This is a genomic window from Psychrobacillus sp. FSL H8-0483, assembly GCF_038637725.1.
Classification (GTDB): domain Bacteria; phylum Bacillota; class Bacilli; order Bacillales_A; family Planococcaceae; genus Psychrobacillus.
Genome location: NZ_CP152052.1, coordinates 1455587 through 1686272, shown reverse-complemented (window position 1 = coordinate 1686272; position 230686 = coordinate 1455587). Strand labels below are relative to the sequence as shown.

226 protein-coding genes, 1 other RNA gene, 3 pseudogenes and 1 riboswitch (2 of these 231 cut by a window edge) are annotated in these 230686 nt (G+C 36.1%); of the genes and pseudogenes, 37 read left to right on the top strand and 193 right to left on the bottom strand.

All coding sequences use genetic code 11. From position 1 onward, the window contains the following. The 3 genes in view from MHB48_RS07885 to MHB48_RS07875 are tightly spaced (at most 17 nt apart) and all read right to left on the bottom strand, a layout consistent with a single transcriptional unit that may run on beyond the window. A protein-coding gene (locus MHB48_RS07885) for a putative hydro-lyase (RefSeq protein WP_342601334.1) crosses the window boundary here: on the bottom strand, window positions 1-746 show its 5' portion. It extends 46 nt beyond the left edge of the window; 746 of the gene's 792 nt are visible here — the first part of the coding sequence; it begins with the start codon at window positions 744-746; its stop codon lies beyond the left edge, outside the window. Window positions 747-763: 17 nt separating this feature from the next. Further along, window positions 764-1984, bottom strand: coding sequence for an NRAMP family divalent metal transporter (locus MHB48_RS07880; protein WP_342600925.1), 1221 nt, complete (start codon window positions 1982-1984; stop codon window positions 764-766). Window positions 1985-1996: 12 nt separating this feature from the next. Beyond that, on the bottom strand, window positions 1997-2758 hold the full coding sequence (locus tag MHB48_RS07875) for a 5-oxoprolinase subunit PxpA (protein WP_342600924.1): 762 nt from the start codon (window positions 2756-2758) through the stop codon (window positions 1997-1999). A gap of 258 nt (window positions 2759-3016) precedes the next feature. On the opposite strand from MHB48_RS07875, the gene pxpB reads away from it, so the two are divergent. Both pxpB and MHB48_RS07865 read left to right on the top strand, forming a co-directional pair. Further along, entirely contained in the window at window positions 3017-3745 is a 729-nt protein-coding gene (gene pxpB, locus MHB48_RS07870) for a 5-oxoprolinase subunit PxpB (protein ID WP_342600923.1), read from the top strand. Then, window positions 3742-4728: a biotin-dependent carboxyltransferase family protein gene (locus MHB48_RS07865; protein ID WP_342600922.1), complete on the top strand. Its 987-nt coding sequence runs from the start codon at window positions 3742-3744 to the stop codon at window positions 4726-4728. The genes pxpB and MHB48_RS07865 overlap by 4 nt, the downstream gene beginning before the upstream one ends. A 304-nt stretch (window positions 4729-5032) precedes the next feature. Here the strand turns inward: MHB48_RS07865 and MHB48_RS07860 are convergent, their stop codons facing one another. From MHB48_RS07860 to MHB48_RS07850, 3 genes are all read right to left on the bottom strand, one after another. Continuing rightward, a complete protein-coding gene (locus MHB48_RS07860; RefSeq protein ID WP_342600921.1) occupies window positions 5033-5782 on the bottom strand; it encodes an IclR family transcriptional regulator in 750 nt (249 codons plus the stop codon). Window positions 5783-5808: 26 nt separating this feature from the next. Further along, on the bottom strand, window positions 5809-6699 hold the full coding sequence (locus MHB48_RS07855; RefSeq protein WP_342601333.1) for a DMT family transporter: 891 nt from the start codon (window positions 6697-6699) through the stop codon (window positions 5809-5811). 180 nt (window positions 6700-6879) lie between these two features. Beyond that, entirely contained in the window at window positions 6880-7428 is a 549-nt protein-coding gene (locus MHB48_RS07850; RefSeq protein ID WP_342600920.1) for an NADPH-dependent FMN reductase, read from the bottom strand. Between the two features lie 321 nt (window positions 7429-7749). Between MHB48_RS07850 and MHB48_RS07845 the strand changes: the two are divergent. The 4 genes and pseudogenes from MHB48_RS07845 (at window position 7750) to ytzI (ending at window position 12330) form a co-directional block, all read left to right on the top strand. Further along, window positions 7750-8275, top strand: a pseudogene (locus MHB48_RS07845) (pyridoxal-phosphate dependent enzyme). Between the two features lie 166 nt (window positions 8276-8441). Beyond that, on the top strand, window positions 8442-9926 hold the full coding sequence (locus tag MHB48_RS07840; protein WP_342600919.1) for a catalase: 1485 nt from the start codon (window positions 8442-8444) through the stop codon (window positions 9924-9926). A gap of 385 nt (window positions 9927-10311) precedes the next feature. After that, complete coding sequence (locus MHB48_RS07835; protein WP_342600918.1) at window positions 10312-12087, top strand: GGDEF domain-containing protein; 1776 nt, start codon at window positions 10312-10314, stop codon at window positions 12085-12087. 93 nt (window positions 12088-12180) lie between these two features. Further along, on the top strand, window positions 12181-12330 hold the full coding sequence (ytzI, locus tag MHB48_RS07830) for a YtzI protein (protein WP_342600917.1): 150 nt from the start codon (window positions 12181-12183) through the stop codon (window positions 12328-12330). Between the two features lie 9 nt (window positions 12331-12339). On the opposite strand, the gene rlmN is transcribed toward ytzI, so the two are convergent. Continuing rightward, window positions 12340-13407, bottom strand: coding sequence for a 23S rRNA (adenine(2503)-C(2))-methyltransferase RlmN (rlmN, locus tag MHB48_RS07825; protein WP_342600916.1), 1068 nt, complete (start codon window positions 13405-13407; stop codon window positions 12340-12342). A gap of 227 nt (window positions 13408-13634) precedes the next feature. Here rlmN and MHB48_RS07820 point away from each other — a divergent pair, with 227 nt between their 5' ends. Continuing rightward, window positions 13635-13994, top strand: coding sequence for a hypothetical protein (locus MHB48_RS07820; protein ID WP_342600915.1), 360 nt, complete (start codon window positions 13635-13637; stop codon window positions 13992-13994). 261 nt (window positions 13995-14255) lie between these two features. On the opposite strand, the gene MHB48_RS07815 is transcribed toward MHB48_RS07820, so the two are convergent. After that, window positions 14256-15068: a sulfurtransferase gene (locus tag MHB48_RS07815; protein ID WP_342600914.1), complete on the bottom strand. Its 813-nt coding sequence runs from the start codon at window positions 15066-15068 to the stop codon at window positions 14256-14258. A gap of 16 nt (window positions 15069-15084) precedes the next feature. After that, window positions 15085-18675 (bottom strand): dynamin family protein, encoded by a 3591-nt coding sequence (locus tag MHB48_RS07810; protein WP_342600913.1) that lies wholly within the window; start codon window positions 18673-18675, stop codon window positions 15085-15087. A 570-nt stretch (window positions 18676-19245) separates the two neighbouring features. Between MHB48_RS07810 and MHB48_RS07805 the strand changes: the two genes are divergently transcribed. The 4 genes from MHB48_RS07805 to MHB48_RS07790 all read left to right on the top strand — a co-directional run bounded on the left by MHB48_RS07805 (window position 19246) and on the right by MHB48_RS07790 (window position 22646). Beyond that, window positions 19246-19698, top strand: coding sequence for a chemotaxis protein CheX (locus MHB48_RS07805; protein ID WP_342600912.1), 453 nt, complete (start codon window positions 19246-19248; stop codon window positions 19696-19698). 659 nt (window positions 19699-20357) lie between these two features. Beyond that, window positions 20358-20480 carry a cytochrome c oxidase subunit 2A gene (locus MHB48_RS07800; RefSeq protein WP_340919714.1) on the top strand — a complete coding sequence of 41 codons (123 nt, stop codon included), beginning with the start codon at window positions 20358-20360 and terminating at the stop codon, window positions 20478-20480. A 20-nt stretch (window positions 20481-20500) separates the two neighbouring features. Then, window positions 20501-20977, top strand: coding sequence for a cytochrome B5 (locus tag MHB48_RS07795; protein WP_342600911.1), 477 nt, complete (start codon window positions 20501-20503; stop codon window positions 20975-20977). A gap of 10 nt (window positions 20978-20987) precedes the next feature. After that, window positions 20988-22646, top strand: a complete 1659-nt coding sequence (locus MHB48_RS07790; RefSeq protein ID WP_342601332.1) for a b(o/a)3-type cytochrome-c oxidase subunit 1 — start codon at window positions 20988-20990, stop codon at window positions 22644-22646. 222 nt (window positions 22647-22868) lie between these two features. Here MHB48_RS07790 and MHB48_RS07785 read toward each other — a convergent pair whose 3' ends face one another. The 11 genes from MHB48_RS07785 to MHB48_RS07735 all read right to left on the bottom strand — a co-directional run bounded on the left by MHB48_RS07785 (window position 22869) and on the right by MHB48_RS07735 (window position 36170). Beyond that, on the bottom strand, window positions 22869-24311 hold the full coding sequence (locus MHB48_RS07785) for a YcdB/YcdC domain-containing protein (RefSeq protein WP_342600910.1): 1443 nt from the start codon (window positions 24309-24311) through the stop codon (window positions 22869-22871). Window positions 24312-24672: 361 nt separating this feature from the next. Continuing rightward, complete coding sequence (locus tag MHB48_RS07780) at window positions 24673-26172, bottom strand: carboxypeptidase M32 (protein ID WP_342600909.1); 1500 nt, start codon at window positions 26170-26172, stop codon at window positions 24673-24675. Window positions 26173-26189: 17 nt separating this feature from the next. After that, entirely contained in the window at window positions 26190-28091 is a 1902-nt protein-coding gene (locus MHB48_RS07775) for an ATP-dependent DNA helicase (RefSeq protein ID WP_342601331.1), read from the bottom strand. 58 nt (window positions 28092-28149) lie between these two features. After that, the gene (locus tag MHB48_RS07770) at window positions 28150-29277 is read right to left on the bottom strand and encodes a class I SAM-dependent RNA methyltransferase (protein ID WP_342600908.1); all 1128 of its coding nucleotides are present in this window, start codon (window positions 29275-29277) and stop codon (window positions 28150-28152) included. Continuing rightward, window positions 29277-31004 carry an EAL domain-containing protein gene (locus tag MHB48_RS07765; protein ID WP_342600907.1) on the bottom strand — a complete coding sequence of 576 codons (1728 nt, stop codon included), beginning with the start codon at window positions 31002-31004 and terminating at the stop codon, window positions 29277-29279. The genes MHB48_RS07770 and MHB48_RS07765 overlap by 1 nt, the downstream gene beginning before the upstream one ends. 122 nt (window positions 31005-31126) lie before the next feature. After that, window positions 31127-31508: RNase P RNA component class B (gene rnpB / locus MHB48_RS07760), an RNA gene on the bottom strand. Between the two features lie 63 nt (window positions 31509-31571). Further along, a complete protein-coding gene (gpsB, locus tag MHB48_RS07755) occupies window positions 31572-31865 on the bottom strand; it encodes a cell division regulator GpsB (protein WP_340919705.1) in 294 nt (97 codons plus the stop codon). Window positions 31866-31944: 79 nt separating this feature from the next. Further along, entirely contained in the window at window positions 31945-33219 is a 1275-nt protein-coding gene (locus MHB48_RS07750) for a ribonuclease H-like domain-containing protein (protein ID WP_342600906.1), read from the bottom strand. Next, window positions 33209-35488, bottom strand: coding sequence for a DEAD/DEAH box helicase (locus MHB48_RS07745; RefSeq protein WP_342600905.1), 2280 nt, complete (start codon window positions 35486-35488; stop codon window positions 33209-33211). Before MHB48_RS07745 ends, MHB48_RS07750 begins: the two co-directional genes overlap by 11 nt. Next, complete coding sequence (locus tag MHB48_RS07740) at window positions 35481-35849, bottom strand: YppE family protein (RefSeq protein ID WP_342600904.1); 369 nt, start codon at window positions 35847-35849, stop codon at window positions 35481-35483. Before MHB48_RS07740 ends, MHB48_RS07745 begins: the two co-directional genes overlap by 8 nt. 165 nt (window positions 35850-36014) lie before the next feature. Beyond that, window positions 36015-36170, bottom strand: a complete 156-nt coding sequence (locus MHB48_RS07735; RefSeq protein WP_340919697.1) for a hypothetical protein — start codon at window positions 36168-36170, stop codon at window positions 36015-36017. Window positions 36171-36350: 180 nt separating this feature from the next. Here MHB48_RS07735 and recU point away from each other — a divergent pair, with 180 nt between their 5' ends. Both recU and MHB48_RS07725 read left to right on the top strand, forming a co-directional pair. Further along, complete coding sequence (recU, locus tag MHB48_RS07730) at window positions 36351-36950, top strand: Holliday junction resolvase RecU (protein WP_342600903.1); 600 nt, start codon at window positions 36351-36353, stop codon at window positions 36948-36950. 21 nt (window positions 36951-36971) lie between these two features. Beyond that, window positions 36972-39587 carry a PBP1A family penicillin-binding protein gene (locus MHB48_RS07725; RefSeq protein ID WP_342600902.1) on the top strand — a complete coding sequence of 872 codons (2616 nt, stop codon included), beginning with the start codon at window positions 36972-36974 and terminating at the stop codon, window positions 39585-39587. Window positions 39588-40106: 519 nt separating this feature from the next. On the opposite strand, the gene MHB48_RS07720 is transcribed toward MHB48_RS07725, so the two are convergent. Further along, the gene (locus tag MHB48_RS07720; protein ID WP_342600901.1) at window positions 40107-40520 is read right to left on the bottom strand and encodes a DUF3139 domain-containing protein; all 414 of its coding nucleotides are present in this window, start codon (window positions 40518-40520) and stop codon (window positions 40107-40109) included. 150 nt (window positions 40521-40670) lie between these two features. Between MHB48_RS07720 and sspO the strand changes: the two genes are divergently transcribed. Next, window positions 40671-40826 carry a small acid-soluble spore protein O gene (gene sspO, locus MHB48_RS07715; RefSeq protein ID WP_342600900.1) on the top strand — a complete coding sequence of 52 codons (156 nt, stop codon included), beginning with the start codon at window positions 40671-40673 and terminating at the stop codon, window positions 40824-40826. A gap of 552 nt (window positions 40827-41378) precedes the next feature. On the opposite strand, the gene MHB48_RS07710 is transcribed toward sspO, so the two are convergent. Together MHB48_RS07710 and MHB48_RS07705 are read right to left on the bottom strand one after the other, a co-directional pair. Then, window positions 41379-41906, bottom strand: a complete 528-nt coding sequence (locus MHB48_RS07710) for a hypothetical protein (protein WP_342600899.1) — start codon at window positions 41904-41906, stop codon at window positions 41379-41381. A 784-nt stretch (window positions 41907-42690) separates the two neighbouring features. Beyond that, the gene (locus MHB48_RS07705; RefSeq protein ID WP_342600898.1) at window positions 42691-43266 is read right to left on the bottom strand and encodes an NUDIX hydrolase; all 576 of its coding nucleotides are present in this window, start codon (window positions 43264-43266) and stop codon (window positions 42691-42693) included. A 527-nt stretch (window positions 43267-43793) separates the two neighbouring features. Between MHB48_RS07705 and MHB48_RS07700 the strand changes: the two genes are divergently transcribed. After that, on the top strand, window positions 43794-45539 hold the full coding sequence (locus MHB48_RS07700; RefSeq protein WP_342600897.1) for a methyl-accepting chemotaxis protein: 1746 nt from the start codon (window positions 43794-43796) through the stop codon (window positions 45537-45539). Between the two features lie 500 nt (window positions 45540-46039). Here the strand turns inward: MHB48_RS07700 and MHB48_RS07695 are convergent, their stop codons facing one another. From MHB48_RS07695 to MHB48_RS07680, 4 genes are all read right to left on the bottom strand, one after another. After that, a complete protein-coding gene (locus tag MHB48_RS07695) occupies window positions 46040-46573 on the bottom strand; it encodes an AAA family ATPase (protein WP_342600896.1) in 534 nt (177 codons plus the stop codon). A gap of 304 nt (window positions 46574-46877) precedes the next feature. Further along, on the bottom strand, window positions 46878-47075 hold the full coding sequence (locus MHB48_RS07690) for a hypothetical protein (RefSeq protein ID WP_342600895.1): 198 nt from the start codon (window positions 47073-47075) through the stop codon (window positions 46878-46880). A 715-nt stretch (window positions 47076-47790) separates the two neighbouring features. Further along, window positions 47791-48285 (bottom strand): DUF1572 family protein, encoded by a 495-nt coding sequence (locus MHB48_RS07685; RefSeq protein ID WP_342600894.1) that lies wholly within the window; start codon window positions 48283-48285, stop codon window positions 47791-47793. Window positions 48286-48601: 316 nt separating this feature from the next. After that, on the bottom strand, window positions 48602-49123 hold the full coding sequence (locus MHB48_RS07680) for a DUF5412 family protein (RefSeq protein WP_342600893.1): 522 nt from the start codon (window positions 49121-49123) through the stop codon (window positions 48602-48604). 138 nt (window positions 49124-49261) lie between these two features. Between MHB48_RS07680 and MHB48_RS07675 the strand changes: the two genes are divergently transcribed. Next, window positions 49262-49567: a site-specific integrase gene (locus tag MHB48_RS07675; protein WP_342600892.1), complete on the top strand. Its 306-nt coding sequence runs from the start codon at window positions 49262-49264 to the stop codon at window positions 49565-49567. Window positions 49568-49821: 254 nt separating this feature from the next. On the opposite strand, the gene MHB48_RS07670 is transcribed toward MHB48_RS07675, so the two are convergent. The 5 genes from MHB48_RS07670 to MHB48_RS07650 all read right to left on the bottom strand — a co-directional run bounded on the left by MHB48_RS07670 (window position 49822) and on the right by MHB48_RS07650 (window position 54089). Continuing rightward, window positions 49822-51180: an S-layer homology domain-containing protein gene (locus tag MHB48_RS07670; RefSeq protein ID WP_342600891.1), complete on the bottom strand. Its 1359-nt coding sequence runs from the start codon at window positions 51178-51180 to the stop codon at window positions 49822-49824. A gap of 464 nt (window positions 51181-51644) precedes the next feature. Beyond that, complete coding sequence (locus MHB48_RS07665) at window positions 51645-52865, bottom strand: glutathionylspermidine synthase family protein (RefSeq protein ID WP_342600890.1); 1221 nt, start codon at window positions 52863-52865, stop codon at window positions 51645-51647. Window positions 52866-52873: 8 nt separating this feature from the next. Beyond that, window positions 52874-53329, bottom strand: coding sequence for an RNA helicase (locus MHB48_RS07660; protein ID WP_342600889.1), 456 nt, complete (start codon window positions 53327-53329; stop codon window positions 52874-52876). A gap of 13 nt (window positions 53330-53342) precedes the next feature. Then, a complete protein-coding gene (locus MHB48_RS07655) occupies window positions 53343-53741 on the bottom strand; it encodes a DUF350 domain-containing protein (RefSeq protein ID WP_342600888.1) in 399 nt (132 codons plus the stop codon). Between the two features lie 15 nt (window positions 53742-53756). Then, window positions 53757-54089 (bottom strand): aminotransferase yhxA, encoded by a 333-nt coding sequence (locus tag MHB48_RS07650; RefSeq protein WP_342600887.1) that lies wholly within the window; start codon window positions 54087-54089, stop codon window positions 53757-53759. A gap of 576 nt (window positions 54090-54665) precedes the next feature. Here MHB48_RS07650 and MHB48_RS07645 point away from each other — a divergent pair. After that, window positions 54666-56120, top strand: coding sequence for a PQQ-dependent sugar dehydrogenase (locus tag MHB48_RS07645; RefSeq protein WP_342600886.1), 1455 nt, complete (start codon window positions 54666-54668; stop codon window positions 56118-56120). A gap of 308 nt (window positions 56121-56428) precedes the next feature. Here MHB48_RS07645 and MHB48_RS07640 read toward each other — a convergent pair whose 3' ends face one another. The 17 genes from MHB48_RS07640 to MHB48_RS07560 all read right to left on the bottom strand — a co-directional run bounded on the left by MHB48_RS07640 (window position 56429) and on the right by MHB48_RS07560 (window position 71595). Further along, window positions 56429-56989 (bottom strand): hypothetical protein, encoded by a 561-nt coding sequence (locus MHB48_RS07640; RefSeq protein WP_342600885.1) that lies wholly within the window; start codon window positions 56987-56989, stop codon window positions 56429-56431. Between the two features lie 501 nt (window positions 56990-57490). Then, complete coding sequence (locus tag MHB48_RS07635; RefSeq protein WP_342600884.1) at window positions 57491-57796, bottom strand: YpoC family protein; 306 nt, start codon at window positions 57794-57796, stop codon at window positions 57491-57493. Further along, window positions 57783-58439 (bottom strand): endonuclease III, encoded by a 657-nt coding sequence (gene nth / locus MHB48_RS07630; RefSeq protein ID WP_342600883.1) that lies wholly within the window; start codon window positions 58437-58439, stop codon window positions 57783-57785. Before nth ends, MHB48_RS07635 begins: the two co-directional genes overlap by 14 nt. Before the next feature lie 8 nt (window positions 58440-58447). Next, window positions 58448-59158 (bottom strand): DnaD domain-containing protein, encoded by a 711-nt coding sequence (locus MHB48_RS07625; RefSeq protein WP_342600882.1) that lies wholly within the window; start codon window positions 59156-59158, stop codon window positions 58448-58450. A gap of 46 nt (window positions 59159-59204) precedes the next feature. Then, complete coding sequence (gene asnS, locus MHB48_RS07620; RefSeq protein ID WP_342600881.1) at window positions 59205-60500, bottom strand: asparagine--tRNA ligase; 1296 nt, start codon at window positions 60498-60500, stop codon at window positions 59205-59207. Between the two features lie 15 nt (window positions 60501-60515). Further along, window positions 60516-61004 (bottom strand): DUF5590 domain-containing protein, encoded by a 489-nt coding sequence (locus MHB48_RS07615; RefSeq protein WP_342600880.1) that lies wholly within the window; start codon window positions 61002-61004, stop codon window positions 60516-60518. A gap of 3 nt (window positions 61005-61007) precedes the next feature. Then, a complete protein-coding gene (locus MHB48_RS07610) occupies window positions 61008-61178 on the bottom strand; it encodes a YpmA family protein (protein ID WP_340919588.1) in 171 nt (56 codons plus the stop codon). A gap of 28 nt (window positions 61179-61206) precedes the next feature. Beyond that, complete coding sequence (dinG, locus tag MHB48_RS07605; protein ID WP_342600879.1) at window positions 61207-63954, bottom strand: ATP-dependent DNA helicase DinG; 2748 nt, start codon at window positions 63952-63954, stop codon at window positions 61207-61209. 514 nt (window positions 63955-64468) lie between these two features. Continuing rightward, window positions 64469-64852, bottom strand: a complete 384-nt coding sequence (gene panD, locus MHB48_RS07600) for an aspartate 1-decarboxylase (protein ID WP_342600878.1) — start codon at window positions 64850-64852, stop codon at window positions 64469-64471. Window positions 64853-64856: 4 nt separating this feature from the next. Then, the gene (gene panC, locus MHB48_RS07595) at window positions 64857-65702 is read right to left on the bottom strand and encodes a pantoate--beta-alanine ligase (RefSeq protein ID WP_342600877.1); all 846 of its coding nucleotides are present in this window, start codon (window positions 65700-65702) and stop codon (window positions 64857-64859) included. Next, window positions 65677-66534: a 3-methyl-2-oxobutanoate hydroxymethyltransferase gene (gene panB, locus MHB48_RS07590; RefSeq protein ID WP_342600876.1), complete on the bottom strand. Its 858-nt coding sequence runs from the start codon at window positions 66532-66534 to the stop codon at window positions 65677-65679. The genes panC and panB overlap by 26 nt, the downstream gene beginning before the upstream one ends. A 238-nt stretch (window positions 66535-66772) precedes the next feature. Beyond that, the gene (locus tag MHB48_RS07585; protein ID WP_342600875.1) at window positions 66773-67753 is read right to left on the bottom strand and encodes a biotin--[acetyl-CoA-carboxylase] ligase; all 981 of its coding nucleotides are present in this window, start codon (window positions 67751-67753) and stop codon (window positions 66773-66775) included. Next, a complete protein-coding gene (locus MHB48_RS07580; RefSeq protein WP_342600874.1) occupies window positions 67737-68921 on the bottom strand; it encodes a CCA tRNA nucleotidyltransferase in 1185 nt (394 codons plus the stop codon). Before MHB48_RS07580 ends, MHB48_RS07585 begins: the two co-directional genes overlap by 17 nt. Window position 68922: 1 nt before the next feature. Beyond that, window positions 68923-70053, bottom strand: a complete 1131-nt coding sequence (gene bshA, locus MHB48_RS07575; RefSeq protein WP_342600873.1) for an N-acetyl-alpha-D-glucosaminyl L-malate synthase BshA — start codon at window positions 70051-70053, stop codon at window positions 68923-68925. Window positions 70054-70065: 12 nt separating this feature from the next. After that, window positions 70066-70473, bottom strand: coding sequence for a methylglyoxal synthase (mgsA, locus tag MHB48_RS07570; protein ID WP_342600872.1), 408 nt, complete (start codon window positions 70471-70473; stop codon window positions 70066-70068). Between the two features lie 10 nt (window positions 70474-70483). Continuing rightward, complete coding sequence (gene dapB / locus MHB48_RS07565) at window positions 70484-71260, bottom strand: 4-hydroxy-tetrahydrodipicolinate reductase (RefSeq protein ID WP_342601330.1); 777 nt, start codon at window positions 71258-71260, stop codon at window positions 70484-70486. A 2-nt stretch (window positions 71261-71262) separates the two neighbouring features. Continuing rightward, window positions 71263-71595, bottom strand: a complete 333-nt coding sequence (locus tag MHB48_RS07560; RefSeq protein ID WP_342601329.1) for a nucleotide pyrophosphohydrolase — start codon at window positions 71593-71595, stop codon at window positions 71263-71265. A gap of 108 nt (window positions 71596-71703) precedes the next feature. Between MHB48_RS07560 and MHB48_RS07555 the strand changes: the two genes are divergently transcribed. Further along, a complete protein-coding gene (locus MHB48_RS07555; protein WP_342600871.1) occupies window positions 71704-72573 on the top strand; it encodes a YitT family protein in 870 nt (289 codons plus the stop codon). Window positions 72574-72695: 122 nt separating this feature from the next. Here MHB48_RS07555 and MHB48_RS07550 read toward each other — a convergent pair whose 3' ends face one another. The 34 genes from MHB48_RS07550 to prsW form a co-directional block, all read right to left on the bottom strand. Beyond that, window positions 72696-73373, bottom strand: coding sequence for a zinc metallopeptidase (locus MHB48_RS07550; protein WP_342601328.1), 678 nt, complete (start codon window positions 73371-73373; stop codon window positions 72696-72698). A 60-nt stretch (window positions 73374-73433) separates the two neighbouring features. Further along, window positions 73434-74030 carry a DUF1405 domain-containing protein gene (locus MHB48_RS07545; RefSeq protein ID WP_342600870.1) on the bottom strand — a complete coding sequence of 199 codons (597 nt, stop codon included), beginning with the start codon at window positions 74028-74030 and terminating at the stop codon, window positions 73434-73436. Window positions 74031-74093: 63 nt separating this feature from the next. After that, window positions 74094-74873, bottom strand: a complete 780-nt coding sequence (locus MHB48_RS07540; protein ID WP_342600869.1) for a c-type cytochrome — start codon at window positions 74871-74873, stop codon at window positions 74094-74096. 41 nt (window positions 74874-74914) lie between these two features. Further along, complete coding sequence (locus MHB48_RS07535) at window positions 74915-75589, bottom strand: cytochrome b6 (protein WP_342600868.1); 675 nt, start codon at window positions 75587-75589, stop codon at window positions 74915-74917. A 21-nt stretch (window positions 75590-75610) separates the two neighbouring features. After that, a complete protein-coding gene (locus tag MHB48_RS07530; protein ID WP_342600867.1) occupies window positions 75611-76114 on the bottom strand; it encodes a ubiquinol-cytochrome c reductase iron-sulfur subunit in 504 nt (167 codons plus the stop codon). 155 nt (window positions 76115-76269) lie between these two features. After that, complete coding sequence (locus tag MHB48_RS07525; RefSeq protein WP_342600866.1) at window positions 76270-76716, bottom strand: DUF2487 family protein; 447 nt, start codon at window positions 76714-76716, stop codon at window positions 76270-76272. Between the two features lie 11 nt (window positions 76717-76727). Beyond that, entirely contained in the window at window positions 76728-77279 is a 552-nt protein-coding gene (locus tag MHB48_RS07520) for a ReoY family proteolytic degradation factor (protein WP_342600865.1), read from the bottom strand. A gap of 20 nt (window positions 77280-77299) precedes the next feature. Further along, window positions 77300-78514, bottom strand: coding sequence for a tetratricopeptide repeat protein (locus tag MHB48_RS07515; RefSeq protein ID WP_342601327.1), 1215 nt, complete (start codon window positions 78512-78514; stop codon window positions 77300-77302). An 839-nt stretch (window positions 78515-79353) separates the two neighbouring features. Continuing rightward, the gene (aroA, locus tag MHB48_RS07510) at window positions 79354-80655 is read right to left on the bottom strand and encodes a 3-phosphoshikimate 1-carboxyvinyltransferase (protein WP_342600864.1); all 1302 of its coding nucleotides are present in this window, start codon (window positions 80653-80655) and stop codon (window positions 79354-79356) included. Between the two features lie 16 nt (window positions 80656-80671). After that, the gene (locus MHB48_RS07505; protein WP_342600863.1) at window positions 80672-81772 is read right to left on the bottom strand and encodes a prephenate dehydrogenase; all 1101 of its coding nucleotides are present in this window, start codon (window positions 81770-81772) and stop codon (window positions 80672-80674) included. Next, window positions 81772-82872 carry a histidinol-phosphate transaminase gene (gene hisC, locus MHB48_RS07500; protein ID WP_342601326.1) on the bottom strand — a complete coding sequence of 367 codons (1101 nt, stop codon included), beginning with the start codon at window positions 82870-82872 and terminating at the stop codon, window positions 81772-81774. The genes MHB48_RS07505 and hisC overlap by 1 nt, the downstream gene beginning before the upstream one ends. A gap of 136 nt (window positions 82873-83008) precedes the next feature. Further along, entirely contained in the window at window positions 83009-83371 is a 363-nt protein-coding gene (gene aroH / locus MHB48_RS07495; RefSeq protein WP_342600862.1) for a chorismate mutase, read from the bottom strand. Window positions 83372-83374: 3 nt separating this feature from the next. Further along, window positions 83375-84460 (bottom strand): 3-dehydroquinate synthase, encoded by a 1086-nt coding sequence (aroB, locus tag MHB48_RS07490; RefSeq protein ID WP_342600861.1) that lies wholly within the window; start codon window positions 84458-84460, stop codon window positions 83375-83377. Window positions 84461-84463: 3 nt separating this feature from the next. Then, window positions 84464-85645 (bottom strand): chorismate synthase, encoded by a 1182-nt coding sequence (gene aroC / locus MHB48_RS07485; RefSeq protein ID WP_342600860.1) that lies wholly within the window; start codon window positions 85643-85645, stop codon window positions 84464-84466. A gap of 103 nt (window positions 85646-85748) precedes the next feature. Beyond that, window positions 85749-86519, bottom strand: coding sequence for a protein-glutamate O-methyltransferase CheR (locus tag MHB48_RS07480; protein WP_342600859.1), 771 nt, complete (start codon window positions 86517-86519; stop codon window positions 85749-85751). Window positions 86520-86631: 112 nt separating this feature from the next. Further along, a complete protein-coding gene (ndk, locus tag MHB48_RS07475) occupies window positions 86632-87078 on the bottom strand; it encodes a nucleoside-diphosphate kinase (protein ID WP_340919544.1) in 447 nt (148 codons plus the stop codon). A gap of 99 nt (window positions 87079-87177) precedes the next feature. Beyond that, complete coding sequence (hepT, locus tag MHB48_RS07470; RefSeq protein WP_342600858.1) at window positions 87178-88152, bottom strand: heptaprenyl diphosphate synthase component II; 975 nt, start codon at window positions 88150-88152, stop codon at window positions 87178-87180. A 20-nt stretch (window positions 88153-88172) separates the two neighbouring features. Further along, entirely contained in the window at window positions 88173-88877 is a 705-nt protein-coding gene (locus MHB48_RS07465; RefSeq protein ID WP_342600857.1) for a demethylmenaquinone methyltransferase, read from the bottom strand. A gap of 3 nt (window positions 88878-88880) precedes the next feature. Further along, window positions 88881-89642, bottom strand: a complete 762-nt coding sequence (locus MHB48_RS07460; protein WP_342600856.1) for a heptaprenyl diphosphate synthase component 1 — start codon at window positions 89640-89642, stop codon at window positions 88881-88883. A 132-nt stretch (window positions 89643-89774) separates the two neighbouring features. Further along, window positions 89775-89996, bottom strand: a complete 222-nt coding sequence (gene mtrB / locus MHB48_RS07455) for a trp RNA-binding attenuation protein MtrB (RefSeq protein WP_340919535.1) — start codon at window positions 89994-89996, stop codon at window positions 89775-89777. A gap of 67 nt (window positions 89997-90063) precedes the next feature. Continuing rightward, a complete protein-coding gene (gene folE / locus MHB48_RS07450) occupies window positions 90064-90633 on the bottom strand; it encodes a GTP cyclohydrolase I FolE (protein WP_342600855.1) in 570 nt (189 codons plus the stop codon). A 400-nt stretch (window positions 90634-91033) separates the two neighbouring features. Beyond that, window positions 91034-91306: an HU family DNA-binding protein gene (locus tag MHB48_RS07445; RefSeq protein ID WP_340919531.1), complete on the bottom strand. Its 273-nt coding sequence runs from the start codon at window positions 91304-91306 to the stop codon at window positions 91034-91036. A gap of 172 nt (window positions 91307-91478) precedes the next feature. After that, a complete protein-coding gene (gene spoIVA / locus MHB48_RS07440; RefSeq protein ID WP_342600854.1) occupies window positions 91479-92957 on the bottom strand; it encodes a stage IV sporulation protein A in 1479 nt (492 codons plus the stop codon). 90 nt (window positions 92958-93047) lie between these two features. Continuing rightward, the gene (locus tag MHB48_RS07435; RefSeq protein ID WP_342600853.1) at window positions 93048-93758 is read right to left on the bottom strand and encodes a hypothetical protein; all 711 of its coding nucleotides are present in this window, start codon (window positions 93756-93758) and stop codon (window positions 93048-93050) included. 13 nt (window positions 93759-93771) lie between these two features. Then, complete coding sequence (locus MHB48_RS07430) at window positions 93772-93900, bottom strand: DUF2768 family protein (RefSeq protein WP_342601325.1); 129 nt, start codon at window positions 93898-93900, stop codon at window positions 93772-93774. A gap of 342 nt (window positions 93901-94242) precedes the next feature. Then, window positions 94243-95262, bottom strand: a complete 1020-nt coding sequence (locus tag MHB48_RS07425; protein WP_342600852.1) for an NAD(P)H-dependent glycerol-3-phosphate dehydrogenase — start codon at window positions 95260-95262, stop codon at window positions 94243-94245. 28 nt (window positions 95263-95290) lie between these two features. Beyond that, window positions 95291-96601, bottom strand: a complete 1311-nt coding sequence (gene der, locus MHB48_RS07420; protein ID WP_342600851.1) for a ribosome biogenesis GTPase Der — start codon at window positions 96599-96601, stop codon at window positions 95291-95293. 106 nt (window positions 96602-96707) lie between these two features. Next, complete coding sequence (rpsA, locus tag MHB48_RS07415; protein ID WP_342600850.1) at window positions 96708-97847, bottom strand: 30S ribosomal protein S1; 1140 nt, start codon at window positions 97845-97847, stop codon at window positions 96708-96710. 93 nt (window positions 97848-97940) lie between these two features. Further along, window positions 97941-98528: a lysophospholipid acyltransferase family protein gene (locus MHB48_RS07410; RefSeq protein ID WP_342600849.1), complete on the bottom strand. Its 588-nt coding sequence runs from the start codon at window positions 98526-98528 to the stop codon at window positions 97941-97943. Between the two features lies 1 nt (window position 98529). Continuing rightward, window positions 98530-99204 (bottom strand): (d)CMP kinase, encoded by a 675-nt coding sequence (gene cmk, locus MHB48_RS07405; protein WP_342600848.1) that lies wholly within the window; start codon window positions 99202-99204, stop codon window positions 98530-98532. A 77-nt stretch (window positions 99205-99281) separates the two neighbouring features. Next, entirely contained in the window at window positions 99282-99929 is a 648-nt protein-coding gene (locus MHB48_RS07400) for a flagellar brake domain-containing protein (protein WP_342600847.1), read from the bottom strand. A 74-nt stretch (window positions 99930-100003) separates the two neighbouring features. Then, window positions 100004-101287 carry a PepSY1/2 domain-containing protein gene (locus MHB48_RS07395; protein ID WP_342600846.1) on the bottom strand — a complete coding sequence of 428 codons (1284 nt, stop codon included), beginning with the start codon at window positions 101285-101287 and terminating at the stop codon, window positions 100004-100006. A gap of 9 nt (window positions 101288-101296) precedes the next feature. After that, entirely contained in the window at window positions 101297-102061 is a 765-nt protein-coding gene (gene sleB / locus MHB48_RS07390; RefSeq protein ID WP_342601324.1) for a spore cortex-lytic enzyme, read from the bottom strand. A 93-nt stretch (window positions 102062-102154) separates the two neighbouring features. Beyond that, on the bottom strand, window positions 102155-102847 hold the full coding sequence (gene prsW / locus MHB48_RS07385; RefSeq protein ID WP_342600845.1) for a glutamic-type intramembrane protease PrsW: 693 nt from the start codon (window positions 102845-102847) through the stop codon (window positions 102155-102157). Between the two features lie 79 nt (window positions 102848-102926). Between prsW and MHB48_RS07380 the strand changes: the two genes are divergently transcribed. After that, window positions 102927-103898: an asparaginase gene (locus MHB48_RS07380; RefSeq protein WP_342600844.1), complete on the top strand. Its 972-nt coding sequence runs from the start codon at window positions 102927-102929 to the stop codon at window positions 103896-103898. A 61-nt stretch (window positions 103899-103959) separates the two neighbouring features. Here MHB48_RS07380 and MHB48_RS07375 read toward each other — a convergent pair whose 3' ends face one another. The 7 genes from MHB48_RS07375 to MHB48_RS07345 form a co-directional block, all read right to left on the bottom strand. After that, window positions 103960-104520 carry a hypothetical protein gene (locus tag MHB48_RS07375; protein ID WP_342600843.1) on the bottom strand — a complete coding sequence of 187 codons (561 nt, stop codon included), beginning with the start codon at window positions 104518-104520 and terminating at the stop codon, window positions 103960-103962. A 381-nt stretch (window positions 104521-104901) separates the two neighbouring features. Then, complete coding sequence (locus MHB48_RS07370) at window positions 104902-105882, bottom strand: YpdA family putative bacillithiol disulfide reductase (protein WP_342600842.1); 981 nt, start codon at window positions 105880-105882, stop codon at window positions 104902-104904. Window positions 105883-105907: 25 nt separating this feature from the next. Further along, complete coding sequence (locus MHB48_RS07365) at window positions 105908-106675, bottom strand: metallophosphoesterase (protein ID WP_342601323.1); 768 nt, start codon at window positions 106673-106675, stop codon at window positions 105908-105910. 87 nt (window positions 106676-106762) lie between these two features. Next, window positions 106763-107395, bottom strand: coding sequence for a CBS domain-containing protein (locus MHB48_RS07360; protein WP_342600841.1), 633 nt, complete (start codon window positions 107393-107395; stop codon window positions 106763-106765). A gap of 73 nt (window positions 107396-107468) precedes the next feature. Further along, window positions 107469-108059, bottom strand: coding sequence for a LysM peptidoglycan-binding domain-containing protein (locus MHB48_RS07355; RefSeq protein WP_342600840.1), 591 nt, complete (start codon window positions 108057-108059; stop codon window positions 107469-107471). An 83-nt stretch (window positions 108060-108142) separates the two neighbouring features. Then, window positions 108143-109561 (bottom strand): RecQ family ATP-dependent DNA helicase, encoded by a 1419-nt coding sequence (locus MHB48_RS07350; RefSeq protein ID WP_342600839.1) that lies wholly within the window; start codon window positions 109559-109561, stop codon window positions 108143-108145. Continuing rightward, window positions 109554-110588, bottom strand: a complete 1035-nt coding sequence (locus MHB48_RS07345) for a helix-turn-helix domain-containing protein (protein WP_342600838.1) — start codon at window positions 110586-110588, stop codon at window positions 109554-109556. Before MHB48_RS07345 ends, MHB48_RS07350 begins: the two co-directional genes overlap by 8 nt. Window positions 110589-110699: 111 nt before the next feature. Between MHB48_RS07345 and MHB48_RS07340 the strand changes: the two genes are divergently transcribed. Next, complete coding sequence (locus MHB48_RS07340; RefSeq protein WP_340919491.1) at window positions 110700-110948, top strand: ferredoxin; 249 nt, start codon at window positions 110700-110702, stop codon at window positions 110946-110948. 363 nt (window positions 110949-111311) lie between these two features. Here MHB48_RS07340 and MHB48_RS07335 read toward each other — a convergent pair whose 3' ends face one another. The 12 genes from MHB48_RS07335 to MHB48_RS07280 form a co-directional block, all read right to left on the bottom strand. Further along, window positions 111312-111905 carry an ECF transporter S component gene (locus tag MHB48_RS07335; protein WP_342600837.1) on the bottom strand — a complete coding sequence of 198 codons (594 nt, stop codon included), beginning with the start codon at window positions 111903-111905 and terminating at the stop codon, window positions 111312-111314. 154 nt (window positions 111906-112059) lie between these two features. Next, a riboswitch (FMN riboswitch) is annotated at window positions 112060-112191 on the bottom strand. Between the two features lie 196 nt (window positions 112192-112387). Beyond that, window positions 112388-113671, bottom strand: a complete 1284-nt coding sequence (locus MHB48_RS07330; protein WP_342600836.1) for a hypothetical protein — start codon at window positions 113669-113671, stop codon at window positions 112388-112390. Further along, window positions 113664-114200: an RNA polymerase sigma factor SigX gene (sigX, locus tag MHB48_RS07325; RefSeq protein ID WP_342600835.1), complete on the bottom strand. Its 537-nt coding sequence runs from the start codon at window positions 114198-114200 to the stop codon at window positions 113664-113666. Before sigX ends, MHB48_RS07330 begins: the two co-directional genes overlap by 8 nt. 50 nt (window positions 114201-114250) lie before the next feature. Next, entirely contained in the window at window positions 114251-116026 is a 1776-nt protein-coding gene (locus MHB48_RS07320; RefSeq protein WP_342600834.1) for an ATP-binding protein, read from the bottom strand. Further along, a complete protein-coding gene (locus tag MHB48_RS07315; protein ID WP_342600833.1) occupies window positions 116019-116735 on the bottom strand; it encodes a response regulator transcription factor in 717 nt (238 codons plus the stop codon). The genes MHB48_RS07320 and MHB48_RS07315 overlap by 8 nt, the downstream gene beginning before the upstream one ends. Window positions 116736-116855: 120 nt before the next feature. Continuing rightward, window positions 116856-118034, bottom strand: a complete 1179-nt coding sequence (ccsB, locus tag MHB48_RS07310; RefSeq protein ID WP_342600832.1) for a c-type cytochrome biogenesis protein CcsB — start codon at window positions 118032-118034, stop codon at window positions 116856-116858. 4 nt (window positions 118035-118038) lie between these two features. After that, window positions 118039-119688: a cytochrome c biogenesis protein ResB gene (locus MHB48_RS07305; RefSeq protein ID WP_342600831.1), complete on the bottom strand. Its 1650-nt coding sequence runs from the start codon at window positions 119686-119688 to the stop codon at window positions 118039-118041. Between the two features lie 13 nt (window positions 119689-119701). Continuing rightward, a complete protein-coding gene (gene resA, locus MHB48_RS07300) occupies window positions 119702-120238 on the bottom strand; it encodes a thiol-disulfide oxidoreductase ResA (RefSeq protein ID WP_340919472.1) in 537 nt (178 codons plus the stop codon). A gap of 95 nt (window positions 120239-120333) precedes the next feature. Further along, window positions 120334-121071, bottom strand: a complete 738-nt coding sequence (locus MHB48_RS07295; RefSeq protein ID WP_342600830.1) for a pseudouridine synthase — start codon at window positions 121069-121071, stop codon at window positions 120334-120336. Between the two features lie 106 nt (window positions 121072-121177). After that, the gene (locus tag MHB48_RS07290; RefSeq protein ID WP_342600829.1) at window positions 121178-122137 is read right to left on the bottom strand and encodes a D-alanyl-D-alanine carboxypeptidase family protein; all 960 of its coding nucleotides are present in this window, start codon (window positions 122135-122137) and stop codon (window positions 121178-121180) included. 53 nt (window positions 122138-122190) lie between these two features. Beyond that, entirely contained in the window at window positions 122191-122778 is a 588-nt protein-coding gene (gene scpB, locus MHB48_RS07285) for an SMC-Scp complex subunit ScpB (RefSeq protein WP_342600828.1), read from the bottom strand. After that, window positions 122750-123529, bottom strand: coding sequence for a segregation/condensation protein A (locus MHB48_RS07280; protein ID WP_340919460.1), 780 nt, complete (start codon window positions 123527-123529; stop codon window positions 122750-122752). Before MHB48_RS07280 ends, scpB begins: the two co-directional genes overlap by 29 nt. A 55-nt stretch (window positions 123530-123584) precedes the next feature. On the opposite strand from MHB48_RS07280, the gene MHB48_RS07275 reads away from it, so the two are divergent. Further along, window positions 123585-124088, top strand: coding sequence for a DUF309 domain-containing protein (locus tag MHB48_RS07275; RefSeq protein ID WP_342600827.1), 504 nt, complete (start codon window positions 123585-123587; stop codon window positions 124086-124088). A 5-nt stretch (window positions 124089-124093) separates the two neighbouring features. On the opposite strand, the gene MHB48_RS07270 is transcribed toward MHB48_RS07275, so the two are convergent. The 12 genes from MHB48_RS07270 to MHB48_RS07215 all read right to left on the bottom strand — a co-directional run bounded on the left by MHB48_RS07270 (window position 124094) and on the right by MHB48_RS07215 (window position 134608). Then, window positions 124094-124453, bottom strand: coding sequence for a GNAT family N-acetyltransferase (locus MHB48_RS07270; protein ID WP_342601322.1), 360 nt, complete (start codon window positions 124451-124453; stop codon window positions 124094-124096). A 299-nt stretch (window positions 124454-124752) separates the two neighbouring features. Then, window positions 124753-126069: a diaminopimelate decarboxylase gene (gene lysA, locus MHB48_RS07265; RefSeq protein WP_342600826.1), complete on the bottom strand. Its 1317-nt coding sequence runs from the start codon at window positions 126067-126069 to the stop codon at window positions 124753-124755. Window positions 126070-126138: 69 nt separating this feature from the next. Beyond that, window positions 126139-127557, bottom strand: a complete 1419-nt coding sequence (locus MHB48_RS07260; RefSeq protein ID WP_342601321.1) for a spore germination protein — start codon at window positions 127555-127557, stop codon at window positions 126139-126141. 26 nt (window positions 127558-127583) lie between these two features. Next, on the bottom strand, window positions 127584-128372 hold the full coding sequence (locus MHB48_RS07255; protein ID WP_342600825.1) for a SigF/SigG family RNA polymerase sporulation sigma factor: 789 nt from the start codon (window positions 128370-128372) through the stop codon (window positions 127584-127586). Further along, entirely contained in the window at window positions 128372-128818 is a 447-nt protein-coding gene (spoIIAB, locus tag MHB48_RS07250; protein WP_340919452.1) for an anti-sigma F factor, read from the bottom strand. Before spoIIAB ends, MHB48_RS07255 begins: the two co-directional genes overlap by 1 nt. Beyond that, a complete protein-coding gene (locus tag MHB48_RS07245) occupies window positions 128808-129164 on the bottom strand; it encodes an anti-sigma factor antagonist (RefSeq protein WP_340919450.1) in 357 nt (118 codons plus the stop codon). Before MHB48_RS07245 ends, spoIIAB begins: the two co-directional genes overlap by 11 nt. Window positions 129165-129373: 209 nt before the next feature. Then, on the bottom strand, window positions 129374-130678 hold the full coding sequence (locus MHB48_RS07240) for a pyrimidine-nucleoside phosphorylase (protein ID WP_342600824.1): 1305 nt from the start codon (window positions 130676-130678) through the stop codon (window positions 129374-129376). Window positions 130679-130694: 16 nt separating this feature from the next. Next, window positions 130695-131873, bottom strand: a complete 1179-nt coding sequence (deoB, locus tag MHB48_RS07235) for a phosphopentomutase (RefSeq protein WP_342600823.1) — start codon at window positions 131871-131873, stop codon at window positions 130695-130697. A 72-nt stretch (window positions 131874-131945) separates the two neighbouring features. After that, complete coding sequence (xerD, locus tag MHB48_RS07230; protein WP_342600822.1) at window positions 131946-132848, bottom strand: site-specific tyrosine recombinase XerD; 903 nt, start codon at window positions 132846-132848, stop codon at window positions 131946-131948. A gap of 168 nt (window positions 132849-133016) precedes the next feature. Next, the gene (locus MHB48_RS07225) at window positions 133017-133457 is read right to left on the bottom strand and encodes a Fur family transcriptional regulator (protein WP_342600821.1); all 441 of its coding nucleotides are present in this window, start codon (window positions 133455-133457) and stop codon (window positions 133017-133019) included. Between the two features lie 85 nt (window positions 133458-133542). Beyond that, window positions 133543-134010 carry a hypothetical protein gene (locus tag MHB48_RS07220; RefSeq protein ID WP_342600820.1) on the bottom strand — a complete coding sequence of 156 codons (468 nt, stop codon included), beginning with the start codon at window positions 134008-134010 and terminating at the stop codon, window positions 133543-133545. A 49-nt stretch (window positions 134011-134059) separates the two neighbouring features. Further along, window positions 134060-134608 carry an NUDIX hydrolase gene (locus MHB48_RS07215; protein ID WP_342600819.1) on the bottom strand — a complete coding sequence of 183 codons (549 nt, stop codon included), beginning with the start codon at window positions 134606-134608 and terminating at the stop codon, window positions 134060-134062. A gap of 156 nt (window positions 134609-134764) precedes the next feature. Here MHB48_RS07215 and MHB48_RS07210 point away from each other — a divergent pair, with 156 nt between their 5' ends. Beyond that, window positions 134765-135667, top strand: a complete 903-nt coding sequence (locus MHB48_RS07210) for an aldo/keto reductase (RefSeq protein ID WP_342600818.1) — start codon at window positions 134765-134767, stop codon at window positions 135665-135667. 291 nt (window positions 135668-135958) lie between these two features. Here the strand turns inward: MHB48_RS07210 and MHB48_RS07205 are convergent, their stop codons facing one another. The 3 genes from MHB48_RS07205 to MHB48_RS07195 form a co-directional block, all read right to left on the bottom strand. After that, the gene (locus MHB48_RS07205; RefSeq protein ID WP_342600817.1) at window positions 135959-136303 is read right to left on the bottom strand and encodes a hypothetical protein; all 345 of its coding nucleotides are present in this window, start codon (window positions 136301-136303) and stop codon (window positions 135959-135961) included. A 502-nt stretch (window positions 136304-136805) separates the two neighbouring features. After that, window positions 136806-137066 carry a YqkE family protein gene (locus tag MHB48_RS07200; protein ID WP_342600816.1) on the bottom strand — a complete coding sequence of 87 codons (261 nt, stop codon included), beginning with the start codon at window positions 137064-137066 and terminating at the stop codon, window positions 136806-136808. A gap of 168 nt (window positions 137067-137234) precedes the next feature. Then, the gene (locus tag MHB48_RS07195) at window positions 137235-138416 is read right to left on the bottom strand and encodes an acetyl-CoA C-acetyltransferase (protein WP_342600815.1); all 1182 of its coding nucleotides are present in this window, start codon (window positions 138414-138416) and stop codon (window positions 137235-137237) included. 183 nt (window positions 138417-138599) lie between these two features. On the opposite strand from MHB48_RS07195, the gene MHB48_RS07190 reads away from it, so the two are divergent. Beyond that, a complete protein-coding gene (locus MHB48_RS07190) occupies window positions 138600-139496 on the top strand; it encodes a hydroxymethylglutaryl-CoA lyase (protein WP_342600814.1) in 897 nt (298 codons plus the stop codon). 11 nt (window positions 139497-139507) lie between these two features. Then, window positions 139508-140437 carry an alpha/beta hydrolase gene (locus tag MHB48_RS07185; RefSeq protein WP_342600813.1) on the top strand — a complete coding sequence of 310 codons (930 nt, stop codon included), beginning with the start codon at window positions 139508-139510 and terminating at the stop codon, window positions 140435-140437. A gap of 214 nt (window positions 140438-140651) precedes the next feature. Here MHB48_RS07185 and MHB48_RS07180 read toward each other — a convergent pair whose 3' ends face one another. The 5 genes from MHB48_RS07180 to MHB48_RS07160 form a co-directional block, all read right to left on the bottom strand. After that, window positions 140652-140870: a YneF family protein gene (locus MHB48_RS07180; RefSeq protein ID WP_342600812.1), complete on the bottom strand. Its 219-nt coding sequence runs from the start codon at window positions 140868-140870 to the stop codon at window positions 140652-140654. 150 nt (window positions 140871-141020) lie between these two features. Further along, complete coding sequence (gene tkt, locus MHB48_RS07175; RefSeq protein WP_342600811.1) at window positions 141021-143021, bottom strand: transketolase; 2001 nt, start codon at window positions 143019-143021, stop codon at window positions 141021-141023. Window positions 143022-143108: 87 nt separating this feature from the next. Continuing rightward, entirely contained in the window at window positions 143109-143342 is a 234-nt protein-coding gene (locus MHB48_RS07170) for a DUF896 domain-containing protein (protein WP_342600810.1), read from the bottom strand. Between the two features lie 65 nt (window positions 143343-143407). Beyond that, window positions 143408-144055 (bottom strand): recombinase family protein, encoded by a 648-nt coding sequence (locus MHB48_RS07165; RefSeq protein WP_342600809.1) that lies wholly within the window; start codon window positions 144053-144055, stop codon window positions 143408-143410. Then, the gene (locus MHB48_RS07160; RefSeq protein ID WP_342600808.1) at window positions 144052-144369 is read right to left on the bottom strand and encodes a LysM peptidoglycan-binding domain-containing protein; all 318 of its coding nucleotides are present in this window, start codon (window positions 144367-144369) and stop codon (window positions 144052-144054) included. The genes MHB48_RS07165 and MHB48_RS07160 overlap by 4 nt, the downstream gene beginning before the upstream one ends. Window positions 144370-144546: 177 nt before the next feature. On the opposite strand from MHB48_RS07160, the gene lexA reads away from it, so the two are divergent. Continuing rightward, a complete protein-coding gene (gene lexA, locus MHB48_RS07155; RefSeq protein WP_340919415.1) occupies window positions 144547-145167 on the top strand; it encodes a transcriptional repressor LexA in 621 nt (206 codons plus the stop codon). 295 nt (window positions 145168-145462) lie between these two features. Beyond that, window positions 145463-145675 (top strand): excalibur calcium-binding domain-containing protein, encoded by a 213-nt coding sequence (locus tag MHB48_RS07150; RefSeq protein WP_342601320.1) that lies wholly within the window; start codon window positions 145463-145465, stop codon window positions 145673-145675. 436 nt (window positions 145676-146111) lie between these two features. On the opposite strand, the gene MHB48_RS07145 is transcribed toward MHB48_RS07150, so the two are convergent. From MHB48_RS07145 to MHB48_RS07120, 6 genes are all read right to left on the bottom strand, one after another. Next, the gene (locus MHB48_RS07145) at window positions 146112-146537 is read right to left on the bottom strand and encodes an OsmC family protein (RefSeq protein ID WP_342600807.1); all 426 of its coding nucleotides are present in this window, start codon (window positions 146535-146537) and stop codon (window positions 146112-146114) included. A 19-nt stretch (window positions 146538-146556) separates the two neighbouring features. Next, the gene (locus tag MHB48_RS07140) at window positions 146557-147303 is read right to left on the bottom strand and encodes an amino acid ABC transporter ATP-binding protein (protein WP_342600806.1); all 747 of its coding nucleotides are present in this window, start codon (window positions 147301-147303) and stop codon (window positions 146557-146559) included. Between the two features lie 13 nt (window positions 147304-147316). Next, a complete protein-coding gene (locus MHB48_RS07135; protein ID WP_342600805.1) occupies window positions 147317-147958 on the bottom strand; it encodes an amino acid ABC transporter permease in 642 nt (213 codons plus the stop codon). Window positions 147959-147976: 18 nt separating this feature from the next. After that, window positions 147977-148789, bottom strand: a complete 813-nt coding sequence (locus tag MHB48_RS07130; protein WP_342600804.1) for a transporter substrate-binding domain-containing protein — start codon at window positions 148787-148789, stop codon at window positions 147977-147979. Between the two features lie 18 nt (window positions 148790-148807). Next, window positions 148808-149107, bottom strand: coding sequence for a hypothetical protein (locus tag MHB48_RS07125; protein ID WP_342600803.1), 300 nt, complete (start codon window positions 149105-149107; stop codon window positions 148808-148810). Between the two features lie 664 nt (window positions 149108-149771). Next, window positions 149772-150590, bottom strand: coding sequence for an undecaprenyl-diphosphate phosphatase (locus MHB48_RS07120; RefSeq protein WP_342600802.1), 819 nt, complete (start codon window positions 150588-150590; stop codon window positions 149772-149774). A gap of 459 nt (window positions 150591-151049) precedes the next feature. On the opposite strand from MHB48_RS07120, the gene MHB48_RS07115 reads away from it, so the two are divergent. Continuing rightward, window positions 151050-152450 carry a polysaccharide deacetylase family protein gene (locus MHB48_RS07115; RefSeq protein ID WP_342600801.1) on the top strand — a complete coding sequence of 467 codons (1401 nt, stop codon included), beginning with the start codon at window positions 151050-151052 and terminating at the stop codon, window positions 152448-152450. Between the two features lie 217 nt (window positions 152451-152667). Here the strand turns inward: MHB48_RS07115 and MHB48_RS07110 are convergent, their stop codons facing one another. The 6 genes from MHB48_RS07110 to MHB48_RS07085 all read right to left on the bottom strand — a co-directional run bounded on the left by MHB48_RS07110 (window position 152668) and on the right by MHB48_RS07085 (window position 155357). Further along, the gene (locus MHB48_RS07110; protein ID WP_342600800.1) at window positions 152668-152820 is read right to left on the bottom strand and encodes a hypothetical protein; all 153 of its coding nucleotides are present in this window, start codon (window positions 152818-152820) and stop codon (window positions 152668-152670) included. 14 nt (window positions 152821-152834) lie between these two features. Then, window positions 152835-153218, bottom strand: a complete 384-nt coding sequence (locus MHB48_RS07105) for a YolD-like family protein (protein WP_342600799.1) — start codon at window positions 153216-153218, stop codon at window positions 152835-152837. Continuing rightward, the gene (locus MHB48_RS07100) at window positions 153215-153436 is read right to left on the bottom strand and encodes a transcriptional regulator (protein ID WP_342600798.1); all 222 of its coding nucleotides are present in this window, start codon (window positions 153434-153436) and stop codon (window positions 153215-153217) included. The genes MHB48_RS07105 and MHB48_RS07100 overlap by 4 nt, the downstream gene beginning before the upstream one ends. Window positions 153437-153909: 473 nt before the next feature. After that, window positions 153910-154044, bottom strand: coding sequence for a hypothetical protein (locus MHB48_RS07095; protein ID WP_342600797.1), 135 nt, complete (start codon window positions 154042-154044; stop codon window positions 153910-153912). Window positions 154045-154117: 73 nt separating this feature from the next. Continuing rightward, window positions 154118-154900, bottom strand: a complete 783-nt coding sequence (locus tag MHB48_RS07090) for an alpha/beta hydrolase (protein WP_342600796.1) — start codon at window positions 154898-154900, stop codon at window positions 154118-154120. A 331-nt stretch (window positions 154901-155231) separates the two neighbouring features. Continuing rightward, window positions 155232-155357, bottom strand: a complete 126-nt coding sequence (locus tag MHB48_RS07085) for a hypothetical protein (RefSeq protein ID WP_342600795.1) — start codon at window positions 155355-155357, stop codon at window positions 155232-155234. 298 nt (window positions 155358-155655) lie between these two features. Between MHB48_RS07085 and MHB48_RS07080 the strand changes: the two genes are divergently transcribed. Beyond that, window positions 155656-157035, top strand: a complete 1380-nt coding sequence (locus MHB48_RS07080; protein WP_342600794.1) for a PepSY domain-containing protein — start codon at window positions 155656-155658, stop codon at window positions 157033-157035. Window positions 157036-157361: 326 nt separating this feature from the next. Here the strand turns inward: MHB48_RS07080 and MHB48_RS07075 are convergent, their stop codons facing one another. The 4 genes from MHB48_RS07075 to MHB48_RS07060 form a co-directional block, all read right to left on the bottom strand. After that, window positions 157362-157607, bottom strand: coding sequence for a hemolysin XhlA family protein (locus tag MHB48_RS07075; RefSeq protein ID WP_342600793.1), 246 nt, complete (start codon window positions 157605-157607; stop codon window positions 157362-157364). A 66-nt stretch (window positions 157608-157673) separates the two neighbouring features. Next, complete coding sequence (locus MHB48_RS07070; protein ID WP_342600792.1) at window positions 157674-158054, bottom strand: hypothetical protein; 381 nt, start codon at window positions 158052-158054, stop codon at window positions 157674-157676. A 249-nt stretch (window positions 158055-158303) separates the two neighbouring features. Then, the gene (locus tag MHB48_RS07065) at window positions 158304-158894 is read right to left on the bottom strand and encodes a hypothetical protein (protein ID WP_342600791.1); all 591 of its coding nucleotides are present in this window, start codon (window positions 158892-158894) and stop codon (window positions 158304-158306) included. A 406-nt stretch (window positions 158895-159300) separates the two neighbouring features. Then, the gene (locus MHB48_RS07060; RefSeq protein ID WP_342600790.1) at window positions 159301-159552 is read right to left on the bottom strand and encodes a DUF3189 family protein; all 252 of its coding nucleotides are present in this window, start codon (window positions 159550-159552) and stop codon (window positions 159301-159303) included. Between the two features lie 24 nt (window positions 159553-159576). On the opposite strand from MHB48_RS07060, the pseudogene MHB48_RS07055 reads away from it, so the two are divergent. Beyond that, window positions 159577-159747 (top strand): annotated as a pseudogene (locus MHB48_RS07055) (DUF3189 family protein); the annotation flags it as partial. 133 nt (window positions 159748-159880) lie between these two features. Here MHB48_RS07055 and MHB48_RS07050 read toward each other — a convergent pair. The 7 genes from MHB48_RS07050 to MHB48_RS07020 all read right to left on the bottom strand — a co-directional run bounded on the left by MHB48_RS07050 (window position 159881) and on the right by MHB48_RS07020 (window position 165534). Beyond that, a complete protein-coding gene (locus tag MHB48_RS07050; protein ID WP_342600789.1) occupies window positions 159881-160114 on the bottom strand; it encodes a hypothetical protein in 234 nt (77 codons plus the stop codon). A gap of 410 nt (window positions 160115-160524) precedes the next feature. Continuing rightward, window positions 160525-161214 carry an amino acid ABC transporter permease gene (locus MHB48_RS07045; protein WP_342600788.1) on the bottom strand — a complete coding sequence of 230 codons (690 nt, stop codon included), beginning with the start codon at window positions 161212-161214 and terminating at the stop codon, window positions 160525-160527. Between the two features lie 32 nt (window positions 161215-161246). Beyond that, entirely contained in the window at window positions 161247-161918 is a 672-nt protein-coding gene (locus MHB48_RS07040; RefSeq protein ID WP_342600787.1) for an amino acid ABC transporter permease, read from the bottom strand. A 190-nt stretch (window positions 161919-162108) separates the two neighbouring features. Then, complete coding sequence (locus tag MHB48_RS07035; protein ID WP_342600786.1) at window positions 162109-162942, bottom strand: transporter substrate-binding domain-containing protein; 834 nt, start codon at window positions 162940-162942, stop codon at window positions 162109-162111. 5 nt (window positions 162943-162947) lie between these two features. Next, window positions 162948-163718: an amino acid ABC transporter ATP-binding protein gene (locus MHB48_RS07030; RefSeq protein ID WP_188403860.1), complete on the bottom strand. Its 771-nt coding sequence runs from the start codon at window positions 163716-163718 to the stop codon at window positions 162948-162950. A gap of 43 nt (window positions 163719-163761) precedes the next feature. Further along, the gene (locus MHB48_RS07025; RefSeq protein ID WP_342600785.1) at window positions 163762-164799 is read right to left on the bottom strand and encodes an NAD/NADP octopine/nopaline dehydrogenase family protein; all 1038 of its coding nucleotides are present in this window, start codon (window positions 164797-164799) and stop codon (window positions 163762-163764) included. 57 nt (window positions 164800-164856) lie between these two features. Further along, the gene (locus MHB48_RS07020) at window positions 164857-165534 is read right to left on the bottom strand and encodes a GntR family transcriptional regulator (protein ID WP_342600784.1); all 678 of its coding nucleotides are present in this window, start codon (window positions 165532-165534) and stop codon (window positions 164857-164859) included. 493 nt (window positions 165535-166027) lie between these two features. Between MHB48_RS07020 and MHB48_RS07015 the strand changes: the two genes are divergently transcribed. Together MHB48_RS07015 and MHB48_RS07010 are read left to right on the top strand one after the other, a co-directional pair. Beyond that, complete coding sequence (locus MHB48_RS07015; protein ID WP_342600783.1) at window positions 166028-166213, top strand: hypothetical protein; 186 nt, start codon at window positions 166028-166030, stop codon at window positions 166211-166213. 713 nt (window positions 166214-166926) lie between these two features. Then, window positions 166927-167169, top strand: a pseudogene (locus MHB48_RS07010) (manganese catalase family protein); the annotation flags it as partial. Window positions 167170-167624: 455 nt separating this feature from the next. On the opposite strand, the gene MHB48_RS07005 reads toward MHB48_RS07010, so the two are convergent. Further along, on the bottom strand, window positions 167625-167843 hold the full coding sequence (locus MHB48_RS07005) for a WGxxGxxG family protein (RefSeq protein ID WP_342600782.1): 219 nt from the start codon (window positions 167841-167843) through the stop codon (window positions 167625-167627). 664 nt (window positions 167844-168507) lie between these two features. After that, window positions 168508-168678, bottom strand: a complete 171-nt coding sequence (locus MHB48_RS07000) for a hypothetical protein (RefSeq protein ID WP_342600781.1) — start codon at window positions 168676-168678, stop codon at window positions 168508-168510. A gap of 625 nt (window positions 168679-169303) precedes the next feature. Between MHB48_RS07000 and MHB48_RS06995 the strand changes: the two genes are divergently transcribed. Both MHB48_RS06995 and MHB48_RS06990 read left to right on the top strand, forming a co-directional pair. Next, entirely contained in the window at window positions 169304-169813 is a 510-nt protein-coding gene (locus tag MHB48_RS06995) for a DUF3231 family protein (protein ID WP_342600780.1), read from the top strand. A 159-nt stretch (window positions 169814-169972) separates the two neighbouring features. Beyond that, entirely contained in the window at window positions 169973-170230 is a 258-nt protein-coding gene (locus MHB48_RS06990; protein ID WP_340919368.1) for a tyrosine-type recombinase/integrase, read from the top strand. Window positions 170231-170818: 588 nt separating this feature from the next. Here MHB48_RS06990 and MHB48_RS06985 read toward each other — a convergent pair. The 3 genes from MHB48_RS06985 to MHB48_RS06975 form a co-directional block, all read right to left on the bottom strand. Next, entirely contained in the window at window positions 170819-171895 is a 1077-nt protein-coding gene (locus MHB48_RS06985; protein ID WP_342600779.1) for a Ger(x)C family spore germination protein, read from the bottom strand. Beyond that, entirely contained in the window at window positions 171888-172931 is a 1044-nt protein-coding gene (locus MHB48_RS06980) for a GerAB/ArcD/ProY family transporter (protein WP_342601319.1), read from the bottom strand. Before MHB48_RS06980 ends, MHB48_RS06985 begins: the two co-directional genes overlap by 8 nt. Window positions 172932-173034: 103 nt before the next feature. Then, the gene (locus MHB48_RS06975) at window positions 173035-174510 is read right to left on the bottom strand and encodes a spore germination protein (RefSeq protein WP_340919360.1); all 1476 of its coding nucleotides are present in this window, start codon (window positions 174508-174510) and stop codon (window positions 173035-173037) included. 648 nt (window positions 174511-175158) lie between these two features. Here MHB48_RS06975 and MHB48_RS06970 point away from each other — a divergent pair. Next, entirely contained in the window at window positions 175159-175368 is a 210-nt protein-coding gene (locus MHB48_RS06970; RefSeq protein ID WP_342600778.1) for a tyrosine-type recombinase/integrase, read from the top strand. A gap of 109 nt (window positions 175369-175477) precedes the next feature. Here the strand turns inward: MHB48_RS06970 and glnA are convergent, their stop codons facing one another. The 16 genes from glnA to MHB48_RS06890 form a co-directional block, all read right to left on the bottom strand. Further along, window positions 175478-176812, bottom strand: coding sequence for a type I glutamate--ammonia ligase (gene glnA / locus MHB48_RS06965; protein WP_342600777.1), 1335 nt, complete (start codon window positions 176810-176812; stop codon window positions 175478-175480). Between the two features lie 43 nt (window positions 176813-176855). Continuing rightward, on the bottom strand, window positions 176856-177239 hold the full coding sequence (locus tag MHB48_RS06960; protein ID WP_340919353.1) for a MerR family transcriptional regulator: 384 nt from the start codon (window positions 177237-177239) through the stop codon (window positions 176856-176858). 137 nt (window positions 177240-177376) lie between these two features. Next, window positions 177377-178627 (bottom strand): methionine gamma-lyase family protein, encoded by a 1251-nt coding sequence (locus MHB48_RS06955; RefSeq protein WP_342600776.1) that lies wholly within the window; start codon window positions 178625-178627, stop codon window positions 177377-177379. Window positions 178628-178707: 80 nt separating this feature from the next. Next, on the bottom strand, window positions 178708-179007 hold the full coding sequence (locus MHB48_RS06950) for a rhodanese-like domain-containing protein (RefSeq protein WP_342600775.1): 300 nt from the start codon (window positions 179005-179007) through the stop codon (window positions 178708-178710). 73 nt (window positions 179008-179080) lie between these two features. Further along, window positions 179081-179302 carry an RNA chaperone Hfq gene (hfq, locus tag MHB48_RS06945; protein WP_340919347.1) on the bottom strand — a complete coding sequence of 74 codons (222 nt, stop codon included), beginning with the start codon at window positions 179300-179302 and terminating at the stop codon, window positions 179081-179083. Between the two features lie 65 nt (window positions 179303-179367). Further along, a complete protein-coding gene (miaA, locus tag MHB48_RS06940) occupies window positions 179368-180288 on the bottom strand; it encodes a tRNA (adenosine(37)-N6)-dimethylallyltransferase MiaA (RefSeq protein WP_342600774.1) in 921 nt (306 codons plus the stop codon). Further along, window positions 180281-181201, bottom strand: a complete 921-nt coding sequence (locus MHB48_RS06935) for an alpha/beta hydrolase (protein WP_342600773.1) — start codon at window positions 181199-181201, stop codon at window positions 180281-180283. The genes miaA and MHB48_RS06935 overlap by 8 nt, the downstream gene beginning before the upstream one ends. Next, window positions 181198-182850, bottom strand: a complete 1653-nt coding sequence (locus tag MHB48_RS06930; RefSeq protein ID WP_342600772.1) for a glycerol-3-phosphate dehydrogenase/oxidase — start codon at window positions 182848-182850, stop codon at window positions 181198-181200. Before MHB48_RS06930 ends, MHB48_RS06935 begins: the two co-directional genes overlap by 4 nt. Continuing rightward, window positions 182851-184362, bottom strand: a complete 1512-nt coding sequence (gene glpK / locus MHB48_RS06925) for a glycerol kinase GlpK (protein WP_342600771.1) — start codon at window positions 184360-184362, stop codon at window positions 182851-182853. A 10-nt stretch (window positions 184363-184372) separates the two neighbouring features. Beyond that, the gene (gene mutL / locus MHB48_RS06920) at window positions 184373-186166 is read right to left on the bottom strand and encodes a DNA mismatch repair endonuclease MutL (protein ID WP_342600770.1); all 1794 of its coding nucleotides are present in this window, start codon (window positions 186164-186166) and stop codon (window positions 184373-184375) included. Between the two features lie 22 nt (window positions 186167-186188). After that, on the bottom strand, window positions 186189-188753 hold the full coding sequence (gene mutS / locus MHB48_RS06915) for a DNA mismatch repair protein MutS (protein WP_342600769.1): 2565 nt from the start codon (window positions 188751-188753) through the stop codon (window positions 186189-186191). A gap of 83 nt (window positions 188754-188836) precedes the next feature. Continuing rightward, window positions 188837-189388 carry an outer spore coat protein CotE gene (cotE, locus tag MHB48_RS06910; protein WP_342600768.1) on the bottom strand — a complete coding sequence of 184 codons (552 nt, stop codon included), beginning with the start codon at window positions 189386-189388 and terminating at the stop codon, window positions 188837-188839. Window positions 189389-189642: 254 nt separating this feature from the next. Further along, window positions 189643-190224 (bottom strand): hypothetical protein, encoded by a 582-nt coding sequence (locus MHB48_RS06905; RefSeq protein WP_342600767.1) that lies wholly within the window; start codon window positions 190222-190224, stop codon window positions 189643-189645. Continuing rightward, entirely contained in the window at window positions 190221-190805 is a 585-nt protein-coding gene (locus MHB48_RS06900; RefSeq protein WP_342600766.1) for a nucleotidyltransferase family protein, read from the bottom strand. Before MHB48_RS06900 ends, MHB48_RS06905 begins: the two co-directional genes overlap by 4 nt. Window positions 190806-190821: 16 nt before the next feature. Continuing rightward, on the bottom strand, window positions 190822-192444 hold the full coding sequence (locus MHB48_RS06895) for a hypothetical protein (protein ID WP_342600765.1): 1623 nt from the start codon (window positions 192442-192444) through the stop codon (window positions 190822-190824). Then, window positions 192437-193231, bottom strand: coding sequence for an ABC transporter ATP-binding protein (locus MHB48_RS06890; protein WP_342600764.1), 795 nt, complete (start codon window positions 193229-193231; stop codon window positions 192437-192439). The genes MHB48_RS06895 and MHB48_RS06890 overlap by 8 nt, the downstream gene beginning before the upstream one ends. Window positions 193232-194377: 1146 nt before the next feature. Between MHB48_RS06890 and MHB48_RS06885 the strand changes: the two genes are divergently transcribed. Next, window positions 194378-195577: an MFS transporter gene (locus MHB48_RS06885; RefSeq protein ID WP_342600763.1), complete on the top strand. Its 1200-nt coding sequence runs from the start codon at window positions 194378-194380 to the stop codon at window positions 195575-195577. A gap of 88 nt (window positions 195578-195665) precedes the next feature. On the opposite strand, the gene MHB48_RS06880 is transcribed toward MHB48_RS06885, so the two are convergent. Next, entirely contained in the window at window positions 195666-196721 is a 1056-nt protein-coding gene (locus MHB48_RS06880) for a nitric oxide synthase oxygenase (protein WP_342601318.1), read from the bottom strand. Window positions 196722-197262: 541 nt separating this feature from the next. On the opposite strand from MHB48_RS06880, the gene MHB48_RS06875 reads away from it, so the two are divergent. Then, on the top strand, window positions 197263-199872 hold the full coding sequence (locus tag MHB48_RS06875; protein WP_342600762.1) for a cation-translocating P-type ATPase: 2610 nt from the start codon (window positions 197263-197265) through the stop codon (window positions 199870-199872). Between the two features lie 68 nt (window positions 199873-199940). On the opposite strand, the gene cyoE is transcribed toward MHB48_RS06875, so the two are convergent. The 3 genes from cyoE to MHB48_RS06860 form a co-directional block, all read right to left on the bottom strand. Continuing rightward, window positions 199941-200837: a heme o synthase gene (gene cyoE / locus MHB48_RS06870; RefSeq protein ID WP_342600761.1), complete on the bottom strand. Its 897-nt coding sequence runs from the start codon at window positions 200835-200837 to the stop codon at window positions 199941-199943. A gap of 358 nt (window positions 200838-201195) precedes the next feature. Continuing rightward, the gene (locus tag MHB48_RS06865) at window positions 201196-202461 is read right to left on the bottom strand and encodes a M48 family metallopeptidase (RefSeq protein ID WP_342600760.1); all 1266 of its coding nucleotides are present in this window, start codon (window positions 202459-202461) and stop codon (window positions 201196-201198) included. An 822-nt stretch (window positions 202462-203283) separates the two neighbouring features. Continuing rightward, entirely contained in the window at window positions 203284-204756 is a 1473-nt protein-coding gene (locus MHB48_RS06860) for a YdiU family protein (protein ID WP_342601317.1), read from the bottom strand. 213 nt (window positions 204757-204969) lie between these two features. Here MHB48_RS06860 and MHB48_RS06855 point away from each other — a divergent pair, with 213 nt between their 5' ends. Continuing rightward, window positions 204970-205533, top strand: a complete 564-nt coding sequence (locus MHB48_RS06855; RefSeq protein ID WP_342600759.1) for a membrane lipoprotein lipid attachment site-containing protein — start codon at window positions 204970-204972, stop codon at window positions 205531-205533. Between the two features lie 301 nt (window positions 205534-205834). On the opposite strand, the gene MHB48_RS06850 is transcribed toward MHB48_RS06855, so the two are convergent. The 23 genes from MHB48_RS06850 to MHB48_RS06740 all read right to left on the bottom strand — a co-directional run. Next, window positions 205835-206506, bottom strand: coding sequence for a hypothetical protein (locus tag MHB48_RS06850; protein WP_342600758.1), 672 nt, complete (start codon window positions 206504-206506; stop codon window positions 205835-205837). A 99-nt stretch (window positions 206507-206605) separates the two neighbouring features. Beyond that, a complete protein-coding gene (locus MHB48_RS06845) occupies window positions 206606-207799 on the bottom strand; it encodes an MFS transporter (RefSeq protein WP_342600757.1) in 1194 nt (397 codons plus the stop codon). 171 nt (window positions 207800-207970) lie between these two features. Beyond that, complete coding sequence (locus MHB48_RS06840; protein ID WP_342600756.1) at window positions 207971-208678, bottom strand: ABC transporter permease; 708 nt, start codon at window positions 208676-208678, stop codon at window positions 207971-207973. Continuing rightward, window positions 208675-209523, bottom strand: a complete 849-nt coding sequence (locus MHB48_RS06835) for an ABC transporter ATP-binding protein (protein WP_342600755.1) — start codon at window positions 209521-209523, stop codon at window positions 208675-208677. The genes MHB48_RS06840 and MHB48_RS06835 overlap by 4 nt, the downstream gene beginning before the upstream one ends. 110 nt (window positions 209524-209633) lie before the next feature. Continuing rightward, window positions 209634-210659 (bottom strand): LytTR family transcriptional regulator DNA-binding domain-containing protein, encoded by a 1026-nt coding sequence (locus MHB48_RS06830; RefSeq protein WP_342600754.1) that lies wholly within the window; start codon window positions 210657-210659, stop codon window positions 209634-209636. 102 nt (window positions 210660-210761) lie between these two features. Next, a complete protein-coding gene (locus MHB48_RS06825) occupies window positions 210762-212771 on the bottom strand; it encodes a TRAP transporter permease (RefSeq protein ID WP_342600753.1) in 2010 nt (669 codons plus the stop codon). Continuing rightward, window positions 212761-213270: a DUF1850 domain-containing protein gene (locus MHB48_RS06820; protein WP_342600752.1), complete on the bottom strand. Its 510-nt coding sequence runs from the start codon at window positions 213268-213270 to the stop codon at window positions 212761-212763. Before MHB48_RS06820 ends, MHB48_RS06825 begins: the two co-directional genes overlap by 11 nt. Before the next feature lie 74 nt (window positions 213271-213344). After that, window positions 213345-214331: a TAXI family TRAP transporter solute-binding subunit gene (locus tag MHB48_RS06815; protein WP_342600751.1), complete on the bottom strand. Its 987-nt coding sequence runs from the start codon at window positions 214329-214331 to the stop codon at window positions 213345-213347. Between the two features lie 161 nt (window positions 214332-214492). Further along, window positions 214493-214927: a RicAFT regulatory complex protein RicA family protein gene (locus tag MHB48_RS06810; RefSeq protein WP_340919295.1), complete on the bottom strand. Its 435-nt coding sequence runs from the start codon at window positions 214925-214927 to the stop codon at window positions 214493-214495. Beyond that, on the bottom strand, window positions 214927-216474 hold the full coding sequence (gene miaB, locus MHB48_RS06805; protein WP_342600750.1) for a tRNA (N6-isopentenyl adenosine(37)-C2)-methylthiotransferase MiaB: 1548 nt from the start codon (window positions 216472-216474) through the stop codon (window positions 214927-214929). Before miaB ends, MHB48_RS06810 begins: the two co-directional genes overlap by 1 nt. A gap of 407 nt (window positions 216475-216881) precedes the next feature. Then, complete coding sequence (locus MHB48_RS06800; protein ID WP_342600749.1) at window positions 216882-217748, bottom strand: 2-oxoacid:ferredoxin oxidoreductase subunit beta; 867 nt, start codon at window positions 217746-217748, stop codon at window positions 216882-216884. Beyond that, on the bottom strand, window positions 217735-219489 hold the full coding sequence (locus MHB48_RS06795) for a 2-oxoacid:acceptor oxidoreductase subunit alpha (RefSeq protein ID WP_342600748.1): 1755 nt from the start codon (window positions 219487-219489) through the stop codon (window positions 217735-217737). Before MHB48_RS06795 ends, MHB48_RS06800 begins: the two co-directional genes overlap by 14 nt. A 325-nt stretch (window positions 219490-219814) precedes the next feature. Then, window positions 219815-220081, bottom strand: coding sequence for a stage V sporulation protein S (locus MHB48_RS06790; protein WP_340919285.1), 267 nt, complete (start codon window positions 220079-220081; stop codon window positions 219815-219817). 85 nt (window positions 220082-220166) lie between these two features. Further along, complete coding sequence (locus tag MHB48_RS06785) at window positions 220167-220964, bottom strand: TIGR00282 family metallophosphoesterase (protein WP_342600747.1); 798 nt, start codon at window positions 220962-220964, stop codon at window positions 220167-220169. 127 nt (window positions 220965-221091) lie between these two features. Next, on the bottom strand, window positions 221092-222651 hold the full coding sequence (gene rny, locus MHB48_RS06780) for a ribonuclease Y (protein WP_342600746.1): 1560 nt from the start codon (window positions 222649-222651) through the stop codon (window positions 221092-221094). 678 nt (window positions 222652-223329) lie between these two features. Further along, window positions 223330-224391, bottom strand: coding sequence for a recombinase RecA (recA, locus tag MHB48_RS06775; RefSeq protein ID WP_342600745.1), 1062 nt, complete (start codon window positions 224389-224391; stop codon window positions 223330-223332). 176 nt (window positions 224392-224567) lie between these two features. Then, window positions 224568-225824 (bottom strand): competence/damage-inducible protein A, encoded by a 1257-nt coding sequence (locus tag MHB48_RS06770; RefSeq protein WP_342600744.1) that lies wholly within the window; start codon window positions 225822-225824, stop codon window positions 224568-224570. 15 nt (window positions 225825-225839) lie between these two features. Further along, on the bottom strand, window positions 225840-226418 hold the full coding sequence (gene pgsA / locus MHB48_RS06765; RefSeq protein ID WP_340925146.1) for a CDP-diacylglycerol--glycerol-3-phosphate 3-phosphatidyltransferase: 579 nt from the start codon (window positions 226416-226418) through the stop codon (window positions 225840-225842). A 56-nt stretch (window positions 226419-226474) separates the two neighbouring features. Continuing rightward, window positions 226475-227326 (bottom strand): RodZ domain-containing protein, encoded by an 852-nt coding sequence (locus tag MHB48_RS06760; protein WP_342600743.1) that lies wholly within the window; start codon window positions 227324-227326, stop codon window positions 226475-226477. Window positions 227327-227342: 16 nt separating this feature from the next. After that, window positions 227343-228149 (bottom strand): DUF3388 domain-containing protein, encoded by an 807-nt coding sequence (locus tag MHB48_RS06755; RefSeq protein ID WP_342600742.1) that lies wholly within the window; start codon window positions 228147-228149, stop codon window positions 227343-227345. Window positions 228150-228272: 123 nt separating this feature from the next. Beyond that, window positions 228273-229004 (bottom strand): SDR family oxidoreductase, encoded by a 732-nt coding sequence (locus tag MHB48_RS06750; protein WP_342600741.1) that lies wholly within the window; start codon window positions 229002-229004, stop codon window positions 228273-228275. Then, complete coding sequence (locus MHB48_RS06745; RefSeq protein WP_342600740.1) at window positions 228997-230301, bottom strand: pitrilysin family protein; 1305 nt, start codon at window positions 230299-230301, stop codon at window positions 228997-228999. Before MHB48_RS06745 ends, MHB48_RS06750 begins: the two co-directional genes overlap by 8 nt. Further along, window positions 230294-230686 carry the end of a pitrilysin family protein gene (locus tag MHB48_RS06740; RefSeq protein ID WP_342600739.1) on the bottom strand. The gene runs 885 nt beyond the window's last position, so the window shows 393 of its 1278 coding nt (coding positions 886-1278); its start codon lies beyond the right edge, outside the window; the stop codon is at window positions 230294-230296. Before MHB48_RS06740 ends, MHB48_RS06745 begins: the two co-directional genes overlap by 8 nt.

Genomic DNA, 230686 nt, shown 5'->3' with positions numbered 1-230686 from the left:
CATCCAGGAGCGTGCGTAATCATAATAGAAGGTTTACTTTGCATCGCAACTGCTTGTGGTGTGACACCACATGCCCAAAATACAGGAATTTCTCCTTCTTTAATCGTCACAGCATCGCCAAAATCAGGCTTTGCTATATCTATGATTCCAATTTGACCTGGGTCCCCAATATGAATTGGCGCACCATGCACTCCTGGAAAACGTGAAGTAATTTGTATTGCCCGAATCGCATCTTCATGAGACATCGGACGCATGCTTACTACTGTAGGACCTTCAAAAACCCCTGCTTTTGCACATGGTATATTCGTTTTAAACATAGGCACATTACAGTTTTCTTCGATATGTCTAATTGGTATACCCGCTTCTAGTAAGGGAGTTTCGAATGTGAAGCTACAGCCAATTAGAAAAGCTACCATATCTTCTTCCCAGTATTCCGTAATATCTGTTACTTCTTCTGTAAATTCACCATCTCTATATATTCGATATTTAGGAATATCTGTTCGAATATCCGCTTCTTTTGCAATTGTACTTGGAATATACGATCCAACCTCTGTTACATCTACCAATGGACAAGATTTTGGATTGCGTTGGCAAAACAACAAAAAGTCAAATGCATGCTCTTTTTTCAATATCGCTAAATTTGCTTGTGTATACCCTTTAGCCATTCCAGCTGTCGGACCATTGATTTGCCCAGAATTGATTAATTGACGTAATTCATATGGAGCCATCGTTTCATAATTATTCATCACTTAATCACTCCCTACTATTTAAAAAGCAATGGAATTTGTTCAATTAGCGTCATGATACCTAACACTCCCATAATAACGGTGACTAATCCTCCAGCAATGGTTAACCAAAGTGGATGCTTATAATCACCTACAATATCTTTCTTGTATGCAGCGACTAACATTGTTCCAAGTGCTAATGGTAAAATCAGCGCATTTAATGCACCTACAAGAATTAGAATATTTACAGGTCGTCCAACAAGTGCAAACGTTACAGTTGATACTAAAATGAATAATATAATAACCCAATTATGATACTTTTCAATCATAGGATGAAATGATCGGATAAATGATACGGACGTATAAGCTGCTCCTACTACAGAAGTAATAGCTGCAGCCCACATAATAACACCAAACATTCGATAACCAATTTCTCCAGCTGCAAGTTTAAAAACAGATGCTGGCGGATTTGCTGGATCAATTGCTAATCCTTGCGATACAACTCCTAGAACAGCTAAAAATAGTGCAACACGCATGATACCTGTTACTACTATTCCAGTTACAGAACTCTTCGTAACATCAGGTAAAGATTCTACCCCTTTAACTCCTGCATCTAAAAGTCGGTGTCCCCCAGCAAAAGTAATATATCCTCCAACCGTTCCACCCACAAGTGTAACAATGGCAAAAATACTAATTTCAGATGGTGCAAATGTATGTACAATCGCATCCCCAACAGGTGGTGAAGTTGTAAAAGCAACATACACCATTAACAAAATCATGACAAAACCTGCAATTTGTGCAACTTTATCCATAGCTTTGCCTGCTTCTTTCACGACAAAGATAAAAATTGCAAATGCAGCGCTTATAATAGCACCTGTAATTGGATCAATACCAAGCATTGCATTTAAGCCGAGTCCAGCCCCAGCTACGTTCCCAATATTAAATGCAAGTCCACCCATTACAATGAGAATTGCTAAGAATACACCAAGACCTGGCAATACTTTGTTAGCAATTTCTTGACCTCGAAGTCCAGACACAGCGATAATTCTCCACACATTCACTTGTGCAAAAACATCCAATATTATGGAAATTAATATAACAAATCCAAAACTAGCAGCAAGTTGTTGAGTGAATACTGTGGTTTGTGTTAAAAATCCCGGTCCTATTGATGATGTTGCCATTAAAAAGGCTGCACCAAGTAAGACGCTTCTTCCGACTTTCTTTTTCGACCCTGCTTTTTGCATTTTTTGCTCTTCCATACAAACTCCCCCTTATTTAAACGATGCGGAAATTACAATATCGTTACTCTCCAAAGTTTCTTTAATATATTTTGCGAACGATACAGCGCTTTCTCCATCCCCATGAATGCAAATTGTATCCGCTTTCATCTTTACTTCTGTATTTTGTTGAGAAATTACTTTTCCTTCTGTTACCATTCTCACTACTTGTGCAACGGATTTGTTCGTATCTGTAATAAGTGAATCACTTTGTTGACGTGAAGTTAATGATCCATCTGACTGATATGTACGATCTGCAAACACCTCATGAGCTGTGCGTAAACCAATGCTCTCACCAGCAGTTGTTAGTTCGCTACCTGCTAAACCAAACAATACTAATGAAGGTGAAATGTCGTAAACAGCTTGGGCTATTGCATGTGCGAGCTCAGAATCTTTTGCCGCCATATTATACAGAGCGCCATGTGGTTTAACATGTTGCATTTGCTCTCCAAAAGTCGCCAAAAATCCGTTTAAAGCACCTATTTGATAAACAACGATGTCGTATCCTTCTTGAGGAGTGATTTTCATCTCTCTTCGACCGAATCCATTTAAATCAGGCAATCCTGGATGTGCACCTATTTTAACACCGTTCTCGATTGCTAACTTTACAGTTTCTCGCATTACACTTGGATCTCCAGCATGAAACCCACATGCTACATTCGCAGATGTAACATATTTCAATATCTCCTTTTGTTCTCCGAGTTTATACCTGCCAAAACTTTCCCCTAGGTCACAATTTAAATCAACTCGAAACATTTCATCCCCTCCAATAGATATAAAAAAGAAAATTTGTTCCTTACACACTTAGTTCCGAATTATGAAACCTAAGTTTTGAAACTTAGATTAAAGTTTATCACAATTACATTTTTCTGAATAGACATTATTGTACGATTGTTTTTTTTAGAGTGATAAAATAATTTCCACTTGTATTTTGTATTTACAGAATTATAATAATTGTTATAATCCATTTTTAAGAACTGATGTACCGCAATTCGAAACTAAGGAGCTGTCAGTATGCCCATTCAAAATATAGAAACCAACATTAAACCATTGGGAGATTCTGCGTTAATCGTACAGCTCGGTGAAGGAATAGATCCGACTATTCATGAAAAAGTTAAAAATCTTTCAGCGCTCCTAACTGATCATCCTTTTGATGGACTTATTGAATTTGTCCCTGCTTACAACAATATTACCGTTTATTACAATCCATATACTGTACATTCTTCGATAAAAGGTACAGTAACTGCTTTCGAAAAGGTATGTACACGAATAAATCATTTAGTACAACAAATCAAAATCGATAAAAGTAATAGTCCACGACTTGTTTCCATACCAGTTTGTTACGGAGGAGAATTTGGTCCTGATTTAGAATTTGTTGCTGCGTATCACAACATGACTCAAGAAGATGTCATTCGAATTCATTCGGAAAGTGACTGTTTAGTTTATATGCTTGGTTTTGCACCTGGGTTTCCATTTATGGGTGGAATGGATCCACGAATAGCAACACCTCGAAAAGAAACGCCGAGACTATCTATCAAACCAGGTTCAGTAGGAATTGCTGGAAAACAAACGGGTATATATTCACTAGAAACTCCTGGAGGTTGGCAAATTATCGGACGTACACCCCAAAACTTGTTTTTACCACAAATGAGTCCTCCCTCTTTACTACAGGCAGGGGATAGAATTCGATTTGTACCAATTTCTCCTAGTGAATATCTAAATTATAAGGAGATGAAGCTATGAGTGTAAAAGTTCTTCATCCAGGTTTACTAACAACCATTCAAGATATAGGGAGATATGGTTCACAAAAGTATGGAGTCATCGTTAGTGGAGCAATGGATAGTTATTCATTAAGACTTGCAAATCTATTAGTTGGTAATAACGAAAATGAAGGAGCTCTTGAAATAACTTTATATGGCACAACCCTTCAATTCGAAGAAGATACTTTAATTGCTATTACTGGCGGAGATTTTCTTGCTACTATTGATGGTATTATCGCTCCGTTATGGCGCCCAGTGCTTATAAAGAAAGAATCTATTTTAAAATTCAATTCTGCTATTAAAGGAAGTAGGGCTTATGTTGCTTTCGCTGGAGGAATTGATATTCCTAAAATAATGGGAAGCAAAAGTACATATATTCGCGCGAATATTGGTGGATTTGAAGGAAGAGCACTACAAAAAGGAGACACCTTACCAATTGGAGAAGCAAATAGTGTAAGTAAGGAACTGGTACGACAATTAGAAGAAAATAATATTACTTGGTCTATTAATTTCAATGAACTAGTTAATTTCAACCAGAACAAAACAGTTAGAGTTTTAAAAGGTACGGAATTTCATCGTTTTGATAAAGAAAGTCAAGGTACTTTTTTAGAAAAACCCTATTCCATCACTGTTCAATCCGACCGCATGGGTTATCGCTTAGAAGGTCCTCCAATTTCACTCTCAGAGGATTTCGAGCTACTTTCCGAAGGTGTAACTTTTGGCACAATACAGATACCTCCAAGTGGAAAACCTATTATTTTAATGGCTGACAGACAAACTACTGGAGGTTATCCCAAAATAGCACAAGTAATTTCTGCAGACTTACCGAGTCTGGCACAGATTCAACCAACTGCTACTATTAATTTCAATGAAGTAACACTGGAGGAAGCAGAAAAGATTTTATTGAAGAACGAGCAACTCATTAATAAAATTAAAACAGCGATACAATATAAAGTGTTTAATTAGTCACAGAAAAAGGGGCTGTCCTTGAAGTCATATAGTGACTGAGAGATGGTCCCTTCTCCAATGTATTGATTTCCGTTCCAGACGGACGCTTTCCGCGGGCATGGCTTCAGTCTCCTCGTCGCTTTTGCTCCTGCGGGGCCTTCAGCTCACGCTATTCCCGCTGGAGTCGCCGTCTTCCACTACAATCAATTGCCTACAAAGAATAGTAATTTTAATAAAAAGTATACAAAAAGCAGGTGTAGAAAAAGACTCTTTTTTCTACACCTGCTTCAATTTATGGGCTTATCGGACAGCCCCTTTTTACTCATTTATTGTAGCCTAGTCTTTTGGAAATCTCATTTGCCGCTTCAGTCGCTTTATTAGCAAAAATTACTATGTTTTCATTTTGATAATTTGCTTCAATACCAGCTATACTTATTCCGCCTACGACTTGACCTTTATGATTGAAAATAGGAGCAGCAATCGCTGACGTATGATTCTCTAATTCTGAATGACTAATTGTATAGCCATCTCTTCTTGCATTTCTAATACTCTCTTTAAGTGTTTCTTTATCCGTAATCGTCCCTAAAGCGAATGATTTTAGTTCAACTTGGTCTAAATAAGACTCAATTTCATCATCTTGTAAAAAGGATAAAATAACGCGTGAACACGCCCCAGTATATAATGGGCTCCTTCTTCCAATTGCAGTATATAATCGAACTTTTTGAAAAACATCCACTTTTTCTATATATATTGCTTCTTCCCCTTGTTTGACAATTAAATTAATCGCTTCTTTTAACTCTTTATGTAAATCTTGCATAATTGGATAAGCAATCTGTCGAATATCAAGCCTAGTAGATACCAGATTTCCATAAGTCAGAAACAGGAGTCCTAAACGGTATTTAGAATCATTTCCTTTTTCGACAAAACCCATTTCCTCTAATGTTAATAACATTCTATAAACCGATGTTTTAGGAATCATCGATAGTTCAATGATTTCTTGAAATGTCAAAGCATCATGATTAATAAATAAGTTTAGAATATCCATAGAACGAACAACTGTTTTGTTTTTCATAAAATCTCCTTCGTGTACTATTAATCTTATTTATATTTAATAAGCTTCTTTTTACTTCGATAATTTACTAGAAAAATACTTATACCCACCAATACTAATCCAATGATGAGCAATTGAGTAATTGGTTCGTCTAAAAAAGCAACTCCTATAAAGACAGCAATAATAGGTACGAGAAAAGTGAAGGAACCTACTTTACTTGCCTCCCCTTCATTTATCAGTTTGTAATATATAATATAGGCTAATGGAATTCCAAAAATGCCACCATAACTTAATCCAAACAAGTAAGTACTATTCCATTGAATAACCGCCCAACTTTCAAAGAGCGTGCCTGTCCCTAATAAAACTAACCCACCGATTATACATTGTAAGGAAACCATCCAAAAAGCATCTACTTGATTGCTTACTCGTTTTACGTAGATCACCCCAAATGCCCAACATACTGCAGTAATCAAACCAAGAACGACTCCAATGATCGATACATGATAGGTTAATCCATCTAAACTAACTATGAAAATTCCAATGAACCCCAAAAGTAAACCAGTTATTTTGATAGGAGTCATAATCTCACCTAACCAGATCCATGCAAACAATCCTAGTAACACTGGTTGAAAATAGACGAGAACGGAAAACAACCCTCCAGGTAAATAATTTAGACCAATTGTCTGTATGCCAAAAAATAGAATCGTATTAAATAAAGCAGAAATACAATATAATCTCCAATTTTTCCACCATTTTATTAGATCTCGCCTCTTCCATAACAGGATTCCTAATAAAAGCCCACCAATCGTTGCGCGCATTCCTGCAAACAATAATGGAGGAGTATATGGTAATGCCAATTTATAGATTGGCCAACTGGCACCCCATATCAAAATTAAACCTAAAAGTGCAATATTTGACTTCGTGACAAGCTTACCCAACATTACAACTTCCCTTCCAAAATAAAACAAATCTCTGATTTTACTATACACCCAAAAAATCAAACCATCTATAACATTTTTGTGCATAGCACAGAAACTATTGCGAATGTTTAAACATTCGCGAAAAATAAAACAAACATGGAAATCGTGAAATTCACGTTTTTCATGTTTGTTTAGTGATTATTTTGCGTTGTTGTAAAAATCGACAAAGTTGGTTACTACTTGATCTAAGAAAGTAACTGTGCCTTCATCTGTAATCTCATTTTGTTCATTCATTTTTGTATGAATTGCACCAATATATACTTCGTTTCCTGGAAGTAGTTTTGGTTGTAATGCTGGGTTCGTGATGATTTCTCTTAAATGGATTTGTGCACGCACGCTTCCTAATACTCCCATAGAAGAACCTACGATAAATGTTGGTTTTCCTACTAAGTCATTTCCACTTCGAGATAACCAGTCCGTTGCATTTTTTAATACCCCTGGAATAGAGAAGTTATATTCAGGTACTGCAAATAAAACTGCTTCTGCATTACGTACTTGCAACTTAAAGTCCATTGCACCTTTTGGAGGATTATTTTCAATATCTACACTGAACATTTCCACTTCATTAATGGATATGATATTAATATCTAATTGATCAACATACCGCTTTTTCATAAAATCCACAAGTTTTAAATTGTATGATTCTTTTCTGTTACTACCGATAATTGCTGCTACTTTAATTGCCATTTATATATCTCCTCTTTCTGTTCCATCGATATATGTAGTATTCTGCAAAGCGAATTCTCTGCAAATTATCACGTTCGTTAGTATGCAACTAAGTTTATAAAATATGCTTACGGATGTTTAAGTTACAGAGTTGTTACTGGTGCCTGGCACTCGTAACAACCCTGTAACATATCTTTAGGTTTATGGACGAGAGTAGAATTAATTCCTAATTAAATAGTTACAAAATTTCAAATTATCAAAAAAGATTTGTAGAGTTGCAGTACTGTAGTGTGTTAAAATACACTAATGTTTCATTAAAAATTGGAGGTTGGCATTAAAATTATGCAAGCAACAGATAAGAAAACCGTTCAAGTAGAAAACGTGCTTATAGCACATCAGTTTTTAAAAGACGTGGTTGTCCATACACCATTACAAAAAAACGAATATTTATCTGAAAAATAAGGAGCATCCATTTACATTAAACGAGAGGATCTGCAACATGTTCGTTCCTTTAAAATACGTTGTGCTTATTACAAAATAAAAACAATTGAGAACTATGCAAGAGAAAAAGGGGTCGTTTGTGCAAGCGCAGGTAACCATGTACAAGGTGTTGCTTATGCTTGTGCACAACTGGGGATTGTCACCAAAATATTCATGCCCCTTTCTTGATAAGGTACTTGGACCAGACGATGATATCACTACATTTGAGTAAACAAAGAAAAATAATAAAGAAAGAGGTCCGGCTTTAGTTGGAATTAAATTAAAAAACAGTATGGATTATTCTGGTATCATTTCTCGAATGACTGAGAATGGTTATTCGTTTAAGGAAATAAACAAAGACAGTACTCTATTTGACCTTCTGACCTAATAAAAATCTAGTAATATCAACACTTTCAGGCACTTATTTACGGTCAATGATCAGTACAGTTTATAATAATTATAAAAACATCACACTTCATTTCTAGCATTATTTCTCACTTATTGATATAATCATTCTTGTATTATAAATATTCTAATCTAGGGGGAAATAGTCAATGTCTGAAAACCAAAACAACAATAACAATCAATTGACGACTGCAGCTGGCGCACCGGTAGTAGATAACCAAAACTCTCAATCTGCCGGACCAAGAGGCCCAATTTTATTACAAGATGTATGGTTACTTGAAAAATTAGCAAACTTTAATAGAGAAGTAATTCCAGAACGTCGAATGCACGCTAAAGGTTCGGGTGCGTATGGTAAATTCACTGTTACGCATGATATTACTCAATATACTTCAGCTGCTATTTTCTCCGAAATTGGAAAAGAAACGGATATGTTCGTTCGTTTCTCAACGGTTGCTGGTGAACGTGGAGCAGCTGATGCTGAACGTGATATTCGAGGATTTGCTATGCGTTTTTATACAGAACAAGGTAACTGGGATTTAGTTGGTAACAACACACCAGTCTTCTTCTTCCGTGATCCACTTCAATTCCCTGACCTAAACCATGCAATTAAACGTGACCCACGTACGGGTATGCGTAACGCTAATAGCAATTGGGATTTCTGGTCTTCTTTACCAGAAGCACTTCACCAAATTACAATCGTAATGAGTGATCGCGGCTTACCAAGTTCATACCGTAAAATGCACGGGTTCGGTAGTCATACATTCAGTATGATCAATGCAAACAATGAACGTGTTTGGGTCAAATTCCACATGCGCTCACAACAAGGTATCGAAAACTTAACAGATCAAGAAGCGGAAGTATTAGTTGGTCAAGACCGTGAAAGCAGCCAACGTGATCTTTATGAAAATATTGAAAATGGAAACTTCCCTAAATGGAAAATGTTCATCCAAGTAATGACTGAAGAACAAGCAAACAATATGCCTTACAATCCTTTTGATTTAACAAAAGTTTGGTATAAAGAAGACTTCCCTCTTATCGAGGTTGGAGAATGGGAACTAAACCGTAATCCAGAAAACTATTTTGCAGAAGTAGAACAAGCTGCTTTCTCACCAGGAAATGTTGTTCCTGGTATTAGCTTCTCTCCAGACAGAATGTTACAAGGTCGTTTGTTCTCATACGCGGATGCAGCACGCTACCGTGTAGGTGTTAACCATCACCAAATTCCAGTTAACCAACCTAAATGTCCTGTACATTCTTTCCATAGAGATGGTGCAATGCGTACAGATGGTAATTTAGGCGGAACATTACCTTATGAGCCTAATAGCTATGGTCAATGGAAAGAACAACCGAAATACAAAGAGCCTGTACTACCAATCAATGGTGGAGCAACTCAATGGGATTTCCGTGAAGACGATGACAACTATTTCGAACAACCAGGGAAACTTTTCAACCTGATGAGCCCAGAACAACAACAAGTATTGTTTGAAAATACTGCTCGTAATATGAATGGTGTAGAAGAATTTATTAAAGTTCGACACATCATTCACTGCTACAAAGCTGACCCAGCTTATGGAAAAGGCGTTGCTGAAGCAATGAATATTCCATGGGGTAATATCGAAGCAGCAATGGCTTAAATTCGATGATGATAAAAGGCTGTCCTAACTATAGGGCAGCCCTTTTTCTTTTTGGAGTGGTCTTGTTAAACTACATTGTTGTTAGTTTGTAGAATCCACTTACTTTCCGTGGGTAACGGACGAGTATCCTCGGCTGCTCCTGAGGGAGTCTGTCACTGATTAAACTGCAAAATATACACTAAAAAACAACAGTTAAATATTACAGCAGCTTTGGAAAAATAGTCTTCAAAGACTTAACATGTGGGTAAGAGAATAATTAATGATTCAAATGGACAATAACGCTCCCAAAAATAACTAAATCTTTACATCAAATTTACAAAGCATTGATATTTTTCATTTATAATTTAGATTGAGCGTAATTTGTTCATTTTAGGGGGAACTATGAATGGCTATTGAAAATCATCATCATGAGGAATTATTTTCATATATAATCGAAGAAAAAGCAATCCAAACTGTTTTTCAGCCAATTATATCGCTACATAATAGTCAAATTTACGGTTATGAAGCATTAACACGTGGCCCAGCTAATACATCCTTCGAAAACCCAGAAGCCTTATTTGACTATGCCTTGAAAAACGGACAGCTTTGGGAGCTGGAACATGTATGTAGAGCAAACGCCTTGAAATACGCCTATCATTTGAAAGCAGAAGGTAAGCTTTTTATAAACGTCAATCCCAATATTATGAATGACCCTAAATTCAAGCAAGGTTTTACAAAGGATTTTTTATCCATCTTTCAAATGGACTCCGATTCTATAGTGTTTGAAATTACTGAACGTGAAGCAATTAACAACTTAAAAGATTTTATTAATACTATCGATCATTACAAAAAACAATTTTATCAAATAGCAATTGACGATGTTGGAGCTGGCTATTCTGGGCTAAACGTCATTACCGATGTACGACCACACTTTATTAAGTTAGACATGAAACTTATTCGCGATATAAATAAGGATCGAACGAAACAATTGCTTGTTCGGAGTTTAAGCGAATTTGCCAACTACTCACAAATACATATTATTGCAGAAGGTATTGAAACAAGAGAAGAGCTAATTACTCTCATCGATATTGGTGTACACTTTGGCCAAGGCTATTTCATTCAAAGGCCGCAAAGTAACTTATATCCAATTCGAGAAGAAGTCATGCGTTTGATTGAGACAGAGAACTCTCGTAAATACCAAGTAAGTCTTAATCGTTTAACGGATACTTCTATTGAACAAATTGCAACGCCTTTACGCACAATACCAAGCAGTATGCCTATCTCAAAAGTTAGCAACTTAATGGAAGGAAATGATGCTTTACCTGGATTTTGTATTAGAGATGGAAATAAACTAATTGGGGTTATTACTCGAAACAAGCTACATTTAAAGTTTAGTGGACCATACGGATATAGTTTATATAATAAAAAGCCAATTGCCGCTATTATGAGCCGAAACTTTATGAAAGTCGATGCAAAAACCGCGATTGATGTAGTTGCAAAAATTGCAATGAAGCGAGATCCATTGCATTTATATGACTTTATTACAGTAACAAAAGACGAACAATACTTTGGAGTTGTAACCGTAAAAGATCTGCTTGAAAAAAGTATGCAACTAGAAATTGACTATGCAAAGCATTTAAATCCCCTATCAGAATTGCCAGGGAATATTATAATTGAACAACAGCTTCAAAAATGTATTGATGCTTCTACTGATGTTACAGTGCTTTACTTCGATATTGATAATTTCAAACCTTATAATGATATCTATGGCTTTGAAAAAGGCGATAAAGTGATTATCCAATTAGCCGAGATTTTAGAGAGTAATTGTCCTTCTGGTGGATTTGTAGGTCATATAGGTGGAGATGACTTTATCCTAATAACAGATTCAAGTCAAATAAGTGAGTTATGTGAAAAAATAGTTCAACAATTTGATGAATCGGTAGAGCACTTTTATCATGCTCACGATCTACTAAAGGGATGTATTGTTTCTAAAAATCGTCATGGTATTGAAGAGCATTTTCCGTTATTAACTATTTCAATAGCTGGGGTTTCCAACAAGGATTGTCAGACCATTTTTCAATTATCTGAACTCGCAAGTCAGGTAAAAAAACAATGTAAACAAATTTCTGGAAGCAACTACCTACTCCAGGTCCAAGTCACTGAAACTAACGTGAATGTTTAAACTTTCATGTTAGTTTCAACAACATGGACAATTTAGTTTTAAGGTTCATTTTGTGCTATGATATTCGTAATGTTAGCGTTTGGAGGAGAAGTAATGACAGCGGTTATTATTATTGCCATCATCATTTTTATTATAATCTTTACCCTTTCCATTTTTACCATTAATAAGGGATATGCATTTAAGCATACGATAGATGAACGTCCACCTGAGAACAAAGAAAAAACGCATCGCCACAACGGCTGATGCGTTTTTTTAATTTGTCGCTTTTTCTTTTTTAATTTGTTTGCTTCGTAATTGACCACATGCAGCGTCAATGTCCGTTCCTTGTTCCATACGAACTCCACAGTTTATACCTTTGTTCTTCAATGTTTGGAAGAATGCACTGATTGATTTTTCTGAGCTTCGTTGATATTGTCCGTGCTCATCCACAGGATTGTATGGAATTAAGTTCACATAAGATAGATGGCGCTTGTTTTCAAGTAACTTAGCTAATTGAAGAGCTTCTTCTACATGGTCATTTACATCTTTAAGTAAAATATATTCAAACGTAATACGACGATTCGTTTTTTCTAAGTAATAGTCGACAGCGGCCATTACTTTTTCAATTGGGAATGCTTTGTTGATTACCATGATTTTCGTACGAAGTTCATCATTTGGAGCGTGTAAAGATACAGCAAGATTTACTTGTAAGTTTTCGTCTGCAAAGTCCATGATTTTTTTCGCTAGACCACTTGTCGATACCGTAATATGACGAGCACCGATTGCAAGTCCTTTTTGATCATTTACTGCACGCAAGAAATTCATTAGATTCGTATAGTTATCAAACGGTTCCCCAATACCCATTACAACGATATGGCTAACACGCTCATCTTTTTGTAATTGATCTAAATGCTCTTGTACTTTCATAATTTGACCCACAATTTCTCCAGCATCTAAATCACGATTTTTCTTAAGTAGCCCACTCGCACAGAAGCTACATCCAATATTACATCCAACCTGTGTTGTAACACAAACGGATAATCCGTATTTAAAGCGCATTAATACTGTTTCAATTAGGTTACCATCTTGCATTTCAAATAAAAACTTGATCGTCCCATCCGCTGATTCTTGTTTCACAGATTCTTTTAATGTTTGAATGACAAAATTCTCTTCCAATAACTCAATACAATCTTTACCAACATTTTTCATTTCTTCAAAGCTCTGTACTCGCTTAATATATAACCAATCCCATACTTGCTCCGCACGGTACTTCTTTTGTCCATGCTCCATTAACCATTCTATTAACTGATCTCTTGTAAGACCATATATTGATTTTTTCATTATTAGCCCTCATTTCATCCGTATACAATTTGCCCATTATACTATAGTTGTTTACATAAGACAACTTATTATAACGGAAATAAGAAACAAAAGATATTATTTTGTTTTTTTAAAGTACCAAACGTATGAAAAATGCTTGGATTAATTTTGATACGCTTCGAATAAAATACTATTACACTTTTCATTATGAATCATTCAGACTTAAAATGGAATTGGAGATGCACAGAATGACTAAGAGGAACAAACGACTAAAAAAAAGGCATGCTCTTTTCAAATTAGCAATGCTTATTATTGGAATATCGGCCTTTTTACCTTCAAACTTATTAGAAAGCAATTTACAGCTTTATGAAGACCATACTAGTAGAGCGCTTGCTAATCATGCGCTTAAAATGACTACCGATACTTTTCACAACTCATTAGACCAAGTATTAATCGTTTCTTACAGTATTGAATCAATGGAAGAAAAAGATGGGGAGTTAATTTCTTCCGTAGTCATCGCATACACAGTTTTTGGAATTCCCTATGCAGAAGTTATCGCTACTAATGATGGTGCATATGTAAATAAAAAATTTCTCTTTAATAATTGAATCAAGTATATTTGATTCCCGCTATAGGCGGACGCTTTCCGCAGGGGAACGATAAGCCATCACCACAGCTCACGCGTCGTTTATGAGCTTATCTGTCTCACTCATCCCTCTGGAGTCGCCGTTTTTCACTACAATCAATTGCCTACAAAAAATAGTAGTTTAATAAAAAGTATACAAAAAGCAGGTGTAGAAAAAGACTCGTTTTTCTACACCTGCTTCAATTTTGGGCTTACTGGACAGCCCCTTTTTAACACTTATCCATTATTCAGTTTCCACTTCATTTTCTCTAATCCAGTCACTGTAGCTTCCTACGTATAACTGGACGTTTTCATATCCTGCTTCTTTTAGGCTTGCATATAAAGGTGCTGCAGTGACACCACTTCCACAATAAGCGATTACAGGCTTGGCTTTATCAGCTAAACCATCTAGTTTCTCCACTAACACTTCATTTGCTAAAAATTGTCCGTCATTTTTTAGCTGCTCCCAATCAAAATTTATTGCGGTCGGAATATGACCTGCAATTGGATCAATTGGTTCTACTTCTCCGCGATAACGTACGGCAGAGCGAGCATCGATTAGCTGACCCTCTAGTTGACCTACTACTATTTTCTGCACTTTTTCTAGGTCAACATATAGCTCGTCTTTCCATTCTGGAGTAACTTCCGAATGTTGAATGATAGGTTTTACATCAGTAACTGGGAGTACTTTTATCGCTTCCGCAAACCCTTCACGGAGAACATGAACGTTAGAGTAACCTGCCCATTCTAATAAAAAATATGCTCGTAAAGCAAATGGCGAGCCACCTTGATCATATATAACAATCGAATCTTTTGGAGATAATCCCGCTTGTTGCACAAGATTCGTCATCTTCTCCTTTGAAATCATTGGGTGCCTCCCCTGCTCACCCGCCATATCGGATAAATCTTGTTCTAAGTCCCAATAAATAGCCCCTTCTATATGCTCTAAGTTATACATTTCACGACCTGCTAGAGGACGTGCTAAATCAAAGCGAGTATCGATAAATCGAACCTGACCACCTACTACCTCTTTTAATTCCACAAACACCTTATTCATTTGTTCTCCCCCTTCCCTATATACGTGCGTATATCTCTTTCCATTTGGTAAGTGTTTCTTCTTGCTCTAGTAACTTACGTTCCGAATCAATTTGTGCAAGCGATTCATTGAGCCAATTTATGCGGACAGCTTCTGTTTCAATATCTGCATATTGCTCCACCCAATGAGCAAGTCGGTCTTTTTCTTTATTCAAATACATCTCTGCTTCTACTTTCGTTTGTTCAGATAATGTATCTCGAAGTTTTTCCTTTTCATTCTTTTCGAAAAATGCTTTTGTGTTTTTAAAATAGGATTTCACGTTTTCGTATTTTCCTAGGTTTTCAAAAGGACCAACAAACTCTAATAATTTTCGGTCCTCACTTTCATGAGGAGTAAATGTAAAACTTGCATTTAAATCCTTTAATACACGCAGTTCTTCTTTTTCTAACTGTTTCATTTGTTTTTGAATGAATTGTAACACACGGAAGTTTGTCACACGCATTTCCTGTTCCAAATCAAATCGAATCATGTGCAATATATCCTTTAATGCAATTTCTAACGCCAGACTAGCTGGTTTGTTTGTAAATAAAGAAGGATTATAAGCCTCTTTAAAAAATTCATTAAATCGATAATAGACCCTTTGTAAAACGTAATATAATAACGTTTCTAGCTCTTGCTTTGCATCTTTCGAAATGGTTGCAGATTTTGAGTTTGCATAGCGTTTTCGAATCTTTTGTTCTTGCTCTCGCAACTCAATGATCCGCTCATCTTTTCTCGCAAGGTTTGCTTCCGTCTGCTGAATTAATGTTAGTAATTTTGTTTGCTGACGAGTCGATTCTTCCTCGAGAGATGTCACGGCAATTTGTTTTAAGTCTTCTTCTAAAAACTGATGGAATGCTTGTTCAAATTGCAGCATTCCTTCATGTAGTTTTACTAGTGCCACTTTTTCTTGTAGTGCTTGTAAGCTAGAAACCCCATACACGCGTGGGAATCGAATACCAAAGCGTTGCAACTCATCTTGTACATATTGCTTGACCAGGTTTGCTTCTTCTTCATTGTTTGCAAGATCAATTGCATTGACGACAAAGAACATTTTATCCAGTTCAAAGGCATCTTTCACACGTCCAAGTTGAATTAAAAATTCTCGGTCTGCTTTTGCAAATGCATGATTGAAATAAGTAACAAATAGTACAGCATCTGCATTTCGAATATAATCAAATGCAACACCAGTGTGTCTCGCATTAATAGAGTCTGCTCCTGGCGTGTCCACCAAAGTAACCCCTAATCTCGTCAATTCACAATCATAATAAAAATCAATAAAATCAACAAAACAACTCTTCGCTTCTTCTGCCACGTATTGACCAAATTCTTCCCCTGTTACACGAAGAGTCTCTCCAAATTGATCTTGGAAAGTTGGGAACCCTTTGTAAAAGGCTGTAATAAACGATTTATGTACTTCCTCTACTACAGTTTCATCCATTACTGTTTTTGCTTTCTCATAAGCTTCTTCTAATGTGAATACGGTAATTCCTAATTGACTATATGCAAATGCAACTTCCACAAATAATTGTTCTTTCGTTTTCAAAACAACGTCCGCTGTATTATGTGGATGGTGCTCCGAAATCGGATGTATTTTATTTATTGCAGCAGTAGTTGGATTAGGAGAAACCGGAAGAACATTCGCTCCCATTAATGCATTGGAGAAACTTGATTTCCCAGCACTAAAAGCTCCGAATAATGCAATGGTAAACTGTTGATTTTTAACACGTGTTGCTTTTCGTTTAATAACAGTCGCTGCTTCTGTAAAATCGGGTATTTCTGCTAGCACTTCACCAATTCTATTTGCTCGTTGTAAAACTGCATCTGAAGAGAGCAATACCTCTTCTTTTTCAAGTATTTCTACTTTATCTATTTCCTCGATTATTTCTTCTTGCTCCTCTGCAGTTGCATCATATTCTGTAATGGAGCTTTGGAATTTACGTCGCTCCTCTTCCCATTCGCTCAGTAAACGATCTCTTTCTTTTCTAATTTGGAGAGGGGCTGTTTCCACTATTTTATCAAAAACATTTAATCTTTCATCTACTTCTTCTAAGGTATGGATAGCTAGTTGTTTTTCGTTTAACAGCTCTGTCTTCTGTTCCACTAGTTCTAGATTTACTAATGGATTTTGTTCGATATAAACAGTAGCTTCTTCTTTCCAACTATCTGTTTCGCGAATAAAATATCGGTTTACAGCATCAGATACACGATTTGCATAATGGAGAATCGCATCCCCATTAATGCTCGCACCTTCATGCAAAGTTTCACTAATAAGTATAGATGAAATAGTAAAATCTATTCCATCAATATCATTGGACTTCGTTTCTGTTAATAAAGAGACGTCTTTTAACATGGATTTCATTAATTGTTTTACGTGGACCGTTATATTTGTAGCAATAACTTTCTCCAGTAATTGTCGCGCATCTTCCAGTCTTTTCTGTCTTTCCTCTTCCGTTTTCTTCTTACTTCCTAGAAAGCCAACTTTAAAGGAGTTTTGTTTACTTTCTGCATATAACTTTAAAAAGTCTCTCATTTCATAAGGCATAATAGATGCGTTTTCTAAAATGGCTTTACGTTGATCTTCAAAGGATTTTTTCCATAGACTTAAATCCTGAAGCTCTATTTGTTTTTGCGAAACTTCTAACTGCTCTTTAATATCTTGTTTATTTTTCCAATCCTCTTCCGTTATCTGGTTTTCAAACGCCTCAAAACATGCTGCTTTTTCATCTTCTAAGTATTTTTTATGCTCGTCCGCTAATTTTTCAATGGTTGCTTGAGCAGATGTAAGAAAATAGGATTCTTTATTTTGAATCGACTGTAAAACAATTTGTTGCACTTTTGGAAAATCATTATGTACGAAATTTGCATCTTTTAAGGAAGTAAAAAAGATCCCTTTTGGTTCTACAGACCATGCTTTAAAAGCGTCTGCAACAGATTGTTTATACGCAGAGAATGACAATTCCTCTTCTCGATGTTTATCTACCTGGTTGACAATTAAATATACGTTTTCATTATAATGAAGCAATTGTTTTGTAAACTGGAAATTCAGCTCAGATTGTACATGATTGTAATCCATTACATAAAACACGATATCTGCTAAATGTAAGGCAGATTCTGTGGAAATTCTATGCGCATCATCTGTGGAATCGACACCTGGAGTGTCCATCACTGAAATACCTTCAGGTAAGCTAGAAGATTCATGCCCTATTTCAATTTGTGAAACTTTACTTCCATCTTTTGAATATTTTTTTACTAATTGAATATCATATTCTCCTGAAAATTGAACAGGTGCTTGATTCACAAAATGAACGAGCGCATAATTTTCAGCTGCTTTTCTAACAGTCACTATGTTTGCAGAAGTTGGAATAGGACTTGTCGGTAGTAGTTGCTCATCGACTAAAGCATTGATCATACTCGATTTACCTGCTGAAAAATGTCCTGCAAAAGCAATGGTGAAAGTACCCTTTTCTAACTTGTCTGCAAATAATTTCGCTTTAGCATAACGTTCTTCGTCTTTGTTTTGGTGAAAAATAGTTGCTAGCAATGCATTTTTCTCTGTTATGATTTGTAGTTTCTCTGTATTGTTCATGTGAAAAATATTTCTCCTTTATAGTTCGACAATATATGTCTATCATAGCAGAAAACATGAAAAAAGATGACTCTATTTGAAAGATCAAATAAAGTCATCTCAGACTGTAGACAAACCCCTTCATTCTTCGGTGCTCCTGCGCAAAGCTCGTCGCAGAAAAGCTGTGCTCCTGCGCAAAGCTCGTCGCAGAAAAGCTGTGCTCCTGCGCAAAGCTCGTCGCATCCTTGCAACGGTTGTTGCAAGGATGCGACGAGATTAGGTTACCTTCTTAGACAAGCGTTTTCAAGACAGTCTGAGGTGACACCTTCGAATTTAGATTTTGTCATATATAGATATACTTCTTATTTTGGTTGTGGAGTTGTTGAACGCAAGACGTGTGTCGTAACTAAACTAAATAATATTACAGTAGAACCGATTAATATAGCTAACATTCAAATCGTCCTCTCAGTGAATTTGAATTTCATTCTCATTTAAATATACCATACTATTGCATCATTTTCTATACCTCTATTCTTTTTTCCTAGTAATTATGCTAAAATCGATACATCTTTACTATTTGGAGGGGATATGGTGACTGCGTCAAAACACATACAAACTATATTAAATGGAACTATACAATCGTTAAAATCTGTTATCCCTCTTCCGATGGATATTAAATCTCCCTCTCTCATGGTGCAACCCTTTGAGCAAGAAGAAATGGGCGTTCTAATAGGAATGATTGGAGATATTAAAGGCCGTATTATTATAGATTCAACTTCAGAATGTTTATCTTCCATTGGAGCAACTATGTTTGGAATGCCTTTAGAGGGGGAAATGCTGGAATCATTTACTGGAGAATTGGGGAATATGGTAGCTGGTAACTTATGTACAGTAGTAGCTCGTGATGGGGTCGAAGTAGATATTACACCACCCACTGTCATTGTTGGAAGAACAAAATTATTCGGTTTTCAACACGCTTTTAAATTACCCGTTGAACTTGCAAATATAGGAAATTTAACAATCATACTAACAATTGATGAATAAATTTTTAGGACTTTCATACATACTATTTTTCTGAACTTTCAAATATGAAAGTTCTTTTTTTATTTCCTCTTTATTTATATTATTTCACATGGTGATAAACCAAAAGTACTCAACAAATAACATATTAAAATGGTGATAACACACTATACCCTCTATATTTAGGTGTTTTAGAGTGCTTGGAACTGAACGAGTTCTACACAATTACCTGGATTTCTTGATGCGGAGGGATGCGACAAAATCGCATCCCTCTGCATTTTTCGATAATTGCGCGGTCGTTGGTTTGTCCGTCACTCTCCATAGCTACTTGTAATAGAAGAGCCAAAGCTTTTTGGAAATGAAAGAATAGCGACTTTCCTATTTATACAGTAAGCAGCCAAAGATGCAATTTTGGCTGCTCAGTCCTTCTACACTGAGCCCTCGGTAATGATGGAGTGATTATTTCGTCCAAAGCGTACCAAAAACGTACAAGTGCAACATGGGATCCTTGCGCATTTCTTGTGAAATTTTAATGAGGCAAATTGGATAATCAACAGCCGTTTATATTATTTCACATTTTCTTCACATCATTACTTTATATCTGTGATATTTCTCACATCCACAACACTTTTTTATATTTAATATGAATCTATACAAAAACGATTTATGGAGGTGTAAGGAAAATGTCCAAAAAGCATGAAAAGGAACCCGACTTAAAAGGAACACTCGTTTCCGTTAGTATGGTTGGAGTATTTATATTAGTTACATGGTTCATGGCATTTTACTTGTTTGTTGATCGATTTTAATATGATGGAGGTTAGAGGTTATGCATATTCATAAGTACGAGAAATGGTGGCTTACATTTGGAGTTGGCTCACTGGTCTTATTTTTAATTATTGTTGGTTTTAGTGCATTCCATTTTGGTTCCCATCCACCAAGTGCAAAGGTGTACATTGATCCTGAGCGAGTGGATGAGATAGCACCTTTCAATAATCCTGGAGTACATAAAGTGGAGGGTAAAGATTGGGACTATGAAGTGGTGTTAGTTGCATCTGCTTTTTATTACAATGTACCTGAAATAGAAGTACCACTTGGTTCAAAAGTGAAATTTATCGCAACAACGAAAGATGTCGTACATGGTTTCCAAATTGCAGGTACTAATATTAACATGATGCTAGAACCTGGATATGTATCCGAATACGTGACAACAGTTGATAAAACTGGAGAATTTTTAATCTTATGTAATGAATACTGTGGCATAGGACACTCTTCTATGACATCCATGCTAAAGGTGGTGGAGTAACATGACAACAATGACAGAAAAAGCGAAAGATATGGTAAAAGTAGATCCTCGCGATGGTAAACTTGCACTTGCACATGTATACGTAGCATTTGTTGCTTTATTAATCGGTGGTCTTTGTGGATTATTACAGACATTAGTACGTTCCGGTCAATTTACACTCCCTTGGGGAATTGGTTACTATCAACTATTAACAGTACACGGAGTTCTATTAGCACTTATTTTAACAACATACTTTATTTTTGGGTTTCAAATTGCTGCTGTCAGTCGAACAGCAGGTACATTAACAGATAAACAACGTCTTTTAGGTTGGATTGGTTTTTGGACAATGACTATTGGTACTATAGCAGCTGCTGTAATGGTTTTATTAAACAAGGCATCTGTACTATATACATTCTATGCTCCGCTTCAAGCACATTGGATTTTCTACGTAGGTTTAGCATTAGTAGTAGTCGGTTCATGGATAGGTGGGGCTGGACAAATTTCGAAATACATCGAATGGCGTAAAACTCATCCTGGGCAACCAAGTCCATTATTAACATTTATGGTTGTCGTAAACTTAGCAATGTGGATTATCTGTTCTTTAGGAGTAGCAGTGGAAGTAGTATTCCAACTAATTCCTTGGTCATTAGGATGGGTTGATAAAGTAGATGTCTTACTTTCTCGTACTTTATTCTGGTATTTTGGACATCCATTAGTTTATTTCTGGTTATTACCAGCATATATGGTTTGGTATGTGGTAGTACCAAAAATTATCGGCGGTAAAATATTCTCAGATGCACTTGCAAGATTATCATTTATGCTTTTCTTAATTTTCTCTATCCCAGTTGGCTTTCACCATCAATTAACAGAACCAGGGATTGATTCTTTTTGGAAATTCTTACAAGTTGTTTTGACAATGATGGTTGTTATCCCTTCCCTTTTAACAGCATTCTCTTTATTTGCATCATTTGAAATAAGAGGACGTGAACTTGGAGGAAAAGGTATACTTGGTTGGTTTAAAAAATTACCTTGGAAAGATGCTAGATTTGTCGTGCCATTTATAGGGATGGCAGCATTCATTCCTGCTGGTGCTGGTGGTATTATCAACGCTTCTAACCAAATGAACCAAGTAATTCATAATACAATTTGGGTTACTGGTCACTTCCATCTTACACTAGCGACATCTGTAGTATTAACATTCTTTGGGGCTTCTTATTGGTTAATCCCTCACCTGACAGGACGAGTATTAACGAAACAAATGAACAAACTTGCGATCATTCAAGCAATTGTTTGGGCAGTTGGAATGAGCATTATGTCTGGAGCCATGCATATTGTTGGATTGATGGGAGCACCTCGTCGTTCTGACTTCTCTACATATGGAGGGGCGGCTCAGGCAACGGATTGGATTCCTTACCAAGTTGCACAAGCAGTTGGTGGTACAATACTATTCGTCGGCATTATTTTAGTACTTTATATTGTAGCTAATCTACTATGGTTTGCACCAAAGGGAGAAACAGAATTCCCTATAGGCGAAGTTTCAGAGAACGCTGAAAAAACTCCAATGGCTTTAGAAAATTGGAAGATTTGGCTGACAATTTGTATATTATTGATTTTATTCGCTTACACGGTCCCAGTGATCGATATGATCCAAAATGCACCACCAGGTTCTAAAGGATACAAATTGTGGTAACAGATGAAGACATAAAAAAGAGAACCTTGACATAATAACGGGTTCCTTTACCTATCGAAAAACATTAATTTACACACAAAAATGAAAATGTATATTAATTGGGGCTGTCTCCTAAGTCATTTAGTGACTGAGAGATGGTCCCCCTTTTTCTATGCACTGATTTCCGTTCCAGACGTATATCTAGGCCGCTATTATTTCGAATGTTTCTCTACGCATATATTATTAATCTTTATCCGTAATAACTGCTCCTGTTATCGCATCAATGTATCGGATAGATTTTCTTGTATGGCGATCACATGCTTGATAGACAAGTGTATAGCATTCTTCATTTTCTTCATAATTTTTATTCCATACTAATTCAAAATCCAAGTGGTTGAGAAAAATGTCATACGCTTCTTTTTTCGAAATAACAGGTTCAGATGAAATATGACTAAGTTGTTCAAAGTCAATACTATGCCCACTATAATAATCTATTTGGCCTGTTTTCCGATTAACGGTAACTATGACTATTTCTAAATAAATAGGTATACCAAGTCCGTTATGCACGCGGAAGCTAAACGCTTCTTTCATTCTAGTATCATCCAGTTTGTCTTCATTTTCACGGACAATTAATTGAAAATATTGATAATAATTTGGAATAATCATTTGTAGAAAGTTAATAGCTTTTTGATAACATTCATCCCTATTTAAGCAAAGGTCGCCCCTTCGATCTTTATACCACACAAATCTTCTAACTTTCCCTGTATTTTTCGAAATGAAAGCTTTTACGGAATCTTCATTATGACTTTGAAAAAAGCTATTAATCGATAAATCGTTTTCTTCCATCTTCCAATCCCGATCACGCCAGACAATCCCTGTCTCTTCCCCCCAATCGGCTTCACGAACTACTTCCATCCCCTCAGTAATTCCAACGATCTCTTCTATGGAAACATCTTTTCGTATTACTGTAGGTGGTGGAGGTAATGAAACATATTTTTCCGAATAATCTACGTCTTCTTCGTGGTTTATCGTTAACGTCGGCTCCACTACATCGGCTTTATATTTCATGAAAAGCTCGAGATTGTACAATAGTCGGAGCCCATCTTCGTCTACATCATGTATAACAGAATACAAATTTGTTATAGTAAGCTGAAAATCGAGTCGATTTTGGACATGTTCAATTAGGTTTTCTTTTGCTATCAATATTTTTGGAATTATTGGTTCTGGTCGTAATCCATAATATTTAAAAGTAACAATCTCCCCACTAGGTTCAACATCGATATAGCAACCTGCATGAGCTAATGGTAAGTCCATCACAATTTGTTCATAGTAAAAGCGGTAGGCATCAGTTAATTTTTTCGTTTGAAAATAGGTTAAATCTTGTAAGGCATGAGGGTAATGGCTATGTAAAAATTGCTCCGCTTGTTCTTTTAATTCACTTTCATTTAGGGAGACCTTAACGGTGTTAGTTTTGTTCAGTCCAATTGATAAACTTGTCAAATTTCCGACAAGGTCTAGTGTGATCGAAATGCCTTCATCTTTTTGTTCATCTGTCCATGAAAACATGGCTTCCCCTTCACCATTCTCACCCTCAAAATATTCTTCTATGAAAGGTTGAAAATGATTAGGAAGTTGTACTAATGTTCTTGCTCGTTCCTTTAATTGTTCTTTTATCAATGAAACCACCTCCGCAGTTTTTAAATAATCTTATCTAATTTCTTATTGGATCTCGGTACTTATTTTAGCATAAATATCCAAATATTCTTTAAAATCAAACGGATTAATGGTAAATATACTATCTATCGGAAAATCTGTGTATACCAAACGGCATTAAAAATGTGTATCAAAATGTAAACATACACCAGCTATTGATGTCTACAATTCGAATTATATTTTGCTATACAAGTTTCAATAAAAAATTCCCTAAGTAGCAACAAAAAATGACTATCAAATTGATATACAATTTGATAGTCATTTTAAATTACATTTTTAATGTTTGCGATAAGTAACGGAACCCTTTATTGTCATAAGGTTCTCTTTTTATCTATTAAAGATTATATATTTTGGTATACTTCTCTTCTAAATATTCAGCTAAGTAATTGCCGTTAAGCCCTTCTCCTGTAGCATCCTTTAAAATTTCTAAAGGTTTTTTCACTCCACCATATTGGTGCACATTTTGAGTAAGCCATTCTTTAATTGGAGATAAGTCTCCTTTTTCAAATAACTCATCAAAATTAGGAATATCTTTTAACATCGCAGCTTTAAACTGAGATGCGTATATATACCCTAATGCATACGAAGGGAAATAGCCAAAACTAGCTCCAGCCCAGTGGACGTCTTGTAAAATTCCTTCTGCGTTCGTCGCTGGTCGTATACCTAAATACTCCTCGTACTTAGCATTCCAAATTGTTGGTAGGTCCTCTACCTTCAAATCGCCATTAAATAAACCTTTTTCAATTTCATACCGAATCATAATATGAAGGGCATACGTTAATTCGTCCGCTTCAATACGAATTAACGAAGGTTTCACTTCATTGATTGCACGTAAAAAGTCTTTCATCGGCACATCCCCAAATTGATCTGGAGAGAAACTTTGAAGCTTTTCATAGTTTTGTTCCCAAAACTTCGGATTACGTCCAACAAAGTTTTCATAAAATAAAGACTGTGATTCATGAATTCCCATTGACGCACCACCTGCTAAAGGTGTTCCAGTCAATTCTTCATCAACATTTTGCTCATAAATGGCATGGCCACATTCATGAATCGTTCCAAATACAGCTGAACGGAAATCTGATTCATCGTATTTAGTTGTGATACGAACGTCTCCTCGATTGAGACCAGTAGCAAATGGATGTACTGTTTCATCTAATCGACCTGCTTCAAAGTCATACCCTAATTGATGTAATACATCTAGACTAAACGCTTCTTGCTTCTGCTTGTCAAAATGTTTAAATAAGAAGTCTGTTTTTGGTTGGTTAGGTGACTCTGCAATTTTCTTTAATAATGGAACGATTCGTTTTCTTAAATCACCAAAAACTTGATCTAACACTTCCGTTGTCATTCTTGGCTCGTATTGATCTAATAGCACATTGTATGGATTCCCATCTTTTATACCCCAATACGAAACAAACTGCTTTAATGTCTCCACTATCTCTTGCAAGTAGGGCATAAACATAGACCAGTCGTTTTTGGCCTTCGCTTCTTCCCATACGGATTCTGATTTAGATTGGAGAATGACGAACTTTTTATATTCTTCAGCAGGTATTTTTTTACTAAGATCATATTGTTTTTTCACTTCTTCAAACACACGATTTGTCACAAGGTTAACCGAATCTAATTTTGATTCCATCTCGTCTAATAAACCTTTTAACTCATCTGAAGTGGACATATTAAACACATCAGTGGCAAGTACCCCAACTACCTCTGAACGTTGATCAATACCCTTTTTTGGAGCACCTGTACGCATATCCCAATATAATACCCCTAATGCTTCTTGGTACGCACCAATCTTTTTCACATAGTCTAAAAATTGTTTTTCTACTGTCATTCCAAATCCCCCTTGCATTAATTAGAAAGTGTTGTAGGTAATATTCCTGTAAATCTGCTTTCAAGCTTAGCTTCTTCTTCATTTAATAAAAGATGAATTTCACCATGATCTTCAGATGTACGGATTAAGCGGCCAATTCCTTGCTGTAGTCTTAATAACATAAATGGCAATTCTACTTCTTCAAAAGGATCATTCGAAAAAGATCGTTTCGCATCAAATAAAGGATCTACTGGAGGAAACGGTAAATCATAAATAACGACACGCGTTAACGCATGTTTAGGTAAATCAAGCCCTTCCCAAAGATGGTAAGAACAAAGTGTAGCGAAATCTCCATTTTGAAATTCTTTTACAAGTGTTGATAACTCACGATCACCTTCAAATACAACATTATTTTTTAAACTCGAAGTTAGACGGAAATTTTCCATCGCTGCCTTTGATTTAAATAAAATGAGTGTTTGCTGTTGGTCTTCTAGTAATTTCTCCACTTGCTTCACTTTTTCCTGCTGGTCTGTACGATGCGCAACGATTTTCATTACTTCATCGTATTCAAAAGGAGATTCTACAGAGAATGATTGAAACTGCTCAATTCCTAATGAATCCGCAATATACGTAAAGTCTTTTTCAATCGATAAAGTAGCAGACGAGAAGATAATAGGTAATTTAGATGTAAATAATTTCTCATGTAAAATATCCGTTACAAGGCGAGGCATAATGATTAACGTTTCATACCCGTCAATTATTTCAAGCCACTCTACTCCGTCACCTTTTTCTGTAAATAAACGAAGTGAGAAGGAATACTGCTCTAAAAATTCTTCCACCATACGTAATTCATATTCAGGTATCGTATATAACTCTGACTCAAATACAAATTCCTCTAACAAATCATTCGTAATTCGAATGGCTTGCTTACATAGCTGAATTAATTCTGGCGTTTTATCTATTTTCATACGTTCCGTTTCTTCTGAATTACTGCTTAAGCGTAAAAGCCCGAAAATCTTATCATGTGTTTCTTGTAACACTTCCATCAGATTTAGTGTCTTCTCACGAACCCCATCGACCATTACTCTTTCTAGTAAGCGAATTAACGTTTCACTTTGTACTTCGTATGTTAATGCTTTTTGGGCTGCAAATTCGAGTAAGTGACCTTCATCTAATACAATCATCGAAACTTCTGGTAATAGAGGCAACTGACCTTCACGGACACGTGATTCTTTTGTCCAAATATGTTCCATTAAAAACTCATGTGAGCAAATGACTAAGTCCGTAGATTCACGGTAATGTTGACGGTGAATGGTTTGCCCACATCGATTTCGAACATCACAAACCATACACTGTTGCGTCGGATGATAATTTACTTTTTGCCAATCTTCATCACTTACACCAGGAAATTGGCTACGCTCTCCAAATGGGTAGATTTTTTGTAGAGAAGAATGTCCATACACGAAATCTGGTATTTGGTCTTCAATTTCCTCTAAAAAATGATCATTGTCTCCATCCTTTTGCGCTTCTTCTAGGCGTTTTAAGCATAGGTACTGATCGCGAGATTTCGCTAAACGAACATCAATTTTAATATCTAAGTAGTTTTGAAGCTTAAAAATATCTCCTGCTTCTTTTACTAATTGTTCAATAAGCGTTTCATCCGCACAGGCAATTAAAGCAGGTTTTCCGGTATAACGTGCATATGAAATAGCTGGCAATAAATAAGCAATCGTTTTCCCAGTACCTACGCCCGCTTCTGCAAATAGAACATTTTTTTCCTTTAACGCCTTCTCAATTTGATACGCCATGAAAATTTGTTCATCACGGCATTCAAATCCTTTTTCAGGTAATTCATCATATAAGACATCACCCATCCAATCTCCTAGTGATTCGAAGAAAGAACGGTCTTTTGTAAGTTGGAATGGCAAAGCTTGTTTCATCATAAAACTCCCTTGAATAATAATATAACAGCAAGGGAGAACCTAGTCTCCCTTACTGTTATGAACGTTTACCCCAGAACTGATAGTAATCTGTTCGAATAAAACCATTAAATAATTTTCGTTTCTTCGTAGCTCTTTGACCATACACATTTTCGAAGTTTTCCATAGAAGAAAGCATGTAAACGGACCATGTTGGATGTTGGCTCATTATATGTCCCATATCACTTATCACTTTTTCTATTTCCTCAACTTCCCCAATACGCTCTCCATACGGAGGATTTCCAATCATTACACCATCAGTTAAGGTAGTGGAAAAATCAGAAGCCTGCATTTGTTTGAAAGATATCAAATCTGCAAAACCAGATTCAAAAGCGTTTTGCTCTGCTATTTGAATCATCTTATGGTCGATATCGGACCCAAAGATTTGAAGCTCTTGATCATAATTAGCAAGAGATTCCGCTTCATTTCGAACATCTTCCCAAATAGTTTTCGGCATCCAAGACCACGCTTCGCTGTGAAAATCACGATTAAAGCCTGGAGCAATATTTTGTCCGATCATTGCAGCTTCAATCGGGATTGTACCCGAACCACAAAATGGATCCACAAATGGACGATTCGGACTCCATTTAGATATTTTTACAAGTGCTGCTGCAAGGGTTTCTTTTAATGGAGCTTCCCCTTGTCCATGGCGATATCCCCGTTTATGAAGCCCTGCGCCACTTGTATCAAGAGTAATCGTCGCAATATCTTTTAGAATGCTAATTTCTAACTTATATGTTGCACCTGACTCATCTAAAAAGCCAATTCGTTTATGTGCAAGCTTCAATCTCTCCACAACTGCTTTTTTCACAATTGCTTGGCAATCGGGCACACTGAATAACGTCGATTTAACGGATTTCCCTTGAACCGGAAATGCTGCATCTACAGGTAAAAATTTCTCCCACTGTACTGCTTTTGTTCGTTCAAAAAGTTCATCGAATGTTCGCGCGGGAAATTGAGCTGCAACTATCTTTACTCGGTCTGCAACACGTAGCCAAATATTTGCTCGTGCAATTGCGCGTTCGTCCCCTTCGAAGTATACCTTTCCATTTTCTGTTGTTGTCTCATACCCTAATGCTTTTACTTCATCTGCAACGATAGATTCTAAACCCATTGCGGAAGTTGCTACTAATTTAAATGTTGTCATTATATATTCCCCTCTTGCTTATGAATATCCCAAAGCTCTAAGAAATCCAAAAGCTCTGTACTAGGAATTGGCTTGCTATAATAATATCCTTGAATAATATCACAATCCATTTCCTTTAAAAGTTTTACTTGATCCTTTGTTTCTACTCCTTCAGCAACCACTTTTAAATGCAATCGATGCGCCATCAAAATAATAGAATCGACAATTGCTTGCTTATCTTTTAAAGAAGTAATTCGTTGTATAAAGCTACTATCAATTTTCAAATAGTTTAAAGGAAAACGATTTAAATAACTTAAGGAAGAATAGCCTGTTCCAAAATCATCAATGGAAATTTTAAAGCCCATATTTTTAAGCTTAATTAATTTACTTACAATACCTTCTGAATCATGCATGACGGTACGTTCCGTCAATTCCAATTCAAGTTGCTGTGGACTACAATTATACTGCATGACAATCTCATTTATTCTTTCAATAAAATCATCCTGCTGAAAGTGAAGTGCTGCTATATTAATGGATACGGGCAATTTATTTATCCCTTCTTTTCTCCAATCCAATATATCCAGACATACCTTTTCAATAATTAATTCGCTTAATGGGATGATTAATCCTGTATCCTCTGCTAACGGAATAAATTCTCCAGGAGATACAAACCCTAATTTATCACTTGTCCATCTTACAAGCGCCTCTACACCTATTATTTCTTGTTTATCTACAGAAACTTTTGGTTGGTATGCAATCGTAATTTTTTTTGCTTGAATGGCTTTTCTCAGTTCTGCTTCTAAAAGAAGTAATCGCTTGGAATCCCTTTTTAACTCTTCGAAATAAAAAGCGTATTGATTTCGTCCATTTTGCTTAGCAAAATACATGGCTTTATCCGCTTTGTGTATGAGCTTTTCTACCTCTACTCCATCTTGCGGATAAATGCTAATTCCTATACTAGATGTGATATAAATTTCTTCTTCATTAATATAAAAAGGCTTATTTAATTTTTTTATTACATCTTTCGCAAAATGAACCGCTTCTTTTTGATGTTCCATACTGTTAATTGCTAATAAAAACTCATCTCCACCGTACCTTGCAAAGATGTCGGTACCCCTTACAACTGTATTAATCCGATTTGCGACTTCAATTAAAAGTAAATCGCCCACTTCATTTCCTAATGTTTCATTGATTTGTTTAAAGCGATCTAAATCAATAAAAAGAATAGCATGTTTAGAAGGACTATTTTTTGAATCGGTAATTAAATTAAATAACAACTCGTTAAAAGAGCTTCTATTTGATATGCTCGTCAACTGGTCGGTAAGTGTTAGCTCTTCCAGTTCCTTCTCTATTACTTTTTTGTTGGAAATGTCCGAAAAAATACCAAAGTAATTGGTTAACTTCCCTTCGGTATCAACGATACTAGTAATCGTTAATATTTCAGGATAAATGTCACCATTTTTACGTCTATTCCAAATTTCTCCTCGCCAAACACCTTTATTGTTTAAATCTTCCCACATTTTTTTATAAAAAGATGCATCTTGTTTTCCAGATTGTAATAATTTTGGTGTTTTCCCACGAACTTCTTCCATTATGTATCCCGTAAGCGACTCAAAGGCAGAATTGACCAGTGAGATACGCATCTCAGCATCCGTAATCATAATACCTTCTGTAGTAGAATGAAATATTGTCTCCACTAAGTTATTTGGATATAAATAAAAGTTTTCAGGTGCTTGCTGGTTCTTCACACTCAATGCCCTGCCTTCGTAAAATATCTCTTTATATTGGATTACAACAACAATTTCTTTAGAATAGAAAAGCCCTCCGAGATTGGAGAGCTTCTTAATTATTAAATATAGCCACTCATACACTCAATAAGCCATGTTTTGTTTCCACAGTACTCAAACGGTGCTTTACCTCGTACCTTGTGGACGGCAATCATCTATCTACAGGAATATTCCTGTTCTTCTATCCGTTCAATTCCTTCAAGAAAATGCCCCTACCATAATTTGGGTTTCTCACTCGTGGGGTTTACCCGTTCCACCTGTATAGTTTCCTATACAGCTCCGTCACTGTGGCACTTTCAGAGATTGTCAGCCATATCCTAAGACTTAGGCCTTCATCCCGCCGTCAGCTAATTTAGCTGCCTTAGTTTATTTTTTCACTAAGCACGAACACTACATTCATCGCAGAATTGTGTGAGCATGGACTTTCCTCTACAATGTCTAGCATTGCAGCGATTGCCCGAATATATAAGTGGTAAAACTAGTATATACGATATACGTCATATAAACAATGATTCTTTATTAATATAATTATTCGTACAATTTACTCCCGAACACATGTTTCTCTAAATGAGAAAGTCTTTTTAAAATATCAAAGTTAGTTGCGCCAGTTTGTGGTGCTGGTGCAGTTCGCTTTGGAACCTCTGCTATTTCCTCTTTTAGTTGCTTATTTTCTAGTTGAAGTTGGGAAATTTTTTTCTCAAATGCTTCATAGTCTTGAATGATGTCATCTAAAAAAATGTCTACTTCTTCTTGATTGTAGCCTCTTAGGCCAGTTTTAAATTCTCTTTCAAGTATATCTGAAGCCTTTAGTTTTAATTCCATGTGGCATCTTCCTTCCATGTACATTTCGCTAACCGTATTATAGCATAATGATGTCGAATAATGGAGCTTTTTAAGGTAATTAAACGCGCTTTTTGTTAGGTTGTGCGCTTTCCCGGGAAATATTTAATTTCCGTATTATTCTCATCTTTCTCTTTTGAAGTTCCAGCATTACACGCAATTTCCTGTCACTATTCCATCTAGCTACGTAATCTAAACATTCTAGAGTCATTTCTAGTGCCATATCGTAATCCTTCTTTTGATGTTCATAGAGTTTTGCAAGCTCGATATACACTTCTACACGATATTTCCCAACTATTTCTTTCAATGATTCATGAAAAGCTTGAATGCTTTCATCTGGTAATTGCTTTCTCTTCAAATATAATCCGACGTAATAATAAGCTAAGCTCACTTCTTCTTCGGAAAATTGGTCTACTACAAATTGAAACCAATCAATGCTAGCATCCATTGTTTTTAAATCTCGAAACCATTTCCCAATATTCGTGTACGTAATGGCCGATTCCTGTACCTCTTTCTCTTTTAGTATCTCTACAGATAAAATATATAAAGTTACTAAAGATAGAATATCCCACTCATTATGCTTTAAAACTTTCATCAAATTAGTAGGGTCCCCGTGCTTCACAGCATCAAAATAAATAATAGGAGCCAGATGCCCAGGAATATCATTTTCTCTCCTGAAACCAAGCTTCATCTCTTCCACTTGTTTTAGCTTAAATCGTTCCAGATCACCTTTCCAAATTCTTTTAGAAGAATGCATAAGATCTATTTGTGCATGTTCTTTTAAAGGAGGAATTGCCTTTCTGTTCATCGTCCATCTGGTTACTAATTGCGGTAAATCAAAACTTTTTCCATTGTACGTAATGATTGTTTGGGAAGTTTTCCAAAAATCAGTGGCCAATAAGAAAGAAGGTTCTTGACTAGGATCGGCAAGCACATATTGGGTCAATAAAAAACCTTTCTCTTCTTTTTTTAACACACCATTCAAGAAGATTAGTACTCCTGTCCCTTTTAATCCTGTTGTTTCCGTATCATAAAAACTAAAAGGAGCATCTGGACTAATCGTTAATGGGTGATCCGGGTACATTTCACGCATGAACAAAATTGCTTCTTCTAATTTATGTAGCCCAATATTTCCATGTATATGCTCGTCTGTATAAAATGTTTCTTTCACAAATAAAAAACCGCGTTCATCTTTGACTAGTTTTAGCCCTGCGTTTTCCCATTGTTCTGCATAAAAAGGAAGTGCAGCAGTTGGCACTTCCTTTTTAGGTGGCTCGTTTGGCAAATTCTTTTTAACAAGGCCTTTCATTTGCATTAGCTTATTTTCATAGGACATGATTGTTCACCTGCAATAAATGAAGTAATTTAATCACTTCTTTTTTCAAATTTAACTCGGCATCTTGAGCACCAATACATGCAGGACACCCACTTGTACATGAACATTCTTCCACTTGCTTTGTAACTTTAGGAACTAGATCATTCCACAAATCAAACATTCTTTCAGAAAGTCCGATTCCACCAGGATAACTATCGTACATATAAAATGTGGGTTTTTCTACATTAATGGATTTCACTTGTGGCACGACATGAATATCCTTTGCATCACAATGGATAAATAATGGGATAAATGCATGCAACGCGTATGCTACCCCTGTCATCGCATCGGATAATAAAGTATCTGTCCAGTCGGTCGGTTTGTCAAAACTGAACCATGTAGAAGCTGTATGTAGTTCTAGAGGTGGCAAATGAATTTTACCTGATCCGATATTGTCATGTGTATCAAACTTAATCTTTTTGAAAATCGTCGGTTGTGCAAGCACAATAATATCTCCAAAACGCAGTGTTCCAATATTCGCTTCCTTTTCTTTATCTTCACTTAACACTTTTAATTCAACCGCAATATTTGCATCCGTGAAATAATCGACATCTACTTCTCGTACAAACGCTTTTTTCTCTTCCCAATCCAGTTTTTCTACTTGGTATTGCGTCCCTTGGTGCAAGTAGATAGCCTCTTCATGTAGCAATGTCATGGCGCTATATTGATCCATCTCACCAATTACTCTTGTATGTGCAGGTACTGTTTGGTCAATAATAATAACGTTTTCTTGGGAGGCAGAACGCAAACTTATATTGCTAGCTGGAAAACTTTCGGACATCCAATGCCACTTATCTGCAGTTTTCAATAAAACTCCTTCACTTTCTAAAAAAGCTAGTAGTTCTTGAATGGAAAATTCCCCATACATGTCTATTGATGTAAAAGGCAATTCAAATGCTGCACATTTTAAATGATCCATTAAAATAATAATATTATCAGGATGGATACGAACTTCTTCAGGTGATTGTCCAAGGAAATATTCGGGATGCTTCACTATGTATTGATCAAGTGCAGTTGACTGCGCCACGTAAATAATGAGCGCTTCATCTTGTCTTCTTCCCGCTCGTCCTGCTTGTTGCCAAGCACTAGCTATGTTGCCTGGATATCCCGTCATAATGCATGCTTGGAGTTGTCCAATATCGACTCCTAATTCAAGTGCATTTGTACTTACTACTGTTCGAATCGTCCCATCCCTTAATCCTTTTTCAATAACTCTTCTTTCTGAAGGCAAATAACCGCCTCTATACCCACGAATCGTTTGGTCATTGATCTTTTTACTAACTAAAGCTTGCAAGTAGGTTACCAGCATTTCCACACGCACTCGACTTTTAGCAAATACAATCGTTTGTATACCATTTACATATAATTCTTGTGCTATATCACGCACTTCTAAAATAGCACTTCTTCGCACGTTAAACACTGGATGGATGATTGGGGGGTTATAAAAGACAAAATGTTTTTTTCCAGCAGGTGCACCATTTTGGTCGATAAGTTCATGCGTGGTATTTGTTAAGTTTTCTGCTAACTCTTTTGGATTTTTAATAGTTGCAGATGTACAAATAAATTGAGGATTACTCCCGTAAAATGCACTTATTCTTTGTAACCGTCTAATAACATGCGCAACATGGCTACCAAAAACACCTTTATATGTATGAATTTCGTCTATCACAATATATTTTAAGTTTTCAAATAGAGAAACCCACTTTGTATGATGTGGAAGTATCCCCGAATGCAGCATATCTGGATTCGTTAATACAATATGACCTGATTTACGGACTTTTTGTCTAATACCAGGTTCGGTATCGCCGTCATATGTATAGCTTAAAATCTCTTCCTCACTTGCTTGTATTAAATCGTTTAAGTCACTCTTTTGATCTTGAGCTAATGCTTTCGTCGGAAAGAGATAGATAGCGCGCGAAGTTGGATCTTCCAGAATTGACTGAAGAACCGGAAGATGATAACAAAGAGATTTTCCAGAGGCAGTAGGTGTGATGGTAGTTAAGGACTTTCCAGAAGTTGCAGCATCAAACGCTTGCCGCTGGTGACTATATAATTGATTCACTCCACGACTTTGTAAAGCCTTCATAATAGAAGGATGCATCTTTTCTGGGAAAGAAGCATATATTGCTTCTTTCTCTTCTGTTGTATGAATATGCTCAATTCGTGAATTTCTATTTTTATCAACTTTCCAATCGTTTAAAATGCTCGATATGTTTTTTTGATTAAGCATGTTCATCCCCTACTTCCTTAATCGCTTGAATAACTGTTTCTAACGTGTATTTGGATGAATGGACAGATTGAAGAAATCGTTTCTTACTCGTTGCTTTATAATACGACTGCACGATAAATTGCTTCATGGATTCAAGTAATGAGTCAATTTGACTTGGATGTACATACTTTGGTCTTTTTACTTGAATCCATTTTCTAACTAGCTGCTCCCATTCAAGTAATAATTCATCTATTTTATATGCATGTGGCTTCACATCTTGAAAAAAATCTGGTTCCTTGTCTTCTGCTCGATAAATATGAAAACGCGAAATACTTTCATCGCATTCTTTTAATAACTGTTTACTTAACTCTAATAATGACAAAGTAATCCCTCGCATTCTAGAAACAGTTTAGCAAATTTTTAAAGATATTACTAGTTATGAACGAACATACATTCCTTCCGATTGTTGACAAACACTTTCATACTTAGACAAGCGGTTTCAAGATACTCATACATTCGAATTTAAATTAAGCAGCAACTTTATTCCTTATAATTTATTTTCGATTTTTTCAATTTTTCCAAGTAAACGAAATGATGATTTACTAAAATCTTCCTCAAACTGCTCTTGTTCATCGTTTAATCGGTTTTCAAGTAGGTATTCTAATAGCTCTAGTTGGTCAATAAGACGTTCAATTTTGTTCATTTTAAACACTCCTTTTTAGAATAAATTCCTTCATACGCTATAAATCCCTTCCTACTCGACAAAGGTTCTATGCAACAGACAAAACTAGTGTCTGCTCGACAACGAAAAAAATGAAACCAAATGTGTATCGTTTTCGTCTAACTAACTTGTGATAAACTAGTAGCATAAGAGGTGAGTGACTTGGCTATTCATTATCCAAATGGGAAAATGTATACTCCTAAAAAAGAAACAGCAAATGTTAGAAAAAAGGATTATTCTTTTAGTAATAGGGGAAAGACATTAGAAGATGAACTAAATGATGCAAATGAATACTATCTAGCACATGATATAGCTGTCATTTATAAAAAACCAATCCCTATTCAAGTTGTCAAAGTAGATTATCCAAGTAGAAGCAGCGCTGTTATTAAAGAAGCATATTATAGAACTCCTTCTACTACGGACTTTAATGGTGTGTTTGAAGGTAAATATATTGACTTTGAAGCAAAAGAAACGGAAAATAGAACAGCATTTCCATTGAAAAATGTTCATCTCCATCAGGTCGAACATATGAGCAAAGTAGTTAAGCAACGTGGGATTAGTTTTTTACTTGTTCGCTTTTCTGCAGTAGATCGATATTTTTATTTACCTTTTGAGCAATTAAAGCTCTTTTGGGATAGAATGCAAACAGGAGGTAGAAAATCTATTGCATTGTCTGAGTTTGAAGAACATGCCATAGAAATTACTCCAAAATATGCACCAAGAATTGATTATTTAAAAGTAGTTAATGACTTGAACGTATAAAGTGAAAGTGAGGAGACGTTTATGAGTGAGCAAAAAACAACTCGTGAACAACGAAGAAAACAATTACAACGAAAGAATCAACCAAAAAAACCAATAAAATTATGGGTAAAACGTATATTTATTTCACTCATCCTATTAGGAGTAATAGTCGCCATTGCAGGTGGTTCCCTCTTTGCGTATTATGCTAGCACTGCACCAGAACTAGATGAACAATTATTGAAAGATCCAATAAGTCCTAAATTACTCGATGCAAATGGAGAGGAATTTGCGACAGTTGGTAGTGAAAGTCGTGAATATGTGACTTACGATGAAATCCCCCAAATGATGGAAGATGCAATCCTTTCTACGGAAGACGCCCGTTTCTATGAGCATGGAGGTGTTGATTTCTTACGCTTAGGAAAAGCTGTACTGGCAAACTTCACTAGCGGATTTGGTTCTCAAGGGGCAAGTACATTAACACAGCAAGTGATTAAAAACTCGTTCCTAACGAATGAAAAAACATTAAAACGTAAAGCACAAGAAGCATACCTTGCCGTTCAACTAGAACGTAAATATGAAAAAGAAGAAATATTTGAAATGTACTTTAATAAAGTATTAATGTCTGGAAGAATTTACGGCTTCGGAACGGCTTCACAATATTTTTATGGAAAAGATTTAAAGGACTTAGAATTACATGAAATGGCTGTATTAGCAGGTATGCCACAAAGTCCGAACAACTACAATCCTTTTAAAAATCCCGATCTTGCTGAGAAAAGAAAAGACATTGTTCTTCACTTAATGAACTTACATGGCAAAATTACGGATGAAGAAATGAAAGCAGCACAAGCAATCCCAGTAGAAGATTCTCTACTACCGGAAGATCAACGTGTTGCTAAACAAGGTTCGAAATATGATGCTTTTATTGATATTGTATTAGATGAGTTAGAGAAAAATGGAGATGGAGACGCCATTTCAGAAGGAATTACAATTCATACAACACTAGACCCAAATGCACAAGAGCAAGTAGAAAAAACTCTAAACTCAGATATGTTCCCTACAGAGGATATTCAGTCAGCTGTAGCAGTAATAGATACAAAAACAGGCGCTATCGCTGCAGTTGGTGGTGGGAGAAATTACGGAGCAGATCGTGGTTTTAACTTCGCTCAAGATATGAAGACTCGCTCTCCAGGCTCCACGATTAAACCTTTAATCGATTATGGTCCTGCAGTTGAATTTTTAGATTGGTCTACTGGCCATACCATTGTAGATGAGAAAATTACTTATACTGGTACAGACCAAGTTGTTCGAAACTTCGATGGAAAATATAAAGGAAGCATGACTATGCGGGAAGCTCTATACAACTCTCGAAATGTACCAGCTGTTAAAACATTGCAAGAAGTCGGAACGAAAGATGCCAAAGAATTTATTAATCGATTTGGCATTGATATTGGAAATGTAACAGAAAGTTCAGCAATTGGTGGTACTTCTAAATCAATGTCACCTATTCAAATGGCAGGTGCATATGCTGCATTTGGTAATAATGGTATTCATACCGAACCATACGCAATCAATAAAATTGTCTATCGAGATGGGAAAACTGAAAAGAAATATGACCATAAAACAAAACCGGTGATGAAGGACTCCACTGCTTATATAGTGACAGATGTGCTACGTGATGTATTAACAAAAGGTACAGCGAAACGGGCAGCCATAAGCGGATTGGATGTAGCAGGAAAATCCGGTACATCTAACTACAGCTCGCAACAAATGGACGAATGGAATCTACCAGATAGTGCATTCCCAGATGTTTGGTTCGCTGGTTATTCAACTAACTATTCTATTACAGTTTGGTCTGGATATCCTGAACTAAAAACACCAATGACGACTAATGAAGAACGATATTTACCGCAAACTATATTTAAGGAAGTCATGTCAAATATTTCAAACGGAAAGTCAACCGAAAGATTTAGTAAACCGAATTCAGTAGTAGAAGCTACGATTGAAAAAGGAACAAGTCCACTTCAGTTGGCAAGTGAATACACACCTGATGAATTAAAAGCTACCGAGTTATTTGTGAAAGGAACAGAGCCTACAGTGGTTTCGGAACATTATAAACAGTTAGAGCTTAATACTCCTTCCAACTTAAAGGTTGATTTTGATGAGATAACATCTTCTGCAACGTTATCTTGGGACTTTGAACAACCGAAAGATCAAGAGGTAGATGTACAATTCGAGGTATCTGTCGCAATTGACAACGGTCCAAACGAAGTACTTCAAACTACAAATCAAAATGGCTTAATAGTTCAAAGCCTAATACCAGGAAGTACGTATGTATTCTCTGTAGTAGCAGTTTCTGATGATGTTCGAAGTGAACCAGCCTCTATCTCCCTCACACTAGAAGGATTTGTAGAAGAGGACCTGGAAATAATGGAACCAATAGATCCCGAGCAGGGTGAAAATCCAGCTGACGGCAACAACGGGAACGGGAATAACAATGGAAATGGAAATGAAAATGGGAATGGAAATGGAAACAACAATGGAAATGGAAATGGTGACGGAAACGGCGGTAATCCAGATGGTGGTGAAAATGAAACACCGCCAGTAGACACGACCAATCCAGACGGTTCATCCGATGAAAATACAAGTCCAAACCCATAAAAAAAAGCGTAAGCTCCTTGGTCTTCAATTGATCGTAATCGGTTCGCTTTGGACAAAGCGAATGGATTGACCATTACTGAAAGTCTAGCGTGGATAGAAGTGACTCATTCACTTCTATCCACGCTTTTTTCGGTAATCCGGTTGCCATTGATTGACCTTCGCTCGCTCCCCTAATCGTTTAAGGAAAAAGTACGCTTGCTTTAAAAATAAAAAAATGGCTGCTTTTCTATTAATTTTGTTAGCGTCCGAAAGAAGATACAATTTCAGGCACTACATCCTCTTCTACGCTTTGTTCCTTGCTAATTCTAACAAAGAAGTTTTGGTCTGGAATATAGATTGATTAAGACATAGCTACAAATGCTGATTCTAATAGAAAATCATAGCCCCTATTTTGAACAAGGATTGATCAAAAAGGGGCTATTTTTCATACCTGTAAGGGCTTTTTGTAATAAAAATTAATTATTTCGGAAACCGAATCTTTAACTAAAGCACTCGTTAGTTGAATAAGGGTATATGTAATTATTCAATGATATATTTATCAATTTCGTTTAAAGGATCATAATTTTTTAATTCGGATTTATTAATATTAATCTTTATCGCCTCTTCTTTGAGAATATACTCAATTTGGTTGACCCCATCATGTGCATAATAGATATATTTAACATAAGGTTCATCTTCAAAAACTACTACTACATAATATGGCGGCAATTTTACTCCATATATTCCATCAACAGATTTTATATCTTTCTTTTCATATCCCTTTTCATCCACCAGATAACTAGTCACCCTCTTTTCATATTCAGTTTTAGTGTTTTCTATTTTTAGATGTGCTACAAAGAAAACTCCACATATAAGCACAAGTAATTTTTCTAATATCACCGTTTTTAAACATAAAAACACCTCTTGTCTTGTAACATTCTTCATTTCATTCATTATTTCCTTCTTAAACTAACCTGCTGCGAAGGAGAGAACCTAGTAACCACATTCGAAGAGATATCAATTACAAAACAATTACCGTAAGATTTAACAAAAATGCATACTAAGGACACCACATGGCAAACTAAAATCATGGAGGTGTATATAGTGAGCAACAGCCCGAAGAACAATTTAAGTGGTAACGCTAGTGATGAGCAAGCGGCTAGGAAGAATTTATCAAGAGAGTTTGATCATGAACTTGCAAACAAACCCTTGACACCGGCAGAGAGACTTAATAATAAGAAAACGAAGAAGCGGCAATGAGCTAAAATGATGTAAGCCCGAATTATAAAAAATAAGCGCACCTTTTTTTAAATCGAATACACGGCTTACTTCATTTTTTTACTATATTCCGCTTAGATCCGTAAAAAGTTTCTTCAGGAATTCGTAGAAATCCAAACCGTTACTTTTGGGGGTTACTGCGATACTCAGACAGATGGCGTTTGCTTTTCTCCAATACTAACCGACAGACGTAAATGCCTCTGACAAATTGATGCATTGGTCAACAACATTACCTATTACGTGTATCGTCTTTAATAAGTTATCAAAATGATACAACAAGCCCCCATCTATAGTAAGGTGGGGGCTATTTGACGCTTACATTTATAATACAATCGCACAAGCTCTATTCCGATGACATCGTATTATTATTTACACGAGAGGGGTGAACATACTTGTTATATGAACGAAAACGGTTCGTAAAAGTTCGAAATTACACGCAATCTTTCTTCAACTAACCTGCTGCGTTAGTTTAATAAGAAAAAAGGCTTCACTCCTTCTTGAAGTTAAGCATCCGTTAGTTTAAGTCCATTTCACTCATTTTGTTGGTTTCTCCGCTACAACCTTAAAATTAGTTGTTGATGTTGACTCATCATATGAGAAGGTAATTTTATAGTCTATTATTTCATTCGTTTCTATTTTACGAATTGATGTTGTTACCGCACCATCCCCGACATATGTTAACCGACTATTATCAGCAATTTCGTAAGTTTTTACACCATCTACTTCATTTACTGCAAAACCTACTCTTTGAATCGTATCTCCGTAAATAAAAGCAAGATTGCAACTATTATTCTCTATATTATCGTAAAAAGAAATAACCGCCTTTAACATTGGTAATTTATCATCTTTCACTAATACATAATCAGATATTTCATAGTTACTATAGTCTTTGTTCTTCTTAAATGTTGCTATTGCGTCATCTTTGGTATAATTCTTTTTATCTGATGTTTGTTGATCTTGATTTAATGAAGAGGCTGGATATTCCGATACACTCTGAGTAATATTAGAGCATCCTATTAGGGTCAAAGTCAAAATTATCCCTAAAGTTAATCTTAGTTTCATACATTTTCCCTCCCTACTTAAAAGTTATTAATAAATTAACATGGTTTCCGGTTGATTTTATATAAATTAAACAATCATTTTTTATACATTTCACCTCAAATAACCATTAACCTTGTTGTACTATTCTGCTGCGTTAGTTCAATAAGAAAAAGCTACCCTTACAGCAACTACTTGTTTAACTAAAGCACCCTTTACTGCAATAAGGACTTTTAAAACTCTAATATTAATTAGAACTTCTTATGACTTTAAAAGACAAACTCGACAAAATAAACGAAACAACTATTAGTATTGGAGTTACAACAAAAATTGTTAATAGGTCAGTTTTAACATTCCAAGGTACATAAGTATTCCACAATACACCCATAAATCTCCATAATGTACTAAAAATAAATATTGTGAATACAAAATAAATAATATTTGCTAATACTTGATTCATCTTATATAAGCCCCCAAAGCATTGAAATGTTATTTGTTTCAAAATACAATATCCTTGTTCAAATAACCAGCTGCGTTAGCACAATATGAAAAGGCTATGACAAACACAGCCATGATTTTTCACTAAAGCACCTCGTTAGTGAAAAAGCGTCTCCAATATTGTAAAAACGCACCCTTTAGCAATTCCTGTCCCCAAAGCAAGAGTTCCAGTTACATCGTTATATTTATTTTTCTTTATCAGCTTAAACATCATAAGAAGCCCCGTGGTTGTTGATATAAGAAAAAGTATAAAAAAAACCGATAAGTACAATATACATTTACTTCCTCCCATTTTATACCGTTTTGTTCATTATTTTATGATGAATAAATCTGGATGTTCTTTTAACAATTTTGAAAGAAATAATAGTTGAGGAAAAGGTATTAAAAATAAATCTCTATTTATATTTCCTTTTAGTATCGCTTTTCCATTTTGTTTAATAAAATCATTTAAAGTAATTTTATTATTACAGATAAAATGAACATCTTCTGGAGTTAGTAGTAGAAGTCCATTAGTTTCTGAAGAGGGATTTGGTTCATTTTCAGAGTAGGAAAGATACATTATTGATAAAGATTCCTGCTCATTTCCTTTAACTAAAATTGGAGCTATTTCCTCGCCTAACCGTATTATGGAAGGTTTATTTCCCCACTCACTCATATGAAAAGTTATTGGAGAATTTATTGGAGTTATTTTCATTGAAGCCTCTTCAAAAACTTCACGCCTAGCTGTCTCTAATGCGGTTTCTTCAAATTCTTTATGCCCACCAAGTCTAACTACTCCAAGGTTATCTGCCTCTTCTATAGGACCAACCTGAAAAATAAACAGCCCCCGATATAAAACGTAAGCACCCGACGTTTTTACATTTTGATTAATATTAATGTCACTCACTCCCCTAAAGTAATTTAATGTTTATTAATTGATAAGAATCCTAATCCTCAATGTTTATATTCTATTCTCGTTATTTATTTCCTCTTTCACTAACCTGCTGCTTTAGTTGAATAAGGGAACAGGCTTTACTCCTTCTTGAAGTAAAGCACCCTTTAGCCATCCATGCAGTAGATTTACCCTAACGTTACACATATTTTATTAGTTATTCTTAGATACTTTTTTTTTGCTGGCTTATTCAACTAAACTGCTTCATTAGTTTAAGTACATTTCTTCACAATCTTTATAGTGATATTAACATAAATATCCAATGAAATAGATCATCTCACCTCACCTCGTAGAAATCTATATAGGAGAGATGATTTTAAATCAAACTTTATTATAAATGAACAAGTAAAATAATATTTTAGAAATACCAACATTATACTCAGGAAAATATTGCAAAATTTATAACTCCTGATATTCTTAAAATTGCGGGATATTTCCGTGGCAGGAAATGGAATATTAAAATGATTAAAGGGAGTTCATCGATGAGAAGTAGCTTAAAGATTAAAATGTTAATGGTTTTTTCAATTTTACTTGTTATTTCGTGTTTTCTGATTAGCTTTTTTGTTTATCGTTCATCGTTAGATCTAGTGAAAGAGACTGTTGGTCAACAAAATTTAGCTATGATTGATCATGCAATCTCTAAGATAGATGATAAAGGATATCAAAATTTAGAAATTGATGCTAAAAAGGAAGGGTATTATCAAGAATTACAAAAAGAACTAGGCTCTGTTAAAGAGTTTTATGAGGTATCTAGTTTGTATACGATGTCTCGTGTGAAGAAGGGTGAGGACTACGAATACTACTATATGGTAGATAGTACGCCAAGTGAGGGTTCAACGATTGGCGTTCAAGAGGAATCACCAGAATCCTATCCTAAGATGAAACAAGTATTTGAAACTGGGAAAGTACAATTTCAGTTATCAAATGATGAAGAATATGGTGCTATACTAGCTATTTATGCTCCGATAAAAAATAAGGCTGGAGATGTGATTGGATTATTGGGGGCAGATTTGGATGCCACAGAAGTTTATGAAGCCATGGATGCCAATCAAATTAAAATTATTACTATTACACTGATTGTCTTATTATTAGGAATCTGCATTGTTTATTTCTTCACAGATTATTTAACGAAGCCTATACGAAAATTAACATCACAAGTAAGAAAAATTGGTAATGGTGATTTAACTGTCGTGATAGAAACTGGTCGAAAGGATGAAATTGGACTTCTAACACAAGCATTTCAACAGATGGTATTAGATTTACAAAATATCATTCTTGGCATTAATGTTGGGTCCAAGCAGTTAATTGACACGACCAATTCAGTTGCTAAAAGTAGCGAGAAGGCAAGTGAAGCAATTAGCCAGATTTCTGCGTCCGTTCAGGAAGTAACGGCAGGAGCTCATGCACAGTATAAAAGCTCGGAGGAAAGCTCTGTTACATTAGAGCAAATGTCAGAGGGCATTCAACAAATTGCTGAAGCTTCTTCAAATGTATCTCAATTATCATCGATTAGCTTACAAAATGTAGAGCTTGGAAATAGTAGCATTGAAAAAGTGATTCATCAAATGAATGTTATTCGTCAATCTGTTCAATTATCGGCAAATGCAATTAAAAAACTCGAGAATCAATCAAACGAAGTTTCGCTTATTATTAATATCATTCGTGACATTGCTACACAAACGAATCTACTTGCGTTAAATGCTGCGATTGAAGCGGCTAGAGCAGGCGAATCTGGAAAGGGCTTTGCTGTAGTAGCTGAGGAAGTGAGAAAGCTAGCTGAGCAATCGGAAAAATCAGCAAATAGCATATCGGATTTGATTTCTAAAATAAATGTGGATACGAATTTAACAGTACATACAATGAATGTTGTAACAGGAAATGTAGAAAACGGTATTCAAGCTGTTGAGGAAGCTGGAAAATCATTTGAAAGTATTCTCCATTCTATTCAGGGCGTAGTATCTCATACAAAGCAAGTCTCTGTAACTTCAGAAGAAATGTCAGCATTCTCGGAGGAAATCACAGCAGGAATTATGGAAACGACGATGCTTGCACATAAGGCTGCAAAGGCAACAGAAGGTGTGGCCGACCGAACAATTGAGCAAGAAAACTTCAATCAAGATATCCTTTATGCCGTTTTAAGGCTTAATAAAATGGCGGAAGAACTTGAAAAAACAGTTTCAAAGTTTGATGTAGGTGTCAAAAATACAGATAGTTCCGACGTTATTTAAGAATGAAAAGTTAATCTTTATAATAAAATTCTACCTAATTTTGCTATTGATTATCTTTTGAGGGTGGGATAAAGATGAAAACCTTTTTTCTCTTTTCACTAGGGATTATCCATTTATTGCCATCAAATGCTATGGAGACAGAAGAAACCAATTCAATCTATTAACCAATTGCCGATCTTTAATCGGCAATTGGTTCTTTAATTTCCTGAACGATTCGTACTTGAACCGCACGCCAACCAATTACTTTGAAAAGAAATATAATTGTTCAATTTACAAGGTGATTTGTTACAATAACGAACGTCAAGGAATGGTAATCCCTCCTAAGCTTTTGAGTTTGCCCTCTTCAATAACAAATATGATACTTAGTCTTTTGTTAGGTAGAGTAATTAGTCCTTGCCAATTTCCCTTTTTTCATCGAAACTAATTATTTCAAATTATTCATAAAATTGAAGAAGTATTATGGAAACAAATATATAATAACAGCCTCTTATCTCTTTCACTTAAACCAAATTAATGATTTTTTCAATAACTGTTTTAACATCAGTTTCATTAGTAATAGTGAATAGGTGGTTCACTTCATCTTCAGTGGGAGGAGTAAAACCTTCTATTTTTGTTTGCTTTAGCTGAATATCTAATACTTCATCATAGTTTGAAACATTTCTAAGGATTGTTGTATCTCGATGACTATTTTTAATACGGTCTTTTAATATATCTAGTGGTAAATCAAAATTTACAATAAGGGTTTGAAAACCTTCTTTTTTAAATTTTTCTATCAAATTTAATCGAGGTTGTTTTTGTCGATTAGAATTACATAAAATAAAATGATTATCGGTTTTGTGAATAGCAAATTCTACTACTGTTTGTGAAAGAGCAAATTTTAAAATTTTGGGTCCTTTTTCTGGTAATAAAGATGGATAATGTTTCTCTAAAAATTCTCCTTGTACATCTTGGTCAATAACAACTGAATTTATTAATCTTTTCTCTAAAAGGTTAGCAAATGTAGTTTTTCCACTATGTGTTGTCCCTACTGTCATTATTAGAAATCTCACCCTATGAACCCCTTTGATATCTATAATTTTTGTTTACTGACACCATCAATTTTTTTTAGACACAGCAAAATATGTAATTCCTAGTCCTTCTGTAAAAACCCTTCTTTAACTAATCTGCTTCGTTAGTTTAACAAGAGAAAAGAGCCGTCTATGCAGTTCATTAATCTTCAAGTAACGCACCAGTTAGCTGAAGAAAGTTTATATTTATTAATGTTTCCATTCGTGTTCCAAGACACTGTACAAAAATGAATCTCGACAGCCGTCTTTAATCAACAAATCTTTACGCATTTTACCTTCTTTCATCGTCTTCTAATTCCTTTTCAATTTCTTTATCACTAATCGTTACTATCTCCTCTTTAACTCCATACTTCTTTATTACTATTTGACCTACCTCTGACTTATCAATGGCATCCTTTACTGCTGCAAAAATTACTACGTACAAAATAAATAAACCAACAATCCATAGTAATATATTTCCCCAAATCATTTTTCTTCCCTCCCAATTATATATTTCTTCTTGAACTAACCTGCTGCGTTAGTACAATAAGAAAAAAAGAGCTGTCCAGCAGCTCAATGATCTTCAAGTAAAGCACTCGTTAGTTAGAGAAGGTACTATTTTAATTCTGTTAATGCTGTGCGAACTCAAGCGATTGTTCAGTAGAACAAATCAATAATAAATTACTTTAAGATCATTTCTTCACAATAGACCCTTTATTTTCCTACAAAATAGACTATGAAAATTAACCCATTTATTATTAAAGCTGTTAAAGGAATTATGGCAACAAATGCTGAGACAACTAATTCCCTTTTGATTCTATTTGAATTAGCTTTAACAATACTAAATAACGAAGATAGAATTAAAATGAATATCGTTATAGTGCCAGCTAACAATATGCTTCGACTCTTTTCACCAGTCACTCTTGCAATATCTTCCACGAAAAATACTGCTATTAGCCCTACAATCCCCAATATAAATGAAGCTATAAACCATTTCGTAAATTTATCTATTTTGCACACCTCCTAATCATTACTTTTCTTAACCTATAGCAACTTGGTTTTCATGTTTCATTAAGTACAGTTACCCAACAAACCTGATGCTCTCCTCTTTTTTTTAACGATTAAGTAGGGGTCTTCTTAAGTATTGTCATTTTTCTTTTCTTGAAGAAACTAATTTTCATGGTAGTTGAAGAAGCATCATTTATTTATTTTTTTCGAGGTATAGTTAATGTTTTCCAATCACTTGATTTTAAAAATTTTGCTACATAAATGATTTGTCCAATATGATAAGAATAGTGGTACATTTGGCGTTCAATAGCTTGCATAACTGAATGGGGTTCATTTCTGATTGTAATTGTTTTTAAGAGTTGTTCTTCTTCAATACTTTTCAATCCGTTTAAAAAAGTATTCCAGCCAATTTCCCACAGTTCCATCATCTGTTCTTTGGTTTGAATGTCTCCCATAAATTCATCATCACGATTTCGGAAAGGTTTTTCTCCATCTGTTATAAGGAAATCAGTCCACCGAGATACCATATTACCACTCATATGTTTCACAATGATGGCGACACTATTGGACTCTTCATTAGGAGCCCAAAATAATTCGCTCTCGGTTAATTGTTCTATTGCTTTTTCGGCGGTCACTTTCGCTTCCTTAAATCGTTTAATAACTATTTTTAAATATTCGCTACCTATGTCCATACAATCACCTCACCATAATATTCTTATTTAACCGTATCTACTTATTTAACTAAACTGCCCCGGTAGCTATTCATGCAGCACAAAATCAGTGCTGCACCACAGAGAATGAAAATGGTTAGGTAGTGTCAATACTGATACTAACCGTAATCCATAGACTTATTTACGCTCTCCTCTTTTTTTAACGATTTGGGTCCTCTTAAGTATTGTCATTTTTCTTTTCTTGAAGAAACTAATTTTCATGGTAGTTCAATAAGAAAAAAGAGTTGCCTAAGCAACCTATTATCTTTAACTAAGCACCCGTTAGTAAAAAGAATTATTAATCCGAAAAAGCTTCCCCTTTATCTAAGTTCAAAGTGTGATTATTTATTATAATAATATCGTTACTTGTCCAAGCCACATCTGCCTTGTGCATATTGTCATCAGAGTAGATATTCTTCTTAAACCAAAGGGGACCATCTACTATTCCTACTACACTAATAGAAGTAGCTGCACCACCATTTAATGTGTAGAAGTCGATTGTCATTTTAGAATCGGGTGATTGGGTTGTTGCAATGGGTTCTCTTGCAAATGTATTCACTACTATCCCTAATAGAAAAATTGCTGAAAGTGGAAATGCAATTAAGACAGTCAGCCAACTTCTCCATCTTGCTCCCCTGTTGCTTTTGTCTCTAAATCCCGAAATACCCATAAAAAAAGTAATAAAAGTGAGCAACCATAAAACCGAAGCAGGTGGTGCAACTGACCACGAGTGGTTATAAGAAGCATATAAATTCTGTAAAGAAAGAGCAGTTACTAACAAGCATAAAAGAAAAGACCACAAATTATATTTTCTTTCCACTATATTACCTCCCGACTAGAAGTTCTGGTGTTCATCTTCTTATTCAACTAAACTACTCCGTTAGTAAAAACACTCCTTATGTCTATAATTCTATTAAGTTGCCAATAACCCCTTTAATATATTACTATTTTAGGGGGAATGGAATTGTTACTGTCAAATGCATGGGCTTCGTTTGAAGCTGATAAGCGAATAGAGGGTTTTTCTTCGCAAACGTTGAAGGCATACCAGTTACAGTCATTGCTACTAATTGGTTATTTTAAAGATGTAGAACTGGAATTGCTAGATACAAATCAACTAAAGGAATATCTTGCTATATCCGGCAAGCAATTAAAACCAACCAGTCTTGCACATCGTATCCGCTTTATGAAATCGTTTTTTCGTTGGTCTCATGAAGAAGGCTACCTGAGTAAGAACCCAACTACCAAAATTAAGACCCCAAGGTAGGGAGATTGAACACTTTCAATCCTCTCATTCCTCAATGGAAATAGCGATTTTTGAATTCATGTTTTCTAAAGGGTGTCAAATTAGAGAACCAATCACCACTAAGAGAATACGTATTGAAATGATAAAATTGGTGGGAGCTCCGTGGAAAATGATTCAGAAGCGGCAGATACATTAAGACCAGGAGAGACGGTATATGTTAGGGATGGTATTTCAGAAAAAAATAAAAAAGCACCCCTGAGGATACTTTAATCATTTTATTTTTTCAATATATGTTTTTTATCTCGTACATCTATAATCTCTAGTCCTTTATCTGTTACTATCATATCTTTTGCTTGAATGCTAGATAATTGAGCTGTTTTCTTATCTAGTAAGCTGTATTTAAATACCCCTTTTTTATTAAAATAGTAGATGGTTGAATGCTCATACTCTACGGATTTATGATTTTGTGTATAAGGGAATGTACCGATTTTTCCACCAATATCCTCAAAAATGAATCGAGCACTAAATTTGGATTCTAATTTTAAATCTCCTCCACTTAAATTGAGGGAATAAAGAAATAAGGAATCATCTACATTGGGTATATCTTTATAGGAAGGCTCAAAATCACGTGGTTCTTTTTCTACTGTATAGTAGATTCTGTCATTCCATACATACATGTTTCTTTCTCTTATATTATACGACATAAACGGAAGCTTAATTTCTTCAAACTTTCCACCTTCTATCGTTGTCTTCATCAAACCAAATGAAGAAGGAATTTCAAACATCATTCCAATAACTCTTTGGTATGGGATATAGAGATCATTATTATATAAAATAATCGGGTAGTCTCTTCCAAGTCTCTCCTCAAAGTGGCCTTCTACATATTCAAAATTATCTCTTGAAAGTAAGACAATTTCTTCATTTGTCTGTTGATTTATTTTGACTAGCTTGTAGTTTTTAATCGTATACTTCCATCCGTCCCGGACAATTTCTGAACCGATTTCACCAACAAAGGATTTATAAGCCTTCACTTTCATCGAATCTTCCATTGCACGAGCTAAAAATGCGGAGAAATGTGCACGTGTAACTATATTAGATGGTTTGAAAGAACCATCTGGATAACCACTTGCAACCCGATTTTTAGCAATGCTATTAATATCTGAATAAGCCCAATGTGCCGGAGATACATCTGTAAAAGTTGGCTGACTATCTAAAGGCATATTGAACGCTCTCCGTAAAATGGCAGCCATTTGTGCGCGAGAGGTTGTTTCCCCTGGTCGCATATAACCATTTTCTCCACGAATTATTCCTTTTTCATTGATTGTCGCTAGTATGGAATAATAGTTCGATTTGGTCGTTACATCTTTAAACTGAACGGTAGGATTTTCAATTACCTCTATATCAAGTGCTTTCAATAACATTGCCGCTGCCTGTGCACGCGTTATAGGTTCATTTGGCCTGAATGTACCATCTGGATAGCCACTGATAATATGCTTGTCATGTAAATATAAAATTGCTTCGGCGGCACTGTTTCCTTTTAAATCTGAAAATGCTTGGTTAGACTCCGCTTTTGCGTTGGATATCATAGGAATCGTTAGCAAAAATGCAACGATAAACGTCATAAACTGTTTCATTTTATCCACCCTTTCATTGATAAAACCCTTGCTTAAGCAAATTCTTTTGTCCATGAATATCCTTGAAGTCGTATTCATTTTAAGAGAATAGTCGTAGAATGAGATTACAATATAGTAAAGTAATAATTTCAAAAAAAGCGTTAATATGGAATCATTGAAAATATGAAAGTTACATATCCAGCTAGTTGGCTGACTGAAATTGCAGGAGTCCACCGTTCAAGCTATTATAAAAGCTGGATACACAGGGAAAACGAATTAGAAGATTTGATAGGGATCAGGAGCTGAAAGAAGCGATTAAATCAATTCATATCAAGGAATCTCGCTGGCTGCATAGCCCCCTAAGACTGTCTACTTAACAGGGGAAAGTGGCACTTTGGAATTATTGTTGCACTAAAGCACCCCATTACTTTAAGTACATTCCTTCACAATCTCATAAATAGTTTAGAACCCAAACTTGTCCCTTTTTAGATAGTCCTTTTTATTCCTATGGGCAAGTAATACGACAAATTGTTTGTAATCATCCCACCTACTCGCAATCCAATAGCACCTGGTTTCCCACTAATTAAAAAGCTACCAATTAACATTTCCCCTACTTGTTCCCCCTTTTCGCTTTGGAAAGTTACTTTTGGTTGCTCGATATATTGCTGATACACCTTTATATACTGATTATAAGATTTTTGTACATCTTCTTTTATTAACTGTCCACTCTTGTCATAAATTTCAACTGTATTTCCTTCACGACCGAATACAGGCTTTTTTACAAAGTGCAGGCCTTTTTCGATAAATGGATTTTCTTCTAAATATGTTGGTAAAAAATACTCGGAAATCCACTCATGCTCCTCAGCTGAAAAAAATACATTGCTTTCCTCATGTAAGCCCCAAATAACAGCCTGTACCGCTTTATTTTGAAGCAAAAACGCAGAAGGTGGGTTAATAATTATTAACAAATTTTGTTCAACTAACTCAAGTAACCATAAACCGATTGGATTTTGTGCTTCGTCTTCATCTTGAATTACATTTTCAATAGGAAACGTTTGACGATACAAAACGTCAATTTGCTTCCCATCCTCATCAAACAATCCGACTCCGTTTTGTATTTGTAGTTGATGTAACGGTGTAAATTTAGCTCCAGGTATAAATTGCATTAAGTAAAGCGTTGTATAATAGTCTTCTATATTTTGTTCATGCGCAGTAAAGACAATATGTGCCTTTTGTGAAGGTTTACTTTGAGCAACACTTTTCCTAACCATATCTTTTAAAAGTTGCTCCATTTTAGCATTTGGATTTTCCATAGCAAACGCATGACATATACGTTCATTAACAAAAAACAATTCTTTAATAAATGTTGGTGTATCTGCATTTATTTCAATACATTTGTAGCTGTCGTTATATGGAATAAAATCAAAGCGCGCGATTACACTTTCAGCCTCTAAAATTTTTAACCGAAGAAAATGAAGGGTTTGTTCTGGATAGCCCATTTCAAGTAATATTTCATCTGGTACATTACGCAACAAATGTGCGATTTTAAAATAAATTTTGCCGGTGCGTTCCGTCGCTAATCGAATTTTTTCCACTTCATCTTCTGTTACTTCATATAAATCATAAAGTGCATATTCCTCATCATATAAATCTGCCCAAAACTGTTCTATTTGTGAATAAAACTGTTGACGATTGCTTTTATACATGAAGTCATTCAGCTCACTTTCAAATCTGTTACATAAATCACATATACACCACGGTCTTCGTCAATTTCAGTAGAAGTAACGAGCATTTGTCCAACTATAGGAACATCTACAACATCCTTTAGTAAATAACGAATAACTTCAAAATGAGTCTCACAAGGAATATGTGAGAGCACTCGGTAATTTTCACGTTCATTTGGACTTCTAAATTCGATATGGATGCCTCGTCCACGGAAGCTTTGTTCGTCTTCACCAGATAAATTACGTCCTATCTCTTTTAGTATGAGCACTTCCACATTTTCTTCCATTTCGTTCGATATTAGTTCAAATTGTGTACCATGCATAACAAAATATGTACAAAGCTGTCGTGCATAAAATTCATCGAAGCCTACATTGGTTGCCATATATTCATAAAACGGCTCAAAACGGCCATTTCCTTTATCGATATAATAAATTAACTGCTTCAAAGCTACCCCCACCTCAGTAAGATAAACATTTCGCAACAATCCAGCCAACTGCTACTGATAACGATAATAAAATCGTTCCGACTGCTCGATTATCTTCTTCAATCGCTTTTTGAATACTAAAACGAATTGTCATTAGTTCTGCAAGGAAAAATACAATTACTTGCGCTACAATTCCGATTGCGCCCCAAACGGCCATATCTATTAACGATATGGAATACTCGGCAGCAGCCCCTAATACAATTGCTAGCCCCACCACTTTACCACCTAAAAGCATTGCAGCTGCTACATTTTTATTGGCAATCAATTGAAACTCTTTAATTTTGGGCGTGCTTAACGTAAATAACAGCATCCCGATAATTAATAAGCTCAGTGATACGCCTAAATATGATAAAAAATTTACATACACATTCATGTTTTTCCGCCTCTCTTATCCCCCGAAACTTTTTGAGCCACTGCCAAAACCTGAGCTCGATTTTACCGCTTTAAAGCTCTCACTACTTTTATAACTTGTATAGTCAGCGCTACTACTTAATGCAGACTTATTTTTATAATAGCGTCCCCCATAGTAGTATGCGCCGTAATGGCCTGAACTACTTTCATCGCATTGCCATACGCCATCCTCCTCTGACCAGTCCCAATCGCGACAACTTTGATCCGTAGGCTTTGGTGGTAAGCTACTTGTAGATGTGCCACAGCCAGCTAAGCTTAACGTTAATGCTGTTGCTGATATACCGACCATCATTTTTTTAGTTTTTTCCATTTCTGCCAGCCTCCATTTCCTTTCCTACTTTAACGTACGAAACAACAGCTAAAAAAGATTCGGAAAATTATTATTCTGAATACTTTTCTTGTCAAGCCAATCCCAATAAAGTTCTCTTCTCTACAATTCTTATGACAATTTTTAATTTTTTCTTTTAGCATTTCCACTCTCCATATTTTACCTAGTCAACTAAACTGATCCTTTAGTAAAATTAAGAAAAGAGACATTTATTTATTCAACAATCGCGCTCTTTAACGGAAGATCATTTAACGTAATTAAGAACCTTCTGCAATATCCATCCATGATCAATTACCACCAATTACATTCCTTCACAAACTAATTCACATTTTAACATAAATATCCAGTTTTAGAGAAGTATATTTTATTATATGTAGGGAAGGCGTCATCATACCATTTTACGATAAATCAACCTTTTCCTTTAACATAGCCTAAAAATAAATGTGCAAAAACAGACACGTCCCCAGTGACCGATTTCCCGGCCTTACTCTGGTACTAATAGAACAGATCTAATCATATTCTTAAAAAAGAAAACAATAAGAAGGTGTCTAAAGTTAGTTGATAAAAGTTAAGGTTAGTTTACGGCCCATTGTAAATAAAATAAATTTACCCACGGTTTTGAAAACAACTATAGTTCCGGGTGACTCAATCGAAAGATTATTTATTGCAACCCAGATAGGAGAGATCTTTTACATTGGAAATGGAGTTATAAGGACTTTTTTAGATATTCGCCCGCGAATAATAAAACTAGGTGTTTCTGGTGGTGGATATGATGAACGAGGATTGATAGGGCTAGCGTTTCATCCCGAATTTCAATATAACGGTCTGTTTTATCTTCATTATTCTGTAGCTGGTACACAAGGTCCAGGTGCTCTTCCTAATTCAGAAGCTGCAGGACGAGGCCAAGATGGTCTTCCTGAATTTTTTCAGCCTAATCCGTGTGACCCCAGAACCTTAAATCTAAAGTGGATTAATAGAGAAACTCAATTTGATCATATTGATACAGTTGAAGAATGGATTTTACAATCGAATGGTCAATCTCGAAAACGGCGGGCATTACTTAATTTAAGAAGACCATTTTTTAATCATAATGGTGTCAATAGCTTAAACTTTTCACCTGAAACAGGAAAACTTGTTTTAACAACCGGAGATGGTGGATCAGGCTATGATCCATTTAATTTAAGCCAGGATGATATGGAAATCGCCGGTAAAATAATTGAAATTGATGTAGCTAAGAATACATTAATCGATAATCCCCCCGTAGTCACACGTTTTAATGAACTTCCTGCACCTATTCAGGAAACACTTACGGTAATTTCCAAAGGGGTTCGTAATATACCTGGTATTTCATTTCAAAGGTTTGATAATCAATATATCAAATATGTGGGAAATGTCGGACAGGACTTAGTAGAGTCGATTTTTTCATTCGTTCATTATAAACCAATACCGGTTACTCAACTTATTCAAACTTCTTTAATGAAATCCGAACCTGACCTAGAAGGATTTATTAACTTTGGCTGGCGAGGGTGGGAAGGTGCTTTTCCTGCTTCCATTATAAGGGGCTGCTCTGCAAATCCGACTTTAGAGGAGAAAACAATTGCCTATTACAATGATGCAGTAAAAACTTCAGTGTTACGTCTTCAGCCTCTGACTAGTTATTTTCATAAGGATCCCCGACCTGATAAGTTTGGAGGTACTGCACTTACAGGAGTGCAAGCCTATATGGGTAATGGAATTCCCGATTTAAAGGGCAGCGTTGTGTTTACCGATTTTGCCCGTGATGAAGGATCTCAACCACCGATTAGAGGGGTTTTAGCTTATACCAAGGTAAGACCAGATTGTAAATTAAATGATTTTAGTGTTATTGAAACCGATTATAATTTTGGGTCTCAATCAGCTTTTTATGTTAGTTTGGGAACGAATCTGAATCAAACCAGACTATATTTAGGGGTTTATGGCTCTATGAATGTGACTGATTTTAACCAAGGTACTATTTTTGAAATTGTTCCATGATTCATAACTATAAAATTCGACTTAATAACAGATAAATCTCTTTCTTGGATTTAATTGAATAGAAATAAAACAAACAAGAGAACAATCAGGCTCCCTTGTTTGTTTATTTTTTCGTGTATTTAAAAGCTGAACACCTTGATTTCATCCAGAATATTTGTATTTCTCTTACAATAGAACGGATATTATGTTGCTTTTACTTGTAAGATAACTCGCAGTCTTTGAAGAAGTTATATTCCGCGGCAACAGGCCTGTCGAGAATTTTCCTGATGAGTTTCGACGGATCAGATAAGGAATCTGGTATGGTTGCACTAAGTTATAACGGTCTTTAATTTTTTAAAAAAGAATAAAGCCATCTCAACCCATAACCAGTTATAAAGGAATGAAAAAATAAAAATACTTCCTGCTGTAAGGAATGAATAGGAATCGGATACGGTTGGACCAAGTACGGGAAAGTGGAAAATATTTAGTAGACTCATAATACCTATCGTTAAGAGAATTGCACCAATAAAAATAATACTTACTCTTTTCTTGAAAAAGGAAAAAGCTGCACCTATACCAATCCCTAACAACCCTGTTGTAAAAGGAAAAATGACTAGTTCACTTGGAAACAGAATGAATAGCAACAGGATGGTAAGAAAATAAGACATCACTCCCATATGAATGGAAAACATAGCACCAATCAAAATAGGTAAAGTAGCAAATGGGCTGATAAAATATCCGATCCCTGGTAAAAAGCCACCTGTTGCCTGAAGTACAGCAGCCAAACAGGCGAGAAAAGATCCTATAACAAGCCTCTTCGATTTTGTATGTTTACGAAATTCTAATTGGGCAAATCGAATATCATCTGAAATTGATTTAAAAAAACACATCGGTCCACCTCATACAAAACGGTTAACTGACACACCATTTCATTTTTTTACTATAGCATGTTGAACTAAGCACCCGGTAGTTCAACAACGTATATTATTTTCATGATAGTATTGCATCTTTGGCTGCTTACTGTATGAATATGACAGGGTACATTCCTTTATTCCCCAAAACAATAGCACTTTGTGTATCGTCATTTTAGGATTGTATCGGACAGAAAGACTGTCATCCGATTACCGAATAAATGCGGGGGACATGACTCTTCACGTCCCTCGCATTTAGGAATCCCGGAAATGGTCCAATAGTTACTCTGTCCAAAGCAATCCGAAAACAATGAGAAACAAAGTAAATATATGTAGATTATTTTCAAGAGAATGTGCAAAAGTGCTGGAGTCTGTACATTTACTGAGGGGAAATTTTTTTCTTACTCAGTAGAAAAAGCGAGCAGTCCTACAATAAGGACGACTCGCTTTTTAATATGATTCAAGAAAGCATTAATTCTTCTATTTTGGGGTTTTCATAACGCGGAGACGTGCAATTTTCTTCTTAGTTTCATTAAAAAGCTCGTCTAATTGGCGAAATGCTGCATAGTTATGTTTATTTTTTTTGATAAATGCAAATCGCTCTTCAAAATTTAGAGGGGCTGCTCCTTCTGCTTTTTCTAATACATTTGCTAGCAGAACGATACCATTCTCCATTAATTCTGTCGTAGGTTTTCGCTTATCCTTGAAAAGTTCAGTTAATTGTACCCTAATTTCTATCCAATCATCGAAGTCTTGTTGGAAATTATCGTGATCAAGCTTGGGCAATTTTATTCATCCTTTTCTTACCTTCTCTACAAACTGATAATAGTGGACAGGTTGGACAATTCGGGTTCTGTGCTTTGCAATGATAACGACCGAAGAAAATAAGCTGATGATGTGCTTTGGACCATAATTCCATTGGTGTTTTTTTCATTAACGTTTCTTCCACTTGGAGCACGGTATCCTTCCATCTACAAAGCCCTAAACGTTTGGATACTCGTTCTACATGTGTATCCACCGCGATTGCAGGAATATCGAAAGCGACAGAAACGACCACGTTTGCGGTCTTTCGCCCTACTCCAGGAAAAGTCGTAAGCAAATCGCGGTTAGGTGGAACTACCCCATCGTACAATTCTATTAATTGTTTACTCAATGCTTGAATATTTTTAGCTTTATTGCGATATAGACCAATCGAACGAATGTCATTTTGTAATTCTTCGATGGATACCGCTAAGTAATCTTCTGGCTTCTTATATTTTTGAAATAAGTCTTTTGTTACTTTATTTACTAATACATCTGTACACTGTGCAGACAATAAAGTAGCTACTAATAATTCGAAAGGGTTTTCATGCACTAGCTCACAATGAGCATCTGGAAACATTCGTTCCATCTCATCTAGGCAATATTGCCATTGTGCTTTCGTAAGCATCTTTTCACCTACTCTCTTTCTTCTAACCAGTTATAAAATGGCACTTTCGCTGAACCCGATTGTGGCTCAGCTGATTTTTGGGCTGGAATATGTTTTCTAAATTGAGCTGTTTGATTTTCAGCTGCTTCAACGGTTTTAATATTTTTCTTTTTCCATTCGAATAAAATACGGTCGATATATCGTAAACTGAGCTTCTGTGATAACACTGCTTCTTTTAATGCTAACCGAATTAAGGAAGCAGAATGCTGGTCTTGGTCAAACCACATACCAATAGTTTCATATTCCATTGGTGACAATAGACGACCAAATTCTTGTTCAAACAATTTATAGATTTCGCCTTCTTGGACCCGAACTTGCTCGTCCTGCATACTATTTTCTTGTTGCTCTACACAATCTACAAGCAACTCCCATAGATAATTAAAAGCATAGTATTCATAGAGAACACCATTTGGATCTTTATGCTGCTCGATTTGAATTAAACCTTTTTGCACAAGACGCTGTAAAATAGTCACTACTTTATTTTCATTGAAATGTGTACGGTCCACTAAATTTTGTGGCGTCGGAAAATGATTTCCTGCTTCTCCATAAGCAAATAAATGCAATAAGAGAATAGCTTCCTCATCTTTAACATTAATGGCTTTATAATGGCTAAAAAAAAGCTGGGAAATGGTTACATTTCCCTGCTCAGTCCAGATACGGAGACGATCTCGCTTTTGCATACTCGTACTCCCTTTCTTATTATATTACTTTTAATTTATTTACTGATTACGGATATAAACGGTTCAATAAACGTGGGAATGGAATCGATTCACGTACATGCTCTGCTCCACTTAGCCATGCTACAGTTCGCTCTAATCCTAATCCAAATCCAGAGTGCGGTACGGAACCTTGTTTACGAAGTTCCAAATACCAAGCATATGAGGATTCATCTAGGCCATGTTCTGCTAAACGTTGTTTTAATAAATCATAATCATGAATACGTTCAGATCCACCAATGATTTCTCCATACCCTTCTGGTGCGATTAAATCTGCACATAATACAACATCATCTCTGTGTGGATGTGGTTGCATATAGAATGGTTTAATACCTACTGGATAATGTGTGATAAAAACTGGCTTGTCATATGCTTCCGCAATCGCTGTTTCATGTGGAGAACCAAAGTCATCGCCCCACTTAATATCATCAAATCCTTTTTCATGTAAAAACTTGATTGCATCATCGTATGAAATACGTGGGAATGGCGCTTTAATATTTTCAAGTTTAGAAACATCGCGATCTAGACGCTCTAATTCCAATGTGCAGTTTTTCAATACAGCTTGTGCAATATATTCTACATATTGCTCTTGTACTTCTAAGTTTTCTTCGAATTCTACGAATGCCATTTCTGGCTCAATCATCCAAAATTCAATTAAGTGACGACGAGTTTTGGATTTTTCCGCACGGAAAGTTGGTCCAAATGAAAATACTTTTCCTAAAGCCATTGCTGCTGCTTCCATATACAATTGACCTGATTGAGAAAGAAATGCATCCTCATCAAAATATTTTGTATGGAATAATTCTGAAGTTCCTTCTGGTGCTGATCCTGTTAAGATTGGTGGATCCATTTTAACGAAACCATTTTCGTTAAAGAATTCATATGTAGCACGTATAATTTCGTTACGAATTTTCATAATAGCATGTTGTTTTCTTGAACGAAGCCATAAATGACGGTTATCCATCAAAAATTCAGTACCATGTTCTTTAGGTGTAATCGGAAAATCAACTGCTGCATGAATCACTTCTATTTCTTTTACTTGTATTTCATAACCAAATGAAGAGCGTTCATCTTTTAATACTTCACCAATGATATACATGGATGTTTCTTGTGTCATACCTTTAGCAGTTTGGAAAATTTCTTCTCCAACCTCTTCTTTGACAACAACTCCTTGTACAAAACCAGAGCCATCACGAAGCTGTAAGAATGCAATTTTACCGCTTGAACGTTTATTTGCAAGCCATGCACCCAGTTTTACTGTTTCTCCAACATGACGTGCCATGTCTTTAATCATAATTTTTTTCATGTTATCCTCCTAGGTTTATAAGTTTGAAATTCGCTTCCACCAATCTCCATTATCAAATAATAGATAGACGTAATTAAGTTTGTTTGTTTCATTGACATACGTTATTTCCCAAACTGGCCCTACTTCTTCTACACCAAGTTTTGCATGCAATAATTTACTATTTGTTTCATCTTCCATCGCTAGTTGGATTGCTTGCTCTTTAGATATTCCATCTTGTAAATTCACTTCCATAATTGCATCATCGTTTTCTTTTTCAGGAATGAAAAATGCTTTTTCCTCACCCTTTGCCGTCTTACCAATGATGGTGTGGAATGTAGAAGAACTGTTATACACATAAGCATCTTCTACCTGTGCTAATAAATTGTTTTCGGTTACATAGGTTTCGGCTGATTTATTAGCATCTTTAAACGGTGCTTTTGCTTGAAAGTAAATTAGTAGACTGAGAATAACTGTTAAACTAACAGCAAAAACAACAAGAAATAATAGCCATCTTTTAAGTACCATTTGTTAAGTCCTATAAATCGTAAAAACAGCTTTTTCTTGGTCGTCTTTATCAAGTGCTAGTCCGAACATTAAATCTCGCTCTTTTAATGTTCGATTTAGTACGTCAACTAATTTATACAAGTCCGATTGGTAATTGACTGTGACGGTTGACAGCACATCAATTTTGTTTTCCATATTTCTACCCGCTTTCTAAAACTAATCCTCAATTAGTATACCAATTTTCTAGCTCTAAAACCATATTTTCTAACGATACTTTCTTTACTGGAATATTAGGAATTGCCTGTAAAAAGTCACTTCCATATGACTTCGTTTCAATTCTTCTATCTAATACGATAAAAACTCCTTTATCGGTAGATGAGCGTATTAAACGACCGAATCCTTGTCTAAATCGGAGGACCGCTTCTGGGAGTGAATAATTTGAAAATGGATTTAGTCCATTTTTTGTTAAGAGTTCTGCCCTCTTTTTAAATAATGGGTCGTCTGGAGATGAAAATGGTAAACGAACCATAATAATGACCGAAAGTGCATCTCCCGGTACATCCACACCTTCCCAAAAGCTATTCGTCCCAAAAAGCACCGATTTTGAAAAGCGTTGAAATGATTTCAATAAGCGCATTCTACTTCCTGAGGTCATGCCTTGTGCAAATAACATATAATCTTCTAGTAAATTTGTGTCTTGAATTAAATCAACTGTTTTCCGAAGCATATCTTGTGATGTAAATAAAACAAAGCATCTGCCTTCAGATACAAGCACTGTCTGTACAATCGCCTCAGCTACTGATTCAATATAATCATTCTGAGATACATGTTGAATGTCGGGCATATCTTCCACTATTAGAAGTTCTGCTCCATTATAATAGTTAGCCGCAGCTTTAAACTGATGTATCGGAATTTGAGGACTTAATCCGAGTTGAGCAGTTATAAAATGTTTATTTGATGGCACCGTTAGCGTTCCAGAGGTCCAAATGACTGCTCCAGCCTCTCTTAACGGTTCCATTGCATCTTTTATATCATCCTGATAGTTTAATGGTCTTTTAATAATTGTTAAGCTACCAGGTATACTTCTATTATCAATTTCTAACCATTTCGCTTCTACTGCCTCATCTTGCAAAAATATTTCATCCCATTCACTAACTTTAATCTCTAGCTCTCTTAACCAATATTCCCACTCGTTTAACAAAATAGGTGTTAGTTCTTCTTCTGCATTTTTTGAGTAAGAATCAATAATCGATTTAGCAGATAATACATACGTTTGAATAGACGTGGCCACTGAACGGAAAATAGAACGATCTAAATTCAACCCTTCTAACGCTACCATTCGTTTAGTACTTTTTGAATGAGCACCTAAATGTTGAATAGATGAAATAATATAAGAAACTGCTCGATCAAATGTATTTACAACGTCTACAAACTGCTTTTCCAGTCTTAATTGCAAAGCTAATGGTATTCTTAGTAATACAAGTTTACCTAGTAATTGATCTGTATCTAACGTACCAAACTGACCTAATGCATACTTCCAATTTGTATAAGAAAAAATACGTTCTTTACGAGACATACTTGCATGAATTAGTTGGTGAGCTTCATCAATTATAACTGCACAACCGTGCGATAAAAGTTTATTTTCTCTTTCTTTGTCCGCTAAAACCATCGCATGATTTGTTACTAAAATATCACATTTTTCACTTTTGCGAACAGCTCGTTTATAAAAGTCAAAGTCTCCAACTTCCCTTAGCTTCGACTGTGCGGTTCTTCTAATTTTATCGACGAATAATTGACCTCCACCAGAAACGTTTAATTCTGTTAAGTCCCCTTCCTCCGTCATCGTTAGCCATACTAATATTTGCATAACTGTAAATGTTTCGTCATAGGACTCATCTTCCAACTGAAGATGTTGCCAAAAGCGATACAAATCAATATAATGGTGCATCCCTTTTAATTTCGCTACACGCGTTTCAGTACCTAAAATTTCATTTAATTTTGGAATTTCTTCTATCACTAACTGATCAATTAAATGGGTTGTATATGTACTAATAATAATAGGTTTTTGACGATCTAACCCATAAATCGCAGTTGGTAGCAAATAGCCTAATGTTTTCCCAATGCCGGTTTCCGCTTCGCAAACTATTTCTGTTTGTTTTTCTAGCGCATGATGAATTTCGTCCATTAATTCAAACTGGCCATATCTTTCTTCAAATCGGGAAAAACCTTTTTGAAATAATTCTTTTTTTAATTCTTTTGTGGAAGGGTACGGTATGGACGATGGATACAGATTGCTTTCTACTATTACTTTGATGGGTATCCCTCGATAAAGTGGAAAATCATTCGACTCCACTTCTTTTCTCTTTTTCGTTAAGACATCAAAGAATAGAATCGACAAATTAGACTTTAACTGAAAAGATCTTTTATGTAATAGTTCTATCGTTTTTAGAGGCAGACTTAAAAGCTGATCAATGCATTTTAACAATAAGTGTGCAGTAGCTAACGCATCATCGTCTGCACGATGCGCGGATTGTAATTCTATATGCAATTCTGTAGCAATATCCTGCAGTTTATAACTATATACATTTGGAAACATTAGCTTTGCAAATTCAACTGTGTCCATATTCTTGCAAATCAACTTTGGTAGCCCTACTCGTATTAATTCTTTCTGTAGAAACGAAAGATCAAAATGAATATTATGTGCAACAAAAATATGATCTTGCAGTAAATCCAAAATTTCTGGACCGATTTCTTCAAATCGAGGAGCATTTTGCACATCGACGTCTTTAATTTTCGTTAAATCTTGAATAAAAAATGGAATCGGCTTTTCTGGATTAACAAATGTAGAAAAAGTATTCACTATTTTGCTGTTTTCAATAAACACTATTGCAAGTTGAATAATACGGTCACCATTGGAAGATGAATGGCCTGTTGTTTCAATATCGACAACTGCATATTTATGATTTTCCATCTTTCTTCAACTCACAGTCATTATAATTAGCTTGGTAATTCTCTCTTTTTTTGCATCTTTATAAAAAATTGTACCACATTCCTTAAATAGAAACGAAAAATATGCTAAATAGAAAAGGGGCTGTCCTTAAAGTCATATAATGACTGGGAGATGCTCCCTTTTCCAATGTATTGATTTCCCCGTTTCAGACGGACGCTTTCCGCGGGCATGGCTTCAGTTTCCTCAGGCCAACACGATGTTGGTCACAAAGGCGTTGCCACACGATGTGGAGTTCTTAGCCTTTGTTCCTTTGTTCGCTCCTGCGGGGCCTTCAGCTCATGCACCTGCCGCTTCGCTTTCGGTGCAGAAAACATTTGCTATTCCCGCTGGAGTCGCCGTCTTCCACTACATTCAATTGCCAACAAAAAATAGTATTTTTATTAAAAGTATACAAAAAACAGGTGTAGAAAAAGACTCGCTTTTCTACACCTGCTTCAATTTATGGGCTGATTGGACAACCCATTTAGAAAAGTTCTTACATGACAGTTGCTTCCGGTTCATAATGAATAATTTGATTTATTGTGTTGTCCGGATTCATAATGGCAACAATTGGTTTATGTGTTTTCGCTTCTTCATTCATTACATACGCATACGATAATATAATAACTATATCCCCACGTTGCACAAGACGTGCTGCTGCACCATTCACACAAATTACGCCACTGCCACGTTCTCCCGCAATAATATAGGTTTCAAAACGAGCACCATTGTTATTATTGACAATATGCACTTTTTCATTTGGTAACATACCAACTTCATCTAAAATATTTTGGTCAATTGTAATACTTCCTACATAATTTAAATCCGCTTCCGTGACTACTGCACGATGAATCTTTGCGTTTAACATCATTCTTAACATTCCGTCACACTTCCTTTGTTTCTACTAAAATATTATCTATTAAACGAGCTTTTTCAAAAAATACAGCTGTTGCAAATAAAAGTTGATCGGCTTGTTCTGAAACAGGTTGCAAGGTTGGGTAGGTTAATACTGCAAAATAGTCTATTTTACCAGACGTATTTTCTACAATATGCGCTTTTCCTTTTGCAATTGCTTCGTCTACATTTTTTGATTTCTTCCATGTCTCTGTAGCTAGTTGTAAAGCTTTGAATAAATGAACCGCTTGCGCTCGTTCTTGTTCACTTAAAAAGACATTACGAGAACTTTTCGCAAGTCCATCCGTTTCACGAACTGTTGGAACTCGTACAATCTGTACCGGAAAATTATATGCATTTACAAATGTTTCAATAATTGCTAGCTGCTGCGCGTCCTTTTGCCCAAAATATGCTTTAGTTGGTTGAACGAGGTGGAAGAGCTTCGTAATAACTTTTAAAACTCCATCAAAATGACCTGGTCTACTTTCTCCACATAATTTCGTCGAAAGTTCTCCTACTTGGATCGTAATACCACTTTCAAATGGATACATTTCTTCTGGAGTTGGAACAAAAAGTACATCTACTCCTGCTTCAGTAGCTAGTTTTGTATCATGTTCTATATTTCTTGGATATCGATCTAAATCTTCATTTGGTCCAAATTGGGCAGGATTGACGAAAACACTTGCTACAATGAAATCATTTTCTTCTCTAGCTTTATTTAATAATGCTTGATGTCCTTCATGTAAGTATCCCATTGTAGGAATAAACCCAATTGTTTTCTCTTTATTTACTCCAATAATATGCTTTAACTCATTGATTGTTTGAACTGTTTGCATGATTGCCTCCGTACAATTGGTTTAGTTGCTCTTCCTTCATCGTAAAGGAGTGCTCAAGCGCTGGGAAGGAACCACTCTTTACCTCTTCTACATACTGTTTAATACCATCAATAATTGGAACACCAACGTTTGCAAATTCTTTTACAAATTTAGGAATATGATGTGTACCGTATTTCACCATGTCGTGGAACACTAATACTTGACCATCTGCAGTAGCCCCTGCTCCAATACCAATGGTAGGTATTGTTAGGGCTTTGGAAATTTTTTCAGTAAGCTGATAGGGTATACACTCTAATACAAGTGCACAAGCACCTGCTTGTTCGCATTTTTTGGCATCTTCTATTAATTTTTCTGCAGCTTCTGCCGTTTTACCTTGGACTTTATAACCACCAAGAACACCAGCAGATTGTGGCAACAAGCCAAGATGAGCAACAACTGGAATTCCAGCAGATGTCAGCTTTTCAATGAGAGGTAGCACATCATCAGCACCTTCAAGTTTCACCGATTGAGCGCCTGTTTGTTGCATGATTCTCACAGCATTTGCAAGGGATTGATCAACTGATCCGTGGTACGTGCCAAAAGGCATATCTACTACTAAAAAGGTGTTTGGTGCACCTCTCCTAGCAGCTTTTCCGTGATGAATCATATCCTCCATTGTTACAAGTACTGTAGAGTCGTAACCAAGTACAACCATTCCTACTGAATCTCCCACTAACACCATATCAATTTCTGCATCTTCTGCAAACTTAGCTGTTGGAAAATCATACGCTGTGATCATCGTAATCTTTTCGTTGTTCTTCTTCATGTTCAAGAAATTACTTGTCGTCTTCAAAAAATCCCTCCTCATATTAAGTGAAGAGAAAACCAAATATAAAGCCCTTCAAATCCAGTTATGGACAGAAGGGCAGAAAATGTAAATTAGTAGGTTTTCTCCGTCCCTGTCAATCATAGATCAAGGCAGACTATTCAATTGAATTGCAATTTACAACAGGTGCAGTTCTAATCAGATACTGCCCTACGCATACAGAATAACAGAAAATATTGTCTACGTCCAAATTATCTTCTCATAATTAAATTAGATGAATATCTGCCGAATAAATACCTCGAATTTCTCCATTATCCAGTTGAAGCTCTAGTACTCCATCGTTTGTAATGCTAATTGCAACGCCTTCTAACGTTTCCCGCAGTAAGTTTGCTCTAATACGTTTACCTATCGTGCAATTATAACTTTCCCAAAGTATTTTAATTGGTTCAAAGCCATTTTCAACATATATATTCGAATACTTTTCCAGATAATCTAGAATTTTAGCTACTAGAACCACACGATCTATTTCATCACCGGATTCTATTTTTATGGAAGTAGCGATGGATTGAATGGATTGTTCAAACGCATCGATCTCCTGATTTACATTTACGCCAATACCGATAATAATTGACTGGACTCGGTCCATATCAGCTTGCAGTTCTGTTAAAATTCCTGTCACTTTTTTCCCGTTGATAAGTAAGTCATTTGGCCATTTGATATTTGGTGAACATTTGGTCGTATCTTCAATTGCACGTGCAATTGCTACAGCAGAAACCAGTGTAAATTGTGCTGCAAATTGTGGACTTATTTCCGGACGAATGATGACACTCATCCAAATCCCTTTATTTGCAGACGAATCCCAACTACGTTCTAGTCTTCCTCTACCAGCTGTTTGTTCCTCGGTAATAACAACTGTTCCATGAGGGGCACCTTCCCTTGCTATGGAAGCTGCGATATTTTGAGTCGAATCACAAACAGGATAATAGACAATATTTCTTCCTAAATACTCTGTTTGTAAATTGGGAGTAATTCGTTCAGGCGAGACAATGTCAGGGATTGATTTCAAGACATATCCTTTTTTCTTGATAGCCTCTATAACATAGCCGTCATCCTCAATACTTTTTAAATGCTTCCAAATCATGGTGCGAGAAATTTTTAATTCGTCAGCAAGCTTTTGACCTGAAATTGGGATTCCCTGTGCACCTAGTAATTGGGAAAGAATCTTTTCTTTAATTAGGATATTCATGAAAAAACCATTCCTTTATATGTTTTCTATCATTTTTTAACTTGTTATTTACTATCGAGAGTGTTGCGTTTTCAAGAACTTCTCTAATCCACGGACCGCTTTTTCGTCCTGTCCACTCCATTAAATCATGACCACTTACCACAATATCTTTAACAGTCGAAATAGGAATGGAGGCTTTCATGTGATGAATATCTTTCCCTGTATAGGGAACATCCTTATTCCAAATAGCTTTTGCATAGCTTGAAGCAATTACTAATACTTCTTCCGTAAACTGAAAAAAGTCATAAGGCGTCCAATCTCCCTTTTGTAGTTGATCTACCGCCTTCACTACATTTTTCACATGTGTTTTTTCGGCATTAGAGCATCTATAAAAGGAAAGGATAGCATTTACTTCCGTAGGTTGCTGCATGAGCACAAAATATGCCCATCCATTCGCTGGATTACCAAAGCTAGAAAAATTCTCCCAGCTTTTTTGATAAGATGACCAATCACCAAGAAAGTTTTTAGCTAAATTAGTAGAAATAAATAAATCCATCCCTTTTGCTACATGTTTACTAGCCCATATTTTCTCCAGCTCTACTTTTACTCTTTCCATCGAAACATGGGAGATAAGTGCATGGAGTGTTTGGATTGCCTCAAAAGTACTTGTATGTAATGTAAAATTCAACTGAGCTGAAAAACGAACAGCTCGAAGCATCCTTAATGCATCTTCGGAGAATCGTTGCTTTGGATCTCCTACCGCTTGGATAATTTGCTTTTCAATATCTTCCCTACCATTGAAATAATCGATTACCTCATCTGATTTCGTTAACGCCATGGCATTCATCGTAAAATCACGCCGTTGTAAATCTTCTTGGAGAGATCGAACAAATATAACTTCATCGGGTCTACGAAAATCGGAGTAGGTCGCTTCTGAACGATAAGTAGTTACCTCAATAGTCTCCTCTAGTACAATCAACACTGTTCCATGCTCAATTCCTACATCTATCGTATGATGAAATAACTGTTTGACATCGCTCGGTGTTGCATTCGTTGTTATATCCACGTCATTTGCATTTATTTTTCGTACAAAATCGCGGACCGCACCTCCTACAACAAATGCTTCGAAGCCAGCATTTTCAAGCGTTTCAATTACTTTATAAGCATCTGGCCACCGATTTCTCATCATGTTATTTTCTCGCCACTCTTTCGTACATTGCTATATATTGTTCCACAATTTTTGATGAACTAAATCGCTCTTGCATAATCTCAAGAGAGTTTTCCCTTAATTGCTTATGTAAACTAGGATCTTGTAATATTTTAATACCGTATTCTGCAACTTTTCCAATATCACCTAGTTCAACTAAATAGCCATTCTCGCCATGAGTGATAACTTCTGGAATGCCGCCAACATTTGTACCTATACAAGGTACCTCACACGCCATTGCTTCTAACAAAACTAATCCAAACGATTCTTTTTCTGAAAGAAGTAACATTAAATCGGAAATAGCATAAAGTTCAGATAGATTTTCTTGTTTACCTAAAAACAAAACATCTTTTTCCATGGATGTACCTTTTACATATTCCATGACAGGATGCTTTTCTGGTCCATCACCAACTAATAACAATTTCGCTGGAACCTCTTGTCGGATTAGTTCAAAACTTTTTACTACATCTGGCACATGCTTTACTTTTCTAAAATTAGATACATGAATTACTACTTTCTCTTCCGGACTGATTCCAAAAAGTTCTTTTAGGTTACCAGGGTCCTTCTTTCTATATTCTCGTTCATCGACAAAATTATAAACAGTTTCTATTTCTTTATGAGGAGATATTAATTCCATCGTTTGATTAACTAAAGAATCGGAAACAGCTGTTACAATATCCGATTTTTCAATACCATATTGAATAGCACCTGACAGCGATGAATCATATCCAAGTACTGTAATATCTGTGCCATGCAACGTTGTGACAATCCCAATATTAGATTTCGCCATATCTCTTGCAAGAATTGCACAGACGGCGTGAGGTATTGCATAATGAACATGTAGCACGTCTAGCTGCTCATCTACAATAACTTCTGCCATTTTGTTCGCAAGCGCAATATCATATGGTGCATACTGAAAAACAGAATAGTTGTTTACTTCCACTTGGTGAAACGTTATGGTTGGATACATTTTATTTAAACGGAAAGGTACACTTGAAGTAATAAAATGAATCTCATGACCTCTTTCCGCTAGCATTTTGCCAAGCTCCGTTGCAATGACACCTGATCCACCCACAGATGGATAACAAGTGATACCTATTTTTAATTTTCGCATAACTTCACTTCCTTAACGTGAACGTCTTTCTTCTAACAATCGCCAATCTAAAAAGCCTTCTTCTATCCCTTTTAATAATATTTCTGCGGTTCCCATATTCGTCGCGAGTGGAATTTGATACACATCACAAAGTCGAATTAAAGCAGAAACGTCTGGCTCATGTGGTTGCGCAGTAAGTGGATCTCGGAAAAAAATAACCATATCCATTTCATTATTAGCAATAGCGGACCCAATTTGCTGGTCGCCACCGAGAGGCCCTGACTTATATCTAAATACCGTTAATCCTACCTCACTCATAATACGCGTTCCAGTCGTTCCTGTAGCAAACAATTCATGTTCTTCTAATATATTTTTATATGCAGTTACAAATTGAATTAAATCTTCTTTTTTCTTGTCATGTGCAACTAATGCGATTCTCATGTTGTCACCCCTATAAAATAATGTCTTCTAAACCGTAAATTAGCGTATTTCGCTTCATTATTTCATTAATTGATAAAACGATACCTGACATGAACGATGAGCGGTTAAACGAATCGTGACGTAATGTGAGTAGTTGTCCTTCCCCACCAAGTAAAACTTGTTGATGTGCGACTAATCCAGGTAAACGAACACTATGTATATGCAGGCCTTCTATGTTTGCCCCTCGTGCCCCTTCTACTATTTCCTCTTCCTCTGGATGTCCTTGTTCCACATTCTCTCTTACAGCTTGAATCATTTGTGCTGTTTTCATTGCTGTACCTGAAGGAGCATCCACTTTTTGATCATGATGCATTTCAATTATCTCTACATTTGGTAAGTACTTAGCTGCCGTTTGTGCAAATTTCATCATAAGAACAGCACCTATAGAGAAATTTGGAGCAATTATACAACCAATCTGTTTCTCTTTTACTTTGTTGCTTATTTCATCTAATTGTAATTCAGTAAAGCCCGTTGTGCCAATAACAGGTCTTACTCCATACTCTAAAGCCGTCATAGCATGATCGAAAACGCTTGAAGGAACCGTTAAGTCTACTAATACATCCGGTTCTGTTTGCTCAATTAATTCTTTTAACGAAGTAAATACAGAGACGCTTTCTCCTAAATAGACTAGATCTTTTTTAGTGTCTAACACACTTACTAAACGAAATTCAGGGTTTTTAAGAATAGTATCTATTGCTTCTCTTCCCATTCTTCCTCTTGGTCCTGCCACTGCAACTTTAATAACCATCATTAGTCCTCCTTTTTAGTCCAACGATCTTTATCCCGAGTATTGTATTTATGTAATACACTTTGAAGAGAATCTTGCAAATCAATTCCTTCTGCATTAGCCATACAAATTAATACAAAAAAGAAATCTCCCATTTCATCGGCAAGTTCTTTGTCGACTTCTGTCTCCTTCTTTTTCTTCGTTCCGTACTTATGTTGTACCTCTCTAGAAAGCTCTCCTAACTCTTCTGTTAACCTTGCCAAAAGTTCCATTGGAGGAAAGTATCCCTCTTTAAACTGGTTTATGTATGAATCCACTTCATTTTGAAGCGCATATAACGTCTTCTTTTCTTTCATCATTCTTCACTCTCCTTCTCTCATCGTAATAAATATCACCTGTAGTTGTCAAAATCAATAAAATAATCGATAATACATTAAGTATGTATTATTAAAAGAGGTGAAACAATGGGTCTTGGATTAAAATTAAAAAATATTATCATGATTATTATTGGATCTGCGATATTTAGCTTTGGATTTGTACATTTCAATATGCAAAATGCACTTGGTGAAGGTGGATTTTCTGGAATTACATTGATACTATACTTCGTATTTCATTGGGATGTAGCTTTAATGAACTTATTACTTAATATACCTATGTTTATCATTGGATGGAAACTACTTGGACGTAAAGTATTTTACTATACAATAATTGGAACAATTGCAGTATCTGTATTCCTTAAAATATTTCAAACGTATGAAATACAAATAGGATTAAATGACGACCTATTTCTAGCATCGTTATTTGCAGGTGTATTCATTGGTACAGGACTCGGTATAATTTTCCGCGCAGGAGGTACTACAGGTGGAGTAGACATCATTGCTAGACTCGCTCAGAAGTATCTTGGATGGAGCATGGGAAAAACCATGTTCATATTTGACGCCGTAATCATTTTACTTTCTTGGCTCACCTTCTTAGATATTCGTTCCATGATGTATACACTTGTTGCAGTGTTCGTTGGAGCAAGAGTCATTGATTTTGTGCAAGAAGGCGGATATGCTGCTCGTGGTGCTTTTATTATTTCTGAACATCAAGACGCAATTGCTAACCGAATCACGAACGAAATGGAACGCGGTGTAACAGTTTTAAGAGGTTACGGCCATTATACGAAAAAAGAGCGAGAAATTTTATATTGTGTCATAGGCAAAAATGAAATTGTTCGCTTAAAATCAATTATTACAGCTGTGGATCCTCATGCATTCGTTTCTGTTACTGAAACAAACGATGTAATGGGCGAAGGATTTACGCTGGACGATGAAAAACGACCTCTAGACTGAGAAAAGCCCAAAGGCATGTGAGGCGATTTTTGGTAAGTATCAACATGTTCGTTTAACAGAGCCTATCTTTAAAAAAGGATTGTCCCTCGTCAAATTTGACGGGACAATCCTTTTCAAATATTCTATTCGTCTCTTGTCATACCTGTGTAGATTAATATTAAACGTACGAGCTCAAGAACTGCAACTGCTGCTGCAGCAACATATGTTAACGCAGCTGCATTTAATACTTTTTTCGCATGAGGTTCTTCTTCATTACGGATAACACCTAAAGACACCATTTGATCCATGGCACGATTAGAAGCATTAAACTCGACAGGAAGTGTTACAATTTGGAACAAAACACCTGCTGCAAGAAGAACAATCCCTACTAATAACAAATTAGAAAAACTTGCTAGCATACCTATCATTATGAAAATCCATGAAGCGTTGGAAGAAATATTAGCAACAGGAACTAGCTTATGTCTTAATGTTAGGAAAGAATAAGCCTCTTTATGTTGAATAGCATGGCCGACCTCATGGGCTGCAATCGCTGCTCCAGCCACGGATGCCTCATGATAGTTATGAGAAGACAATGCTACAATTTTAGTCATAGGATTGTAATGGTCACTTAAGAATCCACGACTTTCAACTACTTTCACGTCGTATAATCCATTTGCATCTAAAATAGATCTAGCCACATGTGCACCAGTCATACCAGAAGTAGATCTAACTTTAGAATATTTTTTATACGTACTTTTCACTTTCATTTGTGCATATATCGGCAATAACAGAATTACTGCAAAATATACGATATAAGTCATCATCAGTTATTTCCCCCTCTCAATCTATACTTATTATTTTAATAGGTAATGGACGAGCAATCAACTAATTCGCTTTATGCTTTTTTGATAAACGATAATAGCAAGACCAATACATGCTATGGATAACCAAAACGTGAAATAGCCAATATTAGCCGCATATTGGTCCAGACTTCGATAAACAGGCATTTGTCCAAACACATAGTCAATGACATCATTATGCAATGTCCATACAGAGGCTATACATATATGCACCCAAGTAAATCGATAAAAAGGAATATATAACACAGCTTGCAGTGCCATTGCAAAGTGGGAAGCAACGAGCATCCAGCCGATCCAACCAAGATAGTCATTTTCAATATACATCCAGATATTCATGACAACTGCCCATAATCCGTATTTTACCAACGTAATTAATGCAAGTGCCTCAATCAACTTCCAATTTTGTTTTAAAAGCCAACCAAATAATGCGATGGTAAAAAATAAACTTGCTGTTGGACTATCCGGAACAAATAGAAGAAATTTAGACTCCGTCACGGACAATTGTCCTTCATACCAAATGTAGCCATAAATTGTGCCCACTAAGTTAACAAAGAATAATAACCACATAAAGGATTTATTAAAGAGCACTAATTTCAAATACGTTATCATGTCTTTCATGTATACGCTCCTTCATAATAGTAAAAAAAGAGAGCCAGTTTCCTGACTCTCTTTTTTTAAAAGTTATTCTGCTGGCTGTAAAGTTGTAATAAACTCTGCAAGCTTGTGAAGTTCTTCTTCAGTACCTTGGTAAGTACCACCTGGCATACCACCACGACCCTCATGGGCAATATTAACGATTTCGTCAGCAGTTAACTCTAAGCCTACTAACGGTAAACCTATACCACCTTCAAATGCGTTACCGTGACAGCCAATACAAGACGAGGCTTGATATAGCTGATAGCCTTCCGAAGTTTCATCAAATTCAACTGAAACCTCTTCTTTTATTTTACCGTATTCTGCAGCAGCTTCCCAGTCATGGTTTACAACTGATTCCCATGTTAAGAAAATCATTGCAGCTAGTGCTAGCAACATAAAGCCAGTTGGTAAAGGACGTTTCCATGGACGTCTTTCCTTACTAGTGTCTAGGAATGGTACTAATAAAAGTGCACCAAATGCTAAACCTGGAATAATGATAGCTCCAATAACGTTATAAGGACCTGAAGCAAACTCATACTTTAATAACTGGTATAAGAATAAGAAATACCAGTCAGGTACTGGAATATAGCCTGTGTCCGCTGGATCAGCTGGACGTTCAAGTGGTGACGGATGTGCAACAGTTAAAACTAGATAACCAACTAAGAAAACAGCACCGACTAACCATTCTTTCAATAAAAAATCAGGCCAGAAAGCTTCTGTTTTACCAGGATACTCAGAATAGTCTTTCGGAGTTTTCTTTGGTCTGCTAGCTGGATCTGTAATACGTGAGTCACCAACAAATTTCATACCTTTACCGCGATGCATAATGTCCCCTCCTTGTAAGAATTATCTGTACCACTTACCCATTATAGTGGTCCAGAAATACCTTGACGACGAATCATGATAAAGTGAGCTGCTAGTAATGCAAACAGTGCAGCTGGCAAGAAGAACACATGAATCGCAAAGAATCTTGTTAATGTTTGAGCACCGATGATTGTTTCATCACCAGCTAAAAGTGTTTTAATTATTCCACCAATAAATGGAACAGATGCTGCAATTTCAATACCTACTTTCGTTGCGAACAATGCTTTCATGTCCCAAGGAAGTAAGTAACCTGTAAATCCTAAACCTAGCATAACAGCGAAGATTAATACTCCAACCATCCAGTTTAGTTCACGAGGTTTTTTATAAGAACCAGTAAAGAATACACGTAATGTATGTAAGAACATCATAACGATAACAAGAGACGCTCCCCAGTGATGCATCCCACGCACGATTTCACCGAATGCTACTTCATTTTGAAGGTAGTAAACAGATTCCCAAGCATTTTCAATATCTGGTACATAGTACATTGTTAAAAACATACCAGATAAAATTTGAATTACAGTAATGAAGAATGTTAGTCCTCCGAAACAATAAACAAATGCAGAGAAATGGTGTGCAGGGTTTACGTGTTCTGGTACTTCGTGGTCTGCAATATCACGCCAAATAGGAGTAATATCTAGACGTTCATCCACCCAATCATAGATTTTATTAAGCACTGATGTCGTACCCCCTTACTTTTAAACTAATGTGTTAGGTATAGCTTTTCCAATTTCTAAGAAACCGTCATTTTCACGAACTTCAAATTGATCCAACGGACCTAGAGGTGGTGTTTTTGGAACATTCTTTCCGGTTTTCTCATAGCGACCACCATGACATGGGCAGAAGAATTGATTTTTGTGCGCTGGGTCACCTTCCCAGTTTACGGTACAACCTAGATGCTTACATACTGGTGAAAGAGCAATAATACTATCTCCTTCTTTGTAAACCCATGCAGAATTTGTTACATCAGACTTGTACCATGCATCCACCTGTTCATAAGTGAAGTCTACACGTACTGGAACATCCGTAATATCTGCAACTTTCTTTTCAGTTAGTACGAAATCTCCGCCTTCTTTTTTTTGCAATATAGGATCAACTGCAAAACGTACCATAGGCATAAGCATTCCTGCAGCCATGAATCCGCCAACACCAGTTAAGGTATAACTTAGAAATTGACGTCTCGATACTTTATTGTTACTCATCCTTTTCCCCCCTCTTACTTAAAGGTCAGTCCAATGGACATACTTGCTTGAAATAATAATACTAGGACATATACATAATATATCAACTAAAATAGAAGGTCAATATTCCAATGACGCGAATTATGAACTTTGTGAACAAATGATTGAAAATGTCACTATTTTGCCCATTTTGTCGCAAATATCGGAATGAGTTGTCGGAGTTGGTCTTCTAAGACAGAATTCCTCATTTTTTGATCCATAGAGTCGAGTGGCACGGATGGTGTCCAAATCACATTTTCTGCCTCACCCATTGTACTCCAATCTCTATCAGATGTAACGAAAAATATATGCTTAAATCCTACTTGATTTATCTCATCTTTCCAAATTTTCATCACTAGTTGCTTGTCCTGACTTCTTGTATAAGAAAAGGAAGGAAATAAAACAATCCTTCCTTTGAATTGATTTTCAATCACATTCGCTAAGGATAAAGTAAAATCAGCGGCAGATGCTGCAAATTGAAATCCATGCTCCGAACCGTCGATTAATATTAACGGAATCACCGCTGTATCTATATATTCTTTTTGTGCTAGAAATACTGCACTATCTTTTCCGTTCCAATGCATGACTATCTCTCCTAATTTTCTCTTTGCTGTAGTTTTTTCCATAAATCGGAAAGTTCTAGGAATTTTTCTTTATTATTTTCATCAATTGCTTGATCGATTTGCTTTTTTAATTGCTCTACCTGAAATGAATGAAGACTTTCTGTTAATATATCCTCGGCAATAAGTTTGTCTTTCTCACTAATATGCAGATATTTTGGCATAAAAGGGTTTTCTTCCAGTACCGCCAAATACTCTGGACTTGGAGGTAGTGTTTGAAAGTTCAGCTGAATATACATATCTTCTTCAGGATGCAAACGTAAATCGTGAAAAGACTTTTCCGCATCAGCGGTCATAATACTCCCTTTATAAAATCGAAAAGGGATGCCCGAGGAAGTAGTAACAGACATTATCATAGCTCTAGGGCAGTAATGTGCTTCCTCTACAAAATGGACGTTATTCAACAGTGTTTCGTGACTTATTAAGTAATTCAAAATCCAAACGCACTCTCTTCTCTTCATTTGATACTTTTTTAGAAACCAACGAACAAATTCTTTTTTCTCGCCAACTGAAACAGAAGCAGTCACGTAACCTCTCCTTCCTTTATTTATTCCAACATGTCAAACCATTCACTATTTTCTGGCTGAAGTATCTGCAATATGGATATTACTTCAAGTGCTTCGTCTCTTTTCCCTTCCTCTAATAGGAAATAGACGTACTTTTGTAAGAATGAAGCATCCTCTTTATGTTCAGTATATGCTAGCTTATAAAATTCGTATGCTTTTTCATATAATTCTAAACGCTCGTATGCAGCAGCTAAAAATGGATACATGGAAGACCATTCAAAATGTTCTTGCTTCAACGTTTCATATAGGTCGATTAACTCATGATCCTTCTCTTCTGAAGAAAATAGAGAAGAAAGGATGAAAATTGCATCCATATATTCAGGATCCAATGCAATGGCTTCACGCAAAAATGATTCCGCTTCTATCACTCTACCCAATTTCAAAGAAATTTTACCTGCAAATAAATAATATTCTTTCTCAAATTCATCTCGAGCAATTCCATCTGTTATTGTCTTTAATGCTTCCTCATTTTTTTCTAGCATTGCAAACGTTTCAGCAAGTAACATATAGCCAGAGAAATAATCCGGATCAATTTCTAATAAACTTTCTAAATGTTTTGCAGCTGTTTCATAATGCTGTACCTGAAAAGATGCATAGGCTGCATGGAATAAAACATCAGGTGCTACCTCTTTTTCTAAAGCCTCCGTATAATAAGGGATCGCTTCTTCGTATGCTGCTCCGGCACTATAAACTTCAGCTAGCTTGAGCGATAAATTGACACCTTGCAACGCTTCTTGATGCGGTACTAGTTCCTCCATTAATCGAGCAGCTTCCAAATATCGACCTGTTTCAAATAAAAGTTCTCCTTTTGCATACAGCAGAAGCGGTTCAGATGGCAATAAAGCAATAGCTTCATTTATTTTCTGTTCAGCAACTTCATATAGGCCAATCATTTGATAATAATCAGCTAGCGTTAGTAGCGCTTGTGGATATGCTTCACTTGATTTTTCAACCATTGTCAGCATTTCTAAAGCGTCATCTTCCTTATCCAATTCTAAGTACAGCTGAGCTTGATCAATTTTTAACTGATTCTCTTCCGGGAACAAATATTGCAAATGTTCTAAAACTTGTAAAGCCTCTTGTAAAAAACCATATTGTGTTAATAAATCCGCGAGTTCGTATTGCTCATCTGGATTTCCATCTAATAAAAAAACATCCAATATTGCACTTAGCTTCTCTATATTTCCTTCTTCCATTGTTTCCAAAAATGGTTGTAATTTATTCAATAAATTCACCTGTCCTTCTAGTGTCCTTTTTATCGTACAGGACAGATTCATGTCATACAAGAGAAAAACATTTCATTGAACAAGAGTTCATAGTTTTATCACACTTATAAGCTGTTCAAAATGTTTAAGTGAGAAAAATTCCTAATTATGGAATTAGAATGTTTTTATAACCAATAATTATGTAGATAGATTGAACAAAAGTCCAAGTCTGAACAACTAGAGTCTTAATAAAACGGATGAGAGTGGAGGAATCAAAAATAAAATTGAAGAAAAGATTGTTCAAATAATGCCCGAAAACAATTTTCTCAAAGCCCTTACTGCATCTACAAAGAATAGCGAGGAATGTAAACTTATATGGAGAGATGAATTTAAAAATGAATCTTCATGGAAGAAGTGGAATTTACAAGATTGGCCATCGGATAAAAATGAAGAGTTACAATATTATTCTCCTAAAATATCAAGATAAATAATGATATTTTGATAATTGAAAGTATGAGAGAAAAATACTTTGTTGTTCACTGGAAATTACCTTAGACGCAGATAGCGTATTAGGTAGCCTCTCGTGAAGACCATTTATATGAAATACCTAGATTTTCAATACTATATACAGCTACTTTTGATGAGTTTACGAGGTATTTAGACAACTAACTATTTCCTTATAATTACTGACCACACCAATTATATGTCCCCTGATAAAACACAGCTTAATCCACTGAAAAAAACGTGAGTGACATAAAAAATAATGTCGCTCACAGTTATCAGGTTCAATCAGAAGGAGCGTGTCATAAAATTAATATAAATTGTTTACATCACAGGGATGCTATAACAACGCTATCCAGTTGCTCAAAAAAATTTGGATATGACACGGAAATACATTCTGCATTATCAATTGTTACAGCACTAGAAGTAATTAGGGCTGCAATCGCAGCCATCATCCCAATTCGATGATCACCGTAGGTTTTTAATTCACCACCATGCAGAGATGTTGGACCTTCTATAATCATGCCGTCATCTGTTGCGGTGATGTTCGCACCGAGTTTTTTCAGTTCATTTACGACCGCGTCAATTCGATTAGTCTCTTTGACTTTTAATTCTTCTGCGTTTTTAATTACAGTTTTTCCGACTGCTTGTGTTGCTAATAAAGCAATAATCGGAATTTCATCAATAAGTCGTGGGATGAGATCTCCACCGATTTCAGTTCCAGTTACTTCAGAGGTCTCGATTTCAATCGTCCCCATTTGTTCATGACTATTATTTTCCGAGTCATTAATGCTTAACTTTGCACCCATCGCTTGCAGTACATCCACTATTCCAGTTCTTGTCGGATTTAACCCAACGTTTGTTAAAGTGAGCTTAGTATTAGGAACAATTGCACCTGCTGCTAAAAAGAATGCAGCAGACGATATATCTCCAGGTACGACAACATGTGTCCCAGTAAGCTTTTGTCCACCTTGGAGGCGTATTGTTCTGTCTTCTACCGAAACGCTAGCACCAAAATGTTGTAGCATTTTTTCTGTGTGGTCACGAGAAGTTTCTATTTCTTCTACAACTGTTTCTCCCTCAGCATTTAAAGCAGCTAGAAGAATAGCAGATTTCACCTGTGCACTAGCAACAGGCATTTTGTAGTGTATAGATTGTAAACTTGTTCCCTCCACTGCAATTGGTGTATACTGCCCATCTTCTCTACCAATTAGCTTTGCACCCATTTGCTTTAAAGGATTCGTGACACGTTTCATCGGACGTTTTTGAATGGACTCATCACCAATTAGTACAGAAGAAATGGGAGAGCCTGCTAAAATTCCAAGCATCAGTCGAGTGGTCGTACCCGAGTTACCAGTATATAAAATTTCGTTTGGTTCGTTCCATGCTTGGATTCCGTTACTTTCGATACGAACATATTCTCCATCCACAGTAATTTCTACTCCAAGCTTCGAAAAGCAATCAATCGTACTTAAACAGTCGTCACTTTGCAAGAAACCTTCTACAGTCGTCGTACCTTCCGCAATAGAACCAAACATTATGGAGCGGTGAGAAACAGACTTATCTCCAGGTATACGAATTGTTCCTTGTAAGGAAGGTTGCCCATAATCTAATGTTTTGCTAGTTACCATCGTCCTTTTACCTCCCCTAAGAAATATACGTTTCAAATGTCGTTTTATTTGCTATACATGCAACTGCTTTAGCTCGGTCATCCATCGTCTGAAAACTGATAACTAGAATACCAAATACATCCTCGCGCGTTTCAACTATTCGTAAGTTTGTAATACTGATACGGTCTTCTGCTAAATAACCAGTAATTTCGGAGATAACTCCAGGATAGTCCGGAATATCCACATATAAGTCATATACGGTGTACATCGCACCTTGCGCAGTAATTGGCAATTCATCTCGAACCTTTTTTGCTTTAGAGAAGTATGCTTCAATGTCTTCCGCATTTGCGTGTAATAAAAGATTTTGTAGCTTAATCATCTCTTCCGTCCACACTTGTAATTGATTGCTTAATTCAGTCCGATTTTGGACGGTAATGTCTCGCCACATAATCGGATTTGCAGAAGCAATTCTTGTTAAATCACGAAAGCCTCCTGCAGCAAGTTGCTTGGTAAATGGAAATTGTTCATTTTCTCCGGCAAGCTGGTGCACAAGCGAAGCCGCAACTAAGTGAGGAAAGTGGCTGACTACAGCGGTCATATGATCATGTTCCTCTGCACTCACTTCAACTGTTTTCGCTTTTGTCACCTGCAATAAGTCTGAAAGAATCTTGACCTCAGCTTTATTTTCGCCTGGAAAAGGTGTTAATAAGTAGTAGGCATTTTCAAATAAATGTGCTCGCGCTGCTTCAACACCACTTTTATGTGAACCAGCCATTGGATGTCCACCAATGAACGTAATACCAGCATTTTTTAGCTCTTCGGCCGCACTCATTATTTCTTTTTTTGTACTTCCGGTATCTGTAACAATGACATGCTTCTTTATATGCCAGTTAGGCATTTCTTTCATCAATCGTATGGTTTCACTGACAGGAGTAGCAAACACAATAACGTCTGCACATTCAGTAGCATCTCTTATTTGGACGGCCATCTCATCAATGACACCAATTCTTTTTGCTGTTTGAAGGGTGTGACTATACGAGTCATGACCTATGATCGTGATCTCCTCATTACGCTTTAAACCAAGCGCTAAAGATCCCCCTATTAATCCTAGACCAATGATGAGAACTGTTTGTTTCATTATAATACGCCTTCCTCTTGTAAAACCTCGTCTAATTTTTGTAATAGCTCTGTATTTTGTTCCTCTGTGCCAATGGTAATTCGAAGATATCCTGGTTTACCTAGCGCATTTCCACTACGAACAATAAACCCACGCTTCATCAATCCTTGGAACACCACATCACTATCTGCTTTTACTTCCATTAGAATAAAATTTGTATGGGAAGGATAGAAATTGAGTTTTCGCTCTTTGCAAAATGCTTCAAATTGAGCTCTGCCAGCATTATTTTTTTCTTTACACTCGGTAATAAATGCTTGATCCTCTAAACCAATAATTGCGACTTCCTGGCTTAACACTGTGTTATTGAATGGTTCGCGTGTTGGTTCAAGCTGGCTAATTACTTCTTCTGAACCTATGGCATATCCAACTCGGAAGCTCGCTAAGCCATAAGCTTTAGAAAATGTACGCATGATTAGAACATTTGGATACTTTTCTAATAATCCAATAGACTCTTCATATGTATCATCTGTTATATATTCTATATAGGCTTCATCTAACACGATCAATACATCGCTTGGTACTTTTTCAACAAAAGCTCTAATTTTGTCACTAGGTGTTAGTGTTCCAGTTGGATTATTCGGGTTACAAATCCATACAATTGCAGTATTTTCATCCACTGCTTCTGCCATTTTCTCTAAATCATGTTCCCCTTTTTCTGTTAGTGGGATTGCACGGACTTCTGCTCCTTCGACAATTGCATTATGTTTGTATTGACCGAATGTTAAATCTGCCACAACCGTATTTAAACCTGGCTGAAGTATTGCTCGAGAAACGATGAGAATATTATCATCCGATCCGTTTCCAAATAATAATTGTTTTTCTGATACATTTAAATGTTGTGCTATAGCAGTTCTAAGTTTAGTAGCATATCCATCTGGATAAATGGCATAGTCTACATTGGCATTATTTAAGTACTCTTTTACTTTGGGAGATGCACCATATGGATTCTCGTTTGAAGCAAGTTTTGTTACCTTATCTAAGTTATACATTTTTTTTACTTCGTCCGTTGTTTTTCCAGGTTGGTATGCTTGTAAACCAGCAATTTGTTTTTTAAATTTCACCATAAAAACCTCATCTCTTTTATTTATTTGGCACTGTTATATTTTACTGTTGTTTCTTAGTATATAATTTGCGGTAGAATCCACGCAAAAGGAGCAGATTCTACCAAATAACAACAATGTAGATTAACATCGCCATTTATTTAACTAAATCAGGTCTCAAATGAACAGCTTTGTTTAAGTAAATATGTTGAATATCTTGTTGTGCTTTTTCTGTATTAACATGCATTAATAATCGGATACATTTCTCAAGCGCACCTGGAACATTCATTTCGTGCGTACACATTACTGGTACATAACTCCAGCCTTCTAACCCGCGAACAGCTCTAGCAGGAAAAGCAGACGTAATGTCTGATGTTGTTGAAATAATAACCGAAGCAACTGTCTCTGGATCAAGGTCATTTGCTTTTATCATTGCTTGAACAAGTCGTACTGTTTCTTGTAGCACTTGGTCATTTGAATCTTCCGTTACAGTTATTGCCCCTCTTACGCCTCTAATCAATTTCTACGCCTCCTTGATCCATTCCCTCAATTGTTCATCACATTTCTTCACTTCATCCATGGAAATAACTTTTACAAATGGTTCGCCGATGGTTTGAAGTAACGCAAAATGAAGTTCCCCATTGGTCGTTTTCTTATCTTTTAGCATAAAACTTGCTAAATCCTCGAATGGACAGTGTAGAACATGCTGAAAATTATACCCAAGACTATTCGCAAAATAATAGACTTTCTTTGCATAGCCTTGTTCTACTTCACCATTTATTTCACTTAACATTAAAGCAGGAATCATACCAATCATGACTGCTTCTCCATGTGTGATTTTCCCGTAACCTACAGTAGCTTCTATAGCATGGCCGTATGTATGTCCAAAGTTTAAATACTTTCGATAAGATTGCTCTTTTTCATCAAGCTCGACTATATGTGCTTTGACGCGAATCCCTTTTTCAAGCCAAATGAGCAGTTCTTCTTTGTCGATAGATTCCATACTAGATAGCGAGAAAAACTCGTCCATCCAGACTTGGTCACTAATTAACGCGTGTTTAATAACCTCCGCTAGACCAGAACGGACTTCTATTTCAGGTAGGGTTGCTAGGAAGTGAAAATCATATAGCACTTCCGCTGGCTGATAAAAAGCACCAATCATATTTTTCCCGTTTGGATGATTAATGGCTGTCTTTCCTCCAACTGCACTATCATGAGCTAGTATAGTTGTAGGTATTTGGTAGAATGGAATTCCTCGCATAAATGTAGCTGCAACAAATCCAGTTAAATCTCCGACAGCACCTCCTCCTAAAGCGAAAAGAGCAGAGTTTCTTGAACAATTTTCTTGTAATAAAAACGTTTGAACTTTGAAATAAGACTCAAATGTTTTACATGCTTCTCCATTTGGAACGATAAAAAGTTTAAATGGGAATGTAAAATGTTCACGAACATATTGTTCATGTAAACTCCAGACATGCTCGTCCGTAATAATGACTAACTGATCTACTTTTTCTAAAGTTTCTGCATGTCGAATACAAAACTCGCTTAATATGTTCTCACCTAAATGCACCTCGTACGAAGTATCTTTCGTTTTTACCGGGATAATCATGGTTTAAAACCCCTTTGTATAAGCACGATGTCTTTCTATGTCTGCTTTTAACGTATCTAGTTGATCTCCATTAAAAGTATCTAAAACCGCTGCTGCAATCTCCCAAGCAATAACTGCCTCTGCCACTACTGAAGCAGCTGGTACAGCACAGCTATCGGATCTTTCAATACTCGCTTTAAAAGGCTCTTTTGTATCAATATCTACGCTTTGTAATGGTTTATATAGTGTTGGGATTGGTTTCATTACTCCTCGAATAACGATTGGCATTCCTGTAGACATTCCGCCTTCTAAACCACCAAGTCTATTTGTGTCACGCGTATAACCTTTATCTTCATTCCAAGAGATTTGGTCATGTACTTGACTTCCAAATAGATTCGCCATTTCAAATCCTAAACCAACCTCTACTCCTTTAAATGCGTTAATGCTCATCATCGCCATTGCAAGTTTAGCGTCTAATTTTCGATCATAATGGACGTAACTACCAACTCCAGCTGGCATTCCTGCTATAATAACCTCTACAACTCCACCAATAGTATCTCCTGCTTTTTTAGCATGGTCGATCGCTTCTACCATTTTTTCAGAAGCTTCTGAATCTAAACAGTAAACAGGATCCGCTTCCACAATCGCTCGAATCTCTTCAATCGTTTTTTCAGCAGCTAAATCTAGATTCGCTTCAATTCCACCAATTTTTGTAACATGAGCAACAATGGAGATTCCTAATTGACTTAATAATTGTTTTGCTACTGCTCCTACGGCAACTCTTACAGTCGTTTCTCTAGCAGAAGAACGCTCTAACACGTTTCGCAAATCACGATGGCCGTATTTCATACCCCCAACTAAATCTGCATGTCCTGGGCGTGGTCTAGTAATTTGTCTTTTAATATCCTCAGGATCAATTTCTTCTCCTAGTGGTTCAATCCCCATGATATTTGTCCAATGTTTCCAATCATCATTATTTACTACTAGACAAACTGGTGATCCTAAAGATTTTCCGTGACGAACACCAGCTGTTATGGCAACTGTATCTTTTTCAATTTGCATGCGTCTACCTCTACCATGCCCACCTTGACGTCTCTTCAATTCTTTATTAATCTGTTCACTTGTAATTTCTAATTGTGCTGGTAACCCTTCAATAATTGCTGTTAGTTGTGGTCCATGTGACTCACCTGCTGTTAAATAACGCACAACACTTTCCCCCTTCAACTCGCTAAAGTATTTGTTCTCCACTATATCATAAAAACTATTTCAAAGTATAGAAGAAAAACTGTCCGTTTTTTCTCCGGACAGTTTATTTTTTACGATAAAAGAATGTATCTTCTGTTTCAAACCCGTATTTCCCTGGATTAAATATTTGTTCTGTACTACCTACAAACAAAATGCCTCCTGAACGAAGGGAATCACTGAAGTTTTGATAAATTTGATCTTTTGCTTCTTCAGTAAAATAAATCATCACATTTCGACAAATAATTAAATCAAAGTTTTTCTCATATGTATCATTTAATAAATTATGTTTTCTAAATGTTACTGTTTTCTTAATAGCGTCATCCACTTTATAAAATTGATTTTGTTGTTCAAAATATTTGCTCTTCATTTCATCTGGAACTTCAGCAAGTGAACGCTCTGGGTAAATTCCAACTTTTGCACGTTGAATTGCATTTTCATCTAAATCTGTCGCTTGAATAGCTATTTGTGATAAAGGGACATGGTTAGATAAAACCATAGCTGTTGTATATGGTTCTTCCCCTGTCGAACAAGCTGCACTCCATATTTTTAAGCGTTTGTTGTTAGCAAGTAACTTGGGGAATATTTTAGTTTGCAAGATCTCCCATCGCTTTCCATTCCGATAAAATTCCGATACATTAATCGTCATTCTATCTAGAAACTCATTCATGAGGTCTCTGTCTTTGTCGAGTGCCTCAAAAAATGCGAGGAAGTTTTTATACCCCTTTTTTTCATATAAGGAAGTAAGTCGACGCTTCATCTGTGCTTCTTTGTAAGCTGCAAGATCAATACCTGTTTTACGCTTAATGGAATCCACAAATTTTATATAATCTGTCAAATGACATCGTTCCTTTCAACTAGCCTATATTTAGTATATCTCAAACGGTTCGTTTCGAAAATAGAAAAAGACAGACAAATGTGAACATTTGTCTGTCTTTTCATTTTTAAAATTAGTTAATCCAGTTGTTTGCGTCTTTAGCGTAAGCTACTAATTCTTCTTTGTTGAAGAATAAGCCGATTTCGCGTTCAGCGCTTTCAGGTGAATCAGAACCGTGAATAATGTTTTTGCCCACAGTTACTGCGAAGTCTCCACGGATAGTTCCTGGAGCAGATTCTTTTGGATTTGTAGCACCCATCATAAGACGTGCTGTAGAAATAACATTTTCACCTTCCCAAACCATTGCGAAAACTGGTCCAGAAGTGATAAATTCTACTAATTCGCCAAAGAATGGACGTTCTTTATGCTCGCCATAATGTTGTTCAGCTAATTCTGCTGGAATTTGCATTAATTTAGCTCCAACTAATTGATATCCTTTTTTCTCAAAACGACTTACGATTTCACCGATTAAGTTACGTTGTACGCCATCAGGTTTTACCATTAAAAATGTTTTTTCCATGAATAACACTCCTTCAAATATAAAATGGATTAATTTCTCCACCGTTACAAATAATATCACTTTAATGCATTATTTTCAAATTAAATTGGCCTTCATTGATTAAAACTTACGTTTACTCATAAATAATGCAATATTTTGTAGGGATTTCTTTGCAGAGTTGGATGGTAACTGCTTTACTTCGTTCAAAGCTTTCTGCAAATACATATTACTAACTAGTTTTGCCTGCTTCATTCCAGCCGAATTGCTGATTTCAATTAATAGCTTTTGTCTGTCTTTTTCAGAAATAGTTCCTTCTAGTACTTCATGTAACAAAGGGGCAATCGCTGGATCATTTTTCGCATATAGAACTGGTAACGTAATGTTACCTTGCATTAAATCGCTTCCCGCCGGTTTGCCTAGTTGTTCATCTGAAGAAGTTATGTCTAAAATATCATCAATTATTTGGAATGACATCCCAACATAATAACCAAAACGCTTTAAGTGTCTTACTGTTTGTTCATCAGCTTGGGAGGCAATTGCACCTAATTCACAGCTTGCTGAAATTAATATAGCGGTTTTTCTCTTTATTCTTCTCAAATAATCTCGAACCGTTTGATCTAACAGACGCTTATCCTCAATTTGAATAATTTCCCCAATACAAAGCTCTACCATCGTATGAGATAATACTTCATGTGCATATGTATTTTGTACTGCCGTTATGTATTCAATTGCTTTAGCGAAGAGGAAATCACCTGTATACATTGCTACTCGATTATTCCACTGAGCTTTTACTGTTTCTCTACCTCTTCTTGTTTCGGCATCGTCTATTACATCATCATGAACGAGGGAAGCCATATGTATTAGTTCAATTGAGACTGCAACATTTTTAATAGATTCAATCGAATAATCTCCAAATTTTGCTGCAAGCATTACAAAGACAGGACGAATTCGTTTACCGCCAGCAAGAAGCAAATGAAGGGAAGCTTCATTCAATAAGTGAGAGGAAGAATTCACCGCAGTTACAAGTTCTTTTTCGATGACATCTAAATCCGACTTTAAGTCGGAATAAAGTAATTTCAACTTCATCTTATCCACAGATACAAACCTTCTCCCACTTAAATATCTTTTTTATATCCAATATGCCTTGCGGCTGCTCCACCACTGTATGGCTTGCTTGTAACGTTTGACATCTCGACCTCTTCAAATAACTTTGTTAACTCCGCTCTATTTGGAAACTCTTTAGCTGATTCTTGTAACCAGGAATATTCTTTGTAACTTTTTGCAAATAATTTCCCAAACATCGGCATAATATAACGGAAATAAAAACGGAAACCAGCATTAAATAATTTTGAATCTGGCTGCGAGGTTTCTAAGCAAACGACCATGCCCCCCGGTTTTGCAACACGGTTCATCTCTTTTAGCACTTGTTTATAGTCTGGTACATTTCGAAGACCAAAACCAATAGTTACATAATCAAATGTATTGTCTTCAAAAGGTAATTCCATTGCATTTCCATGCAACAATTCAATTTGAGGGATATCTTTTACTTTTTCTTTCCCCACACTCAGCATGTTTTGACTAAAATCTAGTCCAGTTACTTTTCCGGTAGAACCAACAGCATCCGCTAGCGCAATGGTCCAGTCTGCAGTACCACAACATACATCCAATGCGCTGCTTCCTGTTTTAACTTGCATCGCTTTCATCGTGTCATTACGCCAAACTTTATGTTGCTGAAAGCTAATCACTGAGTTCATCGAATCATAGTTAGTCGAAATCTTTTCAAAAACCTCATGTACATGTTGCTCTTTTGATTTTCCCACCGTTTAACCTTCTCTCAACTGCTTTTCTAGCGCACGTTCAGTTACTCGCTCTAAAATAGCATGTTTTACGTGTTCTTTTAATAATTCCGAATTACGGATATCTTTAATCAACTCTTTTTCAATTTTTTCTATCTCTGATTGAAAAATGTCTAATTTTGTTTGTAATTTAATAGATTTACTAATATAAAATACACTCTCTTGGTTCTCAAAAGCAGTCAATTCTTTTTTCATGGTGGATAATAATAACGCCTCTTTCATGATAAACACATATTCATGAAATGAGTAGAATTCCATAAACTGTTCAATAGGTTTGCTTTCGATTAGTTGGATAGATTGAATTAGCTGTTCAAATGAATAATCTTGATGATCATAGAATCTCGTTTTATGCTCCGTAATGGAAGCGACGCTATCTGATAGTTGTTGAATCAATTCAATATTGTTATCTTTCGCTAAAAGCTGATAGTATTTTCCGCTATAGTAATCTCCAGCTAACACCTGTAATTGCTGTACTTTTGATGTTGCTTTTTGTTCTTTCACTAAATCATGTGCAGCAAGTGCAGCAAAAATAAGGGAAACAGCAATTGCAGAAATCTTAACTGATTCGTTCCAATCTTCACCATTGAGGAGTGGTAAAAGTGTAAAAAACAAACGCTCTTCGTCAATAACAGGACTTCCTGTATATTTTAACAAAGTGCTTTGCTGAGTTTGCATGAGAATATCCTTTTTATATTGCTCTACATGTTGTGTGATCAAAGATTCGTTCATACACTTTACTCCATTTCCCAACCGCGCTTGATTTTTCTATGTGGTTCTTTATATTTACAGTTTTGCGAAGTTGTCACTCAGACTTTTCATCAGCAAGCAAAGAAGTTTGCTTGCTTTGTTTGTCAGTCTGGTTTATTTTTTTGATTCGCTTTGAATTATTCCGTTTGCAGAATGAATGGATGCTTTTCCTCTAATTTTCATAGCTGAAGTATGTTCCGTAAATTGAGCGATCATCACTTCACCAGCATCAAGCTTTTCAGAATGATGGAATTTAGTATCTGTGCCACGTGTTAAGCCGATTACATGAACGCCATCTTCTTCTGCTTTTATAACGATAAAATCTGAACTAGACATTTTATAGTCTCCTTTGTTCACAGTCTTTTTTTATCATACCATATTCCTAACCATTCAGACAAAACTGTTACTTCATCTGTATAAAGGATAAAATTTCCGAACGTTTTACATCGTCTGTTTCTAAAATCCCTCTAGCAACAGCAGTTACCGTTTTAGTACCTGGTTTCTTAATACCACGCATCGTCATGCACATATGTTCCGCTTCAACTACTACGTACACTCCATGTGGGTTTAACATTTCCATAATATCATCTGCAATGCTAGAGGTAATTCTTTCCTGTAATTGAGGGCGTCTAGCAGTTGTGTCAACTGCTCTTGCTAATTTACTTAAGCCTGTGACTACCCCATCACGTGGAATATAGGCCACATGAGCCTTTCCGTAGAAAGGAACTAGATGATGCTCACACATGGAATAAAAAGGAATATCTTTCACTAAGACAAGCTCTTCATGTTCTTCATGAAAAACTGTATTAAAATATTCTTTTGGATCTTGATGTAATCCTTCGAACATTTCTGCATACATTTTGGAAACTCTTTTCGGTGTTTCGAGTAATCCTTCTCTTTCTGGATTTTCTCCAACTGCTTCTAAAATCATTTTAATTGCTTCTTCTATTTTTTTCAGATCGACGTTCGTCATATCTGCTGACCCCCTAAACTAAACTGCGTAAATATATCATAAGCATCTTAGCATATGAAACAAATTTAAGAAATAATTTTTATCTATGTATATTGAAATCTTTCGTATTTGTTATGTAATTGAAATGCTCTGTTTAACGATAATGCTGTTACCTGCCGAAAATCCGTTCGCTTTCCGCGGAAGAACTTCCGAGCCTCCTCGGGACAACCGGATGTAGGATTTGTTCTTATAAGCCCGCTAGGGGGTCTTGGCAGCCCGTCTTTCCGAAGGAGTCTCACGGATATTTGTAATAAAATATATTTTTCTAAAAAACAACTGCCTAATATAACAAGGCCAATTGAAAAGAACGGTTACCGTGAAGTAAGCTCCACAATAACCGTTCTATGTACTACGTCATCAGTTATTTAACTGCGTCTTTAAGTGCTTTACCTGGTTTAAAAGCTGGCACCTTGCTTGCAGCGATGTCGATTTCCATACCTGTTTGAGGGTTACGCCCTTTACGTGCTGCACGTTCACGAACCTCAAAGTTACCAAAACCGATTAATTGAACCTTTTCACCATCTGCAAGAGCAGTTTGAATTGATTCAAATACAGCTTCTACAGCTTTAGAAGCGTCTTTTTTAGAAAGATCTGCAGCCTCTGCAACAGAGTTCACTAATTCTGTTTTATTCATACCATTCACCTCCTCTCAAAGGAAGATAGCTTCAATCCTGTTAAAAGATTATCACAATGGAAAACCCTTCGCAACACTATTTGTGCGTGTTTAGCGAACTTTCCCGAAAAAACTTGTAAAATTATGAAATAACAGGACTTTTCGCATAGATGCGAAAAGCCCTGTAGCATATTTACAGTATAAATGTAACCATCCCTCGATCGCCTTCATTGACCATTCGTTCAATCGTTTGTCTCATTCTTTTTTTCGCAACAGTTGAAACGCTATCCGTTTTATATCGCAAGCTCTCTTTCAACACTTCGACTAAGGATGTTCCAAAGACTTGTGTTTGCCATAGAGCATCACGATCATGTAAATAACCATGTTTTAAATCTTTTAATAACTGTTGACTGTGAAACTCTGAGCCAATGAGTGGTGCAAATTCTGCTTCCATGTCTACTCGAATAATGTGAAGAGACGCGGCTTTTGCTTTTAAACTAACTCCAAAAAAATTATTTTGCTTAATAATTTCTGGTGCAGAAGGCTGAAAGTCTTGTAAAGTTGGAAGTGAAACCCCATAACCAGTAGTTTTAGCTGCTTCCAATGCTTCAGAAAATTTATTGTACGCTTTTTTCGCGGTAGAAGCTTCTTTCACAAATAAGAGCCAGTCTTTTTTGGATTGAATTGGTTCTTCTAGCCACTCATCACACACTTCTTGAAATACTTCTGGTTTTAAGCCTATTTGAATGCATGCAGACCCTCTACCTGGATTCGCTTCAACTACTTCTGCTGATTGAATAAAAGGCACTTGCTTAAATCTATTAGCTAGTTCTTTTACATCTTTCATCTTTGAGACGATTTGAAGCCATTCCTGTAAGGAAGATGTAATTGCATTATTCACAAAATGATCTGGTTCTAATACATCGGTCCAATCTGGCTTTACTAATTCAATATCGGTAATTGGAAATTCATACAATGCTTGTTGAAGTATGTATTGAATTTCCTCCGCCGTCATTCGATCTACTGCAACGGGAATAACAGGAACTTCGTGTAGTTTTTGTAATTCTTCAGATAATTGAAGTGTCTCAATATGACCAGGCGTCTTACTATTTAAAACAATAACAAAAGGCTTTCCTATTTCTTTTAATTGTGCAATTATTTGTTGCTCTGCCGCTTCCGCCGCTTTTCTAGGAATATTATTAACTGTTCCGTCTGTGGTTACAACAATCCCAATGGTAGAATGGTCACGAATTACCTTATCAGTTCCAATTCTAGCAGCTTCTTCAAATGGTATAGCTTCATTGTGCCATGGCGTATGCACTAGTTTCTGTCCATCTTCACCTGAGTGCGTCTTTATGCCATCAATCATGTAACCTACACAATCTACTAACCGAATTTGTAGACGTAGTTGGTCTTCACCAAGATGAATATTCGTTCCATGAGCAGGTACAAATTTAGGTTCAGCAGTCATAATAACATTACCTGGGGAGCTTTGTGGCAGTTCATCTTGAGCACGTAATCTTTCTGATTCCTCTTGAATATTCGGAATGACAACTAGCTCCATTACTCTTTTAACAAAGGTAGATTTCCCTACCCTCACCGGACCAACTACACCAATATACACATCGCCATTTGTTCGTTCTGCTATTTGTTCATACAGTTTACTCGACATGGATACTCTCCTTTCTTCGCCATTTAATATATGCACACAAAAAACGTTTCATGCATAAAGCATGAAACGTTAAGTTTAAGAAAATTCAATTTATTTAGCAATCATAAAAACAGGCTCATTATTTTCATTTACAGTGTAGGGAAGTGAGTAAGCTGGAACAATTGCAAAATTATCCGTCAAAAGAAAGCGAATATCTTCCCCTGGCTTTACTTCAGCTTTCGTTTCTTGAAGCAACCGACTCAACTCAATAGAATAATCTACATATACCTTTCCATCGCCAGTAGCTACTAGAGGTAGCTGAGTGTCCGAATACGGGCTTTGAACAGACAGTTCACTTTTATATCCCATCTTCTTGTAATCTAGCTTATATACACCTTCAGCGATGGTATCTGCAATAGGGCCAAACCCATTAATCCCTTTTCTGTAATTTATGTCACGTAGGGTATCTGCCATTCGCAAATCAACTAATTTTACAGTCGGATTTTCTTCAACATCCATTAGAACATATTGATAAATTCCACCTGCTTCATACGAATTTGCTGGTGCTTTACCCAAATAAGCTGGAACGATTTTTTTAAAGTCTATTGGATATTTAATATATTGATCGGTCTCCATATCACGTGTCTTGATTGGTAACAAACCACTAGAGTTTTCTCTAAAGCTGTCGACAGCGTTTTGTACAGCGTCTAATTGATCTTCATATGGCAATAAATTTTCTGGTTCATAACCACTTTTATAACCGCAACCGGTTAATAGTAGTACCCCAAAGGCAAGAACTGCAAAAAGACTAATTTTTTTCATCCGAATCTCCTTACTAAGCTTTTGTTGGATTAAAGATGATATACACCATCGTGATAAAACCTATAAATAACAATATGTATGCAAACAAACCGAAGATAAATTTCAAGAAACTGTTTGTAAACTTATTTTTTACAAAATACATAACTATCATAGCTAGCAACAAACATCCCATAGACCCAAACGAAATCCACATCTTATCCATTGATGATATTAACAACAAGAGTTTCCCCACCTTTCTACAGTTAAAAAGTATACCATAACAAAAAAAGAGTTGTATTTCATACAACTCAATTTGTTGTTTTAATATGTTCTTCAGACGGAATGAAAACACTTGTCCAAGAATGCAACCTAAGTTCGCGAAATCATGTCGGATCGGTTTTAATTCTTTGTATGCGACGAGCTTCGCGCAGGAGCAACGCTTTTTTCTGCGACGAGTAACCGCAGGAGCAACGAAGAATGCGAGCGTTTCTCAACAGTCTGAAGGTTAGAACGTTTTATAATCCTCTAACTCATGTTTTTTTGTACGATGCATAAGGATATCTACGGCTTCTTTTGGTTGACCACCTTCAAATAATACCGAATGTAGTGCTTCTGTAATAGGCATGTCTACTTGCTGCTTTTTCGCAAGTTGGTATGCCGCTTTCGTTGTTCGTACACCTTCGACTACCATACCTATTTCATCCAATACTTTTTCGAGGGAAGCCCCTTTCCCAAGCATATTCCCCGCTCTCCAGTTTCTAGAGTGAACACTTGTACATGTCGCAATTAAATCACCCATACCAGTTAAACCTGAAAAAGTATACGGTTGAGCACCTAAACTAATACCTAGTCTTGAAATTTCTGCAAGTCCTCTAGTAATTAGAGCAGCCTTTGCATTGTCTCCATAACCTAATCCATCGACAATACCAGCTGCTAAACCTATTACATTTTTTAGTGCTGCTCCAATCTCTACCCCGATTACATCTTCGTTTGTATAAACTCGAAAAGAAGTATTCGTAAATAGATTTTGTACTTTTTTTGCGGCGTCAATCATTGAACTTGCAGCAGTAACAGTTGTAGGGTGATGCAACACTACTTCTTCTGCATGACTTGGACCTGATAGAACAACAATTGCTTCCACAAGATTAGTCGGCAACTCATCTTCTATCATTTCCGAAATTCGTTTGAAGGAATCAGGTTCGATTCCTTTTGAAACATGTACAAACAATTTTTTTTCATTTAAATGTTGTATCATGTCCTGACATACTTCTCTGATAGCCTTCGTAGGTACTGCTATAACAATTGTTGATGCATGTTGAATTGCTTGCTCAAAATCACTCGTCGATTTTAAGTTATTAGGTAAAAGAGTATTCGGTAAATACTTATTGTTTGTATGTTGTTCATTTATTTCGCTCGCTTGGTCTTCTCGATGTGACCAAAGGAGACAATCATGATTATTATTAGCAAGCACCATTGCAAGTGCTGTTCCCCAGCTCCCTGCTCCAAGTACAGTTACTTTCTCCATTTCAATTACGCCCCCTAAACCTATATAATCAAGTTCTTGCGCGAGTAATAATTCGTATTGGAGTCCCTTCAAAATCAAAGGATTCACGAATTCGATTTTCTAAAAATCGTTCATATGAGAAATGCATCATTTCAGGTTCATTTACGAACACAACAAATGTAGGTGGCTTAATAGCTACTTGAGTTGCATAATAAATACGAAGTCGTTTTCCTTTGTCTGTTGGAGCAGGATTACGTGCTACAGAGTCCTCAATTACCTCATTTAATACGGAAGATTGAACTCGTAGTGCATGGTTTTCACTTACTTTATTAATAACTGGGAAAATAGCATTTACACGTTGTTTGGTTTTTGCTGAAACAAAAATAATCGGTGCATAATCTAAGAATTGGAAATGTTCACGAATGGATTTCGTCATTTCATTCATAGTTTTGTCATCCTTTTCGATTGCATCCCATTTATTCATAACAATAATTACTGCTTTTCCGCCTTCATGCGCATATCCAGCAATTTTTTTATCTTGCTCTTGAATTCCTTCTTCCGCATTTAAAACAACTAAAACAACGTCAGAACGTTCGATAGCCTTTAAAGCACGAAGCACACTGTATTTTTCAGTTGTTTCGTATACTTTTCCTTTTTTACGCATTCCAGCTGTATCAATCATCACGTAATCTTGATCGTCAAATGTATACTCCGTATCAATAGCATCTCGTGTTGTACCTGCTATTTCACTTACAATTACGCGATCATGCCCTAAAAATGCATTGATTAAAGAAGATTTACCAACATTCGGTCTTCCGATTAGAGAGAATTTGATAACTTCTTCGCCATACTCTTGATCTTCTACTTCTGGGAAGTTTTTCGCCACTTCGTCTAATAAATCTCCTAAACCAAGACCATGAGATCCTGAAATAGGGAAAGGTTCACCCATTCCTAAAGAATAAAAGTCATAAATCATTTCACGCATATCAGGATTATCAATTTTATTTACTGCTAAAACGATTGGTTTTTTTGTTTTGTATAAAATCTTAGCTACATACTCATCCGCTGATGTAATTCCTTCACGACCATTTGTTAAGAAAATAATAACATCTGCTTCATCCATTGCGATTTCAGCTTGTTGTTTTATTTGTTCTAAAAACGGTTCATCACTTAATTCAATACCACCTGTATCAATAATATTAAATTCATGTGTTAACCAATCGGCAGAACTATATATACGATCACGTGTAATTCCTGGAATATCTTCCACGATAGATACACGCTCTCCTACGATTCGATTAAATATAGTCGATTTGCCGACATTCGGCCTACCAACGATTGCTACTACTGGTTTTGTCATTACTTATTCATCCTTCCAACTTCGTCTATTTTGTATTATACAACAAAATGACAAAAGCAGGCGACTTTATTGAAGTCACCTGCTTTGTGATTCTTAGTTACTAATCTTATTTTGTAAAGTTTTTTAGTCTGTCACCTAGCACATCACTAATGGAGAAACCTTTAGATTCTTCCGGTAGTTGATAATCAGCCAAATTAAATGCATCCTCGTTTTCAACTAGCTCTTTAATACTTAAAGAAAGTCGTTTTTCCGCACTATTTACCTCTAGCACTTTCACTTGGACTTCTTGGCCTTCTTTTAACACTTCTTGCGGTGTACCAACATGTTGGTGTGCAATTTGAGAAATATGAACAAGTCCTTCCACACCAGGGAATACTTCAACAAATGCTCCATAAGAAACAAGTCGTTTAATTTTACCTGTTAATACAGCTCCTTTAGAAGCTTTTTCTTCCATTTCTGCCCATGGACCAGGTAAAGTATCTTTAATAGATAAAGAAATTCTTTCTGCATCTCTATCGATTGAAAGTACTTTCACTTTCACTTGTTGTCCTTCTGATAAAACATTAGTCACACTCTCCAAATGTTCATGAGAGATTTGCGAAATATGCACAAGTCCGTCTACTCCACCTATATCTACGAAAGCACCAAATGAAGCAATTCGTTGTACTGTCCCAGAAACTATATCTCCACTTTGAATGGAATTCAATGTTTTTTGTTTACTTACGGATTTTTCATCTTCTAGAACTGCTTTATGTGACAGGATTAATCGATTTTTATCTTTTTCTAACTCGACAATTTTAAAAGTTAATACTTTGCCTTTATAATCTTCAAACGACTCAACGAAATGATCTTCAATTAAAGAAGCAGGTATGAATCCACGTACGCCTAGATCTACGACCAATCCACCTTTAACTACCTCTTTTACTTCTGTTTCAATAATTTCTCCTGCTTGATATTGCTTTTCTAACTGTTCCCATGCTTTCTCAGCATCCACTTTTCGTTTAGAGAGAACAAAGTTTGTTTCTTCTACTTTTGTAATCATAAGTTCTAATTCATCACCGATGGAAACGGAGTCGGATGCTTTTTCAATATGCAAGCTAGATAGTTCACTAATTGGAACTATTCCATCGAAAGGTGCACCTTCAATTGATACGATTACGGATTTTTCGTCTACCTGTGCAACCGTCGCTTTTACTAGATCTCCCTCTTTAAACTCATGTGTGTTTAAGTTCATTTCTTCTGACATATGATATTCCTCCTTCACAACGTCTCTTATCTATTTTATGCGAACTAAGACAGAAATACAAAAAGAAGCACTTCTGGAAAATAAAAATTCTAATTATTTTGTTTTATGTTCTTCAAGTAATTGAGCAATATTTGCCATAATAACTTCCGTCACTTCTTCAGGAGAAGCCTTTCTTTCTCGATATGGCTGCATATCTATTACATTCCCATATACTACCTTTAAACGCCTGAACGGCTTATATGGACCGACAATCGCACATGGTACGACGTTTGCCTCTCCTCTTAAAGCAAAGAATCCTGCACCGCTAAAACCCTTTCCAAGCTTCCCATCTTTACTTCTCGTTCCTTCTGGGAAAAGACCGACCACTTCGCCTTCTTTTAATAGCTTTAAAGCACGACGTAGTGCATCACGATCACTCATTCCTCTTTTTACGGGAAATGCATGTACTCCCGGTAGGATACTTTTTAATAATGGTATTTGAAACAATTCTTCTTTTGCCATAAAATTTACGGGCCTCGGAGCATTTATCCCGACAACAGGGGGATCTAATGCATTAATATGATTGGTACAGAGCAATATCCCTCCATCTTTTGGAAAGTTATCAGCTCCAATCACATCGAATCGATAAATTGGCTTTAAGGCGGTAAAAACGATCGTCTTTGCAAAGGAATAAAGATTCATTTTAAACCATCCTCTCTTTAGCTAGCTGCATAATCTTCTCGGAAACTTCTTCGATTGTTAGCGAGGTTGTGTCGATGTAGATGGCATCTTCAGCTTGTAATAAAGGAGATGCTTCTCGTTCACTATCTAATTTATCTCTAAGAGCAATCTCTTTTATTAGTTCTTCTAAACTTGTATTAATTCCTCTTTTTTGGTTCTCTAAAAATCTTCTACTTGCTCTTTCTTCCACGCTAGCAGACATGAATATCTTAAGCTCTGCATTGGTTAATACATGTGTCCCAATATCCCGTCCATCCATTACAATACTGCCGTTTTTACCCATTTCAACCTGTCTTCTTACCATTTCTGCTCTTAAGTTTGCATGAGCAGCTACAGCTGAAACGGAAGCAGTTACTTCTTTAGAACGAATTTCTTCCGTTACCTCTCTATTATCTAAAAATACTAATTGTCCTTTAGGAGAAGGCTTTAACTCAATAGAGGTTTTATTCAATAGATCTGTTAATTTTTCTCCGTCTAGCAAATCTATGTTTGAATGTATTGCTTTATACGTAATAGCTCGATACATTGCTCCTGTATCCACATATGTATACCCTAATAACTCGGCTGTTTTTTTAGCTATTGTACTCTTACCTGCCGCAGCTGGACCATCAATAGCAACTTGTATTTGTTTCGTCATATTTTTATCCTCCACTCTATTCGAATATATTTTATCATAGAATGATACGAAAAAAAAAAGCCTGTAAAAACAGACTTTTACTTCAATCCTTTTTTCCTCATTAATAACTGTCTTTCAAAGCAAAAACGTACAATGTGTTGCTTATCTATATCATCCGTATCAGTAAATTGCAAGGATGCTAACGTTAGGGAATCTTTGTCCCAAATGCGCACAACTTTAGCAATAGTAGATACGTATTTAATATCCCCATTGTTGAATGCTAAGGGGATTAATATCGATACATCGTCATTAGCTTTAAATTTTACCTCTCGATTCAATAATATTGCACTACCTCCTGCACTAATATCGTCTGTAATAAATTGATACTTTTCATCTTCAAATTGAACAGACACATCTAGTGGTGAATGGACACGTACAAAATCTCTTCGTTGAATTTTAATAATTTCGGAATCACCTGGATACGAAAGCCTAATCATCGGAATTTGCCCATTCCTCTTTCCTAACACTTCTGTTTGGAAGGCAAACGCTGACTTTAATTCTTCTACATAGGTGGCACGTAGCTGGGTACCGTCAATTAAAAATACAGTTTTGTTTGTTATTGTGTCGATAGGATAATCCACATAAATATATTGATCATCCATATCAACTACTTTACAACGGTATTTTTCTTTTTTCTCAGTAAAGGTTGGCTCTAAGGTTAAATTTGTACCTAACTTGATTTTCATGTTTTTACCCTCTTCAAATGTCATAATACTTTTATTATGACATTTAAAGTTTCCATTTTCTATAAGAAAATATTTTACGGGAGTTTTTCTGAGTGTAATATTTCGTGAGTTTCCGTATCAATATATATTTTATACGTGCCAATAGTATCACTTCTTGTTAAAACTTCATATGCAAGACGTTGTTGTAATTGTTGATTTTCCACATAGGATAATCGCTCTTCTTCTACAGAGAAATTCCCGGAAAATAGTTCATCATAATTTATAGGAATAACTTTTTGAGGTACAAGCTTTTCCTTTTGAATATATTCCATTGCATTTAATCCTAAAAGCTCTCCATTATCTTTTGCAACTTTCAACTGAACGCCATCTGCATACACTAGTGCATTATTTTCAGCATCATTTCTTGCAAAAGCTAAATGCCAAGCAATATTATTTTCTCGGAAATCAACCATTTTCGTATCGGCATAATTAAAGGATTTCATATATTTTAATGCTTTAGCTTTCATTTGTTCAACACTAATGGTTGTATTATCAAAAGGTCTTTCCAATAAGAAGGATAGTAGATGACCTCCTTTTTTCGTGAAATCTGCATATCCAATTCGAATTCCCTTATGAAATTCTACATGATAAAAGGGATAAGGAGCATCTTTTGCGCTTTCTGTAATATGCAGTTTAGCATCTTTTAGTTCAGGGAACAGCTCCCTAAATTTTTGTTTTACTTGATCCATACTAATCTCTGCGTCTTTAATGTGTTGCAAATCCTTCTTCTTTTGTTGATCCGCTTCACTTGCAGTCATTGGAAAATCACTTTCCGTATAAGTTTTTACAGAACTCCCAAGAGCTTTCCAACTCTTCTCATTTTCTTTACTTACTTTGTTTTGTACAAAAGATGCTACGATATAATCTTTCTTTCCATCCTCTCTATTCGTAAAAGCCCATTGATCAGATAACGATCTTAAATTATCACGAGCACTTGTCATGTTTTTTTGCCATTCTTCTATTGGCACTTTTCCAGCCTTAACTTGCGAAGCGCCATTTCCAATACGGGTTAAATAATTCATCCACACCGTGGAGGTTTCTTGATCTATTGGTAAGGCTGAAATAGATGCCCGCACATCAGAAGATACTCTCCATACATCATCTAGAGGTTTATCGAGTGCGGCTTTATCTTTAAATAGTAATGTCTGATCAATGGAATCACTTAATACCGTAAGCTGTTCAGAAGCTGTTGTTAATTGATTTGCATATTGGTTTGCAAGTGCAGTTTCTAATCGCGTGTTTTGGGCTTGAACTTGAAAATGATATACAAGAAATATGGCGGCAGCAGCAACAACTATTATCCATACAATTTTTTTCATTTTATCTCCTTATGAACAAAATATATGCTGTCCGATTTTTTTAATTTGTGGTCTAGACCAGATCCATTCACTAGTAGCAGTTTCCGGGTTAAAATAGTAGATAGCATTTTCAGTTGGATCCCATCCATTTAGTGCGTCTAATACAGCCTCTTTAGCACGTTCATTCGGCTCTAACCAAATTTGCCCATCTGCTACTGCAGTAAATGCTCGTGGTTGGAATATTACTTCGCTAATTGTATTTGGAAAATCAGGGTGATCAACTCGATTTAATATAACTGCTGCAACTGCAACTTGCCCTTCATATGGCTCTCCCCTAGATTCTCCATATACTGCGTTTGCAATTAGCTTTAAATCTTTTTCTGTGTATTTTGGGGGAAGCTGCATATTTGTACTTTCCGGTTTTTTATTTTTTACTTGTGCCTTTAGGTCCTTCCCACCGTAATGTGTAAAACTATTACCTTTTTTTATTTGTTCATGCACAAATTTCTCATTGAATTCCGAAGCATTCACAAGCTTTTTCTTCGTTTTTTCACCTAACATTCCATCGACAGGAAGTCCGTATTTCTCTTGAAAATTTCTAAGGGCCCAGTAAGTGCTGTATCCAAACTTACCGTCTATTTCACTCGTGTAATATCCAATGTATTGTAGTCTAGCTTGTAGCTCAATTACATCATCTCCGTATGCTCCCCGTTCTAATATCTGAGCGGAGAAAGCCTGTGTAGGTTGCTCTTGATTTAATAACGCATAACTAGCTGTACAAATTACCAAGCTAATAAGGATGTATTTAATTTGTTTCAAACGACATCTCTCCTTTTTATATAGCTTGGGTAAGTTTTTACTAAATATACAAAAAAAATCTAGCATCAGCTAGATTTCCTCTCTAATAAAATATTCATGATGTTCATATCTTCTTTTATGCGATAAAATATGTGCTTTCTTTACTTTTGATAAGCCAAATACCCATAAAAAAAGCATGAATGGGACCATTAAGATTAGTTCAAATCCAGTAAAAATTAAAATGCTATTATATATTATATGTAAAACTAAAGGAGCAGCTAATGCATACGTAATTTCATATCGGGACTTATTTAAAGTTGAAAATTTTGCTCTACCTAAATAATACCCCATTACGACACCAAATAATGCATGACTGGAAACTGGAAGCAACGCACGCATAAATGCATCATGCATACCAAAGTTTAATAGGAACAAAATATTTTCGACCGTTGCGAATCCAAGAGAAACACTAGCTCCATATAAGATCCCATCGTAAGGATCATCAAACTCCACATGTTTGTATATAGCTACTAGAAGTGCTAACCATTTAAAAAACTCTTCTAAGGTGCTAGAAAATAAGGCATTTCGAATAAATAAGGCTGAAAATACTTGCTCTTCTTGAATTACATGCTGAATAAATAAAATTGGAAAAGTTAATATAGCGCCATATATAAATGTGTGTAACAATAATCTAGAAGGCTCTTTGGCAATTTCTTTACGTAAATAAAAATAACTTAAAAGTGCAAGTGCAGGAGCAATTGCAACGGAAAGCAGTATGAACATATCCTTACTCCTTCCAATTCATTATCTTTATTATACATTATTATTTGCATTAATTGTAAAAATTTTGGGGGTTTTTCTATTGAAAACAATTTTACTTATTCATACAGGCGGAACAATATCTATGCAAGTAAATGCGGAAACAGGCGCAGTAGTTCCTGCTTCTCAAAATCCTCTCATTGTAGAGGCAGAAAAACTAAAAAAACTTGCAAATATTTTGGAAATCGAGGCTTTTAATTTACCTTCTCCTCATATTACCTCTGCGGAAATGTTAACTCTAAAACAGTTAATCGATCAGTATATAGTAGAAAAAAATATTGATGGAGTTGTCATTACACATGGTACAGATACATTGGAAGAAACAGCCTACTTTTTGGACATAACAGTCGATACATCGATCCCGATCGTGATAACAGGTGCAATGAGATCTTCCAATGAAATTGGCTCAGATGGGTTATACAATTTAGTTTCTGCTATAAAAGTAGCCTCATCAAAGGACGCAATTGGTAAAGGGGTATTAATTGTCTTAAATGATGAGATACATACCGCAGAAAATGCGACAAAAACGCACGCTAGCAATGTCAGCACCTTCCAAAGTCCGCAATATGGACCCATTGGTTTTATTTCAAAGTCCATTGTACATTTTCATCATTCTCCTAATTACCGGACAGTTTTCCCAATTCAAAGTATCTCGAAACGAGTAGCACTTTTTAAAGTGTATGCAGGAATGGAACCAGATTTATTAGAATCATCCATCCAGCTAGGCTATGACGGAATAGTATTGGAAGGATTAGGTCAAGGAAATGTGCCTCCGAGCCTTGTCCCTATTATTGAAGATATCTTGCAAAGAAACATACCAATTGTACTCGTTTCTCGTTGCTTTAATGGAATTGCACAAGATGTATATGGTTATGTAGGTGGTGGAAAAGGGTTAAAAGAGCTAGGAGTCATATTTGCACAGGGCATAAACGGTCAAAAAGCAAGACTGGCACTCCTCATTGCTCTTAATCATCCAGACCCACAAAAAGCAATGAATCATATTTTCTCTATCTAAGAAAAGTGCCAGCCTTGCCCTTATAAGCGTGTTAAGTTGATTCATGTTAACTGTTCCACAATCATTCCTGGATCGCTTTGGAACATATTTCTGCTATACCATTACCGAGAGTCAATCGTGGAGAGAAGCCTAGAGATAAAGTTTGTCCTGAACAAATTGTCAGGAAAAGAGCACTTTCTGAAAATAAAAGAATTACTACTTTTATATTGTTGATGTAAGTGCCCGAAGATTCAATTTCGGGCACTTTATCCTTTTCTACGGTAATTCCTTGCTTATTCTGACAAAAATAGGCGGAAGGCAACGGCCATACGATTACCGAAAAGATGGGGCTGTCCAATAAGCCCATAAAATTGAAGCAGGTGTAGAAAAACGAGTCTTTTTCTACACCTGTTATTTGTATACTTTTTATAAAACTACTATTTTTTGTAGGCAATTGATTGTAGGGGAAGACGGCGACTCCAGCGGGAATAGCAGATGTTTTCTGCACCGAAAGCGAAGCGGCAGGTGCATGAGCTGAAGGCCCCGCAGGAGAGAACAAAGGAACAAAGGCTAAGAACGCCACCTCAAATGGAAGGCAATCTAAGTTCGCCGCGTCCTGCGGCAACGATTGCATGACCCACATCCTGTGGGCCTCAACGCCTTCGTGACCAACATCGTGTTGGCCTGAGGAGACTAAAGCCATGCCCGCGGAAGGCGTCCGTCAGGAACGGAAATCAATACATTGGAAAAGGGACCATCTCTCAGTCACTATATGACTTTAGGGACAGCCCCTTCTAGAAATCCCGGTAATGGTGTAATAGTCGCTCTGTCCAAAGCAATCCGAAAACAAGGAGAAACAAAGTAAATATAGGCATATCCATTTTCAAGAAATGGTTTGAAAAGTGCTGTATCTGTATAATTACAGAGTACTCTTTATGTCATGTCTTTCAAGTCGTTACTGCTAAAGCTCCGTTTTGGTTCTACAAGTGATCTCTGAAATCTGGACAGTCACAAGACCAAAATTTTATATTTTCGTGTCTTTTCTCTTGCGTTCAATTTCTTGAGCAATTTGATTTCCATGGAATCTTCCATTTTCAATAAAAATTTCATTTGCATTATTCCCTGCCGCTATCACACCTGCGATAAATATACCTTCTACATTTGTTTCCATTGTTTCTGCATTATATGTAGGTCGACCAGATGTTTGGTCTATCTGAACACCCATTTTCTCTAAAAATACATGGTCAGGATGATAACCTGTCATCGCAAAGACAAAATCGTTTTCCATTTGGAACTTTCCTTCTGGTCCATTTAAATAGACAAACTGCTCGTCTATTGACAAAATTTCTGTATCAAAATGCATTTGAATCTCTTTGTTTCGCACGAGCCCCTCAAACTCTGGTAATACCCAAGGCTTTATACTAGGGGAGTATACACTTCCACGATAAGCGACAGTGACATTCGCTCCTGCCTTATTCAGCTCAAGTGCTGCATCTACGGCAGAGTTTTTCCCTCCAATCACCAAAACATTTTGAGCGAAATACGGATGGCCTTCTTTAAAATAATGAAGTACTTTCGGTAAATCTTCACCTGGAATTCCCATAAAGTTTGGATGATCATAATAACCAGTTGCAATTATGACGTAGGTAGAGTGGTAAATTGTTTTTGATGTCGTTACAAGAAAGTAGCGATCCTTTTTTTCCACCTTTTCTACTTGTTCGTATTTATTCACTTGAATATTTTTCAGCTTCGTTACTTCTCTATAGTATACTAATGCTTGATTTCGCTTTGGTTTCCTTTCCTCTACAATAAAAGGTACATTTCCAATTGCTAATTTTTCACTTGTGCTAAAGAAGGTTTGATGAGTTGGATAATTGTATATTGCTTCTACAATGTTTCCTTTTTCGATTACTATTGTTTTCAAACCAAGCTCTTGAGTGGAAATAGCAGCAGCTATTCCACATGGCCCTCCTCCTACAATTAAAACATCTACATGTTGTACCACTGGTAAAACTTCCTTTCTCTTCTTACTATCTTTGATCAATCGATGTGCCATGCATAGTTATTATATGACACTCCGATTTTGCCCCTAACCTTAGTGGAACACCCGTCGTACCAAAACCATTGCTTACAAGCTCTGCGCTGTTCTCATTTATTTTAAAAGTTCCATTTTCATACATACCAAAAGGACCTAAACGAATTTGACCTCCGTGAAGATGGCCAGCTAATAGTAAATGGGGTTTACTTAACTTTTTCGCATGATGGAAATACGCTGGCGCATGTGACACAAAAACGAGGATATCCGTATCTTTTACTTCCTGAAATGCCTCATATATTTTTACATTCCCACTAAATCCATCATTAATCCCAACAAGGCGAATCAAAGAACTTCTAAAATTCAGATCGACCGATTCGTTTACTAGCATGCGAACGCTATGCTTATCGAAGATAGATTGAAGTCTTTGTTCATTTACTTCTCGATCATTATTGCCGTATACGTAATATACTTTTCCAAGTTTTTTTAATTGCTTAATATTGTGCTCTGTACGCTCTAGTGGTACTCCCTTTTCTGTTAAGTCCCCACCAATAATAACTATGTCTACTTTTCCTATAATCGAGTGAATCAATTTGTCATCTATTTTTCTTCGGTGAATATCGGATATGAAAAATAGGTGAAACTGTTCTCCGTCCAGCATTTCTTTTATTTGTATAGAATGCTCTTTCACGTTAATTTGAAATGCAAGAAATAGCATATATAAAAATAAGATGATGAAGATAACGACAATAGATATGACCATATATATCAACTATAAACCTCCTATGTAAACATGCAAAAGGACAGGGAATTATCCCTGTCCTCGCTCGTATTTTCTATATTGATAATTTTACGCATCTTTTTCAATATGTAAAACACGAAAACCTGACTTCTCGAGATCCTTTAAAATTCGATCTATTTTTTGATCGTTCTCAATTTTGAGCACAATTCGGCGAACTAGTTTGTCTGTTTCATCAAATGTTACAAGTGAAATAACAGATGTATGATATTTATGAAGAATATCAGACATTTTTAGAATACGCCCTTCTGATTCAACTGAAGTAAACGTTATCCTCGTACCTTTACTATTCATTCCGAATGCACTTTTAAATTGAGTAATTGTATCATAGCGAGTAACCAGACCAAGAAACTTGTCGTTTTCTACAACCGCAAGGATTGGAAAATCATAGAGCTTGATAAATGCATTTTCAAATACATCCTCTATTTGAACAAACGTATCTTCTCTAGTTATAACATCTGATACTGTTGTTTGTTGTAAAAAGCTTTCTTTATCTAAATCACTATAAAAAAAGGCTTTGTATAAAAGATACTTATTGAACATTCCTTTATACTTTCCATTTTCAATAATCGGTAGTGCATCGATTTCTTTTGCTTCTAGTTCTTGTAGAGCTTCTAATACTGTAGTATTCACATGTACCGTTAAACATTTTTCTTTCGGAATCATGACACTTTTTACAAACATATAAACACCTCTCCCAAACAAGATACATATTTATATTCAACAAAAGCCACAATTATCCTTCTTTTAATCCTAATTATGGCAGAATTAATTTTTGACCAACGGAAATTTCATTAGATGATAAACCATTTGCGTCCTTAATTTTTTCTACTGCATCAGGATTATTATAATAGTTCATAGCTATTCGATAAAGTGTTTCTCCTTTCCCTACAGTATGTGTGTTAGCTTGAACTTGTTGACTGGTTTCTACTTGAGTTTCCTTTTTTTCTTCTAGATTTTCTACATTTTTTGTCTCTTCTTTTTCTTCTGTTTCAGTAGTTGTCACAGGCGTTTGTTCTACGCCTTCAGTATTTTCATCGACAGTTTCTTTCGCTTCTTCCTGTTTACTTAATCCATTTGAAATTGTTTTAGTTTCCATTTGGATTATTCCAGGATCGGTAACTTCTTCCTCTTCCGGTGTGAAGAAATAATACACATAAATGAACATGAAAATGGGAATTAAGATAAAAACACCAAATAATGTGGGAATTAATACATTTTTCGACTTTTTCTTCGCCTTTTTCGATGAATTAGATCTTCTGCTTCTTCTTAATTCAGTAGAATCATCTTCTAAACTGATTGATTGTCTATGTTCATCAATTTTTTTCTGATAGTCATCTTGTTTCATTTTAGTCTAACTCCATTTCTGCCTTCATATCTACTTCTATTATGCCGAATTTTGTTGAAAATGTAAACTTATCAAAAGTTTAACTAGTGGAGCAGTCTATTTAGTCTGTTTTTCCAATTTAACTCAATTTTTTCTATCTTTTGTTCTTTATCCATTTGAAAAATATCTTGTATATGAAGACCGCATTTAGAACAACAATGAACCGGCCTTTCCAACAACTGTTCATCGAAATAGTGTAATAATTGTTCTCTCACACATACCTCATTTTGAAGCATTGTGTATAAGCTTTGAATTTCTACCCACTTCTTTTGTTTAATGTTTTGAAATAAATGAATTGTTTCCTGTTCAGTTAACTCTTCCTTCCAATAATTTAAAATACGGGCAGTTGTTTCTGGAAGCTGTAATTCTATTCCCTCTAATTGGTGTTGGTAGGTCAATCGAATATCAGGTTCACCTGGAAAATCTTGCATTGCAACATAAAATGCTTGTTCTACATCTGAGTTCGTATAAATGATGGAAGCAATAGACTGCTTACCGTCGCGGGCAGCTCTACCTACCTCTTGCATATAGCTAGCAATAGAAGTTGGGATATGATCATGTATAACTTGTCTTATATCTCCTTTATGTATACCCATCCCGAAAGCATTTGTAGCACAGATCCAATCCAATTGTCCTTGCTGAAACTGCTGTTGAATTAATATGCGATCGTCTTGATCCATTTTTGCATGATAGAACGCAACACGAATTCCCCGATTTCGTAGCTCCTCTGCATAAAATTCTGTTTTTTTTCGGGACTGTGTATATAAAATACCTGGTCCTCTAGTGGAAGTTATCCTTCCAAATATCCATGTTATTTTTTCTTGTTGGTTATCTACCTCTCGGGCTTCGTAAGCAATAGAAGTACGGTCAAGCGAATGGATATATTCATATGGACTTTTCATTAATAACGTCGATTTAATATCTTCTACTACATTTTTAGTTGCAGTAGCAGTCAGTGCGAGTACAGGAACATCTTTAACATTTTTTAGCGATTTCGATATTCTTAAATAATCAGGTCTAAAATCAAATCCCCATTGCGAGATACAATGTGCTTCATCGGCTACAATGTAGGCAATAGGAATTGCAGATAGCGCTTTGTTAAAACGTTCGTTCTGTAGCATTTCAGGCGAAGTAAAAATAAACTTATAGACAGCTAAATCCCTAAGAACAATTTCTTTTTGGTCATAAGATAAAAATGAGTTAATGGCAATAACTCGTTTCTCTCCCATCATTTTAAGTTGTTCTACTTGATCTTGCATTAACGATAACAAAGGTGAAATGACAATGACAGTTCCATCCATAAAGTAAGCCGGCAACTGATACAGCAACGATTTCCCCATGCCAGTGGGTAAAATCGCAACTACATCCTGTCTTGCAAGAACTTGCTCGATTACTTCTTTTTGACCTTCTCTAAAAGAAGTGTAACCAAATTTACTATGAAGTACTTCAGTCAACTTATCCATGCACTTCTTCCCCTTTTGTTAAAGCGAGTCTTATTTGAAAATAACTTAAATCCGAAGCATTTTCCCGAATAATTTTTAATTTTTTCGTTTTTAATTGTTTAGATATATCCAACACTCTTTGAAGTTGCTCAGATGTTATAAAAGAATAAATAGGAAACATTTGATTAGCGGAAACAATTTCAATGACATGGTCTTCAATTGTATTTAATTTTAAAAAGCGCATTTGTGCAATTTCATCGATGGTATATCCTTTTTCAAATAATTGACTTGTTTTCGATGCGGAATCAGTTAAAGGAGTGAGGACATAAATATCTTTCGATAGTTCATACAAATCCGGAAATTTCTCAGCAGTTATATCGCTCAACAGGATATGCAAACACTCAATAAATTGGAACTTCATATCTAAAATTGTTGAGTTTTGTTCCTGCGCAAGCTGCTCCCAGGTCAAGCCGCTTTCTTTATATCCACTTAGTCGATACACAAACAAGGTGCGATGTATTTCTAATAATTTTGGATTTTCGAGAAGTAGCATAAGTTGATTCTTAAATTGGGAACCATAAGTCGAGGATTGGAAATTTCTCTTTAATAAAAATCCCCTCACAAAATGATGTATAGCGTTATCTTTTTGGTTTGGTATAAATCTTTTCTCATTTGCCTGGAAATGGGATAATGTTTGTACGGTAAGATCCAATCTCCTCCAGAAAATATGTTCATTACCCCTTAAGTCCCATCCATTGTAAAGATTTTCTCTCATCGACTTGATTTGCCCAAGTCCTTGTTCGGTAATAAAAATAAACGCTTCTTTCACTTCTATAAGATTTTTGGAGAGAAGTGTTGAAATTTCGACATTATATTCTTCTTTAGATAGTTTAGGATAAAGAGAGAAAAAAGGATGAAGGTCAAAATAAGTAACATCTTGTATCGTCTGTCCTGATTTCTTTCCTTTTAATAGATAATATGGTGCCATGGAAGACCGTTCTCCATTAAATTTATGTATGATTACAAGTAAAAGTTTTTGAAAATACAATTGAAATACCTCACATTTATAAAGTATTTTTGTTGAAAAGTAATGAAAACATCTTTAGAATGAATACGATAGCTAATTCGTGTAAGTAGGTAAAAAGGAGAGAATATAATTATGGCTAAATATACAATAGTAGATAAAGATACATGTATCGCATGCGGAGCTTGTGGAGCAGCTGCACCAGATATCTATGATTATGATGATGAAGGAATTGCTTTCGTCATTTTAGATAATAACATGGGTACGACGGAAGTTCCAGAAGAACTGCTAGAGGACATGGAAGATGCTTTTGAGGGCTGTCCAACAGATTCCATAAAAGTAGCAGACGAATCATTCGAAGGTGACGCTTTAAAATTCGAATAATACAAAACGAAAGGTCGTTTCTCTCCATTAGAGAAACGACCTTTCGACTTGATGACAAAAGTATTTTTTTAAACGGTTATGAATAATAAATAATCCTAAAGAGGTTGCTTTATCAAATTAAAAGTAAAAATAGTGGATATCTAGAAGGAATTGTTTATAAGGCAAGGACCACCACGAAGACTCCTGTGGGAACAGCTTGAGCAGAAGACCCCGCAGGAACACAGTGACGAGGAGGCTGAAGCCAAGCCCACGGAAAGCGAAGTGGTGGTCCTTGCCGAATTTAATATCAACTCTATGCACCCAAAATTGAGTTTGTCTACAGTCTGAAAGGTCGTTTCTCTCCATTAGAGAAACGACCTTTTTTTAATTTACATTAGGAAGTTGAAATGAATGTGTTACTTTATCCAGCAAAGGTTTCATTCGCTTAAATAAAACAATCATAACAATTGTCACTAAAATACCTTTTATTAAGTTAAACGGTAAAATACCGAAAATTATTGTATTGAATAATGCTGTACCTGTTTCCATTGGAAAATTTAAAAAATAGGAATACATTGGTAAGAATACATAATAATTTAAAATACTCATGCCAAAGGCCATCGAAATTGTTCCTGCTCCTAAACCAAACGCAATTCCTTTAGAAGATGTAACTTTACGATAAATTAAATAAACCGGTGTTAAAAATAAAATACTTGTTACGAAGTTAGCCATATGTCCTACTGGCACACCAGTTGGACTACCTGCGAACAGCCAATCTAACACATTTTTCAAAAATGCAACGAGTACTCCTGCTATAGGTCCCATAGTGATTGCAGCAATTAATGCTGGAATATCACTGAAGTCCACTTTCAAATATGCAGGTAAAACAGGTAACGGAAACGCAAGCAGCATTAATACAAAAGAAATACTACTCAACATAGCGATTGCAATAAGCATTCGCGTCTTACTTTTAATCATAAATCCTCTCTCCTTTTGCGATTCACTCCACAAGAAGAAAGGTTCAGATCGTTTGTATAACTCAGAAAATCCCTTAAGCGGTTATTTGCTTAAGGGAGTAAAAGGTACACTTAAATAAGCGTATCCGTATAGAGCATACGAAAAACGACTGCACCTTCACCTTCTCCCATCCAGACTATACTGTCGGCTTTGGAATTTAACCAAATCCTGCCTTAACGGCTCGCGGGCTCAAGAAAAAAATTCTATTACCGCCGATCGGGAATTACACCCTGCCCCGAAGATGAATCAATATTTTGTTGTCCTTCAAGCTATTTATCTTGAATTAATAACATCTTAACAAAATAATGGAGGAGATGCAATAATACTGTTTCATATTTTAGTAGAAGGCTCTGTTAAACGATCATGATGTTATGAACGAAAATCTGTTCGCTTTCCGATGAAAAAAATGCTACCCCTAAGTTATTTAAGGGTAGCATTCTCAGCTATTGTTTTGTTTGCAAGATAAATCCATTAGGACCTAGTGGTTTAGGAAGTGTCTTTGTTAAATCAAATTCCTCCCATTGCTGCTGGACAATATTTTCCAGCTTCACTTCAGTCTCGAAGCTAGCAGCTGTCAAAGCGAATGCTTCTATCATCAGAGTTGCATCTTTTCGATCCAATGTTGTTAAGTCTAGAGGTTCATCAAACTGAATAACAGAAGTCCCATTGTCATCTCTATAGGAATAAGTAACTTCATTTGGAATAACAGGAATGTATAGATCGCTCTCTCGTTTCTTCATTTGATCAAATGCCTCAGAAATTGTTGTAACTTCATTTACATTGGAAGTTAAATACGTTTCACCGTTCAAAGCTACATATTTGTGATAGTAACGTCCATTTACACCTGTTAAAGGGGTAGGTTCATCCAAGGGTCCGAACTGATCCCAAACGCTAGGAGTTCCATCCTCGTTTAATCTAGCTAACCAATCAAAGTCTGCAAAAATTTCATTTATTGAAGTCCAGTAAGGAATGGACGTGCCAGAAGCTGTATCATAGCCATGACCTTCTGGTAAATAATGCTTTAACACATTTTCCTCTGCAACAAAATAACCTTTGTATGGATGATAATCATTAAATCCTAATGCCTCTTCATCAATCATTTCTGCATAGCGTTCATACAACTGTAGACTATTTGGCGTTATACCAGGAAAATCAATAGCTATTTGTTCTTTTGGAATTATAATGGTCACTGGAAGCGAATATGCATTTTCCACTAACGAAAAGTGGAATACCGTTCCTCCATTTAAACTATCTCCATATACAGCTGTTGCGGCAGTATTAAGTGGTATCAACTCTACTGGAGACTCAACAATACTAGCCATTGTCGTCATTTCATTTGCTTGTTCTTGTTCTTGTTCTTTTGATTTACTATCATTGGTCTCTATTGATTTATCTTCCTCTACACTTTCTTCTGTTACATCCATAGAACGCATACTTTCTTCTTTTGAAGATCGGTCAGCCTTACTTTCTTCTTTCATCGTCGTTTCTTCATTTATATAAGAGGAGACAAGAAAAGTTAACAAAATAACGGAAGCAACTGAAACGACTAAAGGCATCCATCTAGATACAGAGCCGCTAACTTTATTTCTTTTATCTTCAATCTTGTGACCTTCTAGTTCTGTTTGTACCCTCATTAACACTTCTTCCTTAGGACGATGATCTGTAAATTTGGGCATGTTACTTAAAAGCTCATCTAAGATGCGATCTTCGTTTTCCATGTTACTCATGATGAACATTACCCTCCTTTTCTTTTACAGATAACCGTTGACGAAGTGCTTTTACTGCACGATGCTGTGTTGTCTTCACTTTACCTTCTGTCCAATTTAATATTTGGGCTGTCTCCGCAATCGAAAGCTCTTGAAAATAACGCATAATAATGACCATCTTTTGGTCACCCGTACATTCATCTAAAGCAATCAGTAAAGTTTTCATTTCATCATTTAACTGCACTAAATCTTCTGGAAGCATGTCTGTAGAAGCGAGCTGCATGGTCTCCCAATCAAACGAATCAAACAATCTTTTCTTCCTAACCGCATGTTTTCTAAAATGATCAATTGCTACATTCTTAGCAATTGAAAATAACCAGGTTTTTTCCGAACTTTTTCCTTCGAATTTACTATAAGCTCTTAACACACGAACATATACCTCTTGGACCAGGTCTTCCGCAGTTTGTCTATTTTTCACTAAATAGATCAAAAACTGAAAAACGTCTTGATGATAACTATCATACAAGCGGTGGAAAACGGAGTCATTCATATGCTCCCCCCGTTCTTTCAATTAGTCGTTTCATGTACAGTTTTGTTTCACTAACTTAAAGGTAATTTAATAACGAATGTCGTCCCAATGCCAACTTCGCTTTCAACAGACAAAGAACCATTATGTCTTTCCACAATATTTTTAGCTATTGCAAGTCCAAGCCCAGTTCCACTCTTCCCTCTCGTTCTTGCTTTATCTGCTTTGTAAAAACGTTCAAATACATACGGAAGGTCTTCTTTCGGAATACCATATCCTGTATCCGCTACTTCAATCGTAATTTGCTGATTTACATGTGCTAATTTAACCGTGACGGCCCCGTCATCTGGTGTATGTCGAAGAGCATTATCTATTAAATTAGTAAGAACCTGCTCCATGCGATCTTCATCAATTTGTAAATAAAGTCCTTCTGATAGTGTATGTTCAAACGCCAATTGTATATTTTTTTCTTTTGCAATTTGATCAAACTTTTGAGTAATACGTTCAATCGTTGGAATAATGGAAACTTCTTCTTTGTAAATACTTAAATACCCGGACTCCAATCGAGCTAGATCGAGTAGCTCTGTCACTAATCTTCCCATTCGTTTCGACTCATCATAAATAACACGTATCATTTCGTTTTTGTCTTCTTCTGTCGTTACTACATCATCTATAATTGCTTCACTATATCCTTGTAACATGGAAATAGGTGTTCTTAGCTCATGCGAGACATTAGCAATAAAATCGGATCGCATCTTATCCAAACGATGTTGTTCCGTCATATCTCTAAGAACTACTACTGCTCCACGAACAGAGTCTTTACTATACAGAAGACTAATAGAAACGGAGAAATAGGCTCCTTTAATCTCTAATTCTTCATCTATTTCTTCCTCCAAGTTAAATACATGATCGAGTAGATGATGTAACTCTGCAGGCAAATGGGAATTATTGGTTGTTTCATTGTTAGCATACCATTTTTGAAAGAGCTGGTCTGCTTGAGGATTACTGACAATAACTTTAAAATCTTTGTTAAATGTAATGACAGCATCTGTCATAGATGTAAGAATACTAGAAAGTTGTTCTTTTTCTTGATTAATCACTTCCACATGGTGCTTTAACTGTCTTCCCATTCGGTTAAAAGCAGAGCCCAGCTCCCCAATTTCATCTCTTTGAAGATATGGAACTTTCGTTTCAAAGTTTCCTTTTGCTAATTCCAATGCTGCTTCTCTCATACTTCGCAGAGGAGATGTAATTCGAGAGGTTAAAAAGAAGGTGAACATAGTTGTTAATAACAATGCAATAAAACCAGATAAAAAGACTATTTTTGTCGTACTATTTGAAGTCTTATTCACTACTTCTAAACTTTGATAAATAAATACTGCTCCATGTTTTTTTTTGTCCGATTCTAAAGGAGAAGCAAGAATAATATAGTTTTCCATCCGATCTTCAAAAGTCATGGAAGGCATAAGCGTCTTTTTAATAATCGTTTTATCAGAAGTATAGATTTTAGCAAGATCCTTATCATCTAAAATCTTGTCTTTAATTACGTCTTTATTTAGTCCTTCATGGACAGATAAAAAGACAGATTCGGAGTTTCGGACAATTAAGGCATTCGTTTCAGAACCCAAAATATCTTGGATGATTTCCAGGGAGTCTTCTACTTCATCATGCTGTTCCACTATCTTCCCAATGGTAGCAGCTTCTTGTCTAAGTGACTCCTCCGCCTGTTGCGTATGGAAATCTTCCAAAAATTCCAGCATTAATACCGTGACTATAAACAACACAAATAAGACGAGAAGCAATATGGTTCCCCATAGCTTCCCGACAACACTATTCCAAATTCTATTCATTGACTACCTCAAATTTATAGCCTACACCCCAAACAGTCACAATCATCTTCGCTGATTTTTCGGATACTCTGTTTAACTTCTCTCGTAAACGTTTCACATGTGTATCTACTGTTCTCAAATCTCCAAAGAAATCATAATGCCAAACTTCTTTTAGTAATTGTTCACGATCGAATACTTTATCAGGTGCTTTCGCTAAGAAATAAAGTAACTCATATTCTTTCGGAGTTAAACTTACCTCAACACCATCAGCAGTAACACGATGTGCATCATGATCAATGGTAAGATGTGGGAATACTACGATATCTTTCGAGACTGAAGTCCCTTGCGTTGGAGAAAACGCAGATGATCGCTTGATAAGAGCTTTTACACGTAATACAACTTCTCTTGGGCTAAAAGGTTTTACGATATAATCGTCTGCCCCTAATTCAAAGCCTTCTACGCGGTTTGCTTCTTCCCCTTTTGCTGTTAACAATATGATTGGGGTTTCTTTATGCTCTCTTAGCTCAGTAATTACTTCAATACCATCCTTTTCAGGCATCATGATATCTAATAATATACAATTATATTCATTTTCTAGTGCAAGTTGTAAAGCAACCTCACCATTTTCTGCTTCTTCTACAGCATAACCTTCTCTTTCTAAGTACATTTTCAATAAACGACGAATACGTTCTTCATCATCTACTACTAAAAGTTTTATCATTTCAGACATAGATTATCATACCCTTCTTCAACATCTAATATATATTGTACAGTTACTCTTACTAAAATGAAAGAAAAGCTCTTAACTCTTTAGTATAAGAGTTAAGAGCTTTTCTTATAAATGTAACAATTACGCGTAGGAGTGAAGCCCAGCAATAATTAAGTTGACAGCAATTAAGTTAAACATGATAATGATAAATCCTATTAATGCAATCCAAGCTGACTTCTCACCTTGCCAGCCTTTTGAAAGACGAAGATGCAAGAATAATGCATAGAATAGCCATGTAATAAGTGCCCACACTTCTTTTGGATCCCAGCCCCAGAAACGTGACCAAGCTTCATGTGCCCAAATCATTGCGAAGATTAGTGCACCTAGCGTAAATACAGGGAAACCAATCAATACAGCCCGATATCCAATTTCATCCATTAGCTGAGAGTTCGCCTTTTTAGCCAATGGTTGTAAGACAGCAGCAAGACGCTTACGTAGGATTAATCTTAATAATAAATAGATAACTGTACCAAATAAAATTGCCCAAGTAACGGTTGTTAATTTCTTTGCGTTTACAAGTGGAGGCATCTCAGCAAGAGGCTCAAATGCATTTTCAGTAAGTGCTACAGATTGATTCATACCAAATAATGCTGGCATATTATATTCAATCGTATGCTCCGTTTCGTCTTTACTTACATATGAATACTCTGCTTTATAATCTGCAATTGCAAAACTTGTTTGTGCTACAACAAATCCAACAACAAGTATTAGCAGATACATTACAGCTTCAATCCAAAATCGTTGTTTCGTTTTTTTCGTCATATCAATATTTTTTAATAACCAAATAAACCCTGCAACCGCACTAATTGCTAAAATTGATTCACCTAGTGCTGCCGTAATTACGTGAATCGTTAACCAATAACTCTTAAGTGCAGGGATTAACGGTGTAATTTCTTTAGGGAACATACTCGCGTATGCAATGATTAATACTGCAATTGGTAAAGCAAATAGACCAAGAGCAGGCGTTTTATAAATAAAATAAATTAAAATAAACGCACCTACAACCATCATTCCAAATGCAGTTGTAAATTCAAATAAGTTACTAACTGGCGCATGTCCAGCTGCAATCCATCTAGTAATGAAATATCCTAAGTTGGATACAAATCCAATTATCGTTACAATAATCGCCATTTTTCCCCAACGAGCATAGGACTTAGTTGATTCTGAACTAGAGGATCTAACTGCACCACCAAATAAAAATGTCCCTATTAAATAAGCTACGAATGCAATAAATAGTAAATTACTACTTAATGAAACCATCTTGTTATACCCCTTCCTCTTTTTCCTCTTTGGAATCTATGTCTTGTTGATCTTCATATTGTGGGAGATTTGAAACTTTTGAAACTTCATCTAAATCCTTTTTAACACTGAGCCAGTTTTTATTCGTATGGGCTGCTACTACAACTTGTCCATTTTCTAGTAGCTGAATCCAAATACGACGATGGTTCCAATAAGACCCTTGTGCTACCCCAATCATAAAGATAAGACCGCCAAGTGCAAGAATAGGAAGTGTTAAATCTTTTCGAACCGTTAATCCTGAAACGTCTCTTGTTTCTACGCTTTGGAAGGCAATTTTATGTTTGTTTTCTCCAAGCGGTTCCAAAGTTTCTTTAATCATAACGAAACTAGTTTCACCTTTAGGATATTCAGGACTATACATTTTCACTAAAAATGCCGGATTGTTTGGAATTGGCGACTTTGATTGTGGCACGCCTTCTTCAAAACCAGTAAAGTCAGCATAGTAATCTAGAATTTCAACTTTATAGCCATTTTGCAATTTATATTCGGTTTGAGGATTTGCTAAATCAATTGTAAATTCCCCAAACGAATCTGCCGTTTCTTTGTCCTGTAACTGGAACGTCATTGATTTCAGTTCATCTAGACGGAAATCCATTTGAAAAACAGAAAAATGATCGAATTTCAATGGCTTATTTACTTGAATAGATTCTTCTTTTACAAAAGCCAAATCTTCTGGTTGTCCTGCAACTGCATCTTCTGGTCCTTTATACAAAGCGACATCTGATTGATAGTTCTTTGCTATGCTACCAACACGATCTAGAGCAGCGCCATATACTTCTTCCGATTCTTCCTTCGTATAAGTTTCATAAATGAATTCCTTACTTTCTAAGAAATAACCATCTGTTTTTGGAATATATAACGTTTCTCCTTCACGTAACCACATTGTCTCATCTACATAGAAACCTGGTAGTGCTCGAAGCATGACACCAAATAAGAACAATATAAGACCTAGATGGTTCACATATGGGCCCCAGCGGGAAAAACGACCTTTCTCAGCTAAGATAGCATTTCCTTCACGTTTCACTTTATAGCGCATTTTTTTCAACTTTTCTTCCGCTTGTTCAATAGATTTGATCGGAGAATCCACTTCTCCCGTTCCATAAACACGTTGGCGAGTCAAAAAACTAATATGTCTTTTGGTTTTCTGTTTTTTAAGTGATTTATAAAGCGGGATAACTCTATCTAAACTCGCAATTACCAAAGAAATACCTAACATTCCAACTAGTCCTTGGAACCACCAAGAGCTATACAAATCGGATAATCCAAGCTCGTAATAAATTGTTCCAAAAGTCCCGTAAATTCTTTCATAATATGCTGCAATTTCTTCTTCATTAACTGCGGGTACATAAAACACTTGAGGAAGTATAGTACCAATTGCTGCTGCAATTAAAATAGCTACAATTATCCACATACCTACTTTTACACTCGAAAAGAAATTCCAAATTTTATCAATAATTGTTTTGTTGTATGTTTGTGATCGTCTGGCAGATCCTTCATACCTCATATCTACCAATTTCTTATCTTTTGTCTCTTGATTTAAAGGACGCCCACAGCTTTCACACAATTCTGTGCCAACTGGATTAACATGTCCACATGTACAAACTATCTTGTCCATTTATAAGACTCCTTTAGGAAGGTTTAATTTGTTCCATAAAATTCGCTATGTCTTGCTCTGTCATTTCACCTTTAATAATCTTTTCAATTTTCCCTTCAGGATTTATTAAAAATGTTGTTGGCAAAGGGTCGATATTATATGATTCCATCACGCTCTTATTTCGATCGATTGCAATAGGAAATGATAATTTATAGCGATTCGCAAAGCTATTTACTTTTAAATCTGATTCACCAATATTAATTGCAAATGTTTGAACTCCTTGATCTTTGTATACATTAAATTGATTGTCCATAGCAGGCATTTCTTTGGCACATGGCTTACACCAAGTTCCCCAAAAATTTAAAAATACCCCTTGCCCTTTATAATCAGAAAGTTTATGTTCATTACCTTCCATATCAACTAATACGAAATCCGGTGCTTTATCGCCAACTTGTAAAACTGCATTTTTATCTTTTGTCAAGTTTGAATATACAGTAAATACAATAGCAATTGTAAGCACTACCAAAATAAAAGTTCGAATATAAAATCGTTGCTTTTTCGATTGAGCCACTCTTTTTCCTCCAGTCCATGCATAATCGTCAATATTATACCAAAATAAACCTATCAGAAAAGGACTACATTTGAATGGTTTGTGAACTTTTTAGATCAGTTACCTATTTTCCCAGTTTCAGCTAACACGCGAAGCTGTTTTATTTCATGTGTTGTTAATTCGCGCCAATCACCAGCATTTAGGCCATGTAATGTTAAAAAGCCAAATCTTTCGCGTTTTAATTTTTGCACAGGAAAACCAATAGCATCAAACATACGACGCACTTGTCTATTTTTTCCTTCATGAATGGTTATCTCTACTATTGCTTTATTCGTTTTTCTTTCTCCGGATAATAACTTCACTTTAGCAGGAGCCGTTTTTCCATCTTCTAAAACGATTCCACGCTCTAAAGGTCTTAACTGTTCTTTCAAAGGAATTCCTTTTACTCTTGCAACATATGTCTTATCCACTTTAAATTTTGGATGCGTTAATGCATACGAAAAATCGCCATCATTCGTCAGTAGTAATAAACCAGATGTTTCGTAATCGAGTCTACCAACTGGGTAAACACGTTCTTTTATATGCAGTGGTAATAAATCTGTCACTGTTTTCCTACCTTTGTCATCTGAAACTGCTGATATTACACCTCTTGGTTTATAGAGTAAATAGTACACTTTTTGTTCTTTTTCTAATTTTACTCCTTCAACTTCTACCGTATCCGAATTCGAAACTTTTGTTCCTAGTTCCGTAATAACTTTTCCGTTCACTTTCACTTTTCCTTGAAGGATTAATTCTTCCGCTTTTCTTCTCGATGCTACACCTGCATGTGCAAGTACTTTTTGTAATCTTTCCAACACATTCACCTCGTCCATTCTTTCCAGTTACATGACTGAATTATGTCACACTTTCCAGCAAAATAAAAGAAGACAGTCTTTTGTAAAAACTGTCTTCCAGATTATTCTACTTTATTTTCTTCACATTAAAACGCAGAGCGACTTGATTGTCTATTGTAACGTTCCACAAATATGGATTTTTTACACTGGCTTTTCGAGGAATTAACAGCACATTATTTACCTTTTTTTGTTCTTCTTCATTTAACAATAAATAATAATCCTTATTGACTTCAATTATATCCTTTTGAAAGAGGCGATACTTCCCTTTTTCTACTACTTTTACGACATCATAGTTTTGGAAAATTTGTTCTGCAAGAGCGGTATGAGTAGCCCAGTCATTTGAATGATTTAAAGTGACAACGATCACTTCTTTTTCTTTATCCTTAAAGTAAGTGACGAGCGTACGCCCTGCTCTTTTCGTATATCCAGTTTTTCCTGCAACTGCGTGATCATTTTCATGCAATAATCTATGCTTATTACGCCAAATAACAGCGCGTTCTTTTGGTTTAAAGGTTTTGGCTGATGCAATTTTGTTAAACTCCTCATTTTGTAGCGCCAAACGGAACATATTTGCCATATCTAATGCAGAGGCATAATGATCATCATGATGGAGTCCTGATGGATTTGTAAAGTGTGCATTCTCTAATCCTGCAAGCTGTATTTTTTCATTCATCATTTTTGTAAAGCCTTCTAGTGATCCCCCTGTATGTTCCGCAAGGGCATATGCAGCGTCATTTCCAGATTGCAAAAGAAGACCATGCAATAACGAATTAACTGTCCACACTTCCCCAGCTTGTAAATACAAAGAAGAACCTTCTTGAATGGCAGCATTAGAAGAAATAGTTACTTCTTCATCCAACGAAGCGTTATCAAGCACCGTTAATGCAGTCCAAACCTTTGTAAGGCTCGCTATTGGCAGTTCCGCATCTACATTGCTTCCTTCTAATAATCTGCCTGTTTTTGCATCAATTACTGCATATGAAGAGGAAGCCTCCGCATCGTTAACGTTCCAAATCAAAAAAAACAAAAATAGAATCAGCGCTTTTTTATAAATAGAAAATACTCCTCTTTATATTATTTCTATCCTTCAAATGCTTCTTGAAACTTCGTCATAAAAAGATCCGTGTCTTCCATCTCATCTACAGCTACATCCTCCGGTAATGGTGGAAGTCCATGAATATCTTTTAAACCAAAATATTGAAGAAATTCATTTGTTGTACCATACAAAATAGCTCTGCCTGTTCCCTCTGCGCGTCCAACCTCTTGAACAAGCCCTTTAGCAGACAATGTATGTATTGGTCGTTCGGACTTCACTCCACGAATATCTTCAATCTCCACTCTTGTAATCGGCTGTTTATAGGAGATTATCGCCAATACTTCCAGAGAGGCTTGTGATAGAGATTGCGTCGTAGGATTTTCTACTAATTTCTGAATACATGCAACATTTTCTTCTTTTGTCACAAACTGAAAAGTACCTGCTAGTTGCTTAATTTGTATTCCTCGATTTTCATTGTCTTCATAAGCCATTATCATATTATCTATAGCTTCTGCTACTTGTTCTTCCGTTGATTCTGTTAAAAAAGCTAGCTGCTTTTTTGTTAAACCATCTTCTCCACTTACAAAAAGCAAGCTCTCTATACTACTCTTCAATTTCGTCTTCGAATTCACTACCTATATCTTCCTTTCGCAAGTGAACAAATAAATCTTCAAAATTACTTTTTTGCTCCACTTGTACAATCTGACGTTTCATAAGCTCGAGCAAAGATAGAAACGTCGTAACTATCGTAGTTTTATCTCTTGTTGGAAAAAGCTCGTAAAAAGATAATCTTCCCCCACTTTGCTTGAGTGTGGCAATGACATTTTTCATTTGATCTTTTATCGATACTTCTTGTTTACTAATTCGTGTATGGAGCGGAGCGTTCAATTGTTTTCTTCGAAGCATTTTTTGAAATGCTCCAAGCATGTCATACACATTGACGTCAAGTTCAAATAAGGCAAGTTGTTGATTACTTTGGTATCCACTTAAATCTGTAGGTGGCCGTGTGTAAAAGAGATTACGAGTTTCCTCCATCTCTTGTAAACTATTAGCAGCTTCTTTGTACTTTTTATACTCTATTAATTTGAGTACTAACTCGTCCCGCGGATCATTCAAGTTGATATCAAAATCATCATCCATCTCATCATCTTGATGAATGGGGAGAAGCATTTTACTTTTAATGGACAATAGCGTAGCGGCCATTACTAGATATTCACTTGCTTCGTTAAGCTCTAAAACTCTCATAGCATGTATATGGTCCATATACTGTGTTGTTATTTCTGCCATTTTAATATCATATATATCTATTTCCAAACGATTTATTAAATGCAATAATAAATCGAGAGGCCCTTCAAATGCTTCTGTTTTTACTTCATAAGACATAAAACTCCACCTATTATTCGGTTTTTAACACTATTATAGAGGAAAGGTGATTGTATTGCACCCCACATTTCATCCTAGTTTTGTTCATTTTTTAAAAGAATTTAATGACACATACGATTATTTTGAATGCCATGAGCTATTAGAGGATTATTGGAAAGAAATTGCTCCCAGACAAAAGAGCCATCCACTAGCAGCACTCATTCTATTATCAACATCTATGTATCATTGGCGTAGAGGAAATAATACCGGAGCGATTAAAACAATGTCGGGCAGTATTAATCGACTGGAAAAAACAAGACAGTCCCCTTTCTATGAAACGATTAATTACACAAAATTGATGCATGATGCGACAAATGCTCTTCGCTTGATGAGAGAAAATAAAGCATTCTCAAAATTTCATATTGAAATTGAAAATGTACAGCTACTTTCTTTAGTCAATGATATGGAAGTAGAAAACAGAGAAGATTTACATTTTCTTATTCATAAGCATATGCTTCGAGATCGATCAGAAATACTGGAAGAACGAGAAAAACAGAAAAAAAGAAGAGATGACTTATAACAAAGTCAATCCTCTTCTTTTTCTATTTGGCACTTTTCGAAGAAAGGTTTTATTTCTTCCGACGGTTGAATAGACGAAGTATGTAAAATGTTTGGCAACGTTTGAATCATTTCTTTTCCAATTCCTTCTCCACGATGGGAGGGACTAACTGAAATATGCTGAATGATTCCAATAGTTTCATCCACACGAACACCAATAATCCCAATAAAATCCTCTTCTTCTTTCCATACAAACAAATGCCATTCTGGATTTGTCTCATACTGATGAATGGTTTCTAATAATTTTTTCATATCTTTTTCTTGAGGCATAAAAGAAAGAAGCCCCATAGAAATCTTCTCAAATGCTTTTTTATAACGAAGTAACATATTTTTAGACCCTCTTTTAATTTCATCAAATACGCCTTGGCGTATTTGAGCAAGATCTTGCATCATGCTTCTTCCACAATGAACTATCTGCGGCATCCACCGGAGGCTTTAACTTATTTCATTAGAAGTAGCTTCTTCAGTTGCATAAGGTTAAAAAGAACTTTTTAATCGTACACGACATTTGTCCAAATTACAAATTAGCATTTGGAGCAATGAAGAGCCAATAAATTAATCCCCAAATAACCCCTGTTAAGAAAATAATGGAAAATAAAATGACATTTAACTTTTTCAACCTAACTTCACCCCTTTTCCAATGTGAAGGGAAGGTCAAGTTGAACGATGTCTTCCAAAGTTTCTCTTCTTACAGCTAATTGATGCTTTCCTTTTTCTACAAAGACAACAGCTGGTCTAGCTAAACGATTATAGTTGCTTGCCATAGCATAGCCGTAAGCTCCAGTACAAAACATTGCTAAGATGTCCCCAGGTTCTGCTTTTGGCAATGATATATTATCAATCAGCTTATCCCCAGATTCACAACATTTCCCTGCAATTGTATAGTCTTCTTCCCTTTGTTCGTCCATTTTATTTGCAATAACGGCATCATACACTGCGCCATACAAAGCTGGGCGAATATTATCAGACATGCCTCCATCCACAGCTAAATACTTGCGAACATCTGGCACTTCTTTTTCAGATCCGATTGTATACAGAGAGGTTCCTGCATCCCCTACCAGCGAGCGGCCTGGTTCTATCCAAATTTCAGGCATAGCAAACTGTGTTTCGGCTACCAAATCCTTAACAACAATGATCATTTCCTTTACGTAAACGGATGGCTCTAGAGGCGTATCTTCCTTCGTATATTTAATACCAAAGCCACCACCTAGATTTAAAACAGTACATTGGAATTGATAATTATTAAACCATTCAAACATTTTCTTGATCAGTTTTTCAGCTGCCACTTTAAAACCAATTGTTTCAAATATTTGTGATCCAATATGACAGTGTAAACCAAGTAATTGAATCCATTCATCTTGATACACTTGCTGGAAAGCAAGATCTGCTTGTCCGTTCATTAAGTCAAAACCAAATTTTGAATCTTGTTGACCTGTTGTAATATAGTCATGGGTATGTGCTTCGACACCTGGGGTTACTCGTAGCAAAATATTCACTTTTTGGTTATGTTCTTTAGCTAATTTTTTTAATAACTCAATTTCATAAAAATTATCTACTACGATACATCCAATTTTATGCTCGATTGCCAATAATAATTCATCTTTACTTTTATTATTTCCATGAAAATGAATTCGGTCTACTGGATATCCAGCTTTTATAGCTGTAAAAAGTTCACCTGCAGAAACTACATCTAACGATAAATTCTCTTGTTTCATCACTTGATACATTGCAATACTTGAAAAAGCTTTACTTGCATACGCTACTTGCGCTTTAACATTCTGTTCTTTAAACGTGTTAATAAATGCACGAGCTCGTTCTCTTATAAGAGACAAATCGTATACAAATAGCGGAGTACCGTAGGTTTTTGCTAGTTCTAAGCTATCCATTCCACCTATTAAAAGGTGCCCTTTTTCATTTACTGCATGCTCTGATACCATCACCATGTATCTCGCCTCATTTCCTCTATTCCTATATGAACTTTACCATATTAAATGAGGAAATTGCAATTCTATTCAAGACCTTTTACGAACAGGTGATCTTGTAATAAACGGGCGCTTCGCATCCACAGGCATAGGAAAACGGATCAGTGTTCGCATAAATGCAGTTGGGAAAAAAGGAAGGACAGGCCACAAATAAGGCACATTTAAAGGTCTTACAGAACACACATACCAAAGTAAACATACCGACGATATAAAAAATCCGTTTGCTCCAAAAGCTGCCGTGCTTAGTAAAATAAACGTTCTAAAAATTTTAGTTGTAATGCTCAGTTCATACGATGGAATAGAGAAAGTAAAAATTGCTGTTAGTGCTGTATACAATATTACTTCTGAAACAAATAAACCTACATCTACCGCCATTTGTCCAATGACTAGGGCTGCGATAATTCCCATTGCCGTAGACAAAGGAGACGGCGTATGAATGGCTGCTAATCGTAAAAATTCAATTCCGATATCTGCAACAATTATTTGGATTAAGAGTGGGATTTCGCCCATTTCTTTTGGTCCCAAAAAGTCAAGTGCTTTCGGTACAAACTCTGGATACTTGGATAACAGGTACCAAAAAGGTAATAAGAATAAACTTAAAAATACACCAAAAAAACGAATCCATCGAACTATTGTTCCAATAGCAGGAGCTTGTCGATACTCTTCTGCATGTTGCAAATGGTGAAACAGTGTAGTTGGCACAATAATTGCCGATGGAGAAGTATCCACTATAATTAAAATATGACCTTCTAATAGATGAGCAGCTGCTATATCTGGTCTTTCTGTAAAACGAACAAATGGCAGTGGATGAAACCCTTGCTTAAATAACCACTCTTCTATTGCTTTATCAGTCATAGTTAATCCATCGTGCTTAATTTGTTTCAATCTTTTTCGAATTTGAATTAAATTATCATCATTCGCAATACCTTTTATATACGAAATAGCTATATCTGTTTGACCTAAGTTAGTCACCTGATGTAACTCAAAACGTAAATTAGTGTCTCGGATTCTCCTTCTAACGAGGGCTGTATTTTGTACGATATTTTCCGTAAAGCCATCTCTAGAGCCTCTCACTACTTTCTCATTATCCGGCTCTTCCGGATTTCTTCCAGGATAATGACGGACATCTATTGTATATACAGATCCATTATTTAAAATAAAAGTTACTTGTCCACTTAGTAGAGCAATAAGCCACTTTTCTTTTGAATCATATTTTGTAATAGAATAATACGGGAAGTAATGCTCCATAATTTCATTTTCATCTATTTCTTCTTCCGTAAATCTCCTTTGCGTATCCGTTAGTAACTCAGTTAAAACTAAGCCGTCAACTAATCCATTAATATAGACAAGTAATACCGGAAACTCATATAAATGAGTATGCAGAGTTCCAAAATCATAGGACTCATTTACTCCAAACTTTTCCTTCAAAAAATTTTCTGCTTCTGTCATACTTTTAAATAATGATTTCGTTTCAATCACCTATCTTTAGCTTTTGAATTATTAGCAAAACCTACAGGTACTAGCCAAGTCTTTAGCTGAGTTAGAATTTTTTTCTCTAATCTCGATACTTGTACTTGAGAAATACCTAATCTTTCTGCAATATCACTTTGTGTACAGTCTAAGTAATAACGTAAATAAATAATCATTTGTTCTCTTTTTTCAAGTTTTTCTACCAATTCTCTGAGAGGTATATGGTCAAAGGACTTTTCTGATCGTTCATCTTTCATTTGATCCATTAATGTTAGTGCATCCCCACTTTCATTCTCATAGAGTTGCTCTTGTAAGGATGCTGGGTCTCTCAATGCGTCTGCGGCCATCACAATTTCTTCTCTAGAGACTTCTAATATACTTGCAAGTTCTAAAATAGTTGGCTGACGTTCATGCATTTTTAAAAAATCGTCCGTTGCATGACGAATTTTAAAATTTAATTCACGAATAGAGCGGCTTATTTTCACCATTCCGTCGTCTCTTAAAAATCGCTGAATTTCTCCAATAATCATCGGAACCGCATACGTAGAAAACTTTACCTCATAAGACAAATCAAACTTATCAACCGACTTCATTAGACCGATACAACCTATTTGAAACAAATCCTCTAAATCCGCTCCTCTGGAAGCAAATCGTTGAACAATGGACCAAACTAATCTTGTATTACCTTCAATCATCTGCTGTCTTGCAAGTTTATCCCCAGCTTGCGATAGAGCTATGAGTTCCCTCATTTTCTCTTGCGTCAATAAAGTAGTCGGCTTATTATTATTCATCATTAGACGATCCTACAAGATTCTTGAATTGGTACAAATTTCTTCGTAATAGTTACAGTCGTCCCCCTATCAGGAATTGAGTATATCTCCACATCATCACTAAAACTTTCCATAATCGTAAATCCCATACCCGAACGTTCTTGTTCTGGCTTAGTTGTAAAAAGAGGTTCACGCGCTTGCGTAACATCTCGAATTCCACGACCATAATCCACGATGGAAACTACAATATCTCGATTTGTTCTTTGTGCATGAATTTCGATCTTACCAACTCCATCCTCCTCATAGCCATGTACAATAGCGTTTGTTACTGCTTCCGAAATCACCGTTTTAAATTCAGATAGTTCTTCGATTGTTGGATCTATTGCCGCGATAAAACTAGACATAACCATTCTTGCTAATGCTTCATTCTCGCTTTTGGCAATAAAAGATAGTGTGATCTCATTGTCCATAAACAATTCCTCCTAATTTTGACATTATTTCAATTTCTGACTCGCTATAAATATATGGGCTTAACCCCGCAAACTGAAAAATTTTACGCATGGTTGGTGATGGATTCACAATGATAGTTTGTCCATCTATTGGAGCTAGTTCTCGCATTCTACCTAGGATAAGTCCTATTCCTGAGCTATCCATAAAATGCAAATCTTTTAAATTCCAAACTATTACTTTAATAGAACCATTTTTAATCATTGGAACTATCTCGTTTCGGATATCATTTGTACTATGATGGTCTAGCTCACCTTTTAATCGAATAATAATAATTTCGTCTCCAACTTTTTCTACTTCATGAATCATAAAATCGCCTCCTCTGATAGCGCAATTCCACATGAACAGGTTTAATTCCTTGCGCTTGACAAAAGTAGAAGAAATCATTGTTTATTAGTCGATTTTCGACAAAGGGCTGTTCACTTAAAGTATGGGAATCTTTATTATTTTTTAATCAAAAAATAGACATCTCATAAAAGTTTTTATAAACCTTTACGAGATGCCTATTTATATAATGTTTATTCTGTAATTATTTCATAAATTAAAGGAGGAGCTTCTTTTCTTGTAGATTCTATTTCAATAAATTGAGTCAATTTATTCAACACTTCCTCTACATTCTCCGAATTTGCATGTATAGTTGCAAGTGATTCACCTTTTTTAACAGAATCTCCAACTTTTTTATTTAGCTTAATCCCTACTGCTAAATCAATTTCAGATTCCTTTGTTGCTCGTCCTGCACCTAATAACATTGCAGCAGTACCAACTTCATCTGCTTCCATAAATGTTACGTAGCCATCTTTTGAGGCTGGCACTTCAAATGTATAAGCTGCTTGTGGAAGTAATGACACATCATCCACAATTTTTTCATTTCCACCTTGCCATTTGATAAACTGTTTAAAGATTTCTAGAGCCGAACCATCTTTAATTACTTGAAGCAACATTTCTCTTGCTTCTTCTAGTGTATCCGCTTTCTCTCCAACGACTACCATTTGGCTGCCAAGGGTCAAACAAAGCTCAGTTAAATCTTTTGGTCCATTTCCTTTTAACGTATCAATTGCCTCTATGACTTCCAAGGAGTTTCCAATCGCGTTTCCAAGAGGTTGACTCATATCAGAAATAATGGCCATTGTTGTTCTTCCAACATTATTTCCGATTCGTACCATCGCTTTTGCTAATGCACGTGCATCTTCTGTTGTTTTCATAAATGCGCCGTCACCAGTTTTCACATCTAAAACGATCGCTCCTGCTCCTGCTGCGATTTTCTTACTCATAATAGAGCTCGCTATTAAAGGAATACTGTTAACAGTAGCAGTCACATCACGCAGCGCATACAATTTCTTATCCGCTGGCGTTAAATTTCCACTTTGTCCGATTACGGCAACTTTTATCTCATTTACTTGTTTAACGAATTGTTCAGATGTAAGCTCCACATGGAAACCTTCAATTGCTTCTAACTTATCAATGGTTCCTCCAGTATGACCTAACCCACGTCCACTCATTTTAGCAACGGGAACACCACATGCTGCTACTAGCGGCCCTAGAACTAACGTAGTCGTGTCACCGACTCCACCAGTGGAATGCTTATCAACTTTGACACCTTCAATCGCAGATAAATCAATTTGCTCTCCAGAGTTCACCATTGCTAAAGTTAAATTAGCTCGTTCATCGTCATTCATATTTTGAAAGAAAATGGCCATAAGAAGCGCGCTCATTTGGTAATCTGGAATCGTATTATTCGTGTATCCAGTTATAAAGAATTCAATCTCCTCTTTTGTTAAAGGATGACCGTCTCTCTTTTTTTCAATAATATCAATCATTCTCATTGCTTAACACGCCCTTTTATTTTAATAAAGATAGAAAACTATCTCCAAATGCTGTTTTTGCTACGCCAAAATTTTCAGAAATTGTCGCACCAATATCCGCAAACGTTGTGCGAAGAGGTAATTCTGTTATTTCGTTAAATCTTGGAGAATATACAGTCAGAGGAACATATTCACGTGTGTGATCTGTTCCTGGCATCGTCGGATCATTTCCATGATCTGCTGTAATAATTAACAAATCTTCTTCTGTTAACTTAGGTAAAACTTCTTTTAATCGGGCATCAAACTCTTCTAATGCTTTACCATATCCAATTGGATCACGACGATGTCCAAATAACGCATCAAAATCGACTAAATTTATAAAGCTAATTCCAGTAAAATCCTTATCTAATGTGGCGATGAATTTATCCATCCCATCCATGTTATCTTTCGTTCTTTCGGCAGAAGTTATACCTTCTCCATTGTAGATATCATGTATCTTACCGATTGCAATAACATCTAGTCCAGCATCTTGTAATTCATTCATAGCTGTACGGCCAAATGGTTTTAATGCATAGTCGTGACGATTTGAAGTACGAATAAAGTTTCCTGGTTCTCCAACGAAAGGACGAGCGATAATTCGGCCAACTAAAAACTCATCTGACAATGTTAGCTCACGAGCAATTTCACAAATTCGATATAATTCTTCTAATGGAATAATCTCTTCATGCGCAGCAATCTGTAAAACAGGGTCAGCAGATGTATACACAATAATAGCGCCTGTTTGCATATGCTCTTCCCCAAGTTCATCCAAAATTTCTGTACCACTCGCTGGTTTATTTCCAATAACTTTACGACCTGTTTTCTCTTCTAATGCTTTTACTAATTCTTCTGGAAATCCATTCGGATATACTTTAAAAGGTGTATGAATGTTTAGACCCATAATTTCCCAGTGGCCAGTCATTGTATCCTTCCCAACAGAAGCTTCTTGCATTTTCCCATAGTACGCTGTGGGCTTATCAGCTGGAAGAATGCCTTTGATCGTGTCAATATTACCTAATCCTAATTTTTGCATTACCGGCATATGAAGACCGTTCATTTGTTCTGCAATATGTCCTATAGTATGTGAGCCTACATCACCGAAAGCTGCTGCATCTGGAGCTTCTCCAATGCCAACAGAATCCATGACGATAACATGTATGCGCTTAAATTTGTACATTTTATTCCCTCCTACTATTTTCTTCTAGTTTACCAAAAAAATTAATAAAGTACAGGTCAGACCTCGGACAAATTATGCACGAGGATGAAATTGTTTGTATACTTCTTTTAACCTTGTCTTACTTACATGTGTATAAATTTGAGTAGTAGCAATATCTGCATGCCCTAGCATTTCTTGAACCGCACGTAAATCTGCTCCATTTTCGATTAAATGAGTAGCAAACGTATGTCGTAGCACATGAGGGGTTATATCTTTTTGTATACCGGCATTTAATGCGTGCTTATTTAATAATTTCCAGATTCCTTGTCTTGTTAAACGCTTCCCTCTTTGATTGACGAATATTGCATCTGTACGCTCACTAGATTTTAGTAGTTTTGGTCTTGCTTCCTCAATATATTGAGTACATGCACGAATAGCAGCACCACCTAAAGGAATGATGCGTTCTTTGCCGCCTTTACCGAATACTCTCACAAACCCCATCGTTAAGTGTAAATCTTCTAAGTTTAAACTTAAACACTCACTAATACGCATACCACTCGCATACATTATTTCAAACATAGCTAAATCTCTCACACCTTGTGGCTTTGATAAATTGATACTACTTAGTAGATTATTAAGTTCGTCAACAGATAAAAAGTTAGGTAATTTTTGTTCTAGTTGGGGAAGTTCCAAATGGATCGTTGGATCTTTACTCGTCACTTTCTCACGCAATAAAAATTGATGAAAGGAACGAATGGATGATATATGTCTGGCAATTGTTCGAGCAGACTTACCTTCTTCTTTTAGTTTTCGAAGATGGACAAGGATATGCTGACGCTCTACCACATCTAGCTTATGTAATTGCTGTGTTTCTAGTATAGATTTTAAATACTCTGTTAAATCTTTTTTGTAAGAAACGAGTGTGTTATTTGCCAATTGACGCTCAATACGTAAAAAATGTAAATAGTCCTCTAAGTGAAGTAACCCGTCTTTCAACCTAATACCTCCCGATTAAAAAAAGGATAGCAGATAGCTATCCTTTTTTTATTATTTGGCTTTGTGAAACGATAAGTTGTTACCTGCCGATAATTCGCTCGCTTTCCGCGGATTTTCGGCACAAAATATATTCTTCTAAAAAACAACAACCTAATAATACAGAGACTATTATTTATCTTGGCAACGATGACATATACCGTGAAAAGTTAATCGATGATCCTTAATAATAAAGTTCCATTTTTTCTCAACAATAGCTTCTACGTCTTCTAATAAATCTTCCTGTATTTCGTCCACTGCACCACATTCAATACAAACAAGATGATGATGAAAATGAGCTGCACCTTCTTGTCGTAAATCGTAGCGTGATACGCCATCTCCAAATTGAATTTTATCCACAACATTCAATTCATTTAATAATTCTAATGTACGATAAACTGTAGCAAGTCCTATCTCAGGGGACTTCTCTCTAACTAGTAAAAATACATCCTCTGCACTCAAATGATCCTCTTCATTTTCTAGCAAAACTCGGACTGTCGCTTCACGCTGTGGCGTCAGTTTATAGCTCGCACCAGATAATTGTTTTTTAATACGATCAATACGGCTCTCCATGTGACGCCTCCTTAACTTCCTCCATTATACCAAGAATTGAATTCTCATTACAAGAGATTCAATCTATAATAATTATTAATAAGTACTAATTATTAAATAGTATAAATGGCATTAAGAAGAACTCTATAATAATAACGATTATATAGAAGGACAGCGCGAATAAATTAACCCGATTTGCTAGAGCTAGAAGAAGGATACAATAGACTAATTGAAATGGGAACCACCAAAATACATATGGAAATGTAGAGTCTTGTGATTGAAGCAAATAACTAGAGCAGAAACCGTAAAATGTAATTTTAAAAGCACAAATAACTAAGATGAGTTTTCGCAAATAACGGTGTTGATAAAACAAAAAAAATACGACTGCGATCATCAAATGAGGAAAAATAGTTTCTAGAAAAGTAGGTTGTTCTACTAATAGAACACGTGCGTCCAAGAGATTAATAATCCATTGCTGCTGTTCTGGTGTGCTTTTTTCAAACAAATATAATCCGCCGATAAAACTAATAACAAGTACGCATAGTGAAATGAAAATAGTATAAGACTGGTTCAAATTGGAACACCCCCTATCTATTTTCATCATATGCTTGTACTAGTTTAAATCATGCCAATTTTAAATAATCTTTTAACCAAAGAAATGCAAAAGCTGTTTTCGCATCATAGACTTGTTTATTAGCAATTAAACCTTCCATTTCTTCCATAGAAACATGCATTAACTCAACAAACTCATCCTCATCTAGATCTGCTTTTACTGTCATTTTCTCTATATTCTCTGCAAAATAGAGATGTATAATCTCATCTGCAAACCCAGGAGATGTGGCAAAAGATTGAACATATTGCAGCTTACTAGCGGTATACCCGGTCTCTTCTTCCAATTCTCGGAGTGCAGTTACTTCTGGCAGTTCGCCAAGTTCCATTTTCCCAGCAGGAATTTCTACTAAGGAACGTTCTAACGCTTTTCGATATTGTTCTACTAAGATAATCTTTTTATCTTTCGTCAAAGCAATAACAGCTACTGCTCCCGGGTGTTTCACAATCTCTCTGTTACTAGTTTTTCCGTTTGGGAGTAAGACTTCATCCACTTGTAAGGTGATAATTCTCCCTTTGTATATAAGATCAGATTGAGTAGTTTTTTCCTCAAATTTTTTCATTTCTATCTTCCTCTCCTATCAAATGTATCTCGAAGTATTGCATCAGATTAAGTAAATCTATGCAATCCCCAGAAACTTCTACCCTATACCAACCCTAGTATAAGGTTGAATCTATATAGTACTAATTGTAACATGGAGTAAAGGACGTGATGAATCTTGAAAACAAGACAATTAGGAAAAAGTGATATATATGTTTCGGAGATTGGGTTAGGTTGTATGTCGCTTCCAACAGATCAAAAAAATGCAGATAAAATTATCCATACAGCAATCGATAACGGAATTACTTATTTTGATACAGCAGATTTATATGATAAAGGTGAAAATGAACAGATTGTCGGAAATTCCTTCAAAAACAATCGACAGAATATTATCCTCGCAACGAAAGTCGGCAATCGCATGAAGGAATCAGGAGACGGCTGGAATTGGGATCCATCGAAGAAATGGATAACTGCAGCAGTTCACGAGTCATTAAAGCGTCTTCAAACTGATTATATAGATGTGTATCAATTACACGGAGGAACAATGGAAGATGATGTCGATGAAGTGATCGATACGATGGAATCACTGAAAAAGGAAGGACTTATCCGCGAATATGGTATCTCTTCTATTCGACCAACTGTGATTAATCGCTTTTTACAAAAAAGCAATGCTGTCTCCGTTATGATGCAATATAGTTTACTAGATAGAAGACCAGAAGAATGGTTTTCATTACTAGAGAAGAATGACGCTTCCTTGTTTAGTCGCGGAACCCTGGCTAAAGGATTATTAACTGCAGATGGGCTAAATCGCGCGAATAAAACCAATGAATATTTGTCATATTCTAATGCGGAATTAATGGAGACTATCGAACAATTACAATCTTTAAATGCCCCTATTACTTCCGTTGCACTTAAGTATGTATTACAAAGAAAAGTGACAGGTTCAATGATAATTGGTGCAAGTAGTAGAGAACAGCTTCTAGAATCCATCGAAGCATACAATGTGCATGTTTCGGAAGACATATTGCAAAAAGTTAACCAGATTACGAAACAAGATGTATATACAGAGCATAGAGTTTAAACATTTTTCACATGGTATTAAGCTCCTAGCGTGATGTCGCTAAGAGCTTTTTGTCGTTTACCAGAAATCTTATATTTTACACGGAATAAAGTATAGTTGATTTCCGCTATAGGCGGACGCTTTCCGTGGGGTGAGCGATAAGCCATCACCGCCGCTCACGCGTCGTTTGTGATGGCTTATCTGCCTCACTCATCCCGCTGGAGTCGCCGCCTGCCACTTCAATCAACAATGTGATAAACGTTGTTTTTTAATGACAAAGTATTATTTATGAAATTAACTCAATAATTAATTCTATTTATGGTTAGTGCTCTTTTTTGGGTTGGCTTGCGGTTCTAAACGGTTAAGGACTTGCTCTAACAATTTGTTGAACTTATCTATGTCTGGGCTTGTTTGAGCCTTCTTTAATTCATCAATTTGACTTTGCAGGTTTTGCAGTTCTTGTTGCTGCTGTTGGTCGGCAATATTACTCTCTTCAATTGCAATTGCTCCTCCAATTGCTTGCATCGTATCCCCTAATGTGGATACAACTGTACCCCAAAGAGCGAGCAAAGGTCCAAAGTTTTGTGAACTGTTATTATTACTCGAATTATTGTTATTGTTATTAATATTGCCAATAAACGGGTTTTGAAAACCCAATGTTATCTCCCCTTTATTGTATGATCGCCCATGTATAATTTACCTATTAATTACTATATGCTTATTCTGCCCAATGACTTGGGAACTTTTATTATTCTCCCAAAATACCAAAAATAAATGACCTATCTACTTTTGCAGATAGGTCATTTATTCGCTCTATATTTTGTTTTTATTTCATCAAAAAGACCATTTACCATATCTTATCGCTTTTTGATTAGGCTCTGTTAAAAGATCATGTTGTTAGCTACCGAAAATCAGCTCGCTTTCCGCGTTCGAACGGTCAAGCCCCCTCAGTGCAACAGGATGTTGATCACAGCGCCCCTTCTACGTCGAATGGCGTTGCCGACAGACGAAAATCGGTTTCCACATGGTGGAAACCGATTTGTTCCTACAAGCCCGTTATGGGGTCTTGGCAGCCCATTTTTCCGCAGGAGTCTCGTAGATTTTCAACACAAAATGTATTCTTCTAGAAAACTATAGTCTAATTTAACAGAGCCATTGATTAAAACTTTGAACCACCATAACCATATTCATCCAGTAGTTCTTCAAATGATTTATTTTTTTCTTTTTGCTTCTTCTCAAAAGCCAATTGTGCTTGTCGCTCTTCCTCTTTCTCTTGCTCCACTGCCATTAGTTGTTTCTTTGTCTCTTTTAGTTTAGCAAGTACATCAGATGAAAGTTGATCGAATAGACCGTTCCCTTCTTCCTTTGGAGTAGAAGGTTTTACTTGTCGCTGTTGTTGTCTCTGTTTTTTCTTCGCCAAAATGTTCACCTACTTTAGTAAAAATATAAGAAAGTATAACCTTCTTCCTTAGTTACTGTCTAGTTGCAGCGCCTAGCCCCTCGAGGTCAAATGCCAATTTTCTGCTTGCGCAAGTTCGTAGCAGTAGAACGTTTCTTGTCGATGCTTAGCAAATCTCTTCCGCTTTTCTTATCGTGTAACGATTGTTGCTACTCCTTGCCCACCACCGATACAAAGTGTTGCAAGTCCAGTTTTTGCATCCTGTTTCTCCATTTCATGGAGTAAAGATACAAAAATACGTGCTCCACTTGCACCAATTGGATGGCCTAAAGCAATAGCACCACCGTTTACATTTAGTTTATCATGATTAAACACTAGTTCTCTATCAACAGCAATCGATTGGGCAGCAAAAGCTTCATTTGCTTCAATTAAATCAATATCCGCAAGTGAAATTTTTGATTTGTTCAAAACTTTTTTCACTGCTTCCACTGGTCCGATTCCCATAATACTTGGATCTACACCGGCAGATGCATTTGCAACGATTGTCGCAAGAGGTTTTAATCCTAACTCATCTGCTTTCGCTTTAGACATCACGACTACTGCAGCGGCTCCATCATTAATACCAGAAGCGTTTCCTGCAGTGACAGATCCATCCTTTTTAAATGCTGGACGAAGACCACTTAATTTTTCTTGCGTGGAGTCTTTTTTCGGATATTCATCCGTATCAAATATGATTGGATCGCCTTTTCGCTGTGGAATTTCTACAGGGACGATCTCATCCTGAAATTTTCCTTCTTCAATCGCTGTTGCTGCTCTTGCCTGTGAACGTGCAGAGAATGCATCTTGCTCTTCTCTTGTAATGCTATATTGATCACATAAGTTTTCGGCTGTAATTCCCATATGATAATCATTAAAGGCGCACCATAAACCATCTGAAATCATGCTATCCACAACTTTTTGATCGCCCATACGGAAGCCATCTCTCGCATTTTTTAATAAATAAGGAGCTTGGCTCATGTTCTCCATTCCACCTGCTACAATAATATCTGCATCACCAGCAATAATTGCTTGAGTTGCGAGATGAATTGCTTTTAAACCAGAGCCACATACCTTATTAATGGTAAGTGCCGATACAGATTGTGGTAAACCTGCTTGAATGGACGCTTGTCTTGCTGGATTTTGCCCAAGACCTGCTTGAAGGACATTCCCCATTATCACTTCATCTACTACTTCCTTTGACACCCCAGCTTTTTCCAACGCTTTTTCAATTACTATTGCCCCTAATTTTGTTGCAGGTACATCTTTTAACGCACCTTGGAATGACCCAATTGCAGTTCTTACTGCACTAACAATCACTACTTCATTTGTCACGTTAATTCCTCCTCATTTTCCCCTAAATTCAAATCCTATTTACCTTATTTACTCCTACGCCAAGCTCGACACAGTCTCAAATCTGTGATATCTACTGTAGGGTTTAATCTTATTCTATTAATTTAGAATAAAATTTGCTTGTTTAACCATCCATTCCTTACAATATAAGAGGGAGGGATGATTATGTTTAGTTTACCAAATAAAGTGACAATTATCGAGGTAGGACCGAGAGATGGACTACAAAACGAGAAAAATGAAGTGCCTACAGAGGTAAAATTAGCGTTTATTGAAAAACTCCAATTGGCTGGGGTGGAAGAGATGGAATTGACCTCATTTGTATCACCAAAATGGGTTCCACAAATGAAAGATGCCCAAGAAATTGTTGCTAACGCTAAAAAAGTAGGACGACAATTTGTATTAACACCAAATGAAAAAGGTGTCGAACTTGCGATTCAAGCTAACGCTAGCAGCTTTGCTGTTTTTGTTGGGGTATCTAATAGCTTTAATAAGAAAAATATTAATAAAACAACGCAAGAAAGTATGGATGAACTTCAACCAATTGTGGGAAAACTACTAGAACAAGGGAATTTTGTACGTGCATGCATATCTACAGCTTTTCATTGTCCATATGAAGGAGCAATTGATTCCAAAAAAACAATCGAATTATGTAGAAAGTTTGTTTCTTGGGGTGTAAACGAACTAAGTGTTGCGGATACAATAGGAATGGCAAATCCAAAAGAAAGTTATTATCTATTTGATGCCTTACTAAAAGAATTTCCAAACACACTTATTACAGCTCATTTCCATGATACTCGAAAAATGGGACTAGCTAATATTTTGGCTGCACTTCAAGCTGGGGTTAACCGATTTGACACCTCTACCGGTGGATTGGGAGGTTGTCCTTTTGCCCCTGGTGCGACTGGAAATGTAGCAACCGAGGATGTTGTGAATATGCTAGAACAAATGAATATTGAAACGAATATTGACCTCGATTTATTAATAGAAGCTGTAGATACAATAGAACCATTTGTATCTCGCCCAATTGAAACGGGGATGTATAAACTATCCAAAAGCAAGTAGGAGTTGAGAGAATGAAAAAAAGAGTAATCATTTGGACGAGTATTTTTACAAGCGTTCTTACAGCAATGGCTACTGTTTTTGGTTTTTTTGTGACGAATAAGCTAATGTATATGAAGAAAAAAGAATATGACTTTATCTTAAATCGAGAAATTACCTCAAAACGATTAGACGAAGTATGGTATAACACTGTCAATAAAACAGAACAGTGGATCGAGTCTAAAAATGGGTACTCGTTAAAAGCAATTTTTCTAGAACCATTACAAACAAACAATTACGTTATTATTTGTCATGGAGTGACCGAAAACAAAATCAATTCCCTTCGATTCGTTCGGATGTTTGAGAGATTGGGCTTTAACACTGTGGTGTACGATCATCGTCGACATGGAGATTCTGGAGGAAAAACAACAAGTTTCGGTTTTTATGAAAAGATAGATTTACAATCCATTTTAGAAGCAGTAAGAGAACGTGCTGGAGAACAAGCTATTATAGGAATCCACGGGGAATCTATGGGTGCAGCAACTACTCTTCTTTATGCTGGGTCCATAGTAGATGATGCGGATTTTTATATTTCTGATTGTGCTTTTTCAGATTTTGAAGACCAGGTGTATCATATTATGACACAAACTACCCCAATTCGTTCTAGTCTTGCTATTCGTTTCGCAAATTTATTTTTAAAAATACGTGATGGCTATACGTTAAATCTCGTATCACCAATTGACGTAGTAGATAACATTGAAAAGCCTGTGTTATTTATTCACAGCTTACAGGATGATTTTATTTTACCTAAAATGACGAAAGATTTATACGAGAAGAAAAATGGCCCGAAAAAGCTTAAACTGTTTGAGATTGGCGAACACGCTAAGTCTTTTAATGAGAATAGCGAGGAATATGAACAAGTTGTTGCAGATTTCCTTCTAGAAAATAATTTATTAAATAAATAGGCGCTGTTAAATTACATTGTTGACATCTAGTTAGAATCCGCTTACTTTCCGCGGGCGAGCCGACAAGCCTCCTCGGCTGCGCCTACGGGGTCTTGTCTTTCTCGCTTTCCCGCAGGAGTCTGCGCGATTCTACCGCCAATTATATGCTAAAAGCAACAGTAAAATATAATAGCGCTAAACAAATAAAAAAGCACTCAACTTCGAGTGCTTTTTATTATTTTTGCATTTTATTCATTTGATTCATCATTTGTTTTACTTGTTTTTCAGAAGGCTTACGACCCATTTGAGCCATCATCATACGAAGCATTTGTTCATTGATTGGTGGATTTTCTTTCAAATATTTCATCATATATTGACGTGCTGCAAAAAATCCAAGTGCTGCACCAGCGATTAACGCAACTACTACAATTATAATCCAAATCCATGTATCCATACTTTCTCCTCCTTTACGTTCTTGTCTACGTGTACAAGACACCAATGAAAATTATACTATAGATTCTGTATGCATTCTATATATAAATTCCAATAAAAAAGCAATTCGAATACTTTTATAGACAAGTATTCGAATTGCTCTTACCATTTTTTATTTTTGAAGTAAGTTTTTCATTTTAGAAACAACATTCTCTACAGAGAAGCCGTATTCTTTCATGACAATCTCACCTGGAGCACTTGCACCAAATTTATCGATAGCAATTACGTCTCCTTCAAATCCAACATAACGATGCCATCCTAGAGAAGATCCCATTTCAATAGCAAGACGTTTTGTTAAATGTGATGGTAATACTGATTTTTTGTAAGCTTCATCTTGATTCTCAAATAAATCCCATGAAGGCATAGAAACAACAGATACTTGAATTCCTTCTTTAGCAAGTTCTTGTTGAGCTTCTACTGCAAGACTAACTTCAGATCCAGTTGCAAGTAAGATTGCTTCAGCGTTCTCGTTTGGAGAAACAACATATGCTCCTTTAGAAACTCCTTCGCTTGCTTGCTCCACTGAACCTTTTAGTGTCGGTAAGTTTTGTCGAGAAAGAACTAGTACTGTTGGTTTATTTTTGGCAGATACTGCAAGTCTCCAAGCTTCTGCAGTTTCATTCGCATCAGCTGGACGAATGACCGATAAACCTGGCATAGCTCTTAAAGATGCTAAATGCTCAATCGGCTCATGTGTTGGACCATCTTCCCCTACTGCGATACTGTCATGTGTAAATACATAAGTAACAGGAAGGCCCATTAAAGCGGATAAACGAATCGCTGGACGAACATAATCACTAAAGACAAAGAATGTTCCACCAAATACATTTAAGCCTCCATGAAGAGCCATACCGTTCAATGCAGCACCCATTGCAAACTCACGTACACCGAACCAAATATTTTTGCCAGCATAATCAGTTGCAGAGAAATCTCCTGCATTCTTCATTGTTGTTTTGTTTGACCCTGCTAAGTCTGCACTTCCTCCAAAGAATGAAGGGAGATTTTGTGCTATAGCGTTAATTGCATCACCAGAAGCAGAACGAGTCGCATGAGAAGTTCCCTCTTCATACGTTTTTAACGCATCTGCAAAGTTTTCAGGAAGCTCTCCTGTTATTGCTTGTTTTAAGGTAGAAGCAAGTTCAGGAAATTCCGATTCATATGCATTGAAAGTTTCATTCCATGCAGATTCTTCCTCTACCCCTAAACGGTTAGCTGCTTGCTTGAAAGTTTCATACACTTCTTCAGGTACGTAGAAATCATTTTCAAATGCCCACTCATACGCAGCTTTTGCTAAAAGTGTTTCTTCTTTACCAAGTGGCATTCCGTGTGCATCTGATTTACCAGATCTGTTTGGAGAACCAAATCCGATTACTGTTTTTACTTCAATGATTGTTGGTTTATCATTTTGCGCTTTCGCTTTCTCGATTGCAGCAGAAATTTCAGTAATATCATTGCCATCTTTTACTAAAATATAATTCCATCCATAAGATTCAAAACGCTTCTCGATTTTTTCAGAGAATGATTTATGTAAATCTCCATCTAAAGAAATATCATTACTATCATACAACACAATCAGTTTATCTAATTGTAAATGTCCAGCAAGGGAAATAGCTTCCGCTGCTACGCCTTCCATCAAATCTCCATCACCACAAAGTGAATACGTATAATGGTCGATTATCGAATGTTCACCTTTATTATAAGTTGCCGCTAAATGAGCTTCAGCCATTGCCATCCCAACAGCCATTCCAATACCTTGACCTAGAGGACCAGTAGTTGCTTCTACACCAGCAGTATGCCCAAATTCTGGATGTCCAGGAGTTTTTGAGTCCCACTGTCTGAAGTTCTTAATTTCCTCCATTGGTAAATCATATCCACCAAGATGAAGCAAACTATAAAGAAGCATTGAACCATGTCCGGCAGATAATACAAAACGGTCCCGATTAAACCAATTTGGGTTATTCGGATTGTGACGCATATGTTTTGTCCATAATGTATAAGCCATTGGTGCTGCTCCCATAGGAAGACCTGGATGACCTGAATTCGCTTTATCGATCGCATCAATAGATAATGTACGGATCGTATTAATTGCTAGTAAATCTGATTGTAATGACATAAATGACATCCTCTCGAACAAATTTTTTTCTATAATACTAGTTTAGACAAGAATGTCTGTATTATCAATGGTTTCTGAAATGATTAATTAATTCAGAAATTTACCTTTTTTCGCTTGCTGTACTTTTGCAGGAGTAACATCATTTCCAGCTGGGTCAACAATTTTTACGCTCTCAATCGTGTCTCTCATAGTAGAACGAAATGTTTCTAGGTATTCTTTTCGTAACGCGCTTTGTTCTTTCGCCTCTTCTATAGATAGACCATTAGTTTTTGATTTTTTCGAAAGTTCACTAATACGTGCTAACTTTTCTTTACTTAACATAGTTCTCACCCTTTCATTTATTTCCTTATATAAAGGTAAGGAAAAAACACACAGAGTGCAAGTCTTTACTCTCCGTGTGTTTCAATAAATTCAATATATCTTCGATGAACGGTCGCTTTACTAATTTCAAACCCTAATCCTTTTAAAGTGGAGGATATTTCTTCATAAGTTAATCCTGCTCTACGAAGTCTTACAATCTCATCGACAGGTATATTAATACGTTCCCTTCCTTCTGGATTACCTCTTGTTTTTAAATTTTTCTCTGGACGGTACCCCTGAGAAATTGCTCTTTTCATGCCTCGTTTAATTTTGGCATTATGGAGCTTTCGTTGATATTCTTCCACCAATGCTAATATTTCTAAAAGCATAGTGTCCATTTCATTTAAATTTAAAACGCCCTTTTCTTGTAAAGTAAAAACAGATGTGTTTGTTTTCTGCAAAAGATGCAAAACAGCCATCCGACCATTCCCACGACCAATTCGAGTTTCATCTTGAACAAAAACAGCTTTAATATCATGTTCTTTTACATATGTAAGTAAATCAAGTAAACCATCACGGTCCATATCGTAGCCACTATGTTGATCAGTAAACACTTCAGCAACTTCATAGCCTTGTAGTGACGCAAATTCTTTTAGTTCTTCCTCTTGTCTTGATAATGATGTCTCTTGTGTTTCTTTCTCCGTGCTTACACGGCAATATATTACTGAGTTCATTTACCATCGCCCGCTATCTCTGTACCATAATCTAAATGATAATTTTCTTTTACCTGTGGAATAACTAAAGTATCTCCTGCTTTAATTTGGGCTGTTTGCAAGTTATTCATGGCCATTACTTTATTGATCCAAGCTTCTTGTGGCTCGTCAGCTCCAAATTTATTTGCAAGCTCCCACAATGAGTCGCCATGTTCTATTTTAATTTGATAATCTTCTTCTGTCGATAATGTATTTGAAATTAGGATTGTCACCATAAAAACAATGTTTAATCCTAAAAATAGCGCTATAAAATAATTTTCTTTCATCCAATTCATTATAAATCCCCCTAATTAGAATGTTTGTTCGGTATGTATGTTCTAATCATAAAACGAACACTTGTTTTTGTCAACGTTTTTTAGAACCTATGTTTGCATAATCTTTTAGAGACTGTTATACTACTATTAAGAAATATTCTAATAGGAAAAATTAATTAACAAAAAGAGGTGAACTCATTGAAAAAAGCATCTAAAAGACAAGAAGATATTTTAGCTTTTATAAAAGAAGAAGTTCGAAAAAAAGGTTATCCACCTTCCGTACGTGAAATCGGGGAAGCGGTAGGGCTTGCGTCTAGTTCAACTGTACATGGACATTTAGCTAGACTTGAAAGTAAAGGATTAATTAGAAGAGACCCAACTAAACCACGTGCAATTGAAATACTTGATGGTTTTGGAGTTACTGCAGAAAAACAAGGTGTGGTTCATGTTCCGTTAGTAGGGAAAGTAACTGCGGGTATGCCTATTACAGCAATTGAAAATGTAGAAGAATTCTTCCCTCTTCCAGAAACATTCGGTACTTCTGATGACAATTTGTTCATGCTCGAAATTATGGGTGATAGTATGATAGAAGCGGGAATTTTAAATGGAGATTATGTTGTCGTTAAACAACAGCAATCTGCTAATAATGGAGATATTGTAGTAGCAATGACCGAGGATGATGAAGCAACTGTCAAACGTTTCTTTAAAGAAAAATCATACTTCCGCTTGCAACCTGAAAATTCATCAATGGAACCAATTATCGTAAACCAAGTTTCGATACTCGGAAAAGTTGTAGGAGTTTATCGTAATATCCAATAATTTCGCTAAATCTTGACAAAATCACGTATTGTACGTATGATTACGTAGAGCCGATATCATATCTAAACGAAAAGTGGACATTTTCGTTTAGATCATCGAAAAACCCCTTTACCTTTATGGTTGAGGGGTTTTGTTTTTAGTAAAACACTATTTATTGGTAAATGAAACCAATTTTATATATAATATTTATTATTATAACGAGGGTGTTCTTTAAAAGGAATTTCCCTTAAAAGGAGATTTTTAATTGAAACGATTTATTCTAACACTATTTTCCACACTATTAATATTTGGATTAATGACAGTAGAACCTAAAACCACTGGTGCAGCTGAAAAAAACTATAAAAATTGTACCGAGCTAATCAAAGACTATAAAGGTGGAGTTGCAAAAGATGCCAAAGTCAAAAACAAAGGCGGTAAAACTAAAAATAAACCAACAGTATCTGCAGAAATTTACAAATTAAATGAAAGCAAAGACCGTGACAAAGATGGCATTGCATGTGAAAATTGATTTTTATAATCTTATCTGGTCTCACACGAATTAACGTAAATTCTTGCGAATCTACTTGTCAATCATTTATTAGCATTTACATCTAAAGTAAACTCCCTCATCCAACAAAATGAATGAGGGAGTTTTATTTATTAATTGAATCATTTTGATAATTCAAAATTTCACGAGAAAACACAAACAATACTAAATGAAACTAAAGAAATATAGGTCTACACGGAATAAAGTATAGTTGATTTCCGCTATAGGCGGACGCTTTCCGCGGGGTGAGCGATAAGCCATCACCGCCGCTACGCGTCGTTTGTGATGGCTTATCTGTCTCACTCATCCAGCTGGAGTCGCCGCCTGTCGCTTCAATCAATAAAATGATAAATGTTCGTATTTTAATGACAAGGTACTATTTATGAAATTAATTCAAATAATTGAGGAACTTATTAGTTTATTCTGGCATCTCTATTTCTTCACCATTTAAGATTAATCGATGCGTAATATCTGCTTTTAAAGAAGCAGAAACGGCACAATACTTTTCTTCTCCAAGTTTTATGGCACGTATTACTTTTTTGGCATCGATATCCCCTTTCACATCGAATAATAATTCAGCTGCTGTAAATGCAGTTGGCATTTCTTCTCGTCGTGTGCCAGCTACTGTAATTTCAATGAATTGAATCTTTTCTAAATGAGGTTTCAAGATCATCGTGATATCTATTCCGATACAGCCCGCTAAAGCACTTAGTAACATTTCTGTTGGTGTTGGCGCCTTTCCTTCCCCTCCATAAGTTGGTGTTGCATCCATAGTCATTGGATAACCTGAAGGACCTTTTGCTTCAAAAGCACGTCCACCTTGCCAAATTGCTTTTATTTCCATTTTAATAAACCTACCTTTGTTAGAATTCATTGACTTTAGCCAAAAATCGCTGAGCACGTTCTGTCGCTGGTTGTGCAAAAAATCCTTTCGGTTCTGAGTCCTCCACGATTTGTCCATCTGCCATAAATAATATTCGATCAGCGGCGTCTTGGGCAAATTTCATCTCATGCGTTACGATGACCATAGTCATTCCTTCATCCGCTAATTCTTTCATGACTTTTAATACTTCTCCCACAAGTTCTGGATCTAATGCAGATGTAGGTTCATCAAACAACATGATTTTTGGTTCCATTGCAAGTGCTCGTGCTATGGCAACACGTTGTTGCTGACCACCTGATAATTTTGAGGGATATACATCCTCCTTTTCTTCCAGTCCAACACGCTTCAATAATTGAGAGGCTGTTCCTTTTGCCTGTTGTTTGGATTGATTCTTAACAATGATTAATGCTTCCATAACATTTTCTATGACCGTTTTATGCGGGTATAAATTAAATTGTTGAAATACCATTCCTGTATCTTGACGAATCGCATGAATTGTTTTTTGACGTTCCTTTTTCTTATCAGTCGCTTGTAGTAGATGATTATTGACAGAAACAGATCCACCAGAAATTGTTTCAAGTCCGTTTAAACAGCGCAAAAAAGTACTTTTTCCTGAGCCACTTGGACCAATGATAGCGACAACTTGATGGGCAGGAATCGTCAATGAAATATGTTTTAATACCTCATGCTGATCATAGCTTTTAGATAAATCATTTGCTTGTATCACAACGTTCCCCCCTTTAGTAAACTGATAATCTTTTCTCTATTTTGTTTAATATAAATGTAAATGCTGTACTCATAATCCAGTACATCACAGCGATTGTTAAATAAAACGGCATATACACGTAGTATTGGGCTACTAATAACTGTGCCGAGCGCATTAATTCTGTAACAGCAATTACCGATACTAATGAAGTTTCTTTCAACATTCCTACAAATGTATTTCCAAGTGGTGGTATTGCTATACGAATCGCTTGTGGAATGACAATCCGTTTGATTGCCTGAGCTTCCGTCATTCCTGTCGCTAGAGCGGCTTCTGTTTGACCTGCTGGTACTGCTTGGATAGCTCCGCGGAATGCTTCCGATACATATGCACCAATATTAATACTTAATGCAATATAGGCTGCTGTAAGGGCATCCAATTCTATTCCATAATCTACAAGACCAAAATACACAATCACAATTTGCACTAGTGGTGGTGTTCCCCGAATAATCGATACATACACTCTCGCTATTGTACGAAAGAAACGATTGCCCTTTAAACGAGCAATCGCTGTAATCAAACCGATAATCAAGCCGAAAAACATAGATACCACTGTAATTAATAAAGTATAATACGCCCCTTTCAATAAAAAGGGCAGATTATCAATGATAATATCCATTTAAAATTCCAACCTTCTTTACTCAGCTTGTGGCTCTTCATCAAACCATTTTACAAAAATTTCTTTATACGTACCGTCTTCTTTCATTTCAGCGAGTGCTTTGTTTAATGCATCAACTAATTCAGTTTCCCCTTTTTTAACGGCTACTGCGGCTTTATCCGATTTAATTGGTTCTCCTACTGATTTCACTTTAAAACCATTTTCTTCGATAATTGGTTTTAATGCGTATACATTATTAATCGTTGCATCTACTCGGCCAGCATCTAAATCTTTTAATGTGGTGATGACATCATCGTACGTGTTGATTTGGAAGTCTCCTACCTTTGGCATCAACTCATTACGTAAGTACGCTTCATCGTTCGTACCTAATCCAACACCGATTTTTTTACCTTTGAAATCTTCTACAGATTGTATAGATGTATTATCTTCTTTTACGATAACTTTTACTTCATTTGTAATATACGGTTCCGTAAAATCAATTTGTTTCTTTCTATCTTCTGTAATTGTTACTTGGCTTACCAAAATATCTAATTTATCTTTTTGCAAACTAGGTATTAATCCAGCGAAGTCTTGTGCAACAAATTTTGCTTTAACATTTAATCTTTTTGCTAATTCTTTTGCAATGTCTACATCAAAACCATCGTATTCTTTTTCAGCATTCATAAAATTATAAGGAGCATATGTACCCATAATACCAACCGTTAATTCCCCTTTTTCTTGAATAGCTTCTAGAGAATTTTGAGCTTTTTCTACGTTGGAATCCTTACCACAAGCACTTAATAGAAACGCTGCTGATGTTAAAATTGCGACTATAAATTTACCTTTTTTCATGTTATTTTCCTCCTTAAATTACACTCCAAATAAACCAAAAAATTCAAATTGCACGTTTTTTTCAACAAGTTCATCAATTTCATCAATTTCCAACTGACGCCACTCATCGTCTACAGATTGAAATAACCATCGGGATAATACTCCCTCTAACAAACTCATAACAAATACAGATTGTAATTCAGGGTCTACAGGGCGTGGCATCCTATTCAGTTCTGAAGCTCTTTGAATATTTTGTGCAAAAGCTTCTTGCATATCTTTTTTTATCGTTTCAACTTGTTGCTGTAAAGACGGTTGATGGTTCTCCATTGACTGGTTCATTAGTCAATCAAATCCTATTAGATTAGTCACCTACACTAACTACAATAATTGTTCCCCAGAACAATCAAAAATATCATCATTTTGTATCAAAATCTTTTCTTCATACGTACACTTCTCATTTATTTATTATCAAACGCACAAAAAAAAGACCTATCCAAAGAGGATAGGTCAATTTCTTTCATTAACAATTCTTTTTACTTGGAATAAAGTATGGTTAATTTCCGTTATAGGCGGACGCTTTCCTCGGGGTGCGCGATAAGCCATCACCGCCGCTAAGCGTCGTTTGTGATTGCTTATCTGTCTCACTCATCCCGCTGGAGTCGCCGCCTGCCGCTTCCATCTACAAAGTGATAAATGTTCGTATTTAAATGACAAAGTACTATTTATGAAATTATCTCAACTAGTAAAGAAATACGAACTATCTTATTTACCTGTTGTTATGTGCTTCACTTTTAAAGCACCAATTTTATTGATACATGATTTTCACAACTTAACTTCTAAATATTTAACGTAATGTTCCTCCATAGACTTGTTCCTTTTCACAAAATGTTTACTCCAGAAAATTTAACAGGAAAAAATAAAACTAAAAAAGAACATCCTATGGGATGCTCTTCATTGTTATTTCCCTATTTAATCACCTATCTCTACACGGAGAAATGGCAGATCAAGAAAGTATTAAAAGTATGATACTAGCTGCAAAACAATAGTAAGCAAAATATTTTAAATTACCATCTCTCATAATACCCATAAACCACTTCATCGCAATATACGTCATGATGATTGTAACAATAAAGGACATGATATACGGTAAAACCAAAGTACTTTCTACGGGTTCATTCATCAAATCTGAAATACCAAGAACTAATCCGCCTAAGCTGATTGGAATGTATAGCATAAATGAATACCGTAATGCTGTTTCTTGGTTCATCCCTAATGCAACGGAGGCTATAACGGTAGCGCCTGAACGACTAATACCTGGTACAAGTGCGATCGCTTGTGCTAACCCAACAATAAAAGCATCCTTTACTCCAATATCTTTGTCTCGTTTTACACCCCTAAAGTTTCGAATGACCCATAAGGCTATACCGGTCACAAACAAGGTGAAGGCAATTGTTTTTATATTAGTAAGGAGATCTGAAATAACTTCGTTAAAAAGTACTCCTAAAACAGCTGCAGGAATTGTTCCAATGATGATATAAATAATAAATAGAAAATCACTTTTATACTTGCCATTTTTTGTTTGAACATATAACAAACAGTTCACTATTAAACGTACTAAATCCTTCCTATAGATAAAGCAAATAGCTAATAAGGAAGCGGTATTCGTTAATATGGCAAAGGTTAGACCACTTTCATCTAGCCCAAGTAAATGATTTGCAATAATGACATGACCACTAGATGATACAGGAATTGGCTCCGTAAAACCCTGTACTAACCCTATTACGACATATTTGAACAACAAAATTAATTCGCTTGTTTCCATCTCGTCCTCCCATACACCCTATTTTTCTTATTCTATCATCTGGTTATTTTATTTATGATTAATTCAAGTAAAGAAAAGTAAGATAGAAACGAATCCCCTTTGCACTCAACCTAACTTTGAAATATACATTAACCAGCAATTTTCATAAAAAAAAACCTCGTGAGAGATGCTTCATACTATTTTTATTGCCTTTTATTCAGAGTCGCTAGAACTTTGAAACGTTATTATTTGAAGAAAATTTGCAAACAAGGAGAAATAGAATCAAAGCATATCCAGTTGGTCATTATATACTACTTTTTATTTGCAAAAACAAAATAATATTAATTTCGCTAGCTTTTCTCATATATTCTTAATCATATAATGTTTATATGTGATAGAATAGAATTCGTTTGGTCGTTATGTTAGGGAACATTTCAGCTACAACATTCCAAGAAATAAAACAACAAGGAGCATTTGTTTATGAGACCTACGAAACTATCGTATAGCATTATATTTATAATTTGCATCTTCTCTATTGGTTATTTTTTTATAAACCTAAAGGGAAATACTAAGGCTGATGTAAATCAAGAAGCGAAAACCAATGGAACAATAATAGAGTATTCTAAGTATCCTGGAGTAGATTTAATTACAGATATAACCGATAAAGAAAATTATCACATTGCCATGCATTACCCAAAGTTTAAAAGTAACAAATTGAACGCAGTTATAGAAGAATATGTGTCTACTACTAAAAAAGACTTCTTAATTTCTGTTAAAGAAAATAAAGAGTTTATTAAAAATCATGTGGCCAATTTATCCTTAACTATGGATATCTATCTAACCGCTGATAATACATATTCTATTGTATTTTCTGAAGGAAGTTATGTGGTAGGAGCAAATGGTCAAGAAAAAGCAAAGATTTATCTGGTAGATGTAGAAAAAGGAACATTTATTCCACAAACTAAAATCTTTAAGGATTCAAAACAGAATAGGGAACAACTATATAGGCTATTAAATGAAAGATTCAAAGAATCGGCAGAATATGCCCCATTATTATTTGAAGAAGATTTAAAGGAATGGACAATGAATGAAGAAAACAATTTTTCAAACCTGTATTTCACTGAAGAGTCAGCTGTATTTAAATTTGATAAATATGAAGTAACTGCTGGAGCAGCAGGCATGCCAGAAATCTCTATCCCAATAGATGAGATGCGAGATTTACTTACGGATGAATGGAAGGATAAATTACTACTGGATCATAAGGAAAAAGCCGACAAAGATGGTGCAAAGGAAAAACCGATAGCAAAAGAGGAAAAACCGGGTGCTTCAACAAGTGGTAAACGAGTGGCACTTACATTTGATGATGGTCCACATCCAAAGAACACATTGAAGATTATTGATCTATTGGATAAATATGATGCAAAAGCAACCTTCTTTATGCTGGGAAACAGAGTCGATTTTTATCCAGAGATTGCAAAAAAAGTTGCAGATGAAGGACATGAATTAGGAAATCACACTTGGAATCATAAGGACCTTACTACCTTAAGTAAGGAAGAAGGAATTCAAGAAGTTGAAAAAACAAATGAAGCTATAAAGAGTGCTACTGGGAGAGAACCGACTGCGTTTCGCCCACCGTATGGGGCTGTTAACAAACAAATCCAGAACTCTATCAGCAGCCCAACATTTTTATGGACAATAGATACATTGGACTGGAAGTCGCATAATCCAAATGAAATATTAAAAATTGTTAAAGAAAATGTTAAAGATGGTTCCATCATTCTCATGCATGATATCCATGACACAAGCGTACAAGCAGTAGAACCTATTTTAAAATACTTAAAAGCAGAAGGGTATGAAATCGTGCCAGTTTCTGAACTATAAGGTCTAGTTTAAATGAACAGACAAATTCTTTGACGGCGGATATTTTGCAAGTTCTCTTTCTTTTCTTGTGTAAAGGAGCTTTATATATAAAATAAATAAACTAAAAAAGGGGCTGTCCCTAAAGTCATATAGTGACTGAGAGATGGTCCCTTTTCCAATGTATTGATTTCCGTTCCAGACGGACGCTTTCCGACCTTTTGTTCAACTTCTACCTAATCTATAATTTTATACAATCTGTTTGATCTTTAAAATCGGATTCAGACAAATTATCTAGCCATTCTAAATAACCAATCGCTTCTACACGCGGTCGTGTTTTTAACAACTTATTAATCAAAACTTCTAATTCAATTTCTGCTTTAGACTTTTCCATAAATAATATCACCCTTATTCCACAATTGTTACATCAACTATTTCCTCTAAATTTATTGACAACAAACAAAATGGATCCTGTAATTCGATAGTTCTTCTAGTAAAATCCACACTCTCTATAATGCCCCTATTATAATAAAACTCTCCATCTTTCCACAATTTTATTTTTGTATCTGCTTTACTTTTCATTGCATTTTCTAGGCTTATTTGTAAGATCTCTAAATCCCATTCGTTTAGCTCTGGACGAGGTACTTTCTTTTGTTCATCATAATAATTCCTCAGCATCTCAACATGCTCTGGCAACATCATCGACATACCCCACTTGTCATCACGATGTTTTAACTTTGCTGATTCGTATACCGTTGCAAATAGTTCATTAAATTCTGTGTTGCTAATCATATTACTGCACGCTCCTTCTTAATTACAGGAACAAATGCGAGTACGTTATCTATTTTAAAAGTCCGCTTTGTACTACGTAAAAAACAGTAAGCCTTGAATGAATCCTCTGTTACGCTTAATACCTTTATTCGCCTTTTAGTAATTTCACCATTGTTTTTCATATAGATCATTTCAGCAATTTGATCATGTTCTAATATTTTTAAAATGTTTATACGCACATTTGTTTCCTCCTTTTAATTTCATTATACGAACGTTCGTTTGTTTTTATAACTAGTAAATTACTCCAATTTCTTTCCTTTAGTTCTTTACAAAACAAAAAGAAAGTCCGGGTGGACGTTCCATGGTGTTACATATATCATTCCTTACTAATAGCGTTCATTCCAATTAATAATGTAATCGCTTCGGCATTAAATAATGACGTATATCTTTTCTCACCAAAAGTTCAGGATTATTTTGTATTGTTATTAAGTTTTTCAAATAATCAGCTTGAGTTACTTTTAATTAGATCTGTTCTGACTGATTACATATGCTTTGTTTAGTTTATTATGGGGAAAAATTATTCGTCCTCTTATTAATTCATTCGCTCCCAGGATATATCGGTTTATTCTTTAATACGATGCTGCCGATACCTGCCAAGATCGCACAATCTTAAAAATGAATAAAGACTTATCTAATTTTTGCCACATTCCGTTTACCCATACGATTTCCCTAATTCATCTGCAATCTGCTTATAAGATTTATTCTCCATATACTTCATTCGAGCCACTTGATATTTCAACCCTTCCAACTGACCGATCTTATCCTCTGTCCCCTTCTTGATGTCCAAATAGAATTCAAGCATCTTCTGTAGCCTGTGCTTCTTATCATGCAGCTCTTGAATATTCCCAATCGATAAATTATTATCCAATAAATTGTATTAGTAGCTGGTTAAACTTGTCACGTTCTTCATAGAAAGGAGCATGGCCGCTGTATTGAAATGGGACAAGCTGTGAATTTTTTATTAATTTGTTTGTTTCTTGTGCATTTTTAAATGGAACAACTTTATCATGTATGCCGTGAATAATTAGCGTAGGAACTAATATTTTGCCAAGATCATTGTACACATTCTCATCTCTCAATGACATCATGACCGCAGCAGTCGACCAACCCGCGGCTTGTAATCCTAGCTGAAAGAACCAGTCAGATAATGGAGCGGTAATATACTGGAAGAAGAAAATATCCGTTAGTCTCCGCAACATATTAGGCCGATCATTAAGTGTTTCTGTTATGAACGTATTTGCTACTTCTTCTTGTACACTAGACGGAGATTGAGCGTCTATTAGGACAAGTTTTGAAACGCCATAACCTTGATATCGAGCCATATATCGAATCGAGATAGCCCCTCCTGTGGAGTGTCCTGCTAGTGTAAAATCTTTTAACTGCAATGTACTTATTACTGCATGAACATCATCTGCCAATCTGTCAAAATTGTAGCCACTGATTGGTTTATCGGAATTACCGTAACCTCTCCAGTCAATGGCAATACAACGATATCCCATTGCAGGAAGAACATTAAACTGATATTCAAACTGATTATGATTTAATGGCCAACCATGTATAAATAGTATTGTTTTCTTTCCCTCTGGGTTTACATCCTCTACATATACTTTTACTCCCTGCTCTACCGTAACAAAGTATCCCATGTTATCCCCTCCAGTTATTTAAGATGTTATCAACTATAAGATACTCTTCTAGGGAAACATAGGTGAATGCCTTTACTTTGGTTCAAGCGCGATGCCGGGCGAAGAAATTTTAACAGGGACTTCTATTTAAAACATTTGAATGTATCGTTAAAAGAGCTGAAATTAAAACCTTTCCAATCCATCATTACGTCATACTTATGTAGTTTTATTGATGGAAGCAGAAACCTATATGAAGTATATCCAAAAACAATTGGGCATTTTAGCTACCAAATAACCGCTGACGTTTATGCCCATGCTTCAAGCAAAATAAAAAAGAAAAACACCGTATGAGTCAACTCATGAATGGACGATGTTTCAACACCTTTACTCGCCCTTTACTAATTTCACCACTGTTTTTCATGTAGATCATTTTAGCAATTTGCACATATTCCAATACATTCAAATTTCTTTTACGCACACTCGTTCCCTACTTTTATTTATTATAAGAACATTCGTTTTATTTATCACCTAATTTTTTAGCAATTAAAATAATTTAATCCTTATACATTAAATTTCGTTCAAATTTCACAATAGTTTCATAGAATGGTAAATGTGTTAAATTCGAATTTGATTACAAATTAAAAGAGAGAGAGTTGAAGTAACAAAATTTGCATAATTACAAAAATTACTGTGGTTACTTTAATTTTTTTTATAGATTCAATGTATATCATAAAAAAACAGAATAATAGATCTATTAAAATTTAGGAGGAACAAAATTGAAAATTAATAAGCAATTCTATAATATTTTTTGGCGTTGGCACTTCTACGCCGCTTTATTTATTGCCCCGTTACTAATAACACTAACAATTAGCGGTATTGGTTACTTATTCTATACAAATGTCGAAAATCAAATCTATGATGATTTATTTTTTGGCAATGCAAGTACCAAAAGTGAAGGTGTAACAATAGATGAAGCAATAGAGAATGCAGAAAATAAGTATGATGGTTTTGATGTAACAAAAATAATTGTTTTGGAAGATGAATACAATACAAGATTCACGATGACCAATGCAGAAGGCGAACAGAAATATGTATTCATTGATAATAATAATCAGATAATAGGTAGTCAGAACGCAGCAACTACTTTTTCTAATGTCATGAGAGGTTTACATAGTTCTTTATTTGTTGGCGGAACAGTTGTAAACTATTTAGTTGAATTAGCAGCATGTTGGGCTATTTTTCTACTTATTTCAGGAGTTTATATGTCATTTAAAGGTAAAGTATTTAAAAGACAAAAAGGAAACAAGAATAAGAGACAAGGTCATAAAAAGCTACATTCTATTACTGGTACTATAATTGCCATACCAATGGTAATATTAATTTTTACAGGTTTGCCTTGGTCTGCTCTCATGGGCAATTTCATATACTCAGCAGCACAATCAAATCCATCCATTGGTATTCCGGAATTACAGCAGGTTCCACCAACTTCTGAGATCAATGAAATTCCTTGGGCTACTCGTAAAAATGAAGCACCTACATCAAGCGATGCTCATGCTCACCATAATGGCATGTCAGGTATGTCTAATATGACTGATAGTGGTAACATGATTAGTGTTCAACGACTGATGGATAAGGTGGACGAATCCCAGATCTCCAAACCGTATTCTATTGTTTATCCAATGAGTGAAGATGGTGTATATACAGTATCGAAAGGAAGTAATACTGGTGTCACTGGTTTAGATGTTAGTCCGTATGAAGAAATGACTACCTATTTTGATCAATATAGTGGTAATCTAATTTCAAAAGTTAGTTACGAAGATTATGGTATATTAGCAAAATGGTTTACATGGGGTATTCCATTACATGAAGGACACTTATTTGGATGGCCAAATAAAATAATCAATTTACTCGTTTGTTTGGCATTTTTAACGGTTATTATTTTGGGATACAAGATGTGGTTAGATAGAAAAGTAAAGGGGAAACTGTCAGCTCCTCCAAAAACTCCTATGGGAAAAAGTTTTGTAGGATTCATTTTTCTTTTAGTAATTCTCGGAATTATTATGCCACTTTTCGGATTATCTCTAATACTAATTGCTCTTATAGAATTAATTATATATGTATTACACAAGAATAAACCTAAAATCACCCCTATTTAATAACATAAGAGGATTAAAACATTACAAATAGTTCTATAGTTTGGCGACCAACTCGATCAGGAGAAGGTCGCTTTTACTTTGGGTATTTATTTACTGCAATTGTATACTTTACAGCTAATCCTATACATCAGCGTCTGTGATCGTCTTACTTTCTAGTTTGTCAGCCCATTCTTTATTTAATCCCATCAATTAAAGCTGCATCTACAATAATTTGACGATGTACTTTACTGAGCAAGGTGATTGCAAAAATAAAAGGATTGCTGATAGCAATCCTCCAAGTAAAGCGAAATGTTGTTTTAGTTTATCAGTTGTCATCATACCTCCTCCTAGTTTGTTTTAATTACCAATGCCAATAGAGCCAAAATGACGGCCGCAATGATCGTAGTAGATACCCACCATATAATTTTGTCTATTTTGTCCAAGCGATTATGAGCGCTCTTGGTACTTTCTGGCACCTTGTCAGCAGTATCCTGTGCTCTTTCTGCTGTAATGCGGATGTCTCGAATATAATCAATCTTCGCTTTGATACCGCTTAGTCGCTCCCTAATATTTCTTATTAATTCTTCACCCATTCCGCACCCCCAAATTTTTATAAAATAAAAAGAACGCCCGTGTGGACGTTCTGAATTAATATATAACTATTCATTTTCATTACCGATATTAATTACTTTCATTCCAGTTAATAAAGTTTTCGCATCCTCATTTAAGTAATGGTTTATATCTTTTCTTACCAAAAGGGCGGAATTATTTTTAATCGAAAGCTTTAACCCTCGTACATCAAAATTTGAAGCATAGTTATTGATAGCATAAATTACATTCAATTCATACCGATTTAAGTTGTTAATTACAGATTCCTTATTATCTAAAAGCATTTCAAACAATGACCTTGCGTTACTTTTAAGTAGATGCCTGTTTTCACTGATCAGTTCTATATCGTTCTCAATAAATCTTCTTGCCGTAACCAAATCCATATTATCCATTCTTTCATTGATTTTTTTCATTAAGTCACTTATATCCATTTGAAACTCCTTTAAACTATTTATATAGATATTATCGGCTCTAGCATTTTTTTATAAATAGTTTTAATAACTAGTTCCATTTAATATACACAATTTGACAAAATAGAAGGAGAATACTTTTAGAAGTATAAAATTGTTTACGACACATATATTCCAGATGCGTCAGAAAAAGCCAACAAATCAGTGTTGTCTTTAATTATGATTATTAAACTAAAACACCACGTTAGTTTCATAATAAAAATAATACCTTTAATGATGATTATGCTCATTCATTTGGTTTTTAACAGGGCGATCATTAATCAGATTTTCAACATAATTACCTTCATAAAAAGTAGTGACCAATACAATAGTTGTTAAAATAGCCACGATAAAGATTGAAGTGTAGGTATGATTAATAATAGGGTCTTTATCACTACTTTTCCTTAAAATATTCCTGATTAGAAAAAAGATTAAAGATGCAACTATTATAAATAGCACATCCATAAACGCTAACATTATTTTAAAGTTCTCTGAGGGTAACATTTCTCCTAACATTGCTCCCATCATGCTACCCATTAGTGAAGATGCCATTCCTTCAATTGTTACAACCAATCCCAACCGTTTACCTAAAAAATATCCAACAATTAAACTTAAAACCATTGCAAGAATCGTTGAAGAAGTTATATCATTTTTATAAACAATTCCTGAGATTAATCCAATTACCAAACTTGACATCATTCCCAATGACATCACTATTATCATACCTGTCATACCTGTTAATTTATCTGTATTGAAAGAAATTTTAAAAATCAAGAAAGTAGTATAACCTAATACTATTAATATACTTATAATTAATAACATCCACGATCCCCCTAAATAAACAAGCATTCACATGCATTGCCACTTTTCCAGTATGGATAACAATTACAGCCAGAATTGCAAATTATTTCATTTCATTTTATCTCCTTCTAAATTGTTTTCTTATATATATGAAGAATTGATTGTAAAAATGTGGCTTCATATAATATTGAGATAGATATAAGCAACTCCCCCCTGCACTGCAAGGGATTTTCATTCCACTTGTTCAACTAACTTGCCCCGTTAGTACCCTATGAAGACCTGCTTCACCACAGAATATGCAAGAAAATTACGTTCTTCCATAGTAGTTCAATAAGGTTTTCATGCGTATAATGTTCCTATTGTAAACCATCAATCTCTTACAAGTTAAAGAATTTTTTAAAACAGAAATAAATAGAATTAAAAAGTATTACTTAAATTCGTTATTTTCTAAAATAATTACTTGGTCCTTATTGTTTTGGGCTATTTGTTTTGTATTTTCTACCAACCGAAAAATATTATCACAACATTGTTTTGCACCAATAACTAATAGTGGAACACCAATAGAATCAATTTTTAATCCTCTAGACAAAAAAACCCCAATCGACATCGCTAATGGTACAGTTGGTGATGTATTGGAGAAGATTATCTGTTCATGAAATTGATGTTTACTTTGAATCAATTAAACAATTCAAAGGATGATATCGTGATTTATATATATAATGACTATGGTGGAACTCATACTACAGCTCTGGCAGCTGCATATCATTTAAAAGAAATTAGCCAATCGGAACGAGAACTGACAAAAGAAGAAATATTAAGTGTAAACTATTTCAATAAGTTAACTAAAAAGGATTTTGGAAACATCATTTTCCATTTAGACTATTATGGGCATTTAATCTAAATCTAAACTCAAATCTTTTGATTAACAAGTAATAAATTTACATAAAAAAAACCGCTACCTTACGCTGCGTTTAATGTTCCGACTGCGGTAAACTTCGTATTTGCTATCACCTAGCATCTATATATAATTCACGACGACTTAGACCTTCGCTGAAAAAATGGAAAGATTTTGTCTCGCCATCACTGTTTTCAATTGTAGCTCGATGTCCAATTTCGAACTCCATTTCTTGTGTACCTTCTCTTCTTGAATGGTTGATTTCCTTAATTACTTTATTAATGGTGTTCTGTTCATCAATCTCAATCGTCTCAGCACTTGTAAATTCAATTGTGAGTTTAACCATTTCACCCTCTATTAAAGGTTCACTGTAAGAGATTGGAGGACGTCCATCAACCTCTCCTAGTGCGATGGGTGACAGGCCCCATTAAGTTCATGTCTAAAGCGACGTCTCTCCTAGAAGTGCTTGTCTTTCACGCTCATACTCTACTTGCCGGAGTACTCGTATCTATCATCTTTACTGTTGTTTCACCTAAACCGAAGAAACCCGCATTCCTCTCTTTCGCTTCGATTTTCGTCGTCTATGTGGTCTATACCTTTGTTATATTTAGTTGGTATACGGTGTAGTCACGAGTGTAGAATCTGTAGGAAATCAATCAAGATTAAGAGTACCTGCTGCTTAAAGAGACATACAAAAACGCCCATGCGGCTGCAAGGACGGATGTGTATGTATGGGGCTTGTGTGATGGCATGAGCTCATTTGATTCGCACATCATTCTCATAGCGGTCGGCTAACTTGGTGATTAAAATACCGATTCCCCAGTAAATGAGTGCCACCATCATGAACGCCTCGACAAAGCGAAAGTTCTGGGCTGCCATGATTTTGGCTTGTGCAAAGATATCAATCACGGTGATTAAAAACCCGAGTGAAGTGGCTTTGATGGCCACTGTGAAAGAGTTTGCGAAATCAGGGATTGCATGGACAAAAGCTTGCGGGGCAACAATTCTCGTAAACGTTTGAGAAAAACTATAGCCCAAGGATTGCGCCGCCTCAATTTGCCCCGGATCTACCGCTAAAAATGAGCCTCGGATGATCTCAGATTGAAAGGCAGACAACGTGAGGCTAACTGTGACAATTAAAATAACCAGAGGCGACATATTGTTCATATTATAATCGATACCTAGAAGTGTAACGATGAACTGTCCAATGGCAGGGAGTGCATAATACATCAAGTATAAAAACACCACCATAGGTGTCCCTCGTAAAAACAGTTTAAATAATTTTGTAAGTTGAACCAGCACAGGGATTTTATATTGTTGTATCAGAGCCAACACCACTCCTAGAAGGGTGGATAATACAAGTATAGTAATCGCTATGAGTAAGGTTTCAGGAAGTACACCCAATATCCCTAAAAACATTTCGTATGAAGCCTCAAAATCAAACATGTTAATCCCCCTTGCTTATTGTGGTTAAACCTTTATCGAATGGCCACTCTCTTCTCCAGTTTTCTAACCAATCCGTCCGTTGCGAAGCACATAGCCGAAAACATCAAGGCAATGATAAAGTAAATTAGGATTTGATTAGTACCGTAAGAACGTGAGATAGACAATTCTGCGGTTCCCATAATATCCACGATGCCAATGGCAAAGATCAGCGACGTATCATGAATCAAGTAAACCAAGGCATTGCCGTATCCCGGGAGTGCAACAGGGACCATTTGGGGCAGAATAATTCGGAAAAACTTTTGCATTGGTGTGTACCCCAAGCTATCTGCAGCTTCATGTTGACTTTTTTCAACGGCGAGATAAGCGGGTCGAAACACTTCAGAAATATAACCAGAATGATAAAATCCCATGGAAATAATAGCAGCATGCATCGGGCTTATATCATATGTGCCCAAACCGATGAGAGGTAACACTTTTGGAATTCCAAAGTACGCTATAAATAGTAAAATCAGTCCAGGAACACTTCGCGCAAAAGATACATACAAATCGGCTAATTGACTAATGACGGGAATTCTCTTTAGTCGCACAAACGTTAATAGCACAGCAAAGAGTAACCCAAGCGCAGCCGACAAGATGATGATGATAATATTGATCGGAAGCGTTTTAAGAAACTCCATTAGTAATTCTTGCATACCCGTTTCCATCGTCATTCTCCCTTCTCTATTGAATATCTCTTCTGTACATGACGGTGTCATGTCTATGTTTTTCGTCTTAGTCTACATCCATATTCTCAAGGGATTCAACCAAACGAGAGAATATGGATGTGCTCTAGTCGATCCGGAGATATTCACTATGACCTTATCTGACTCGAACCAAGACGTTCATGTAAAAGCCTCAATCGTATTGAAACACATCTTCTGCGTAGAATTCAGTAGACAACTCAGAAAGCACGCCTGCTTCTGCCAATTCCTTTAGACCTTCATCGATGGCTTGTTTCAGTTCCTCATTTTCCTCTGATTTGTGAATCATAAAGAACGTAGGAATAATTTTGACTGGGTCCAATCCCACAACAGGTAGATTTTGATCTTCAATGATTTCGATTTGTCCGTAACTCGATGGATAGAACAACGCATCATATTTGCCACTCGCCACTTCTTTTAGTCGATCTGCGATTGGAATTCCCACATCAGCCAAATCATACTCCAGCTTAAATTCAGGATTTTCTTCTTCCCAATTCTTAACGGTTTTATATGTAGCACCCGCTGGGGATAGAGGAGAAATTTTCTTCCCTACCAAATCTTGAATGCTCTCAATTCCACTATCTTCTGCCACGTAAATCTTGATCAGGGCACGACCACTCGATTCTGAAGGAATGATATATTGCTCTGCACGTTCCTCCGTGAACCCTAGACCACCTGCCAACATGTCGTACTTTCCAGTAGCTAGTCCTGTTTCACCCGCTGAATCTTCCACACCGAACAATTCAAATTCATAGTCTTCAAGCACTTTATCCAGTTCTTTTATCAGCTCAGGCTCATAACCCGTCACTTCGCCGTTCTCATCGACCCAGCTCAATGGTTTTGACGTGTGGCCAGTCGCCACTTTGATTGTTCTTACACCTGAATCCCCAGTGCTCTCAGCTTGTGACTTGTTGTCAGTGGAATTGCATGCAGTAAGGAGAGATAAACCCAGTACAGAAGCTGCTACTAAAATTGACTTTTTCTTCATTCTCATCAACCACCCTTAATGTTTAATTTTTGTTGGTCTTGCTCTGCATAGATCTTTTTCAAAAACTGCCTTGTTCTCACATTCACTGATTTCTCGAAGATTTGTTCAGGCGTTCCCACTTCCACAATGTGACCATTTTCCATAAAGACCACTTTGTCGGAAATCCGCTTGGCGAAGTCCATTTCATGGGTGACAAGAAGCGTTGTCATGCCGGACTTTGCTACATCTTCTATTACTTTCAATACCTCCTCTACTAATTCGGGATCAAGAGCTGAAGTAGGTTCATCAAACAAAATCAACTCGGGTTCAAGCGCCAAGCCACGTGCAATGCCGACCCTTTGTAATTGTCCTCCCGATAAGCGAGAGGGATATTCATTTATTTTATCTTTAAGACCTACCTTTTCTAATTGTTTCAAACTCATGGCATACGCTTCGTTTTTGGACTTTTTCTGAACGGCTATTTGAGCATCCATTACATTTTGGATGACCGTCTTATGTTTGAAAATGTTGAACATCTGGAACACCATGGCAGTTTTCCTGCGAAGCTTTAGGGTGTCTTGCTTGGATAAACTTTGATAATTGAGATGCAGATCCCCGATTTGAATTTCGCCCTGTTGGGGTTTTTCTAAGTAATTGATGCATTTTAATAAGGTGGTTTTCCCTGTTCCACTCGGACCAATAAACGATACAACCTCGCCTTTTTCGACCGATAGGTTAATACCTTTCAACACTTCTTTTTGGTTGTATGAAACATGCAAGTTTTTAACGTGTAAGATAATCTCTACCTCCCCAAGTGCTTTATTTCAAATCCTATATGTGCTATACCATGGACATCCGCCGTAGATTCTCCTCGGTCAGCCCCTGAAAGCGAATCCCTACTTGCCTATAGTCGCTGTTCATAAGTAAAGATGCCGTGCTGATGATGGAGTCGGTATACGGTGTTGCCAACCCTAAGATTTTCCCTAATTCTGAAATCGGAACAAGTCCAAAAGGAATGTCTTCTGTCAGATACCTATAATCGAGTGTCGTAGGACCTAATCCAGTAGGGAACAAGCCAGGCAAAGCTTCATATAACGTGGGATAATCGGAATCATAAAATTCATTCAAGATACTCAAAATACTTTGAAGATCGACATGTAGACGACTTGCTATTTCCAGTCGTTCTTTATCCATCTTTTCTACGTAGTTACAGGAATAGGGAGATGCTCCGTCAGGATAGAACTGAAATCTCTCGGATGCGTCAATCCTTGCTGCGTTAAACAGGGTGATCGGAGGATGAATCACCACATTGGAATTATTTAAGGAAGTCTCAAATACACTTTCTCCCGGAATCAATTGCGGAAACCTTTCCATAAACGATGGAGCAATCTGGTTCTCTTTACGCAACGTACTAATTAGTACGTTGTATTTAATTTTAGTGATCGCAACAGAACCGGCTTGATCGGCCAAACTGACAAAAGGCATGGCACTCGTTTCGGCCACTGTAATGTTCTTTTCTGTAATCAAATCAGTACCCAGAATTCGTTCACATTCTAGTGCACCCCAGTAGCCTGGAAAAAAGATGATGGTTTGATTGGGTTGCAAGAACGGTTTAATTTGATTGACAATCGTCTCATGCCCCATAGCCGTCGTCGATACAATGATAAACTGGGCCTCTGCAATTACCTGATCTATGGTGGTCGATGCCTCTAAATCGACGTGCCCCGAATAGATCCCTTTCACTTCCAACCCTTGTGTAGAAATTCTTTCAGCTTTCTGTGGATCACGGGTATACAATTTCACGCTTTCTCCGTTCAATTTCAGATATCCTGCAATGGCCTGCCCTGTATTTCCACCGCCCATTACTGCATATGTCATGAACTCTTCCTCCTCTCATATGGTTCGCAATCTATTTCAATCTGTACCTTTCTCTTGTTAGAATTGGGTATGTTCGTATTTTTCGACCGTCTTGATGGCTTGATTCAACGAACCTAAAATATGTTTCTTCATTTCTTCTACTGCGTTGATCTTGTCTTTTTGGATGATGTAATGAAGGATCATCTTATGTTCTTTTACGGATCGTTTTGTATCGCCAATACTTTTGTGTGCCAATCGCCTGTACCGGTTGATCATGCTGTTGAGCTGATACAAGAACTTGACCGCTATCTTGTTGCCACTCACCGTGTAAATGTATTCGTGGAATTGCTTACCAAATCGATCGATTGTCTCATAATCTTCCAGGCTTATCGCCATTTTGAGTAATTTGATGAGATGGGTTAAGTGGTCAATGTCCTTTTGCGTGATATTATCAATGGCATCTTCAACGACAATCCCTTCCAAGTTGCTACGGATAACAAATATTTCTTTCACTTCTTGGATCGAAATCGGCGCCACATTCATACGGCCGTTTAAACTGCGATTGACCAATCCTTCCAGTTCCAAGATCTGAAGAGCTTCTCTAAGAGGGGTTCGACTGATCTGTAGCTCTTTGGCTAACTCTTCCTCCGCAATTGGTTGACCCGGTTCCAGTTCACCTTTGATGATCATTTCTCTCAACGCTTTATGTGCAATATCTTTCGTAGAGACTCGACTGACTTTTGCTCTTTCATTCAACTGGTTCACCGCCTTTAAAATAATTGTATACAATTATAAAGTTATTCTAGCACACATTTTTAAAAAAGAAATAGAATATTTCGTTTTTTCTGATTTTTTTTTTTTTGTGTGTACCTGTGCGCACTAATCGAATAATTTCTCGACATTAGTAGTTACCACGTCATTCCTAGCATTTTTCCATTTGATGCCTATCACCCGAACAATTAGTCTATACATCCATATTCACTCTGCATAAAGAAAGACCTCGCTGCAGCAAGGGGCGGTGAATAAATATACGTAGTGTATAAATTCGACGGGTGCGCTAGTGTTGCTTATTAGTTATACACGCACAAATATGGATAATTTTACAACAAATTTTGACTGCTGAAATTAAAAAAAGGACCCGGATCTCTAAAGATGATTCGGTTCCCTTTTTTTGTCATTTAATTATGGGCGAGTTTATGAAGAAATAGGCTGTGCAACGACATAGGCTTCAGGAAATTCTGGCATCTAAATGACAATTAGCATTAATAAGAGTCTTGACTTTCAACCAAGCGAAGAAGATGATTTGTTTGGAGATACAAAGAATCGCAAATCACGAGTTATTGAAATGGCTGATACGACAGCAAGTGCATTAAAAGCGCATCTAAACTTTCAAAATCAAAACAAACTTATATTAAACGACGTCTATCGTCAATGATCTCAATTTAGCGCTTTGTAGAAAAGATGGGGAACCAATGCCAAAATCAACCCTCTTTAATGCGCTTGAACGTATTCTAAAAAGAGCTAAGCCTTGCCTATACATTCTTTACGCCACACATATGTAGTTTTATTGATGGAAGAGAGACAGACATCAAGTATATCCAAAAGCAGTTGGGTCATGGTAGTTATCAAATAACAGCAGACGTATACGCCCATGTTTCCAAGAAAATAAAAAAGAAAAACACCGATCGAGTCAACTCACGACTGAACGATGTTTTCAAATAATATTTTCTTACCTATTTTCTGGGGTGAAATTGGGGTGCGAATAATTTTTAAGAATTCTTCCACTTATAACACCCCATAAAACTGGTGCATAAACCCTGTTAAATCAAGATTAATACATTTTCAAGTATTGCTCACGTTCCCATGGGTGAACAGTTGTGCGGATTCTATACGTACACATTTTAACCCGTATTTAAACGTCATAAACCTCATTAAATAGTTAAATTGGTAATCTCATTGTCACTATTAATCACTACATATTAGACAAAATTGGGCAAAAATTGGGCAACTCCTTTTGTATGAGTTGGGCACCCTAAAAACTTTCTGTGGTCAATTATATTGTAACTGATTTTAAATTAATCTTTTCCAATATTTATTTAAAACAATAATTTTAAAATAGATTGTCCACTGAGCATCAAAAGCTTTTGTGGTGTTCCGTTTACAGCGACATTTATCCAATCTAAAGGTGACCCTATTGCGGATTTGTATGAAGATATCGCAGCAGAAGAAAAGGCACGCGCAACATATCAATGGTTAATCGATATTTCAGACGACCCAGGTATTAATGATGCTTTAGCTTTTTTAAGAGAAAGAGAAAATATTCACTCTCTTCGCTTCCGAGAAGCAGTTGAACTACTAAAGGATGAACGAGATCTAAAAAAAATATTTTAACCTCCCCCTTTTTTATATAATAAAAGAACATTAGATTGATTTTACAACTAATAATAATTATTAATTTTTGGACAAATAAAAAAAGCACCCATTCCAAAGATAGGGTGCTTTTTCCTTAGCTATTAAGGTTAGGTAGAAACAAATAAATAAAAAAGTACCAATACAAAAAATAAAGAGCAGAAGCTACAAATACTCTAATTTCTCTCAATCCAGTATAGGACGTGATATAATATCCTATTGCTCCAAATAAGATAACGATAATTATGTACTTAGCTAATGAATATATATGTGCTTTTATTAGCTCTATACTTGGTTCAAGCACACTAAAAATAGATTATTAATTCAACCAGCTCCTTTTATTACCACAATTCGACATCGATTTGTACAACTCCTTTTGGGCAAATAAAAAAACGACCAATCTAATTAAGAAGAGGTCGCTTTTTTTATCATATTACTTACTTAATTTCTTCTCTTCTGCGTAATCCTAACAATCCCGCTAACCCTAATAATCCTATCCAGCCCCAATCAGTATCATCGTCGTCATCCATATCGGAAGTTGTGTTAGTGTCAGTGTCAGGAGTATTGTTTGTAGTGGTATTGGGTGTAGCATAGGTAGATTCAGTAAATGAAAAAGCGATCAAAAATACAAGAAAAAGTCCTAGTAATTTTTTCATATTGTAGTACCTCCTTTGAGTTGTTGTTACAAGCTAGTTATTGTCATAATCTAATCGAACTATACATTATAATTTTTTTACTAAAATAAAAAAGCCCCCACCCGCAATTGTATACTTAACCGCTAACCCTATTACACCAGCGTCCGATCGTCTTATTTTCTAGTTTGTCAGGCTATTCTTTATTTGCTCCTTCTTTTACAGCTGCATCTATAATAATTTGACGATGTGATTTACTGAGCAAGGATGTTTCGGTTTCTTTTTTTAATGTCGGACTTGAAAATTCCAATTTGAAATCCTCTTTCTTTTCGATAGATACCTATTCAAGTCCATTTACACTGACTGTTGCAGCTGCTGTGCTTCTGCATTAATTGTTAAAACTAAGCCCATACCATTTTTATATTCAATTGGTGCAAGGTCTAATGTGACGGCATAAGCATTACCTGTATTTGTCGTAGTCTTCCATTGATTCCGAGTTTTCTTTGATCTATAAACCCAGTTTCGGCTCTATCCATTGCAAGTAATCCAATTTCCAAGGGAATTCGATTTAATACATAATAGATTGATAAGACGCTATAACCATACTCCCACATTTCTATGAACCTCTCTATTTCAGCCTCTTCAAAGACTTTGGTCGAACTATGTCGTTATAAAATATTAATACTATCTAAATCAACATAGTCAGAGACGTCTCATAATACGGACTTTCCGCTGTAACTGTTCCGTCTTCATGTAGTGTACCTTCACATATTTGACCTTGGGAAAAAACCACTATAAGCCTTCCCCAATTGTCCCAGTGAATATTTTCAGTAACTTCAAACGTAATGTTCTTGCCCATCTTAGAGCCTCCTTATCGCATCAAACTTAAGAAATACTTGAAATTTCCCATAGTCTTCTTTTATGTCACTTATTTGCTTCCATCCTCTTGTTTCATTTTCTGCAATCTTGTCCTCAATTTCTCACCCTTTTACAAGTATTAAAAAGCTCCGATTTGATAATGATTAGCTTGATAATAAAAGTGGTGAGATATCCAATTTAATTTTTATCTATTTATATACAATTTAAAATTGCAGTTCGCATTATGGGCGTACTGTGAATCACTTCACTACTTGAGTCTTTGAAATACCTGATTATTTACTTCATTTGCTCGATTAAAATGTAAGTGATACATCTCTTGTCGCACTTCTTCTCCATATTCCTCACTACATACATTTTCAATAGTTAATTTTCCACATTCATCTATGACTTTAATTCAGTGAATTTCTTTACATCCATTATCACATTGGTAACATTTTTCCATTCTCCAAATTCACTCCTTACTTCGATTAATGTGTCACTTTACATACGAATTACGAATTTAAACTTTGCTGTTTCTTAAATTTCCCATACAAATGAATAATCTTTTATACTCCGCACATCCTAGTCCTTGTATGAAAAATTATGAATTGTTAGGGAGTGCAATAATGGGAATACTAACTGGAAACCCAAAAGATGAACCTTTACATTATGGTGAAGTGTTCGGAATCTGGACAAATCTGGCAACAAACAATGGATTGATTGCTGCATATCAAACGTTTTTTAATCACACTGGTGACCAAGATTTACAAAAACTAATTGAAGAATTTATTTACAGTATGAAAGACGAAAATAAGCAATTAGAAAAGATATTAAAAGTAAATGGAGTCGCGCTTCCTCCCGCACCACCTGAACGTCCGGAAGCAAGATTAGAGGACATTCCACCTGGTGCAAGATTTTACGATCCTGAAATCAGCGCTTCACTTTCAATGAATGTAGCTGCAGGTTTAGTTGCTTGCAGCAAAGCTATGGGAATGTCCATTAGAGAAGATATCGGTTTAATGTATGGTCAATTCCATCTGAATAAAGCTCAACTAGGTGCCAAATTGTTACGATTGAATAAAAGTAAAGGTTGGCTTGTTCCTCCACCACTACATGTAGACTTTCCAGATAAATAATAATAATTCTACGGGCAATCTATATTTGATTGCCCTTTTTAATTTTCTTAGTACATAATATGTGTCTACGGCAACGTTTGGTCGTACTGTGACTTAAACCATATATATTGAAAAAAATATCGAGTATACTTATTTTTATGTATCAGGAAAAATATTCCAGTGGTTTTGACTTTAAAAATACACACTCTTAAAGCTGCTATGGAGCATCTAGGTGTCGAATCTTTGCCAATCCATTCAACACGTCATACACATGCAGTCATGTTGTTAGAGGCTGGTTGGTCCATGAAAGTGATACAAGAACGTCTTGGGCATGAATCTATGAAAACAACTTCTGATATTTACTCACATATTTCGGAAAGCTATGAACAAAAATCAATGGATCAATTTAATGATTTTATGAAATCTCTTGTAAAATAATTGGGCAAATCTAAATACTTGCCCAAAAATGAGAAAAAGAAACGAAAGAAAAAGCGTTGGAAGCCTAGAGCCCCAACGCTTTACTATTAATACATTTTTAGATATTGTTCGCGTTCCCATGGGTGAACAGTTGTGCGGATGATATACCGACCTGTTTTTGGGTGTCATTCAGTACAAATAAACCTATATATATAGGTTATCGTAAATTTAGTTTATTATATGATTTCATGTTTTGTCTTAGCAAACGGGGTATTCATGGGGTGTTTGTGGGGTGAAAATTATACTATTGATTCCATATAAAATATAGCGCCTGAAGAACTTTGTCATTACCTAGTAGCTGTAAATGAAGTAATTGTTAATTAACAATAAAACACATAAAGAGGGCCGCTTACAAAGAGTGGTCTTCTTTATGTGTTTTGCATTTGTATTAGACCCACTAGTTCAAATCATGTAGCGATTAGTTTTCCAATAGCAAGTGTCATTATGATAGGTGGCGCATTCTTTTTCATGCTAGGAAACTCCGAAAAAGCATGGAAAACCATATTCAACGCTGGTTTAGGATATGTAATTATACAAATGTCACCTTAATTAACTTTTTGCGTTTGAATCCGTCAAAGGCTCAATATTAAACTGATAATCAATCTTAATTTCCATCTTCTCGAAAATTTTAATCCATTTTTTTTCATCCATTGGTTTTGAGAATGGTTTTAATGTATGAATGCCTAGCTGTAATGGATCCACATTCAATTCTTGCATCTTTTTTACTAGTTCTTGTGTTTGTTTTTCAAGATTGGATTGGATATCTTTTTTCAAATCTTCTAAATCCTTTGGGTCAAATAATTGCTTTTCTCCCCGGTATTCTTCAATTCTTGAGTCTATATTCACTGTATAGGTCATAGTAGACAAGCTTTTATTGATATCCACTTTCGTTTTAGACCTAACATGACCTAGAACAACCTCTAACTCTGGGATCGGTAAAACTGCTAAGTAGTGATTGTTGTTTAACAGCTGGAAGATACGATCATAAAAAGTTGTTATTATTTCAACTAGTTTATCATTTTGAAACAGGGCTGTACCTTCATAGCTGATAGCGTCATTTTCTATTTTGAATACAGGTAAGAAAGGATCTGAATAAGGAGTATATAACAAATTTTTAAATTCATGTAGATTAACGACACTTAATTCTCCCTGATTTTTTTCCTCATAGTGCTTCAGCATTCGGTAAAAAGAGTAATCAAGATTTTCTTGTTTGTCCAATTGATTTTCCAAGTATTCTTCAAAATTTCCTTTTACGATAACTAAATAGATTCTCAAAGAAATATCCGGATCAGTCAATAACACATTAATAATGGACATAATCCCCTCTTTTCCGAGGTCTTCATTAATTATCAGCATTCGCATTTGCCCAGATTTCATTTCCTGGTAGAAGTTTAAATTAAAATTCCTTAATCCCTCCTTTATTAAGCTTACTTCTTGCGTCATTACACTCTTTTTTTCTTTGCTTAGAGGAGCCAAAATCGTACTGATTTTTATTTTACCTTCATCCCCTTTACTAAGTGATAAAAATGTGACTGGAGCAAGCTCTTCAATAATGTTATTTTCAGTAAAAGGGGCACATCCAGTTAACCATAATGCCATAAATATGATTGACAATTTTTTAGCCATCTTCTTTCGTAGTCTCATGTTTATTAACCCCCTTTATCTTCATCACTACGATAATAATAATTGGAACCACTAAGTAACTTAAGCTTCCTGCTAAAATTTGAAGATTAAGTAAAATAACCTGCTTTTCATCTGACTTCCAAATCCATTCATTCACAAGAATCATTCCAATTAAAATAATGAATACACTGAATAAAAAGCCTACTCGACTGGGTGGACTCTCCATTTTCCCATTAGCTATTTTAGATGCTCCATAAAACAACAGTAGAAAAATTGAAACCGCAAAGACGATGTTAAATAATTCCAAAGAAAGCATGACCATATCAATACGTTCAATTATTGGATTTTGAAAATAACGGGCCATAGTGACAATTGGAAATTGACCTTTGCTTAAATAATTGGAACCGAAATAGAATAAGGACGCCATATATAAGGATACATACTCTATAACGGTTAGAGCATTGCCATAAGACAAATAGCGAAATGTCTTATTATTTGTTTTAAACCACGGTCCCAAAAATACCAGAAATTCAGGCCCTGAAAATGAAGATAAAATTAAAAATATTCCTTTCCAGGAATCCCCGCTTAATTCCATTGGAATAATCGGATACAAATCGGTGAGTTGAGCTATTGGAGGAAAGAAGAAAAAAGCAAAGAATAAGAACATCCAAAATGTACACAAAAATGAAATCACGACAAAACGTATAGTTTTTTCAACGCCCTTCCATGCTACATACAAACAAGACAACAGAATAAAAAAGATAAGCCAATTTGAATCTGTAGCTGGAAACATAAATATTTGAATCATTTCCGAGAATCCTAACATAATCACGAAAAGTTTAAGCAGTATAAAGAACAACCCGATGAATGAGAGGAGACGTACAAGTTTTTTTCCGAATAATTGGACAAATCCGTTGTATCCTTCGCTAGAAAACCGGGTTAAAAACCATTTGGATATAAGAAGAATGTTTAGTTGAGACAATATGCCGACCGCTATAATCACCCAAATCATATATGAATGGATCAAAAACCTTGGCATAATCAAAAAAAAGTAAAGCATTTGGAGGCGATTTACCATCAACATGACATAGAACCCATTATAGGTTTCATTCTTATTAAATAATTGAAGGGCTACCATCAGTTCATCTCCTAGTTGGATATCTCTTCATCTTCAGCGGTTTAAGATGTTCTGGACGCTCCTTCATTTTGACTAAAGGCCCTCGAATGAATAGGTCAAGCCAATCTTTTCCGTAGAAAGGGGCAACAGGGGATAAATATGGCTGCTTGAGTGAAGACAAGCCATTAAGGTGGGCTAAAATGATAATCATTGCCAGAACAATCCCTACTATCCCAAGAAACGAAGAAAATACAAGAAGAATGAATTGAATCAATGAATTCGCCTTTGTCACAAGGTAATTAGGAACAAGAAAGGATCCGATAGTTGAAATCCCTACCATGACAATTAACACCTTACTTGCCAAACCAGCCTCAACTGCTGCTTGACCAATTACAATGCCCCCAATAACCCCAAGCGTTTGACCAGTCTTTGTTGGCATCCTTAAACTTGCTTCTTTTATAATCTCAATAAAAATCAACATGATAAATGCTTCCCAAAAAGGAGTGAACGGAAGCTTGCTCCTTGACTCCACCAAGACGAAAAGTGTTTGTAAAGGAATCATTTGATAGTGATGAGTTGTTAATGCCACGTAGAATGGGATCAATGTGATAGACAGAATAAAACTTACATATCGGATGATGCGCAAAAAACTGGCAACTACCCATCGATTAATATAATCCTCTGGTGATTGGAACAAATGAAAAATAGTAATTGGGGCAACGAGAGCAAAAGGTGTATTGTCTACCAGAATCGTAATTTTTCCTAATCCCAGAGAATAAGCAACAACATCAGGTCGGTCAGTTTGCTGAAACTGAGGAAAAATACTATCTTGATGTTCCTCCATGAATGCCGCTACTTGAGAAGAATCAAAGAAGAGATCATAATTAATTTCCGAAATCTTCTTTTTGGCGGTTGAAACAAATTCTGGATTGGTCAGCCCTTCTATGTACAATAAGACCACATTTGTCTCACTTAAAGAACCAACGGTGAACTTCTCTGTTTTCAGATCATGTGTTGGAAGACGTCTACGAATGAGCGTAATATTTTGTTCTAGCTGTTCACTGAAGCTGTCTTTTGCTCCTAAAAGGATGGTTTCAGTATCGGATGGTTCAATTGCACGTCCAAGTGGATTTTTTAAAGGGATAGCGAACCAAAGGTTTGATGAAGAGTCAAATAACAAGACTGATCCTTTAAACAGCTGCTTTTTTGCCTCTTTAAAAGTGGAAATGGAGTTTATTGTTGAGTGAACATTGCATTCCTGAATGGATTGTTTGGAACAGTTAGATAAAGGTTTTACAATGCTTTCATTTAATCTTTCTTGGTCAATCAGGGTTCTTACGTAGATAAGATCAACATTTTGATTTTCAGAAATGTTGATTTCCACAAATTCCGCATCATCCATTTGAACGAGGGCTTTTTTTAGAGCTTCTATTGATAATTCTGATTCTGCGTTTGATTGAGAAACAGGCTTATTTTCATTTGATTGTTTTTTCCCAAACATGTACATCCCTCACCTCTATATGTAAAAAAGCATTTTTGGAAGAACGGTAAAATTCCATATTAATTCCATTGTTCTCTTTTTAAGTTTAAAATATACGAAACTAAATTAATAAGATGCAGAGGCACACCCTTAACCACCCAAGAAATCAAAGGCGATCCATAAAACAAATGGAAGGACAAAATTTAAATTTACTCACTATCTCAAGCAGGATTCACTCCCTTACGTACCCATAATTTTGAAGAAGAATGAGTGTTTTAGCAAAAAAGATAATCGCATAAAAAAACGGTCATCTCTAAAATGAACTGAGCCCTTATATTAGGACAGTTTAATAAAAGAAACCTTGCAGCTTACGTTGCGATCTTCGGTACTGTGCCGGAGTCATCTTTTTTAAATTCCACTGTTTACATGTTGTATTATCACCCTGACTATCAATAACGTGTGAAACCAATGGCTTTTATCCAGTGCATGTCACGACATGGAAACTCCCATTATTAATTCAATAGGAAAGCATCACCTCCTAAGAGATGATGCTTTTTTGCAGATCCCTTTCAATTAGAAAGGGATTATTGCATTCATTTTGAAATAGCACGAGAAGGGGTAAATATTGCGATAACCACAAACGAATCTCCTCAATGTGAAAAAGGTGATTTGCGTAATAAAGCCTTACCTATACATTCTTTACGCCACACATATGTAGTTTTATTGATGGAAGCAGAGACAGATATCAAGTATATCCAAAAGCAGTTGGGTCATGGTAGTTATCAAATAACAGCAGACGTATACGACCATGTTTCCAAGAAAATAAAAAAGAAAAACACCGATCGAGTCAACTCACGACTGAACGATGTTTTCAAGTAATATTTTTTTACCTATTTTTTGGGGTGAAATTGGGGTGCGAATAATTTTTAAGAATTCTTCCACTTATAACACCCCATAAAACTGGTGCATAAACCCTGTTAAATCAAGATTAATACATTTTCAAGTATTGTTCACGTTCCCATGGGTGAACAGTTGTTCTAAACATATCCCATTCGATCTCTTTTGCTTCTACAAAGTTAGCATAGATATGCTCCCCTAGTGATTCGCGGATTATTGGGCTCTTACCAAGCTCTTGAATAGCTGCAAATAATGTTGGTGGTAAGTTGTAAATACCATTTTCATTACGTTCTTCTTCTGTCATCACATAAATGTTGCGATCAACTGCTGGTGGTGGTGTTAATTTATTTTTGATACCATCTAGACCAGCTTGTAGAATTACAGCCATTGCAAGGTATGGATTTGCAGCTGGGTCAACAGAACGAACTTCGATACGTGTACTTAATCCTCTTGAAGAAGGAATTCGAATTAATGGACTTCTGTTTTGACCAGACCAAGCAACGTAGCAAGGTGCTTCATAACCAGGAACAAGGCGTTTGTATGAATTTACTAAAGGATTTGTAATTGCTGTAAAGCTTTGAACATGTTTTAATACTCCAGCCATAAATTGCATAGCTGTTTCGCTTAATTGTAGGTCAGCTGATTCATCGAAGAATGCATTTTCTTTTCCATTAAATAAAGAAACGTTAAAGTGCATTCCTGAACCATTTACGCCAAACAGTGGTTTTGGCATGAATGTTGCGTGTAAACCATGTTTACGAGCGATTGTTTTTACTACTAATTTGAATGTTTGGATGTTGTCACAAGCAGTGATTGCATCCGCATATTTAAAGTCGATTTCGTGTTGACCTGGAGCTACTTCATGGTGAGATGCTTCAATTTCAAAGCCCATTTCTTCTAGCTCAAGCACGATATCACGACGACAGTTTTCACCAAGATCGACTGGCGCTAAGTCAAAATAACCACCGTGGTCATTTAGTTCAAGCGTTGGTTCACCTTGTGCATCTAATTTAAATAAGAAGAATTCAGGCTCTGGCCCTAAGTTGAAGCTTGTAAATCCTAATTCTTCCATTTGTTTTAACACACGTTTCAAGTTACTGCGTGGATCTCCTGCAAATGGAGTTCCGTCCGCTTTATTTACGTCACAGATTAGACGAGCAACTTTCCCTTTACCTGTAATCCAAGGGAATACAACCCATGTATTTAAATCTGGAACTAAGTACATATCAGATTCTTCAATTCGAACAAATCCTTCAATAGAAGATCCGTCGAACATCATTTTATTATCGAGAGCTTTGTCGAGCTGACTCACTGGAATTTCTACGTTTTTAATCGTACCTAGTATGTCTGTAAACTGAAGACGAATAAAATTCACCTCGTGTTCTTGAACGAACTTTTTAATATCTTCTTTTGTAAACTTGCCCATTTTATTCACTCTCCCAAAAATTTTATTTTATATGAACCTCGTTCTAACGATAGAATCGAGATAGGTCCCCTTGTCGTAAAGATGCTCGTTGCTGTCTCTGCGCGAGTTGCATCTCTTCTTTTACAATCGCACGTAATTCTTTGTCGGAAATCACTTGTCGTACATCTTTAGAGGCTGCGGGATTGTTTTTCATTTCAAAAATTTGCTTTATACCAGCAATATTCACTCCTGTTTTAAGCAAATCTTTTATTTCTAATAATACATCGATGTCATCTAACGAAAACATACGCTGTTTACCTTCCGTACGTGCAGGCTGAACTAAATCTTGCTCTTCATAATACCGAATTTGTCTAGCAGTTAAACCGGTTAGCTGCATGACAATATTCATTGATAGCAGTGGCATGGAACGTCTCCATTCCTTTTCCATCGCTGCACCTCCTAGTTGGTTATAAAAGTAGTATATGTCATGTTAGCTAACATGTCAACTCCATGTTATATAAACTTACATAGAAATTAATAGAATAGGAAAGCCACTTTCTTTTTAATCAGAAAGTGGCTCTACGTCTATCTTTTTAATGATTGTACTGCTCCTAAAATGGCATATTTCACATGCTCATACGTTAATCCACCTTGAATAAAAGCGGTAAAAGGGGGACGAATTGGTCCATCCGCTGTTAGTTCCATACTTGATCCTTGTATAAATGTCCCTGCAGCCATAATCACGTCATCCTCATACCCAGGCATATACGCGGGTTCTGGTGCAAATTGAGCGTTTACAGGAGAATGCATTTGAATCGCCTTACAGAACTGAATCATTTGTTCAGCTGTTGAAAAGGAAACCGATTGAATAAGATCTGTTCTTTTTTTCGAAAAATGCGGTTCAGTCGTCATACCAACTTCCTCTAAAATAGCGGATGTAAAAATAGCACCTTTAACAGCTTGTGATACCACATGAGGAGCTAGGAAAAACCCTTGATACATATCCATGAGCGTGTTTAATGAAGCACCAGCCTCAGCTCCAATACCAGGTGATGTCATACGATAAGCACATTTTGTAACGAATTCGCTTTTCCCTGCAATATAGCCTCCAGTTTTAGCAAGACCGCCACCTGGATTTTTGATAAGCGAACCAGCCATTAAGTCGACGCCTACATTGGTCGGCTCTAATTCTTCTACAAACTCTCCGTAGCAATTATCAACAAATATTATGGCATCTTCTTTAAGACCTCTTATTTTTTGGACCATTTCCTGGATTTGATTGATCGTAAAGGAAGGTCGCACAGCGTAACCCTTCGAACGTTGAATAGCAATTACTTTTGTATTACTTTTCACTGCCTGTTCCACAGCTTCCCAGTTAACCGCTCCAGTCTCCAGTAAATCTATATGCTTATACGATATCCCGAAGTCTGCAAGTGAGCCAGTATCATCTTCTCCACCGCTTACAATCGATTGAAGTGTGTCATATGGTTTTCCAGTTATGTATAGTAGCTCATCATTTGGCCGTAAAACGCCAAATAAACTAATGGAAATTGCATGCGTTCCTGAAATAATTTGCGGGCGTACTAGTGCAGCTTCTGCACCGAAAGTTGTTGCATAGACTTTTTCTAACGTATCGCGGCCCTCATCGTCATATCCGTATCCAGTGGATGTTTGAAAATGATGATCGCTTACATGATGCTCTTTAAAAGCGTGTATTACTTTTTGTTGGTTAAAGAAAGCGATTTTTTCTACTTCCTTATGGTAACTAGCGATTTTAGTTTCTGCTTTCACAGCTAGATCTAATACCTCGTCGGATAATGTTGTTGTAAAATTCATGTCATACTCTCCTAATCCATTGTTTCCAAATTGCAAATAGAAAAGACTAATCTCAAATGAATGAAATTAGCCCTTCTCTATTAAAATTGTAACTCGCCTTCCCAGCTCATCATTCCACCAGCAACGTTTGTTACATTATAGCCATTTTCCTCTAAAATTTCGCAAGCCATAGCACTGCGACCACCGGCTTTACAAATGATGTAATGAGGAACGGATTTATCCAGTTGATCCATACTTGCTTCTACTTGACCAAGTGCAATGTGTTTTGCTCCTGGAACTATACCAGTTGCTACTTCATCACTTTCACGTACATCGATGATGCTAATATTTTCTCCAGCATCTATTTTTTGCAAAAGTTCATCTGTTGTTATAACATTCATTTTTTAACTCTCCACTTCATGTTTAGTCCTTCAAAGCATAATAGGAGCTAGTTAATCTGTCAATTTATCGAACTTATTCTTCTGTTAATTTTACTGGTTTTGATGGAGCAAATGTGGAAATTGCATGCTTGTATATTAACTGTTGCTTTCCATCTGACTCAAAAAGAACTGTAAAATTATCGTATGACTTCACACACCCTTTTAACTGGAAGCCATTTAATAAATAGACGGTTACAAAAATGTCATTCTTTCTTAACTGATTTAAATAATTGTCTTGAATATTCATAGGTTTCATTCCAATACCCCCAATTTACATTTTGCCTGTAAAAATATTCTCTTCCTCTTAACTATTCGCTATAATTATTTATTATCCTGCAAATATCCAATAATTTCTTTTATAATTCTTTCCGAATCTAAAAATGGATTGTACCAATGAATGTCCATTTTATTGCGGAAATAAGTTAGTTGACGTTTGGCATATCTTCTAGAATTTTGTTTTAGCTTTTCAATAGCCGTTTCTAAAGAGATGTCCCCATCTAAATAGGCATAAATTTCTTTATATCCAATTGCTTGAATAGCTTGAACATCACGTATCCCATTTGCATGAAGTCGCTTCACTTCATCGAGCAACCCTTTTTCCATCATTATGTCGACTCGTTTATTAATACGCTCGTATAAAATGTCCCGATCGATGGAAAGCCCAATTATATAATGCGGGTATACCCTTTCATGCCCTTGATTCTGTTCGATCTCGTTTTTTTGTTTACCGGTAAGCTCGACTCGTTCAATTGCACGTACAATACGTTGCACATTATTGGGATGAATTTCTTGTGCAGCTTCTGGATCGCTCTTTTCCAATCGAGCATACAGTTCTTCAGGAGATAGTTTCTCCAGTTCTTCGATGATTTTGTCATCCGTTTTTTGCTGCTCTGTAAAACGAAAGTCATATAATACCGATTGAATGTAGAGGCCTGTTCCACCGACAATAATCGGCAGTTTTCCTCTAGAAGCGATGTCTTCAATTTTATCACGTACGAGCTTTTGGTACTCCGCAACGGAAAAACTATCGGTAGGATCTTTAATATCTAATAAATGATGAGGAATTCCATCCATTTCTTCCTCCATTATTTTAGCTGTTCCTATGGAGAGCTCCCGATAAATTTGCATAGAATCACCATTAATAATTTCACCGTTACATGCTTTTGCAAGCTCTATACTTAAAGCAGTTTTTCCAACAGCGGTTGGTCCTACAATCGCTATTACTGCAGGTTTGTTATTCATCTTTCATCATCCAATTTGCGATTACATCAAATGTTTGCTGCTTATTTACTTCATTTAAGATTTCATGTCTTGCATCTTCTATTAATTGTACGGTTACATTTTGCATACCAGCTTTTTTCAAACCCTTCGCTACCTTAAAAATATCTTTTCCATCTTTCCCTACTGGATCTTTTATTCCACTTATCAGAAAGACCGGTAAATCTTTTCTAATTTTATTTATTTCTACTTCTTGATGAATTGTTTTTAATCCACCAAACAAATCGGTGTAAAACCTATTGGAAGGTACGAAGCCACACTTCGGATCGTCTATATATTTCTTCACTACTTCTTCATCGCTACTTAGCCAATCAAATTCTGTTTTAGCATCTTTAAACTTTTTATTGAAGCCTCCAAAAGCAAGCTGATTTAGTAAAGCACTCTCTGTTTGAGGAGATTGTAATCTAGTAGCGATTTTCCCAATAATCGTACCCACATCCCCCATCAGTCCAGGGCTAAATGTTGTACCGCAAATTACGGCCTTCGATAGGGAGTCACTGTATTTTTGCATATATCTTCGAGCAATAAAGGATCCCATGCTATGACCAAATAAAATAAGCGGAATATCATGCATATTTTCTCGAACTAGCCCTAATACTTCTCGAACATCCTCCGTTACTCGATTAAATCCATCTTCGTCAGCAAAATAGCCTAATTGTCCGTTTTTCTCGGCAGTTTTTCTATGACCACGATGATCATGACCACTTACTATAAATCCTTTTCCAACTAAAAACTGTGCAAATTCATCGTAGCGATCGATATGCTCGGCCATTCCATGCAAGAGATGTACATGTCCGATCGGTGCTTGTTCCGGTTCATACTGTACGATATGAATAAGGTGACTATCAGACATTTTGCCTTCTAAGATTATTTTCAAAGAATGTCCCCGCTTTCAGATAAAGTAGCATCCACTAAACATATATCCAGTTGTTTTTGAAGGGAAGCTGTTTCTTCTTCCGTATAGTTTAGTAGTTGCTTCATAACTTTTAACACATCGTCTTTATACAGTTTAAATTGATCAATCTGGAAATAAAGCATTCCTGTTCTTCTAACTAAGAAGTCGACAGGAGAATAGGTCATCTCATCATGAACCGCGTAATAAATTTGCGCTAGCAGACTTAATGGTAAATTTGATGGAACCGTTCCTAGGATATGCGCGTATTGAAATACTTTATCTACATTTGTTCCATAAAATTTCGCTAATCTTCTGCCTTCTTCTCTTGTTAATCCGTAAGAAGGTGCAATCTGTTCTTTCATCGCTATAAAAGCTTCGAATTGATTGGATCCACCTAAATCTCCACCAGAAAGAGTTAGATGCTTAGTCACGCAAGGTCCATACTTTTCCTCGCCTAATTGTTTGGAGATTTTATCTACAATTGTCTCGGCCATTTTACGATAGCCCGTTAATTTACCACCAGCTATTGTAAATAAACCTGCTTCAGACTGCCAAATTTCGTCCTTCCGAGAAATTTCCGATGGATCTTTGCCCTCTTCATAAATTAATGGCCGAACACCCGCCCAAGTAGACTCCACATGTTCTTTCGACACTTGAACTTGTGGGAACATATAGTGAATTGCATCTAATAAGTAATCTACGTCCTTATGTGTTGCTACAGGGTTTTTAATATTCCCCTCGAAAAAAGTATCTGTCGTTCCAATATATGCTTTTCCATTGCGAGGAATAGCAAATACCATGCGTTTATCTGGTGTATCGAAATAAATTGCTTGTCTAAGCGGGAAGACATCCTGATCTAGTACAATATGTACACCTTTTGTTAGTTTTAATTTTTTCTTATTTTCAATTGAATCTAATGCGCGTACCCCATCCACCCATGGCCCAGTTGCATTGACAACTTTTTTAGCATGAATGTTAATCCGTTTATTGTTGATAGTATCTACAACTTCTGCGCCAATTACTTTATTTTGGTCGTTATACATAAAGGATCTTGCTCTCGCATAATTCAAACATACCGCGCCTTTTTCAATTGCTTTTTTAATTATTTCAATCGTCAGCCTTGCATCGTCAGTCCGATATTCTACGTAGTAGCCTCCTCCTAAGAGGTCTTTCGTTTTTACAAGCGGCTCTTTTTGGCTTGTTTCTTCTGGAGAAAGCATATGACGACGTTCTTCTTTTTTTACACCAGCAAGAAAATCATAAATCCTCAAACCTGCAGATGTGCTTAATTTTCCAAATGTACCCTTTTTGTGAAAAGGTAGCAGCATCCACATCGGCTCCGTCACATGAACTGCATTTTCATACACAAGTTCTCGTTCTTTCCCAACTTCAGCTACCACTTTCACATCGAGTTGCTTTAAATAACGAAGTCCACCATGCACAAGTTTGGTTGACCTACTGGAAGTCCCTGCAGCAAAATCCTGCATCTCCACCAATGCTACTGACATCCCTCGAGTAGCTGCATCTAGTGCTATACCTGCACCAGTAATACCTCCGCCAATTACTAGGACATCAAACTCATAATAATTTAATGTATTTAAGATTTGTTCTCTTTCCACAGAAGACTTCATTTACTCCACCTCTTCATCTATAAGTTTGAAAACTCTAGTTGCTTCTACTGCTTTCGTCCAACCTTTGTATAATTTATTTCGATTATGGACATCCATCTTTGGTTCATACAGTTTTTGACTTTCTCGCAAATCGGAAAGCTCTTGTTCATCTTTCCAAAAGCCAGTTGTGAGACCTGCTAAAAAAGCTGCTCCTAACGCTGTTGTTTCGTTGAGCTTTGCAAGTTCTATAGGTAACTGAAGCATATCACTTTGGAATTGCATAAGAAATTCATTGCTCACTGCTCCACCGTCCACACGAAGGACTTCTACATGAACTCCTGAATCCTCCACCATCGTATCAAGAACATCTTTCGTTTGATAGGCAAGTGATTCTAATGTGGCACGTATGAAATGTTCTTTAGTAGTCCCACGAGACAAGCCGAATATAGCTCCTCTTGCATCTGAATCCCAATAAGGTGTTCCGAGTCCTACGAATGCTGGGACGATATAAACACCTTCCGTAGAGTCCACTTTTTTTGCATAGTTCTCTGATTCGGCTGCATGTTTTACCATACGCAGCCCATCTCGTAACCACTGGATGGCAGACCCTGCAACAAAAACACTTCCTTCTAGTGCATAGGTTACTTTTCCATTTATACCCCATGCAATCGTTGTCAATAAACCAGATGGCGATGTAACGGCTTCCTCTCCCGTGTTGAGCAACATAAAACAGCCCGTTCCATACGTATTTTTAGCCATCCCTTTTTCAAAACAACACTGACCAAATAGAGCTGCTTGCTGATCACCAGCTGCACCTGCAATATCTATTTCTTTCCCGAAAAAGACGGAAGGGTCCGTTTGCGCATATACTTCCGAAGAGGAAGCAACTTTTGGTAACATGTTCATAGGAATGTTGAGCTTGTTACAAATTTCTTTGTCCCATTGCTGATCATATATGTTATAAAGCATGGTTCTCGAAGCATTAGAATAATCCGTTACATGTGCCTTCCCATTAGATAATTTCCAAATCAGCCAAGTGTCGATCGTACCAAAAAGTAAATCACCCGCCTCGGCTTGCTCCTGAGCACCTTCCACATTGTCTAAAATCCACTTTACCTTAGTAGCAGAAAAGTATGGGTCAAGCATTAACCCTGTCTTTTCCTTAAAAAAGGTTTCTAGTTTTTCTTTTTTTAGTTCTTCAATAATAGATTGCGTTTGCCTAGACTGCCAGACAATAGCGTTATATACCGGTTTCCCTGTTTTTTTGTTCCATACAACCGTTGTTTCACGCTGATTTGTAATTCCAATGGCATGCACGTTCTCTGGCTGATTCCCACTTTCCGTTAACACAGAAGCTAAAACGGATAGCACAGATCCCCAAATTTCCATTGCATCATGCTCCACCCAGCCTGATTTCGGGAAATATTGTATGAATTCTTTTTGCGCCGAATGAACAATATTGCCAGCCTTATCAAATAAAATAGCCCTTGAACTGGTCGTACCTTGATCGATCGATAAAATATATTCTCCCATAAGACCCCTCCTACATAACTCGTTTAAACATCTTCTCTACTTCATACGAAGAAAAATGAACGATAACTGGTCGACCATGTGGACAAGTTAATGGATGCTTCGCATTTTTTAAACTTTCTAGTAGCTGCTCCATATCCCTTGTTGTCAAATAGTGATTAGCTTTTATGGATAGTTTACAGCTCATCATAATAGCCGCTTCTTCTCTTAGCTTTTTAATGTCTGTTTTTCGGTTCGTTAGTACTTGTTCGATTAAACTTTCAATAATTTTTGTTTCATGCCCTTTTGGAAACCAAGTTGGATGCTCTCTTACTACGAAACTGGAGGTGCCAAACTCCTCTAAAAATATACCGACATCTATTAATTCTTCTATCGATTCTTTGATTCGGTACGCTTCGTCTAACGAATAGTGGAACGTAAGTGGAAGTAATAGAGCCTGTCGTTCACCTGCATTCACTTCGCCTACTTTTTCCTTATAAAATTCATATTTTATGCGTTCTTGTGCTGCATGCTGGTCAATGAGATAAAAACCATCATTGCTTTGCGCAACAATATATGTTCCATGAATTTGTCCTACTACATGTAAATCCGGAAACGGCTTTTTTTCCTCTACAATTTCTTCCACAAATTCTACATAATCTTCAACAAGCGCTTCTTCTTGAAGGGGTTCTCTCTCTTCGTAGACAATCGTTGATTGCACAGGTTCTACAATACTTGGAATACTCGGCGGTTCTGGTACCTGATAGGTTTGTTTAAAGAAATCAAATTGCACACTTGGTTGTTTTTTTTCTACAGGTTTTTCGGTAACTTTAGGAGGTTGTTGCACCCGGTGCATAATGGAACGAATGGTTTGTCTTACAAGTTCCATTAGCTCCTTTTCTTTGCTTAACCTAATTTGATGCTTTGCGGGGTGCACATTCACATCCGTCAACATTGGATCTGTTTCAATGTTTAAAACAACGATCGGATATCTGCCAATAGGAAGTAATGTGTGATAAGCATCCACAATCGCATTATTTAATCCATAATGTTTTACCCAGCGTCCATTGACAAGTATCGTCATATAATTTTTCGAAGCACGCGTAATCTCTGGTAGTGTCGCAAATCCGGTAATATGAAAATCAGAGGACTCTTTTTCGAAAGCAACCATTTTTTTCACGTTGGATACGCCATAAATAGAAGCTAGAACCTGTCTTAAATCTCCTCTTCCACTTGTTTGAATAATGGTTTGGTTATTGTGCGTAAGCTTAAATGCAATAGATGGAAAACTCAGTGCCAATCTGTTAATCAAATCAATTGTATGACCTAGCTCTGTTTGGATTGTTTTTAAATACTTTAAGCGTGCAGGTGTATTAAAAAACAACTGCTTTACGACAATATCGGTTCCTCTTCGAATAGGAGCAGGTGTACAAGAAAGTACTCTCCCACCTTCCAGTTCCACTTTCGTTCCCATATTTTTACCGTCTGATGTCCATAAACTGATCTTGGAAACAGAAGCAATAGACGCAAGTGCCTCCCCACGGAATCCTAAAGAACGGATTCTAAATAGATCATGCTCGGTTGTGATTTTCGATGTGGCATGTCTAGCAAAGGATTGAACAGCATCTTCCTCGTCCATTCCTTTTCCATTATCGGTCACTTGTATTTTTGCTAAACCAGCTTCTTCTAATATAATTTCAATTGATGTACTTTCCGCATCAATTGCATTTTCTACTAGCTCTTTTACGACAGAGGCCGGGCGCTCTACTACTTCTCCCGCCGCAATCTTATTGGATAGAAGCTCGTCCATTACGATGATTTGTCCCAATGTTGTTCACCTGCTTTTTAGGTTATTCTAGTTCGTTTTGCAGCTCATATAATAGCTGTAATGCTTCGAGTGGAGTTGTCCCTGATATATTTATTTTTTTTAGCTTCTTCGCTATTTTTTCAGCTGACTTGTTTATCTCTACTTTAGGTTCGACTGGCTGTATTATCTGTTCATCAAAGAATGACAATTGTGTATCATTTACTTGATCTTGGCTAGGTTCTTTTTTCTCCTGCAGTTCAAACGTTTCTAGTATTTCTCGTGCTCTTGTAATAATTTCTTCTGGAAGTTGGGCAAGCTCAGCAACATGTATCCCATAGCTTTTATCTGCTGGGCCATCCTTTAATTTGTGAAGGAATACGACTTTACCATCTTTTTCTGTAGCGGAAACATGTACATTACGTAATTTAGATAGCGTTTGTTCCAAATCAGTTAACTCATGATAATGAGTAGAGAATAGGGTGTTTGCCCCAATATTGTCATGAATATATTCCATCATCGCTTGTGCTAAACTCATCCCATCATAAGTAGAAGTCCCACGCCCAATTTCATCAAAAAGAAGCAAGCTTTTACTTGTTGCATTTGTAATTGCATGCTGTGATTCCATCATTTCAATCATGAACGTACTTTGTCCACCGGCTAAATCATCAGCAGCACCGATTCGAGTAAATATTTTATCGACAATTGGTAAAGTTGCAGATTCTGCTGGTACATAGCAACCAATTTGAGCCATGATGACTGTTATTGCGACTTGTCTCATGAAAGTACTTTTACCTGACATATTAGGTCCAGTAATTAGAAGCATATTTTCCTCTTCTGTTAAAACGCAGTCATTTGGTACGTAAAGTTGATTGTTCATCATCTTTTCAACGACAGGATGTCTTCCTTCTTTAATAATCATCGCATTTGTTTCATGGAATTCAGGTTTTGTAAGTCTGTGGTTTTCCGATACTTGTGCAAATGCTATATACACATCTAGCTCACTTATTTGTTTAGCTAATCGTTGTACACGAGGAATATAGGCTTTAATTTCTTCTCTTAATTGTGTAAACAACTCGTATTCTAATACTAAACTTTCGTCTTCGGCTGAAAGAATAAGGGATTCTTTTTCTTTTAATTCGTCTGTAATATAGCGTTCCGCATTTGCAAGTGTTTGTTTTCTCACATATCTTGCTTCATCCGCAAAATGGATATTGGATTTTGTTAACTCTATATAATAGCCGAATACTCTGTTATACCCTATTTTTAAGTTTTTCGATCCTGTAAGCTCTCTTTCCTTTTGCTCCAGTTCCGCAATCCACTTTTTCCCGTTGACTGATGCATCTCGAAGTTGATCTAAGCGAGCATGATAACCATTGTTAATCACTCCACCATCTTTAACTGCAATTGGTGGATTTTCACTTATCGCTTCTTCTAACTTTCTCCAAATATCTTCACAATCTTCTATCGCTTCGCCTAATGCTTGTAATGCGTCATTGGTCGACTCCAATAAAAGCTGTTTAATAAATGGAATTTTAGATAGTGATTGTCTAAGTTGGGCAAGGTCTCTTCCCCCTGCACTACCAAAACCAATTCTTCCGACTAATCGTTCTAAGTCATACACTTCTTTAAATGATTCTTTTATTTCTTCTCTTAACATAAAATCATCTAAAAAACTGGTGACTATTTCTAAGCGTGCTTCAATCGCTTTTTTATTTGCTAGCGGTTGGTGAATCCATTGCTTTAGTTTTCGTCCTCCCATGGCAGTTACTGTTTCATCGAGTAACCATAATAATGTACCTTTTTGATCGGCATTTCGAATGGAAGAAATCAGCTCTAAATTTCTTTTGGAATGATAGTCCATTGCCAAAAAGGAATCTCTTTGTTGAAATGTAAAAGGCTGTATATGCAACAAAGAACGTTTTTGTGTTTTTTGAATGTATTGTAATAAACGTTTTACTGTTCGATGCGTTTCAATCGGATGATTTTCCACATATTTTGCCGTCTCATGATCACTTAACTCTTCTTGTTCAATTGATAATGTAAAATCATGCATGGCAGATGTATCATTAATCAATACATACATTTGATCACTTACTATTAATTCTTTTGCTTGTAGTGACAATAATTCCTGTACGACCTCTTTCTCGTCTCCATTTATTATCGTAGTAAAACCATCTCCTGTTGAAACGTCTAAATAGGAAAAAGCCACTTCATTGGAAGAAATTAAATCAGCAGAAGCGATATAGTAATTGGTTTTATTGTGCATTGCTTTTCCTTCAATTAGCGTTCCAGGCGTTACGAGACGTACTACTTCCCTTTTCACAACACCTTTAGCTTCCTTTGGATCCTCCACTTGCTCACAGATGGCCACTTTATGGCCCTTACTAATAAGTGTTTCAATGTAGTTCTGTGCAGCATGGTGCGGTACACCACACATAGGAATGTTATCCTTTCTGCTCGTTAGGGTTATTTCCAATATAGAAGCTGCTTTTACAGCATCATCATGGAATAACTCATAAAAATCACCTAAACGGAAAAATAAAAAAGCATCTATGTAGTCTTTTTTAATATTTAAGTATTGTTGCATCATTGGAGTATGTGTTGTCATGTTCTATCCTTCTCTCTTCTTAACTCTATAGCTATTATAACAAATTTACATAAAAAAAAAGCCGGAAGAACTGGCCGGCTTTGTTAAAGTGATGAGGAACCGTGTTGATCGTTAGAGGAGCTTGATGAACTAGAGGAACTAGAAGAACTAGAAGAGCTTTCTTCATTAATTGCCCATTCTTCTTCAAATTCTGTATCATGCACTTGAATAACTACGGTTGTTTCGCCAACTACTTCTGCAAGTAGCTCTCTTTCTACCGTTACCTGGAATTGCGTTCCATGGGCGATAATAATTGCTTCCGTACAATTTGGCTGTTGAATAACACGAACATGTACTTCTCCACCAGTAGAATCTTTATCGCGGTAATGTAATCTTATTCTGTCTTTGTAATTAATAGTTTCCGTAAAAACAGATGTTTTGGAATGGTCATGATGTGCGTACCAAACGTTGATATCAAATTTTCCAGTTACTTCTACGTATTTCCCAACTTTCTTGGACGAACAAGTGTGATTAATAACCCAGCAGCCTAAAATACTAGATGGCGCATTTGGTGGTCGAAGAATTTCGCGGGATTCCGTTCTCTTTTTCCCTTTAGCCACAACAGCTTTTGTCACTATTTGTCGTAAGTGTTTCATTTTTTTCCTCCTTGTATTCAAGTCATAACATCATATGCACCATTAGCCCAATCGGTTCATCTCTTTAGAAAATTCTTTGCGTACTTAGCGTTTGCGGGTTACATGAATCGAATAAGAGGATATTTTACTTAATTTGTCGTTTTCTGTTTGTATTTCATGTACCGATTGTGTGGTTCAGGTATTGTTTTGTCTTGTACAGGATTATTTTGCCATAACAAAAGAGCTATCTTATTTGAGATACCTCTTTCGTGTTATTATTTATGAAATTCACTTTTGAGTACATATACCACATCATATTCTTTGATTTCATTTAAGTGCTTATCCAAATTTGTATAAAAATCGGAAGAAAGTGAACTCATTCCCTGTCCGTTTGCATACGAAATACTGGCTAAAGTCGCAGTCTCCTCAAGCGGAATATTTTTCATCTGATTACTTCCCCATGTACTTTGTTCTGGTGCTTTAAACTTTTGCACCACTCTACTACTACTTGACCCTTTTTCACTTGAGACGCTTATAGTAAAAATCGTCTCATTTCGTTCATCTGGTATTGGAGAATTTGTAAAAATAATCGTTCCATTATGTTCAATATCCGTTGTCATCTCGATAATTTTCTCATCCACGAGTTCTCCGAATTCATATTTATCCACCCATACAGTGATTTGTTTAAATTCCTCACCAGTCTGAAAATCAAATACAAAGGATTGATCACTTACACTAGAAATTAATAATTGATCTCGTTCTGATAACTCAGCTCCTGCAAGTGTATTTTCCTCATTACAAGCAGATAAAGATAATAATAGTAGGCTTAAAGTAAATAAAATCAAAATTCTTTTCATTCATTCACCCCATCTGGAAATTTAATATTAAGCTTTGTCCAAATAGTTGCCCAATTTTTTTTTAATATTCGTTCCTCGTAAATAGCTGTTAATTCTGTATTTATCCGAAAGCTAGGTGTTGGGTTTACATGAAAATGTATGACATCCTCTATTCCATGTGGGGCAGTCAATAGTAGATTGTCTTCTTTGTCTAACTTCACCCCTAGCGCTGTCACCGTCTCTGGGAAATTAGCTATGCCATCAACTGCAGAGGAATAGGCTGGGAGATTGTTTATTACATGCATCCTTGCTTGATTTTTCACAGACCAAGGAATATTAGGCATCCGTCTTTGTAGTTGTTCTTCTAATTTCTTTTCCACTAATTCATTTGTGTTAGTAGGATCAAAATAAATCACATCAATATCTGCTATTGGGGTTCTCTCATCAATATCATGTAACACATCCCAAATTTTCGAACGGACAAACCCGGCGCAAATCCACCAATCCGGGAGATCCAATGTTTTTGCAGCCTTTAGTAAGTCCATCATCCATTCATCTGCTTTTATCCATCTACATATATCATCTTCTGTATGGATTTTCATACTTCCATCTCCTTCCTCACCTTTTCGAAAAAGTCACTTTCCACCCGATAATAAGTCCAAGAAGAAGGATTATTGCATATACAACTAGTCCGTATGGGAGTATCAAAGCCACAAAATGCACCCCCGCTAATAAACCAACTATTAACATACTTCCAAAAACCTTTAAAGTGCTACCATCTTGCGTATGCTCGTGTGAATGAGTAAAAGGATAAACGTCTTTATCAATTAGCAAAAAGGAAATAAGCGTCAGAACTATTGCGACAAGCAATATAACAAACAAATCAAGTAAAATTCGTACAGAAAACATCCAAAGAAATATCACACTTAATAAGAGTAAAATCGGAATGAAGAAATTAATGATACTTGCTTTTAAAGTTGCGCTATATACAAGTCCTTTATGTCGAATAGGAGCCGCATAGAAAATCCATTGTCCTTTATAGTTACCAGAGAACTGGAGCATTTGAACAACAGAAGGAATCATTATTAAGCCAAAATAGATAACCATATATGAATTTCCTTTTATCACTTCTTCATATGAATCCATTCTTATGTTATTAAACAAAAATATGAAAGGAAAGATAAACGCAAAGCCTAACAGTGGATACATTTTTAGTTTTATTTCTCTCTCTTCCTTTAACATGAGAGAAGAAAACTTATAAAAAGTTCGTTCTTCTTTCGTTCTACATAAAATCTTCGCCCAAAACTCCTCGATTTTACGATTCCTCTTTTTCTTTCTATTGGCATCACTTTGCAATTTCGATAGATTTCTTTCAAAAGCTGGCATCAGTCGAATATAAAGTACAATCGAAATAATTGGAATTAACAAAGCAAGCAGAGATAACACAATAATATGAGTAGAGAAATCTTTATTTAGAATCAATTCAAACGGGGCAGCAAACCAAATAGGAGGTAATGCGATATGCCACCAAGCAAAGGTGTATGAAATCTCTATATTAATAATTTCAAATACACGACCGATTAGTTGATAACTAATCGCCATTCCGATTGCTAATATAATTTGCACATAGTTGATAATGTCCTTTAGCTTTTCTCCACTAAAGAATCGAAGTATAAATAAATAGATAAAGGCAGTTAATACAACAGCTAAACTGCTAATGAGAATAACTTCTATTAAAAATATGAGCGCAAATACAATACCATGCTTAAATATACTTACAATGAAAGGGACTGCTACAAATGAGCCTGTTAAGAGAATCATATAAATCAGAATATGAACGATTTTCGCTGCATTTAATGTTTTTCCGCTAATAGGCTTAGGATGGAGAATATTTTTATCCCGGATATCAAGTAAGACTGCTGAGAAATCAGAAACCATAGATGTCATTAATATAATAAATAAAGCGCTAAACATAATAGAAAGTGAAAAAAGAAACTCATTTCCTAAAAATAGAAGAGGCGTCAAAAAGAGAAGTCCAAAAAAAGCGTACAACCACAATGATTTTAGAAACTGATTTCCTTCTTTTTTTACCTTAGACCCACTGAAAATAGCTGGCATTCTTCTACCATCCATAGTAAGTTTCAACTGAAGAATCTTCCTCATAACGGCATAGTCGATATTTAACTTGTGAAAAACGCCTTTAAAACGATCTAATATTCGAAGAGAAATAAAATCATCCATTGTTATGTCCCTCGCTAACTAGGTCGACAAACCTCTCCGCAATTTGTTCATGCTCAGTAAAACCTGTTAATTGATTGAAAATGCCCTCTAGTGATCCCTCTTTATTTTGCATTTTTAGTTCTTCGAAAGTTCCATCTGCTACTACTTGGCCGTCTACCAATAAAACGATTCGATTACTAATCTTCTCAACTACGTCCATTATATGAGAGGAATAAAAGATTGTCTTTCCACGTTTTGCAAGCTGAGCAAGTATTTCTTTAATGACCATCACACTATTTGCATCAAGTCCACTTAGTGGCTCATCATAAAACAATAAATCTGGATCATGCAGCAAACTAGAAATAATTAATACTTTTTGCTTCATCCCTTTTGAAAAAGAAGATAGTCGTTGATGAAATGCAGCTTCCAAACCAAATTCTTTCATCAATTCATACGCTTTTTTCTCCGCATCCTCACTTGTTAAACCGTACAACTCTCCTGTAAAGGCCAGATATTCAAAAGCCGTTAAATTTTCATATAGTTCTGCTGTTTCAGGTACATAGCCGATTCTCTTTTTATAAGCATAATCACTTTTGATGATGTTTTCCCCAAAAATTTCAATAAGGCCACTATAGCCTTCTATTAAACCTAGCATTAATTTAACGGTAGTACTTTTACCGGCACCATTTGGTCCAATATAGCCAATGATTTGACCTTTATACACATCTAAATTGACCCCATTCAATACTTTTTTATTACCAAAGCTTTTCGATACATTTACTAATGATAAAACCTTTTCGTTTCTCATAAAGTTCCCCCTCTTCTACTAATAAAATGGTTACTACCAAAAATTAACTAACTATCCTAATTATACATTAAATAATCTTCCTAATCTCACAATCCAAGGAAATATATTGCTAGATGAGTATTCCTTAACATCACACAATTGCTTAATAAAATGGTGCTAACACACTAGGCTCTCTATGTATAGGTGCTTTGGAAAGCTTATAGAACTAAACGAGTTCTACACCATTGCCTGGATTTTCTTTATGGGGCTGTCCCTAAAGTCATACATTGACTGAGAGATGGTCCTTTTCCAATGTATTGATTTCCGTTCCAGACGGACGCTTTCCGCGGGCATGGCTTCAGTCTCCTCGTCGCATTCGCTCCTGCGGGGCCTTCAGCTCATGCTATTCCCGCTGGAGTCTCCGTCTTTCACTACAATCAATTGCCTACAAAAAATAGTAGTTTTAATAAAAAGTATACAAAAAACAGGTGTAGAAAAAGACTCTTTTTTCTACACCAGCTTCAATTTATGGGCTTATTGGCTAGCCCCATTTTTTCGATAATTGTGTGGTAGTCGCTCGTCTGTCACTCTCCATAGCTACTTGTAATAGAAGTGCCAAAGCTTTTGGAAATGAAAGAATAGCCACTTTCCTATTTATACAATAAGCAGCCAAAGATGCAAATTTGGCTGCTCAGTCTTTCTCTATCGTATTCCACCTTTTCAATTAGCTTCACAAAAATAAGCAAGGAACGCATTATAGAAAGCGATTGAGTACCCGAAATTGCATCTTCGGGCACCTCCACTATGAGTAAAAGGTAGCTATTCTTTCATTTTCCAAATCAATTTCGGATTTCTTTTGAGGATTGTTGGTACGTAACGGACAAATATCCACAACAGGATAATTGAAAATAGTGTAGCAGGAAGTGACGCAGTCACTTCCTGCTACACTTAGCCCTAGGTAATGATGTAGCGTTCATTTCGTCCAAAGCAAACCAAAAGCGTACAAGTGCAAAATGGGTTCCTTGCGCATTTCTTGTGAAATTTTGATGAGGTAAATTGGATAATCAACACCCGTTCCTTAATATCTTTCTATTGAACTTTTCTACTAAAGAGTGTAGGATTTTCTAGTACTGACTAACAATTTTTTTATGTGAGGAGGGTATTCCCTTGGAGACTATCAAGGAGAGAAAAGGAAGCATTCTATTATTAATAATCGGAATTATTTTTGTGTCTTCCACACTTAGGGCCCCACTTACTTCAGTTGGACCTATTATTTCATACATACGAGATGGACTAGCTATTTCTAACGTACTAGCAGGATTTGTAACAACCATTCCTCTTTTAGCATTTGCAGTTATTTCTCCATTTGCACCTAAAATTGCGCGCCGTTTTGGAATGGAATTAACTTTGTTCTACGCTATCTTATTATTAGCAGCGGGCATTATCATTCGCTCTTTAGGAGCTACAGCTTTCTTACTTATTGGAACTTCGTTAATCGGAATCGCCATTGCTTTTGGAAATGTTTTATTGCCAAGTTTAATAAAGCTAAAATTCCCTTTACAGGTTGGTTTATTGACTGCGATTTTCACAGTTTCCATGAATCTATCCGCTGGAATAGGAGCAGGAATTAGTTATCCTATTGCTGAAAGCACAATTTATGGATGGCAAGGTGCACTAGGCTGTTGGGCCATTTTTGCCATCATTGCTAGCATCATTTGGATACCCCAAATTAAGAAAAGAAAAGAAATGACAGAATCACAAATTGAAACTAAAATAGACAAACCTAAGTCGATTCTAGCTTCTCCCTTAACATGGACCATCACATTATGTATGGGATTTCAATCTCTTATTTTTTATACGACTGCTGCTTGGATACCTGATATTTTACAATCTCAAGGTATGGAAGCTGATCAATCTGGGTGGATGTTGTCCATTATGCAATTCGCTCAATTGCCAATGACTTTTATTACACCAATCATTGCGGGGCGCTTAAAAGATCAGCGAATACTTGTAGTAGTATATACGGCTTTGTACTTAATCGGTTTCAGTGGATTATTAGTAGGTAGTAATTCGCTTGCAATTGTATGGATGATTTTCCTTGGTTTAGCAGGGGGTGCGTCATTTAGTCTGGTCATGATGTTTTTCTCTCTTCGCTCACGAACGCCTATGGAGGCCGCTGAACTTTCTGGAACAGCACAATCAATCGGTTATCTTTTAGCAGCAGTTGGCCCAGTTTTCTTTGGCTATATTCACGATGCAACTGGAAGCTGGCATACATCTATTATTTTATTTATCGTAACCGTCGTACTCCTATTCTTTTCAGGAATGCATGCAAGTAGAGATCGATATGTAACTGAAGAAACTTAAGATAATAGTGCTCAGCCGTTTACGGAGGCTTTATTCTGTACTTGTTTATATTTAAAAAGCAGAAGCATGGGACCCATGCTTCTGCTTTTTAATATGGTAAAGGTTGATAAGAATAGTTAGGTGTTATCTTTTCATTATTGTATGGCTTTTGAAAGATATGAGTGGTTGCCGGTGACATTGGAGGAATAAGCCATGTCCAGTTTCCAGTGACATCTCGCCCTGCATCCTTTTCAATCTCTTCAAATTTCTTAAATTGCTGTGCTGCTGTATGGTGATCTACAATACTGACCCCGTCTTCTTTGAAAGAATGTAAAACCGCTGCATTCAGTTCAACTAGTGCACGATCCTTCCATAGAGAAGCATTCGATTTTGTGTTAAGCCCCATATGCTCTGCAATCGTCGGCAACATGTTATAGCGGTAATCATCTGCTAGATTACGTGCACCGATTTCTGTACCCATATACCATCCGTTAAATGGAGCAGCTGCATAAGTGATGCCACCAATTTCAAGTTTCATGCTAGAAATCATCGGCACTGCATACCATTTCAATTGTAGTTCTTTAAACCAATTATATTCTGGGTGCCGGATTGGAACTTCTAATATATATTGCTCAGGAATTTCGAAAATTTTTGCAGGTCGATTCTTTACTTGAATGACGAGTGGCAAGACATCAAAATTTGTTTTGTTTCCTTTCCAACCAAGTTCTTCACATACTTTTGTGAAAGCAATCGAATCGGAATCTCCAATAATTCCGTCCTCCATCTCATATCCTGCATAACGAATCAGCTGATGATTCCAAACACGGACATCTTGTGGTGAAAATATCGTAATCGTCGGTCTGATTCGCCCCTCATTGGTGGCAAACTTTATATGTTCCAGTAAAGATTCAAAGATGACTTCCTCTGTATGTAGTTCCCTTTTATCTATTACAGTTAAGCTTTGCCAAAATAAACGACCAATGCATTTATTGCTATTACGCCACGCCACTTTAGCACCGTATGTTAGCTCCTCTGCCGTATGTTCATAGGTACCATTTATATAAATCTGCTCCTCGATCTCTTTTAATCGAGTAACCATTTCTTGTTCATCTCTACCTGTTTCCTTATAAAAAAGATGTATAAACGCTTTCGCTTCATTTAACATACCTCTCGTCCCTTCCACTACACCTTCCATCTTAGTAGAAAGATGCCAAGCCAAACAAGTACCAACCCTCCAAAAGTTGTGAGGAATTTATGACACTGTTACAAATAGAAGCGTTCCCTGTGTTACGCACATTATGGAAACTATTCTGAATTTTAAGTGATAAAAATTGAATTATTTGAATCTATATATATATTTTCAACGATATAACAAATAATTTAATTTCTATATCGCTTATTATCATACTGGAATAGAACAAGGAATAATATTGTTATAGTTAATGGAGGTGGAATATATAGAGAACAAAATTGAAATACTTATTCGAATGCTATTTTCCGGAAATATATTCAAGTGAATCTGATACCTGCACAATCCAAAAGGTGCCTACTTCATGGACCTATTTTAGCTACTTCCTTCCATTCTGATGGACAATAGAAATTGAATTATTCGAGTTTATCGAGACTCAATAGCAAGTAGTATCTCTGCTGAGATTATCTTTAATTAGGTTGATAGTCTAATAATTGCACACTGGAAGGAGAATCGAATGTTAGAATATCATCAACAATCATCACTTGAAATCATGAAGATATTGGACGTCACAAATCAAGGATTGAATGATTATGACGTCCGAAATAGACAAAAAATATACGGTTCTAATAAATTGGTGGAAGGAAAAAGAACAAGTACATTCGCCGTTTTCTTTGGACAGTTTAAGGATTTATTAGTCATAATTTTAATCATCGCCGCTTTCATTTCATTTCTATTAGGTGAAGTAGGAAGCACTATTGTAATCATGATTGTCGTTATATTAAACGCAATCCTGGGTACTGTACAGCATGTGAAGGCAGAACAGTCCTTGGATAATCTGAAAGCTTTGACCACTCCAGTTGCAAAAGTGATGCGAAATAATCAGATCGTAGAGATTTCTTCAGAAGATATAGTGGTTGGAGATATTCTCTATTTGGTAGCTGGTGATTATGTAAATGCGGATGGAAGATTAGTAGAAAGCCATAATCTGCATATAAATGAAAGCTCGCTGACAGGTGAATCATTGGCTGTTGCGAAGAGTACCGAACCAATCAATGAAAATCATGTAACCATTGCAGATAAAAAAAACATGGTTTTCACTGGAGGTTTTGTCACTACTGGTCGCGGCACTGTACTTGTTACAGCTATTGGAATGGAAACCGAAATCGGAAAAATCGCAAGTTTACTGGGTACTGCGAAAGAAAAGAAAACACCTCTACAAATAAGTCTAGATCGTTTTGGAGAAAATCTAGCATTAGGGATAACGATAATCTGTCTAGCCATTTTCACTATCGATCTTTTTCGAGGTCGAGAGTTGGTAGAATCGTTTATGTTTGCTGTTTCGCTGGCAGTTGCAGCAATTCCAGAAGCATTAAGCTCGATTGTTACCATTGTATTGGCTTTTGGAACACAGAAAATGGCGAAAGAAAATGCCATTATACGAAAGCTTTATGCTGTCGAAAGTCTGGGAAGTGTATCGGTTATTTGTTCAGATAAAACGGGGACATTAACAGAAAATAAGATGACTGTTCAGCAAGTATATATTGATCAAAAAGTCATTCCGCAGGATCAACTAAATACTGAAAATGCAATAGAGAAAAATCTTATTGAAATGTCACTATTATGTAATGACGCATTGGAAAGAGATCATAAAGAAATCGGTGACCCCACTGAAATTGCACTTGTAAAATTAGGGAAGCAGTACGGTCTTGATGAATTAATCGTAAGAAGTCTCAAACCGAGAGTGGCGGAAATTCCTTTTGATTCGGACAGAAAGTTAATGACGACTGTGCATCGGTCCAATCTGCAATCAATAATGATTACCAAAGGAGCAGTTGATGTTCTTTTACCTAAGATTGCGAAAATCGAAACTTCTACAGGTGTACGTACTATAACGGAAAAACATCGTAACAAAATCGAAGAAGTGAATCGTGATTTTTCGATGAATGGATTAAGAGTAATAGCGATAGCTTACAAAGAGATACAGGTACATCAATCAATCGATGCCTGGGGTGAAAGAGATTTAATCTTTGTCGGATTAATTGCAATGATGGATCCTCCTAGAAAAGAGTCAAAAGCAGCTGTTGAAAGCTGTATAAAAGCTGGTATTAAACCAGTTATGATTACTGGAGACCATAAAATAACAGCAACTGCAATTGCGAAACAAATTGGTATTTTAAATGATCCTTCAGAAGCGATTGAAGGCTATGAGATTGAAGGATTAACTGATCAACAATTACAAGAAAAGGTACAAGATATTTCTGTTTTTGCCCGTGTAACACCAGAGCATAAAATTCGTATCGTGAAAGCATGGCAGGAAAAAGGAAATGTCGTTGCGATGACCGGGGATGGTGTCAATGATGGCCCCGCTTTAAAACAAGCCGATATCGGTGTGGCGATGGGGATAACTGGTACCGAGGTAGCAAAAGATGCATCCTCTATGATCTTAACAGATGATAATTTTTCAACGATTGTCAAAGCAATCTCGAATGGAAGAAGCCTCTATACCAATATTAAAAACGCCATTCTATTCTTATTGTCAGGGAATGCAGGTGCTATTTTTGTTGTTTTATATGCAACTGTATTAGGTTTACCAGTTCCCTTTGCACCTGTGCATCTATTATTTATTAACTTACTTACCGATAGTCTGCCAGCAATTGCAATAGGTTTAGAGCCGCATAATAAAAATACAATGAAGGACAAGCCTAGAGATATTCACAAGTCTTTATTAAATAAAACATTTACTACTCAAGTGGTGCTTGAAGGGTTATTAATTGCAATCTCTACAATTATTGCTTTTCGAATGGGATTGCAGGCGGGAGATACGCTAACAGCAAGCACAATGGCATTCACAACTTTATGTTTGTCGAGATTAATACATGGCTTCAACTCCAGATCGAAAGAATCGATCTTCACTATTGGTGTATTTTCAAATAAATATACTTGGCTAGCATTTTTAATAGGTTTTTTATGTTTACATTTAGTATTATTTATCCCTTCGCTTACAGGTGTGTTTGAAGTCGCGACATTAAGTGGAGTACAACTAGTTATTATTTATAGCTTGTCTTGTATGCCTTTTCTAGTTAATCAGTGGTATAAACTATTGTTCGTGAGAAGTACAAAATAGTTAGTGGACCCTGTGTCATGCATAACTCAGAAATTATTCTGAATTGTTCGTGACACAAGGTTTCTAACTCAATGCTCGTTTAATATTAATCCTATAGATGCATAAATAATGACAGTGCCGAAAATGAACATCATATGGAATAAAGAGTATACAAACATACGGTTCGCCCATTTCTTCCCTTCCTTCTTGTGATAGCCCACAATACTCATCGACAGCCAAATTGCTCCTAAAATAACCGAAACAAATGTGAGCCCTAAGCTAAGGGGTAAAAATAAGAAGCTCGTTAATATTAATAGTACTAAGTAAATGTTGGATTGAATATACGTACGACGCTCACCTTTTACTACAGGAAGCATTGGGATATTCGCTGCAGCGTAATCATCCTTTTTCCGAAGAGCAATCGCGTAAAAGTGCGGCATTTGCCAAATCATGACGATAATGAACAATGCCCACGCTGCAGGATGCCAAATATCTGGTGCTACTGCTGCCCAACCAATAAGTGGTGGCATTGCCCCTGAAATACTGCCAACTTCTGTGTTCCAAATGGTACGGCGTTTCGTCCAAATTGTATATGGTACAACATAGAAAAATACTCCGAGAAAACCTAAGAATGATGCAAGTGGTGTCGTTAATGCAAGTAATCCAATTCCGATTAAAAGTAAAGAGATTCCAACGACCAAGATAAGTTTCGGAGATAATTCACCTGTTACGGTGGGACGATTTTTCGTACGTTGCATCACAACATCAATGTCACGATCGTACAAATTATTAAAAGAACCCGCAGCAGCAATTACTGCCGCCGTTCCTAAAATTGCATAAACAAGATTCGAAAGATTGTCTCGGAAACTTAACTCATATGTGTATAAAGCTAGCATCAGACCTGCTACCATCGGAATTAAATTAGATTTAATAATACCTGTTTTTAGAGCCAATGCCCATAAATTAAAGTTAGATTGTTTTTGCATGTTGTCTAGTTTAACACTCCTTCATTTTCCTGTACGACATTTCTAATTTCTCGATATTGTTACTCTTCTAAATATAACAGAATTATTGAATTCGCCATCCTTACTAAGTGGCAATCTGTTGACATATTCACCAGGTATCCCTCCAGTGTTCCCTGTGTAACGAACAACTCATACACTAGTCTGAATGGAATCTATTTGTTGGGTGTTTACGCAATTTCAACAAATAAAATGCACGTAATCAAGTCAACGTCAAATAATGCCCACCTAGTCGCTAGGCAGGCATTATTTGACGCTTACATATGTTCATAACTTGATTCCCTATAATCTCTTTTAGCTAATTTGCTTCTGTTAATTTACCTCACTCTTCTTTTCCTATTTCATTAGCTACTTTAGTTATTCTTTCTAACATGGTTGGATGAGAATATCGAAACCATTTTACGAGTAATGGAGGATTCACTTCACTTAATCCAGCCTTTGTTAGCTCTTGAAAAGTGCTCACAGCTGCCTCTGGGTCGACTACTAACTCTATAGCATACTGATCAGCTCTATTTTCCTGATATCTAGAAATGTAATTGGAAAGTGGACTTGAAACGAATAACAGAAAAGATGTAATAAGCAAAAACAATGGAAGCGAGTGAATAGCATTTATTCGATTAATTTTTAATACACGTCCATAGCGGGTGATGACCCTACGCATTAGTTTCGCTGTTAACCAAAGCCCAACAAGCATCGTTAATAAATAACCAGCGATTCCGAAATAAATATGTTTTTCCACATAATGCCCCATCTCATGAGCCATGATGAAGAGAATTTCATTTTCTGATAAGCGGTTTAACGTCGTATCCCATAACACTATTCTGGAATTACTCCCAATCCCCGTAACATAGGCATTTAGCGCATTTGTCTTTTCCGCCATATTCACTTCATACACATGCTCTGTTGGAATATTTGCTTGCTCAGCCAACGACAAAATTTTCGTCTCTAGTTCTTTATTGGTTAGTGGATAAAAATCGTTATAAAGTGGGTCGATTAATACTGGTTGAATAAACATGAGGAAAATGGAGAAAGGAATCATTAATAACCATGCGTTAAACCACCATTTCGTTGTGCTTTTATTAATAAGCCAATATAAAACGGTCACAATCACTACTGTTGTTCCGAAGTTAACCCAAAATTCAATGACATTATCTCGCATCCAAGAATTGAAATTCTGGGTACTAATCCCATAGTATTTACTTAAGGAATACCTGTAATAATCTAAAGGAAATAACACGATAAACATAAGTAAGGATAATAAAAATAAATAGATTGCATTTTGCCAAATTGCCCATTTGTTTTGCAAAGGGATCCATCTTTCAAACGCTTGAGAAAGCCCAGTAATCAATATAAAAAGTAAGACAAGCCATTCAAACGGTGTTCCTACAAAAAAGAGGAAATTCTTTATTTTTGAATACTCCTCACTTAGGTACAATTCACGCTCCGACATAAAGACGTGTGGATCTGCAACAGTCCCTTTCAAAGCTGTTGGTATACCCCCACTATCACTATGAAAGATATAAAAATACATCCCTAATGCATATACCCCAAATAGTAAAAGTGCTATAATTCCCCATTTCTTCGCCAAATCCTCTTCACCTCCATTCTCTGTCCTACTTTTAGTGTAATCAAAAACGAGTAAGATAGAACCAATTACTTCAATTTGCTTTTTCCCTACTATCTTAATAAGAGAAGCGGATAGTGCCGTTTTAGTGCAATACCTGTTCGCAGATGTTTCCGGATTGCTTTGGAATGGACTTTGCTACATCATTTACCGAGCGATTTTAAGGAGAATATATTTGTTGACGAAAATCGCGAGACGCCTGTGGAAAAACGGGCTGCCAAGACCCCGCAAGGAGCTTATAGGAACAAAGGGGCTGTCCTTAAAGCCATATAGTGACTGAGAGATGGTCCCTTTTCCAATGTATTGATTTCCGTTCCAGACGGACGCTTTCCGCGGGCATGGCTTCAGTCTCCTCGTCGCTTTCGCTCCTGCCGGGCCTTCAGCTCATGCTATTGAGGGTACTGAAAAACTCTATTACAGAATTTTTTATAATAAATATTTGATGTAACGATACTGTGTACTATAGGATTTAGCACGGCGTCGTGAGACTCCTGTGGGAAAGCGAGACAGCCGAGACCCCGCAAGAAGCGTAGCGTAGCGTAGGAGGAGGCTCGGCGCTCGCCCACGGAAAGCGAACAGAGCCGTGCTAAATCCAATTAGCGGATATTTATTAGGAATTTTATTAGAATACCACTTTTTCAGTGCCCTCATGCTATTCCCCTGGAGTCGCTGTCTTTCACTACATCAATTGCCTACAAAAAATAGTTGTTTAATAAAAAGTATACAAAAAACAGGTGTAGAAAAAGACTCGTTTTTCTACACCTGCTTCAATTTATGGGCAAATCATCATGTACCACAGAAAGTTTGGTAACGACAGCTGGATTCCGGTGGGAGTGTGCTGTATTCATTCTGTTTAGGAGTATATGCGTAAGGAATTCTAAGTACATCAACTAGCTGCTCCAACAGACTATAATCTCCTTGACTCACTGCTGCGTCAAGTGCTTCTTCTACCCGGTGATTACGAGGAATTACAGCAGGGTTACTATTCCGCATCAACTCAATTGATAAGTCTTTGGATTCCTTCTGTCTACTCAATCTCGATTGCCATATCTCGTTCCAATCTATAAATTCTGGAGTACCAAATAGGACCGTATCCTCCATCTGATCTAAGGTTAGTGATCGAAATGTATTCGTATAGTCTGCGCCATATTTCTCCATCATATAAAGAAGGTCCTCAATAAGGGAAATATCTTCTGTCTCTTCATTGTAAATCCCCAATTTTGCTCTCATACCTTTGAGCCAGCTAGATTGATACAACTCGGAATAATTTGTCATCGCATCTTCGGCCAGCTTGATTGCTTGCTCTTGTTCTTCATGTATAAGAGGCAACAAGCTTTCAGCAAATCGAGCGAGGTTCCAACCGGCGATATTAGGCTGATTACCATAGGCGTAGCGCCCATGAGTATCAATAGAACTGAATACTGTCTTAGGGTCATATGTATCCATGAATGCACAAGGACCATAATCAATAGTTTCTCCACTAATGGCCATATTGTCCGTGTTCATCACCCCATGAATAAAACCAACCAATTGCCATTTGGCAATCAACTCGGCTTGACGCTTGATTACTTCTTGCAGAAGTGAAAGGTATCGGTTCTCTTCTTTATCATCAATCTCCGGATAATGTCTTTCTAACGTGTAGTCTGCTAATGAGCGAAGATCTTCGAAAGTTCCCCAATTTGCAGCAAATTGAAAAGTTCCTACTCGAATATGACTTGCAGCAACTCGAGTCATAACTGCACCAGGTTGTTCCATTTCACGAATGATGGATTCACCGGTTGTCACCACCGATAGGCTGCGTGTTGTAGGGATACCAAATCCATGCATTGCCTCGCTAATTATGTATTCACGAAGCATCGGTCCAAGTCCTGCTCTCCCATCTCCCCCGCGAGAGTATGGCGTTCTACCTGAACCCTTTAGCTGAATATCAACTCGGTCTCCTTGGGGAGTAATTTGCTCGCCAAGCAGTAGAGCTCGGCCGTCCCCTAACATATTAAAATGTCCGAATTGATGACCTGCATAAGCTTGAGCAAGAGGCAAACTATCTTCTGGTGGATGGTTACCAGCAAGCTCCTCCACACCTCTTTCACTTTCAAGGGCCTTGGTATTTAAACCTAGAGATGTTGCCAATGAATTATTGAGGATGACCAACTTCGGTGACCGTACAGGATTTAAGTCCATAGTAGTAAACAGCAATTTCGGAAGACCAGCATAACTGTTTTCTATGTTCCAACCAGTATTTGTGTTCACTTTTGACATCATATCTTCCTTTCTCCGTCTATCGTATAAATTGGTGATACTTATAGCAGTTCAATTTATCATCTACTTCTTCTATTTTATTATACCCTTCCTAGACGAAGATACACTTCACTTGTTTTAGGTTAGTTGATTTCAGGTACTTCGATGTAACATTATGGATAATATCACGTCAAATATATTATAGGAGTAAAGCAATAATAAAGGTGGGTATTAATGAAGAAGTGTATTTCATTCTTGTTAATCATTTTTTTGTTGAGTGGTTGTAATACTGAAACACCTATCGAAAATGAGCAAGTACCTAGTAAAAAGAGAAACATCACAGAAACTATAAGCGAGAACGAACAGTTCATTTTGACCGTGCGAACAGAAAAGGAAGAATACCAAGTTGGCGAGCCATTAGAAATCACTGCAACGCTTGCTTATAAGGGAGAAACAGACACAATTACAGTGGCACATAGCGGAACGCCAATATTATTTGAAACGACAAATTTAACGAAAAACTATCAATTCGGTTGGGCTATGAATACACCTTTGTATATCGAGGATTTTAAGAAAAGCGAGCCTTATAAAACTGTTTATTCTTTTTCTGGTGGAAGCTATCATGAAGGGATGCCCGGTGAGTCTTATAGTGAGGAGGAATATAGGGAAGTTGCAAAAGGGAATCTTTCCCCGGGGCAATATGAAATTAAAGCGATTACGAAATTATCAGTAGGAGAAAATCCAACACAAAATAAAGTGGAATTAGAAGCTAACATTATTTTTACAGTCGTTGAATAAGCTATACAATTTATGTTAGTCAAACCTAGTGTCCACCAATTGTTAGTTAACCTCTGTTAAACGACTATGTTATTATGGACGAAAATCCGCTCGCTTTCCGCGGACGAACTGCCAAGCACCCTCGGGTCAACAGGATGTTGGTCACGAATCCGTTGCCAAATGGATGTGGCAAATGTAGGATTTAATCCTATAAGACCGATATGGGGTCCTAACAGTCCGTTTTTCCGAAGGAGTCTCGCGGATTTTCGTCACAAAATATAATCTTCTAAAAAACAACAGCCTAATTTTATATAGCTTTTAATTAAGACAGTATTTTTCGAAGTGATTTAACGGACTCCTCACTACTTACATTAATAAAATGATCTAACAGATAGTCCCTTGCCGCTTCTTTTTCCATTTCGATACGTTCAATTTTATTTCTGCTTGCCCAAGAATCATACGTCTCAAAAGCTGTACTGTTCCAGCCATTCGTTTCTCCCTCTATATTTTTCTTTTCTTGTATACCTGAAATGACAATATCCATTGTTCCTTGTAACTCTAATAAAGCATTTTCAAATATTTTCTTTTGATCCTTATGAGTTAACCCCGATTTTTTCCTTAGTACCCTCGTATCAATACCCTCTTCTTGTATAATCAACTTATAGATAGTAAATGCTTCTTTTGATACCATTCCATCAACATAACGATCTTTAACCGATTCCGTGTAGCCAAGAACTTTTTTTACATATGGTAGCAACTTAAGAGATACTAAGATGGATTTATTCTTCATAAACTTCCCGTATCCTGCAATACCATCAGCAGGAAATTTAGTTCTCCAAATCCAAGGGTCGAACTCTGTATCGGAATGCCAAGAGTCTAGAGAGGTGATGCTATTTAAGGAAGGAAAGCCAGGTATTAAAGGAGCAAGAGGAAGCAATCCAATCTCCTCAACTACTTTTATTGCTTCTTCATATGTTTTTACTTTATATTCCATTACTAATAGCCCCCTTAAAACAATCTTATTTCTTCACTTAGTTTTCCACAAATCCACCTGAAAAAAGAGAGCGCCTCACTGAAGGCACTCCCTCATTTGTTATACAAATAATCGTTTATTTTTAAATGCAATTAAACTTACTGCGGCTAATAGTATGCTCGATACGATAAATACAGCTCGCACTCCAAGCAAATCCGCTAATATTCCAATAAATAACGAAGAAATCCCAAATACACCTGTTACAACTGCTCCCATCGATGTATAAACTGTTACAAGTTTTTCAGGTGGAACGCTTCGTTGAATGATAGTTCCTTGTGGGATATTTTTAAGTTGGCCAAACAGACCAATGCCTGCTGATAGAATTAGTGCTATCACAGGATTACTTGTTGTACTAAATAATATAGTTAAGATACTAGAAATGAAGGCTCCTACGAATATAAAACGGTACTTATATTGGTCAACAAGATAAGAAAATTTCAAACAATATAGACTACCTATTAATAAGCCAATGAAAAACGCTCCATTTATCAGGCCCCACCATTGTTCACCTACATGTAGTGCTTGCTCGACAAATACATAAACAATAGCAGCAATCCACACTGTTCCAGCAATTGTCTCTAAAATATCCATTTGAATCGTTGTTTTCAGCACTGGAGTTGTACCAATACTCTTCCATCCTTCGGTAAGTCGTAGCCAAAAATTTTGTTCTCTTTCCTCTATATGATTCACATGTGGAAGGAAGCTCAAAAATAGACACGACAATAAAAAAAGAAAACTTACAATCCAGATTAATTGAATTGTATTAATAACAAGCAATAACAGTGCTCCGAAAAGCCATGCTCCAATTTGAATTATTTGAGTAGTAGTTTCAGCTATACTATTAGCCTTTACTAACTTTTCATCCTCCACAAAGTAAGGAAAAAAAGTACGCATTATCGGATTCGCACAGCCGTCTAGTAGCGCTATACCGGCAATGTAGAAAAAGATGAAATAATAATTCGTATCTTGTAAAAACAGAAAAACAAAAAAGACTAGTCCGATTAATAATATTGTTTTTCCAATTTGTGACCCTACTAACAGCGTTTTTAAACGCCACTTTCCGATTACTAAAGGTGTTAACAAACTCGAAATAAACATCGTGGAAGCAATCGTAAAAGGAACAAACGCGGCAATAGCAGCAGAACCTGTTAACCCAAATAATATACTAATAACACTTACAATATAAAATACGTCCCCTAAATTTGCGACGGATTGACCTAGCATTAACAAAAGAAAGTTCTTGTTTGACTTCATTATTATCCCCCATATTTAATTAATGATAATCATTAAAGTGATTTAAGGGATCAAATTGGACAATTCATTGAAAAACTCCTTTAACTGAAAGCAAGTAGAAGAAACTTTGGGGGATTTAGAAGTTTTTTCTACTTGCATTATTTTTATATCCATATTATAACAATTTACTGATTAATCCACCATACGTTTCTTATATACTATTGCTGCCAATACAAAGACGACAACTGCCCAGATACTTATAATACCTAAGTTGGAAAGTACATCGACAATACCTGCACCTTCTTCTATTCTTGTAGCCAGGTCAATAAGTTGCATGTTCGGCATATACTCCACTACTTTTAATATGGGATATTTATCCGCCCAGACGGTAGCGAAGGAACCTACTGTAAATATCCCGATGACAGGAAGTACGATAACCGATGATTCCATCACTGATTTTGCAATAAGGCCTAATAACGTTCCCATTCCAATGTAGAAAATAGCAGATACTATAATTGCAAGTGCAACAATAGAAATATTAGCTGGCTTATATTCAGATAAATAAGCACAGAAGAATGCAATGACGATGGTTAATACAAACGAGAGCAAACTTTTTCCACCTAGAATCTCCAATGTGCTAGCAGGAGATAGCATAAGGCCACGTAAGGTGTTTTTCTCTTTTTCCTCTGCGATCAAGCAACACTGTACATATGTTCCAACCATTGCAAATGTCATATTAATATTTATAAAATGTGCTTGAATTGAATCTAATTCCATTCGTCCATATATTGCTGCTAAAATGATCGGTAAAAAAATAACAATGGAAACAGCCATATTCCTTGAAAAGTCTTTGAAATCCTTTTGAAAAATTGCGTTTACACGTTTCCATGAAAATGTCATACTAATTCTCCTCCTGTCACTTTTACAAATATATCTCCTAATGTTGGTTCGTTTGAATGTACAGTCACTACTTGATTTTCTTTCATTAACTGAAACATCTCTTCCGCACCTTCTTCATCTTTTCGTAAAACCACTTTTTCATTGTTTGCTAGTTCTACTGTTAGTGTTGCATCCGCATACTTCTTTTTTAGTTCGCTAGGTTTATCCAATAGCTGGATTTTCCCTTTATTTATAAAAGCTACACGATCACATAACGTATCTGCTTCATGCATATCATGAGTCGTTAAAAAGATAGTCGTTCCTTTTTTATTTAATGCACGTAATCCATCATATATATGTAGCGTATTTACAGGATCTAATGCCGAGGTAGGTTCGTCTAAAAATAATAGCTCTGGCTCATGAAGAATGGCTCTTGCTAAAATGACACGTTGCGTCATCCCTTTAGATAATGTAGAAACCTTTTTTTTGCTTTCTTCTCTTAAATTAACAAACGCTAATGATTCATCGATCTTCGAAAGAGGTAGATCGTAAAGCTGGCAATATAATTTTAAATTTTCATAAATAGAGAGTCTTCCATATAAACTACTATTATCTGTTAATACCCCAAAACGTTTCCGTTCTTTTGGGTTTTTCAGGTTGGATACACTTTCTCCAAAAACAAGTGCTTCTCCTTCCGTTGGGTCTAGCTGGCCAGTTAGGATTTTTATTGTAGTTGTTTTACCAGATCCACTTGGTCCAAGGAATCCGAATATTTCTCCCTTTTTTACTTTAAAATGAACATCTTCCACTGCTTTAAAATTGGAATAGTATTTGGATAACCCTTTCACTTCGATTGCATTTTCCATTTTGAAACCTCCTAATTGTTAGTTCGTTTGTACACCTTTAGATTAAGAGATATTCATTTAGAAGACATCATATTTTCCGTGAAATGAGTCATTTTAAGGATGAATGGAGCTTATTTAAGGCCCAACATTCCCTTTAATTCCGCCATTTTCGTTTTAGATAGCGGAACAGATGATTTTTCCGCATCCTCTAATACTAAACTGTAACTATTTCTTGTCCATGTAATTACTTCCCGTACTTTTTGTAAATTGACAATATACGATCGATGACAACGGAAAAAACCGAATGGTAATAATCTTTCCTCTAAGTCATTTAAAGTAAAAGTACAAGGGAAATTTTCTCCCTTAATATGTAAAAAAGTTTGTCCCTCTGTACTTTCTATATAATCAATTTCGGGTGGATCAAATAACACAATTTTTTCATTAACTTTTGTAGGGATTTTTTCAAATCGAATGGGCTGAACTATTTTTTCTTCATTCTCTATTACTATTTCTATTTCTGAAGCATTCTGTAATTCGTCTTCCTTATCTTCTTCTATGATTTGAATAGCATGAAGCCCTTTATCGTCTAAACGGTAAGTTTTGTCTGCAACTGTTACTGCACTTTCTAATTGACCTGTCAAAATAAGCACTATTTTTTGTGAATTGCGAAGCTCCTGAAGTACACCTAGAAAAATTCGTTTCGATTCCACGTCTAAATTTTGATCAGGTTCTTCCATGATGTATACGTTAGGATTTTGAATAAGTATGTATGCTAGCTGAGCTCGTTTTCTTTCGGAGTATGTAAGTTCTTTTATTTTTTTATTTTTCTTTGAATCAAGTTGGACAAGACGAATAATTCTTTCGATCAATTCTTCTGAATGATATAACTGATGGTAAAACTTTAAGGATTCGTTTACAGTTAAACGCTCATGTACTCCTTCATCTAGAAAAAAGAATCCTAGTCTATCTCCTAAAGAATATGTAATAGAACCATTCGACAACAACTTTTTACCTAATAAGATAGTAATAAGCTGCTCCCTCACGTTAACACTCGTGCAAATCGCAACGACTTCACTTGGTTCTACAGATAAGTCAAACGCTGGAAATAGGATCGTATCATTTATTTGTTTTTCCGCTTGTACAAATTTCAGTGACATTTCATATCCTCTTTTCTTTTATTCTCAATATTTGTATTATATCAAAAATGAAGAACCGTAATTATATAAAAAATCACGAACCAAAGAGGTTCGTGATTTATGCTAAGCTACGACTATTGATTTATCATTTTCTCGTGTTAAGTATTGAATTGTTAATAATATTGCAAAAATGATTAGCCCCGCGATATCTGAATAGCCTTCTGGATAAATAAGTAATAGTCCCGCACCAACGGCAAATATTCTTTCAATCCATGTTACTTTTCGATACCAATAACCAACCATTCCTGCACCGATTGATATCATTCCTGTCATCGCAGTAAATACAACCCAAATTATCTCGGGTATGGTTGTATCTATCATTAATAATGTTGGTGAAAATACAATCATATAAGGGATAATAAAAGCAGCAATTGCTAACTTCGAAGCTTCTACTCCGGTTTTTATTGGATCTCCACCTGAAATACCAGATGCAGCAAAGGCGGCTAGTGCAACAGGTGGGGTAATATCCGCGATAATTCCGAAATAGAAAACGAAGAAATGTGCTGATAATAACACGACTATTGGTACTGCGCTTTGTGGAACATCTGGTGCTAACAATGCGATAATAGCTGGTGCTGCAATCGTCGAAGTAATAACGTAGTTCGCTGTTGTAGGAGCGCCCATCCCTAAAATAAGAGACGCAATCATCACAAAGAACAATGTTAAAATAATACTTCCGCCAGCAAGTTTTACTAAGCTCGTTGCTAAACTTAAACCTAATCCAGTTTTAACAACAACTCCTACGATAATCCCAGCACAAGCAGTAGCAGCTACAACTCCTAGAGCTGTGCGAGCACCATCAACCAATGCATCCAATATATCTAGAGGGCCTATTCGCGTTTCTTTATTAATCATACCTACTACGATACACGCGAGTATGCCGTATAACGCAGAATGAATGACAGGAACCCCTACCATCATCAAAACAATAATTAAGAAAATCGGTAAAATTAAATAAAGCTTCTTTAAAATTTCTTTACGGTCTGGCATTTGCTCATCCGTTAAACCACGTAGTCCTAAGCGTTTTGCTTCAAAGTGCGTCATAATCCAAATGCCAGCAAAATAAAGTAAAGCAGGAATTGCAGCTGCTTTAGCTATATCCCAATATGTCACGCCTCTTCCGATAAATTCAACCATTAAGAAAGCTGCTGCTCCCATAATTGGTGGCATCAACTGTCCACCAGTGGATGAAGATGCTTCTACTGCACCAGCAAACTCCTTTTTATAGCCAAGCGATTTCATCATCGGAATCGTATAAGCACCTGATGTTACTACGTTTGCTACAGAGCTTCCTGAAATCGTTCCTTGCAAGGCAGATGAGAAAATCGCTACTTTCGCGGGACCACCAATTAGCTTTCCTGCAACCGCAACAGATAAATCATTAAAATATTCACCAACGCCGGTTTTCATTAAAAACGCACCGAATAATAAGAACGCGAAAATATATGTCGATGAAACGGCAAGTGGCGTTCCTAAAATCCCGTCTGTCGTATAGAACATTAAATTAACGATATTATCAAGACTTTGCCCACGATGCGCCATAAAGGCCGGGAAGTAGCGCCCTAAATATGCATACACTAAAAACAAAATAGCAATAATTGTAATTGGCAAACCTACAGCTCGTCTTGCCGCCTCTAAAACGAGTACGATTGCAACTAATCCTACGAAAAAGTCCATTCCCTCTAGCGCTCCTAAGCTCTGTACTAAACGATGATAATTAATCGTCCAATAGCTTCCAACTAGAATCGCTCCTGCTGCTAAAATAAAATCGTAAAATGGAATTTTTGTTTTCGAAAGTTTTCGCCGTGCTGGAAATAGTAAGAAAACAAATACTAACCCGAATCCTAAATGGACTGTTCGCTGAATTTGCGCTGGAAATTGACCAAAAATAGCTGTGTACAGCTGAAATAAAGAAAATGCCATTAAGCCAATGTAAATAACATATTTTAATACCCCACTTAAAGTACGTGTATTCGATTCCAGATCGTACTTTTCTAAAATGGCCTGCTGTTCCTCTGCTGACAATTCTTTAAACTGATTGTCTTGAAATTTCGAGTTTTTCTTATCGTCCATTCAATTTGACTCCTTTCATTTTTTCATATAAAGAAAGTTTCTTCACTTCAAACAAATACGACTTACCTCTTACAAGCTCCTCTTTTAAATTAAAATACTTTGCCCCATATACAAAATTCAACCTATAGTCGACATCACCAATATGTAAGGTAAAATTGGGTAAAATTGCTTCATTGTATTGCAACGTGTAAATTCCATCCTCATAAAGTAATGTTTGACCTTCCTCCGCATAACTCGGCATACCAATTGCGACATCGCTGTATTTCATCGACATTAAACGAATTTCCTTCGAATCTAGCACTTTATAACTTTCAATAACATCGGTTAGATGAATGGAATGGGTAAAAATAATCTGAAAATCTTTGACGTCATTTAATGATATATAGTGAAGGCTTGGGTTTTCATTTCTTGTTTCCGTAAAGGTAAACGCCGTCCAAAATGGAATAAAGAAGAAACAAATCATGAGAAAGAAGAAAAGCGTTGCAAGTTTTTTTTTCACGTAGTGACTAAACCCCACTTTATCAAAAAGAAGCTCGAAGCTATTCGCAACAGAGCCTCTCATTTACTGTTTAATTATTTGTTTACTTCATCAAAATATTTTTGAGCACCTGGGTGAACTTCAATATTGATACCGTTTAATCCAGATTCAGGTTTAATAAATGCACCCTTTGCATGGCTAATTTTTTCTGTGTTATCATAAATCGCTTTTGTGATTTCGTATACAAGGTCTTCAGGAAGATCCTTATTAACTGCTATCATTGCAAGTACAGATACTGTTGGCACTTCAGCTTCTAATCCGTAAGTACCTGCAGGAATCACATCTACCGCATAATATGGATACTTTTTGATTAATGCTTCTGCTTTGTCAGCACTTACTGGGACGATAGATACTTTATTTGTAGCGTTTAATGCTTCCACTGCAGCAGTTGGATAACCTGCTGTTATGAATGCAGCGTCGATTTGTCCCGATTGGATTCCTTCTGTTGACTCCCCAAAGTCTAGGTTTTGGGCTTCGATGTCTTCTTCAATCGATAATCCATGAATTTCAAGTAATTGTTCTGCGTTTGCATAAGTACCAGAACCTGGTGCCCCAACAGAAACTTTTTTACCCTTTAAATCTTCGAATGATTTAATACCTGAATCAGCTAAAGTTACTAACTGTACTGTTTCTGGGTAAAGAGCGCCTAAAGCAGATATAGTATCAATTTTTTTACCATCAAACATTAAAAGACCTTCCGTTGCATAGTAAGCAATGTCCGTTTGTACGAAAGCAATTTCACCTTCGCCACTTTGCATCGCTGTCATATTCGCAGCTGATGCTTGAGAAACTTCGGCAGTAGTTTTAACTCCTGTTTCTGTTGAAATTAAATCCGCAAATGTCCCTCCAAGTGCATAATAAGTCCCTTGTGTGCCACCTGTTAATATACTTAAAAAATCATAATCCTCTTTAGTTTTTCCAGATCCTCCCCCAGAACCACTATCAGTTGAATTACAAGCTGATAGTACCAATAGAGCAATTACACTTAGGACTGTTAACCATTTAATCTGTTTTTTCCTCAAACTAATTTCCCCCTTTATAACTATTTTTCCCACCCGATATTAATTTTACCACACCTCTCTACTGAATTGTCAAACTATTAAATTAATAAGAATATTTTGTCGAATAAAAAAATGGATACTATGTTAATGTACTAACATAGTATCCATCGGTTTTAATTTAATTAAGAACAGCTATCATACGTTGTATTTTTTACTTTTGATCCCGTTTCGCCTCTAAGTAAGTCGCCTTCTGTCGCTTCAATAATTTGGTTTGTTACATTGTTTGAAATAGAGTTTGCAACTAATTGTAGAAGACTATTGACATCACCTTGTGATTGTTTAAATTCTTGTACAATTGGAAGATTATCAATTTCTTCTTCAATCGCTGTAATCTTACCTTCGATCATATTTAAAGCTTTTTCTTTCCCTAAATGTTGGAAGTTCACCGCTTGTTTTTGTAAGCTTTTTAGGCTAGCAATTTTTTCTCGAACCGTTTGATTTTCATTAATTTGTGCTTCTGCACGTTTAAAGAACTCAACTTCTTCTGTATTTGCAATCATTGTCGCAATTTCTTTTGCTTTTTCGATAATATCGTCTCGTGTATATTTAGTAGTCATTATATTTCCACCTTTTGTCCTTTTGGCATTTCAACTAGTTCACCTGTAAGTGACCATGTTTTTGCCTCAATAATTTTTACTTGTACTAGCTGACCAATGATTTCTTTTGGTCCAACAAAGTTTACTAGCTTACTTTTTCTTGTATAGCCTGCAAGTACTTCAGGGTTATTTTTACTTTCCCCTTCTACAAGTACTTCTACAATTTGACCATCATGCTTTTTCATTGCTTCCGCAGACATGTCATTTACTAACTTATTTAAACGCTGCAATCGATCTTTTTTCACTTCCATCGGCACATTATCAATCATTTTTGCAGCTGGTGTACCTTCTCGAGGAGAATAAATATACGTATAAGCAATTTCGAAACCTACTTCTTTATAGAGAGACATTGTTTCTTCGAATTGCTCATCTGTCTCATTCGGGAATCCTACAATAATATCTGTTGATAAAGATGCATTTGGAATGGCAGCTTTAATCTTACGAACTAGTTCTAAAAAATGCTCTCTTGTATATTTACGGGCCATAATTTTTAAAATATCAGAGGATCCAGATTGAACAGGTAAATGAATATGTTCTACTAAATTTCCACCTTTTGCAAGGACTTCGATTAAATGATCATCGAAATCTCTTGGATGACTCGTCATAAAGCGAATTCTTGCTACATCTATTTTTCGGAGATCATCCATTAAATCACCAAAACGATATTCTAAATCATCAAAGTCTTTTCCGTAAGCATTTACGTTTTGCCCCAATAATGTTATTTCTTTATAACCTTGAGCCGCAAGTTGTCTAATTTCTTGAATAATATCCTCTGGACGACGACTACGTTCTTTTCCTCGTGTGTAAGGAACGATACAATATGTACAGAATTTATCACAGCCATACATGATATTTACCCAAGCTTTAATAGATCCTTTTCGAACGCGAGGTAAGTTTTCAATAACGTCGCCTTCTTTAGACCAAACTTCAATTACCATTTCTTTTGAAAGGTATGCTTCGTTTAGAATGTTAGGGAGACGGTGAATATTATGTGTTCCAAAAATCATATCTACTTGATCATACGTTTTTAATATTTTCTTTACTACAGATTCTTCTTGGGACATACAGCCACAAACACCGATTAAAACGTCTGGATTATTTCTTTTAAGGTGTTTTAAATGGCCAAGCTCACCAAATACTTTATTTTCTGCATTTTCACGAATAGCACATGTATTTAAAAGAATGACATTTGCATCGTCTACCGTATTTGTCGGTTCATAGCCTAGCTGCATGAATATGCCAGCCATAACTTCTGTGTCGTGTTCATTCATCTGACAGCCATAAGTTCGAATATAAAATTTACGATTTTGTCCCATTCCTCTAAATTCTTCCGCGATTGCAAAGTCATTATGATACGCGATTTCTTCTTTACCGCGTTTCTTTGCTTCTTTTAAGGATGGTGGAGTGTAAACTGCTTGAAAATATTTACTATAATCCTTTTCGGATTTTTTGTCCGGAGAATTAGTTTCCTTCACTTGAGTACTTTGTAAACGTGATTCCTCGTTCATAAGAACTCTCCTTTCTTTCGTTCGTAACTAATAACTATACCCATCAACCTATTATACTGAATAGCAAGCCATAGCTACAAGGTATAAAGCTTAAAAGTGCTTAATTGGTCATAATATGCATTTACTAACAGTTTAAAGGTTCGCTTTTGGAATAAGTTTCCATAACTAGTTTCTTGCGATTAGCGGGATCGATCTTGCGATTTGGACATGCTATGTTGCGATTCGATCGGGTTATCTTGCGATTTGGACAAATTATGTTGCGATTCGATCGGGTTATTTTGTGATTTGCTAAAAAATTGCAAGCACCAGCTTATAGATGTTTAATTGCTCGTAGAAAATTGACTTCATTTTTAAGCAATAAAAAACTACCCATGTATTTATCTAATACATGGGTAGTTTTGCTTTCATTACATGAAATCTTGTATCAAAGCATTAAATTCTTTTTCGCTCATTTTTAAGTCTTGATCTACAAGTGGTGTTGTAGAGTATCCAGGAACCTGTGCTTGGTAAGATGGAGCATTTTCGTTTTGATATATAATACCAGTTACAAGTCCTTCGTTTTCCATTACCATTTTCATTGCTTCTTCACGATTTGTATGATCGTAGCCTTCCACATTAGAAAGCTTTGTTAGGTTTTCTTTAAACCAATCATACGTATTTACTTTATTGTATGTTACACAAGGGCTAAACACGTTTATAAATGAGAATCCTTTATGATTGATTCCCGCTTCAATAATTGCCGTTAGCTCTTTAATATCCGAAGAAAATCCTTGTGCTACAAATGTTGCTCCTGATGTAAGTGCCAATTCAAGCGGTTTAACAGATGGTTCGATCGCTCCACCTGGCGTTGATTTTGTTTTAAAACCCTCCGCTGAACGTGGAGATGTTTGACCTTTAGTTAGTCCGTAGATTTGATTGTCCATGACTACGTATGTTATATCGATATTACGACGAATAGAGTGAATTGTATGACCCATACCGATGGCAAAGCCGTCACCGTCACCACCAGAAGCGATTACGTGAAGGTCTTTATTGGCCATTTTTAATCCTTGTGCAATCGGTAGTGCTCTACCATGAATACCGTGGAAACCATATGAATGGATATATCCAGATATACGTCCAGAACAACCAATACCAGAAATTACTGCTAAATCATGAGGTTGAATGCCAACATTGGCTGCCGCTCGTTGAATAGCCGCTTGAACAGAAAAGTCACCACATCCTGGACACCAGTTTGGTTTTACATTATTACGAAAATCCTTAAATGTTACCATCTGTTAGCAACTCCTTTACTTGTTTTTCAAGTTGTAATGGTAAGAATGGTGTTCCGTCATATTTCGTTGCGTTGATCACTTTATCATGACCGCCAACATTCATTTTTAAAATGCTTGCTAATTGACCAGTCGCATTGTTTTCAACAACAATTACTTTTTTTGCATTTGCAACAAGTGGTTGCATTTCTTCTGCTGGGAATGGGTGAATTAATCGAATATGTGCATGATTCACTTTCATTCCTTGTGAAATTAGGGTTTGCTGTAATTCTTCTAAAACACCTCTTGTAGAATTAAATCCAACAAATAATATATCAGCTTCTTCATAAGGTGCGTTCACGTAAACAGGTTCATTAAAGTTAATATACTTTAGTTTTCCTAGACGCTTGTCCATTTGAGCTATACGATTAGAAGCCGATTCAGATGGCTTCCCTGTTTCATCATGCTCTACCCCAGTAACATGGTGAATTGCATGCTCTGTTCCTGGTAAAACACGTGGTGAAACGCCATCCTCCGTTACTTCAAAACGCTTGAAGTAAGATTTGTCTACTGCTTCTGGAATTTCTTCATTTTGTACTAATTTACCGCGACGAATCTCAATTTTCGAATAGTCAAATGGCTCTACCGTTTGTTTACCTAGTGAAAGTTGTAAGTCAGATAAAATAATAACAGGAAGTTGTAATTCCTCTGCAATATTAAAAGCTTGAATTGTATCATAAAACGCTTCTTCTCCGGTACTTGGTGCAATTACAACTTTTGGAATTTCACCATGTGTCCCGTAAATCATTTGCATAAGATCAGATTGTTCTTGTTTTGTAGGAAGTCCTGTAGATGGGCCACCGCGTTGCGTATCAACAATGACAAGTGGTTGTTCTGTCATACCTGACAAACCGATTGCTTCCATCATTAGAGATAATCCTGGTCCAGCTGAAGCAGTAAATGCACGTACCCCACCATAGTTAGATCCAATCGCCATTGTAGCAGCTGCAATTTCATCTTCTGTTTGAATAACTGCTCCACCAAATAACGGTAACTTCTTAATCATGTATTCCATAATCTCCGAAGCAGGAGTGATTGGATAAGCCGCCATAAATCGAACACCTGCAGCTAATGCACCCATTGCGATTGCGTCGTTACCTATCATGAACATACGATGTTTTCCGTCTGCTGGAGCAAGCTCCCACTCACCTAGACGATCACCTAATTGTGCAGCCATTGTATCGTAGCCATGTTGGATTGCTTGCATATTCTTCTCGACAACTTCTACACCTTTTTTGCCGAAAATCTCATCTACTACTCCTTGGAACACTGCTTTATCTAAGTTTAATAAAGCGGAAGTAGCACCGATTGCTACCATGTTTTTCATAAGAGATGTACCCAGTTCTGCCGCAACTTCTGTAAATGGAACTACATACATTGGTGCAACACAGTCTTCTGGTACTTCTGGTGAAAATTTCGCATCTGCCAAGATAACACTTTTCTCAGTTAACTCTTTGTAATTGACATCTATTGTTTCTTGATCAAATGCTACTAAAATATCTAAATCATCTGAAATGGTACGTACTTGCGTTGGACGTACACAGATTTTATTATTTGTGTGGCCACCTTTAATTCGAGAAGAGAAATGACGGTATCCGTATAGGTAAAATCCGAGGCGATTCATAGCCATTGAAAAGATTTCCCCTGTACTTTCAATACCCTCTCCTTGCTGCCCTCCTACTTTCCAAGAAAGCTGTTGCAACATATAAACATCTCCTTACTATCTGGTTAAATGCTTTTTTCCTTCATTAGTTTATCATGAAGTAGCATTATTCACTATGTATTCACTGTATTTTTAAAAAAAATCAGACCTTTGACGGAAAAGCACTGTCACATTTTATTCAGAAAAGGAGTTGACCAAAAGTCAATTTTGGTCAACTCCTTTGCGACGAGCTTGCGTAGGAGAAAAGTTTTCACTACCACGAAACTAGCGAAGCAATACATTCTGGTGTATGTTCTTTAAAAAGTGGGCTGTCCCTATTTAATGACCAAAAGTGAAGCCGCTACTGTTTTCAGTAGCGACTTCCTATTTATTTCGACTTTTTTTCTACCAATAACTTCAAAGCAGTTCGGTCTTCACCTGCAATAATAATATCCGTAAAAGCAGGGGAGCAAGTTAAGTCTGTGCCACTAGGTGCAACAAACCCTCTTGCAATAGCAATAGCTTTTATCGCTTGATTTAATGCACCAGCACCAACTGCTTGCATTTCTGCATACCCTTGTTCTCTAATTACTGCAACCAATGCACCAGCAACTGAATTGGGGTTTGATCGAGAAGATACTTTTAAAGAATCCACTATAATTTCTCCTTTTATCGCTAGATTATGAACTTGCTTTCGTTCATAAACTAACTTATGCTTGGGAGAATTTTTTTAGACTCTTTTATCCCTTAAATGGGTAATCATCGTTTATATAAATTCGTTCTTGATAAATTGCTTTCCCAGTGAAGTTATCAACTTCAACAAAGAAACCACTTAATACAGAACGTCCACTTTTCGGTACTTCAAAGCGAGTAGGCATATTTGTTTGAAAACGATATAATACGTCTTCTTTTTTCATCCCTAACACTTCATCGTATGGGCCCGTCATTCCAACATCTGTTATATAAGCTGTTCCTCCAGGTAAGATTCGTGAATCCGCCGTTTGAACATGTGTATGAGTTCCTACTACAACGGATGCTTTCCCATCTAAATGCCATCCAAACGCAATTTTTTCACTTGTTGCTTCCGCATGAAAATCAACAAAAATAATAGGCGATAATTTTTGTGCTTCTTCTACTAGTTCTGTAGCTTTTTTAAATGGATCATCATGAGGGGGTAAAAATGTTCTACCGTGCATATTAATGACTGAAACAGTATGTCCATTTTTTGTAATGGATGTCATACCTTTTCCTGGAGCTTCATCTGAAAAGTTAGCTGGACGAATCAAGTAATCCGTATCATCAATAAAGTCCATAATTTCCTTCTGATCCCATGTGTGATTACCCATTGTCACAACATCCACTCCCATGTGTAACAAGGATTGAAAAATACTTTTTGTTATACCACGTCCAGCAGCAGCATTTTCACCATTTGCAATAACAACATCTGGACTGTATTTTCTTTTTAATCTTGGTAAATAGCTTTCTAATGTATCTCTACCAATTGAACCTACGATATCACCTATAAATAAAATCTTCATTTCTTTTAACGTCCTCTCACGAAAAAAAGGCTTCTTTTCGAAGCCTCCTTGTAATACTAAAATCTAACATAATAAAACTCTACTTCGGACTAATTGAAAGTATTTTTCAAAAGTCTGAAATCATTTTTTATTTAGCGTATTCCACAGCTCTTGTTTCTCTGATTACTGTCACTTTAATATGACCAGGGTAATCAAGTTCTTCTTCGATTCGTTTACGAATATCTCTAGCCAAACGATGAGCAGTTAAATCATCAATTTGATCAGGGCGAACCATAATACGAATCTCTCTTCCTGCTTGAATGGCAAAAGATTTTTCTACTCCATCGTATGATTCTGAAATTTCTTCCAGTTTCTCTAAACGACGAATATAGTTTTCTAATGTTTCACTTCTTGCACCAGGACGAGCAGCAGACAGTGCATCGGCAGCAGCAACTAATACTGCTATAACAGAAGTAGCTTCTGTATCTCCATGATGGGAAGCAATACTGTTAATGACTACTGGATGCTCTTTATATTTCGTTGCAAGCTCTACACCAATCTCTACATGGCTTCCTTCGACTTCATGATCGATTGCTTTCCCAATATCGTGAAGTAAACCAGCGCGTCTTGCAAGCGTAACGTCTTCTCCAAGTTCCGCTGCTAATAGACCAGCTAAGTAGGCTACTTCAGTTGAGTGCTTCAACACATTTTGCCCATAACTTGTACGATAACGTAATCGGCCTAAAATTTTCATTAGATCAGGATGTAAATTATGAATGCCAATATCAAACGTTGTTTGTTCACCAATTTCACGAATTTGTTCATCCACTTCTCTTCTAGACTTCTCTACCATTTCCTCAATACGGGCTGGATGAATTCGTCCATCTTGTACTAGTTTTTCGAGTGCTAAACGAGCAGTTTCTCTTCGGATTGGATCAAATCCAGATAGAATTACAGCTTCTGGTGTGTCATCAATAATTAAATCGATACCTGTTAAAGTTTCTAGCGTACGAATGTTTCGACCTTCCCGACCAATGATTCGACCTTTCATTTCATCGTTTGGTAAATTAACAACCGAAACTGTTGTTTCTGCTACATGATCCGCTGCAAAACGTTGTAGAGCAAGTGAAAGGATCTCACGAGATTTTTTATCCGATTCTTCTTTCGCTCTTGTTTCTGATTCCTTCGTCATCACAGCAATATCTGTAGCAAGTTCATTTTCTACTTCTTGAAGAATAATTGATTTTGCTTCTTCTCTTGTTAAAGTAGAGATTCTTTGTAGCTCGCTTTGTTGCAATGCAACTAGTTCGTCCACTTTACTTTCCTTCTGTTCGATATGCTGTTGTCTTTCGGTTAGAGCATCTTCTTTACGCTCAAGGCCAACTTCTCTCTTGTTTAGAGCATCATCTTTTCGATCAAGATTCTCTTCTCTTTGTAATAACCGATTTTCCTGTTTTTGCAGTTCCATACGGCGTTCACGGATGTCAGATTCTGCTTCAGTTCGTAATTGGTGAGTTTCATCTTTGGCTTCTAATAGTGCTTCTTTCTTCAATGCTTCAGCTTCTCGCTTTGCTTCATCTAAGATGAGTGCTGAAGATTGTTTTGCACCAGTCACTTTAGAATCGTTCACTTTTTTCAGATAATTATAACCAAAAAGAGCACCGAAAAATAGGCCAAGCAAAGCGGAGATGATAATTTCATATGGCATTTGAACACCCCCTATTGCTATACTTTTAAGTTTCAGTCGGCACATATATGCTAAAAGCATTACATGTATTGCCTTTTTCATCATTTTATAAAGAAATTATACAATTTTAATTGTATAGATGTAGAAATACTCTGTCAAGGAAACGGGATGAATATTATAAAGAAAAGGATAAGGGTGCCCCCCTATAAAACAAATGCTTAAGGGTCAAGAAGTAGAAACAATTGTAAATGGTTGTAAATAGGGATTCTCAGATTGAGAATAAATGATCTTCTAGAAAGAAAAAGCGCAGAGCGTTAACTAATATAACACGGGTTAATTAACCAAAAGTACCCAGTAAATTGCTAATAAAGTGTTGATAACACAATAGACACTCTATGAATAGGTGCATTTGGAGTGCTTGGTACTTGTTATTTCTAGTGAAATTTTAATGGTGTAAATTGGATAATCAACAGCCGTGATCTAATATATTTTTCTGACATATCCTCTAGGGAAAACTTCTTCTCAAAAGGATTTTGTTTCAAGTACTTGCTAACTGAATAATTTCTCTGCTTTGCATGTAATGCATGAGAGTTTTATCTCTTTCCAAACACTATGAACACTGAGTTCGTGGCACTCTTATCTCATTCACTGTTTTATCTATCAAAAAAGCCCCTCCAAATGGAGAGGCTTTCAGATATATTAATTTTCGTCCAATAATAAGTCGAATTCTTCGTCTTCTTCCTCTTCAGGAGCTTCTATTGTAACCGAGCTACCTGTCATACCGAGCGATTCACGAATTTTAGACGCAATTTCGTTTTTAGTATTTGGATTTTCTTTTAGGAATTGCTTTGCATTTTCTCTACCTTGACCAATGCGTTCTTCATTATACGCATACCAAGAACCACTTTTTTGTATTATATCAAGGTCTGATCCTATATCAACAATTTCTCCTTCTTGAGAAATTCCTTCTCCATACATAATATCAACTTCTGCTGTTTTAAATGGAGGTGCTACTTTATTTTTAACTATTTTGATTTTCGTTTTGTTACCAACGATATCTGTCCCTTGTTTAATAGCCTCTGCACGTCTTACTTCTAAACGAACGGAACTATAAAATTTAAGCGCGCGTCCACCTGGTGTTACTTCAGGGTTCCCAAACATTACTCCAACTTTTTCTCGAATTTGATTTATAAAAATAGCAATTGTATTAGATTTGTTAATAACACCTGAAAGCTTACGTAATGCTTGTGACATTAAACGTGCTTGAAGACCAATATGTGAATCTCCCATTTCTCCTTCAATTTCCGCTTTCGGTACTAGAGCTGCTACTGAGTCAATTACTAAAATTTCAACTGCGCCACTTCGTACTAAAGCCTCTGCAATTTCAAGCGCTTGCTCCCCTGTATCTGGTTGTGATAAAAGTAATTCGTCAATATTAACCCCTAGTTTTTGAGCATAAACTGGGTCCAACGCATGCTCTGCGTCAATAAAAGCGGCTTGACCGCCAGTTTTTTGGATTTCTGCAATTGCATGTAGTGCTACTGTAGTTTTACCAGAGCTTTCTGGTCCATATACCTCAATAATACGGCCTCTTGGATATCCACCTATCCCTAGTGCTGAATCAAGTGCTAATGAACCACTAGAAGAAGTAGAAATTTGAAGATCAGTTTTTTCTCCAAGCCTCATAACCGAACCCTTACCAAATTGTTTCTCTATTTGTTTTAAAGCCATTTCTAAAGCCGCTTTACGATCATTGCTCAACTGCATTTCCTCCTTAAAAGATATTCTCTTTTTTAATCCTATTCTTACTATACTCGGTTTTTGAGAAATACACAAGAAAAAAGCGAACGTTCATTCGTTTATTTTTCACGACTATTTCATTTTAGTAATTAAAAACGGCTCAAAAATAGATTTTGGGCCGTTTTTTATGTTCAAAATTAAATTCTTGCATTTCCTTGTTCACGAAGTAATTGTAATAAATAGTGAATGGTAAATTTGACTGCTCTAAGTCTGTTTGTATTTCTCATACCTGAAAGGTTCAATTTATATGAAATAGGTGCCATTTCTCCGTAAGCAATACCAATCCAAACAGTACCAGCTGGTTGGCCGCCATGTCCATCTGGTCCAGCCGCTCCAGTTATTCCAATACCAATATTAGTATTAAATTTTTCTTTCACTCGAACTGCCATTTCTTCTGCACATTGACTAGAAACAACGCTAAACTCTTTAATGATCGCTTCATTAACACCTAATTGTTTTATTTTCACATCTTCTGTATAAGTAATCATTCCACCTACTAACGCTTCACCCATACCAGGTACAGCTGCAAGTTCTGATTGGAATAAACCCGCTGTCATACTTTCTGCAGCAGAAATCGTTAACTCATTTTCGATTAAGATGTCTCTTAGTTTGGAAGCAAGCGAATCATTATTATACCCATACACAAACTTGCCAACTCTATGTAGAATCTCGGCCTGTAAAGCTTCGATCTTCTGCCAAGCATCCTTTTCTGTATCACTTTTAGCAGTAAGCCTTAAAGTAACTTCTCCGTCTGATGCCAGTGGAGCAAGCGTTGGATTTGTCTGATTGTCTAATAAATCTTGCACTTTCGTCTCTAATTCTGCTTCGCCAATTCCATAGAAGCGAATAACATGTGACATAATTACTGTTTCGTTATGTAAAAGTTTTAGTAGCAATGGTTTAGCTTCAAATTGAAACATTGGTTCCATTTCTTTTGGTGGTCCCGGAAGGAGCATATAGGCATGACTTTTAGTAGCTAATAACATACCAGGTGCCATTCCATGTTTATTTTCTAAAACCGTGCACCCTTCGAGTACAAGTGCTTGCTTTTTATTATTTTCGGTCATTTCACGATTCATTCGTTTAAAGAAATCTTCAATAAAAATCATTGCATTTTCATCGAATACAAGTTTTTTGTTCAAATGCTTTGAGATGGTCTCTTTTGTCAAGTCATCTTTAGTTGGCCCTAATCCACCTGTAAAAATGATTAAATCCGCACGTTCTTCTGCAATTTTAATGGAATCTAATAAACGGTTTGGATTATCACCTACAACTGTATGAAAAAAAACATCGATACCTATTTCCGCTAGTTGGGAAGAAATAAATCGTGCGTTTGTATTGGATATTTGACCCAACAACAATTCCGAACCGACAGCAATAATTTCAGCTTTCATGGAAAAACTTCCTTCCTACTTAGAATCCAGTAATACTTTACGATTTATATAGAAATAATCGAATCCAGACCATAATGTAAAGAATAAACAAACATATAACATAATCATATCAAATGGAAAGTTAAATAGTTCAAAAAATACATTTCCTAATAGTAAGGAAGAAATAGCTATAATTTGTGTCCACATTTTAATTTTACCTAATTGGTTTGCAGCTACAACTTCTCCTTCGTTTGCAAGAATTAAACGAAGTCCTGTTACAGCAAACTCACGGCTAATAATTAATATAACAACCCAAGCGGGTGCAATACCAAACTGAACTAAAATAATGAGGGCAGCAGATACAAGCAGTTTATCCGCTAATGGATCTAAAAATTTCCCCATGTTTGTAACTAGATTATATTTACGCGCGTAATACCCATCAATAAAATCTGTGATCGATGCAATGATGAAAATAATTGCTCCAACTAAATGACCTACAGGAATAGTCGCACCAAGAAAACTAACATCTCCCCAATTAAAATCTACTAGCATAAATAACATAAATACTGGAATTAAAAAAATTCGGAACATGGAGATTTGATTTGGTATATTCATTTTCATTTGTAGTAAGCTCCTTTCACTTTCAAACAAAATAGCCATCTTATAGATGACTATTTGTTAAACTGTATTACTAGATTTTGTGGTGTTCTTTCAGATGGATATTCAACTAGTTGATCATTTATATATACAGATGCATTTGGAGTAGACCCTACTCTGATACGAATTCGCTCTGCATTACTAGCATCTAATGTAAATGTTTCACCCGCTTGGATTTCTCTTGCAGGCTGCATCATTTCTACACCATTTTGATCTTGAATAGATAACCATGATTTTCCTGTTGCAACTACCTTCACTTCATAGCCTTCTGCTCCAGTTAAATCATATGTAGTATTTTCACCTTGCGTAGCTCCAACTGTAATTTGTTGCTCTAAAACCGGCTCTTCAACCACTTCTTCTACAGGCTCTTCTGGCTCTTCTTCTGCCGGTGGTGTCACTTCTTCTTTCGGCGGCTTTGTTTCCATCGTTAGGCCCGTCTCAGTGTCAATTTCTTCTGGTACATCTTTCGGTCCACTCTGAAATAATGTCCATACAATAACAATAATTGCAACAACAAATAATGCTACAACTAGCATAGGGAATATTTCCATAAACCTATTGGAGGATTGTCCCCCAAGCGTCCTTCTCGTAGGTGTCGGAGGTATATTTTTAGAAACATCATCGCTTGCTGAAGAAGGAATTTCTGATTTGTATGTCTCCAATAATTCGTCTCCATTTAATCCAACCGCTTCAGCATACTGTTTAATAAAAGCACGCACATAAAATGCACCTGGCATAGTTGCATAATTTCCTTGTTCTATACTAGATAAATATCTTTTTTGAATTTTTGTTATTTCTTGTAAATCATCAATACTAAAACCTTTTGCTACTCTCGCTTCTTTTAAGCGAGCACCAAGTTCTGTCAATTAAAACACCCACCCGTTAAAAATTAAATCCACCAAATCCGCCAAAACCACCCATTCCTTTGTCGGATATTCCGTGGTTTTTTTCCATCATTTCATAAGTAATAATCTCATCAGGATTATGTCGAAGCTCGATAATATAGTCAAAATCGTCAATAGAATACTCAGAATGCTGGATAAACATATCTGGGTGTTCCACCACCTTAATCGTTGGCATACGCATCATTTCTCTAACAAGCTGAAGATGCTTTTCATCATTTGATTTTCTCGTCACAATACCGTCTAAAATGAAAATATTACGATCACTAAATTCGTCTCCAGCTAACTGACTTCTAATTGTTTGTTTAATCATAGTAGAAGAAAGGAAAATCCATTTTTTGTTAGCACAAACACTTGCTGCAACAACTGACTCTGTCTTACCTACACGAGGCATCCCTCTAATTCCAATTAACTTATGACCTTCCTGTTTAAATATTTCAGCCATGAAGTCCACTAGAAGACCAAGTTCATCTCGAACAAACCGAAAAGTTTTTTTATCATCCGCATCTCGTTGAATATAGCGGCCGTGGCGAACAGCTAAACGATCTCTCAGCTTAGGTTCCCGAAATTTGGTTAAATGTATTGTATCCATAGTAGAAACAATATGTTCAAACCGTTCAATATTCTCTTTCTTTTCTGCTTTAATAAGCATTCCACGTCTACCTTCGTCAACCCCATTAATCGTGACAATATTAACTCGTAGCATTCCAAGTAAAGAAGAAATGTCTCCTAAAAGTCCTGGACGATTTATTTGAATCTCGTATTCAAAAAACCACTCACTAGCCATTTTAAATCTTTCCTCTCTATTTAGATGACGTTTCACTTCATTATAAGTTCTATCATATATGATTTCGTAGTTGAATAAAAGGAAAAAAGAAAAGAGCGCTAAAATATCTCTTTTCTTTTGGATTCAAATGTACCATCCACCATTCACACGGATTATTTGACCAGTTATATAAGTTGCTTTTTCACCTGTTAAAAATACTACTGCATTAGCTACATCTTGTGTAGAGCCAAATACTCCTGCTGGTATTTCCTCTAAAATTTGTTGACGAGCTTCTTCCTCTACATGGGCATTCATTTTTGTCTCAATAAATCCTGGAGCTACTGCATTTACCGTGATTTTTTGTGTAGCAACTTCTTTCGCATACGCTTTAACAAAGGCGTGTTGAGCACCTTTTGCTGCTGAATAAGCTACTTCATATGAAGCACCTGTATCGCCCCAAATTGATCCAACAAAAATGATCGAACTGTGTGTTTGTTTTCGAAGCTTTGGTGTTAATTTTCCTACTAAAAACATGGGATGTTCTACGTGTACCTGAAATAGATAGCGAATGTCTTCTAAAGAAGTTTGTTCTAAACCTTTGAATAGGCTATGTCCTTGTGCAAATACAACCGAATGAATGGTAAAAATGGAATTCGATAACTTTTCGACCGATTCCGATTTTCTCAAGTCTGCCTGTATAAGCATAAATTCTTGTGTAGGAAAAGATTCTTCTAAATCATTTACAAGTACACTCACTCGCTCTTCATTGTTTGCGTAATGCAAATATAGGGACCATCCTGCTTCAGCAAGACTACGGCTAATAGCATGCCCTATTTCACCCGAAGCCCCCACAACTAATGCAAATTTTTTATTCATTCTTATTTTTTTCAAATGGAACAATTGTAAATACGGTATGTGCATTTTCATTTCTGAGAGTCTCAAACGCATCTTTCACTTGTTCCATCGTTAAATTTTCGAGTGCAGGTACCACATCAAATAAATTCATATCATTAAATGAGTATCGTGTAAATTGGTTCGCAATGTATTCAATGGAATTCAAAGCTCTTAAAAAATAGCCAATTTTTTTACGAGTAATTCGTTTTAAATCTTCTACGGTAAACTCCCATTCACTCGCATGATTCAAGATAGATTGTCTAATTGTTTGCGTCAGTTCCTCCGCATTCGATGTATCCGAACCAATCATGGTGAACCCATACCCGTTTTCCATGGAATAGTCAGCGGAATACGATTCATCAACTAAACCTTTATCATAAACATCTTGATAAAAAGCAGATGTTCGTCCAAAAACTAGCTCAATTGCTACTTGCATAGCCAACTCATAATTTAGCATTTCTTCACCTGAAATGTTGACATTATTAGATTTGATACCATAAATTACTTTAGGTTTTTGCACATCCATTTGTAACTTTCGTTCTTTTATGTCAACGTCATTTTGCTCATCTGGGAAAAATCGTGTTATCTCTTGAGGAGCTTCAAATGTCTTGGAAGCCTGATCTTCTTTAATAAAAGCCATCATTTCCTTTGGATCTACGGCCCCAACCACAAATAACACCATGTTCGAAGGATGATAAAAAGTATTATAACACTCATATAAATGTTCAGCTGTAATTTTATTAATAGATTCTACTGTACCAGCAATATCGATTTTCACTGGATGCTCTTTATACATATTTTCAATTGCTCCAAAGTATAAACGCCAATCGGGTTGATCATCATACATGGTGATTTCCTGGGCAATAATCCCTTTTTCCTTTTCAACCGTTTGTTCCGTAAAGTAAGGTTGTTGTACAAAGTCAAGCAAGGTTTTCGTATTATCTAAAATATAATCGGTCGAGGAAAATAAATAAGCCGTTCTTGTAAAAGAAGTAAAAGCATTCGCAGAAGCCCCTTTTTCACTAAACTTCTGAAAAACGTCTCCTTCTTCCTTTTCAAACATTTTGTGCTCTAAAAAATGTGCGATCCCATCTGGAACGATTACAGGCTTATCTTTACCAAGAGGAGTAAATTTGCTGTCGATAGAGCCATATTTTGTCGTAAACGTTACATACGTTTTAGAGAACCCCTTTTTAGGTAATATGTACACATTTAAACCATTTGGCAACTGCTCATGATATAACGTTTCTTCTAATTGCTCAAAGTAAGTTTCATTCATTGTCTGCACCATCCTTACCAGAAAGGAAATAGACGAATTCCTTCTCTATTGTAGAAGCCATTTGTTGTATTTGCTCTTTCGTTACACTTGACCATCTTGAAACCCAGTTTTCTACCGTAAATGATTCATCTATTTCTTTGTACTGATCGTAAATTTCAATCTGAGCTCTTGAAGAATCCAATGCTTCTTTTAATTGATTCTTTAACATCGATTTAGTCTGATTGATCTCTAAATCTGTTATATCTCCTGCTTGCATGGATTTTAATTGCTCATCGATTAGTTTTACGGCCTTTTCCTGTAAGTTTGAATCAATTCCTGCTAGGACAAATATTAGGCCATATAAAGAGGAATAACTACTTGATGCGTAATAAGCCATACTTTCTTT

Coding starts and splice junctions, on each gene's coding strand:
- bshA (WP_342600873.1), bottom strand. CDS start 70,053: ATGCGAAAATTAAAAATAGGTATCACTTGTTATCCATCTGTGGGTGGA.
- MHB48_RS06895 (WP_342600765.1), bottom strand. CDS start 192,444: ATGGATGATTTTATTTCTCTTCGAATATTAGATCGTTTTAAAGGCGTT.
- MHB48_RS07365 (WP_342601323.1), bottom strand. CDS start 106,675: ATGGTCATATCTATTGTCGTTATCTTCATCATCTTATTTTTATATATG.
- ytzI (WP_342600917.1), top strand. CDS start 12,181: ATGACAGCGGTTATTATTATTGCCATCATCATTTTTATTATAATCTTT.
- MHB48_RS06890 (WP_342600764.1), bottom strand. CDS start 193,231: ATGAGAAACGAAAAGGTTTTATCATTAGTAAATGTATCGAAAAGCTTT.
- MHB48_RS07425 (WP_342600852.1), bottom strand. CDS start 95,262: ATGGAGAAAGTAACTGTACTTGGAGCAGGGAGCTGGGGAACAGCACTT.
- MHB48_RS06880 (WP_342601318.1), bottom strand. CDS start 196,721: ATGTTAAATGAAGCGAAAGCGTTTATACATCTTTTTTATAAGGAAACA.
- MHB48_RS07185 (WP_342600813.1), top strand. CDS start 139,508: ATGAAAAAAAGAGTAATCATTTGGACGAGTATTTTTACAAGCGTTCTT.
- MHB48_RS07710 (WP_342600899.1), bottom strand. CDS start 41,906: ATGAAACTAAGATTAACTTTAGGGATAATTTTGACTTTGACCCTAATA.
- MHB48_RS07720 (WP_342600901.1), bottom strand. CDS start 40,520: ATGAATGAAATGAAGAATGTTACAAGACAAGAGGTGTTTTTATGTTTA.
- MHB48_RS07330 (WP_342600836.1), bottom strand. CDS start 113,671: ATGAGTAACATGGAAAACGAAGATCGCATCTTAGATGAGCTTTTAAGT.
- MHB48_RS07395 (WP_342600846.1), bottom strand. CDS start 101,287: ATGAAAAAAATTGTATGGATAATAGTTGTTGCTGCTGCCGCCATATTT.
- MHB48_RS07850 (WP_342600920.1), bottom strand. CDS start 7,428: ATGGCAATTAAAGTAGCAGCAATTATCGGTAGTAACAGAAAAGAATCA.
- MHB48_RS07820 (WP_342600915.1), top strand. CDS start 13,635: ATGACTAAGAGGAACAAACGACTAAAAAAAAGGCATGCTCTTTTCAAA.
- cyoE (WP_342600761.1), bottom strand. CDS start 200,837: ATGCAAAAACAATCTAACTTTAATTTATGGGCATTGGCTCTAAAAACA.
- MHB48_RS07810 (WP_342600913.1), bottom strand. CDS start 18,675: ATGAACAATACAGAGAAACTACAAATCATAACAGAGAAAAATGCATTG.
- MHB48_RS07435 (WP_342600853.1), bottom strand. CDS start 93,758: ATGAAAAAAATTAGTCTTTTTGCAGTTCTTGCCTTTGGGGTACTACTA.
- MHB48_RS07065 (WP_342600791.1), bottom strand. CDS start 158,894: ATGTTATTAATTATAAGTATATTAATAGTATTAGGTTATACTACTTTC.
- MHB48_RS07775 (WP_342601331.1), bottom strand. CDS start 28,091: ATGAAACAAGCTTTGCCATTCCAACTTACAAAAGACCGTTCTTTCTTC.
- MHB48_RS07800 (WP_340919714.1), top strand. CDS start 20,358: ATGTCCAAAAAGCATGAAAAGGAACCCGACTTAAAAGGAACACTCGTT.
- MHB48_RS06855 (WP_342600759.1), top strand. CDS start 204,970: ATGAAGAAGTGTATTTCATTCTTGTTAATCATTTTTTTGTTGAGTGGT.
- MHB48_RS06845 (WP_342600757.1), bottom strand. CDS start 207,799: ATGAAGTCAAACAAGAACTTTCTTTTGTTAATGCTAGGTCAATCCGTC.
- MHB48_RS07780 (WP_342600909.1), bottom strand. CDS start 26,172: ATGACAGTAGAAAAACAATTTTTAGACTATGTGAAAAAGATTGGTGCG.
- MHB48_RS06785 (WP_342600747.1), bottom strand. CDS start 220,964: ATGAAGATTTTATTTATAGGTGATATCGTAGGTTCAATTGGTAGAGAT.
- MHB48_RS06950 (WP_342600775.1), bottom strand. CDS start 179,007: ATGAATGTTATAACAACAGATGAACTTTTGCAAAAAATAGATGCTGGA.
- folE (WP_342600855.1), bottom strand. CDS start 90,633: ATGACGAACGTCGATCTGAAAAAAATAGAAGAAGCAATTAAAATGATT.
- MHB48_RS07170 (WP_342600810.1), bottom strand. CDS start 143,342: ATGTTAAGTAAAGAAAAGTTAGCACGTATTAGTGAACTTTCGAAAAAA.
- MHB48_RS07835 (WP_342600918.1), top strand. CDS start 10,312: ATGGCTATTGAAAATCATCATCATGAGGAATTATTTTCATATATAATC.
- aroA (WP_342600864.1), bottom strand. CDS start 80,655: ATGGTAACTAGCAAAACATTAGATTATGGGCAACCTTCCTTACAAGGA.
- MHB48_RS07375 (WP_342600843.1), bottom strand. CDS start 104,520: ATGTGGGTCATGCAATCGTTGCCGCAGGACGCGGCGAACTTAGATTGC.
- MHB48_RS07505 (WP_342600863.1), bottom strand. CDS start 81,772: ATGAAACAAACAGTTCTCATCATTGGTCTAGGATTAATAGGGGGATCT.
- MHB48_RS07610 (WP_340919588.1), bottom strand. CDS start 61,178: ATGGAAAACAAAATTGATGTGCTGTCAACCGTCACAGTCAATTACCAA.
- MHB48_RS07355 (WP_342600840.1), bottom strand. CDS start 108,059: ATGAAACAAGATGACTATCAGAAAAAAATTGATGAACATAGACAATCA.
- MHB48_RS07860 (WP_342600921.1), bottom strand. CDS start 5,782: ATGAAAAACAAAACAGTTGTTCGTTCTATGGATATTCTAAACTTATTT.
- MHB48_RS07245 (WP_340919450.1), bottom strand. CDS start 129,164: ATGATTCATGAAGTAGAAAAAGTTGGAGACGAAATTATTATTATTCGA.
- MHB48_RS07460 (WP_342600856.1), bottom strand. CDS start 89,642: ATGAACGAATCTTTGATCACACAACATGTAGAGCAATATAAAAAGGAT.
- ndk (WP_340919544.1), bottom strand. CDS start 87,078: ATGGAAAAAACATTTTTAATGGTAAAACCTGATGGCGTACAACGTAAC.
- rny (WP_342600746.1), bottom strand. CDS start 222,651: ATGCCATATGAAATTATCATCTCCGCTTTGCTTGGCCTATTTTTCGGT.
- MHB48_RS07315 (WP_342600833.1), bottom strand. CDS start 116,735: ATGTCTGAAATGATAAAACTTTTAGTAGTAGATGATGAAGAACGTATT.
- MHB48_RS06995 (WP_342600780.1), top strand. CDS start 169,304: ATGGGAATACTAACTGGAAACCCAAAAGATGAACCTTTACATTATGGT.
- MHB48_RS06905 (WP_342600767.1), bottom strand. CDS start 190,224: ATGAAAAGAATTTTGATTTTATTTACTTTAAGCCTACTATTATTATCT.
- mgsA (WP_342600872.1), bottom strand. CDS start 70,473: ATGAGAATCGCATTAGTTGCACATGACAAGAAAAAAGAAGATTTAATT.
- MHB48_RS07115 (WP_342600801.1), top strand. CDS start 151,050: ATGAGACCTACGAAACTATCGTATAGCATTATATTTATAATTTGCATC.
- MHB48_RS07585 (WP_342600875.1), bottom strand. CDS start 67,753: ATGAATATCCTAATTAAAGAAAAGATTCTTTCCCAATTACTAGGTGCA.
- MHB48_RS06960 (WP_340919353.1), bottom strand. CDS start 177,239: ATGGAAAAGGAATGGAGACGTTCCATGCCACTGCTATCAATGAATATT.
- MHB48_RS07280 (WP_340919460.1), bottom strand. CDS start 123,529: ATGTCTTATGAAGTAAAAACAGAAGCATTTGAAGGGCCTCTCGATTTA.
- MHB48_RS07555 (WP_342600871.1), top strand. CDS start 71,704: ATGGGTCTTGGATTAAAATTAAAAAATATTATCATGATTATTATTGGA.
- MHB48_RS07035 (WP_342600786.1), bottom strand. CDS start 162,942: ATGAAGAAAAAGTCAATTTTAGTAGCAGCTTCTGTACTGGGTTTATCT.
- MHB48_RS07840 (WP_342600919.1), top strand. CDS start 8,442: ATGTCTGAAAACCAAAACAACAATAACAATCAATTGACGACTGCAGCT.
- nth (WP_342600883.1), bottom strand. CDS start 58,439: ATGCTTACGAAAGCACAATGGCAATATTGCCTAGATGAGATGGAACGA.
- MHB48_RS07110 (WP_342600800.1), bottom strand. CDS start 152,820: ATGGAAAAGTCTAAAGCAGAAATTGAATTAGAAGTTTTGATTAATAAG.
- spoIVA (WP_342600854.1), bottom strand. CDS start 92,957: ATGTCGAGTAAACTGTATGAACAAATAGCAGAACGAACAAATGGCGAT.
- MHB48_RS07615 (WP_342600880.1), bottom strand. CDS start 61,004: ATGGTACTTAAAAGATGGCTATTATTTCTTGTTGTTTTTGCTGTTAGT.
- MHB48_RS06745 (WP_342600740.1), bottom strand. CDS start 230,301: ATGAATGAAACTTACTTTGAGCAATTAGAAGAAACGTTATATCATGAG.
- MHB48_RS07670 (WP_342600891.1), bottom strand. CDS start 51,180: ATGAAACAGTTTATGACGTTTATCGTTGCATTTTTGCTAACGATTCCT.
- miaB (WP_342600750.1), bottom strand. CDS start 216,474: ATGAACGAGGAATCACGTTTACAAAGTACTCAAGTGAAGGAAACTAAT.
- panD (WP_342600878.1), bottom strand. CDS start 64,852: ATGTTAAGAATGATGTTAAACGCAAAGATTCATCGTGCAGTAGTCACG.
- aroB (WP_342600861.1), bottom strand. CDS start 84,460: ATGATTATCCCGGTAAAAACGAAAGATACTTCGTACGAGGTGCATTTA.
- MHB48_RS07400 (WP_342600847.1), bottom strand. CDS start 99,929: ATGAAAATCAAGTTAGGTACAAATTTAACCTTAGAGCCAACCTTTACT.
- MHB48_RS07655 (WP_342600888.1), bottom strand. CDS start 53,741: ATGAATGTGTATGTAAATTTTTTATCATATTTAGGCGTATCACTGAGC.
- MHB48_RS06795 (WP_342600748.1), bottom strand. CDS start 219,489: ATGTTGCAACAGCTTTCTTGGAAAGTAGGAGGGCAGCAAGGAGAGGGT.
- MHB48_RS07160 (WP_342600808.1), bottom strand. CDS start 144,369: ATGAATTGGATGAAAGAAAATTATTTTATAGCGCTATTTTTAGGATTA.
- MHB48_RS06975 (WP_340919360.1), bottom strand. CDS start 174,510: ATGTTTGGGAAAAAACAATCAAATGAAAATAAGCCTGTTTCTCAATCA.
- mutS (WP_342600769.1), bottom strand. CDS start 188,753: ATGACAACACATACTCCAATGATGCAACAATACTTAAATATTAAAAAA.
- MHB48_RS07690 (WP_342600895.1), bottom strand. CDS start 47,075: ATGATTTGGGGAAATATATTACTATGGATTGTTGGTTTATTTATTTTG.
- MHB48_RS07040 (WP_342600787.1), bottom strand. CDS start 161,918: ATGGAAACGGGTATGCAAGAATTACTAATGGAGTTTCTTAAAACGCTT.
- hfq (WP_340919347.1), bottom strand. CDS start 179,302: ATGAAACCTATGAATATTCAAGACAATTATTTAAATCAGTTAAGAAAG.
- MHB48_RS07640 (WP_342600885.1), bottom strand. CDS start 56,989: ATGTGTTTTTTTAAATCAATTTCAGATGATATTCGATTTGCCCAATTA.
- MHB48_RS07685 (WP_342600894.1), bottom strand. CDS start 48,285: ATGGACATAGGTAGCGAATATTTAAAAATAGTTATTAAACGATTTAAG.
- MHB48_RS07350 (WP_342600839.1), bottom strand. CDS start 109,561: ATGGATAAGTTGACTGAAGTACTTCATAGTAAATTTGGTTACACTTCT.
- MHB48_RS06840 (WP_342600756.1), bottom strand. CDS start 208,678: ATGACATTTTCATGGAAACGTGTAAACGCAATTTTTCAAAAGGATTTC.
- der (WP_342600851.1), bottom strand. CDS start 96,601: ATGACAAAACCAGTAGTAGCAATCGTTGGTAGGCCGAATGTCGGCAAA.
- MHB48_RS07410 (WP_342600849.1), bottom strand. CDS start 98,528: ATGAATCTTTATTCCTTTGCAAAGACGATCGTTTTTACCGCCTTAAAG.
- MHB48_RS06830 (WP_342600754.1), bottom strand. CDS start 210,659: ATGTCACTGAAATTTGTACAAGCGGAAAAACAAATAAATGATACGATC.
- MHB48_RS06825 (WP_342600753.1), bottom strand. CDS start 212,771: ATGGACGATAAGAAAAACTCGAAATTTCAAGACAATCAGTTTAAAGAA.
- MHB48_RS06875 (WP_342600762.1), top strand. CDS start 197,263: ATGTTAGAATATCATCAACAATCATCACTTGAAATCATGAAGATATTG.
- MHB48_RS07770 (WP_342600908.1), bottom strand. CDS start 29,277: ATGACAACATTTAAATTAGTAGCAACTTCCGCAATGGGTTTAGAATCT.
- MHB48_RS07530 (WP_342600867.1), bottom strand. CDS start 76,114: ATGAGTAACAATAAAGTATCGAGACGTCAATTTCTAAGTTATACCTTA.
- MHB48_RS07270 (WP_342601322.1), bottom strand. CDS start 124,453: ATGTTACTTCGTTATAAAAAAGCATTTGAGAAGATTTCTATGGGGCTT.
- MHB48_RS07560 (WP_342601329.1), bottom strand. CDS start 71,595: ATGAAAGAAAAGAAGACGTTATATGCGCTTCAAAATGAAGTGGATTCA.
- dinG (WP_342600879.1), bottom strand. CDS start 63,954: ATGGAAAATCATAAATATGCAGTTGTCGATATTGAAACAACAGGCCAT.
- deoB (WP_342600823.1), bottom strand. CDS start 131,873: ATGTACAAATTTAAGCGCATACATGTTATCGTCATGGATTCTGTTGGC.
- MHB48_RS07700 (WP_342600897.1), top strand. CDS start 43,794: ATGAGAAGTAGCTTAAAGATTAAAATGTTAATGGTTTTTTCAATTTTA.
- MHB48_RS07745 (WP_342600905.1), bottom strand. CDS start 35,488: ATGCTTAATCAAAAAAACATATCGAGCATTTTAAACGATTGGAAAGTT.
- MHB48_RS07050 (WP_342600789.1), bottom strand. CDS start 160,114: ATGGTTAAACTCACAATTGAATTTACAAGTGCTGAGACGATTGAGATT.
- mtrB (WP_340919535.1), bottom strand. CDS start 89,996: ATGTCTAGTTCAGATTTTATCGTTATAAAAGCAGAAGAAGATGGCGTT.
- lysA (WP_342600826.1), bottom strand. CDS start 126,069: ATGGTGATGGTATCAGAGCATGCAGTAAATGAAAAAGGGCACCTTTTA.
- MHB48_RS07335 (WP_342600837.1), bottom strand. CDS start 111,905: ATGATTAAAAGTAAGACGCGAATGCTTATTGCAATCGCTATGTTGAGT.
- glpK (WP_342600771.1), bottom strand. CDS start 184,362: ATGGGAGAATATATTTTATCGATCGATCAAGGTACGACCAGTTCAAGG.
- MHB48_RS07750 (WP_342600906.1), bottom strand. CDS start 33,219: ATGTCCTATGAAAATAAGCTAATGCAAATGAAAGGCCTTGTTAAAAAG.
- MHB48_RS07090 (WP_342600796.1), bottom strand. CDS start 154,900: ATGGGATACTTTGTTACGGTAGAGCAGGGAGTAAAAGTATATGTAGAG.
- rlmN (WP_342600916.1), bottom strand. CDS start 13,407: ATGAAAAAATCAATATATGGTCTTACAAGAGATCAGTTAATAGAATGG.
- MHB48_RS06850 (WP_342600758.1), bottom strand. CDS start 206,506: ATGGAATATAAAGTAAAAACATATGAAGAAGCAATAAAAGTAGTTGAG.
- gpsB (WP_340919705.1), bottom strand. CDS start 31,865: ATGGAATTAAAACTAAAGGCTTCAGATATACTTGAAAGAGAATTTAAA.
- MHB48_RS07515 (WP_342601327.1), bottom strand. CDS start 78,514: ATGGAAGAAGGAAATATAGAGAAGCTAAGTGCAATATTGGATGTTTTT.
- MHB48_RS07340 (WP_340919491.1), top strand. CDS start 110,700: ATGGCTAAATATACAATAGTAGATAAAGATACATGTATCGCATGCGGA.
- MHB48_RS06755 (WP_342600742.1), bottom strand. CDS start 228,149: ATGGCTAGTGAGTGGTTTTTTGAATACGAGATTCAAATAAATCGTCCA.
- MHB48_RS06900 (WP_342600766.1), bottom strand. CDS start 190,805: ATGAAAATCCATACAGAAGATGATATATGTAGATGGATAAAAGCAGAT.
- MHB48_RS07540 (WP_342600869.1), bottom strand. CDS start 74,873: ATGCATCGCGGTAAAGGTATGAAATTTGTTGGTGACTCACGTATTACA.
- miaA (WP_342600774.1), bottom strand. CDS start 180,288: ATGAATAACAAACCTGCAGTAATAGCGATTGTAGGACCAACCGCTGTT.
- MHB48_RS07070 (WP_342600792.1), bottom strand. CDS start 158,054: ATGGATATAAGTGACTTAATGAAAAAAATCAATGAAAGAATGGATAAT.
- MHB48_RS07665 (WP_342600890.1), bottom strand. CDS start 52,865: ATGTATAAAAGCAATCGTCAACAGTTTTATTCACAAATAGAACAGTTT.
- MHB48_RS07255 (WP_342600825.1), bottom strand. CDS start 128,372: ATGATGAATAATAATAAGCCGACTACTTTATTGACGCAAGAGAAAATG.
- MHB48_RS07190 (WP_342600814.1), top strand. CDS start 138,600: ATGTTTAGTTTACCAAATAAAGTGACAATTATCGAGGTAGGACCGAGA.
- MHB48_RS07045 (WP_342600788.1), bottom strand. CDS start 161,214: ATGTTTGATTTTGAGGCTTCATACGAAATGTTTTTAGGGATATTGGGT.
- MHB48_RS07225 (WP_342600821.1), bottom strand. CDS start 133,457: ATGGAGAGCCGTATTGATCGTATTAAAAAACAATTATCTGGTGCGAGC.
- MHB48_RS06860 (WP_342601317.1), bottom strand. CDS start 204,756: ATGTCAAAAGTGAACACAAATACTGGTTGGAACATAGAAAACAGTTAT.
- MHB48_RS07135 (WP_342600805.1), bottom strand. CDS start 147,958: ATGGATATTATCATTGATAATCTGCCCTTTTTATTGAAAGGGGCGTAT.
- MHB48_RS07025 (WP_342600785.1), bottom strand. CDS start 164,799: ATGACATATGCAGTAATGGGCGGTGGAAATACAGGGCAGGCCATTGCA.
- MHB48_RS07650 (WP_342600887.1), bottom strand. CDS start 54,089: ATGGAAAAAACTAAAAAAATGATGGTCGGTATATCAGCAACAGCATTA.
- MHB48_RS07260 (WP_342601321.1), bottom strand. CDS start 127,557: ATGACAGAAGCAGAAAATTTTTTGAAGGAAAAGTTTGGAGTAAATGAG.
- MHB48_RS07105 (WP_342600799.1), bottom strand. CDS start 153,218: ATGATTAGCAACACAGAATTTAATGAACTATTTGCAACGGTATACGAA.
- MHB48_RS07165 (WP_342600809.1), bottom strand. CDS start 144,055: ATGAACTCAGTAATATATTGCCGTGTAAGCACGGAGAAAGAAACACAA.
- MHB48_RS07320 (WP_342600834.1), bottom strand. CDS start 116,026: ATGAATAGAATTTGGAATAGTGTTGTCGGGAAGCTATGGGGAACCATA.
- MHB48_RS07000 (WP_342600781.1), bottom strand. CDS start 168,678: ATGGGCAAGAACATTACGTTTGAAGTTACTGAAAATATTCACTGGGAC.
- MHB48_RS07545 (WP_342600870.1), bottom strand. CDS start 74,030: ATGAAAGACATGATAACGTATTTGAAATTAGTGCTCTTTAATAAATCC.
- MHB48_RS06800 (WP_342600749.1), bottom strand. CDS start 217,748: ATGGTAACATTTAAGGATTTTCGTAATAATGTAAAACCAAACTGGTGT.
- MHB48_RS06955 (WP_342600776.1), bottom strand. CDS start 178,627: ATGAATTTTACAACAACATTATCCGACGAGGTATTAGATCTAGCTGTG.
- MHB48_RS07675 (WP_342600892.1), top strand. CDS start 49,262: ATGGAATTGTTACTGTCAAATGCATGGGCTTCGTTTGAAGCTGATAAG.
- MHB48_RS07145 (WP_342600807.1), bottom strand. CDS start 146,537: ATGGAAATAAAAGCAATTTGGCAAGGTGGACGTGCTTTTGAAGCAAAA.
- MHB48_RS07305 (WP_342600831.1), bottom strand. CDS start 119,688: ATGGACAAGATAGTTTGTACATGTGGACATGTTAATCCAGTTGGCACA.
- MHB48_RS07215 (WP_342600819.1), bottom strand. CDS start 134,608: ATGAAAAAATTTGAGGAAAAAACTACTCAATCTGATCTTATATACAAA.
- sigX (WP_342600835.1), bottom strand. CDS start 114,200: ATGAATGACTCCGTTTTCCACCGCTTGTATGATAGTTATCATCAAGAC.
- MHB48_RS07695 (WP_342600896.1), bottom strand. CDS start 46,573: ATGACAGTAGGGACAACACATAGTGGAAAAACTACATTTGCTAACCTT.
- MHB48_RS07120 (WP_342600802.1), bottom strand. CDS start 150,590: ATGGAAACAAGCGAATTAATTTTGTTGTTCAAATATGTCGTAATAGGG.
- MHB48_RS07240 (WP_342600824.1), bottom strand. CDS start 130,678: ATGAGAATGATTGATATTATTGAAAAAAAGAGAGACGGTCATCCTTTA.
- MHB48_RS07795 (WP_342600911.1), top strand. CDS start 20,501: ATGCATATTCATAAGTACGAGAAATGGTGGCTTACATTTGGAGTTGGC.
- pgsA (WP_340925146.1), bottom strand. CDS start 226,418: ATGAATATACCAAATCAAATCTCCATGTTCCGAATTTTTTTAATTCCA.
- MHB48_RS06980 (WP_342601319.1), bottom strand. CDS start 172,931: ATGCCAAGGTTTTTGATCCATTCATATATGATTTGGGTGATTATAGCG.
- rpsA (WP_342600850.1), bottom strand. CDS start 97,847: ATGTCAGAAGAAATGAACTTAAACACACATGAGTTTAAAGAGGGAGAT.
- glnA (WP_342600777.1), bottom strand. CDS start 176,812: ATGGGCAAGTTTACAAAAGAAGATATTAAAAAGTTCGTTCAAGAACAC.
- cmk (WP_342600848.1), bottom strand. CDS start 99,204: ATGACGAAACAAATACAAGTTGCTATTGATGGTCCAGCTGCGGCAGGT.
- MHB48_RS07130 (WP_342600804.1), bottom strand. CDS start 148,789: ATGAAAAAAGGTAAATTTATAGTCGCAATTTTAACATCAGCAGCGTTT.
- MHB48_RS07875 (WP_342600924.1), bottom strand. CDS start 2,758: ATGTTTCGAGTTGATTTAAATTGTGACCTAGGGGAAAGTTTTGGCAGG.
- MHB48_RS06750 (WP_342600741.1), bottom strand. CDS start 229,004: ATGAATAAAAAATTTGCATTAGTTGTGGGGGCTTCGGGTGAAATAGGG.
- MHB48_RS07625 (WP_342600882.1), bottom strand. CDS start 59,158: ATGCAAAAGCGAGATCGTCTCCGTATCTGGACTGAGCAGGGAAATGTA.
- cotE (WP_342600768.1), bottom strand. CDS start 189,388: ATGAAACACTTACGACAAATAGTGACAAAAGCTGTTGTGGCTAAAGGG.
- spoIIAB (WP_340919452.1), bottom strand. CDS start 128,818: ATGGACAATGAGATCACACTATCTTTTATTGCCAAAAGCGAGAATGAA.
- MHB48_RS07180 (WP_342600812.1), bottom strand. CDS start 140,870: ATGGATACATGGATTTGGATTATAATTGTAGTAGTTGCGTTAATCGCT.
- MHB48_RS06810 (WP_340919295.1), bottom strand. CDS start 214,927: ATGACTACTAAATATACACGAGACGATATTATCGAAAAAGCAAAAGAA.
- MHB48_RS07725 (WP_342600902.1), top strand. CDS start 36,972: ATGAGTGAGCAAAAAACAACTCGTGAACAACGAAGAAAACAATTACAA.
- prsW (WP_342600845.1), bottom strand. CDS start 102,847: ATGTTCATACTGCTTTCCGTTGCAATTGCTCCTGCACTTGCACTTTTA.
- asnS (WP_342600881.1), bottom strand. CDS start 60,500: ATGAAAAAAATTATGATTAAAGACATGGCACGTCATGTTGGAGAAACA.
- MHB48_RS06770 (WP_342600744.1), bottom strand. CDS start 225,824: ATGAAAGCTGAAATTATTGCTGTCGGTTCGGAATTGTTGTTGGGTCAA.
- MHB48_RS07580 (WP_342600874.1), bottom strand. CDS start 68,921: ATGATGAGAAATCGGTGGCCAGATGCTTATAAAGTAATTGAAACGCTT.
- MHB48_RS07525 (WP_342600866.1), bottom strand. CDS start 76,716: ATGCATTGGAACGGAAAAGATAGTGCAGTATTTCTAGCACAAAAAGAA.
- MHB48_RS07880 (WP_342600925.1), bottom strand. CDS start 1,984: ATGGAAGAGCAAAAAATGCAAAAAGCAGGGTCGAAAAAGAAAGTCGGA.
- MHB48_RS07445 (WP_340919531.1), bottom strand. CDS start 91,306: ATGAATAAAACAGAATTAGTGAACTCTGTTGCAGAGGCTGCAGATCTT.
- MHB48_RS07075 (WP_342600793.1), bottom strand. CDS start 157,607: ATGGGTGAAGAATTAATAAGAAATATTAGGGAGCGACTAAGCGGTATC.
- tkt (WP_342600811.1), bottom strand. CDS start 143,021: ATGTCATTACAATCAGATTTACTAGCAATTAATACGATCCGTACATTA.
- MHB48_RS07550 (WP_342601328.1), bottom strand. CDS start 73,373: ATGACTTATATCGTATATTTTGCAGTAATTCTGTTATTGCCGATATAT.
- dapB (WP_342601330.1), bottom strand. CDS start 71,260: ATGGTTATTAAAGTTGCAGTGGCAGGACCAAGAGGAAGAATGGGAAGA.
- MHB48_RS07430 (WP_342601325.1), bottom strand. CDS start 93,900: ATGTATTTTGTAAAAAATAAGTTTACAAACAGTTTCTTGAAATTTATC.
- ccsB (WP_342600832.1), bottom strand. CDS start 118,034: ATGGTTTCATTAAGTAGTAATTTACTATTTATTGCATTCGTAGCTTAT.
- MHB48_RS07360 (WP_342600841.1), bottom strand. CDS start 107,395: ATGTTTGTAAAAAGTGTCATGATTCCGAAAGAAAAATGTTTAACGGTA.
- pxpB (WP_342600923.1), top strand. CDS start 3,017: ATGCCCATTCAAAATATAGAAACCAACATTAAACCATTGGGAGATTCT.
- MHB48_RS07865 (WP_342600922.1), top strand. CDS start 3,742: ATGAGTGTAAAAGTTCTTCATCCAGGTTTACTAACAACCATTCAAGAT.
- panC (WP_342600877.1), bottom strand. CDS start 65,702: ATGCAAACAGTTCAAACAATCAATGAGTTAAAGCATATTATTGGAGTA.
- MHB48_RS06985 (WP_342600779.1), bottom strand. CDS start 171,895: ATGGCTAAAAAATTGTCAATCATATTTATGGCATTATGGTTAACTGGA.
- MHB48_RS07790 (WP_342601332.1), top strand. CDS start 20,988: ATGACAGAAAAAGCGAAAGATATGGTAAAAGTAGATCCTCGCGATGGT.
- MHB48_RS06835 (WP_342600755.1), bottom strand. CDS start 209,523: ATGGAAAATGCAATCGAAGTGAAAGGGTTATCCAAATACTATTCCAAT.
- MHB48_RS07005 (WP_342600782.1), bottom strand. CDS start 167,843: ATGAAAAAATTACTAGGACTTTTTCTTGTATTTTTGATCGCTTTTTCA.
- MHB48_RS07815 (WP_342600914.1), bottom strand. CDS start 15,068: ATGAATAAGGTGTTTGTGGAATTAAAAGAGGTAGTAGGTGGTCAGGTT.
- MHB48_RS07125 (WP_342600803.1), bottom strand. CDS start 149,107: ATGAACCAGTCAATGGAGAACCATCAACCGTCTTTACAGCAACAAGTT.
- MHB48_RS06930 (WP_342600772.1), bottom strand. CDS start 182,850: ATGAAGTCTTCTGTGGAAAGAGAACAAATCTTAAATACATTAAATTAT.
- MHB48_RS07150 (WP_342601320.1), top strand. CDS start 145,463: ATGACAGTAGAACCTAAAACCACTGGTGCAGCTGAAAAAAACTATAAA.
- MHB48_RS07015 (WP_342600783.1), top strand. CDS start 166,028: ATGACAATTAGCATTAATAAGAGTCTTGACTTTCAACCAAGCGAAGAA.
- MHB48_RS07735 (WP_340919697.1), bottom strand. CDS start 36,170: ATGAACAAAATTGAACGTCTTATTGACCAACTAGAGCTATTAGAATAC.